Raw genomic sequence first — 230,686 nt, forward strand, 5'->3', positions numbered from 1 at the left:
CGAAAAGTCATCGTTTGGTGGCATGTTAGCGATGTTTGGTGGTACCGAGGCGTTGATCCCACTGAAAGAGCCGTTTATTGAAAAAATGAAACTGTCGTTAGTTGAACTGGCTCAAAGTGAAGAGTTCAATGCTATTTTAGTCAATGAGCTTGAAAAGCCGGATGTCATCGCAGACATGCAAGCTAAAGTGGCCAATATTGTGGAACAGCGTTTAAATGAACTTACGCCAGAATTAGTGAAACAAATCATTCAAGATATGATTAAAACCCATCTGGGTTGGTTAGTTGTGTGGGGTGGCGTGTTCGGTGGTATTATTGGTGCCGTAGCGGCATTGCTGCAGCAATAACGTTAATCTACAATCTTATTATTTTTGTGGCACTGTCAGCCATATAATACTGTCAGCCATATAATACTGTCAGCCAAATAACAGAGTAACAGAGGTGAGTATGAGTCAACATCATAGTATTAATTATTTAGAAATACCCGTGAAAGACCTCATCGCAACCAAAGCCTTTTTTACTCAGGTTTTCGGTTGGCAGTTTCAAGACTATGGTCCTCAATACAGTTGTTTTTTGCAGGTCGGAATTGATGGTGGTTTTTATCAAGCAGACTCTCAATTCACCTTAGCAAATGGCAGCCCGTTAATTGTGCTTTACAGCCAAGATTTGGCCGCCACAGAAGCTAAAATCATTCAGGCTGGTGGACTCATCACCAAAGCCGTATTCAGTTTTCCTGGCGGTAGGCGTTTCCATTTTAGCGACGTCAATGGTAACGAATATGCCGTCTGGTCAGAATAACGACAATCAAATTGCCTCACCTTGTGTGAGGCAATGTTGTTTAGACCAGCGTGATATCTGCTTAGGCTGTCATCGTTCGCTCGATGAGATTTTGGCTTGGCATACTATGGACCAACAACAAAAAAGTGCGTTGCTAGAAACATTACAACAACGCGCTATTGCACGTAAAAAACGCTAGTAGGGCGCTAATCTATAATTGTTGATCACTACATATCGTATTGAGCTACACCGCTGTTGGGTTAGTTCTGGGTTCGGTATCTGTTCTAAATAAGCTAAACCCGCGAGCTTGATAGTTTTGTAAAGCGCTTGGATGATCTAACGAGCAAGTATGCACCCAAACTCGGCGGGTGTTAGGTAGCGACCACGCTTGTTCAATGGCTTGAGTCAGTAAATAGCCACCAAAGCCTTTACCGATAAAGCGCTCTCCTAAACCAAAATACATAATCTCGACAGTTGCATCATCTTGCTGCTGTAATTCAAAGTAACCCGCTGGTGCACCGTCTTTATAGGCCACAAATAAATGCAAGTTATCCGCTTCGCTGTATTCCTGCCATTGACTATCGGACAACGCTAATTTGTCTGTCCACTCCCAGGCTGCACCCACAAATTGATATAAAAAACGATTGAATTGATATTGTTTTATTTTCACTTCAACCACGGTTAAGCCGTTGGCATCGTGCTTAGGTTTTAATTGACTGCGGTCGGTCATCTCAAGATTAAAAATGCTGATGTCTGTCATGGTATCTCAATATAAATAAAGTTTATTTCTTAAAACTAACTTTTAAAATCATTCATAGCAAATTTAAAATAAATGCTCAGAAAAAATATATTTTCACAAAACAAATGTTGTCTATTGTGGTTGATTTTTGGCTAATGTAGATTCTCTGCGAGAGTAACCTATGGCAATGTAATTCAATTATAGAGGTAGTATATGTTCGAATGGATAGCAGATCCGCAAGCATGGGTGGCACTTTTAACCCTGATAGCACTCGAGATTGTACTCGGTATTGATAATATTATTTTTATCTCGATTGTGGTTGGAAAGTTACCTGTTCATCAAAGAGATAAAGCAAGACTCATTGGGATAGGTTTAGCGATGGTAGCTAGATTAGGTCTACTATTAAGTTTATTTTGGATCATGGGGCTCGTAGAGCCTATTTTTACCTTGCTAGATAATGCTATTTCAGGCCGTGATTTGATTTTAATTTTTGGCGGTTTATTTTTATTAGCCAAATCAACTCATGAAATTCATACGAGCTTTGATATTCCGACCGAATCAACTCATGGTGTTGCACAAGTTGGCTTTTACTCAGTGTTAATTCAGATCGCGATTCTCGATATTGTATTTTCATTAGATTCAGTCATTACTGCTGTTGGCTTGGTTGATAATATATCGATAATGGTTATTGCTATCGTTTTATCTGTCATTGTGATGTTGTTTGCCGCCAAACCAATCAGTATATTTGTTGAAGAAAATCCGACGATTAAAATGCTCGCATTGTCATTTTTATTGTTAATTGGATTCACTTTAGTTGCTGAGGGTCTCGATTTCCATGTACCAAAAGGGTACATCTATTTTGCAATGGCATTCTCGTTAACGGTGGAACTTATCAACATAAAAATCAAGAAGAGAAAAGAAACTGGCACTATTCATCTCAATAAAAAAATGTCAGAAAATGACTAATTATATATGAACTTTTTTAAGTCGTAATTTTTTAAAATAAAAAGCACACCATTAATTGGTGTGCTTTTCTGTTAATGCCATCAGTTCTTGAAATGCGTTACATTTTTAGAACAGAACACGTAAATCTAATATGCGCTAGCGTGAACATTTTTAACTGCGCGGCCCGATGGGTCGTTAAGTCCTTGTAAACTTGCATCCCACAATAGTGCTTCAGGGGTTGAACAAGCAACGGTTTTTCCACCTGGCACTGTTTCAGCGGCACTGGCTAATGGGAAAAACTCTTCAAAGAAGCTGCGGTAGAAATAGGCTTCTTTCGACTCTGGCGTGTTGTATGGGAAACGGAATTTTGCGTTAGCAAATTGCACGTCATCTACGTTTTCTGCCGCATGGGCTTTTAAGCCATCAATCCACGAGTAACCTACGCCGTCACTGAACTGCTCTTTTTGGCGCCATACCACTTCTTTTGGTAATTTGTGCTCAAACGCTTGACGTAAAATGTGCTTCTCGATACGACCATCTTTAGACATCTTCGCTTCAGGGTTGATGCGCATTGCTACGTCAATAAACTCTTTATCTAAGAAAGGAACACGTGCTTCAAGTCCCCATGCTGCCATGGCTTTGTTGGCACGCAAGCAATCAAATAAATGCAGCTTATCAAGTTTACGCACTAATTCTTCATGGAACGCTTGGGCGTTAGGCGCTTTATGGAAATACAGATAACCACCAAATAGTTCGTCAGCACCTTCGCCAGACAACACCATTTTAATGCCCATGGCTTTAATTTTACGTGCCATTAAATACATTGGCGTAGCGGCACGAATAGTGGTTACGTCGTAAGTTTCTAAGTGATAAATCACTTCTTTAATCGCATCTAAGCCTTCTTGGAAGGTATACACAATAGGGTGATGAATTGTACCAATAGCATCTGCCACTTTTTGCGCCGCGACCAAATCAGGAGACTCAGCTAACCCTACTGCAAATGAATGCAGTTGTGGCCACCATGCGCCTGTTTCGCCGTCGTTTTCAATACGGTGTTTTGCATATGTTTGAGTAATGGCAGAAATCACTGATGAATCTAGGCCACCAGACAATAATACTCCGTAAGGAACATCAGACATTAACTGGCGTTTTACCGCTGCTTCTAATGCTTCACGTAATTCTTCAATGCTAGCTGGGTTATCTTTAACGGCATCAAAATCACGCCAGTCACGGTGATAATACTGGGTTGGTTTACCGTCGGCAGAATATAAATACTGTCCTGGGTAAAACTCTGCAACCGTTTTACACACGGGCATGAGAGCTTTCATTTCAGAGGCAACGTAGAAGTTACCAGACGAATCTAGACCAGTATAAAGTGGGATAATGCCCATGTGGTCGCGACCGATTAAGTAAGTGCCTTTGGCTTTGTCATACAGTACGAATGCGAAGATACCGTTCAGTTTGTCTAAAAAGTCACAACCGTATTCTTGGTACAATGACAAGATCACTTCGCAATCTGAGTTAGTTTGATACTGGTATTTGTCACCTAGCTGAGCTTTTAACTGCTTGTGGTTATAAATTTCACCGTTTACGGCTAATACTATGTTGCCATCAAGGCTGATAAGCGGTTGCGCTCCGTGGTCAACGTCAACAATCGATAAACGTTCATGCGCTAAAATGGCTTTGTCATCTGCATATATGCCAGACCAATCTGGGCCGCGGTGACGCAGTAGTTTTGACATTTCTAACGCCACTTGGCGAAGTTTGCTTGCATCAGTTTTGATGTCTAAAATTGAAAATATTGAACACATAATACGGCTCCAGCTGCGTTGGCTAATCTTTATCTGGTTCCTACTTTGCCAGCATTTTCGTTAACTGCCAAGCCTGTTTTTTGAGATAACATCATAAATATGGCTATTATAATGATTTTATCTCTTTTAAATATCTTTTTGTTTGAGCAATGTTTTGTGAAATCATTGTTTCGTTGAGGTATCTTCATTTTTATCGCGATTATGGCTATTTTTTTTAAGATTTCATAATCAAATACCACTAAAAGCCATAATTGCACTAATGCTGTGCGCTTGATGTTTATTTGAACAAAAGTGGGGCTTAATGGACATTTTACGACGTTAACATCGCCATAATAGCGCCTGCGTGACATGTTGATGCGCGGTAATGGGGCTTTTATTCACTCGGTGATAGCCAGCCAATCAATGCCTAACTTGTTAAGTGTTTTAATACTCGATAGGGTTATCTTGGTCACTCCTGTTAGTGACTTATATTGGTCACTTAGAAGATCGTGATTAATAAAATCACTTTATAACGAAAACATATTTAAGGAAAAAGTATGGTAGGTGAAACAAATTTAACGGCACTACTCGCATCGATGTCACCGGTATTGTTAGATGACGAATACGTTTTTTGCTCAGTGCCGGGCGGCCAATATGGTGATTATCAAAGCTTATCGCCAATTGCGACCTTTCGCGAATCTGAAGGGTTGACGTTAGTATTAACCAAAACGGCAGCTATAGAGGGCGGCTTGTCTTTTGAATCAGTATTTAAAGGCATTACCTTAACGGTGCACTCTAGTCTTGATGCCGTTGGTTTAACGGCCGCCGTAGCCAATAAGCTCACCGAAAAAGGCATAAGCGCCAATGTTATTGCCGCTTATTATCATGACCATATTTTTGTGCAAACAGAAAAGGCGGCTTTAGCCATCGAAGCGCTAAATGAATTTAGTAAAGTGTAAGTCACGTTTATCTAGAGGCTTAGCTTAGAGGCTAATGACACAAAGCTTGATGAGACAAAGATTAATGACACAGATGCTAATAGCCAGTACTAGCCAAATACCAATAAAAAAAGCCCATCAAATACATGATGGGCCAATCCTTGCTTGGGGGGAAGGAATAGGGTGGTGCGGTACTAATCTGCAGGACGTAATTGATTAAATTCAGAACCGGCAAAGTATCCTGGCCAATCTTGATTATTACCTAACTCAGCAGCGGCTTGGTAGTACACGCCTAAATCTTGTAATGAACCGGATAAATCCCATTCAGGACGATAATGATCGCAAACGTTATGGTAACAGCCCTTCATTTTGACCAACATTGCCGTTTTGTATTGTGCGGTAGCTTCATCAAGTGGTTCGTTACCACCACCGGCAAATACTGCTGGCACGCCTAATTTAGCAAAGCTGAAGTGGTCTGAACGGAAAAAACCGCCCGATGCAGGGTTTAGCTCGCCTTGGCTGGTGCGATTTTGTTTAGCGACAGCGCGGTCTAAATAGTTTTCTAACTCAGACTGGCCTTTACCGACAATCGTGTAATCTTTGGTTTTGCCATAAATATTAGTGCTGTCGAGGTTAAATACTGCCACGGTTTTATCAATTGGATAAATTGGGTTAGCGGCATAATAACGTGAACCTAATAAGCCTTGTTCTTCACCAGTAGTAGCAATAAAGGTTAATGAACGGGCTAAGCCATGCCCTTGTTTAGCTTGCTGGGCAAACTGACGGGCAATTTCTAAAATACCGGCGGTACCAGTGGCATTATCTAACGCGCCATTATAAATTTGGTCGCCGTCTTTAGTGTCATCTGTACCGATATGATCCCAATGGGCAGTAAATAAAATCTGCTCATCAGCTTGTTTGCTGCCAGCTAATGTTGCAACCACATTATAACTGTCGGCATATTCGGCTTTATTGGCAAATTCAATGCTGGCTGTTTGGGCCAAATCGACATTGAGTGAATTGGTTGCGGCGCGATCCATTAATGACGTTAATGACAGGCCCGCTTTATCGAATAAGGCTGTAGCACTGTCTAAGGTTAACCAACCTTCAACTTGGACCCGCTGATCTTGTTCTGCTTTGCTTTGAACTAAATCTTGTTGAGCACCAGTCCAGCTGTTTTCAACTACCGACCAAGGGTAAGAGGCCGGTTCTGTATCATGAATGATAATTGCGCCTAACGCGCCTTGGCGACTGGCTTCTTCAAACTTATAGCTCCAACGACCATAGTAAGTCATCGCCTTACCATTGAACTTGGCACCTTCAGGATGTGCAAAGCCTGGATCGTTGACCAAAATGATGGCAATTTTGCCTTTCATGTTGAGGTCTTGGTAATCATTCCAGCCATATTCAGGTGCATTAATACCGTAACCAACAAACACTAATGGCGCATCTTTAATACTCACTTGATTGCTATCGTGACGACTGCCTAACACGATATCTTGGCGATACTGTAAATCCATCCCAGCTAAAGTAACTTGTTGTTGCTCGCTTGCGGTGTAGCTCACCATTGGAACCGGTTGCAAAAAACTTCCTTTATAAGCGCCTTTAAGCCCCATTTGGGTGAAGGCGGCAGACAAATATTCTAGGGTAAGCTTTTCGCCTTGGGTTGTCGGCGCGCGACCTTCAAATTTATCTGACGATAATGTTTCGATATCAGTTCTAAAGCGTTGTTCATCAAAGGTTACCGCAGTCACTTTAGCCGGAATAATATCGTCGGTTGCAGTGTGTTTAGCATCATCGCCGTTACATGCTGACAGTAAGGCAATGGCGCAAAAAGGAAACAATCGTTTCATGCTATATCCTGTTATTGTTATTCGTTTTTATTTCAGACAAGCATAATGAAGCAAGCCAGTGCTTGAAAACAAGTTCACTGGCTTGGAATTGTGTTACCTAATGTAAATTGTGTCTTGGATGCCCAGCTTATTAACTGGCGGACATTAACTGGTGCAAATTAAACGACGTCGATATCACCAGCGCAGGCAAACACGTGATTTGGTCTGAAAGGTTCTTTGTCTATATCACTCATTTGGCTCACACCAGTTGTCACTAGAATCGTTTCCAGGCCCGCTTGGAAGCCAGCCAGAATATCGGTGCGCATGTTATCGCCGATAATCACGGTGTTTTCAGAATGACCCTGAATATGATTCAACGCAGAGCGAATAATCCACGAGCTAGGCTTACCCACATAAAATGGCATCTTACCTGTAATACGCTCAATGGCTGCACATAATGCGCCACATGCTGGGCTAAATGCCGGGCCGTGGGTGTCTGGGTTGGTTGCAATAAAGCGTGCGCCGCCAGCAACAAAACGAGATGCTTTATGGATCATGTCCCAGTTGTAAGAGCGGGTTTCACCCACAATGACAAAGTCTGGGTTAATATCAGTTATGGTAAAACCTGCGTTGTAAAGCTCGTGAGTCAGTGCACCTTCGCCAATCACATAAGCTTTATTCCCTGTTTGGTGTTTCAGAAAGTCTGCTGTAGCCATGGCTGAGGTATAAAAGCAGGTTTCTGGTACATTAATACCTGCAGCGCCGAGTCGATTTTGTAAGTCTTTACCAGTTTGAACGGGATAATTAGTGAGGATAACCAGCGGATTGCCTTGTTCAAGTACGCGGTGAATAAACTTGTCGCTTCCTGGGATTAGCTTGTTGTCATGCAGTAGCACACCATCAATATCGCAAATAATATTTTTCATTCAGTCATTTCTTCCTTCAAATACAACCTGCTTACATCTAATGCTAATTCAATTCAGAAAACAACGATTAAATATAAAAAATGCCTGTTGGGTGATTGATTTACTCTTTGTGAGTGAGGGGATATTGGTTGCTTATTACTGTTTGGGGAGTAGGGGATATTGATTATAGCGTTTGTTGTTGTCGATATGGTCTGCGGCCACTAACGTCGTGGCGCATCACACACACCAAAACAACAGGAAACCAACGGCTGTCGCCTGTTTATTTTTTATAAATGAATAGGCCCAGCCCGCAACATTTTCTTTAATGACTTAAACACAGATACGAAAAATCGCCATGGGGATTTATCCTGCTTTTTAGTTCATTTGTCTGACTGACGAAGCTTACTTTAATAACAAGCCCTGATACACGCATGTGCCACAGTAGAAACGGTCATGATAGTGCAGTAGCTAAATGCTTTTTTCATGGATGAAGAAAGATAGAGTTAGGCGGAAAAGCGATAAAAGTAGGGACGAGTCACACTCCGAGAGATTAACTACTGCTAACCCCCTAGAACAGTCGTTAATTCATTGAATTCAAGCTATTATTTTTATACTAATTAGGTGAGTTAATTTACAATAATGATGTTTAAACAACATTAATGATGGCTATAATGACAAATGATAAACCGTGGCTAACACAATATCCTGAGGATGTGCCCACAAAAATAGATTCAAGTATGTATAACAATATCAATGATTTGTTTAAAGAGTCTTTTAATGCGCATGCTAAAAAAGCAGCATATATTAATATGGGACATAGCTTATCCTATCAAGATCTCGAAAGTAAAAGTAACGCTTTTGCTGCTTATCTGCAATCTGAACTAAAAATGAAAAAAGGCGAACGAATCGCCTTGATGATGCCTAATTTATTGCAATATCCGATCACTATTTTAGGTGCATTAAAAGCAGGACTCATTATTGTCAATGTTAATCCACTTTATACCCCTCGAGAATTAAAACACCAATTACGAGACTCAGGGGCCAGTGCTATTGTTGCCGTAACAAATTTTGGTAATAACCTTCAGCAAATACTGCATGAGACTAACATTAAGCATGTTATGTTAACCAAAATCGGAGATGAGTTAGCGATGCATAAGCGCACATTGGTTAACTTTCTTATCAAACATGTCAAAAAAATAGTGCCTAAATATCATATTCCCGACGCTATTTCATTGCGTAGAGCATTAACCGAAGGCAAGAAACTTCCCTTTATTGATCCCCAAATAACAGTAGATGATTTAGCATATCTCCAATATACAGGTGGAACGACGGGGCCTGCGAAAGGGGCAATGCTGACTCATAGTAATATTATTTCTAATGTTCTACAGGTTCATGCGCATTTTAGCCCAAGAACCTTATATGATAAGGAATATGCCGTAACCCCACTTCCGCTTTATCATATTTTTGCCAACTCAGTGAGTATGATGTTTATGCTCTTTCTCGGTGCAACAAATTTACTCATTACCAATCCAAGAGATATAGATGGTTTCGTAGCAGATTTAAGTAAATATCCATTCACAATGGTTTTTGGTTTAAATACTCTTTTTAATGGCCTAAACAATCATGCTGGTTTTCAAAAATTAGATTTTAGTCACGCTCGTTTTACTATTGCAGGTGGAATGCCGACGCAGAAACATATTGCTGATCGTTGGCAACAACTTACTGGAATGCCTGTCATAGAAGGTTATGGCTTAACTGAATGTTCCCCAGTAGTCGCTGCAGGTACTCATCAACAACAATCATTTATTTCTTCAATTGGTGTCCCTTTACCCAGCACTGAACTACGTATCGTTAATGATGAAAATGAACCTTTAGGTCCTAACCAAATTGGTGAAATTCAAATTAGAGGCCCCCAAGTGATGAAAGGCTATTGGCAACAAGAAGCCGAAACCAATACTGTAATGCATGCAGGAGGGTGGTTAAGTTCTGGCGATATAGGAAGAATGGATGACGATGGAATTTTTTATATTGAAGACCGTAAAAAAGATATGATTCTAGTGTCGGGATTTAATGTTTTTCCAACTGAAATTGAAGAAGTTGCAACCCTTCATCCTCACATCATCGAAGCTGCGGCCATTGGCATTCCCGATGACGCCACAGGAGAAAAAGTTAAATTATTTATTGTACGCAAAGGTAATGTGACCGTTGGCGAAATAAAAAAACATTGTAGAAAATATCTTACCGGTTATAAAAACCCAAGGATAATCGAATTTAGAGATGAATTACCAAAATCAAATGTTGGCAAGATCTTACGTCGAGAATTGCGAGATTCATAGGCGTTATTAATGATGTCCTAAGGATAACTAACATATATGGATAGATATGAGGCGCAGCCGAACAAATCCGACGAAACCTCATTCACATGCTGACTGAGGTTCCCGTCAACGGCCATTTCAGCAATTTGGTGCGAGAAAGGCCATGTGAGCATCATGCATTCTTGTATAAAGAGTTTTCAACGGCCTCAAGTTCAGAGTTGAATCACACCTTTTGAAAGTAAAATCTTTAAGTTATTTATGCCTCAAAGCTTGTTTAGGTTATGGCCTGCGGCCACTAACGTCGTGGCGCTTCACCCACACCAGAGCAAGAGGAAATCAACGGCTATTCCCTCTTTACTCTTTATAAGAATTAGCCCAGCCGCCCCGCAACATTTTCGCTCTTTACAAAATAACAGCTGCGAAAAGGTCGCCATGGGGATTAATTCAACTTTTAACTTCGTTTGCAGCCTGCTTCGGCCACCTCTTTATAGTAAAGAATGAAAATGCTAACGCTTCCGATGGTACATCCTGTACCGCGAAAGTTAAGCTCACCATCCATGGCCAGCTCACGTATTCTTTTATAAAGAGTCTTCAACGTGCTCAAGTCCAGAGTTGAATCACACCATTTCCAAGTCAAGAAAACTAACTCGTTTTTGCCCCAAAATTTGTTTGGGCTATGGCCTACGGCCACTAACGTCGTGGTGCTTCGCCCACACCAGACCAAGAGGAAACCAACGGCTGTTCCCTCTTGGATCACCCAGCCGCCCCGCAACATTTTCAAACAGCGAAAAGGTCGCCATGGGGTAGATCCAGCTTTTAACTTCATTTGAATCCTGCTTCGCCCTTATTCGAAAATGCTAACGCTTCCGATAGGCCATCCCTGGCCAACGAAAGCTAGCCTGACGTCCTGTCAGGCTCACGCTATTTTCTTCAACGGCCTCAATTTTAATGTTGAATCGGTCCATTTCCAAGTCAAGAAAACTAACTGGTTTTTGACCCAAAGTTACTTAGAACCAAAGCTCTATTTAATAATGCTTACCTTCGTTTTCCATACAAAATTTAATTGATATTGCTCTTTTACCGATGCCATTCTTACTGCCTAGGTTGCATAATCTACTGAACTGGTTTTATATGCAGGTATAATGAGATTTGGCTTAATTTAAATCAAACAACTCATTAAGCCAGCCTAAAGTCGTAACGTAGGTTTAATTAGAAAACTATAATTGATTGATAATGTTGAAAATAAATTTAATCGCATATTTTTTTAACGACATTAACGCGCAAGCTCGTTTTGTTTTAGGATGTTGAGAGTATTTTATCGCTTTACATCAAAGACATAGAGAATGTAGGATGATATAAATCAATAACTTGAACAGCCGGCTTTATCGGGCGAGCCGTTCAATAAGCTGTTATACGTTTAGGGAGGTTTGGTGAACGGAATCTGTGCTTTATGCCATAAATCGGAAAAACTAATAGATAGCCATTTTATGCCTAAAGCTGTTTACCGAACTATTAGTAAGGGGTTCCCTGAATACGGAGAGAACATCGTTTGGATTTCAGGGCATGAAAAATCTGCAGCATACACCTCAAAGCAAGCAAAAAAACACTTACTTTGCGCCAATTGTGAAGCTGCCTTTTCTAAAAATGGTGAAGATAAAGTTCTCCCTTTTATGGCTAAACCTAATGGTTTTAAATTGGCGACAAAGATAAAAAAGTTTAAAAAGCTATCGGGTGTAAAAGATGAGGTTTGGTATTTCCCCTCTAGTGATGACTGCGCTTTAGGTTTTTTGTATTTTGCTGTTAGCATTGCTTGGAGGTTATCATCTACGGATTGGAGCAATTATGGGATGCCTGAGACAAAAAACTCAATACGTGATGAGAGTATGTTGTCTTTCTCTAAATTTTTACTTGGAGAAACAAAACTTCCGAGTAATACATTTTTAGCCGTATACGTAGACAATCAAAAAGTTGATATACCTTCAATGGGATTTCCAACCGTTAAAAATCACACTGGTTATCAGCATATTGTGTTTAATATTCCAGGATTAAAATTTAGTTTGTTAGCTGGTAACGATCCTGGAGCAGGAATTCTTGAAACGTTTTCGCCTAATAAAACGAATGTATATTTCGTAAGTCGAAGTTTAAAAACACACCCAGATTATAATTTTGTTGCTGATTTCCTAAAAACTAAAGCTGTAGCTAAAGGGCGATTAGCAAAAGAGTTCAGTGCAAAAAACGTATAACAAGTTACTCAAACGGGCGTTACACATAGACATTTTAACCTGAAACTCACGAATTAGAATTAATGTTCTAACTCGGAAATGTCCAAAAACGAGCTAGTTACTGCTTGAAAATATCTAAATTCAACTCTGAACTTGAGGCCGTTGAAGAAAATAGCGTGAGCCTGACAGGACGTCAGGCTAGCTTTCGAGGTACAGGATGTACCACCGAAAGCGTTAGCATTTTCGAATAAGGCCGAAGAACACCAAAACGAAGTCAAAAGCTTGATTCAACCACGTCGCGAAATTATCGCTTTTCAGATAATTTTGATGTGGCGGCTGGGAGTTTCAAGAGGGAACAGCCGTTGGTTTCCTCTTGGTCTGGTGTGGGCGACGCGCCACGACGTTAGTGGCCGTAGGCCATAAATACATAAAGGCCATAAGTACAAAACAAAAAAACACCTGGATCCCGGCTCAAAAGCATTACCGGGATGACGTGAGAGTTGGGATGACGTGAGAGTTGGGACGACGAGAAGGCTGTTAGCAATCATCTATTCATACTGTAGTGGTCAAGTAATATTGGCCACGGTTTTAGAGTCATTCCAATATAAACGTTCTGACTCATTTGGAGTTAACCCACCATTATATTGATGGGGTCTAGTTTCACTGTAATATCCAGTGATGTAATTTGTGATCGCTTTGTCTGCTTCTGTAAAATTCCCATAGCCACTTGCGGGTACCCATTCAGATTTCAAACTTCTAAAGAAACGCTCCATTGGTGCGTTATCCCAACAATTCCCGCGACGACTCATGCTTTGCTCAATCTGAAGACGCCATAATAACTGTCTGAATTTCAAGCTTGTGTAATGTGAACCTTGGTCGCTGTGATATATCACATTCTCAGGTTTCCCCCTTAACTCAAATGCCATTTTCAAGGCTTTAGAGGTCAGCTCGCTGTCAGGCGATAATGACAAAGCCCACCCAACAGGTTTGCGGGAAAATAAGTCTAAAACAACGGCTAAATATGCCCAACGATTACCGACCCAAACATACGTCACATCGCCACACCACACTTGATCTGGTTGAGTTACTGCAAACTGTCGATTAAGCGTGTTTGGGATCGCTACATGCTCTTGTGCAGCTTTCCTATAAGAATGCTTAGGCTGCTGACAGCTTAATAATCCAAGCTTTCTCATTAGATTACGGGCTCGATAACGACTGAGATTAATCCCTTTGTTAGTCACTAATTGCGCTATCGTTCTAGCACCGGCAGAGCCATTACTAATACGATGCGCGGCCTTCACTTCACTGCATAAAATAGTAAAGTCAGCATCGATATGTTCTTTTCTTTTTAGCCAATATTTATAGCTACTTCGATGCACTTTGAATGCATTACAAATTGTGAGAATAGAGTGGCTCTGCTTGAGTGCGCTGATCAGCGTAAATTGTTCATCGAGTCTGACATCAAGAGAGCGGTAGCCTTTTTTAGAATAAGATTATGCTCCTCAAGACGGGCTACCTGTTTCTTCAGTTCACGGATTTCAATTTGTTCAGGGGTAATGGGAGAGGCTTTTGGCGTGCCACCCTGGCGTTCTAGTTTTAACTGTCTCACCCATTTATCCATGGTTGATTTACCCACGTTCATCGCCTTTGCTGCTTCGATGATGCTATGGTTTTTATCGAGGACTAATTGGGCTGCTTCAAGTTTGAATTCAGCACTAAATGTTTTTCTGGTTATCGATCTCATGTGTTCACCTAAAGTCATGTACGAGGTAATAATATCACCTCTATTTAGGTGGCCAAAATAACTATGCCACTACATACATGAGCATAAGCTAAACCTAATCAGGTTGTGTAAACATTATTTGGATCAAGCGAAATTAGATATGATTACAATCCCGAAACCTTGGTACATGTATTAACGTTCTCTGGTGTGCAAAATGTGATAGGTGTGTAAATTATTTTGTCATATTTTTGTTCTGTTACAATTTTATACAACGTCAAAATGGCTTGTTTTCCCATTTCATATGGGTCTTGACCAATATTGATATGAACAAGATTATCTTTCAACATCGTTAATTGTTCAGAGGATGTATCCGTAATAACAATGATGATCTTGTTGTTATTAATTTTTGCCTGGTACGGGGCAATCATTTTACGGTAACGTGCTTGGTCATTTTGCGGCCAACCACCAACAGCAATAAAAGAGTCTGCTTTTACAGGCTTACCTTTCATTACAGACTCCATTTGATTAACAGATTGAGCCAGTTGATCAAAATTAAAGAAAGGTTCTCTAACTTCAGTCCATCCTGAATCGTTATTAAGCAATTCTCCAGGAGGTTTATCGTATATTTTTCCCGATAATGCGGAACGGACCCCCATCAGTCTTAAATTCAGATTGGGAGAATCCGGTCGCCCAGATTGCATTATTAGCGTCCCGCCATTGGGCCGATGTTTTTTTAATTCTTCACCTAATGACTTACCCAATTCAAAATTGTCAGTGCCTATATAGGCTAGGCGTATACTATTAGGGTCTTCGTTGATTGAAGCCTCAATATCAGAGTCATAGGTAATTATCGGGATACCGGCTTCTTTAGCTCTGTTAAGGCTATTTTTAACGAGATAATTAGATTGTGTAATGGCTACAGCGATACCATCTATACCTTCATCGATCAGTTGATTTATTACCTGATCTTGCATCCTAACATTACTTATATCTGGTCCACGATATATGCATTCCACGCCTTTTATTTGAGCAGCGGCATCTATACAGCCAGCTTTGCTTTGATCAAAAAAAACACTATGAAATTTAGGTACCACAGCGAGTTTCCATTCTTTTCCATGGACAGAAGATATGAGTGTTAGAGTTAAGAAAAAAAACAATACAAGTGATCTCCCCACATTCTCTCCTGAAATAAATTATTGTGCGACTCTGCTTATACTAGCATACAGCAAAGAAATTCATTTAAAGATACCAGCTGAAACGTATTCCTGAGCATATCATTGTGAGCTAATCGATATTTTTGTGTTTTGAACGCCCCATGGCGACCTTTTCGCATCTGTTGTTTAAGTCAATAGAGAAAATGTTGCGGGGCGGCTGGGCCAATTTTTTTAAAAGAGTTAAGAGGGCGTTGCCGTTAGTTTCCTCTTGGTTTGGTGTGGGCGAAGCGCCATGACGTGAGTGGCCGCAGGCCATATCTAAAAAGACCCTTTATCCGTAAGTGGGAAAACCAAACTGGACATTCGCGCTTTTATAGCCGTCATTATTTATCGATATCGGCTTAATAAAAAAGCAGATGCTATAATCAGTATCTGCTTTTTATTACGTTAACAATTTATCACTTAAGTGGTTATGAGCTTTGAGGTTTGATTACTTTTGCGGGGTAATTAAGTACTTCTCACCGGTAGCCTGTTTAGAATAACCCGCTATCGATTTTAATTGTAATACCTCAGCCAATGACACTTCATGGGTGTAGTGGCTTGCAAATGTGGTGGTGATTTCATCTGCAACACGTTTACGCATTGCCATAACCGTTTTAGTGCCTAATTTACCGAGCGCATTGAATAATAAGAACCCGTTAACAGCCCAAGCAAAACCGAAGTTACGATTTAGGGTAATAGGGCCGCGGTCTAATGCGCCATAAATGTAAACTTGTTTGAAAGTGTCCGAACCATAAACGCTGTGTTCTTTCATATCACGCGATGCAGCCACTTCCATACAGTTAAGAATGTCACTGGTTAATTTACCGCCGCCAATTGGGTCAAATGCAATCGTTGCACCTGTTTCAATTATCGCTGCGGTTAAGTCAGCTAGGAAAGTATCACTGCTTGAGTTAACAATATATTTAGCGCCCATGTCACGTAGTAATGTTTCTTGTTCTGCTTTACGGACGATGTTAATTAAATCGACACCATCGGCAATACAAATACGGTTTAACATTTGGCCGAGGTTAGACGCAGCCGCTGCATGAATGATGGCTTTATGGCCTTCAGCACGCATTGTTTCGACCATTGCTAATGCCGTAAGTGGGTTAACAAAAGAAGATGCACCTTCTTTAGCCGTAGTACCTTTTGTTAATTCTAAGCAGCTTTGCACATTGGCACAGAGATATTGGCGATACGTACCACCGCCAATAACAGCAACGGTTTTACCCATTAATGCTTGCGCTGCAGGCGATGAGCCTGCTGCGACAACGGTTCCTGCACCTTCATTACCAACTGGAATGGCTTTACCGACTCTGGTTTTAACCGCTGGCATAAATTTAGCCGGAACATCTGCAATAATAGCGGGGCTTTGTTCAGTGCCTGCTTGTGTCGCAGTAGTCATATCTGCAGCGCTGAACAGAACGGCTAAATCAGACGGGTTTAATGGCGCAGCTTCAATGCGAATAACCACTTCATCGGCACCTGGTTGTGGCATGTCGATGTTTTTTAACGCAAGCGTTAATTTATTGTCTTCGCTGATCAATGAAGTCAGTTGGATATTGGTATCTGTCATTGGGATTCTCTCCTGCAAAATAATTAATTCATTGAGCCAATCACTTTATGGTATTGGCTATTTCTGTTCGTAATTCAAATCAGACATCAGTATTAGATGCTTTTATCGCTAATATCATTTCGTATAGATAAGTGTTATCCAGCGTTCGCCGCTTGGATTTGAGCTTTCACTTTTTGCATAAATTCGGGCATGTTTGCTAGGCGATCGGATTCCACCTGTTGGGCAATAACCGTTTGGCTCATGGCATCGTTCCACTGTTTCATGCCTGGTATGTCTGCCAGTACATCCCAGTTAAGCTGGCTCGAGCCAAACGCACTAACAATGGTGTTGACGTAATAAACGTAGATGTCAGCCATGGTGAATTTTTCACCGGCAATCCAAGGTGAAAACTGGCACAAGCGATTTAAGGCTGTAACGCCACGGGTTAATACCTGGCGGACTTCAGTTTTAACCGACTCTGGTATTTCAGTGCCTGAAAACACATAAGGTATGAGTCGTCTGCTAGGCAGTTCAAAATACAACTCTGCCATTTTCATTATTTGACGTACAACAGCACGTTCTCCTGCATTGTCAGGATATAGCGGAATGGCAGGGGAGGTTTCTTCGATAAAGTCACAGATGACACTCGACTCTGACAGGTAAAGACCTTCTTGCGTTGTGATTACAGGTACTTTGCCAGCGGGGCTGATTGCCAATAGCTTTTCACTACCACCGTAAATAAGGTTTTCTGTAAATGGCAGTTGTTTATATAGCAGTACATGTTTCACTAGGTTGTAATAGTTGCTCGCGGCAAAACCGTGCAAAGTCATCATAAGTCAGTAGTCCATCATTAGCGTGAAGGTTGTTGTTAATTGCCGAAAAATACAATTAAGGTCCTTGTATTTAACACATTGCAACAGGATCAAGGTTGCAATGCTTAAGTTAACGCCATTATTACTGGTTTTGATTTGGTTATATATAAGGAAAAATGTTAATCACTATTGCTTTAAAGACAACAATAAGACCAGAATAAAACAAGAATAAGACCAGAATATTAACTGTTCATTTAAGGGAGAAGTGAGTTGGATCAACTACGTGCCATGCGGTATTTCAGTAAAGTGGTCGAAACAGGCAGTTTTACCAAAGCGGCGAGTGCGTTTAATGTGCCGCCATCATCTTTGTCGAGACGCGTTGCTGATTTAGAGAAGAGTTTGGGAGCGACGTTATTAAAGCGTTCGACCCGAATTGTTAAACTAACCGAAGTGGGGCAGATTTATTACAACGATGTCCAACAAATATTGAATCAGCTAGCGCAAAGCCATGAAACAGTTCGTAGTTACCAAACAACGCCAATGGGACGTTTGCGGATCAGTTCGATGGTAGGGTTTGGTGACAAGATATTACTGCCGTTGTTAGATGAATTCAGCACGTTATACCCTCAAATTGTTTTAGATGTCAGTTTTAGCGACGAGTTATCAACACTTGGACGTGACGATGTTGATATTGCTATTCGCGGTGGTTATGCGCCCAATGAACGCGTGTTAGCAATAAGACTGATGGACAATGGTTTCATTCCTGTGGCGTCACCAAGTTACATAGAAAAACACGGTATACCAAATAATGCGATGGAATTAACGCAACATAATGGCCTGTATTTTAAAGCACCAACAGGGCCAACTCCTTGGTTATGTAATATGAACGGCCAATGGCATGATGTCTCTGGACCGGCGGTAGCTATTTCAAATAACGGCCCTTGGCTGGCAAAAAAAGCTTGTAACGGAGAGGGCATTTTAATGTCAACTCGTTGGGCGTTAGCGTCTTATCTAGAGTCTGGTAAATTGGTAGAGCTTAAGTTTGAACATGAGTTAGCGATAACTCAACATTCTGATATGGCGGTTTATTTGTTGTATCAAAAACAGCGCTACTTAGTCCCAAAAGTAAAAGCGGCAGTAGACTTTTTAGTGGAAAGAATAAAAGTGAAATGAGGGTTAATGAAGCCAATAAAACCCTACGGAAGAGTTAGTGAAGCAACTAATCTCTCTATTGATTTAAATCACTTTACGGGTATTAAACACTTCCGTAGCCATATTTTTATTTGGAAAATAGGCATTAACGTTAATGTATTTATGTCTATAAGTGGGTTCGGGGATTAACTCATTTATTCACTACATACAATTCTTTAGCGCAAGCTGTCTTAAATGATATGATATACAGTGATATTTCATCGAAACTAAAACTCAACTAGTGTAGACGTGGCAATTTCGGCCTAACTGTCCGCATGATGAATGTGGAAATTCGATTTATTCATTTGATTAATGTTAGGTGTATTTTTATTCTGTCGTCCTATGTTAGGGCGCACTCCCTTATAGTTTTTCAGCATTACCGGAGACAAAACTCATGACAAACATGAATGTGGATGCCACGCAGTTAACGACTAAACCATCCCAAGATGGTTTTAGCATGCCAGCCGAATGGGCGCAGCAGCAGGCTGTGTGGATGATTTGGCCATATCGTCCTGATAACTGGCGCTCTGCAGGGGCTTATGCTCAGGCGACATTTGCTAAAGTGGCCGATGCAATTGGTGCGGTTACCCCTGTTTATATGGGTGTGCCTAAGGCATTTTTGGCACAAGCCAAGACGGTTATGCCTGCTCACGTTACTTTGGTCGAAATAGATAGCAACGATTGCTGGGCTCGCGATACCGGACCTACAGTAGTTGTCAATGCCAAGGGCGAATGCCGTGGTGTTGACTGGGGCTTTAATGCCTGGGGCGGCGATAACGGTGGTTTGTATTCACCATGGGATAAGGACGAGCTAGTAGCGCAAAAGATGCTAACTCAGCATGGTTTTGATCGTTATCAGGCTCCGCTTATTCTTGAAGGTGGTTCTATTCATGTCGACGGTGAAGGCACTTGCATGACCACGGCTGAATGTTTACTTAACAGCAACCGCAACCCCGATTTGACTCGTGAACAGATAGAAGCATTACTGGCTGAATATTTAAATGTTAAGCAGTTTATCTGGTTGCCAGACGGCGTGTACATGGACGAGACTGACGGACACATTGATAATCTATGCTGTTTTGCTCGTCCAGGCGAAGTGGTTTTACACTGGACTGATGATCAAAGCGATCCGCAATATCCTCGTTCAAAAGCCGCTTTGGATATTTTGCAAAATACTGTTGATGCCCAAGGGCGTAAGTTAACAGTTCATCTAATACCACAGCCTGGTCCTTTGTATTGCACAGAAGAAGAAGCGCAAGGTGTAGCAGAAGGAACTGGTGTTCCACGTACGGCGGGTGAGCGTTTAGCGGGTTCTTATGCGAACTTTTTAATTACCAATAATCGTATTGTTTTCCCGTTACTCGATCCAGTAACCGACGATATAGCAGCTCAAAAATTGCAGGAAATATTCCCAGAGTATGAGATTGTCGGTGTGCCAGCCCGTGAGATTTTATTAGGTGGTGGTAATATCCATTGTATTACTCAACAGATCCCTTCTGGAAAATAAGTAACCGCGAAGGAGAACACAATGATCATTTATATCACTGTTTTTTCAACACTTTTGGCTTTTAAGAAGAGGTCGTAACATGTTCGAAGTCACTGAGGTTTCTATTGCCGAGCTGCGTGCAGCCCTTGAATCCGGTCGCACCACAGCGGTTGAGTTAGTGAAGTCTTATTTAGCTCGGGTTGAGGTTTATGACGGCCCCGCGACGCAGACTAAGCTGAATGCACTGGTGGTTCACAACCCCGATGCCATCAAAGAAGCTGAGGCTTCTGATGCTCGCCGAGCTCGTGGTGAAAGACTGAGTCCACTCGATGGTATTCCTTACACTACGAAGGATAGCTACTTAGTTAAAGGGCTCACTGCGGCTTCTGGTAGTCCAGCGTTTAAGGACTTAATTGCTCAATACGACGCATTTGCCGTTGAACGTCTGCGCGAAGCGGGGGCTATTTGCTTGGGCAAAACCAACATGCCGCCTATGGCTAATGGTGGTATGCAGCGCGGTCACTATGGCCGTGCCGAAAGCCCATATAATGCTAATTATCTTACCGCTCCCTTTGCCTCTGGTTCTTCCAATGGCGCGGGTACAGGTACGGCGGCAAGCTATTCTGCTTTCGGCCTAGCCGAAGAAACATGGTCGAGCGGTCGTGGGCCAGCATCGAACAACGGCCTGTGTGCTTATACTCCGTCACGTGGGGTGATTTCTGTGCGTGGTAACTGGCCGTTGACACCGACTATGGATGTTGTGGTGCCTTACACTCGTACGATGGCCGATATGCTCGAAGTACTTGACGTTATCGTGGCAGACGACCCTATTACTCGTGGTGATTTATGGCGTCTACAACCTTGGGTTGAAATCCCAAAAGCATCAACTGTGCGTCCAACATCTTATCTGGATCTTACTGCTCAAGCCGACACGCTTAAAGGCAAGCGTTTTGGCGTACCGCGCATGTACATTAATAAAGATGAATTGGCTGGCACCAGCGAAAACCCGGGCATCGGCGGCCCGACTGGTCAGCGCATCAATACTCGTGCGTCAGTTATCGACTTATGGGAAGCCGCACGCTCAGCGCTGGAATCTGCTGGAGCTGAAGTCATTGAAGTCGATTTTCCGCTGGTTTCTAACTGTGAAGGTGATCGCCCTGGTGCGCCGACCGTGTTCAATCGCGGCATCGTCACGCCTGAGTTTCTCGATGATGAGCTATGGGCACTATCAGGCTGGGCTTTAGATGAGTTCTTGCGTGCTAATAATGATCCTAAACTGAATAAACTGGCAGACGTCAACGGCCATTTGATTTTCCCGCATGATCTTGGCACCTTGCCCAATCGTGAGGGCGACCTCGCCGCTGGCATGGATGAATACGTCAACATGGCCAAAAGAGGCCTTAAGTCGTATAACCAAATCGACAGTATACCGGATGGTCTGCGCGGCTTAGAGAAGACTCGCAAACTGGATCTGGAAGACTGGATGGACGAGCTAAAACTTGATGCAGTGTTATTCCCAACGGTGGCAGACGTGGGGCCGGCAGATGCACAGGTTAATCCAGCTTCTGCCGACATTGCGTGGAGTAATGGTGTTTGGGTTGCCAACGGTAACCTTGCTATTCGCCACTTAGGTGTACCGACTGTGACTGTGCCAATGGGCGTAATGGCCGACATTGGCATGCCGGTTGGTTTGACTTTCGCTGGCCGTGCTTATGATGACAACGACTTGCTTCGGTTTGCGAGTGCATTTGAGGCAACGGGCAGCAAGCGCGTTATCCCTCCACGAACGCCAGTGCTAAGCAATAAGTAACAATTTCTAAGTTCTAGGCACTAAGCACTATGCACTATGCATTAAAAACTGAAAACGGGATTGGCTCCAGTGCGCCAATTCCGTTTTTTTTGCAACGTAAATGCACGTCAGATGTCCTTAAGTTCAGCGTTGAATTTGTCCATTTTCAAGTAAAGAACACTAACTTGTTTTGTACCAAAGTGAGTTAGATCTCGTGCTTTCCTTCTTTTCATTATAAAAGAAAATTGATATCGCTTTACTACAAATACTATTGTGTTTTGTGTAAATGGTGTAATCGAACAAGCTGGTTTTATATAACGTTATAATGAGTTTAGGCCTATTGCTAATCAAATAATCCAGCGGGTCGGTCTAAAGTAGGGCTGTGAAATTTTGTGGCCTAACTTAATATATTGTTATTGTGTACAATAAATTTCACAGGTAGTTTGTTAACACTTTATATTGCAAAACTCGGTTTGTTTTGAGTGTCACTAATAATTTATCATTTACACCAAAGGCGTAGTAAACATAAGTCTCTTGCAATCAATAACTTAAGTGGCTTACTTTATAGGATTCTCTGTTCAATAAGCGTTAGTTGTTCGTTACCGTCAGTAAGTGTTAGTAAGGATTTGACTATTAAAATTGATAATAAGATGCGATTTGTTGCTCGATTATTTTGTGTTGTCTTTACCATAACGGTTATCGACATGTTGATAGAAGGCGGATATAAGTACCAAAATACAGGGAGTGTGTATTATGTATCTGCAAGCTCTAATCCAGGTAAGTTTTACTTTGCAGTTGTGTGGCAATCTTTAATTGTATGTGTTTCATTTTATTTCGGCTTTGTTGTGAAGTTGAAAGAAGCCACAAAGGAAGATAATAACAACAAACCTTAATTTCCGCTTGGGTAAGCGTAGAAATTAATATGGCCACGATTATTGGATTATCATAAACATGGCTAGTGTTTTTAGTTTAATTGATTCGAGTTAATTAAGCTGATAAGTTACTAACGTTATTAACAATTATCGTAATTTGAATGTTGAGTGTTACTGGGCTTCTCAGGACGTTTAGCTGCATTCTCACTAATCCGCTGTTCGCTTACTCAAGGACGTCAAATGAATCGCATGATAGTTTTAATCTTATTAGTATTTTTTTCTTGTAAGGTAACAGCCGATACAAATGTTGATAGTCAAAATGTAACAAGAGCGGTGCTCGACTATATAGAATCGCAACACAACGTCGAGCCGGAGTTGATGAGAAGAGGCGTTGATAAAAAGTTAGCTAAAAGAACTTATTGGCAATCTAAAGATGGCTCAGAAATTATAATGGAAACTGACTTTGACACTATGGTGTGGGTGGCTGAAAACTATAACAAAGAGGGTAATAAATTCCCGTCATCTCCTAAAGTTGATATCAATATTTTGGATATTGATAATAGAGTTGCATCGGTAAAATTAACCGTCGATGAGTGGATTGATTACATGCATCTATATAAAAATGAAAATAATGAGTGGAAAATAATTAACGTTTTGTGGCAATACAATGATCCGGCAAAACATTCGAGTAAACCGTAAATACAAGAGACTATGGCATCTTACTTATCTTAACGACTACAATAGCGCCAATGGTGAGTTTTGGACTTAGGCTCTAATCCCTTACAACCCAATGGTATACAAAGTGATCAAATCATATTGTCAGTCGCTGGTGGATTCACTCCAATATGAATTATGTCTATTATGGATAGTCGCGCTGATCAAACCACAATCAATTAACAGCTAAATTCATGGACTGATTCTAGCCTGTTAAGTTCAATTTTCTAATATCTGCCAATGGAATAGCCAATGTGACTATTGTAAAATAGTATTCCTATTAATAACTTGATATTGTTCTGTTGGGCTTAAAGGTTCCTTTATCGCGAATGTTAAAGGTCCGTTTTTATAGATGATGTGGGTATTAAATGATTGATGCTGTTTGTACTTATGGTGGGCAAAGACACACTTTTTCAATTTTGAAATTTCAGGCGTTACCTGAAACTGAAATTGAAAAAAGTAGGCAGTTTTTACAATGCCCAGAGTGCGAAGGAAAGGCTTACTATCGTAAGAGAAGCTCAGACGGTAAAGCGGCGTGTTTTGGCTCTCGATATCATGTTGCAGGATGCGATGAAGGCCACCCTTCAACTCAACGAGATCGAGAGACTCGGCATAGTGTAGAAGTGAATAAGGTCATTTCTGATGCTGATATTATTAGCATTGATTTCATGTTATCAAACAGCAAAAAGTCAGTTACAGAGGTGCAAACTGTCACCGCTACATCAAGCCTCATCTCAAGCAGCCTCCCAAAAATCGATAATGCCAGTCGCAAACATGCTGGCAGCAATGAACAAGCTAAGGTCAAAGTATTAGGGCTAGAGAAAATCCTCAATAGCTTAATGCGCGGCAGCGACTTAGCTGAATCGAGTACTTTGATTGAGCTTGATACTGGTTATAAATTTAAAGCCAAGAATTTATTTGTTAACTTTGCCGAGGCTGAGCCAAGTGCTAATGCCAAAGAAGCAAAGCCTAAAATGTACTGGGGTACTATTTCACATCTAGATAAAGAGCTTGATTGGTTAAACCCATCTGATTGTACTGATGTTGGCATTCCTATCTCTAAATATAAATCGATAATATTAGAACGTTTCAATGTATCGGAAGGGCGTCAGTTAGAAGGTGCGGGGATTATTTTGTTTGGAAAATGCTTTTGGAACTCAAAGAAGACTCGCAAGATAATTGAACTGTGGAATGCTGACAGAATTTTTATCTCAGTACTAGAAGACTAATCTGCAATAAGCCGTTTAGCCATTAAAGATATATTGGCTTATATCACAATGTGTTGCTTACAAAATTGAAACAGCTTTTTCATCAATGGCATGTTTTGGTTTCCAGTCGAGTTTGATGCCTTTACTACACTTTTGCTATTAGATTGACCTTTAAGTCGATCTTCTCTTATTTTTCGCCGTTCATCAGCACGGTTCGCGACTTCGGCGAACTGTTGTCTTTGTGCCAATGTCATACTTGCCATAAAGCTCCGAAAAGGAACTTTGGGTGTGGCAGCGGCTAGATTGGTTTTTGGTGTGCTACACATAGTCATACTCTAGTTGGCAAATGGTGGTGTACTTAATAAGACCGATAAGAGTGAGATAACATTTCATTTGTGGCGTAATTTAAATTTGGCAGGCGATATCATCGCATGAGCACTCTGAGATTTTTATCATTTTCACAGTGACCAAAAGTATTTTTTGAACAACGGTTTCGCTAACTGCTTAGTGATTATTTCAATAGCTTTTATTGAGAGTGAAAAAGCCCTGAGGCGATAACGGCTCAGGACTTAGATTGTTTGTCATCTTAACTAGTAAGGTGTGTTAAATCTGTTTTTGTTTAGCGCTCAAATTCGGGTTTTGTTAAATACGAGCCATACGTTTGAGCAGTAACAACCACAATACAGGGAGCAATAAGATATAGAAAAACAGCACTTTTGCACCGATATCACCGTAAAACAAGGTGTTGTTTACAAACCTCACAATACCCATAGGATCCCATGGCATGTAATGAATATTGCCGTGCAATAACATGGCACCTAAAATCACTATGGTGATGGCTATCCATTGTCTTGCTGCCTCGTAACTTTTGACTAGAAATGCAGGAATTAACGCGGCTAAGCCGATACCAATAAAGTTCTGCGCAAGGTGAGACAGCAATGGAAATTCACTGCTATTTAATCGCCACAATAAGTTGCCGGCAGCAGACTGGCCGATTGCCACGATGCTCAATGCATAATAACCAATGCTAATGCACAGGCTGAGTATGACTAATTTGATGATATTCATTTATTTCCTTATCGTTTGAACATTCCATAAACGTTTTTTTAGAAACAGTGTACAGATTTTACCGTCAATAATGAGTAATGGCTATTTCTGTAATATTGCATTATATCGACTAAAGGCAGCATCGAGATCGGCAATTAAATCGTCGGCATCTTCAAGTCCAATGTGTAAGCGTATTAATGGTTTACTGCTGTCCCATTGGGTAGCAGTACGGATATTGTTAATACCGAATACCCCTAAGATTAAGCTTTCGAAACCGCCCCATGAAAAACCCATTTTAAAATGGTCCATGTTTTCAACAAAAGCTGTGACTGACGCTAAGTCGCCTTGCTTAAGTACAAATGAGAACAAACCGTTACCGCTGCTAAAATCGCGTTTAAAAAACTCGTGACCTGGGCAAGTATCAAATGCTGGATGACGGACATGATCCACTTCTGCACGAGTCACCAACCAATTCGCCACTTTTAAGGCATTTTTATTATGTTGTGCCATACGTACCCCTAGGGTACGTAAGCCTCTCGCAGCTAAATAGACGTCATCCGGCGAGGTAGTTTGGCCCATTAAGTAACTGTTTTCGCGCAGTTGTTCCCAATGCTGTTCATTGGCAGTGGCGGTACCCATCATGACATCTGAATGGCCGACAATGTACTTGGTGGCGGCTTGAATAGAGATGTCGACCCCCATATCAAATGGACGAGAATTAATCGGTGATGCCCAGGTATTATCCAGCATTACAATGACATCATGTTCGTGAGCGATACGGCTAAGCGTTGGTACATCTTGAACTTCCATGGTGATAGAACCTGGTGATTCTAAAAATAATACCTTGGTGTTAGGACGAATTAACTCACGAATGCCTGCGCCAATCATTGGGTCGTAATAGGTGGTTTCGATACCAAAACCTGCCAGCATTTTATTGCATAAATCGCGCGTTGGTTCATAGGCGGTGTCGACCATTAATAAATGGTCGCCACTTTTTAAAAATGACAACAAAGCGCTACTGATCGCGCCCGCACCAGAAGAGTATAACGCAGTGCCAGCACCACCTTCAAGTTCACATATGGCTTGTTGAAATGAAAAATGGGTTGGGGTGCCGCGACGACCGTAAAACATTTCACCGTTGGTTTTGTTTTTAATCGCAAAACGCATCTCATCCATGGTGTCGAACACCACGGTAGATGCTCTAAATACAGGTGGATTAATAATGCCTTTAGTGAACTTTTTTTCGCGGCCAACGCTAACAATTTGGGTGGCCAGTTTATCGTCTTTGCTCATATTTTTATTTCCATTATGTGTAGAGTCCACGGTTTATGTTTTAGCTAATGTTATTAGCAAAATATCAATGACATGGATAAATGCGCTACGGTGAATGATTTACTGATATTCATCATCCTAGCACCAACAAACCTAAATAAAAGCGCCTAAATGCTGTGGTTGACTATTTTTCATCACTCAAGGGTAACGTCAGGCATATTTCAACCCCTTCAATGCCGTTCTCTATCATGTTGGTTGCTTTAATGCTGCCATGGTGGAAGTCGGTAACTAATCGGGCAATATACAAGCCTAAACCAAGATGAGGCTTGCCATTAATACCTTGAGGCCTGATAGACACCATAGATTCAAAAATTTGGCTGTTCATGTCTTTTGGCAGTAAGGGACCGATGTTACTGACTTTTAATATTGCCTGTTTATGATATTGGGTCAGGCTGACGGTGATGGCGCTGTCGGGCTGATGAAATTCAATGGCATTGTTGATCAGTTTATCCATTAATTGGGCGATGTATTCCGGCACACCGTCGCAAGACATAACTTTGTCTTCAATGTGAACAGCAAACAGTTGGTCTGGATAAGTAATTTGGTAGCCTTGCATGCAACCGCTAATCACTTTCTTTAATGAAAAACGACAGCTTTCAGCTTGTGTCAAACTGGCTTCAAGACGAGTTGCTTCGCTTAAGTTATTTAAAATAAGGTGTAAGCGGCTGACACCTTCTTGGGCGCGGCTAACATATTTTTGTGATTGCTCGTCCAGTTGTTGCAAGCCTAAGTGTTCAAGTGAGCTGCGCACCACGGCAACAGGGGTACGCAGTTCGTGCGATAAACGTGACGACATGTTTTCTAAATAATGAGTGTATTGTCCTAGGCGACTGACAATACTTGAAAAGCTGCGTGACAAGTCACCTATTTCATCTCGGTTTTTGGATGCGACAATTTGCTGTCTTACTCGGCCCTGGCTGTCGATAGCGAGTTCGGCCTGATCACGTAAACGGCGGATGCGGCTTGAAATACTCGAGGCAAAAATAAACAAGGCTAATGTGCCCATGCTCATAATGGTCAAAATAACGTTAAACAGTTTTTCCAGTGCGCGGTTACGCAGGCTGCGAATGCCGTGAGTGGTTTCTTCTGCAATAACGACTCCCATGACTTTATCGTCAATCCATATAGGGCTTGCAGCGGCTAATACTACGGCTTTGTTGTCTGGGGTTAAGCGCCATGTAGAGCCTTGTTTGCCGCTTAAGGCTTTTTCAATATGGCTGCCAGTGAGTTCAGTTGAGTCTTGCAGTGAATCGATAAAGTCTTGTGGCGGACGAGTCAATATTTTGTAGTACAACGGCAGAATATATTGCTGCTTAAAATGCAGCCAAAACGAGTCAGGTTGATTGACCTCGATATCATCTGCCCAGGTGTTGGACGATGAACGAATATCACCAGATTTTGCCAGTACGCGGCCATGATTATCCACTACCCAAATACGTGAGCTATTGTGGCTCATGCCTTTAATGATATTTTCAATTTCAGGCGAGGGCACTAATACCGTACCTAAACTGGCTACTGAATCGGTGGCTGAGGTACCAATAACATTCACTAATTGACGTGTTTTTGTATCGTTTACATTATGAATCGCAAAACCTAATTTACTGCCTACCATTTCAAGTGGCAGTCTAAATTCAATATTGTATCCTTTGGCTGTTTTTAACCACTGGCCTTGAATGCGTGACTCGGGGGTAACGGGCATCGATTGGCTGGGGTCGGCGGGTAATTCAAACGCACTAAGCCAACCACTTTTGGTATTGGCAATAATATAACGCCTGAACTGACCGTCTGGTGATTGAGTCGCCATGACTAAGTGATCGTTTCTATCAATGCGTAAGCTTTTACGGTTACGGAAAATCAGGTTCGGGTCATTGACGTTGAAAAATCCGTATAAATAGCCGCCGTATTTGCCCACCATATGGCTAAAGCTAATATCGATTGGCTCAGTTTCGCTTCGCTGATAAATAACATGTTTGTCTGAATAGCTAAGGGTGCGATGTTGGTATAAGTCCCAGTCACTCAGTTTACCGTCGAGTTGAATGGGCCCAGCTAACGGGTAGGCGTATAAGTCGCGGCCTTTTTCAACTTGGTTTAAAAAGCTGGCTTGGTTGTCAAATAATTTTGGTCGCTCATGTAGCGCCGTAGCAAGCGCTTGAGTGGTACCTTCAAGGGTTTTTTCTTGGCCATAACGCAGGTACTTTTCCATTTCCCACACATATTCATACCCAAGCCATGGTAGGCAGAGTAAAAACAGCGACAAAATGACGACCTTGGCACGCAGCCCTATCGGTAAATTCATCTGTTAGATATTGTCCCAGCGGTAGCCCATGCCATAAACGGTATCGATACAGTCAAACTCAGCGTCGATAACGATAAACTTTTTCCTAATGCGCTTAACGTGCGAGGTGATTGTGCTGTCGTCGACGTAAATTTTAGCTTCTTGCATTAAATCCTGACGGCTGCGCACATGTCCTGGATGTTTGGCCATGGCATGAACCATCCAAAACTCGGTCACGGTCAGTTCAATGGGTTGCGATTTCCAATATACCTGAATGCGATTGCCATCGATTGTGAGGTGGCCGCGCTCAAGTAAGTTGTCTTCTATTGGGCTTGAACCGATTAATTCTGAACGACGAAATAGGGCCGCAATACGGGCCATTAAATGGGGGAAACTGACTTCTTTTGTTAAATAATCATCGGCCCCTAAACGCAGACCACACACGGTGTCAAAGTCACTGTCGCGTGCGGTTAAAAAGATGATTGGTAGGCTGCTCGACATTGCACGCAGTGCCTGGCATAGGGTAAAACCGCCGTCTATTTCATGCTCTAAACCAATATCAATAATGGCTAGGTCTGGTAAGCGAGCATTAAAGGCGAGCATGGCTGCGGGGCGATTTGCATAGGCTTGAACACTATAACCTTGCTGTTGCAGGACATCTTTGTAATTTTCGCGGATAGCGGCTTCGTCTTCAACAATGGCAATTCGTTTCATGGGATGATTTCAATTAATAGGCTGATAAATAGATACAGTGCTGACTATACAGGATTTTATGGTCCAAAAAAGCCGTTGACGGCAATTGCCATATTGTTGCCACATTTGATCGCCACATTGCCATTTTTGCTCCCCAATAAAGCCACCTATGAGGTGTTTAATAGCGACATAGAGTTAATCAGCAACGCATTAACCCATGTATTGATGATAACCATCATTTTTTAACAACCACTTTAAACAACCGCCAAAAGGGATTCTTTATGAAAAAGCAACTTATTGCCGCAACAATTATTTCTACCATGATGATTTCAAACGTCAGTTGGGCAAATGACAATGACCATGGCATGAGCGAAGAGCGCGAACACACAGAAGAGTTAGTGGGTTTGAGTTCTGGGATTTTACTCGGCGCAGTTATCGGCGGCCCAGTGGGTGCCATTATTGGTGCATTTACGGGTACGTTTATTGGTAAGTCGGTTGGCGATGAAGCAGAACTCAGCGTCCAGAAACAACAATTGGTGCAGCAAGAGAAAAAATTAACGCAAACTAACGAGCAATTAATGGCATTGAGTACTAAGCAGCAGTCGTTGGAGCAAGTGTCGGAGAAATATTATCAATTACAGTCTAACTTGGCTGAACAAAAAGTGAATCAACAACAAACACTTAATGAGTTAACCATTGGGATGAATGTGCAGTTTAAAACCGGATTGAGCCATATTGAGCCGTTATTTGAACAACAATTAGATAATGTGGCTTACATGATGAGCTTGTCACCAGAATTAACCATTGATTTAACCGGTTATGCCGACCGCCGTGGTGATAATGATTTCAACCAAGCCTTGTCTGAACAGCGTTTAGCCGAAGTGACACAATACTTAGTTACCCAAGGCATTGCCCGCGAGCGTTTGCATGGACAGGCTTATGGTTCAACGTTGCCAATGCACCAGGAACAAAACTTTGAAAACGACTTTTTTGATCGTCGGGTGACGCTCAAGTTATTAGCCCCAGGTGCTGAACTTGCTGCTAACTAAATTTACACGTCGATTTTCCTTTTTGTTTTGAATATTACCCATCTAGGCGCAAACATTGATGTTGTAGCCTAAATGGGTGAGGAGCTAGTATGCGCCCGTTGTTTTTAATCTCACATTTGTCTATTAAAAATGTTTGTAAATCGCTGTGTTTTGGTTTGTTGTTTGTCATTTATGCCAGTATTACAACGGCATTTGCATCACCGTCTGGATATCAAGAAGACGATATCACTCAAGGCACATTAGAGTACTTTCAACAAAATCAAGTGATACAAGCTTTTGCGCTAGATACACAAGTGAGCATGGATGTGTCGGGATTACTCAATCGGGTCACTGTTAAGCAAGTGTTTATCAATGATTCTGATCAATGGGTGAATGGGCGATACTTATTCCCGTTACCTGAAAATGCAGCGGTCGATAGCATGCAGTTACGCATTGGCGACAAAGTCATAGCAGGACAAATTCAACCTAAAAAACAAGCATTACAGACTTTTGAAAACGCCAAAAAACAAGGTAAACAAGCGAGTTTGTTACAGCAACAACGACGCAATTTGTTTACCTCAGATGTGGCCAATTTAGGGCCACACGAACAACTCGTGGTCGAAATTAGTTATCAACAAAAGGTTGAGTATCGTGATGGGCTGTTTAGTTTACGTTTTCCATTAGCGATAACACCGCGTTATAACCCGCAAGCTGATCGCACTACCGAGCAGCCGCTATTGGCCATGCCATCGAGCGCTAATACGGCGACGTCTGCTAAACACGTCAGGCCTGCACTAGATGTAAAGATGCAGGTGAACATTGATGCTGGTTTTGAACTAACCTCGTTAGACAGTCTCTATCATCCGATTAAGCAATCTAATGTAGGTAATCATTACAGTGTGAACTTTGCCGGCAAACAAATTGCCGACCGTGATTTTGTATTGCAATGGCAGGCTAATGTAGGCGCAGTACCAAAAGCAGCGACGTTTTATCAAACCGGTAAAACTCATTTAGCAGACAATAGCGACGAGCGTTCAGAAACAGCACAAAGACAACCTAATCCGGTTGATAACAATATGTACTCGCTAGTGATGTTAATGCCGCCGAGTGTGGAAGTAAGCGAGCAACACCTTATTGCCAGAGAACTGATTTTAGTTATCGATACGTCTGGTTCTATGTCTGGCCAGTCTATTACTCAAGCTAAGCAAGCATTACAGTTTGCACTAGCGGGACTGCGTGACATCGACAGCTTTAATATTATTGAATTTAATAGTGACGTAACAATGTTATCTGCCACGCCATTGTCTGCTAATAGCCGTAATATTGGCAAAGCAAACCGATTTATCCAGTCATTAGACGCTGACGGCGGCACCGAAATGCGCAGTGCATTACAAACTGCGCTGGTGGACAGCGTACAGCAAGATTCTGATCAAACCGATGCCCACAGTGAAATGCTACGCCAAGTGATTTTTATGACCGACGGTGCCGTTGGCAATGAACATGAGTTGTATCAGCTTATTAACGATCAGTTAGGTGACAGCCGATTATTTACGGTTGGTATTGGCTCTGCGCCGAACTCAGATTTTATGCGCCGAGCAGCAACAATGGGGCGAGGGACATTTACCTATATTGGCAATGAGTCTGAAGTGCAACAAAAAATTGAACAATTACTTAATAAAATAGAGCAACCCGTGCTGACCAATATTGGCTTGTATTATCTTGATGGCAGCGTACCAGATTATTGGCCGACCACCATTAGTGATTTATACCAAAATGAACCCCTTTGGGTAAGCATTAAATCGGCGTCACACCAACAACAGCCTATCATAGTGTCTGGCAGCATTAATGGTCAGTATTGGCAGCAACAACTTGATTTTGAAGAAAACCAAGCAGCTAAAGGCATTGATTTATTATGGGCAAATGCGCAAATAACATCACTTGAGCTTTATAAAGACAATGCCAGCCGCGACCGCGTTAATAAGCAAGTTGAAGCATTAGGCTTGCTGTATCACTTAGTGACCAGCCAGACCAGTTTAGTTGCTGTTGATGTGACTCCGGTTAACCCATTGGTTGATAATCCAATAGATGTGCAGTTACAACCGCATATGCCCCATGGATTAAATGCAGCTCAATCGTCGCAAGTATTACCACAAACCGGTACCGCTAGTCGATTATGGTTATTAATTGGCTTTAGTTTATTAGGCTTAGGATTGTTGCACTATTTATGGTTAAGACAACGCTTACCAGGCCAATTGTTAGTGATTGAATCACATGATTAAACAGGAGCGGAAATATGCAGCAAACAATATCACCGACCAAGCATTGGATTGTGATTGTGCTTCTAAGCGTACTGGGATGTGCATTATTATTACAGGGAGGTTATATGCAAGCTAAAGCCCATTTTGCCCAGTTTTTAATTGAACGTGCTTTTGAAAAAACCTTGGCCGATAGCCAACCGCATAAACCCTGGTCTTGGGCAGACACTCATCCGGTGGCTAAGATGCGTGTGTTGCAACAACACAATGATAGCTTGCAACCTTTAGGCAGTGACTTGTACGTATTAGCAGGGGCATCTGGGCGAAATTTAGCATTTGGGCCTGGGTTGATGTTAGCAGGATCTTCGTTGGGTGAGCAGGGCAATATGATTATTGCTGGCCATCGAGACAGTCATTTTATGCGTTTACAATACGTCAAGGTTGGCGACATGATTGAGCTTTATAGCACTGCAGGGGAGCGAGTGTTATATCAAATTACTACCACCCATGTAGTGCATGAAACCGACTTAGATGTGCTGGCCCCAACAGCTGAAAGTCATTTAACCTTGATAACCTGTTATCCGTTTGACCAATTGAGTGGCAATGCTGAGTATCGTTATATTGTTGAAGCTAAGCCGGTAGTGATCAACCCTTTATACAGTTAAATTACGGAAGGTTTCCGTGTTCGATTGGGGTGGCTGATAAGTTTGAGACCGTCGGGACTTTTTGAGGTTTGAATGCCATAAGATATAGAGGTTATGTGATACAGAGGTTATGTTATTTGAACGTCATGAGAGCTGAACGTTTTATTATTAAAGAATCATTTCAATTAATGATTCAGTGAATGTGTTATCACGCCATTCAGCACTAAATAGCCAATAAAAAAGCAGAGTCCAATAGGGCTCTGCTTTTTTGTATCAATAAGCCATTAGGCTCTCATTGACTTTTCACCTCTGGCTAAACCGACCACGCCTGAACGTGATATTTCAATCACCTTAGTTGTGTCGCTAATAGCATGGATAAACGCATCAATTTTATCACTGGTGCCAACCATTTGAATGGTATATAGATTGGCCGTAACATCAACGATTTGACCGCGGAAGATATCTGCTGTTCGCTTCACTTCTTCGCGTTGTTCGCCTTGGGCTTTTACTTTCACCAACGCAATTTCACGTTCAATGTAGGCTGATTCTGTGATGTTAGCCACTTTCAAAATATCGATAAGCTTGTGCAATTGCTTTTCAATTTGCTCAAGAATATTTTCATTGGCAATCACGGTAATATTTAAGCGTGACAAGGTCACATCTTCAGTTGGCGCAACGGTTAAGCTTTCGATGTTGTAGCCACGTTGAGAAAATAATCCCACTACTCGTGACAATGCGCCTGGTTGGTTTTCAAGTAATACAGAAATTATACGACGCATTAGCTTTTCTCCGTTTTGCTTAGCCACATTTCGTTCATCGCGCCGCCGCGAATGAGCATTGGGTAAACGTGTTCCGTTTCATCTACGCTGATATCAACAAACACTAACTTGTCTTTCATCGCCAACGCTTCAGCGAGCTTAGATTCAAGTTCATCTGGGTGACTAATGTTCATACCAACATGACCATAGGCTTCAGCAATTTTGGCAAAATTAGGCACAGAATCCATATAAGAATGGGAATGACGACCTGAATAAATCATGTCTTGCCACTGTTTTACCATGCCAAGGAAACGGTTGTTTAGGTTGATAATTTTAACCGGAGTATCATATTGCAGTGCCGTTGAAAGCTCCTGAATGTTCATTTGGATAGAACCATCGCCCGTAACGCACACCACGGTAGCTTCAGGGAACGCCATTTTAACGCCCATTGCCGCAGGCAAACCAAAGCCCATGGTGCCTAATCCACCTGAGTTAATCCAACGGCGTGGTTTATCGAACGGGTAATATAACGCGGCAAACATTTGATGCTGGCCGACATCCGACGCCACATAAGCGTCACCATTGGTGAGTTTGTACAATGTTTCAATAACTTGTTGTGGTTTGATTCTATCGGTAGTGCGATCGAACTCTAAGCTCTTACGTGAACGCCAAATTTCAATGTCGCTCCACCATGCAGCCATCGCGGTAGCATCATTAGTGTCTTTTGATTCATCAAGTAGATCTAACATGCCGTCTAAAATATTATCGGCAGAGCCAACAATTGGAATATCGACCCGAACCGTTTTAGAGATAGAAGATGGATCAATATCGATGTGTAAAATGGTTGCGTTAGGACAATACTTTTCAACATTGTTGGTGGTGCGGTCGTCAAAACGGACCCCAATACCAAAGATTAAATCGGTGTTGTGCATTGCCATATTCGCTTCGTATAAACCATGCATTCCTAGCATGCCTAAACTCTGCTTATGGGTGCCAGGAAACGCGCCTAAGCCCATCAAGGTACTCACGACGGGGATGTTTAAACGTTCGGCAAGGGCAAGTATTTGTGCATCACAACCCGAAATAACCGCGCCACCACCGACATATAATACCGGTTTTTTAGCCGCTAACAGGGCTTGCAAGCCTCGACGAATTTGGCCTTTATGACCTGATGTAGTGGGGTTATACGAACGCATTTTAACGCTGTCTGGATAAACATAATCATGCAGTATATCTGGGCTTAAACAGTCTTTAGGCAAATCAATGACCACAGGGCCCGGGCGGCCAGTAGCGGCAATGAAAAAGGCTTTTTTAACTGTTTCTGGAATGTCTTTAGCGTCTGTTATTAAAAAACTGTGCTTAACGATTGGGCGAGAAATACCAATCATGTCGCATTCTTGGAAGGCATCATTACCAATCAAATTACTCGGCACTTGACCAGACAACACAACCAGTGGGATTGAATCCATGTAAGCGGTGGCAATACCTGTAATAGCATTGGTAGCACCAGGGCCTGAAGTGACTAACACGACACCAACTTTGCCAGTTGCACGGGCATAACCATCAGCCATGTGTACAGCAGCTTGTTCATGACGAACTAGGATGTGTTCAATACCAGATATTTTATGCAGAGAATCATAGATGTCTAACACCGAACCGCCGGGATAACCGAAGATATGGCTGACACCTTCATCTATTAGTGAGCGCACGATCATACTCGCGCCAGAAAGCTTTTCCATGAAATGAATCCTTGTTAAGTTACCGTATGGTAAACAGTATCTTGTATACAACGACGGTAATCGTTTTAATCAATAAGTTTGAAGGATAATTCAAACTCGAAAATTGAAATTGCTGTCGCAATATTCAATGGCTGGTTTCATTGTTACTGAATCAGTAACTAGCCTCCATCTTATGTAAATTTATTTTTACTGCAACCCCTTTAGTTAATTATTTATCAAGGTTGAAATCATTTCATGTTTATGGGCTGCTTTTGGTTGTTGTGGCTAGTTTGATGTTTACGTAGGGCTATAGGCGTTTAGGAAAGCTATTTATAATGTTTAAAGCCAACAAATAGGCAATAAAAAGACCACTAAAATAGTGGCCTTTACATAATGTTCTGACGGGAATATGTGGTGTTATTCAGTTCTAGTTAAAGTGCTTTGAAAAAACTGACATACACCGACTAGCAATATTGAACCAAGCATCAGTGCAGAAAAGGGCACGGCGCTACCATCATAAAAATACGCCAACAATGGCCCTGCTACTGCGCCAAAACCAAACCTTAACGTGCCGATAACGGCCGTTGCGGTGCCGGTTTCTTGTTTGAACTTCATTAATACAATGGCGTCGGCATTGACCGACATTACCCCGAGCGAACCCATTAAAGGGATAAGCATTAACACGGTAAAGTGATAGCTTAAATCAAGTAAATTAACCGCGAGCAAGCCCGTTGCGGCAATAATCCCGAAGAATGTTGACACATGCAACATCCGTTTAGATCCGAACCGGGTAACCACTCTAGAGTTAACAATGTTGGCGAGCATCAAGGCCCCCACATTGGTGCTAAATAAAATCGCAAACAGCGATTTATCTAAATTAAACACTTCCATGTAAATAAATGGCGAAGCGGTTAAGTAACAAAAGAAAGCAAACGACGTTAATACTCCGCTGGATAAATTCAGTTTTACACCATTGCGAGCAAAGACTGTGTAGTAACCGCCTAAAAATGTCTTTTGGCTACGACCGCCTAGGTCTTTATCGCTGGGCATTTTTAGCTTAAATAATACTAATGCCAATAATGTGATGGCATAACAACTTTGGCTTAAAAAGATAAGGTGCCAATCGCCGAGCTCCATAATTAAACTGCCCATCGTTGGGGCAAGTAATGGCGCTAACATCATAATAAGGCTGACATAAGACATACCTTTAGCTGTATTGTCGCCATAGATCTCTTTAATGTAACCTGGTACTACAACGGTGGCAGCGGCACCAATGAGAGCTTGTGCAAAACGCAATATCAAAAACTGTTCAATACTGGTACTGAGTGCAATTAATAAGCTGATAATGGTGAAACCTAACAACCCAAAGATAACTAGGGGTCGACGACCAATTTTGTCGGCAAGGGGGCCAAAAATCAGCATACCTAACGCATAACCAGCAAGATAAATACTGAGTGACTGCTGCACTGTGGTGATGTCGGTATCAAAACCTAATGCCAAGATGGACATTGCCGGTAGGTACATATCGATAGCTAAAGGCGTGATGGCAACAATAGCGGCCAGCATAGGGATTAGCATAGCTAAGTGGGGAATACCCGCAGAGACTGGAGATGAGTCGGATTTTGATGGCGATACCACGTGAACCTCGTGTGCTTTAGGTGTTGCAGAAGATGCTAATTTAATCGACGCTAGTTTACCACGTTACGGAGCATTTACTGCGGCTGATTTTTGTAATGAATAATGTGCGCCGTTTGCGTTTATCTTTACGTTTACCCTTATGTTGACAGAATCATTTTATTGAGGCGTTTTAGAGACATATCAATTACGCTTGCAGTAACGATATTGGTTGTTGTGCATGATTTACTTATTCTTGTTTAACCATCTTGTTTAGCCATAAATGAGTGACGAAAACGCCAAGCTTAACTCGCTTGGCGTTTTGTTGAGGATGAAATTTTATTTATCGTTAGTGAATATGTCGTAATTAATTTGAAATAAAACTATGATAACAACCTACTTTATTATTATTGAGGTTGTTGTGTTGCTGAGTCGGTTATATGGATTTATGCCTGGTTTAGAAACCTTTTCTCGTTACGAGAGAAGCTGGCTTAAAGATGACGTTCGTGCAGGTTTATCTGTTGCCGCCGTCGCTTTACCTGTTGCAATAGCGTACGCACAGTTAACGGGCGTCAATGCAGCAGTAGGTTTGTATTCATGCGTGTTACCGATGCTTATTTACGCCTTATTTGGCACCTCAAGACAACTTATCGTTGGCCCTGACGCTGCAACGTGTGCGGTAATTGCCGCTGTTGTGACGCCACTAGCCGCTGGCGACAGCCTAAAACATTGGCAATTAGTGATGACCATGACCGTGATGACAGGGTTTTGGTGCTTGATTGCGAGTCGATTTAAATTAGGCGTGTTAGCCGACTTCTTATCCAAACCTATTCTGATGGGGCTACTCAACGGTGTTGCCATTACCATTATTGTTGGTCAATTCTCGAAAATATTTGGTTTTACCTTTGATGAAAAATACTTACTTGAACGCCTAGGTGGTGCGCCAAGTTACTTATCACAAACTCACATACCGACATTGTTGATGGCCATTCTGACGGTGGTTGTTTATTTTGTGATGAAGCGGTTAAAACCGACATGGCCAGCATCAATGTTTGCAATTGCAGTAGGTGGTGCATTGGTGTGGGCTTTTCATTTAACCGATTATGATGTGGCGGTTATTGGTAGCGTGGCAGGCGGCTTGCCATCATTTCAAGCACCTGTGTTTAACATTGGTATTGCGCGTGAATTAGTGATGCCGGCACTTAACTTAGCCATGGTTAGTTTTGTGAGTATGATGCTGACCGCGCGCAGTTTTGCTGCTAAAAATGGTTACGACATTGATGCCGACAAAGAGTTTAAAGCCTTAGGCTTAGCCAATATTGCATCCGCTTTATCGCAAGGTTTTGCCGTGAGTGGTGCAGATTCTCGTACTGCGGTGAACGATGCTAACGGCGGTAAAACTCAATTAGTGTCGGTAATTGCTGCCGTGTTAATCGCCGTAGTGGCGGTGTTTTTAACCGCGCCGTTAGAATTTATTCCCAGCGCAGCGCTCGGGGTAGTATTAGTAATAGCGTCTGTGCACCTTATCGACTTAAAAGCGATTTGGGGCTTACGTTTACGTGATCGCCAAGCGTTTTATTTAGCTTTAACCACTTTCCTCGCAGTACTTTTTATTGGCGTGATCCCTGGGATCACCCTTGCAGTGTTATTAGGATTGTTTCAGTTTCTTCGTACGGTTATGCGACCGACGGATCAAGTGTTGGGGCTGGATGCAAAAGGCATTATTCGCAGCTTAGATAGCAGCGACAAAGCCTCATCGGTACCTGGTGTGTTTATTTATCGGTTCAACTCTCCGCTGACCTATTTTAATGCTACCTATTTTAAGCGCCGTCTACTTGAACGCTTTGCTCGGCAGAACCAACTTGAAACGGTCGAATGTGTGATTATAGATGCGGTACCTTGCTTTACTCATTTAGATCTAAGCGTAATGGCAATGCTGACCGACATCGATGTGTTACTAAGAAAGCGTGGTGTCAGTTTAGTGTTGGCAGGGCGTAAGCGGCAGTTAATTAGCTGGTTTGAACAAACAGATATGGTGTCGGGCGAAGAAGGTATTACTATTCGCTCAGATTTATATCTCGCATTAAAGATGCAACAAAGTCATGTTGCAGCCTGTGAAGCACAACAGCTTGATGATAGTCATAGCGATGATTCAACCGAGACCGTATTAACACATAGTCAAATTTAACCATTAGGTTTACCTGGTACTGTGTGTTAGCTTAGTTTAAGTTTATGAATTTTAATGATTTTAATAAATGTTGTTCATGGCGGTTTTATTCTATAAAATCGCCGAAAATAACCAAGGTATGGCAATCATACTTTGTAATGACGCCCCCTCGAAAATCAGGCCCTTAATTTCCTTTCTGTGCCCTTGAGTAAAGTAAAAAGCGTAGTCTTTCTGTTGGATGTGGCATATATGGTTTCGCAAGTAAGTGAAGCAATGCTGGATGTGATCGCAGATGCGTTAGTCGATAAAGGGTATATCCTTTTATCTGATATCATTCCTGATTATGTAAGTTTAGCCTTGCTTGAAAAAATGCAAGCTCAGCAAGATATTGATTTTAAAAAAGCTGCCATTGGTCGAGGTATTGAACAACAAATCAATACTGAAATTCGCTCGGATAAAATTAGCTGGTTAGACAATCAAGATCATACCGACCGTGAATATTTATCGATTATGAGCCAATTGAAAGATGGGCTAAATCGTCGTTTGTTTATGGGACTGTTTGACTTTGAAAGTCACTATGCTGTTTATGAGCCTGGTGCTTTTTATAAAAAACATGTTGATGCGCTGCATGGCAGCCAAAATCGTATTTTATCGACCGTATTTTTCTTGAATCCAGATTGGCAAGACAGCGATGGTGGCGAATTGATCATTTATGATGAGTTTGATGCACCTTTAGAAGTCGTTAATCCTAACATTGGTACCTTGGTACTGTTTTTAAGTGAACGCTTTCCGCATGAAGTCAGGCCGACCACAAAAACCCGTAATAGTATTGCCGGCTGGTTTAGGGTGAGTAACGCAAATCACGGTTTTTAATTCTACCGTTGGCAAGGGATCGGTCTTTAGTGATTGGTTGTAGCAACAGTAACAGAACAATGTTTTTACGCTATGGATAAAAACATTGTGGTTGCTGGCTGTAAATCTATATGCAGTTAAGGTAATGTAACCTTTTAATAAAAGGAGCGTTAACTTGAGCTGGATTAATAGACAAGATTGCTTAATGGGCGAACATGTTATCTTAGAACCACTGTCTTTAGATCACGTTCCTGGGTTAACTCTGGCTGCCAGTGATGGCGAGTTGTGGAAATTGTGGTTTACGCAAATCCCTGATGCCGATGGCATGAAAGCATATGTTGAGTACGCTTTAGCTTGTGAAAACCAAGGTGAAGCGGTCGCATTTGCAGTGCGTGATAAAGTCTCTGGCAATATCATTGGTTGTACTCGAATTTGCCACTGGGACCAACCTAATCGTAGACTCGAAATTGGCTACACTTGGTACGCTAAATCTTATCAACGCAGTGCTATTAATACCGAGTCCAAGTTATTATTACTCCGCTATGCATTTAATACTTTGGATGCGATCGCGGTCGAATTCAGGACACATTGGCATAATCATGCCTCACGCAATGCGATTGCACGATTGGGTGCCAAGCAAGATGGCATATTACGTAATCATAAAATTCAAGCTGACGGGACTATTCGTGACACTGTAGTGTTTTCGATTATTGAAACCGAATGGCCTCAAGTTGAGCAGTATTTAACTTCTCGTTTAGCGCATTATCAATCGTTAACTTTATCTCCAAATTTCTAAAAACGAAGGGAAACAACCATGAACAAATCTGCTATGTGGGTTTTTACTGTGTCGGCTATATGCATGAGTGTAACTGCACATGCAGAAGATGCTGCAGAAAAAGCATTCACTGATGAACTAGTTGAATGTGCAGCGTATTATCAAATTAGCTCGGAAGCGATTGCTGCGATGAATGCCCCACAAATGAAAGCGGTGGGTGATCGTTTAAAAACCTCCGCAATTGATGCCGTGGCGATAGCGGGTAAGTACCGTGCCCCTGAACAAGTTGAAAAAGATGTTGTTGCAGCTAAACAAAAGCAAATTGATAAATTAGCTGGATCGAATAACTTAGGCGCATTGATGTCAAAATACAAAGACTCTTGCAAATCGATTGTAACAGACCCACAGAAACGCTTAGATTATTGGATTATGGCGACCATGTAATGGTTTGTTAGATGTGACATAACCACGTAGAGGTGACTCTCGTGGTTATTTTTTTAGCCATTTCCCTTGTGGTGTTTGGATCATATGCCCAGGTTCCGCTGCTTCAATCGCTTTTTGAGCCGCAAGAGTGGCAATTTTATCAAGGCTAATTTTATTTCTCTCAGCGATGATTTGATAATAGTGTTTGCGTTTGGCATTAACCGTGAGTACGAGCTGTTGCGTTTCAGGTGATGGAATAACAACACCTAAATAACCGTTTGTTTGCTCACCTACTAGTCTGGCTGTTTTGGCTTCTTGCAATGTCATTGCCCAAGCAGTGGTACACCATAATAAACTGGTTAAGCATACGGCAGTGGCTAAAGCGAATCTAGATTTCATCTTGATAACCTCTGCTTAAAATAACTCGTCATTCTCAAGTAAATTATTGAGTTCTTTTTCCACTTTAATTCTAATTTCATGCTCAATTTTAACATTTAAGTTAATGACAATTGGCTTGTCAGGTGGCTCTATCTTTACGGTAGGCGTACAAGCTGATAACCATAACGATGCCATTATGGTGCTGATACTGACTAAATATGTCGATGAATATTTCACGTGGACGATCCTTTTATGCTGCTATTGGACTTTTGCTTCAATTTTGCTTTGTAGCTGATTACCGATCTGAGTACTTTTGTATAACTGAATTAAGTTTTCTTGGTGAGAGTAATTAAGGTGAACAGGGCGCTCAATGTCACGGCTGTTACCTTTTACTGCAATATTAATCTGTGCATCGCCGTTGGGTATCATGTCAAAGGTGCTCGACAATTCAGTATAGTTAAGATGCTCAAGTGCGGTAAAGACTAATCCAAGATAAGGCTGAGATAATTCTAGCTGATCCATTGCAGGATTTCCGGCAACTTCAATTAATCCTCCAGGTGCTCGCGCAGCCAGTTTGCCACCAGTAACAGTCACTTTGCCATCAACCAGTACCGCGGGTAATACGCCATCAAATAAGCCATTGGCTTTTACACCCACTTGCGGTTGCTCTTCTAAGAATTTTTCTAGACTCAACCCTTGTAATAATAAGTATCCATAAGATTTATCATGCAGTTTTAACACAAACTCAGGTAATAAAAAGCGTCCATCAAGCATGTCGCCGCTGGCGGTAAGGTTGATGTTGGTCTCGCTTAACCCTGTAACTTGCTGTAACCAATTGGCCGGTGCTTTATTGCCGTCTTTGTTAAGTTCGATATCGGCATTCAAATTCAAGTTTGTTAGCGATAAACCAAGCTTAGCTTGCTGCAAACTGATTGCGGTTTGTGGGCAGACTAATTGACTGTGGGCAAAGTGTTTCTCTGCTGCTGGAGTATTAGGGCCATCGTGAGTTTGCTGCCAGTTAAATTGACATTGGGCAAACACGTCACCACCGTTAAAGGTTTTATCTTCCCATTGACCTGACAAAGATGACAACTGTTGTTGAATTTTCATTTCAAACTGACTGGTGTTGCCTATTTCGCTTAACGCAAAACCTGCGATTAGTTTGCTGTGGCCTTGAATTGTAAAGTTATCTGGCAGGGGTTGGACTTTTTGTAATGTCTTGATTGCTGTTTCAATATCGGTATCAAAAGTCCATTGGCCAGCTAATGATAATGGGCTTTTTTTATCGGCAAATTTAAGTAAGTGATAACTGCTTAAGTTAAGGGTGTCGAGTTGCCATTGTTCGCTACCGACCAGTAATCCTTTGGATAAATTGAGTTGCTGAGTAACCGTAATCTTATCCAGTGCAAGTAGTGGTTGGCGGCGACTTTTTCCTAGTTGCTTGGTGATATCGAGTTTATTGATTCGCCAAGCGATGTCATTGGTTGCAGGGTTTTGTAGCCAACGTTCTAGCGACTTGTCGATGGGCTCATCCTGAAGTAACGCTAAGGTTATGCCTTGATTGATAGCAATATCGGCTTTTTTAACCGAGGCCAGTGTAGTCGATAGCTTACTGTTGTCCACTTGGGTAGCTTGTTGAACGATCATTTGGCCAATTTGCAGCGTAAACGGAGATAGATTGAGTTGAGTATTATTTTGTTTGAATGACATGGTCGAGGTGTCATTGAGTACAAGCCCGAATGATCCCAATTGTGCAGAAGTTTTTTTGGTCTGCTTGATATGTTGTTCATTCTCACTGTTAATACTGCGCAATATACTTGTGTTGTTGACAGCTACGCTGGAGTTTGGCAGTAATGATAGTTCGAGTTGATGTTGTTGCCACTGCGATATTTGACCGATTAGACTCACTTTAGCATCAGACAAAGACAACAGCTCTAACGGGATCTCAGGGAATAAGGCTTTAATATCGATAAGACTTGGAGCCATTGCGGTTACTGGTGTTGGTTCGGATACATTTTCACTGGCCGTTACAGTTATATCGTCAGCGGCGAGTGTGTTGATTGGCTGTTGTTCTGTCTTGGCTGTTGCTTCCTGGGTCGACAATGCCATACCCCAATCGAAGTGGCTGCTAAATTGTTGATGACTATTGAATGTGGTGTGCGCCAGCTTTAATTTGCTTTGGAGCAATAACCCTTCAATGCTGACGCTTAGGTCAGGAATTGACACCTGCAGAGGTAGATCATCATTTTGCAGCGGGATAACGACTTCAATAGGATAAGCCATGTCGACATCGATGCTGGCTAGCTGAGAAGTCGATTTAGGGGTTAATTTGTCAATGATATGAATTATTTGATTGGCGTTCTCACCAGTTAATAATGCAATTAATTTACTTCTGTCGTCTTGTGAGGGCGACAGTTGATAATTTAGCGGTGCAATATCTAATTTTACTGCGAAGGCATCAGTGGTTTTACTGTTGTCTAGTGAAGCCGTTACAGGGTAATAGCCCAAATTCAGCATTGCTTTAACAGGTTGTTGCGGCGAAAAATAAACACTGGGCCACAGTGGTGAGTGCAAAGATAAACCGTCTATTGATTGCTGGCTGCTCATCTCGCCGCTGATTAAGTTAATTTTACTATTGGCCGTCCATTGGCCTTCGATGGTGACTTGTTGTTGACGAATAGGTTGTAGAAGTTGTAATAGCTGCTTATGCAAGCCATAAAGCATATTATTGCTTTGCACTTGTTGTGATTGCTGCTTATTGTTTAATAAGTTTAAATACTGTTCTAACGAATTAAGTCCTTGATAGCTTAGCCCTAAATCAACTAGGGTGTTAAATTGCCAGGCACGCTTGTCTAAGGTGGCATCTAGGCTAAATAGCGGGAAATCATTAAAGCGCCACAAGGTATTTAGTTGACCTTTTTGGGTCAAGGTAAGCTTGTCCATCTTTAAAGTGTGTTGCTGTGGGAGATCTTTATCCAGCACTGGCAGCTTAATGTTAATTTCACCTAACTCAATCGTAGGTAATTTTGCGAGGTTGAGTTGCATCGCCGCTGGTGATTCTTCAGTTTGTTGTGATTGACGAATGAAAAAACTGTCACCTAAATCAACGTACACACTTTGGGTTTTGATACTAACGATATCGTCGGCGTTGATTTGTTGGTTTTTAAGAATTTGCAGGCTGTCGCGTAGCTCAAGATTAAACTCTTGGATGGCAATATGACTGTCTTCAATTTTTAAGACTAATCTGGGGATCCGAATATGATTAAATGAGACATATTCGGCATCAAAATTAAGCACTTCTATGTGGTTGTCGGCCAATAAGTTGTTGAGTATTTTGACCGTAAGAGGTTTGGCATTTTCGATAATGGCCCACACTAACGCTACCGTACAAAACAGAACAAAGAGCAAAATCTTGTTAAGGGTCGATATGCGCAATAGTGACTCGCTTTATGTTTGCTTGTTCATGGATAACGATGTGCCCGTTATAATGTCGCTTTTTTCATTTGAATTTGACTACAAGATTGATTAACACGCTCATGGTCATAACTTTATTCATTATCTGATCTTCAACCGAGATAATATGTGTGTCAGCAGTTGTTGATTAACCGTCATTTTTGATTGAAATTGTTGGCTGTTAAATAATCAAATAGCCCAATAAACAATTGTTTGCTTAATATCGTGTACACAGAGGTTTAATCTTATGTACATTGAAAACTTAATCTTATGCACATCAAAGTGTTAATTAGCTTAGCATGGTATTAGCTGCAGATTGTTAAAATATAATACATTATTAATCTCGGTTTTATGCAGAGAAAACATAATAAAAAAGGCGCTCATTAGCGCCTTTCATTTATCTTAACATTCAAGATAATAAGTTACTGTTATTTATCCAAGCAATGGCTCTACAACCATATGTTGAAGCTCAATCGGTGCAATTGCATGCAGAGCATCCATAGCCGCGCCGACCAAGGTAATTTTACCTACTGATGATTCAACTAATACCGCGCGCTTTATTTCGCTGTATTGACGGTTATTGCGGATTAAATTGGATAGAGCCATTTGCATCGGTTGCATTGATGGATTGAATGCCGCACTTTCAGCATAACGACCACAGAAAGTGGCGCCATCGTTGGTTTCTAATACTACAGCTGCATTATTATTAGTGTAGGGTGCGTAACTGAGGCCCATTTGATCAATGGCTTCGATGATCATTGGGTCATCTGAATCACAATTAAATTCTTGCTCGCGCTTACATAGCAATGGCACGGTCACATCTAAGTCTGACGGTCCAAACGCATAAGGTAAATAATGCGCTAATGTTTGGGTCTCTTGATTTGGCAGGTGAATATTAATCTTACTACCATTGACCAGTTCGTTCATAAATTGACGACAATGACCACAAGGGCTGAAATTTACAATAATATCAACAATTTCAGTTTCACCGCTCAACCATGCATGGCTGATGGCACTTTGTTCTGCATGAACACTGTGAAATAACGCTTCACCGGGTAATTCTAAATTAGCGCCCATGTACAAGTCGCCACTGCTACCTTTTGCAATAGCGCCGACATAAAACTCACTTATCGGTGGGTTAGCGAGTGCTGCGGCAATAGGTAATAAATCCATAAGCACTTGTTGCTCTGTTTTACCGCTTGCCTTAACTAGGCCTGCAAATTGACTTGCATCAATATGACCGCAAAATTGGTCATGTAATAATGGTACCAGCGCATTGGCCAAAGGCTTGTCTAGTTGAGTAATGCTCTCTAAAAAACGATTTTGCATTCCCTTAATCCTTAGATGAAATAAATTGGATAAAAATAAAATTTACTATAACGACTGTAAATATTGATATAGGGCTTTTAATAGCTTTTGTTTGTGTTCATTCTCGCTGGTTTCTTCAACCAGGTTTTCGAGTTTAATCACATAATCGGCATCCGATAAGCGTTGTTGACAGAAATCTCGCCATTTACGGGCTTCACTGTCGCTTAATGTTTCTGGATAATTACGTGCCCGAAAACGAAATAACATTTCATTGATCCGTGGATCATCAAACTGCAATGCTAATGCCGCTAAATTATGTGGTGCGGTATGGCAAATAATGTCTATTTTGGTTTTATCAGCATGGCTGAAAAATCCACCGCTATATAGCATTAAATCAGGATCGGTTATCGCTTTACGATCTGATTCAAGTTCAAATACTTGGTTAAGCTTTTCGCGCAATTCTGGATGGTTTTTTAAGCGTTTATATTGCTCACGTGCGAATGCTTTATCAAACTGTAATTTTTCAGCTACCTCGTCGTCAAGTAATTTTGGCGAACCGATAAAAGGACACTTGTTGAGGTGGATCTGTTTGAGTGGTATCGCGAGCTCGTTTTCAGCTAAATTTTGACGCGATGTATACATGCGGTCGTTGATTTCTTGAGCTGATAGTTCTAATAATGGTGAGATGTCCATGGCCAAATTAATGCATATCACCGCATTTTTATTAGTTGGGTGATACGCAACAGGCGCAATTAATGTAGTACAGCCTTGTAACGCACTAATCTTTGAACTGACATGAACCAAAGGTTGCATCTTTAGGACATCAATATGGTCTGCAACTGCTTGTTTACGTCTTAAATTAAAATAGTATTCGTACAACTTTGGGTGTGTCTGCTTTATCAATTTAGCCATTGCTATAGTGGCATAAACATCTGACATGGCATCATGCGCTTTTTCATGACTTAAGCCATTCGCCTGGGTAAGCAACTCAAGCTTAAAACTCGGTGAGCCATCTTCTTTCTTTGGCCAATTAATTCCGTCTGGGCGAAATGCATAGCAAGCCCGAACCAAGTCAATGATATCCCAACGAGAATTACCGTTTTGCCATTCTCGCCCATAAGGGTCGATAAAATTACGATAGAAACCATAACGACTGACCTCATCATCAAAACGTAATGAGTTATAGCCCACAACGCAGGTGTTGGGTTGGCTAAACAGCGTATTAATACGTTTCATGAACTCAGCTTCTGGTACACCCTTAAGGTTGGCCAGTTGTGGAGTTATCCCCGTAATTAATATGGCTTCAGGAGACGGTAAATAGTCAGGCGCGAGTTTGCAATAAAAGGTTTCAGGTTCGCCGATAATGTTGAGTTCTAGATCGGTTCGAATACCCGCAAACTGAGACGGACGATCTTTGCTTGGGTTTGCCCCGAATGTTTCATAATCGTGCCAGTAAAGTGATGGGGTTTCTTCATGATTTATTTTCATTTTATTCTGCTCATTTTTGCATTTAACTTTATGTAAATCATGGTTAAATCCGCTTTAAACCTTTCATTCTAATTTAGTTGGTTTTCTTGTGCTGCTTTAGCTTCCGCGTACACCTGTGTGTACATATTTGGTTTTGTGTCATAAACTCGTTATATCGAGTAATAAATCTGTACACGGATTTTTTAAATGTCTTTATCTGACACGCAGTTACGTTCTATAAACGGAAAACCATATACTGGTAAGCCTGAGATTGCTGACCGTGACGGTTTAAGTGTCCGCATTAGTAATGCCGGCACTATAACTTGGCAGTACCGCTTCCGTTTTCGTTCTTCTGTTGGACGTTTAACTTTAGGTCGCTATCCTGATGTTAAATTATCTGAAGCTCGAAAATTCGTACCTGAACTGAGAAACGCATTAGCGAATGATACAGATCCAAGAGTGTATTGGAAACAACGCAATACAAGAAGAGGCAAAGTGAATGTCAGATATTGCTGCGAACAGTTTTTACTTAAACAAGGTAGTTCGTTAAAGCCTGGAACGATTGCTACCTATCAATCATGTTTTCGTGTGCATTTGTTTGATGCTTTTGATGATAGGTTAGTTGATGATATTACACTTGGAGAATGGATTGACTTCTTTGATGAGAAATCAAAAGTGAGTCGAGTAACCTCTGGTGCCATACTAAAACAGTTAAAGACAATACTAAATTGGTCAGTAAGAAGACAATTAATCAAATCGGTTGATGTGTTACAGCTTAGAGTATCAGACATTGGCTCAGCCTCCACAGTTGGTTCACGAGTGTTAACCGTACTCGAATGCGGGAGAATTTGGCGTGAGCTAGACAAAACAAGAGCAACAAGAACCATCACCAATTCTATAAAGGCTTGCATGATGACAGGTGCGAGGGTGTCTGAGCTACTTAAATCAAGTCGTGCTGATTTTGATTTAGACAGTATGGTGTGGACTGTTCCGGTTATTAACAGTAAAACTAACCAACCTATCAGGCGGCCAATAAGCCCAGCTTTACTCGAGCTGCTTCAGGAGCAATGGTCTTTACATCGCTCTCAATGGACTTTTCCTGCACCAAATGACTTTAAAAGACCTGTTGGTATAGCGTCGGTTAATAAATTAGTCAGAGAAATCAGACCAAGAGTAGATATTCCAGACTGGAGACTGCATGATTTCAGAAGAACTATTTCAACGAGACTTTCTGAGCTTGGTGTTTTGCCGCATGTAACAGAAAAAATGCTAGGTCATGTCCTTGGTGGTGTGATGGCTGTTTATAACAAGCATGATTGGCTAGATGAGCAAGCAGCAGCATACCAAATGTGGACGGAAAAACTGCTGCTGTCTGCTAAAGGGGATAGAAATGCAATGTTGTTGGATACCTTGCCTTAAGATGCCAATTGCTCTTCATCCCACTTTTTAAGTGCTTGTATGTTGTAAAATCGCCCATTATGGATTGGGTTTGGGAAACCAAGAGTTTTGCGCCACTTCCATAATGTAGCAGTAGAGCCGATCCGATAACGCACCATGACTTCTTTGGTGTTGAGGAACAATGGTTCTTGTTGTATTCCTGTATTGGTGTGACTTTCTTGTTGATTTAAATTACTCATTATTGACCTTCCTTTTTAAGCTTTTCTGCTAGTGTTTTCATGTAATGCTGGCATGAGCCGACCTGATCCCGGGGAAGGGCATACCATTGTTTTAATGCTTCTTTGATAACGTCTGACTTATTCATGCTGCATACCCCTGTAGTCGTAGTTTTGAATCGGCGGTTGTCGCAAATAACTCTGCATCTGCTTGGGTAAAGTTACTGACTTCAATAGCGTTAAACGTTTTGCACATACCCCAGCCGTTGTAGTTGTTGGGTTTATAAATTGCTTCAACTTGCTGCTGTTCGTGCATTAGCGTGAAGAACGGGGTTGATAACGTGACCACACCTTGTTTGGTGCTGAACGTTTTGGTTACCTTATTCATGCTGCACCGCCTAATACCGCTTTTAAGTCTATTTTTGGGTAACCGTTAACTTGGTAACCCGCTGCAGGGTGACCAGGTAATCGAATTTGGTGGTACTTGTAAGAATGAATAATCGTTCTACCAATCCCTTTTGCGAGATTAGTTAGGCCATTGCCCAATGCTTGCCAGTAAAGACAATCAAGTGCACCTAGTATCATGGCCACTTTGATTCGGTCGCCACTATGGATATTAAATGGCAACCCCACTTTTTGGGCGCGATAGTGGCCTAAGATATGGTTAAACGCTGCTTTCGATTTCATTTACGCCACCTTGCTTGGTTTAAGTTTTTGCCAATCCAGTTCTTTGATTTGTTCGACCGTGAATGTCACTTGCTCTAATCGTGCTATTGCCCGTGATAAATTACTTTTTTTAACGTTATTTCGAATAGCTGCAACCGTATCTTGGTGGCCAATGACAAAGTGGTCATTTAACGCGGCCACTATGTCGGACGATTCAATATTGGTGAGTTGCAGTAGCATCTGTAGGCGTTCAGCGCTTTCACCGCCTTGGATTAGGTATTTCATGCTAAGTCCTCTCAACCTATGTAAGTCGCCCATTCCAAAACTTCTTTTTTGGTTTTAGGGTTGATACTTCCTGTTGGTTTTCGGTATCGAATTTCTATATCTCGACACTTTTCTTGTGCTTTTGTTAACTCTGAATACTGCTTAGCTAAGCTTGGGGTCGATAAGCTGTGACTTAGCTTTTGTGCTTTCATTTTGGCAAACAGTTCATCACGGGTTTTAGCTAGCTTTTGTTGGTATTCATCAATAGTTAGTTCTCGTCTATTTGGATAACTACCAGTGAACCTGCTGCACTTTTTATCAGCTGCTTTCTTAACTAATGTTTCACTTACTCCGAATACAAAAAACATAAGCCCTCCTACAAAACCTTTTCGACCGTTGAACTTTGCTGTAACTGCTGCTTAGTACGTTTCCAGCCTTTAATTAAGCGCTTAAGGCAGGCTCTTTCGTGGGGCCAAGTGCGGATCATTTCTTTGCACTTGGTTATTTCACGGTCGCAGTATTCGTTTGCAGCACTCATACATTCGCCCTCAGTTGGAACACTTTGCCGCTTTGATGTAATGGGGTATTGCGCCAGATGGTGATGCGGCCAGTGTGGTGGTTGTAACGCATGGCAAGGTTATCGCCCAGCTCACCGGCTTGACTTTCAAATTGGCTACTAAACAGTTGGCTTGGGTTGCTGTGCATTAATTGGCGTTCAAGTTTTGCTACACGCAATGCAACACGTTCGCAGTCCATAGGGTCTTGTTTGGTGGTGAGCAGGCAGGCAAAACGAATACTGACCAGGTGGAAATGTTCAGTACGTTGTTTGTCTGTTGAAGGGGTATTTGTCAGTATCATTTTGCCGTCCTCAGTTATTGGGTACGACATAAATATAACCAAGGTTAATTAATTGGTCAATAACTTTGGTTAATTATTTTTTTTAGTGGAAAATTTATAAATTATTAGTAAAAAGTGGCTGCGCAAACTACAATCGCTTTCAATATTAAAAGCTTTAAATATTAATTTTTATTATTTCCAGTTCCAACTTTGTCTGTTTATGAGTGAAAAATGAAAGTACAAGAAGCATCAAAAATGTTTAGTAGCAATCACTTAGTGCGTTTAGCATCTGGTGATTTTTCATTTTTGTATCGTATAGCTAATGAATATCTGATGGTAGAGCCATCAACAATTTCAATTGTTGATGTTTTTGAAGAAACATATGCCACTTTAGATAAACACTATAGGTATGAATACTTTTACAAAAACACCATAGCAAACAACAGATTGTTAGGGAGGCATTCTCTGCGGACAGCCGCAATGATTACAGAGTTTAGAGTAGGAAAGAATATCGCTGATTGTGTTATTTTTAATGGCAGCTCAACATGTTATGAGATTAAAACTGAATTTGACTCATTGTCTAGATTGGATGCACAGTTAGAGTCTTATTTGAAACTCTTTGATAATACATATGTAGTCTCGGATTCTAAGTTCTTATCTACATTGAATGCGATGATACCCAAAGATGTTGGAATTATTGAACTTAGCAAGCGTGGATATTTATCAACAGTTAGAGAAGCAAACGATTTAAGTCATGTTCCAATTTCTGTAGATTTAATAATGAACTCTATGAGAGCTGTTGAGTACATGGCATTAACGGATTCGATTTTTGGTTTTATTCCTGATGTTGGAAATATAAAAATTTATTCAGAATGCCGTTTATTACTTGAGACGGTTGACCCGTGTAAATTACGTGAGCATTTTCGCATAGTTATGAAAAGAATGAGGTCTAATAACGAAAAAGTATTGACAGCTTTCCCTCGCTCACTTACTAATGCAGGAGTAAGTTATAAATTACCCATCAAATTACAAAATCAATTGATTAATTTGTTTAATAATACTAGTGAAGGGAGTTCACATGTACTATCCGATTTTAAGAGGGAAACAATTTGAGTTAGCTGCTTTAAGAGAAATGGCTGAAGTCTTACAGAATGATTTGGTTCGTCCCATCATAGAGCCAGTAAGAATTGACCATACATTACTCATTAAAACAGTTAAAGCTTTGAATGACGTCGGTATTATACCCATTGTAATCATTAATCCTACTTTAGGTGATTATACTGATACACCCCAACCTGAATCTATATCCTTACCTGAAGAACTAAATTACCTGCCCTGCATTTTAACAAGTGGTTTATCAACCACTGTTTTACAAGAACTTATTGATAATTTTGATTCTTACTCTGTTTATATTGAAGAGGGGATAAGCCGCGAGCATATAGGGTTATTAGCCGATGCTGAATTAATTATTACTAAGAATTATCAGTCTGCTGTATTTAGTGATTTCTCAAATGTTGTTATTATTAATGACGGATTTAATCGACGGTCAAGAAATGCTGATTACCCAGATTTCTCATACTTTTCAGATACACACATAACATTCCATGAACATGCTAATGTTATAGGTTTTGGTGACTATACGATTACTGGTGATGAGTTTTCTGAGTCTGGTGGGCCTGCATATGTTGTGACTATTCATTTGTCCTATGTTAATCAAAATGAATTTAACTCAATATATATAAGACATTTCAAATCTTATGACGATTCTACCGCCGCTAGACCGGGTGATAAATTTGGTGATGCACTGCGGCGTTTGATTTCATTTGTTGATACTAATCCACTTGATTTTGAATCAACTTTAGGTTTGTCTTGTTTCAGAGCTCTTCATGTGAGTGATCATTATCCTGGTTTAGGCATAGTTAAAAAACATTCAATTCAACATCATATAGAGACTGTAGTTTCTTATATACGGTAACTAAATAGAGTTCTTAAATTCAAAATAGACTTTATGTTTTAAACATAAAGTCTATTTTTTTATTGCCCTGAGGATAAGTTTATACACAATAATAACTTTAGTCTTACTGATGTTTACAGGTTGTATTTATGGAAGTTTTTATCATTTATTAACTATCACTATAATAGGAGTTAAAGATTTACATTAAAACCGAATACCAAAACACTTTGCCAATAATTTTGATTTGTTTGATGGCTTCACCTTCGTAGCGTTCATCTGGCCACTCGTCGATGTTGTAGCTGCGAAGGCGCAAACCGCCACCTGGTAACTTGTATAAAGTTTTTACCCGCAACATACCATCGTGATTTATAGCGTACATTTTACCGTCGATTACATCTGTTTGTGATGTGTCTACTCCAACGGTTGAGCCGCTGGGTAATACCGGTTCCATGCTATTGCCGCTAACACGCACGCAAGCTGCATTGGTTGGGTCAACACTTGATTTACGTAATGTAGATTTTGCAAAGCGTAGTTTTGGGCCGTGATATTCGCTAGCCTCTGCTATACCGTGTCCTGCGGCTAATTCTACTTCCATATAAAATGGTATCTCTACTTCATCGTCATTTAGTGGGGTGTTGCTATCCCATGTTTCCATTGGGCCTGCCCATTCGGCATTGCTCGTTGGAACATGCTTTTCTAATCCATACATTAACTCTTCTGCAGTGCAACCTAATACACCTGCTATAGCAACTAACTTTGATGACTCTTTAGCTTTTCCAGAAATGAGTTTGTGCACCATCACCTGTGAGATGTTGGCGCGTTCTGCTAATTCCTTTTGGGTTAAACCAGAAGCTTTTAGCTTTTCTTGGATGTTTTGGGCAAGTGTTTTCATGGGTTAATTATATTACTTAGGTTATAACCTTGGATACTAACCAAAGTTAATTTTGTTGTTGAATTAAATTAACTTTGGTTATAATATGATTTTGGTTAATTAAAATTCTGGAGTTTTTATGAAGACAGCTGATGTTATTGCTCACTTTGGAGGTCAAGGGCGCTTAGCTAAGGTTCTTGATGTTTCACAGCCTGCAATTTCAAAGTGGGGGGATACCGTCCCATTACTTCGAGCTTATCAAATTCAAGTGATCACAAACGGTAAACTCAAAGTTGGTAACCCGCAGATCAAGCAAGCAGTTTAATTTTAGTCGTAAGCATGGAGAAAAAGCATGAAACAAAGATCACGTTTAGATTTATTGATGAAAGCCATTAATACGTGGCTTGAATTACCCAAAGTCAGCCGTTCGGCGTTGGCCACTGCAGTAGTGCAAGCCGTTGATGACTTAAAGCTGGCGACGGTATTGGCTAAAGAGGGGATTGCGTTTACCTACTCGGATGATATTTACAACGATGCTCGAGTAAATGCGCAAAAGATTTTCCGTTGGCTTGGACAGTACGCTGACCAAAACGCGGTACCTGAGCGTTTGTTTTATGTCGAGCAAGCGATATTGGCAGCTATGCCCGTTGAGCTACGCATTGGGTATTTAAACGATGTTTACGGCATGGTTGGCGTGACAGTTGTTGTTGACCACGTGAGTGATGCTATGTCGTTAAGTGCAGATGACATGGCGGCAACGTTAACCAAAGAAAACTGCGATGCACAAGTTGCTGTTATTCGTTTAGGTATTAACCCAAGTCGTCATCAAGTTGAAACCGCTTACCGTGAACTACGTGAATCTCGCGGGGTGACATCAATGTCTTTGGATGTGCTTGAGCGTAAGTTTCCTTATTTAACCAATAAATCACTTAAGTCGGCTGGTTAGTATGGCTGATAACGTTGATGAAGCTAATCAATTAGCTGAACTGCATTTAACCAGTGAGTTGACCAAGGCGAAAGCGATATTACCGCCATTAACGGGGCGTTGTTTTTATTGCGAGTCACCGACGTTTGAACGCTTTTGTGATGCAGATTGTCGTGATGATTATGAGCGCTTACAGCGCAGTGTACAGATGCGTAAACGAGGTTGATATGACTCAGTTAAGTGATAACAGTTTGATTGAAACGAAAGAGAAATGGGTTATTGAGAAGTATGGCGAAAAGGTTTCTTTTACTCGATTTTTGGGAGAACAGGTGCACGAAAGTTATGCACCAGTCTCACAAGAAGTTGCGAGCATCTATGCGGTGGCTATTGTGCAAGGTTTTCAACCACCACGTTGTTTGAACTATCTCGATAAACTTGCTGGTTAAATTCAACTTGGACTAGCGTTGGCGATCGCTGTTTTAGTCGATTGAAATCGAGCATTGAGAAGTCAAGCAGCATGTTGTCAGGGTAGTGGCTGAGCATTTCTTTGAACTCGCCGACGGTTATTGATGGTTTGTATTGTTCCATGATTCGTCCTTGATGGGTGATGTTATGAATTTTAAAAATAAGAAACCCCGCTTAAGTTTGGCGACCTGAGCACGGGGTTAATACCTACAGAGAGAGGCAATTACATGTTACGCAAGCATTTGTGTTACGTCAATTTAGCGTTTGCTGAGTTGGTTTTGTGGGGATTACGCCCATGAGTATGGAATTAATGGTTAAGGCTATGAAGGCGAAAGTGGGTAATCCGCTGCGCAAGTTGGTGTTATTGAAATTGGCGGATAACGCGAACGACCAGGGTGAGTGTTGGCCTAGTTATAATTACATTGCTGAGCAGTGTGAAATGAGCCGTCGTAGCGTTATGGACCATGTTAAAAAACTCGAAAAGTCGGGCTTTTTACGTCGTGAATATCGCAAGGGTGTTAAGGGTAATTCGTCTAATGTTTTTCATCTGGATTTTGATGAAAATACAGGGTTAGGTGGTGAATCTGCTGCACTACCTAGTGAATCTGTCGCACTACCCCCTAGTGAATCTGCTGCACTACCTAGTGAATCTGCTGCACTACCCCTAGTGAATCTCCTGCACCCAGAACCAGTCACTTTAGAACCAGTCAATGAATCTTTAAAAGATGTAGTCACCACATCGAAAAAATCACCTTTGGATTTTTCAAAGTGGCCTGCCTTGCCAAGTGACCAAGTTTTTAAAGACTGGTTAGCCATTCGCAAACAGAAAAAAGCCAAGTTAACCCAAACAGCGATTAATCGCCTGGCACCGCATTTGGTGAAAGCGGTTGCTGCGGGTTGTTCGGTTGATGACGTTTTTGAGTTATGCGCTTCACGTTGCTGGATTGGTTTTGAGTTCGATTGGTTAGTTAACGCTGGCTTGATTGCGAAACAAGCGATTAAGGCCGATTGGAGTCACTCAGTTTTTGACCCAGAGGATCCATTGATATGAAGTCTATTCAAACATTGGTTAATACCGGTTCAATTGTTGGCGCTATGCAGGGTAATGGCTCAAATCGCCAGCTGTCTGAAATGGATGTGGCGATTGTCGATAGTGTGTTTGCAAAGCTGCGCGTGTTGTTTCCGGTTGGTGCGCCTAAGGATGATGTTGAGTCGTTGCACAAAGCCGAGTGGGTTAAAACGCTTGCCGTTCAAGGTGTGAGCAGTCGTGATCAAGTGCAAATGGGATTAACTCGGGCAAGACGTGAGCAGGGTGATCGCCAGTTTTGGCCAACACCACGCCAGTTTGCGTTGTGGTGTCAGCCAACGGCTTATGACTATGGTTTGCCTGATTTGGATTCGGCATATCGTGAGGCTAAGCGCCATTATCACAATGTAGCAGGCCATAAGTGGAGCCATGATGTTGTTGGCTTGGCAGTGCGCCAATGTGGTACCTGGTTGTTTGCTACCGGCATTGAAAAAGACGTATTAACCATGTTTACCCGCCAATACGAGATTTTATGTCGTAAATACGGCAATGGTGAGTTGGTTGATGTTGAGTTACCTAAAGCGTTACCGACCCGTGCTACCCGCAGGATTGAACCTGCTGAGGGTAAAGCGTTGGTGGCAAAGTTTAGGCGTCAACTTGGTTTAAGGAGTGCTAACGATGAGTAATCAATCTTTGACTCAAAAAGAGCGTTTGCTGAAGATTTTAAGCGGTGACCGTTTTCTCACCTTGTATGAAATCCAACAACAGTGTTTTGACCAGTTTGGGGTGCACGATAGCGAAACCGCGTTAAGTGCCCGTTGGCGCGAGTTGCCCAATTCGGTTAAGCAAAAGCGCCGCCGTGAAAAGTGCACCGCTTGGGAATATAGGTTGGTGGCCTGATGATGGTAAAGGCGGCATCTGGTGTTGAGGTTGGTAAGTTAAATGATGCGGCGTTAAAGCGTTGGTTACGTGCTGGGGTGAGTCGTGATTATCGTGATCCGCAGTTTCCTGAAATTCGTTTACGTGCTGCAGCTGGCCGAACGCGGGCGAGTGTTCATTTGGTATTGAATGAAAACGGTAAGACAGTTTGGCAAAAGGTGGGCACTTGGCCAAGCATGTGTATTAAGACCTTATGTGCTGATTTACCGGTGATGTTGGCTAAGCGTAATGTGGGCGGCATGGTGACCGGCCAGTTTGATTCGGTCGGCAGTTTGCTTGAGTGGTACCAGGAACATATTGCCAATAACACCACTTATAGCAAGAGTTGGCGCAGCAATATTAAGTCGATGATCAAGTGTCATCTGTTGCCGAGGTTGGCTGATGTTCGATTGCATGAAGTGAGTTTTATTGCGGTTGACGGCATTTTGGTTAAACCGATGTTGGTTGAGGGGTTTGCGCCTAAGTACATTCGTGAGGTGGTGAATAAGCTTAAGGCGGTGTTTGCTGCGGCTTCAAAGCTTCGTTTGATTAACGCTAATCCGCTTGCTGGTTATCGGGTGACGTATTCAATCAAAGTGAATGATGCCATGGATACGCGCTTGTTTGAGTCAGATTTGGCCGAGTTGTTTACTCGTTTAGGTGCCGTGGTAATGCCGGTGCAAATGTTGTTTGTGTTGATGATGATGTTTGGTACTCGCATTAACGAAACTCGTTTGGCTCGGTGGGAGCATTTTGCGGGTGATTATTGGGTTATTCCGGCCAGTAATGCCAAGAACAAAGAAGAACATCGTATACCGATGACCGATTCTGCTAAGGCACTTATTCAGCATTATAAATGTTGGCAGCTTAAGCATGTTGGCAAACGCGCTTACTTATTCCCAGGCAATGTTGGTGCTATTTCCATTCGTTGTGCTCATGATTGGCACACTCAAATCCGCTTTAAACATTTCACTAGCCATGATTTACGTCGATTGTTCAGGACCATTGTTGCTGACTTAGGTGTCGATACCATGATTGGTGAACGTTTGTTGAATCATGCCTTGCCTGTGTTGCTGCGTAAGTACGTTAAATCGACCTTGGATAAGGGCATGAGTTTAGCGTTAGAGCAATATCATCAATATTTAATTTATCGTGGGTTTTCTTCTGTTGCGCCCGAGATATTGCCTAGATCGTCAGTGAAAAGTGAGAACGGTCAAACCCTGACTGCCAGTGGGTGGCTGTGATGATCGCTGCATCATTATTAGAAGAATATGCAATTAGAGGTTTTTGGGGGCGAAATGGCATTACGCGGGTTTGATTTTTTGAAAACGGGCAGGAATATTCGCGGGCTAACCCAGACTGAAGTAGCCGAGATTTATGGGGTAAGTGAACGGACTTATCAGCGTTGGGAACGGGGTGATGTGAGAGTGCCATTTGATGATGTTTCGGCAATATGCGCCCAGGTGTTTAAGTTAGGGATTGATGACATAAGGGCGATGATTGATGGTGAAGAATAATGGCGAAGATTAATGTGCAGCAGCTGCAGCATCAACAAGTGACGCTGAACATGAAAGCGTTGCGTCATGGGTTAACACGCTGGGGTAACTATTGGGCCCATCAAGAATATGGTCAAGGGTTCGCAAGCCGAAGCCAGTGCGACAAGTTAGGTGAAGTGATTGTTTACGGTAGTTCGGCAGTGGTCGAGATAACGCCCCCACGTGAGGTTAGGCAGTTCGATGTGATGATTGAACGGTTAACACCACAATGTATACGGGCCATTAGAACGCACTACATCAGCAAAGGGCAGTGGGCCTTGATGGGATTCGATAGCAAGAAGTCTTATTTGTATTGGTTGAGAAGGGCAGAGGTAGGGTTAGTGGAGTGAGTTGTGATTATAAATATTATTGATGGTGACAGTGTGATTTTTGATAAGTGATTAATTTTATGTAGCTTTTGTTTTTACTCGTCATTACTTTTTTAATGGGTCCTTCTGGCTCGGTGCACTGCGGGGGCGGAGAAGCGCAGTGCTTCACTACATATGAAAAATTTAGGGGGTTACGTTGTTGTTTTATAGGCTTGATCTCTGCTATTCAATTTCACCTAAAAAATAAACCTATTAAGCTAATGAATTAATAGTGTTTTACCCTACATTTCATGATGCTCAATTCGACTCAACTTTTGATCATCTTAAACCGCAACTTTTGATCGCCTAAATCTTTGTGTCCATAGCTTTAGTTTGCTGCTACTTTTAATAGACTGGTTACATTGATGTAATACTAGTTCACTAGTTAAGGATGACTATGAGTAACGCCACAGAATTGTATTGTATTGAATCGACCTCTGAGACTTTGATCATCGAAGAGATAATTCAAAATGAGTTGAAAAGGGCCGACAGCTTACCCCAAGAGTTAGCGGTAAAAGTTTTTACCAAGGACAGCTGCATATGTTGGGATTACGATGATTCTATTTTCATATCTTTTGAACAGCAAAAATTACTAGTCAAAATAGTGCATTCGGCATTTGACTCAGTAAAGCGATAACTTACTAAAAATATTAAAAAATACAGATTTACGTCTTGCTAACTCATTGCCACCCACGATTATTGGCTACAAAGAAAAGAATGGCTACTTGATGTAGCCATTTTTATGGGCATTTAACTGAGGTTTTCTACTGCCTAAAGGACTATGTTGAGAAAAATAGGGCTGCTCTAATATATTGATATTATTTGGTTTATTTTTTTACATTTGATGTTGACACTTTTAACGTGCAATTTACGTTTTTTATTTGAGTGTAAGAGCCATTAAATTGCTTTACTTCAAAGACATAGAAAACGTAGGATGATATTAATCAATAACTTAAACGGACGGCTTTATCGGTCGAGCCGTTCAATAAGCTGTTAGCCCTTTAACAAATATTATACCTACGGATGGCTATAATGATAAAAACACTCACTCTCGTCTTCACTTTACTATTTTTAATTACACCAAAACTTTCCTTTTCGGCCGAACTAAACACAGGAGAGCGGGTAAAAATACAATCAAGCGTTTTGAAGGAAGAGCGAGAAATTCAAATTCTGCTGCCCGAAAGTTACTTAAGTCATTCAGCAGCAACTTACCCCGTCATTTACCTTATAGACGGTGATTATACGTTTCATGGTATGTCCGGCATGTTGGATTTTTTAGCAAATAAAGCACAATTAATTCCAGATGTTATTGTTGTGGCTATCGCCGATAAAGGCACTGAGATATATCGTCAGAACATGACACCCAAGGGGTTAACCGCACCCTTTAAAAAAGAAGACGCTGGCAAAGCCGAGCTATTTTTAAGTTTTTTAACAGAAGAGGTTAAACCTTACATAAATAGCAATTACAGAGTGGCGGATAACGCCATTTTGGTGGGGCATTCTATGGGCGGGTTATTTGTGCTTAATGCACTATTTGAGGCACCCAACGCCTTTGACCATTTTGTCTCTATGAGTCCATCAGTTTGGTTAAATGATTATGCCATTATGGCAAAGGCAAAAAGCTATATTGAAAAAGATGACCATAAACCTACTTCATTGTATTTATCATTAGGCGATGAAAATAGGCAGGGAGTCTATGGGGTTTTACAATTACTGGATGAAGCCCAACCTAAAAATACGCACTGGCAGTTTTCACAATACCCCAATGAGAATCATAATTCTGTCGGGCTAATTGCCTTGCGCGACAACTTAAAAGCCATATTTAAGGGATGGTTTATTACGGATAAAGAATTATCGCAGTCAATGTCACCAGAGCAACTACTACAGCATTACAAAGCACTGTCTTTATCACTAAACCTTAATCAATCCATACCAACGCCAAGCATTAAATCTGCCATCCGATATTTTTATCGCCAAGAAAAAACCAGCGAAATCCCTGCGTTTATGGCAAAGATAAAAAAAGAACTGCCCGCATCAGAGCAAGGCTTTATTATTATGCAGTCGAGTTATGTTGGACATTATGATTCGCCTGAGTCCGCTTTAAAAATATTACAACTATCTGAAGAGCGTTTTAATCACTCGGTAGAATATTTAAAAAGTATTGCTTCAACCTACGAGCAGTTGGACAATACGATTTTGGCCATTAACTATTATGAAAAAGCGTTGAAATTGGCCCAGCTATACAATAGTAATCAATGGCAAATAAATATTATAGAGGCCAAGTTGCTAAAAATAAGAGCTAAAAATAAGAGCTAAAAATAAGGGCTAACAAGTCGTTCAAATAATGCTCATTAATATAGGAATGAAATTATGGAAGATTTAGGGTTTGTATTTGGAATAATAGGTATGTCTTTGGGGATTTCAAGTTTTACTTTTGCCATCATAACAATGAAAAAGGTGGATAAACTTGAGAATAAACTCAAAGAGCTTAATGTTTTAAATCATGACTTTAAGTCTAGTTAATAATCTAACTGTTATTGGCTACAAACAGAAATGGCTACTTGATGTAGCCATTTTTATGGGCATTTAACTGAGGTTTTCTACTGCCTAAAGGACTATGTTGAGAAAAATAGGGCTGCTCTAATATATTGATATTATTTGGTTTATTTTTTTACATTTGATGTTGACACTTTTAACGTGCAATTTACGTTTTTTATTTGAGTGTAAGAGCCATTAAATTGCTTTACTTCAAAGACATAGAAAACGTAGGATGATATTAATCAATAACTTAAACGGACGGCTTTATCGGTCGAGCCGTTCAATAAGCTGTTAGGTAATCAAAGATGAGTGCTAAGAAGAATGTAGTGGTTGCCACACTTTGCCTTATTCCTACAGCAACTCTTTTATTTTTTGTAGATTTTAATAATGACTGCCTTAAAGAAAGTGAAGCCAAATTAATATTCGAGAAAGCTGTTCAATTAGAGAAAAATGGTGATCTTAAAGGGGCTCGCATAAAGTACAAGGTCATTGATGCAAATGCATGTACAAATTATAAATTACGTGGTGAAGCATTTAATAAAGCAGTAGCGATTCAAAAGGTACTCATAAAATCATGACTATTGCTCAATCACCTAACAAAAAGTTGGTGTTCGCACCTACGGTGCTGGGACGGTTACACTTAGCTCGTTCCTCGCTACGTTTCAACGCCCCACAACAAAAGCGTTAGTGTGAACAAATGAAGCTTTTGCGAATACTGTTAGTCTTATGCTTAATTCAAGGCTGCAACGAAATGGAAATTAAAATGCTATCAAATGGAAGTGATGTCAAAGTTGCTCTTCGAGAACTTCAATCCCAGAAAAAATTCATTGAAGACTTAGGTCTGTTTTATCCTGGAGCACCTGATGAACTAAGCAGAGTCGCAGCCGAGAAAACAATAAACTCTGTATTACTTAAGCTCATAGAATCCTCATCTGATAATTTGACCGAAAAAGAGTTTTGGTTAACCTTGGAAGTTGCAGCTAAGCAACTAGGTAATATGGACTCGGAAGAAATGGATCGTGGTTTATCTTACATGGAAGAAATCATGGATATCTATAAAATTGAATCTTCAGATGGTAGGTTAAATGAATGGCGCTACGGTTTTGAGCCAAGTTCACACTAAAACGGCGTTATGTGTATGAATAAGTCTGAAGCATTATCGAAAATTAGAGCCGCACTAGCAGGGGATTCTCAAGTCATTACTCCTAAAGGTGAAACTTATGAAGACTTCGTTGAAAGGTTGTCTAAAGAGTTATTGGCAAATGTTATAACGCCTATCGTAGCAACTGTTGTATCTACATGCGTAAAGAACGGTGATATTGAGAAATATCAAAGCTCTAAGGTTTGGGCAATCGCAAAACATGAAAATAGCTGGTTGCTAACATTAGAAAACGAAAATGAGTTTGCTTTGGGGTTTGGTGATACTCCAAATAAAATTATGATGCATGGTTTCTCTTCACCAGATGTACTCGGAGAGTGGTGTACATAATACACATAACACATATGAGCCTTCCACCAGTCAATAGGCGAGCCTAACTTATTTGACTGCTTTTGCAGTCAAATTAAAATCAATCAACAAATTCATCTACTTCGTCTGTCATTTAGCTGTCAAATCATCGTTTACAGCAAACACATATAGAGGCTCTCTTAGTGCGATCTTATCGCTGCCTGACTCTTTTCAATCCGTTGAAATATCAGGGGCACTAGACATTTATCGGTTAACCCTAAGATGGCACTATTCAAGTCAGAGGTGCTTTTTGCACAGTTAGTTTCAGGCTCATTTAGGGTGTAAACGACTTTGTTGATTGTATTCATTAATGCGCGCCAACAAGGTGTCTAATCAAGGCGATGTAGCTTAAATAGCATTTGGCATAGTGATGATGGTGAGAAGTCATTGCTTCATTAGCCACATCATTCACGGTCATGCTCGCTTCTCTTTTTAAGAGTATCTAGTTAGACGTTCAGCTCACCTTATTGCGCGACTTATCCTTTTAAGAATCGTTGTTCATCAAACACCGTTTTGTTCTTCAGCATGAAATAGACGCAGCGGCCAAGCTTATGTGCCAGTGCAGACAACGCTTTTGCTTTACTCATTCGTTTTTGTAATCGATTAAGGTAGTTACGTGCTTTGTCATTACCACGTAGGTAAAGCACCGCTGCTTCGGAGAATGCCCATTTCAAATGAGCATTACCGATTTTATTGCCATTTGTGCCGTAGGTTTTACCGGCTGACTCCGCTTTGCATTTGACCAATCGAGAGTATGACGCAAACTTTTGTACTGATTCAAATCGACTGATATCACCGATTTCATAGAGGATTGTCAGCGATAAAATCTTACCAATGCCAGGTACTGTTTTAAGTAGTTCTAAATAGACGGGGTTATGGTTTTTGGCTTGTTTTTCGATGAACAATTCAACCTGTGCGAGTTCCTTTGCATAACAATCAAGTAGTGCCATGTCTAAATCAATGTTGCGCTGCACGATAGGGTCTTGATATTGCTCGCGAAGTTTTTTTCTTGCAGAGATGTTTTTAAGGTTAAGTTCAGTGGCAGGTAAATTGTATTGGCTGTTGGTGTTAACCACATGACCTTTGAGCATGGCCCCGTGACGGACAATCTTCATTCTTCGGCGCAGTAGATCACGAGCTGCGCGCATTTCACTTGGATAATCATAAGCTATTGGAAAGTTACCACCACGCAGTAGTGTGGCAATTTTAAAGGAATCGACTTTATCATTTTTGGTTTTACCACCGTGAATCGCCTTCATATAAAGCGCATGACCTAAGATAAAATCAACCCCAAGTTCAGCACACCAGTCTGACACCCAATACCAGCAATGCATGCACTCAACCCCGACAATTACATTGCCGATATAAGGTTCTAGAATGAGTAATAAGTCATCTTTACTGGCACCTATCTTTTTATGAGCTACAACTTCCCCTTTAGAATCAATGATACAGACATAAAGTAAACGTGCATGTAAATCGATACCACAGTAGTATGGATGTGAGTTATTATAAAATCTCATTGAGCTTTCTCCTGTTGGTTTAGTCACCTTAAGCATACCGCTGATGCGGCTTGCTAGGGAGGGGGCTCAATGAGTATCAAGCTGCTCAAAACGGACTGCTAACAGTTTGCTCGGTTCCGCTTCGCTTCACATTTTAGCAAACTATTATCAGCCCCTTATGCGGGCGTTGAACTAAGCCGCTGCGCGGAGCCAAATGACGACTCAATTGAGCGTATTAACCTCATTGAATCCGCTAGATTTAAAAAATGTGATGGAACACCATAATGACAAGGGAATTTCAATGAGACACGTACAAATCAAGCTACATAATCAGTTCAAAACTACTCCGCAGCCCATAGCCTGCATCAAAAAAAGCAAATTCCTATGGCATAACGAGTACCCATTAACCTGGCATAGGCCAAGTCCAACAAGCGGTTTGTGCCATGCAAACGGCGCAACGCATAAATACTAAAACGTTATGCGAATAAGGAACATTATGCGTAAATTTAAAATGTTAGTTCTATTACTTTTTTCTTTCACTGCCATGGCAGAAGATGATAGCAAGCAGTTAAAAAAAGAGTGGAATGAGACATGTAGAAATGCGACGAGCTATAAGCATGGAAATTACTGCCTTTTGAAGTTAGAAGAAAAAGCTGTAGTGTTGCTAGATAAAAAATATCAAACACTACTAGAATATCTTAAAAAACCAGACAAAGACCGATTGGTAGATGCACAAAATAAGTGGATAAAATACGTTACAGCGGATTGTCTTTTTTATTCCCCAACCTCAAAGGAGGGGGATTACTCTTATACTTATAACGTGGGCTGTAGGTTAACTCACAAATTACAGCGTTTAGAAAAGCTAGAAGACTATAATTTTGGAAAAGGATGCAATGGTTGCTCGTGGTAATTCGCATAGCAAGACCTTTAAACGGACAAAAAAACAGTTTGCTGTTTTCACTTCGTTCAACATTTTAGTAAACAATTTTTAGCCCCTTATTCCGGCGTTGAGACTATAGAATTTCTCCAAAAAGATGTTTTGAAAAACACACAAAACATTGCCCACGATGATTGGCTACAAACAAAAATGGCTACTTGATGTAGCCATTTTTATGGGCGTTTTCTGTGGCTTTTTGCAGTCTAAAGGACTATGTTGAGAAATATAGGGCTGCTCTAATATATTGATATTATTGATTTATTTTTTTACATTTGATTCGTGTACTTTTAACGCACAATTTACGTTTTTATTTAAGTGTAAAGAGTCATTAAATTGCTTTACTTCAAAGACATAGAAAACGTAGGATGAATTAATCAATAAGCTTTATGTGTTTTGTAGTATCAATTTAAAAAGGAGTCTATTTTGGGCGGCATAAGTATTTGGCAACTTTTAATTCTTTTCATTGTTTTAATTATTGGGATGTTACCTTGGGTTTTCGCTTTGGCATCTAAAAAAGCAAAAGGCATGCATAAGCTTATTTGGTTTCTCATGTCCTTCTTTATTTCTTGGATAGGGTATTTGGTCTATTACTTTGTCGTTATCAAGGACCTCCCAGAGAACAACACATAACAAGAGGCTATTGCGTCAATATTTCATAGTAAACAAGAGAAGAAAATATATGAATTCAGAACATTTTAAAGGTAAATATGAAGTAGAGCTAAAATTTAGATTGCAGTCAAAATCTAAATTTTTACAGAAATTGGGCACGATGTCTCACGAAGTAATGCTTCAAGATAATATCGAATCCGATTGGTACTTTGATACTTCAGAGCAACAATTACAATTTCAAAATAAAAGTGTTTGTATCCGTGAAATGGAACCATCAGGGATCAAGTTATGGATCGTCAAAGGTCCTGAATTTGATCGCTGCGAAGCAACTAATATCACAAATGCGAATTCAGCAAGAAGCATGTTAGAAACCATGGGTTATCAGGTATCTTTGAAAGCAAAGAAAATCCGCAGTATTTACTTTATTGGACAATACCATGTAACTCTAGATTATCTTGAGGGTATTGGTCATTTTTCTGAATTTGCGATTATGACTGATGATGAATCAATGTTAGCTACTTACAAAGTTGAACTTGAAAAGTTAGCCAGTCAGTTTGGTTTAAGCGCATCAGATTTAGAAATAAAGTCTTATCGCAAGTTGTTCACCGAACAAGCAGCCTAACTAATAAAGATAGGCCGCGCGAAGCCGCGTTCTTATTCCAAGTGTTGAACAAGCCCGAACACCCACTCTGATTACCTATAAACAAAAAATGGCTACTTGATGTAGCCATTTTTAGGGCGTTTAACTGTGGTTTTTATCGTAAACGGGCTTGTTTCTCTGCCAATCTTGCTAGTGTCGCTATCTGTTGGTTTGCGGCTTCACTGATTTCTAGCAATTGCTCAAGAGATAAAAAGCGGGGTTCGCGCATGTACTGCACTAATTTATCGCGGCTGGTGACAAACTGGTCATCATGTATCGGTTGCGAGCTGACTATTTTGCCGCCTTCCCATGTAAACATCATGCGCTGACGCTCAAACGGATGTTGAGTGCGGCTAAGTCGCTTTTGGGCTTCGTTGAAGGCATTAATGAAGTTGATCTTGAGTTCGGCAGCTTTGGCACCGGTAAAGCCCATGACTAAAAACATAAAACCGTCTTTGGTCAGGTGGTAGCACTTTAAATCACGCTGACTGGTGCCAACCTGTTGATTTCGCACGTTGACGCAAAAATGCGTTGACGTAAATTCATTGGGGGCATCGACTAGAATACGGTCAATTTTACGCAAAACGTCACAGTGTTTTTTGCCAAAGTAGTCGGCAACGATCAGTGAATTGGTAATGGTTTGTTGGCCGTTAATAAAGACCAGTTGTGCAGGGTAGTTTTTAGACTGTTGTAAGTTCATGGGTGACACTCCTTGATATCGTGAGTAATCATCACCAAACGGTTCGAATCGTTGGGTGATGAGCTGAGCAAGGTTCGAACTACCGCATCAAGGAAGCGGCCAGCCAAATGGCTGCCTCACCCAGCCCACCATAGTAGTGGTGCGCCGAGTCACGCAATAAAAAACCAGCTCTAAAGGCTGGCGACAACTGCGCCTTGATTATAGCGGGGTTCGAATCCCGGCATTGGATTTTGCCAATGCCTAAACAGTATCGCCCCACTCAGGTGCATTTGTCAATTTTACTGATGAGTTATCAGTTAAGTGAGTTATCGATAACCCTCCAGCCATTTTATAAAGCTAACATGGAGTAATCGAGAACCCTTGATCACACGGCTATTGGCAGTTGAAAGCAAAGCGTATACGCTTTAAAGACTTAGCAACAAATGGGGCAATATTAAGCGGTTATGTAGACTTCCGCTTTCACCTAGACTAAAGAGTTATTGATTGGAGATGTTTAAACTGATAAGTTACTAAAAATATTAATAATTAAAGTGATATAGACGCTGGTTTTTGGTTAGCATTCTGTGAATGTTTATCGGATTCACGCTAATACGCTGTCATAAGCCATAGGAAGGTATGGAGTTTGTAATTAAGCCTCATGATGGAATTGGCCTCATCAAACTTGGAATGTCTAGAGAACAAGTTAAAGAACTATTCTCTGGTTTTTTTACTTTGTCCGATGGATCTAGCGATTTCTATTTTGATAGTTGCCTTCAAATTGAATTTGAAAATGACTTAGTAGACTTTATCGGTGTATCTCAAAACATTAATTACCAACTTATGTTTGGTGGTATTGACGCATTTGATGTTGAAGGCATTACTTTATTTAATGCAATTTCCGCTAATGAATCGGAGAGTCACTCGTTTAATGAGTCGGAGTATATTTTCCCTGATCAAATAGTTACTCTCTGGGATATGGACGAACAATACGATTACCTTGGCAACCACAAACGTAAAGTTTGGGCACAGGTTGGTATTGGTTCTAAGTCTTACCTTGAAGTGGCAAATGGCTTATAACAAGCGCATCAATTCAGACTTCACAATTTAGTCCGAATTTTTGCAAAGAGAAACGACGCAAAAATGCGTCCAAAATTGTTCCGCTGTTTATGCTGGCGTTGAACTAAGCCGCTGCGCGGAGCCAAATACTGACTCAATCGAGTGTATTAACCTCATTGAATCAGCTAGATTTAAAAAATGTGATGGAACACCACTATGAAAAGGGAATTGAAATTGAACACATACAAATCAAGCCTCATAATCAATTCAACATTGATCTACAGCCGAGAGCTGGCATCAAAAAAAGCAAATTCTTGTAGCATAAAGCGTACCCATTAACCTGGACTCGGCATCGGCCAAGACCAACAAGCGATTTGTGCCATGCAAACAGCGCAACGCACAAATACTAAAACGTTAGGTGTTTCATTAATTAGGATTATTATAAATATGAATTTGACAGATGTTGATAAAGAGCTAATAAAGGCTTTCCAGAAATCATTTCTAACTTTTATTGGAGGAGGACTTTTAGGCTTTCTCGCTTTAGCTTTAATGAAGTATTTAACGGTTAATCACACTGATATTCAATTGCTCATATTAATATTTTTAGAAATCACAGTATTAATAATATTTTTTCGGTATCGAAAACTTTCAGATCCACAAAAGGCTACGAAAAATAATTGGAACGAATATATCAGTAGAGAGCTTCTAAAGGCGTTCTTTAATTCTTTCTTAATGTTTTATACTTTTTACAGTATATTTTTTGCATTTAATGGCGTTTCAACGATTCAAGTGGCTTGGAGTATTGTAAGTAATTCATATTCTGATTACGATCTTTTGCTTAACCTCATCTTTGTACCTTTATCATATATTTCAAATAACACAATTCTTAGCTTTATAACGTCTAATTCAGAAAAAATAGATGCAAAGCTTAAAGCAGAAGCAGAAGCTAAAGTTAAAGCAGAAGCTAAAGCTAAAGTAGAAGCTAAAGTAGAAGCTAAAAAATTGTTATTAGAGAAAAAACAAAAAATCACTAATAATGTAACTGTTGAAAACAGCTAACAAGTTGCTTAAACGGAAAAATAACAGTTGCCCATCGCTTCGCGATTATAATTAACCATTTTTATTCGCTTAGCCTAATGCTGACTCAATCGAGTGTATTAACCTCATTGAATCAGTTAGATTTAAAAAATGTGATGGAACACCACAATGACAAGGGAGTTGCAATTGAACACATACAAATCAAGCCTCATAATCAATTCAACATGAAAACGAAACATGGCCACCCACGATTATTTTTACATTTGACGTTGACACTTTTAACGCGCAATTTAAGTTTTTATTTGAGTGTAAGAGTCATTAAATTGCTTTGCTTCAAAGACATATAAAATGTAGGATGATCTTAATCAATAACTTAAATGGTCGGCTTTATCGAACTAGCCGTTCAATAAGCCGTTATAGCCTAGTGTGCTCTTGGAGAAGATTCGTTATGGACGTATGGATTGAACGGTTCGATAGAGTCCTCACGATAATCAGACCTAAAGCTTATAATGTTATTGCCAGAATAATAATTGGTTTGGGTATAGCTTTGGTAGCAGAGTCTCAACTAAATATTTTACAAGCTGTTATTGTTGCTAGCTATGAGAGTATGTTTGGCTATTCCGAAGTTTTAAGAAAGTTTATAGAGGGTAGTTCAAACCCTTGGATTGGTTTGTTTTTAATAGTCATAGGACTAATTTATCATTATTTTATGACTGTCGGGAAGCAACAAATTGATCTCCGATTATCTCAAATCCCACAGAAACCAATTCTGGATTTAAAACTACTGAATGCTGACTTAGTGCCATATGAAAACCATTCATTAAATCTAAGGGGAGGAATTGTAATCTTACCAAAAGATGAAATCCCTGAGTACAAAATAACCTATAATATTCCGCAAATGAGTGCGTTAAATACTTTTAGAAATATAAGTTTAAATCCAAAGTTTTATAAAGAGAGAAGCGATTTTTTAAAAGTTTGGGGAGGAGCAGAGCTAATAAGTTTAAAACTTTCAAACTTAACTTCAGTTTTAGCCACTGGGGTAAAAATAGAGATTACATTACCACGAATGAAAGGTGTTAGTGCTGATAATACAAAGGATGATTTTCCTAAATACCCAGCAGAAAAAAGCACCAGCCAATTTTCGATGCCCACTTATCATAACAAACCAGTACACTATGATATTAAACGATCTCATAATGATAAAGAGTATAATTTCACATGGGAAGTGAATGATATTCAAGCCAACACCACTTCAATTTCAGATACTTATATATTCTTGCGAGTTGAACAAAATGTTGATATGGAAATTAAAATATTTTGTGACCAATATGTTTTTCCTGTCACTGAAATATACCGAGTCACTAAGAGTAAACTTTCACACTCAATTTCAATATCTGAAATAACAGGTAACAAAGAAAGTTTTGATGAACTTGTAGATAAATTCATAATGGATGGTTACATACAAAGAGTTGCTATAAAAAGGTTTCAAGAATATGAGCATGAAAACCAAGAGGTTATCCCCCGCAGTTAAGGCTATAACAAGGAACGAAACATAGCCACCCACGATTTTGTTTACATTTGACGTTGGCACTTTTATCGCGCAATTTAAGTTTTTATTTGAGTGTGAGAGCCATTAAGTTGTTTTACTTCAAAGATATAGAAAATGTAAGATGGTATTGGTCAATAACTTAAACGGTCGGCTTTAACGGGCGAACCATTCAATAAGCTGTTAGGCATTAGGAGGTTATATGTTCAATTATAATCCGAGAGGGGAAAACCTAAGAGCCCTAGAGCAAAATATATTGAAATTTAGAGCTCTAGAAATGGTAATGATTTTATTCTATGTAGAAGAAATAAAGTCTTTAGCGTTAAGGACAATCAAAGTTACTGATGAATTTAGAAAGCTTCATAGCAATATTGATGAGCGACTTCCAGATGGAACCAAAAAAATATATACAAAGCTTTGGAAATTGTTGGTAGCTGAGAATATTTTGTCTGTAGAAGATAGTAAAGACATTGAAAAAATCATTGATTATAGAAATGATATTGCCCACTCCATTCAAGAACTTGTTTTTGATTTAAACGTAGATACATATTCAAAAAGTTTAGTTAAATTTTCAGGCTCAAAGTATGAGTATGGGGTACTGGAACGTCTCAAAAAATACAAAGAATCAATGTATGAAGAATTTTCGAGTAAATATATTTTTGAACTAAATATGAAAAGTGTGTTGTTCTCGCAAGCTGAACGTACATATTTGCTTGAGCTTAATAGGTTGGATAAAAAGATAATTCGTCTGCTAGAATTAAGGAAAATTGAAAATAAAGAAATCGGAGACGAAATGAGTTTACTAAATAATGAAATGTTAAATGATCTTAGACCTTATCACCCAAATAATTTCAAGAATAATAAACAGCTAACATCACGAGGGGTATTTTGTATGAACACTCTTTTTAAATTAAATGTCAGCAATATCCTTGTCAGTTATTTAATGCGTGTGTCATTAGGATCTGTCAATAAAAGAAAATCTAAGTGGCTAGAAAATAATTCCTAACAAGCACTTTTGTCCGCTTAAGTGGGCGTGAACCTCAATTCACTATAGTTCGCATAATGTGATTCAGCGTGTTAAAGCTTGTGCACCATTTCTATTTGCAGCAACTCACTTAACCGATAACTTTTAATTCAAACCTAGAAGTTATCGGTTTTACATATCACACAAAGCCAATTCTACCAACGCCATATGTGGCGTAAAACACGCCATATATGGCGTATTTTTACCCCTAAAAACAGGTACAGTTTATATAAGCTTGATACCACTGCGTAACTGGCTTTGTTTCCTCTCTAGTTCCTTTTTGCGTTCTCTCACGTTATATCATCGCCGTTGGGCTCCTGCATTGGAGCCCTTTTTTTTGCTCATATTGACCAGGTGCAGCATGAATATTAACACTAGGCTTTTGGCGCTGGGTTTCACTGGTGCCATTCTTACGGGCGGCGTGTTAGTTGCCACAGGTGAAGGTGAAGTATTACGCACCTATATTGACCCTGCCGGTATTGAAACTGCCTGTTTTGGCCAAACTGGGCATAACATAAAGCTTGGCATGGTGTTCACTCACCAGCAGTGCTTAGACATGCTGGCAACCAGCCTTAAAAGCTTTGACCGTGAATTGGTAAAGCTCACGCCGCCGTTAAGCGAGGGTGAACACATTGCTTACCTGAGTTTTATTTACAACGTTGGGGCCGATGCTTTTGGGGCTTCTACGCTGCGTAAAAAGTTGTGGGCTGGTGACCGTGTTGGTGCATGTAATGAGTTGCCGAGGTGGGTTTACGCCAAGAAGAAAAAGTTACCTGGTTTAATTAAACGCCGCTCAAATGAGCGGCGTTATTGTTTGAGGGATTTGTAATGTTTAACGACTTTAAAACCACAGTGCTGTTATGTGCAGTGCTGGTTATGGCGACTGTGATTGCTGTTGGGGCGTTAGGCATTACCTCACTCAAAGCGAAAAACAGCACATTAAGCCATGACTTGTTGCAATCGCAAGTTAGCGTGGATGCGTTACTGAGCAGCAACGCTAACAAAGACGAGCGGATTAAATCGCTTGAACGTGATTACCGCATTATCACCGAGCTAAACACGTCGCACCGCAAGCAAGTCGCCGATCTCCAATCGACGTTAGATCACAAACTAGAACGTGCTAATCAGCTAAGGACATCAAACCATGAGCCAACTAAAACATGGGCTAATACTGATTTGCCTAGTGATGCTGTGCAGCTGCTCAAGCAAACCGATTGTCAAAGTGGTGACACAGACCAAAACGGTTTATGTGTTACCGCCCCCTGATTGGCTTGAGCTTTGTGATAACCGACGTTTTATTGGGTTCTCAAATCTGGATTTACTGAATCATTCCCTTACTCAAACCAATGCGCTAGCAATGTGTAATGCAAACATGCTGCGCCTACAACAATGGCGGCAACAATATGAGCATAACGACTGACCTTAGTGCAAAACTCACCTCGTTATTGTCTTACATCGCCTCGTTTTTTACCGCAGCTGGCAGCTATGTGAACGATATGGATATTGGTGTTGTAGTCGGCGTGTTGTGTGCTGTGTTTACCGCGTTTATTAACTGGTTTTATAAAGACCGCCAGCGCCAGCGTGCGACATTAAAAAGTGAGCGTGAAGCCAGAATACAAGCGCTGCAAGAGCAGGTGTTGCTTAAACAATTGCAGCATATTGAACAAGAACGATGTAGCCATGTGTTAGACGATATTCACAAGGACTAGCTAATGGCACGTATTCAAACACCCGACGCCGAGCCAGTGCTACTGAACAAAACCGACCTGTGCAAAAGTTTGGGTATTAGTACCCAAGCATTTGATAAATGGGATGTGCCAATACACAGCAAAAAAGGCCGTGAGTGCTTGTACACCATGAGCGACGTGGTGGGTAATCGCGTGGCTAATGAGCGCAAAAAGCATGTAAGCAATCCAACGCCCGAAGATAACGAAAAACCCAATATCGACTTTGAGCGTTACCGCTTAATCAAAGCGCAAGCCTACGGCCAAGAGCTTAAAAACGAAAAAGACGGCAAAGAAGTGGTCGAGGTGAGGTTTTGCTCGTTTGTGCTTAGCCGAATAGCCGCGCAAATATCACCGGTGCTGGACCAAATACACATTCGTGTAAAACGTAAATTCCCCGACATGCCCGAACGCACCATAGACGCTATTCGCGCTGAAGTGATTAAAAGCCAAAACACCGCCGCTGAACTGGCAAACGGCATTGAGGATTTATTAGATGAATATATCAGAAGCACAGATTAAGAATTTGAAAGCTGCTGTGGCTGCTGGCCTTAAATCGTTTTATCGTCCACCTATGTTGACCTGTAGTGAATACGCAGACACGCATTTTTATATGTCGTCTGAATCGTCTTACACCGAAGGTAAATGGGAAAGCTTACCGTTTCAAATCGGCATATTGAATGCCATGGGTAACGACCAAATCACCACGCTGAACATTATGAAGTCAGCGCGTGTGGGTTACACCAAAATGCTGATGGCCAATGCGGGTTACAAGATAGAACACAAAAAACGTAACGTGCTGATATACCAGCCGCGTGACGGTGCCGCCAAAACGTTCATGAAAAAGCACGTTGAAACGGCCATACGCGACATGCCGATTTGGAAAGCCTTAGCGCCGTGGATTGGTCGCAAACATAAAGACAGTACCTTAGAAGATAAAATTTTTACCAACGGTAAAACCTTAATGGTGCGTGGTGGTACCGCCGCGGCTAACTACCGTGAAATATCCACTGATGATGTTATTTACGATGAGTTAGCGGGTTTTGATGAGTCAATCGAACACGAAGGTAATGCCACATCGTTAGGTGATACCCGTGTTGAACTGTCGTTGTTTCCTAAATCGATACGGGGTTCAACGCCTAAAGTATTAGGTACCTGCCAAATTGAAAAAGCCTGTAGCGAAAGCCAGTACCAATTTAGATTTAACTTACCATGCCCACATTGTGATGAATTGCAGCATTTAAAGTGGGGCGGCAAAACTGAACCCTTTGGTATTAAGTGGCAAGGTAGCGACCCAAAAACCGCCTATTACGTGTGCGAGCACTGCGGGTGCTGCATTGAAAACAATCAACTGCACGACATGGAAGAACACCCAAGCGCTTTATGGATATGCGACAAAACGGGCGTGTACACCACAGACTTTATTTCGTTTTTTGATAAAGACGGCGACGACTTTTTAACCCCCGAAAATATCTCGATTTATATCTGGTCGGCCTATAACACCCTTAACAGTTGGGCCAAGTTAGTCACTGAGTTTTACAAAGCTAAAGGCGATAAAGAAAAGTTACAAACCTTTGTTAACACCAAATTGGGCCAGCCGTGGGACAACGACAACGGCGAACGCATTGAGTGGGAAGACTTAGGCCGCAGGCGTGAAATGTACCCCAACGGCAAAATGCCCGATTGGGTTGTGTATGTCACGGCGGGTGTTGATACCCAAGACGACCGATACGAAGGCCGTGTTTGGGGGTGGGGGGCAGGTAAAGAGTGCGCCTTAATCGATAGGTTTATTTTGTATGGCGACCCAGCCAGCCAAGTGTTGCTGGATAAAGTCGCGCTGCGCTTAAACCAAAGTTACCCCCGTAACGACGGCATTGTGTTGAGCATTGGCACAACGTGTTGGGATTCGGGCGGCCATTACTCCGATACCGTTTACTCAATGAGTAAAAAGCTGGGTTTGTTCCGCGTGGTACCCATTAAAGGCGCCAATATGTACGGCAAGCCGATTGCCAATTTCCCGCGTAAGCGAAGCAACAAAGGTGTGTATTTAACCGAGGTGGGTACCGACAACGCCAAAGAGTTGATTATGGCCATGATGCGCACTCAACCCAGTGTTGATACGCGTACACCTGGTGCAATTCATTTGCCACTTAACGACAGCATTTGTGATGACACCGAACTGCAACAGTTAACGTCTGAACGCAAATTGCCGACACGCCGCGACGGTCGCATTGTTTATCGCTGGGAAGCTGGCGGCAGACGTAACGAAGCGCTGGACTGTTTTGTGTATGCCTTGGCTGCGCTGTATATCGCCATTGATCGCTTTGGCATTAATCTCGACTCGCTCAGTAAAGTGATAACAACCGACACTCAAAACGAAGCATCAACCGAAACATCCCCACAACCCAAAAAACCGAAAAAGAGCCAAGCCAATAACTGGCTAAATGGTGGTTCGGCAAAATCAGGAGGCTGGCTGTAATGTCAAAGCAAGAAGCGGCAGACATGGTCGCACTGTATATCGAAGCCGAAAAAGATGTACTGGCGGGTAAGTCCGTCAGCATCAACGGCAAAATGATGAGTACAGAAGACCTGGAACAAATTCGTAAAGGCCGCATGGAATGGCAGCGCACCTTAAGCATGTACACCCGCCCACGGGGTACCACACTCGCCCGATTTAACTAGGAATCAATATGAGCATTATTAACGATGCACTATCGTATTTATCCCCTGGCTGGGCGCTAAAACGACAGGCAGCCGCAATGAGTTATCGCAACCTAAAAGGTTACGAAGCAGCCAGCCCAAGCCGAACACATAAAGCCAATAAAGAGGGGCGCGGGGCAAACCAAGCGGTATTTGCAGCAGGTAAAAGCTTGCGCGAACAGGCGCGATGGTTAGATGAAAACCACGACCTCAGTATTGGCATTTTAGACCGCATGGAAGAACGGGTAATTGGTGCGCAAGGTATTGTGGTTGAGCCACAGCCCCGCAGCATAAGCGGTGAAATACTCGACGAACTGGCCAATGATATTCAGCGTCGTTTTGCTGCATGGTCATTAAAGCCTGACGTAACAGGGCGCTACACTCGGCCAGAGCTTGAACGCTTAGTGTTACGTACCGCATTGCGCGACGGTGAAGTATTCGGCCATCAAGTGCGTGGCAAGGTGGCTAAGTTTGGTCATCCCAACCCGCAAGGCACGCAATACAGTATTGAAGCGTTAGAGCCTGATTACATTCCGTTTGAACTTAACGATGTATCAACCCGCGTTCGACAAGGGTTAGAGGTTAATGGTTGGGGGCAGGTGGTTAATTACCATGTGTTGTTTGATCACCCTTCTGACCAAATTGGCTTTCGCTATAAAACCAAAATGGTACCTGCAAGTAACATGCTGCACCTTGGCATGTTTAAGCGTTTGCACCAGCTGCGCGGTATCAGTATTTTTCACGGCATTTTAACGCGCCTTGGCGACATTAAAGACTATGAAGAATCTGAACGGGTAGCCGCTCGTATTGCTGCAGCGTTAGCGTTTTACATCAAACGCGGTGACGCGAGTATGTTTGGCCTAGATGGTGATGCTAAAGCTGACCGTGAAATTAACATTGCACCAGGCATGACCTTTGATGATCTCGCTGTTGGTGAAGACGTCGGCATGATTGAGTCCAATCGCCCCAACGTGCATTTAGTCGATTTTCGTAATGGCCAGTTAAAAGCCTGTGCCGCGGGGACCCGCGGTAGTTACTCGAGCATTGCGCGTGACTATCAAGGCAGTTACTCAAGCCAGCGCCAAGAGCTGGTTGAGCAAGACGAGTCGAACCGCATTATGCAGCAATGGTTTTGTGCCGGTTGGGCGCGGCCTGCGTTTCGTAACTGGTTGGAAATGGAGTTAATGAACAAGCAGGACCCTATCACCCTGCCGCCAGACCTAGACACCCGCACCTTGTTTGATGCTGTGTATTACGGCCCCACCATGCCATGGATTGACCCCCGCAAAGAATCCCAAGGTTGGGAAATGATGATAGCCGGTAATGCCGCAACCGAGGCTGACTGGGCGCGAGCTCGTGGCCGTAACCCAAGCGAAGTTAAACGACAACGTCAACGTGAGCTGAAGTTTAACCGCGAAAACGACATGGTCACGGGTAACGACCCAGAGCCACAAAACGGAGAAACCCCAAGTGAAAAAGACAAAACTAAGTCTAGCCGTGGCCGCCATGATGCTAATGCCAAGCGCATCAGCGAGCTTGACCGAGAGTAAAGGAAAACGCGGTATCTACAGCATGAAAGGTGCTGCCAATGGCGTGGTCGAATTGATTTTATATGGCGATGTTGGCTGGGATTTTACCGCCAAACAAATCGCCACTGACCTACGTGCAATGGGCAAAGTATCGCAAATTAACGCTTACATTCAATCGGGTGGCGGCGATGTGATGGACGGCATGGCCATTTATAACATTCTCGCGCGTTGGCCTTGCCAAAAGTCGATTTGTATTGAGTCGGTTGCAGCTTCTATGGCCAGTGTTATTTGCATGGCATTCGATACCGTGATTATGCCGTCCAATGCCTTTTTGATGATCCATAGCAATTGGGGCGGTGCCGTTGGTACTGCTGATGATTTACGTGAATACGCGGACTTGCTCGATAAGTGGCGCTCAAGTATGGGCAAGGCTTATCAAGATAAAGCCGGCGGCAAGTTAAGTGATGAACAGCTAGGACAATTTTTTAAAGAAGACACTTGGTTGTCTGCGCAAGAAGCGGTTGATCTTGGGCTAGCAGATGAAGTGATAGAACCGATGCAAATGGCTGCATCAATTAATTTTAAACGACTGAAGGACTTTAATAATATGCCTAAAGCATTACAAACCCTGCTAGCACAACAGGGCAATATCGGTGCTACCACCCCCAATTCGCCTGCGCCAGCAGCCATTAATACACCAGCCCCAGTAGCTTCGGTACCAGCACCAGTTGCACCGTCGCAAGCTGATATTCAAGCTGCTGCCATTACCTTTAATGCAGAACGTATTACCGGTATTAATGCCGCGTTTGCTACGTTCCCGCAATTAGCTGAACTTAAAAACAGTTGTATTGCTGATGCCAACATCAACGCAGACAAAGCCAAAGACATGATTTTGGCTAAGCTTGGCGAAGGTGTCACGCCATGCGCCGTACAGCCTAAAAGTGTCATTATTCATGCCAGCAACGGTAACATTGTTGGTGACTCAATTCGTGCGCAATTAATGGCTCGAGCAGGCCATGAAGCGGCACAAAAAGACAATGGCTATGGTAGCTATAACTTACGTGAACTTGCTCGTGCATCATTAGCCGACCGCGGTATTGGTTGTGCCGGTATGAACGTGATGCAAATGGTGGGGTTAGCGTTTACTCATACCTCATCTGATTTCGGTAACATCATGTTAGATGTGGCCAATAAGTCAGTATTAAAAGGTTGGGCTGAAGCGGCTGAAACCTTTGAACGTATCGCTAAAAAAGGTCAGTTAAGTGACTTTAAAGTCGCGCATCGTGTTGGCATGGGTGAGTTTAAAAGCTTACCAGAAGTGAAGGACGGAGCAGAGTACAAGTACATCACTGTTGGTGACCACGCTGAAAAAATTGCCCTAGCAACTTACGGCGGCATTTTCACGTTAACACGCCAAACGGTTATCAACGATGACATGGACATGTTAATGGGCGTACCGATGAAAATGGGTAAAGCCGCTAAGCGCACTATTGGTGATTTGTTCTGGGCCGTGTTAACCAAAAACGCCAAAATGAACGACGGCAAAGCTTTGTTCCATGCCGATCACGGCAACTTAACATCGGGCGCACCAAGCGTTGAAGCGTTCAGCATTGCGGCTGAGTTAATGGAATCGCAAATGATTGGCGAATCTCCATTAAACATCATGCCAGCATTTGCATTGGTACCACCTAACCTTAAGCGTGCAGTGCTGCAAATCATTCAATCAACGTCGGTTAAAGGCACCGATGCAAACTCAGGTATTGCTAACCCAATCCGCGACTTTGTTGAAGTATTGTCAGAGCCTCGCTTAAAAGCGAAAAGCGATAAAGAGTGGTATTTGTCAGCCGCTCAAGGTGAAGACACCATTGAAGTGGCTTACCTTGATGGTATCGACACGCCATACATTGAGCAGCAACAAGGTTTCACCGTTGATGGTGTAGCAACCAAAGTGCGTATTGATGCCGGTGTATCACCACTTGATCACCGTGGCTTGGTTAAATCAACGGGTGTGTAAGGCAGTGGTAAACCTAAAGCCTTTTACAACAACAGGGCCGCGAACTCGATTGAGTCAGCGGCCTTTTTAATGGCAAATTTTTAACGTAATTGGGAAAAAACTTATGAAAAATTGTGTAGCAGATGGCACTACCATCGACTTTATCGCCACGGCAGCAGTTGCTAGTGGTGACCCAGTATTAGTAGGTAAAGTGGTTGCCGTGTCGCTTGGCAATGTTGCTATTGGTGAGCCAGGTGTGGGTGCAACTGAAGGCGTGTATGAATTGCCAAAAGTGACTGCAGATGACATTACCCAAGGTGGGCAGGTGTATATCAAGGCTGATGGCATGATCACTAGTGTTGCATCTGGCAATACCTTAGCCGGTAAAGCATGGGCCGATGCGGCTAACCCGAGTGATAGCGTTTGGGTAAAAGTTAATGCCTAGCGTTAACGAACGCATAGCCGCCAAGCTGGCACGTGCGTTTATTAAGCTGGCACAGCCGTGCCAGTTTATTCCTAATTCAGGATCGCCAGCATTCAGCCGAAGTGTTCACCTGCCGCCAACCGAAATAGATCGCAGTAATGAATACATTCAAGAACCGATAGCACTCGCTGAGTTTTTGCAGCAAGAAGGCGCGGTAATGGCTGATGATGTGTTTGAGTTAAATGGCAAGCAACATAGGTTAACTCAACTGCATACGCGGGATGAAATTACCGTCACGTTTATTTACTTAGAAATATAAGTGGTTATTTATGGCATTAAGAGTCACAGGGTTTGAGGCTGTAGATCGCGAGCTTAAACGCATGCGTGATGCTCAATCACCCGCGATTGCTAAAGCCATAGATGAGGCTGCCAAGTTTGGTAATCAACTTGCTGTAGATGGTGTATTCAGCAAATACGGCTTTAAGTCTAAGTCGTATGTTGAGCAATATTTCAGTGTCAGCATTAATCCTAAAACCCTAACTGCATCAATTAGTGCAAGGATGCGCCCCAGCACCTTAACCCGTTTTGCCAGCCCACGTTATAAAGTGGGTAAGCGGGCGGCAAGGGTGGCTGCAGGCTTTAGCGTTAACGTTATTCGCAATAAACCCGTGTGGTTTAGTGGTGCGTTTACTGTCATTGGCCGCAACGGTAATCAACTAATGTTCAGTCGCAAAAAGGGTAATAACTCTTGGCGTGAACTTAACGGACAAAAAGCGTTATACGGCCCTTCAGTGGCGGGCAGCTTTGGCTTTATGCGTGACGATTTAGAGCCACCCATTATTGCCCATTTGCGTAAAAAATATGGCCAATACGCTAAGTAGTCTTTTACCAGGCATCGAGGTACCCATGATCCAAACTATTTTAGACCGGCTCAAATTGGTTGACGGCGCGGCTGTGCGCGAAGGGTTTTATGCCCAAGGGCTGGCAAAAGAACAACAGTTTATCTTTTTGCAGCCTTACACCGATTTGTTCGGTGCTAAAAACGGGCTAGATAAATACCGTGATGAAATTGCCTTACAAGTGGTAGCCGGTATCAATTTAAGTAAATCAACCGAACCCACCGCCGAACTAATCAACTTAGTTCGAGACATTCGCAGCGCCTTTTTTAAAGACGAGCGTAACACTGAAAAACCCTCGTGGTTGCCTAGTGCTATCAGCTTTAAAGAAGCTGAACCCTGTAAATACATTATGCCCGAAGCCCATGAAAAACATGGTCTGGCGGTCATTACCTTAACCCTTGTTCATTTAGTTACATTTGGAGATAAATTATGAGCGAAACCGTAACCGAAAGTTACATCGGCTCAGGCATTGTGTATGTCAATGGCCGCGATGTTGGTAACGCCAGTGGCGTAAAAATCGACATCGAGCAAGAAACCAAAGAGCAGCCTAACTATCGTGGCGGTGGCGGTAATGCCGCTGAAATCACTAAAGTGAAATCGGTAAAGCTATCGATGACATTAAACGATTTTAGTAACGCCAACTTAGCATTGGGCTTGCGCGGTAAAGTTGAAGTATTAACCGCCGGTGCTGTCACCGACGAAGTGATTACTGCCATATTAGATGGTTTAGCCGACACCGCGAAAATGATTGATACCACTATCCCGCCAGTTGTCACTAATGCGGCAGGTTCAACTACTTACGACGTTGATGTTGATTATGTTGTTAGTGCCGGTGGTATTCGTGCATTAAGCACTGGTGCTATTACTGCAGCAGAATCGTTAAAAGTCAGTTACACCAGTAAAGCGGGTAACGCTTTGCAAGCACTGGTTGAGTCAGGCGCTGAGGTCAAAGTGATTGTTGATGGTGTCAACGATGCCACAGGAAAACCTTACACGCTTAAGTTCTACCGCTGGAAGCCTAGCCCAACATCAGGTCTAGATTTAATCGGTGACGACTTTGGTTCGTTTGACATTGAAGGTGGCGTACTTGCCGACAGCAGTATTGTCGCTACTGGTAAGTCTAAATTCTTTGTGCGTAGCGCAGCGTAAAACGTTTTACCTCAACAACCCACAACAGCAATGTTGTGGGTTTTTTATTTTGTTTTTTAACGCTAATTTGGTGATGTATGAGTTTTAAAGACCAAGTCATTAACCTGATCATTCAGGGCAAAGATTTATTTTCCAGTGAAGCCAAGAAGTCTGAAAAAGCGGTTGCTGAATTAGCATCACAAAGCGAAATCCTTAATGCCCGTTTAAAAGAGTTAGAAGATTTACAAGCGGCCGCCAATTCAATTGATGGTTTAACCGCATCAATCAGTAAAGGCGAACGTGCATATAAAGATAACTCGGTTGCACTCGACAAGTTAGTCACCGAACAAAAGGCAGCAGTTAAAGAATTAAAACAACTTGAGGCTGCTCAAAAGGCGGCTGAAGGTTCAACCAATCAACTTGAGCAAGAATACAATCAAGCTCAAGCCGCATTAGTTAAATATGAAACCGAGCTACAACAAGCCCGGGTTGAAGTAGCAAAGCTCAGTACCGAGCAACAACAAGGTGCCACGGCCAGCAAAGAACAAGCGACCGCATTAACTAAAGCCAGTACCGATTTACAAAAATTAACCAATGAACAAACCAGCGCAAAAAATGCTGCCACCGAACTGGCAACTGCGTTAGATAACCAGCGCCGAGATCTGCTTGAGGTTAGCACCGCCACCGAAGCTGCTAGTCGAAATAAAGCTGATTACACATTAAAGGTTAAAACTGCTCGCACCGAGGTAAACCAGCTAGCGAGCAGTATTAACAAAAACAAAACTGAATTAGACAAAAACACTGCCAGTTTAAAAAATGCCGGCATCAGTACGGATAAGCTGGCAGATGCCAGTAAAGAATTAAAGCAGCAACAAGTCGCCGCTGAGACAGCGTTAAGCGGTGTTAATAACAAGCTTGAACGCCACAATAAGTTATTAACAGAATCGAAAAAACAAGCCGGTGATTTTGGTGGCAGCATTAAAAGTGCAACTGTCTCATTGGTTGCCATGGCCGGAGCCTACATTGGTGTCGATAAGTTATGGGAAAGCCTAAAGTCGATCCTCACCGCAGGGGATGAAGCAAAAGCCTTTGGTGTGCAAATGAGCGCCATGATGGGCAGTATTGCCAGTGGTGAACAAGCGACAAAATGGATTAAAGACTTTGCCAATAATACCGGCACAAGGTTAGATACTGCCAAACAAGCCTTTGCCTCATTGAAAACATTTGGCATTGATCCAATGAATGGATCATTGCAGTCGATGGTTGATTACAATGCACGTTTAGGTGGCAGCCAAGAAAAATTAGAAGGGATTATTTTAGCGGTTGGCCAAGCATGGGCTAAGCAGAAACTGCAAGGTGAGGAAATCTTACAGCTGGTTGAGCGCGGCGTGCCCGTGTGGGACTTGCTTGAAAAAGTCACCGGTAAAAACGTGACGCAGTTGCAAAAAATGAGCGCAGCAGGCGAGTTGGGCCGCGACGTCATGAAGCAACTGTTTGACGAAATGGGCAAGCAAGCCAACGGCCAAGCATCAAAAAGCTTAGACCTGTTGGGTGGTCAGATTAATTTAATCTCAAACAAGTGGACCGAGTTTAAGCAAATTATTGCCGATTCTGGTGCGTACCAGGTGGCGGTTGATTTACTTAAAGACATTAACGCAAGGTTTGATGAATTAAATAAAGGCGGGAAGATAAAGGAAGCCGCACAGGATATCAGTGATTTTTTCACCACCATACTTAAAGATGGTGGCGATAGCATTAAGACTACACTCGAAAATATTACCGCATTCACAACAGGTTTAAATGTTGTTTCTGGTAGTTTGCGCGCGTTGTTCAATGGTTTGTCGCTCATGGTATCCGCTTTTGGTGCTGCAGTTGCTGGTGCGTTTGCCATGTTCCCACTAGGTATGGCAAAAGCGCTGAGTGTTTTTGGTGATAATGCTCTATCAAATAAATTCCAAGAAGCCGCTGATGGATTGTTATCTATATCTAAGGCGTATGTTGAGCAAGTTAAACAAGATGCTAAAGATGTTGCGACCGCGCTTAAACAAGCCGGTGTAGATATTCAAAGTGATTCTGATGACACGACAAAAACACAGGTTGAGAATGCTGAAAAAGTTAAAGCAGCCATGCAATCACAAGCTGAGGCACGCTATAGCGCTTATCAAAAGGATGTTGCAACCAGTGAGAAGTTATCAGGCTTAGCTCAAAAAGAAGTTGATGATTGGAAGGCTCGACAAAAGGCTGCAGAAGACCATTACACCAAACTGAAAAGTAGCGGTACCGCTACGTTAGAGGAAATTGAAGCCGCCGAAACAAGGTATGGTAGTGCCACCTTAAAAGTAACTGATTTGTTGGTTGCTCAATCTTCTGCCCAGCGTGATTTAACCGATTCGCAATTAAAGCTAAATGCGGCGACTGTGGTTTTTCTATCTGCTCAAAGCGAACTTGCCGACAGAGAACTAAGCAAGGTTCGCGATGCTTACATCGAGGGCACTACATCAGTTGAGGACTATGAAAAAGCCCAAGCTAAAGCGAAAACTGCGGCAGAGGCATTAGCCAAAGCGCAAGGTGAATTGGTTAACTCAACAGACGCGCAGACAAGGGCTGTTAATGATTATGAAGCGGCGATGGAGCAAGCCAATGTCACTACATTAAAGTCGCTGCAAGATTTAGCGGCCAAAGCAAAAAAAGCCTACGACCAGACTAGTGAAGCCATTAAAAATGGCGTCGGCTCAACTTATGACGCTGAGCAAGCCTTTTTAAAATATGCGGACGCATCGATAAAAGCCGCGGCGGCTGGTGATAAGCAGGTCGAGGCCAGTATTCGTCAACAAGCTGCTAATCTTGGCTTGAGCGATAATATTGAGGATTTAATAAAGCAGTATTATCGGCTAAAAGACTCGCAAAAGGATTTGGTTGATGATGTTAATAATACTGAAGATCAAGTAAACAATGCGAACCAAGGCATTGGCACTACCATGGAAAACACCATGGGGGTGGTGGTTAAAAGTGCGCAGCAAGCCGGTTCTGCATTAGCCAGTGTTGCCAAGTTCTTCACCGATTATTTAAAAAGTGTTACAGCCGAAGTCGCTGAACTCAGCACGGGGGCTGTGGCTTACTTTAAGTCGATACTGTATGGCCAAACGCTATTAACTGACTCAAGCAGTGAACTAGAGAAAACCATTAAGATTTACAAAAATCTAAGTGGTGAGATTAGTGATCTGCTTGATGTGCAAGCCAAATCAATCGATTTTACTGGCATTAGTAATTTTGCCCGTAAAGCCGAGATAGCCGGTAAGCAAGCGCAGGCGGCCTATTATGGCCAACGCATTGAACTGTTAAAAATGGTTGATGCCCTTGATGCTGCCGAAAGTGGCAACATTGGCTTAATCAATAGTGCCGAACGTGCGGCTAACTCAATGAACTTGATGAACGATCAAGACTTGGGAGTGCTGCGCACGGCCATTGATTCGGCTAAATCGAGCATGGACTCTCTACGTGATAGTGCTCAATCAACCCTCGATACGTTGCAAGACGAACTAGACGGTTACCTTGGCCGCCAGGATGAAATCGAAAAGCGCCGTTATCAGCAAGAGCTAGCCGATATTAAAACCCAGTTAGCTCAAGCTGAATCAACGGGCGACAAGACACTCATCACCCAACTGAGAGAAGCCGAAAAAACGCTAAACAAGGTTTACGCTTATCGCACCGCCGAAATCAAAGCCCAGCAAGACGCTAGCGAAAAGCAAGCCATTAGCGACGCAGCTACCACCAAACAGCAATCTACCGCCAGTGCTGTGCAAACCAATGTGACTACCCAAACCCAGCCAACCATTACAACGGCCGCCGCGAATAGTAGCGACACCGTAGTGCTGCAGCTGCAAGTGGGTAACCGCACGTTTGATGCACAAACCAAGCGCAGTATTGTGAATGAACTTGTGGCCGAAATTAAGCGTTTGCAGTCGGTGGGTGGTTAGCCGCTCGTTTGCCGTAACACTACATAAAGAGGCGCTATGTTTAACACCACTATCGACACCATTGTGTTGACCGAACCATTGCACTGGCTGAACCGCAATAACACCCAACGGGTTGCTGCCAATATGAAGCGGGCACTTAACGGTGCCCCGCATATTCAGCAAACTATTATCCCTGCAGGTATTGCGCTAGAGCTTGGCAGTAAAAACGGTTGGATGCCCCGCAGTGAGTTTGAACAACTGCAAGCCCACGCGGCCACCACATTAACCGAGTTTACGATTAACCACGACGGCAATGACATTAACGTGATGTGGGATAGCACTAAAAACAGCGTGATCACTGGTGACGATGTTGATGACCAATTGGGTGGGTATCCGTTGCTGACAAACGTGGTATTACGATTTTTAACGCTGTAACTCTTCCTCGCTTATTGATAAACACAGGTGGCCCATGAGCATTACCCGTAATGATTTAAAGATATTTAAACCCGAACAGCTGGGTACCAGCGACGATGCTGGCGGCCAACGAACTCGTAATGCGGTGCAATCTGGTAAGTTAAATGAATTATTTACTGCGATTTCTGACATTGACCACGCGCAATCGTCACTCGATATTGTTAAATGCTACCCCGCTTTAGACACCATAGACACTGGCACCTTGCTCGATGCGCATGTGTTTATTAGTCAGCCACCGAGTGATCCGCTCGTGTCGATGTTGTTAGTTGAAGCCGATGCGTTAGACGATGAAGACCGTATGGTCGAAATGAAAGAGATTCTAGAATCGTCGGTTACCGCGGGGTCATTAATCCGTTCGGGCGCACCAGGCTTCTTACCCAATCAAAACAGCTTTAGCCGCGAGTATTTACAGTCTACGTATATGTTTGACGGCAAAGAGTATCGTAAAACCACCAGTTTACGCGTTGGCCAAGTGATTGCCATTACCGTTGAGTATGCAGGTATTGAAGATGCCGACTGGCCGCGTAAAACCCATTACTGCATGGTGACCGATACCAATGCACCTGGTAACAGTGAAGGCAATATTGTATTTGATCCACCCATCGATTTTGCTACCCCTGACTATAACGTCACCGTGAACGCCACAAGTAATTGCACCAAGCTGCGACTCACCAACGAAGCCAGCCCGTTAACGTTTCATGGTGTGAGTAAGTTAACTGCTGCCAGTAGCAACAAGAATCTAGCCGTGCAAGCAGTACAGCAAAACCTATTGCCAGTGGTATTAAGCGAACAAGTTAAAACAGGCCAAGCCATTAGCGACGGTGACATAGTCCGTAAAACCGTATCGCAAAATGCGACAACTGCACAAAGCTATCAGTTTGCCTTGGTTGATGTATTACAGGGCGCCAATATCGCCGTTGATTACACCCCTATCACCAGTTACACATCGGGTGGCATTCAATACGGCAGTGATGACGCCATTGTGGTGGTCAGCAGTGACACGGTGAGTGTGACGTTATCGCGTAAACCTGATCTCAATACCCCTGTGTCGTTGCAGTACATCTCGGGTGTGTCGTATCAAAACTATGACAATGCTGATGTGTTCCCTGCAGATCGTGAATTGGTACCCAACACGTTAACGGGTAAAGTGACTCGCCAAAGTACGCCATATCAATTTACCGAGCGTGATGGCGCGTTATACATCACAGTTTTTTCGAGTGTTGGGTCGCTTGTTGTTCAAGAAGAAATACGTGCAGCCATTGTGGACTATCAAACAGGCATCATCACGCTTGAGAATGGTATCTCTAATCTTGTGTATGTTGGCTTAGTCATTGCGCCAGAATCAGCCAATGTGGCTACGTTCGTACTCAATGCCAGTGATGCATTGTTAGATACCTTTTACATGCAAGTGTTTACCGTGGGTGATGTGTTAATCAGTGCCAGCTGTGACAGTAACGGCACGGTAACGGGTACAGGCATTAGCGGCAGTATTGTCAATAACCTGGTGCAGTTGTCGTTTACTCAAGACGTTAAGTTAAGCACCTTACGGTATGACATTACCGAGCAAGTGCGCAATCTACCGCCTGCTGACATTTATGGCCTAAACCCGCTGCGGATCCCCAATGCAGGTATTGTCGATATTTATCGCGCTTGGGGCACCATTGCTGTGTCGCACACTGACTATCAAAACATCGTTAGCCCAAGTAGTGGCACAATAGTTACGATTCGCACTGGCAGCAACTTTGTTGATATTAGCGACGCAACAGGTGCCAGTTTGTGGACCGCAACCAGTGATCACTTTAGCGTGGACAGTACAGCCGGCACCGTTACCTTAAACAGTGACTTTAGCGGTTTTACTGCGCCGTTTATCTTAAGCGACACCATTAGCGAGTTAGCGTTAGTGACTGCAGTGAACACCAATAAAGTCACGGTTTCAGCTGCGTTGTCGCGTGAATATCCTATTGGTTCAAGTGTGGCCAGTGTGCAAATACTCGGTGACTTACAAGCGCGAGTCGGCAAAGTGCGCGACATGACCAGCTGGGCTAACAATTGGGACTTAGACGGTGAAGCTGCCCAAGGCACGTTAAACACGGTGGATTACCCAATTGAGGTCACTAATGCGGCGGCAGTGAATGAAGATTGGGTGTTGGTGTTTACCTCGACCACAGCGTTTCGTTGCGTCGGTAAACGTATTGGCCAAATTGCCACGGGTGACACGGTAAACGACTTTGCCCCAATTAACTCGCTAACCAATCAACCTTACTTTGTGATCCGCTCGGGTGCGTTCGGTGCCGGTTGGAATCCTGGTGAAGCCATTCGCTTTGCCACGGTTGCCAGCGCTAAACCGGTAATGCCAATTAGAACCGTGCAAGCGGGCCACAGTCAAATCAATACCGACCGCGCCGTATTAGCGTTTCGCGGTAACGAAGCTTAATTAAGAGGTCAATATTATGGGATTACCAGTAACAGTTTATCGTTGGGATGATGCGGGTGCGCCGCAGTTTGGGGCATCACCAAAACCCTCAGATGTACTTTCTATATTGAAAGCTTGTTTAGTAAATGGTTATGGTGCTAAACAACCTTTAGGTTGGTCAGTCGCTTTTGAGGATGCAGTAACTTATGCAATTATGTTTAGAAATTCGCCAACAGACGGTACTGGTGGGTACTTAAAAGTTTCAGCTGAGCTTGGTTTAAATACTTACGGTACTGAAATATCCCTAAAAGCGTCTAGTGGCGCATCTTCATTATCATCACAAATAAACGCCTCATTTATACAAACTTTTAAGTGTTCTATTTATGATACACATTGGGTTTTAATAGGCACGTCAAGAGGGTTTTATTTTCAAATACTAGATGGTACTACTTTAAAAAGCGTACCAACTAACGCTAATTCAAATAATACCTTATGGTTTGCTGGTGATATTAATAGTTACTACGCTAATGATGCAGGGGCTTTCACAACCATATGTAACCTTAGAGTAGGTGACGATGTATCATCACATTATAGTGAGTCTATGAGTGAACTCCAACTAGGCAGCGCCTTATGCGCTTTGTATGATGCGGATGGTGGTACTAATAAACAAAATTACGAATGTGTTAATGCATTACTTACTGACACTTATTCAAACATATCTGGGTACGCAAGTGATGAGTCTTTAATTAATTTGTTTACTGTACCGCAAATTGGAACACTTAGTGCGTATAAAGATAGGTTCGGCGTACCTGTTACTAAAAGTAACATTGCCCCTTGGATACGTGGCGAATTACCAGGATTAGTCCTGTCATCAATATCTACTAACGTCAGCACAAATTGGCCTGTTTTATTAGACATTGGTGGTAATCAGCATATGGGGATGCCATCAAGGGTGGCTCACCAAGTGTATATAAATTTGGTTACTTGGTATGAATAAATTAAAGCGAAGTGTTGTTATTGCAGGTAATTTCTTATATGTCTCTAAGTTAGAGGTAAGCACTGATGTAGACGCTGAACGGTTGTTAATTATAGACCGTTCTACGTTTGAAGTTATCATGGCTCACACAACCAAGGGTGTTGCTATAACTACTATGATATTACCTGTTAAATATAGCTCATCAAATAACCTTTGTGCGATAATCTTTGATGATGGTGGTGAATATAACGCCGCGATTGTTGATGGTATAACAGCTGAACTTTTTGACGCAAATACATGACCCTTTTAATATTTAGCGAACCTTGGCCAAATGCCACCTCACCAATCACCATTCGATTTGAGGCTGAGGTGGTACCAGAGCCGCCCATTCGCGCCCCATCTTTGGGTATTCATTTAGGCGTAAGCTGGCAACCGCCATTAATCGCGGCCAATGATTATCAATTGGTAAACTCAAGCAAACAACTCGGCAATCAAGTTCAGTTAGGCGTTTTATCAAATACTGCAACTGACTACTGTGTAAAAACCCAATGGCAAAACAAACCACTCACTCAACTGCAAACAGCAATACATTATGCTGGCAATGCGTTAACTGAGTTGACTGTAAACTGGCAATGGTTTGTTGCTCCTAGCGTTGAGCAAGGTTTCACATTGGCTTGGCTGGTACCAAATCAACACAGCACGGTTATGTCTGTCGATTGGCAAGTAGCACCAAGGCTGAATACGTTCCAAGCCAATATCAATTGGTGTGATGGTGCAGCATTAGTTAACGATATCACCACGGCTTACCGCTATGGCAATGTCAGACTAATACAACCAAGCGTTGCTTGGGGGCCACATACCGCCAGTTGGATTTGTTCAACCCGATATCGACCACCTACGGGCAAAGTGACGATTCGATTTCGCGAACCTTGGGCCAATTCAACTAACCCATTGCAGCTGCGTTTTACCGCTTCAGCAAACTATTGCTACTTTGACGACGGTGGTGGTTTAGTTGACGCCAACCCAAGCTTACCCAGCCTTGATTTTGAAACCCCTATTGAACCTCAACTGCGCAGGTATTATTTAATGCAGCCAACCATTACGTGTGTGCGTGTGTCTGACGACGTACCAATTGTGATCAGCAATATTAGTATCAGCCGCAGCCGTGGCCAGTGGGCCAGCTCAGTGAATATTGATTTTTCAAGTCGCATCGATGCCAGCCGTGCTGAAAACCAACTGCTTAAAGTCGGCATTAACGGCTATGAGTTCTTTACTTTGGTTGAGCAAAACAGTGTAAGCAAAGTGTTTGGCAATGAAACATACCGTGGCACGGGCCGCAGCCGCAGCGCCGAACTTGCTACGCCATACGTATTGCCGATCAGTTATACCAACGCAACATCACGCAGTTTTGCAGGTTTACTCACTGACATGCTGCAATTCACTGGTTGGACAATTGCGCTTAATGGCATCGTTGATTTTAACGTACCTGCAGGCGCATTTAGCGTTGGCAATAAATCGCCCATCGATGCAGTGCAAGAAGCCGTGGCCCAATTAGGTTGCATGTTGTTATCGAACGACGAAACCAAAGCATTAACCGTGGTCCCACGTTGGCCAACCGTGCCGTGGTTAATGGATGGTGTAATACCAGACTTAACCGTGCACGATGCGGTGATCACCAGTTACAGTGAGTCAAAAGAAATCGATACCGAGTGCAATGTGGTTTGGCTTCGGGGTGAGCAGCAGGGCATTAGCGCAAAAGTAAAACGTGCAGGCACTGCAGGCAATATCGCCGCCGATGACATCAGCGCCCAACTGATTGTTGATAACCAAGCCGCCCGAACAGCCGGCACTAACGCACTGGCCGACACGGGCAACAAGCTTAATATCAATATGAGTTTGCCTATTATGGCCGACTTACCACCTGCAACACCTGGTATGTTAATTGGTATTCGTGAAGGTGTCGATGTGTTCAAAGGTACGTGCGATTCGGTGACAATCAGTGCATCAGTTAGCGACACTGGCGACATCGATGTAGAGCAAACCATCACCGTCGTTCGTCACGTTGCATAAGTTGTTGTACCAAAACCAGCATAAGGAATCGTAATGTTAAAGCAGTTACAACAAAGCCTAAGCGCCCCGCGTACCATCATGACGATTAACGCGGTCAACACCGACGGCACCGTCACCGCCAGCACTGCCAGCAACCATACTCAACGAGTCATCGGTTCTGGCAGCATTGGTGATCACATCTACGTTCAAGACGGCAGGGTGCTAGGGACAGCACCTGACTTGGTGTTTGTAGAGATAGAGGTTTAGGGGTAATTATTTTTATTCTAGTTATTTGCTATGTAACTCGTACTAGCTGACTGTTACCCATTTCAAACGGAGTTCTTCCACAACACATTTTGCCTTGATGATATAGGTATTGTCTTAAATTGATTGTCTTGCAACATAACCCCGCTCTCTGGATAAACACATACTTGTACTATCAATTTACCATCTATGGATTTAGTCAAAAAATGCTATTCAAATTGATGTGTGTACACCTCTGTGTACAGAATATGGATTGGCTTTATCTTTAAGCTTTTTAAATTAATGGCTTAGGTTGTTTAGTCATATAATCGTGCCAGAATAACGTGGGTTGAATTGCGTTAGCCATAGTAAATATAAGATCCTTTTCGCGATTAGAACAATGTTAACATTTATCAGCATAAAAAAATGATAATGAGGTAGCCTTCAATATGATTTTTCTAATATAACCTTGTTTACTGATGACTAATGTGGATTTGCTGGTTACAATTTACTGAAGTAACAAAGGAATATTGTATGCATCATCATGTATTTACTCAACCAAGTGTTAGTGAAATAACTCAACCGACGGCGTTGACACTTCGTTTACCAGACAGTGTGAGTGATTTATTAGTACTATCAACGATGAGTAATCCTTTAGTTGAATTTGTGGTTAGTCAAGTTGAGCATAAGCAAACAACACTCATTTTACGTGTCCAACCGTTTTTGACTTTTGCTTTTGAGCATACACCAACAAATATTAAAACGCCGACTCAACCACGATTCGTGGGGCAGGGGATTAAATTATATCCTTCAATGGGAGTTGCTCCACGTGTGTGTATTGAGCAACTCAGAAATGGAGTGACGATTAATATTCACGCTGATGGAGATGTTCATTTTAGCGTATCTGCCGAAGCCCGTTTTGAACTAGTGACGTTAGAAAATGACTTGCGGATATTGAGTGAACCTCAAGCCCTAGTAATGGCTAAAGCGATATTAGGACGTAAGTTTGATTATGATGAGCCTTCTACCATGCTTGCGGTTCACATAAGTGAGTTAGAGCAAGTTCGACGAGAATTACGTGATTATCTTCGGGGCGAGTCGGGCAAAATCCATCCAGGTGTCTCAACTGAGCTACTAAAACTCGATCATTTATTGCAAAATAAGCATCAATGGTTATTACGGACATATCATCAGTCATTAGAGCGTTCAAATTTAGGCCGCTCGTCTAATGAACAATTTTTTAATAATGAACAATTACAACGTAAATTGGATTGTTTTGAACTTTTAGCCCCTAAAGACGTGTCGGAAATGGTCAATAAGCTGTGTGATGACGATCTTTAATTTTTCAGTAACTCTAGAGCCCACCCATGTCTTATATTTGCCCTATTTGTAGCGCACCATTAGTACAACAACAAAATTCTTGGCAATGTGAACAGCGCCATCAATTTGATTGTGCTAAAGAAGGTTACGTTAATTTACTGCCTGTACAAAAAAAGAAAACTAAAGATCCCGGTGATAACAAAGAAATGATGATCGCTAGACGAGAGTTTCTTAATCAAGGCTTTTATCAACCGTTAAGCGACAAAGTAAATCAGTTAGCGCTAGAATTTGCTGGAGATGCTACTAAGGTGCTCGATATAGGTTGTGGCGAAGGGTATTACAGTCATCGATTATTCGAAACGTTGCAATCTGTGGTTAACCCCCAGAGTGAGTTTTATGGTTTAGATATTTCTAAGTCTGCCATTCGCTATGCGGCTAAACGCTATTCTGGGTTACATTTTTGTGTGGCAAGTGCATTTGAAATGCCTTTTGCTGATGACAGTTTTGATTTAGCGATACGTATTTATGCGCCGTCTAAAATTGAAGAGTTACAGCGGGTGATAAAACCAACCGGAATACTCATTACCGTTTCTCCTGGGCCGATGCATCACTATGCGTTAAAAAAGAAAATTTATAGTGAACCCAAATTGCATCCACAAGAGCCTATGGTGTTAGATGGCTTTACTTACTTAGGACACCAAGCGTTAGCCTATTCATTAACATTAACTCGTGCGGAAGATATTGATCATTTCCTTAATATGACACCTTACGCATGGAAATTGAGTGATTCACAGAAGTCTCAGATAATAGAGCAAGGGCTCGAGTGTGAGATAGATTTTAAAATCGAAATTCATAAACGCGAACAATAAACGATCAGATAATTGATATAAATAACTATTTGATGCTCAAAGATAAACCGTTTTGTCATGACACTAATTAAATACCATTGTTTGGTTGATGTTTGTTGACTTATCCCGAAAATGGTTTATAGTTTACTCAGCTTGAAGGTTGGGCTTATATTTATCAATACGAACAGTTTCGTCCTGTAAACATAAGTAATACCGGCATTTTCCAGCTTTACTGCCGTTAAGGCTTTAACTATTTTTTTTTACAGGATTTATATTATGTCTCAAGTTACTGGTGTTGTTAAGTGGTTTAACTCTGATAAAGGTTTCGGATTTATTGAGCAAGAGTCTGGTCCAGACGTATTCGTTCATTTCCGTGCTATCAACTCAGACGGTTTCAAAACTCTTGACGAAGGTCAGAAAGTTTCTTTCACTGTGACTCAAGGTCAGAAAGGTCCTCAAGCTGAGAACGTTTCAATCGTTTAGTATTTAGCTTCGGCTAAGTGTTAAAAGATTTAAAACTGTAGCAATTAATTGCTGCAGTTTTTTTTGTGTTTTTTTTATTTTATCTGCAGTTATCATCACGCTAATTGTCTATCTCATCCCCGTTACTTTCACTCGTGTTTCCACTTTCCACTTTCCAGTTTTGTAAAACGTCCTTGAGCGCTTCATTTATACCTAGTTACTCACCATTAGAGGTTTCTCGTGAAGTTTGTCATTTGTGAGTAAAATAGCTTAAGCAAATTGTACATAGTTTATCACCTGAAAGGATGACAACCAATGCAAGGTATTTACACTAAGCTGGTGTTACCGTTTATGTTTGCAGTTTTTAGTGTTTTATTTTTCTAGTTTTTTTGTGCAGGACTATTTGTGGTTCATTACCGTCATAAGTACATTGTTGCTTGAAAGAGTTCTCTATAATACAGCTTCAATGTTATTGGATGATATTGCCACCCAGTTTTACTGGGTTATACCATTGTTTATTAGCAAGGGGTGTTAACCACAAATTAAAAAACAACGGCATTGTGCGTCTAATTAAAATACCAAGTCGTGAGTCATTTTCATTTCGATATCAGTATTGATTAACATCAGTGACAGAACGATTGATATTTGTGAGTTAAGAAAACAAGGTTTCTTCCAAGGTTCGGCCTTTAAGTATTGCTTTATATTGCCACTGGTTAGCAGTAAACAGTTCAAATAACTGAATTTCAATGGCGAAGCTGGATTGCTTCTGGTACTCGATAACATATTGCTCATCACCGATACGCCTTACTTCAATAATATCGTTAAGACCTAATAACTGCTGATGAAGGCTGTCCATGTCGCATTGTTTCATTGTCAGCGTAATAAAGTCAGTCGCTTGGTTGGCTTTAATTGATACCGACTGCTGCAATTTTCCATGTTCTAGATAAACAACTTGGTCGCATAACTTTTCAAGTTCATCAAGATTATGCGAGCTGATCACAAAAGTTGTATGGTCGGATAACTCTTTGACAATTTGACGAATCTTTTTCGCATTGGCAGGATCTAGTCCCGCTGTCGGTTCGTCGAGTAATACAATTTTAGGAGAACCCATTAGAGCTTGGGCAATAGAGACTCGTTTACTCATGCCGTGACTTAAACTTTTAGGTTTAGCCTCTGCTGAGTCACTTAAGTCGACAAGGGTGAGCACTCTTAATGCTTCTTGCTTTGCTGCCGCTGCTGTCATGCCTTGTAATTGGGCAAAAAACTGAAGTTGCGACACAATACTAAAATTAGGATCCAATGCTGCATCTTGAGGCAATGCCGACAATAGCCCTTGTAACGCTTTGCTACCGGGTTTATGGCCTAAAATGCTAACACTGCCACTGGTTGGTTGGATATAACCGCAGAGTAAACTGAATAGCGTTGTTTTACCGGCACCATTGGGGCCAACTAATGCTATAGGAGCGCCTTGTGTAAGCGTTAACGATACAGTGTCGAGCGCAAGTTTATTACCGTATTGTTTAGAAAGGTTGTCACATTGAATGATACTCATAGCGCACTCCTACTCATTAAGACTTTACCAGCAAATAAAATAACCGCAGTTTGCAGTAATGGAATGGGAGCGTATACAAATGAGCCTAATCCTTGAGTATTGATCAAATTGCCTATTTGCGAACCAGGCAGCATCCAGTTCAACCAGCTTAATTGTGGGAAATTCATATTAATTAATGCAATAAATATTGATACTACAGCCCACAAGATAACCGCAAAAATACTGGCTTGTCTTGCTGAGTTTGCATGTAATGACAGCACAGCCATAGCAGCAGTGTAGGGTAATAATACGATTACTAGGTTAACCATTACGATTAAGCTAGTTGTTATTGATGGCAATAACAAAGATATATCACGAGATAATGCTAATGCGATGGTTGCCAATAACGTTAAGATGATCAACATCAATTGGATAAACATTTGCCCTAAGAAACGACCCAAAAATAAACTTGAACGACTGACTCTTAAGGTTAGAAATCGCAAACTACCACGTTGTTTATCTGAACTAAATTGATCTGCGGCGATAAAAATACTGAACATGGGAAAAAGGTACAGTGCAGCTAACCAGAACACTGCAAACTCTTCAACTGGCCATTCGAACAGATGGCGCAAACTTCCTGGTCCAAAGAGGGCTTCAGTAAAGTCTTTAAAGTTAGGCTGCATAATAAATTCAGATGCACTCTTGATAGGGTACAACAATAAAATAGCCCAAATTAACATAAAGGCGATTAATGAAATCATGCCGCTTTTGTTAGTAAAACGTTTGGTTAACTCATATTTTGCTAATAACCAAATATGAGTCAGTGTCGATGGAGAGGCGGTACGGTCCATATACTTTTCCTTGCTTAGCTGTTTCGGAAAGCGTTAATTAGTTTAATAGCGACTCTAATTGCGCTAGCTTTTGTTCTAGCAACTTAACTCTTTGTTCTAATTCTACAATCTTAGAGTCTTGCTGTAACGTTTGTTGAGTGTGATTCGACACGACAATGGCATCACTACTGTTCACATCATAGTCATCAACGTTGCCACTAAAGCACTCAAGGAAGCGGCAATCACGTTTATTCGCTTCTCGAGCAAGTTGTACAACTAAAGGCTTTTCACGTTGGCTTAATGCCAATAATGCTGTTTCAACCTGTGATACATCAGCGAATTCGTGGAGTCGATTAGTGCGAGTTTTGAGTTCGCCTGGTGTTTGTGGGCCGCGCAATAACAACACACAAATTATTGCTACTTCAGCACTGCTTAACTGCAATTCACTGAATTCAGTATTACAAAAGCGATGCTTATATTTTACGACTCGACTACCGAAACCAGATTGCTCGCTCAGTAAGCGTTTTTTGGTAAGATCGTCTAATACTGTTTTTACTTGAGACTCGCTCAGTGATAGCACTGGTTCGCGGCTGCTTTTTTGATTACATGCTAAGGCGAGTGAATTTAATGACAGAGGATATTGATCAGGAGTGGTGAGTTCTTTTTCGAGTAAGCATCCGATAACTCTAGCTTCTAGTGAGGTTAATTCCATACACAGTATCCTTTTAATAAAAAGCATGATTCTATTACTTTTATAACAGAGGCATGCTTTTTCTCAAAGGATTGGACTAGTTTACCGAGGCTAATCGATTATTGTTCACACAGTTAGGCGAATACCTTCACTTTCGATAGTGATCTCACCTGCTTTAAATAAACCACCAATTGATTTCTTAAAGGCTTTTTTACTCATGCCGAGTTTGTCATAAATGACATCAGCATCAGTTTTGTCATGTAGTGGTAAAAAACCATTAGCGCTTCGCAATTTATTAATGATCAAACGGGCATTTTTATCTAGCTCGTCTTTATCACCTTTTTGCAGCACAAGATCAATTTTGCCATCACTGCGCATTGTTTTGATATAACCAGTTACTTTTTGACCAAATCGCAATTTTTGGAAAACTTCGTTAGCGTAAATTACGCCCCAATGCAGGTTGTTAATAATGGCTTTGTAACCTAGCTCAGTAGTGCCACCAATGATTAAATTAACCTGTTCACCTTCGGTGTAATGCGCTTCTGTTTTATCGACAAACTTATCCAGTTTTGACGATGCCATAATACGTTCGTCGGCATGGTTAGCATGGACATAAACTAAGTATGAGTGGCCTTCTTCGGCCGGTTTATGTTGCTCACCAAACGGGAGTAATAAATCTTTGTCTAAGCCCCAATCTAAAAATGCGCCGAATGGGCCCGTGGCGATTACTTTTAAATAAGCATATTCACCCACTTGAGCTAACGACTTTTGGGTAGTTGCAATCACAATGTCTTCAGAGTCTAGGTAAAGAAACACATCTACCATATCACCGACATTACAACCGGTAGGGACAAATTTATTAGGAAGCAAGACTTGTCCAAGCTCTTGAGCATTTAGATAAACCCCAAAATTAACTTGTTTAACAACTTCTAATGAATAACGTTTACCGATTTGTATCATGAATGACTCTACTTTAATTAAAAATGAAAAGATGATCTTAGGAAAAACACGTAATTATACACGTAAATTAAGCTCACGTTGTGCCAATTAATCGCTATCGAAAATCATTTAGGCTTATCACCTTGTTTGTTGAGGTTTCTGGCAACGATTGTAGATGATTTTTTATAGTAATTAATCGGTAATTAACTTGCATTACACACCATTGCAGGTTTTAATTGCGCCGTTTTTATAAAGGCTGAAAATGTGGTTGGTTATCAATTAAAAAGTGAACTAACTGCAGGCTTAATCAGTAAAATACTTGTTACAGCTGCCAATTGATGTCCAGCAGCTAAAATTTGCATGCTTTATGAATTTCTGCGTAAGATGCTTACTATAAGTAGATGCGAAACATGATAACAATGACGATATGATATTGGGCCAACGTATAGTGCCTTTATTTTGTTTGTCACAGGTTTTACAGCCATAATCATAGTGCTGGATAAACCATTTTATTTCTTGGATAGCCTTATTGTGCTATCTGAATTTTTAACAAGCAGAAGCCACTTTTGGTTAACTGCTAACTTTGATACAAATACGGAAAATAATTATGTCTGATTGGTCTATCGAAGATGCTCGCTCGGGTTATAACGTGACTCACTGGAGCCAAGGTTTTTATGGTATTCGTGAAGATGGCGAAGTGACTGTGTCACCTAACCCACAAAATCCTGATCATAAAGTTGGCTTAAATGAATTAGCCAAAAGTATGGTCGAAGCAGGCGTCTCGTTACCGGTATTAGTCCGTTTCCCGCAAATCTTACACCATAGAGTGGAAAGTTTATGCGAAGCATTTAATGATGCTATTAAGAAGTACGATTATCAAAATGATTACTTGTTAGTTTACCCAATTAAAGTAAACCAACAGAAAACGGTAGTTGAAGAAATTTTAGCTAGCCAAAAATCTAAAGAAGTCCCTCAGTTAGGACTTGAAGCAGGTAGTAAGCCAGAGTTAATGGCTGTACTTGCGATGGCACAAAAAGCCAGTTCAGTCATTGTATGTAATGGTTACAAAGATAAAGAATACATTCGTTTAGCACTTATCGGCGAAAAGCTTGGCCATAAGGTGTATATCGTTCTGGAAAAAATGTCAGAACTTAAAATGGTACTAATTGAAGCTGAAAAGCTTGGTATTACACCTCGCTTGGGTTTACGTGTGCGTTTGGCGTTCCAGGGCAAAGGTAAATGGCAAGCCAGCGGTGGTGAAAAGTCTAAATTTGGTTTGTCTGCTGCACAAGTGTTGAAAGTTATAGCTGAATTGAAAAGTGCTAATATGCTTGATTCTCTGCAGTTATTACATTTCCATTTAGGTTCGCAAATTGCCAACATTCGCGACATTCGCCAAGGCGTAAGTGAAGCCGGTCGTTTTTACTGTGAATTGCGCCAACTCGGTGCCAGCATTGACTGTTTCGATGTGGGCGGCGGATTAGCGGTTGACTACGACGGTACTCGTAGCCAAAGCAATAACTCAATGAACTATGGTTTAAATGAGTATGCCAACAATATCGTCAACGTATTAACCGATTTATGTAATGAGTACGAGCAACCAATGCCGCGTATTATTTCTGAATCTGGTCGCCATTTAACGGCGCATCACGCGGTGTTAATTACTGATGTTATTGGTACTGAAGCGTATCAACCAGAAAATATTCAGGAACCAAGTGAAGATGCGCCGCAATTGCTCCACAATATGTGGCAATCTTGGTTAGAAATCAGCGGTCGATATGATCAACGTGCGATTATTGAAATTTATCATGATAGTCAGAGTGATATTTCTGAAGCACATTCATTATTTGCTGTGGGTCAATTAAGTTTGGCTGACCGAGCTTGGGCTGAACAAGCTAATTTACGTGTTTGCCATGAAGTGAAGGGATTATTAAGTAACAATAACCGTTATCACCGCCCAGTGATTGATGAATTAAATGAAAAGTTAGCCGATAAGTTTTTTGTTAACTTCTCTTTATTCCAGTCATTACCTGATGCATGGGGTATTGATCAAGTGTTCCCTGTGTTGCCGTTATCGGGTTTAGATAAAGCACCAGAGCGCCGTGCGGTTATGTTAGATATTACCTGTGACTCAGATGGTATTGTTGATCAATATGTTGACGGTCAAGGCATTGAAACCACGTTGCCAGTCCCAGCATGGAGCGCCGACAGCCCATATTTGATTGGTTTCTTTATGGTGGGTGCATACCAAGAAATCTTGGGTGATATGCATAACTTGTTTGGTGATACCAACTCTGCGGTTGTGCGTATTGATGAGCGTGGTTTAAGCCAGATTGAATCTGTTTTAGAAGGCGACACAGTTGCTGACGTTTTACGTTATGTGAACTTAGATGCTGTTGACTTTATGCGCACCTATGAAGAGCTTGTGAATCAGCATATTGTTGAAGAAGAGCGTGCCAGCATTCTAGAAGAGTTACAGTTAGGGCTTAAAGGTTACACTTACTTAGAAGATTTTTAATCTTATCGACTAAGTGATGTTAACTTGTTATTAAAAAAGCCTAGTGACCTCAGGTTGCTAGGCTTTTAAGTTGCTAAGATACGTGCAACGACTCAGGCAGTTACCATTAATAGGTATTTCATCGTTGAAAAGTGCTCATTTGAACCACTAAACTGCGTTTTTCCTTGAATTAAGCTAGCCTGAGCATTTACATTACATCTTAATACAAACATCTCTAATTAGAATGGATGCTGAGTAGTAACACATGTTTTTTGAAGGTTCAGAAAAAAAATTAGAGATAATTGTGAATGCATCAGCGCCTAAATTACGATCTTTAGATCGAACATTTTGGCTGAAGCTTGTTGCTGCCTCAAATGCAGACATTTTATCGTCAATAAGTAATGAATATTGTGATGCTTATTTACTGAGTGAATCGAGTTTATTTGTCTGGGATGATCGTATTGTAATGCTCACATGCGGAGCTAGCACGTTGGCAGAGTCAGCTTGTTACTGCATTGAACATTTAGGCGAACAAGCGATTGCTTACGTATGTTATCAACGTAAAAATGAATATTACGCTCATTTACAAGCCAGCTCTTTTAGCGATGATGTGCTCAGATTAAGGCATTTTATTGCAGGGCAGGCCTATCGAATGGGGCATTTAGACAGTCATCATCATTATATTTTTACCACCGATAAGCATTATCAAGCCAGTCGACTTGATACCACCAATGAATTACTGATGTACCATATTAGTGGGACAGTGGCCGATTATTTACGAGGCGATCAGCAATCAACTATTCAAATTAGTCAGATGCTGCAACTGGAACAATTATTTAATGGTTTTAGTGTTGATCAGCATTTATTCAGTCCGTTAGGTTATTCAATCAACGGTATTCGCGGTACTGAATATTTTACAATACACATTACGCCACAAGAAAATAGCTCTTATGTGAGTGTTGAAACTAACATTGATATCAGCTCAACTCAGGTTGATATTTTTGCTGAGTTGGTGAGATTATTACAGCCTAATAGCTTCGACATTATTGGTTTTAATAGTCATATTGCCAACAAGCCTTTCCCACATTATTTGTGTTTAAGCCATTGCGCGATGACAATTGAGCAAGGTTTCAACATACACTTCAGCCACTATCAGCAAAATGGCTTAGAAGTGCTAAGCCCGACACTCTTGTAATTACCTGCAGTTGCCTGCTTTTGGATCGTTTATGACTACTTTTGCAAAAAACTGATTATCCGCTTTATTCAAACGCATTAAGCTATTTACGCTAATCGCTCGGTTTTAAATCAACCGAGTCTGACGCAGACGTTGTGGTGATCGGTTTACCTTTTCATAGGGAACAACCGGCGGCTCTGGTGAAAAACCGTTGGCCTTGAGATTTTAGCCTGAGTAAAAGTATTGTTGAAGCCGCTACCGTCAATGGTTGTTTAGACCCCAATTTGCACCTTAAAGAGCTATGCTTATTTGTGGCGGATTATCTAGCAATAAAGTGATGATGATATTCGTGGTCTACTCGGTATAAACGTTGTCTGCATGGATGTTGTTGAAGTGGCACCGTCTTACAATTCTATATATATTACCGCTCTTGCTGAAGTCGCACTGTGCCTTGAAATGCTACACATCTGGACTGAAGGTAAAGGCTTAATTAAAAAGTAATTTCAACTTTGTAATTAAACACATTAGCCAACGAGTTGACGTTGGCTTTTTTGTGTCGGCTCAGCGTAGAATAGATACAGAAAGGTTTAATGAGGAGCCAATATGAGTGATTTAAGTGATATTCGCCGTGAATATACCCAAGGTGGATTAAGACGAGCGAATTTGCCTGTTAACCCAATGGATCTATTCGAACAATGGATGCAACAGGCAAAAGATGCCCAACTTTCTGACCCGACGGCCATGTGCGTCGCGACGGTGGACGAAGATGGCCAACCTTTTCAGCGTATTGTGTTACTAAAAAAGTTTGATGATAACGGTTTTGTATTTTTTACTAATTTAGAAAGCCGCAAAGCAAAACAGATTGCCACTAACAGTAAAATCAGTTTACTGTTTCCCTGGCATCCACTAGAACGTCAAGTGGCTGTATTAGGGGAAGCGGAGCCATTATCGATGTTGGATGTGGCTAAATATTTTATGTCTAGACCAAAAGACAGCCAAATCGCTGCCTGGGTATCTAAACAATCAAGCAAGATTAGCGCAAGGCAGGCTCTAGAAGGTAAATTTGCTGAAATGAAAGCTAAATTTGCCCAAGGTGAGGTTCCATTACCTAAGTTTTGGGGTGGATATTTAGTGCGACCAGCCAGCATTGAGTTTTGGCAGGGCGGTGAACATCGGTTACACGACCGATTTATTTACACTAAAACCGATGCGGATTGGAATATTGATCGGTTGGCACCTTAATGAGTGTTAATGAAGTGGAGCATTTTGCGGTGATAACCAATAAAATCTGGGTTGATGCTGATGCTTGCCCTAACCCAGTTAAAGAGATGTTATTTAGGGCATCTGAGCGTAAATCAGTTCGATTAGTGTTAGTGGCCAATCAAATGATTAACGTACCTAATTCACCATTAGTTAGCATGATAAGGGTGAGTTCGGGTTTTGATGAAGCAGATAACTACATTGTGGAACAAGTAGTGAAAGGGGACTTAGTGATTACTGCTGATATTCCTCTGGCATCTGATGCGGTTGATAAAGGCGCATTAGTATTAAACCCTCGTGGTACGGTGTATACCGCTGAAAATATAAAGCAGATTCTGACGATGCGTGACTTTATGGAAGAAATGCGCAGCAGTGGAATCCATACTGGCGGTCCGAATAGTTTTTCGCAAACGGATAAACATGCATTTGCACAAGCGTTGGACAAATGGCTGGCGAGATTGATCCCCAGCAAGATATAACCAAAGATTACTCTATACTTAATCTGACTTTCTATACAAAGGACTTTATGATGAAAAAATGGTTACCATTATTAGCCGCGAGCTTGCTGAGTACATCAGTGATGGCAGGCGATTGGCAAGTCAATCAAGATCATTCTCGAGTGAGCTTCATTTCGATTAAGAAGGCCGATGTTGCCGAAGTGCATCATTTTAAACAAGTTGCAGGTGCTTTAACGGATGCAGGTGCCTTTTCTCTATCGATTGATTTAAGCAGTGTTGATACCGGAATAGAAATTCGTGATCAACGGATGCAGACGGTATTATTTGAAGTTGCACAATTTCCAAAGTTAACTTTGGATGCGGTAGTTAATCCGAAATTGCTAGCTGGATTAAAAGTCGGTGACACGTTAACGACTCAAGTTGAGGCGACCATAAAATTACATGGTCAGAAACAACAGAAAAGTTTTGAAGTGTTAGTGGCTAAATTGTCTGACAAGAAAATGGTGATTTCAAGTTTAGCGCCAGTAATTGTTCAAGCAAATGAATTTGATTTAGTGTCCGGTGTCGAAAAACTTAAAGAAATGGCGGGATTGCCGAGCATCAGCTTAGCAGTGCCAGTGTCATTTGTGCTAACCTTAGCGCAATAGTTATACGTGGTTGTTAATGGCTTTCAATCATCAGGTTGAGAGCCATTTGTTGTTAAGAAGTTTTTAATAAGGGTGGTATAAAATGGTTACTGACAAAGACGGATACATGCATTTAATTCAGTATTTAACTGAACATTTAGGGCTGTTTGAGTCGTCCCAGAATAATGCCGCTGCAACGGAAACCGTCATGGAACTGTTTGAAGAGCAGTTATCTGCTCAAATCATCATGGTATGTGGTCAAAACCCGCAATTATCATTCGCACAGCGTAATATGGTGATCCGCGAAATTGACGCAATTGTATATGATTTAGAAGAGATTTTAGCCTCTGTCTCCAATCAACAAGCCACCCCTGAACAGAGTATCTTTATTACTGAATTTTCTGGACTGATTAAAAATTTATTCGATCAAGAAGTTGATCATTTATTGCAATAAACGTTTTACAACTGGCCGCTAATAAAGCGATTTGTAGATTTTTTGGGATTGATCATGTTTAAAAGAATTGTGATTTCGACTCTGCTGTGTTTGCTTTCTATATCTGTTTTTGCGAGTAATAAAACCGTTTTAAGTCAAGTTGAAACCATGACCGTCGCTAAGTCAGGACTACAATATAATGCCCGCATTGATACAGGTGCCGTAAATACTTCACTGCATGCTGTCGATTTAGAAATCATTGGAGGTGCATCTAAAAAAATGAAAAGCAATGTTGGCAAAATTGTCGAATTCACCACTGAAAATGAACGCGGTGAGAAAAAACGCATTCAAGCCGAAATTGTTAGTACTTCAAGGGTGAAGAATTCTCAAGGTATTGAAACCCGTTATATGGTGAAGCTTGATGTCGGTTTTCCCAGTGAGTTGCATGATATTCATGTTAATTTACGCGACCGAAGCCACATGAATTACAAACTACTCATCGGACGTAATTTTTTAAAGCACAATTACATTGTGGACGTATCAGACAAAAAGACCATAGGTCCTTTAGCCGAGTTAAGCATTAAACAAACTGGCTTAATGTACAACACGCGTATCGACACAGGTGCCGTAGAAAACTCATTACACGCTGTGAACATTCGAGTCGAAAATGAGGACAAAGTGAACATTGAAAATAACATCGGTAAGATGATTACGTTTACTACAGCGAATGAAAAAGGCGAAAAAGCCGATGTACGCACCAAAATTAGGGGTACATCGTTAATTCGTAATGCACAAGGTACAGAAAGACGTTATATGGTGAGGTTAAGTGTTGGTGAGCCTCGTCACGAATTTATAGTCGATGTGAACCTTAAAGATCGTACCGAAATGGGTTATAAATTATTAATTGGCCGAAATTGGTTACAGGGTCACTATATGGTTGATGTGTCTAAAAAACATTAATTGCTTATTATGGATTAATAACGTTGGTCAATAACGTTGGTCAATAACATCAGCTAAAAATACCGCTCATTATGAGCGGTATTTTTTTGGCTGTTTTTCACGCCTAGGCAACCAAACAATATCGTTGACAGAGGAGGAGAAGCGGTAGTTAGGATCGCGTGTGGACTGAAATTACTTTTGTATTCACTGCAACATCTTTGCAACCTTACTGTCATCCGTAATCGATATAGTAGGCGCTGATTGAGCTATGTAACCTCATAGCAGGATGGTAAATACCTATCAAACAGGCAGTTATTACCCCGCTATCGCAGTTGTATCAATGACAACTCGCACACTATTGATTCGTCAATACGGTTTGTTAGCAAAACAATGGCAAGCTTGATGTTGATGATTTGAACATAAACGGATCTTTATCTGTTTATTACAACGATTAATCCGAGCTGAGGTTATAGCAATCAATAACATATCAATTGAATAATTAAATTAACTCATTGGATTTATGGATAATGAATAGGGGTTCACTATGTTAGTTCGAAAGTCGTTGCTCGCGATGTCGATATCATCATTAATGGTATTCAATGTTGCTGCCCAAGATGTGCTTATTTCAGAGTACATAGAAGGAAGCAGTAATAACAAAGCTATAGAATTGTACAATCCAAGTTCGACAGCGATAGATTTGAGTGATTATGTGTTGTCATTTTATTTTAATGGCAATACTGCAGCGACAACCAATATTACATTGGATGGTAATATTGCAGCCAACTCAACGTTTGTTATTGCCGATAATGATGCATCAGCAGAAATCCTTGCGCTTGCCCAACAGATTAGTACTGCGAGCTTTTTTAATGGTGATGATGCCATTGTACTCAGTCACAATAACCTAGTTATCGATTCCCTAGGACAAGTGGGTGTCGATCCTGGATCAGAATGGGGAACGGGTGATTTATCGACACAAAACAACACTCTTCGTCGTGACGCCAGTCAATTAGTTGCAGATATTATTACTGACGATGAAGTCACATTAGCTGGCTGGCAAGGTTTTGCTCAAGATGACATCAGTGATTTAGGTGTTTTCGCAGGTAATGATTCTGGCCCAACAGATCCGGTAGACCCAGTAGACCCAACTGAGCCAATAGAATTTGTCTGTTCACAAAGTGCCGTCGCAATCCATGACATTCAAGGTATAGATGCAGCAAGCCCATTAGTGGGTTCAGACGTGGTGGTTGAAGCTATTGTGACAAGTAATCAACAAGCTGGGCTAAAGGGTATCTTTATCCAAATGGCCGACAGCGAAGTCGATACTGACATTAACACCTCAGAAGGTATTTTTGTTTACAGCGGTAATCAACCATTGGATGTGAATGCCGGAGATCGAGTTCGTTTACAAGCTTCTGTTGCCGAATACCAAGGTACAACTCAGTTGTCTAATGTGACTCAATTTGCTCTATGTGGCACTAACCTACCATTGCCTGTGGTTGCTACTGTCACATTGCCGTTAGCCGACAATCAACAACTTGAGCGTGTTGAAGGCATGCGGGTATTATTCGATCAATCTCTAGTGGTCAATGAAGTGTATAACTTGGGCCGTTATGGTGAAGTATCATTAGGCAGTAGTCGCCATTTTATCGGTACTCAAGTTGCTTTACCTGGTGCCGCAGCGCTGGCAGTGACTGAAGCGAATGCCAGAGATAGTATTTTGTTGGATGATGGCTTAACCAGCCAAAATCCTGAACAGATACCTTATCCAGCTCCTGGGTTATCAGCCTCAAATACCTTGCGGGTAGGCGATTCTGTTACCGGGCTCGAGGGTATTATGCATTATGGCTTTAGCCAATATCGTGTGATGCCAACTCAAGTGGTCAATGTAGTGCAAAGTAACCCGCGACAATCTACTCCAGAGTTAGCGCTTGGCGCAGATCTTCGTGTCGCCAGTTTCAATGTGCTTAATTATTTCAACGGTGATGGCAACGGCAATGGATTTCCGACTGATCGCGGCGCCGACACATTATCTGAATTTGAGCGTCAACGCGTGAAAATTATCAGTGCAATGCATGCCATTAACGCTGATGTATTTGGTTTAATGGAAATTGAAAATGACGGCTATGGTAGTGATTCAGCCATTAACGACTTAGTCAGCGGATTAAACCAAGCTATGGGAGCGGAGGTATACGCTTATGTTGTGCCTTCAGTGACACAAATAGGTACCGATGCAATTGCAGTGGGAATGATCTATCGTGCTGATAAAATAACTCCAACAGGTGATGCTCAAATATTATCATCAGCTAATTCACCTGTTGATGGAAATGGCACCGCGTTATTCGATGACGGCAAAAACCGTCCAATGTTAACTCAATCATTTATGTTGAATGATCGGAATGACAGCATTGTTGTTGCCGTAAACCATTTAAAATCAAAAGGAAGCAGTTGCGACAGTATCAATGACCCCGATTTATTTGATGGCCAAGGAAACTGTAATTTAACTCGTACTCGAGCAACAGATGCCATTGGGCAATGGTTAATGGCTCAGTATCCAGAGCAAAAAATCTTGGTAATAGGTGATTTAAATGCTTATGCCAAAGAAAATCCGCTCACTCAACTTGCCAACCATGGCTATAGCGAGCTTAATGCGCATTTTGGTAATGTTAATTCATACTCCTACATGTTCTCGGGTGAGTCAGGTCAATTAGACCATGCATTAGCAAACCAAGCGTTATTGGATAATGTATTAGCGATAACGGAATGGCATATTAATGCTGACGAGCCAAGGATCCTTGATTATAACGAAGAGTATAAATCAGCAGCTCAGATACTAGACTTGTATCACGCTGATGGTTTCCGTTCTTCAGACCATGATCCAGTGATTGTTTCGCTGCAATTTGAGATCCAAAATGAGCTCCCAATCGCCAGTTTTGACCATCAACTTAATGGTAGTCAGCTACAGGTTCAGTCTACCTCTATTGATAATGATGGTGACATTACGTTATTAGAATGGGATTTTGGTGATGGTACTATCGTTAATGGTACTGTTGCTAATGGAGAAACGGCTTCGCATCAGTATCAGCAATCAGGCAATTATCAAGTCCAGCTTACTGTTACTGACAATAAAGGCGACGTTGTGACAACCGTTAAAACCATAAATGTGCTTATTGAACCGACCAATATCGCGCCTACTGCGCAAATACACCTGGTCAACTTATGGTTTATGAAATTATTTATTTCAACTAGCTATGACCAAGACGGTTTTATTAAACGTCAAAACTGGCTATTTAACAATGGTCGTAAAGCACATGGGCCAATCGCGTTTAGTTTCAGTCGTCGCGATAAAGCTGTGTCACTGACGGTTGTCGATAATGACGGTGAAAAAGACACAGCAACACTCAATTTTAGATAGGTCAATATTGTCGATTTGTGAATAAATATTCGCTAAAATAATAAGGAAGGCGCAACATGCGCCTTTTTTATTGTGCTTTCTCCATACAAAACGTCCTTTGTGATAACTTTTCGACACCTCCAAATTGTTACATACAAGCCCAATAGATATTCATTCATTCTCATCATCAGTAGACCAACGATTTTGCTTAGCTAGACTGTCGGCTTATTACTTGTCGTCGCAGATACATGCTAAGTGGGTTAATTGCAGGTAAATACAACTATTTGCCATTAAATATACCAATAATGACTAGTAAATTTAGACTCGCTAACGTAAAATTTCACTCTTTTATTTTAACCCCAGTTTTGGCGATTTATTTGTCATAATAAGCGTCAAACTACCGCGTCGTCACTCACTACCGAGTTATCGCTTTTGTATACTCGCATAGCCGACAAGACGCCCAATCGCATTTAAATGCAAAAATGCAGTGGATGATAACATGCAGCAGTTAACCGAGATCGTAGAACAAGCCTTAGAAGTCATTGAGAAGGCCAGTGATCTAAAGACATTGGATGATATCCGTGTCGATTACCTTGGTAAAAAAGGTAAAATCACTGACATGATGAAAATGATGGGATCATTAAGTGCAGAAGAAAAACCTGCCTTTGGTGCCGCAGTCAATCAAGCAAAACAAGCCGTTCAACAACAGTTGACTGAGCGTATTGACGGATTAAAAGCATCTGAATTAGAAGCCAAATTAATTGCTGAAAATATTGATGTGACTTTACCCGGTCGTACCTTAGATATCGGTGGTTTGCATCCGGTTACGCGTACTATCGAACGTATTGAAACCTTCTTTGGTGAGTTAGGCTTTGTTGTTAAGCAAGGTCCTGAAATCGAAGATGATTTCCATAATTTCGATGCGTTAAATATTTCTGAGCATCATCCTGCTCGTGCCGATCATGACACTTTTTACTTTAATCCTAAAGTGATGTTGCGCACTCAAACATCGGGCGTACAAATTCGCACGATGGAACATGAAAAGCCGCCACTTCGGATCATTTCTCCAGGCCGTGTTTATCGTAATGATTACGACCAAACTCACACGCCAATGTTCCACCAAGTTGAAGGGTTAATGGTTGCTGAAAACGTTAACTTTGCAGAGCTTAAGGGCATTTTGCATGATTTTTTACGTAACTTCTTTGAAGAAGACTTAGAAGTCCGTTTCCGCCCATCTTACTTTCCATTTACAGAACCTTCTGCTGAAGTAGACGTTATGGGTAAAAATGGCAAATGGTTAGAAGTATTAGGCTGCGGCATGGTACATCCAAATGTACTGCGCAGTGTTGGTATTGACCCTGAGAAATACTCTGGTTTTGCTTTTGGTATGGGTGTTGAGCGTTTAACCATGTTGCGCTACGGCGTAAATGATTTACGTGCCTTCTTCGAAAACGATTTACGTTTTCTTAAGCAATTCAAATAACGGAGCAAAAATTAGATGAAATTCAGTGAATCTTGGCTTCGTGAGTGGGTTAACCCATCAGTAAGTCGTGACGCATTATCACACCAAATCACCATGGCCGGTCTTGAAGTTGATGGTATCGATGCCGTAGCTGCTGATTTTAGCGGTGTTATTATTGGTGAAGTGGTTGAATGTGGCCAACACCCAGATGCAGACAAATTACGCGTCACCAAAATCAATGTTGGCGGCGATGAGCTTATCGACATTGTTTGTGGTGCACCAAACTGTCGTTTAGGCTTAAAAGTGGCTGTAGCAATGGTTGGCGCTGTGTTACCTGGCGATTTTAAAATTAAAAAAGCCAAGTTGCGCGGTCAACCGTCAATGGGCATGTTGTGCTCGTATGGCGAGTTAGGTATCGACATCGAAAGCGATGGCATTATTGAGCTACCGACTGATGCACCAATCGGTGTCAATGTACGTGAATTCTTGCAATTAGATGACGCCATTATTGATGTTGATTTAACGGCTAACCGCGCTGATTGTTTAGGCATGGCAGGGCTTGCACGTGAAGTGGGTGTATTAAATCGCCAAGCAGTGACAGAACCTTCTTGGGACGCGGTAACTGCCACGATTGACGCGCCATTTAGCATTAATGTTGTTGCACCAGATTTGTGCCCACGTTACTTAGGCCGTGTGGTTAAAAACATCAATGTTAAGGCTTCTACACCATTATGGATGCAAGAAAAATTGCGTCGCAGTGGTATTCGCTCAATTGATCCAATCGTTGATATCACCAACTATGTATTGATCGAATTTGGTCAGCCAATGCATGCGTTTGATTTAAATACCTTAAGCGGCGGTATTACCGTACGTTTAGCTGATGGTGTTGAAAAGCTAACCTTACTTGACGGCAACGAAATTACCGTTCCTAGCGATACCTTAGTGATTGCAGACGACAAACAAGCGGTAGCGCTTGCGGGTGTGTTTGGCGGCGAAAGTACTGGTGTGAATGAAAACACTCAAGACATTCTTTTAGAGTGCGCCTTCTTTGCACCGTTAGCCATTATGGGTAAATCTCGTCGTTTAGGCTTACACACAGACGCGTCACACCGTTTTGAGCGTGGTGTAGACCCTGAGCTGCAACATAAGGTCATGGACCGCGCTACTCGCCTTGTATTGGATATCTGTGGTGGTGAAGCAGGGCAAGTGATTGAAGCGGTGTCTGCTGAGCATTTACCAACAGCGGCTAAAATAACTCTGCGTCGTAGCAAGTTAGATAAAACCTTAGGTCACTTTATTCCTGACTCTGACGTGGTTGAAATTCTAGAACGTTTAGGTTTTAGCGTGCAAACCAGCGGTGATGTATGGAATGTGACAACCGCGACTTATCGTTTTGATATGGCGATTGAAGAAGATTTAATCGAAGAAGTTGCCCGTATTTACGGTTACAACAACATTCCTAATACCGCACCAAAAGCGGCGTTAAGCATGCCAGATCACAAAGAAGCGGATATTTCGTTAAAACGTGTGCGCAGTATCTTTGTGGCTCGAGGTTTCCAAGAAGCGGTTACCTACAGCTTTGTCGACCCGAAGATGCAGAACATTGTTCATCCTGGCGAAGAAGCGATGGTGTTGCCTAACCCGATTTCTGTCGAAATGTCAGCAATGCGCTTATCAATGTTTACTGGTTTATTGACCGCAGTAGGCTATAACCAGAGCCGCCAGCAAAATAGAGTACGTTTATTTGAGACAGGTTTACGCTTTGTTCCTGATGCACAAGCAGATTCTGGTGTTCGTCAACAAGCTATGCTGGGCGCGGTTATTTCTGGTGCTCAAAACGAAGAACATTGGTCAATGGAATCGAAAACAGTCGACTTCTTTGATTTAAAAGGTGATTTAGAAGCAATAATCGGCTTGACAGTTGCCTCTACAGAATTTAGCTTTAGAGGGGCAACACATCCTGCGCTGCATCCAGGTCAATGTGCTGAAATATTACGAAATAATCGAGTCATTGGTTACATCGGTGCTATCCATCCTAGTTTGGAAAAGCCGTTTGGACTCAATGGAAAAACAATTGTTTTTGAGTTAGAACTGGATGCATTATTGCACGCCCGTTTGCCGCTAGCCCAAGCTGTGTCTAAGTTTCCTGCCAATCGCCGCGACATCGCGGTAGTAGTAGATGAAACAGTTTCTGCAACTGATGTTATGAATTTGATAAGAAAAGTTGGCGAAAATCAGTTGGTTGGCTTAAACTTGTTCGATGTATACCAAGGTAAAGGTGTTGAGCCAGGCAAAAAGAGCCTAGCCATCGCACTTACGTTACAAGACACTACTCGTACACTTGAAGATAAAGATATTACTGAGACTATGGAATCAGTGGTATCGGCTCTAAAGACCGAGTTCAACGCATCGTTGAGGGATTAAAGTATGGCACTTACCAAAGCCGAAATGGCAGAACATCTTTTTGAAACATTAGGCATTAACAAACGTGTGGCTAAAGAGATGGTCGAGTCTTTCTTTGAAGAAATTCGTGAAGCACTCGAAAGTGGTGAGCAGGTCAAGTTATCTGGCTTTGGCAACTTTGACCTTAGGGACAAGAATCAAAGACCGGGAAGGAACCCGAAAACTGGTGAAGATATTCCGATTTCTGCACGCCGTGTTGTTACCTTCCGTCCTGGACAGAAGTTAAAATCACGTGTCGAAGCGGCAAACTCGGGTAAAAAATAGTTCACTAGTTAATACGCCAATCCGAACGGATCTGTATTACGAAGAGCCACTCTTAATTGAGTGGCTCTTTTGTTTTTGAATTTGGTGAATGTAACCTACCGTTTGCAGCATCAGCTTGATATTGGCATGGTAACCAGTGTATTCAATACATCTTGCCCAGGCTGTTCTAAAGTAGGTGTGAGTAAGCTGTGCAACAAAGACGTTTGCTATTGTCTGGTATAATTTCTGTTTCACACTCATTAATCACTAGTATAATGCCTTCGTTATAATATGATTTTTTACCGTGGGTCACGGTCAGTTTATTTGGAGTTTCTTTTGGCACGACAAGCAAAATATTTTGATACTCGCTTTAATAAATCATTATTGCATCCTCGTTACTGGGGAACATGGCTAGCTATCGCTGTGTTGTTTCTATTTGGCGTACTTCCCGCAAGCGTAAGAGATCCCATTGCGAGACTATTGGCTCGAGTCGTGATGAAAGTGGCCAAAAAACCATTGCGAATAGCAAAGGTGAACATTACCCATTGTTTTCCAGAAAAATCAGCTGAACAAGTCGATGAATTAATCAAAAAAAATGTTGAGACATTTGTCATTACTTTGTTATCGCAAGCAGAGCTGCTTATTCGTTCTAACGCGCACCTTAAACGACGTATTCAACTTAACGGTTTTGAGCATGTTAAAGCAGCTCGAGATGCTAAGCAGCCGATTATTTTCATCATGCCGCATGTATGGCCGATGGAGTATGCAGGTCTTCGTATTAACATGGAAATACCTTTAGTGACTATGGCTAAGGCTCATCGCAATGGGTTATTTAATTGGTTTAGCAATCGGATGCGCAGCAGTCAAAATGGTCGCGTGTATATGCGTGAAGCAGGCATCAGAGCATTGTTAGCAGAGTTAAAAAATGATAACAGTTTTTTCTATTTACCAGATGAAGACTTAGGCCCTGAACAGAGTGTGTTTGCACCTTTTATGGGTACTGTTAAAGCGACTTTACCCGTAGTAGGGCGCTTAGCTCAAGCAGGTAACGCGCAAGTTATGCCTGTTAAAATTGGATACGATCAACAAGCTAAACAATTTATTATGACGGTGATGCCAGCGGTTAATCCTGATGAAATGATTGGCAAAGAAAACGAAGCTATCGCATTAAACAAAGTCGTTGAGCAGGTCATTAACGCTTATCCAGAACAATATATGTGGTTTTTAAAATTACTCAAAACTCGCCCTCCAGGTGAACAAGAATTTTACTAAAATATAATTATCACCATAATATGAACACAAAAATAATAAGAGGTTTATATGGATTTTAATGAATTATTAACGTCTTTATCGTTTGTGGTATTCACCTACGATAAACATCAAATAACTTTATTGCAGCTGCTGCAAGTGCCTCTCTACATATTTTTAGCGTGGTTTATTATTACTCGTGTTGGGCGATTGATTGTTAAAGCACTAAAGCGACGTAAAGTGGGCGCTGATGCCATTCACTTGTTCACTCGCATGTACTTTATTATCAGTATTGCGGTGTTGGTTTTCACCAGTATGGAAATTTTAAATATTCCATTAACCGCTTTTGCATTTGTGTCTGGTGCTATTGCTATTGGTGTTGGTTTTGGTGCCCAGAACATCATCAATAACTTTATCAGTGGTTGGATTTTAATGTGGGAACGCCCAATTAGAATCGGTGACTTTTTAGAAGTTGGTGAAGCCCGTGGAGTTGTAGAGTGTATTAATACTCGCTCAACCTTGATACGCCGTAATGATGGAGTGCACATGTTGGTTCCAAATAGCCAACTGCTTGAAAATACAGTGACCAATTGGACTTTGATTGATAAAAATGCACGAACATTTGTTCGTGTTGGTGTCGCTTACGGTTCGGATGTGATTAAAGTTCGCGAGCTGATTTATCAAGTTATTGCTGAACGGGATGATATTTTGCCGCAACCTAAACCCTCAGTCTTATTTGAGGACTTTGGCGACAACGCATTGATTTTTGACTTGATATTTTGGGTCAGCGCCGTGTCAGAAACAGATATCCGCCGCCGTCGTAGCGAAATTCGCTTTAGAATGTACGAGCTATTCAATGAGAATAATGTGTCTATAGCATACCCTCAGCGCGACTTGCATGTAGATGGACATTTGACGATAACTCAAAGTCATAAAAATCAGCTCTGAGTTTACCTCCAATAAAAAAGACGCAAATGCGTCTTTTTTATTGTGCGATTAACGCTTAAAAGCTACTTGGCTTTATTATGGCGATCCAATAAGTTTCTATTAATATCAGCCATTGATAAGCCTTGGTCTTCAAGTAACACAATTAAATGATACATCAAATCAGAGGCTTCATTCACAAGTTCCTCTTTATCATGAGTCGCAGCAGCAAGGGCGGTTTCTAAACCTTCTTCACCCACTTTTTGCGCCATACGTTTGGTACCACTTTCAAATAGTGATGCGGTATAACTTGAATCTGCACTTTGGCCTTTACGCGAAATAATCAAATTGGTCAGATTATCAATAAAAGGGTGAGCGTTGCCATCTTTCCAGCAGCTTTCTGTCCCCGTGTGACATGTAGGACCGTTAGGGATGACTTGTACTAAAAAGCTGTCGTTGTCGCAGTCTTTGTCGATAGCGATGAGATCAAGTGTGTTACCTGAGGTTTCACCTTTAGTCCATAAACGCTGTTTAGAGCGACTAAAAAAGGTCACTTGTTTAGTGGCTAAGGTTTTCTCTAATGCCGCTTTATCCATGTAACCTAGCATAAGTACTTTGCCAGTTAGGTGGTGCTGTACAACGGCTGGGATTAACCCTTGTTGCTTGTCCCAATCTACGCTTGTGCTATCAAATGTAATGCTTGTCATGTGTAATCTCTTATTTGATGAGGCTATTTACTGTTTGGTTTGGTCGTTAAGCGTAAGCCTATAAACGAATCGCAATGTTATTGGCATGCAAGTATTGCTTTAACTCACCAATATCAATAATGCCTTTGTGAAATACGCTAGCTGCTAATGCGGCGTCAACCTTAGCCAGTTCAAACACGGCTTTAAAGTGTTCCATAGTGCCAGCACCGCCTGAAGCGATTAACGGTACATCGCAAATCGCGCGCACAATGCTTAGCTGTTTGATGTCATAACCGCCGCGCACGCCGTCTTGGTTCATGACGTTTAATACAATTTCGCCACAACCACGTTTTTGCACTTCTTCAACCCAATCTTGGGTATACCATTGAGTGTCTTTGGTTGCCGCTTCGTCACCGGTAAACTGTTTTACTTTATAGCTATCACTAACAGCATCGTAAAATGAGTCAATGCCGATAACAATACATTGGCGGCCGAACTCATCTTGTAGGCGTGATATTAAACTCGGATCGCTTAATGCGGGCGAGTTGATTGATATTTTATCCGCGCCAAAGGCTAACTTTTCACGGGCTTGCTCGATGGTTTTTATACCACCAGCGACACAAAATGGAATATCAATTTGTTCAGCAACGCGGCTTACCCAAGATTTATCGATAACACGGTCGTGGGCGCTGGCGGTGATGTCATAAAATACTAATTCATCAGCGCCTTCTTCTGCATAACGGGCGGCGAGGGGAACGATATCTCCAACTATTTCGTGATTACGAAACTGCACTCCTTTAACTACTTTACCTTCACGTACGTCAAGACACGGAACTATGCGTTTGGCCAGCATTGTATTGCCTCCTCAACGGTAAATTGATTAATCAACAGTGCTTTACCGATAATGATACCCGATGCTTTGCTGTCGCGTACCGCAGCGACGTTATCGAGCGTGGCAATGCCGCCAGAGGCTTGCCACAGAATATTTGGATAAGTCGCGGCTAACTCAGTGTAAAGTTCAGTATTAGCGCCAGTTAAGGTGCCGTCACGGCTGATATCGGTCACTAAAGCATGCTTAAGGCCGACAGTTTCAAATTCAGCAACTAATGACTCTAGCGATTTACCACCACCAGATTGCCAGCCCGATACCGCAACAATCTTGTCGCCGTTATCATTGATGTTAACGTCCAGCGCTAAACAAATAGCATCGCTACCGTATTTTACAAACCAACTTTTTACCAGCTCAGGTTCTTTAACCGCAAGCGAACCAATAACTACGCGTTTGACACCAATGGCCAACAATTCTGCGACTTGATCTTCGCTGCGAATACCACCGCCCACTTGAATATCAACATCAAGCCCTGCAGCAAGTTCAGCAATCAATTTAGTTTGGCGTTTATTAGGATCTTTAGCTCCCGTTAAGTCGACGATATGCAGCAGCTTTGCCCCTTGGGCTTGATAAGATTGCAACTGTGCCAGTGGACTTAAGTCAAAGGTGGTTTGTTTGTCGTAGTCACCTTGGTATAAACGCACCACTTGGCCGTCAATTAAATCAATGGCAGGAATAATCATTGTGGTGCCCCCATGTTTAACCCCATCTGTAAAAAGTTCTGTAAAATTTTCGCGCCCACTTTGGCACTTTTTTCCGGGTGGAATTGCACCCCAAAAAAATTACCTTTACCAATGGCTGCACTGAATGACTCGCCATATGTGCTGCTGGCTAAGGTGTACTCACTGATTGGTGCACGATAGCTGTGAACAAAATACACGTAGCTGCCATTTTCTATACCAACAAATAAAGGATGGTCGCTTACCTCAATTTGATTCCAGCCCATGTGCGGCAACGGTAAGCCTTTGCTGTCTAAGTCGCCAATATCAGTGGGCACTAATCCTAAACAGGTGATATTTTGTTCGCTGCGACCGCCATGTTCATTAGACAAAGATGCCAGCATTTGCATGCCTAAACAGACGCCCATAACAGGTTGTGTTAAGCTTTTAATTAGCTCGATAAGGTTCTTTTGTTTTAAGGCGTCCATGGCCGCACCTGCGGTGCCAACACCAGGCAGTACTACTCTTGCGGCGCTGCGGATGACATCAAAGTCAGCGCTGACAATAACATTGGCGTTAAGGCGCTCAAAAGCAAACCGTACAGAGCTTAAATTGGCACAACCGGTATCAATAATCACAGTAAGATCATTGCCAGTATTTGAAGCATTCGATACTTGTGTCATAGAAGCTCCTTACAGCACACCTTTACTTGATGGCAGTATGTCACCTTCCACTTTCACTGCTTGGCGAAGTGTGCGGCCTAGCACTTTAAATAGCGCTTCCACTTTGTGGTGATCATTGTCGCCTTTTGAGCCAATGTGTAAAGTGCAACGCAGACCATCAGCGAATGAACGGAAGAAGTGAGGTACCATTTCGATAGCCATTTCACCCACCATTTCACGGTCAAAATCAGCACTGAATTTTATAAACGGACGACCAGAAATGTCCATTAAGCATTCGCCACTGGCTTCATCCATCGGTAAGCTGAAACCAAAACGAGCAATACCGCGCTTGTCGCCTAAGGCTTGACGAATTGCGTCGCCAATCGCGAGAGCAGTGTCTTCTACGCTGTGGTGGTCATCAATTTCTAGGTCGCCGTCAACATGGACGTCCATTTTAAAGTTACCGTGGGTTTGAATTTGATCTAGCATGTGGTCAAAAAAGCCAATACCAGTTTCAATCTTACCTTTGCTTTGGTTGTCTAAGTCGATGGTGACTTTGATGTCAGTTTCTTTGGTGGTACGCACGACCGTAGCAACGCGACCTTTACTCAGTAACGCGCTGGCAATAGTGTCCCAGTCGAGTGTTTGACGATTATATTTAAAGCTTTTAATGCCCATGGCATTGGCAAGTTCAACGTCGGTTTCACGATCGCCAATGACTGCCGATTCGGTAAAATCCACTTTGCCTTGGGTTAAGTAGTCTTTTACTAAGCCCAGTTTGGGCTTACGGCAGCTGCAGTTTTCATCATTAAAGTGTGGACAGATAACCACATCGTCAAATATCACACCTTGGCTTGCAAAAATTTGCATCATCATGTCGTGCGGGGCATCAAAGTCTTCTTTTGGAAACGAAGGTGTGCCCAAACCGTCTTGATTGCTGACCATCACTAAGCGGAAACCTGCATTCTGTAATTTAAGTAACGCTGGGATCACTTTTGGCTCAAATACTAATTTGGCCAAACTATCGAGTTGCTTATCGATGGCTGGTTCTTCAACTAATGTACCGTCGCGGTCGATAAAAAGGATTTTCTGTTTCATGCTAACTACCTTAAATGGTGATATCTAATTCTTATTTATGATGTATAGGGTATTGGCCGATATGTAACGTGCCTTAACGAAATAACTGAATAATCACATCGGTTTCTTTGGCTGAGGTAAAACTAAAACGAATTGCATCAGCAAGGCGTGGATCTTTGTACGCACGGGCAACCACACCGGAATCACTGAGTCTTTTTGCTGCTGCATTTACATCGTCAAATTTAGCTAATACGTAATTACCGTTGGCAGGTAATACGTTAGCGCCATAAGCGGTTAATGCAGTACTTAAACGTTTACCTTGTTCAATTAAACTGGCCACTTGAGTTCGCATGGTGTCGATACCAGCAGGACTTAACGCTTTTACTGCAAGGTCTGACACTGGTAATGGCACCGGATAAGGAGCAATAACTCGCATGACTAAATCAATCATGTCATCATTTGCGAGCATAAAACCACAACGTGCGCCCGCTAACGCAAATGCTTTTGATAATGTACGTAACACGACAAGGTTAGGGTATGTACCAAGTAAATCAGCCACGCTGTAGTCTGAGCAAAATTCAATGTAGGCTTCGTCTACCACCACAATTGCATTTGGCGCCGCTTGAATAGCCTGTTCAATTTTATCTTTAGCTATCACTGTACCTGTTGGGTTATTTGGATTACAAATAAATACAATTTTGGCACTACCGATTTGAGTTGACCATGCATCAGGTAATTGATAGTCATCGGTTAAACTTAACGCGGTAACCGCCACATTAAACGTGGCTGCACTAATTGAATACATACCATAGGTCGGACCAAAACAAGCAATACTGTCTACACCAGGAATACAAAATGTTCGAATGAGCAATTCAATTGCTTCGTCAGCACCACGGCTAGCAATCACGTTACTGGCTTTTACGCCAGCATAATCGCTGTAAGCATTGATTAATGCTGGCGGCTGGCACTCAGGGTAACGATTAACTTTATCAAGCTCACTATTATTGAATGGTGATTCATTGGCATTAATCCAAATATCTCCACGACCACCAATTCGTCGTGCACTCTGGTAGGGGGTCAACGTCAATAATTCGGGTCTGGCCAACGTTTTTGGATCAAAAGGCGCAGCTAAGGTTTGGCTCATGGTGGTGTTCTCTACTTTCTACTCTATAAGGTGCTAACTAGCGCTTAGCGATAGCGCTGACAATACGAATGACTCACTACTCAAAACTGGCTAAGCGAATGGCGATAGCATTTTTATGCGCACCTAATAATTCATTTTCTGCCAACACCATGACGGTGTTACCTAAGGTTTTAAGCCCTTGTTGGTTAAGCTCTTGCACCGTAAAACGGCGACTAAAGTCGGCTAATGACAAACTTGAAACCGAGCGGCTATAACCATAAGTCGGCAATACATGGTTAGTACCGCTAGCATAATCGCCTACAGACTCAGGGGTATAAGCCCCTAAGAACACTGAACCCGCACCGCGAATTTGCTTTAATACGTCTCGAGGTGCCGCAGTTTGAATAATCAAATGTTCTGGGCCATACAAGTTTGACACTTTTGCTGCTTGAGCCATATCGCTAACAATAATACTTCGGCTACATTCTAGCGCTTGTGCGGCGATGTCTTTACGGTTCAACTGCGCTAATTGTTCTATTAAGGCTTGGTTGACTTGCTCTGCCAGTGTTAATGAGTCGGTAACTAACATTACTTGCGAGTCAACGCCGTGTTCTGCTTGGGATAATAAATCGGCAGCAACAAAACCAGGATTTGCATCTTTGTCGGCAATAACGAGTACTTCAGACGGACCTGCAGGCATGTCTATTGACACACTAATACGGCTGTCCTGTGACACTAATCGTTTTGCTTCAGTCACATAACGATTACCCGGACCGAATATTTTGTCTACGTTTGGCACCGATTCTGTCCCAAATGCTAATGCTGCAATAGCTTGGGCACCACCGACCTGAAAGATGTCTGTAATACCGCATACATTAGCAGCATAAATAATCGCATCATTAATCGGCGGTGGACTGACTAATACACGCTTTTCGCAACCGGCTATTCTTGCTGGTAACGCCAACATCATCACAGTGGATATTAATGGCGCAGTACCACCGGGAATATATAAGCCGACTCGCTCGATGGGTTCGCTGCGCAATTCACAACGAATTCCCGCTTGAGTTTCTATATCAACACCCTGAAACACTTGCGCCTTATGAAAGGTTTCAATGTTATTCACCGCTTGCGCAACAGCTTGTTTGACGTCGTCACCTACTCGTGCACATGCTGCAGCAATCTCGTCAGTTGATAACGCTAGTTGAGTCAGTTCAACACCGTCAAATTGCTTGTTATAAGCCAGTAACGCGCTATCACCTTGAGCGTTCACTTGCTCAATAATGTTACGAACACGTTGTTCTACACTTGTATCACCAATTAATGGCGAGCGCGCTAACGTTTGTCGTTGTTGTTCGGTAGATAAAGAAGCCCAATCGAGAATTTGCATGTGTGTTACCCCATCATTTTTTCAATTGGCATCACTAGAATTGAGCTGGCACCTAATGCTGTTAACTCTTCCATTGTGTCCCAGAACAAATCTTCTGTACTTACAACGTGTATAGCTACGCGATTGGTGTCGTCATTGAGTGGTAATACTGTTGGGTTTTCAGCGCCTGGGAGCAGGGCAACAATTTGGTCTAAAGTTTCAACTGGGGCGTGCAATAAGATGTACTTACTTTCACGGGCACGGATAACACCATTAATTCGCGATAAGATTTTGTTGATGAGCGCTTGTTTTTCAGTAGATTGAGTTTTATTTGATTGAATGATGCACGCCATTGAGCGGTAAATGACTTCGGTTTCATATAAGCCGTTTGCTTCAAGGGTTGCACCAGTAGAGACTAAATCACAAATGCCATCTGATAATCCAGCGCGTGGTGCTACTTCAACTGAGCCTTTCAACATACAGTCGCTGTAGTTAATGCCTTTTTCTTGCATAAAGCGGCGCAGCAAGTTTGGGTAAGAGGTCGCGATGCGAAGGCCTTCAAGTGAGTTGGCATCTTTGTATTCAAACTCATTGGGTACAGCAAGTGATAAACGACATGAACCAAAATCTAATTCACGTAATTTGGTGCATTCAGCTGGTTTTCCAGCTAGCTGGCGTTCAATTTGTTCTTCTTCTAGAACGTTCTCACCGATAATACCTAGGTCAACAACACCATCCATGACTAAGCCTGGAATATCATCATCACGAACGCGTAACAAATCGATTGGCATGTTGTCTGCGTGTGCAATCAAGCGTTGCTCATTAACGTTAAATTTCACACCACAGCTTTTAAGTAACTGTTGAGACTCTTTAGATAAACGGCCCGATTTCTGAATGGCGATGCGTAAACGCTTTGACTGGCTCATATGGTACTTCCTTAATATATAAAATATAAATTGTTGAAAATTAAAAATATAAATTTAAAAAAACAAAAAACCCCTGAAATTCCTTCCAGGGGTTTATGTGAATAAGTGTTCACCACCAGAAGGATAACGTCCTTCGGCAGTTAGCATCCGAAGGCTACCGCATATGGTGATGATGGTGGATTGTAGTCACTTGGATGTTCATTTCAATACTCTTTATTTGATATTAACTTGATATTAGTTAATCAGTTTAAATGAGGATTTATGCACTCATTGAAGTCGTATTTATCGACTTGCTGTTAACTTAACCCCATTTATGCTTGTTTGCAAGAGTGAACAAAGCATTATTGTTATTTAATTACCATATTTTTTGCATAAGATATGCTTTCTAGTCGATTGGTGATCATTAGAGCCGGTTAAGCAAAGCGTTAACAGCACAACGGCTTAATATGTTAGCTATCAATGTCCCTGGGGATTAACCTCTGTTTGCTGTTTGCTGTTTGCTGTTTGTTGTTTGTCGATAAATGACTTTGAGAACTCAATAAATACATAGGGTAGACTGTTAGCGTAATGACACCTCCCATTTGGCACTCTACATCACTTAGGTTAATGATACCGTTTAATGGCTTGACTCTTATGCAACAAGAGCCGTGTGCTAGTCGATTATTCAAGGGATAACCGATGTTTTAGTGTGATGAAACTTGTTCCTTCAGTCTTTATGAATCGCAATGTTTAAATCATATCGTTATAAGCCATTGAGTTTATTGGACGCTACTTATAAGCTGGCGTGTATTACTCTTTATTAATTTAGCTAACGTCTCGAGGTATGCATTGTATGAAGACCATTGATTTAGTGGCGCTTAGAGATGTTATGGATTTGATGCTAGATGCTGTTTGCGTGGTTGATAAAGCGGGAACTTTTGTTTTTGTTAGTGCTGCATTTGAAGATATTTTTGGATATTCGCCAGACGAAGTGATAGGCAAACCCATGATTGACCATGTTTATTCAGAAGATGGCATAAAAACACTTAAAGTTGTTGAGTCATTGATGGAGGGTAAAAAACAACCTCGTTTTGAGAATCGTTGGGTCCGTAAAGATGGCAAAATTATCGACATTCTTTGGTCGGCACGATGGTCTGAAGACCACCAATTTAGAATTGCGATTGCTCACGATATTACTGAACGAAAATTAATGGAGCAGCAACTGCATTACATTGCAGGACATGATCCATTAACTGAATTACCTAATAGAGCATTGTTGTTTGGGCGCTTACAAACGTCACTTGGATTAGCACGTCGTGAAGGAAGCCATCTTTCGTTGTTATTTATTGATATTGATGGGTTTAAACATGTTAATGACAGTTATGGTCATCTTGTAGGTGATAAGCTACTTAAGAATATAGCTCAACGTTTACGTGATTGTGTCCGTAAGTCCGATACGGTTGGACGTTTTGGCGGCGATGAGTTTGTGGTGGTGTTAAATGGCATAGATTCATTTGATAATGTGCTGGTTATTACTGAAAACATTCGTGCTCAGCTCGAAAAAACTTATCAATTTGATGATCTTAATTTGCAACTTTCACCGAGTATCGGTGTTGCTCGCTACCCAGATAATGGTGATGATGAGCAGCAATTACTTCAGTATGCAGATCAAGCAATGTATAGAGCAAAAAATGCCGGCGGTAACCGAGTTGATGTTGGTGTAGACAATGCTACCTAGTGTTATTGCCTAACCTTATTTTGATTGGGCTTTAAACTTGAACAAGACGTTTTTGAAAGTAGCTGGTCTTCATAAATTACAATCAGAGCAATGGTTTTCGATGTGCTATCCACAACAACATTTTGCTTAATAGTGTTTAATAAGGCGCTGAATTCATTTAGTTGCACAGATAAGGAATGATATTTTAAGTATGCGTAAAACTGATAAAAAAATAGATAATCAATTAAGAGAGGGATTAACTGCCGTATGTGAACATGCATTGGATAATTATCCTGGTTTTGCATGGATTACACACGTAGTTGATTACACGCTATTCCCTAAAAGCTTACAGATTATTTGTATATTTGACAATGAGTCACTGCTAACGCAATTTAACCAAAGTGGCGATAAAGCGGTACTGTTAACGTTAATTCAACGTACTCTTGCTCAATACCAGATTAACCTCAGAGACATTAATCAACATGTTAGTTTTGATACTGAAACCGCTTGTGAGCAGCAACATAATGGTAATTGGGCATTGCGAGTTAATTATATCGCTAAAAGTAGGCAATCTAAGTTGAATTAGCATTGTGGTTTCAGTGGGCACAAGCCGTTAATTTTGATTAGGTGCTGGGAGAAATTAACTCATTTTGGTAAAACTTTGTTGGTGATTATAAAAATGCAGTACATGGGCAAGTTCGTAATCAGCTTTGTTTAATTCACCATATGCAAAGTGCGGAGCTAACTCAGCTTGATATTGTTGAAAATCAGTTAAAGATTGTATCAGCCTAGCAAGCGCTAGATTAACATCAAGATTACGATCTAACTTCGGCGCCGCAGGAATTGGTTCGGCTAAGTTATGTGACATCGCGCCTTTGGTGGCAAATGCCGTAAATGCCAGTGCACCAACGGTTTGTTTAAAGAGTGCTGATTTATGTTCAGGAAACCCGCTCATTGAAAATTCAACACTTTGCGCGCAATGTGCAAACACTTCAGCACTGTTCCATTCTCCGTGACTTAAATGCGCAAGTTGTTCGGTAGATAACATTGTTAACTGATTCAATTTGGCTAATAGTGCAGTAATGGTGAGTTGCTCAGGATCATTGCCTTGGCTTAACCATATTGCACTGGCACTAGTTATTCCAACAGCGGCACCCATTAAACTTACTTTTAAAAACTGTCTGCGTTGCATTATGTGGCCTCTTTGATCGGCATTAACTTAATATTTAATGCCGTCATCATAATCAACATAACGACTCTATGCATCTGTGTTGAAAGCAGATTTCTATACAAGATGTTAGCTGTTATGGGAATCAATAGAACAAGTTAGGTAGCCAAATAATCAAATGGCTACTCAAGGATAAATTATATTCGATGATGTTAGCTGCAATTGTATTTGACTGCTTATTTCGGCTTTTTGACTGGCAGTTAATAGGGTTGAGTTATCAATCGCCGTTAGCGCTGCTCGTTTGTCAAAACCACTCCACACATTGACGGTACCAGCAACAGACTCTAATCGAATGGTAGTGTCATTAATACGTTCGGCTACATTAAACGCTTGTTGAGGATCCGTTTGGCTCAATTGTGCCGATCGTTGACGAAATGCAATGTCTTTGTTGTCATCAGACAGTGAATTAATAACCTGCAAAAAATCGACTTCCGAATGTTCTGCGAGGGCATAACTGGCGTTGATAATGATATCTCGCTGAACATTTGCTTCATAATTATCTATTCGCGCTAACATCATATTGGGTTCAACACTGGCGATTTCAGCTACGGCACTGTTGAAATAATCTTGGTTTAAATCGTAGGCTTGTTTTTGATTGTTTAAAAATACTAAAGCAGCCTCAGGATCGGTTTCTGCCATTTTTCGTGAGACAATATATATCCCGCTGGCACGTTGCTCAACGGCAATCGTATCTAACCAGTCAACAGCATCTTGAGTATTTTTTTCAACCAACTGATATACCATCGACGTTATAAGATAATTAGTCGACTCATTTAATGGCAGTGATGAAATAAGATTTGCGGCTTCATTAGGTGACTGTTCAATATAGTAATACATGGTATTTAAGTACATTTTTAACGTTGATTGAGTTTCTGTTTGCTGCTTTAACCATTCAAATGCGGCAATTGCATCGGTATTGGCCCATGAGTCTACAATCGACATGATGATCGATGACTTCATCGGTTCTACTGCCAATAACTCGACATCGCTTAATGCTTGTTGCGGATTTACAGACGCTAAACCACGCAAATAACCGTCGAGTAATGACTCATACTGTTCAGTCGACTTTTGCTGTTCTAGCCATGAAATGACATTTGAAAATTGCATTTTGCCAGCTATTTCTAAAATTAATCCATATAAGTCTTCATGTTGAGTTTCTTCGGCAACGAGTAATGCTTCTAAAGGGTCTTGTTCGGCCAGTTGCATGATACGAAAAATCGACATGTAAGGCGTTTCATCATTGCTTAACGATGCCTTAAATGCTTCCCGGTCGTGAGTATTGTGGGGTAAATTATTCTCTGAGGTAATATTAGATTGTCCTGTAGAGACAGATTTTGAAGTATTAGTTGGTTGTGTTTTAGAAAGTAAACCGCGATGTTCAGTAGTGTTTGGGGTGTCATTAGGCCATATCAGCGGAAAACTGATAAACCCGATACACCAACTAATTGCCACTACGATTAACCATTTCATTATTGCTTTTCCTTAAGCTTGTTGCCGATGAACAAATCTCTCTTTAGGCTACGTTATTATGATGCTGTTTACATTGCAATGAATCATACAGTAATTAATGTCATGAAAAGATAGTTAACTCATTAACTTTTATATGAATTTGTTATCGACATTTAAATTTTGAGTTTGAACGAGTCATGATTGGTAAAAAGGACAAAAAAGAGACGTTCTACTTAAACAAGAATTAACCACATTTTATTTCGGATACTCTGTGTTTATTCCTATCATCAACAAAATCGAGATCTGGATCTTATATTGCGACTTAAAATAAGGCTATCTTTACAGTAGCGTTTTTATTGAGTAATGACTTATGTTTCAGATATTTTCTGATTTTGCATCTTGGCTTATTTTTAGTGTATTGGGGTTGTCTGCTGAGACAAAACTCGGTGATGCGCTGCATTTTTTTGTTGAAGACGTGACTAAAATTTTTGCTTTACTACTGGTGATGATTTATTTCATTGCCTTAATCCGGGCTTCGTTAAATGTTGAACGGGTCAGAGATTATCTAGCTGGAAAGCACCGAGGATTAGGCTATTTAATGGGATCTGGTTTTGGTGTCATAACGCCGTTTTGTTCTTGTTCGAGCATTCCTGTATTTTTAGGCTTTACCTCTGCCGGGATCCCATTGGGGATCACTATGAGCTTTTTGATTACCTCGCCTTTAATCAACGAGGTCGCAATATTACTATTGATGAGCTTATTGGGACTCAAATTTACTTTATTGTATATTGCCGTTGGAATGAGTGTGGGGATGTTAGGCGGTTTGTTTCTCGACAGTATTAAGGCTGAACGTTGGCTACAATCGTTTGCGGCCGAAGCCTTAAAGCGTGGCCAGCAGAAGGGGGTTGGCAATACGGCTGATGAGAGTGCCAATGTGCAAACTATGTCGTTACAACAAAGACATCAATTTGCCAAAACTGAAATGCTAGATATATTCGGCCGTGTCTGGAAATGGGTCATTATTGGTGTGGGGTTAGGCGCCGCATTACATGGTTTTGTGCCAGATGGTTGGATTGAAGCACATTTGGGCGACGGACAATGGTGGTCTGTACCCGCTGCGGTACTGCTGGGTATTCCACTTTATTCCAATGCGACAGGCGTTATTCCTATTATGGAAAGCCTGATTGTTAATGGGTTACCGATTGGTACTACGTTGGCATTTTGTATGAGTACCGTAGCAGCCAGTTTTCCTGAGTTTATTTTGTTAAAACAAGTGATGCAATGGCGCTTGCTGGCGATATTATTCAGCATGCTATTAGTTTCATTCACTTTAGTGGGGTGGATATTTAATGCATTTGCTCCGTTGCTATCATCTACGAGTTAGTCATAAGGAACAATAAATGAAAATCATTAAAGTATTAGGTTCTGGTTGTAAAAAGTGTCTTGAAACTGCAGAGCTTGCCCAAGCTATTGCCGACGAAAAAGGTGTTGCTATCAAAATCGAAAAAGTAACCGATATGGCGCAAATTATGGCTTATGACGTAATGAGTACGCCAGCGGTAGTCGTTGATGAGAAAGTGGTCCATAAAGGCAGTAAACCCACCAAAGATCAAATGGCAATGTGGATATAGAAGATATGTTTTACGGGTGATTTTTATGTCCGATATATTGTCATTTGACTTGTTTGGCCTAGCCGAGGCTGAAAAAGTCATGAGCATGAGTGTGAAACACAAGGCGGCCAATCAAAAAGTGGCGTTTGAACTCACCCCTGAATACCACATTTAAAACCTGCTATCTGAATAACTAAAAGATAAACGATTGATTATATTTTATCCGAGTCAAAAATGCTGAGTCACGCTGGTGGCCAGCATTTTTTGTTTCCGGCCTAATAAGCCAAATCATCGATATTGTTAATACAACTGCCTTTACAATTTTTGGTGATAAACAGTTGGAACATGAAGCCGTTATAAGCATAATAGCCCAAACCACATTACATCAACGTTAGCACGATAATTTGAGGATGCTTTGAGCTCTACACTTACCCAATCTGTAATCCATGAATTTAGCGATCGCGGCGCGTTAGCCAAACATGTGCATCATTACCACCACCGACAAAGTCAGACCGATATGGCCGTCGCGGTAAGTGACGCTATTGCTAAAAAGCATAATCTGATTTTAGAAGCTGGTACTGGTGTGGGTAAAACCTATGCGTATTTAATTCCGGCCTTACTCAGCGGTAAACAAGTGGTTGTGAGTACTGGCAGTAAAAACCTGCAAGAGCAGCTATTTCTTAAAGATCTCCCTGCATTACTCGCCATGTTAGATGTACATGTACCTATTGCATTATTAAAAGGGCGTAACAATTATTTATGTCAGTTACGCCTAGAAAAACAAATGCAAAATGCCAGTCAATTTAGCGAATATTATATTGATGACTTGCTAAAAATTAATCAATGGGCACATTTGAGCAAAGATGGCGATATCGGCAATTTAACCTCGGTGGCAGAGCATTCAGAAGTTATTCCTAGCGTAGTGAGCACTAAAGAAACCTGTACGGGTAAAAAATGCGATCATTATGATGTGTGTTTTACCCGTAAAGCACGTATTAGAGCAATGGAGGCCAAAGTGGTGGTGGTTAATCACCATTTATTTTTTGCTGACCGATTGCTAAAAGACACCGGATTTGCCGAGTTATTGCCAGATCCCGATGTGGTTATTTTTGATGAAGCCCATTTGGTACCCGATATTTGTATCAATTATTTTGGCAGTCATATATCCAGTCGCGAAATCGATCTGTTACTCAATGGCATCATCAAAATACATAAACAGGTTATTCGTGACAGTATTCAAATAGAGCAATTATCGCAACGTGGGCTGGTGGCATTAAGTGATTGGCACAATGCGATGTATGACAATCAAGTGTCAGATTGGCGTAAAGTGCTTGCCAATAAGCAATTAGCAACCGTGTCATGGGCATTACAACAATCATTAGCAGATCTTGCGAATGTGCTTCGCCATCATCTTGGCCGCGAAGACCTGCTCGATTTAGCGTTTGAACAATTACACGAGCTTGCTGAAAAGCTACAAGACTATTTTGAATGCAAAGACATGCAAGCGGCTTATAGTGTCGAGTTAGGCCCACGTTTTATCATGCTTCGGCTTAGCCCCATTAATGTGGCCAAACAATGCCAGCAGCTGTTTGATGCCAAAACCCGTTGGATTTTTACCTCGGCGACCTTGCAAGTAAACCGAAGTTTAGGCCATTTTGCGACCGAGCTTGGCTTATCATCCGCGAAGCAAATTATTTTAGACAGTCCGTTTGATTACCCTAATCAAGCGGTATTTTGTGTGCCGCGCCATTTAGGTAAAGTAGGGCAGTCGCAACATACAGTTAAACAATTAGTTGATGTGTGTGTTCAAGCTATCAACGCCGCTCAAGGCCGTACGTTCATATTGTTTACTAGTCATCAAATGCTCGAACAAGTGGCATCCGCTTTACAAGGTAAAGTCGCTTATCCATTATTGGTACAAGGCCAAGCCAGCAAACAAAGTTTATTAAATAAATTTAGACAATTAGGTAATGCAGTGTTGCTCGGCACCAGCAGTTTTTGGGAAGGAGTCGATGTTCGCGGTAAGTTACTCAGCTGCGTGATTATCGATAAATTGCCGTTTGTATCGCCAGATGATGCTTTATACAAAGCACGGGCCGCTAATGCTGAACGCCAGGGACTTGATCCCTTTAGCCATATTTCTCTGCCACAAGCGGTGATAAGTTTAAAGCAAGGAGTCGGGCGGCTAATACGTGATGAAAAAGATCGCGGTGTGCTTATTTTGTGCGATAACCGTATCGTAAATCGTGCTTATGGACAGGCGTTTATTAATTCGTTGCCACCAATGCAGCGCACACGTGACTTAGACCTAGCATTACAATTTTTAAAACAAATCCCTTAAGCTTTTTAAAACCGTGCGCATCAGTTATCATATTGAGTCTATTTGATGTTTTTTTACTGGGTAACCCATCATAATGCCAAAGCCGTTAACCATTCTCGCTCTTGATACTTGCACCGAAACTTGCTCTGCTGCGTTAACCATTAATGGCAACGTGTTTTCGCTTATTGCTGATGCACCACGTGAGCATAGCCAACGAATACTACCCATGGTTGATGAAGTGCTCGCTCAAGCCAAAGTGACATTGGCCGATGTGGATATGATTGCTTATGGCCGCGGTCCTGGCAGTTTTACTGGTATCCGTATTTGTACCAGTATGACTCAAGGCTTAGCTTTAGGACTCGATTTACCGGTTATTGGCATTTCGACCTTAGCGGCAATGGCCCAATTAGCCATAACAGAACAAGGTGCCACGCAAATTTTGTGCTGTATTGATGCGCGTATGAAGGAAGTTTATTGGGGCCAATACATTGCCAAAGACGGCAATGCAACGTTAGTAGGCGAAGAGCACGTTAGTGCGCCTGAAGCGATTGAGTTGATCCTCGACACACAACAAAATATTAGTGTTTGTGGCACTGGCTTTGAAGCTTACCCACAGTTATTAACGATAGCGCCACACATGACACCATGCATTGAAGCGACTTATCCAGATGCGAAAGCTATGTTAGTTTTGGCACAACAAGGTCATCAACAAGGTTTGCATACTACTGTTGATGAACTTTCGCCGGTATACCTTCGTGATACCGTTACCTGGAAAAAACTTCCGGGCCGAGAATAGCCATTGACGGTTATTTGACATAGAGTATAAGGTACGAATAAAGGTAAATGGTGTCGTTAATGACGATAAATGCAGCATTATCAATGGCAAATAATCAATCAGGCCCTATTAGTCTGAGCCAAGCTGTTGCCGGTAATCGGCCGATAACTCCGGCCCGTGAACCTATTATTGTCAATCCTTCTGCTGAAGAACGTGACGTTCAAGGCATTGAAACTCGCAACATTGCCATTGTTGATGATTCTACTTTGTCAGCCAAACAGCAAGCCCGTGTAGAATACGATCGTGATACTCACAGTCAACGTGGTGCTATTGCGCAGTATTTATCAACCCAGCATTCTGCTAAAAGAGACGAAATTCAACAAATGGTTGGTATTGATTTATATGCCTAATGTGCAGTTGTCTGCAACACCCAGTCGCAGCCGTTTTATGATTGAATTACTGTTGGCTTTTTTACTGACGCGATTCCCCTATATATCTATTCCTTTTAAATGGTTTGAAAGCTATTTTCACGAATTATCTCATGGCATCGCGACATTATTAACCGGCGGGTCTGTTAGTCATATTCAGCTATTTCCAAATGGTGCAGGTTTTTGTTTTAGCCAAGGCGGCAGCAGCATACTAATTGCTTATGCTGGCTATTTTGGCGCCGCATTGTGGGGCTATTCAATATTTCTGATGGCAACTCAAAAACAGACTATTAGATTTACCCTGACTTTACTCGCGTTGACGGTAGCAGCATCATTACTTTTTTGGGCTCGAGATGTATTAACTATTGTTATTCTTAGCGTATTGATAATACTTTTTTTGTTACCACTTAAATTAAAAAATAGTAGTCTGTTAAACACCTTACTGCGTATATTAGGCCTAATGATTATTTTAAATGCCATGGCAAGTCCGATGGTGTTATTAGGGTTAAGCGGCCAAGGCGATGCGGTTATGTTAGCTGAAATGACTTGGCTACCAGCATGGATATGGGTAATTACATGGCTCGCCTTTAGCGGGTTTATGCTGTTGCTCTGTTGGCGTAAAGTAGATCGAAAAAAGGGAGTATCAAAATGAAACGTAACATGATGTTAGGAGCCTTAATTGGCTTATCAAGTTTAGGTATGTCAACTGCAATATACGCAGCCGATAGTATGGCCGATAAAAAAGTGACGGCACCGCAGGTTAATTCCGCCCTTGCTAAAGCAGTGGCCAGCGAGTTTCGTACTGCAGATAATAAACTACGTGACCAATATCGTCATCCTGCTGAAACATTAGCGTTTTTTGATGTTAAGCCTGAACAAACTGTAATTGAACTATGGCCAGGTGGTGGTTGGTATGCTGAAATTTTAGCGCCATACCTAGCTGAAAAAGGCCAATATGTAGCTGCTAATTTTGAAATTAATCCTGCAACAGACACGAATCAAAGTGCTTATTACAAATCAGCGGGTTTGAAGTTTGAAAAATGGGTTAGCGATAACAAAGCCAGTGTCGGCAATGTACAGTTTGTAACGCTTGATCCACCGGCTAAGTTTTCATTGGGTAAAGATAATTCTGCAGACCACGTATTAACATTCCGTAACTTGCACAATTGGGCAATGAAAGGAGAGTTGGAAGGTGTGTTTAAAGCCGCTCATGACGTGTTAAAAGTTGGAGGCTCATTAGGTATTGTTGAACACAGAGCTAATATCGGTATGGCTGCAGAAAGTGGCTATATGGATCAAAATCAAATGGTTGAGTTGGCCAATAAATACGGTTTTGAATTAACCGGCAGCTCTGAAGTGAATGCCAATCCTAAAGACACTAAAGATTATCAAAAAGGTGTGTGGACATTACCACCGCGTTTAGCGTTGGGCGATCAAGATAAACAGAAGTATCTTGATATTGGTGAAAGTGATCGTATGACAATCAAATTTACCAAAATAGCCGCTAAATAATTTTTGTAAAGTGAGCCAACAATGTTGAACATTGATGTAGAAGAAATTCAATTGCCGTTGGCTCATATTACTCTTGCAGCTAAACGTTATGGTCAAGCCGACAAGCCAGTGATTTTGGCTTTGCATGGTTGGCTTGATAATGTCGACAGTTTTATCCCCTTAGCGCAGGCCTTTGCCCAGCAAGGGTTATTCGATAAATTTCAACTGATGTGCATCGATTGGCCTGGGCATGGATTATCAGATCATCGCCCAGGGCGTTATCCGTTGCATTGGGTTGATTATATTTACGACCTACAAGCCGTGATCCATACCCTTTCACAAGAAACAGGTCCCATTATCTTATTGGGCCATTCACTCGGCGGCATTGTGGCGTCAGCTTATAATGCTTGTGTTGCTGACAATATCCATAAGCTCATATTAATAGAAGCCCTTGCACCATTATCAGAATCAGCTACACAAGCTAAAGATCGCTTACGTAAAGGCTTACAGCAACAACAACGCTTTAATCGTCAACTGGCTAGAGCAACTCCAACGTATTCTTCAATGGATATTGCCATTCAGGCTCGCCATCAACTCACTGGATTAGCATTACCATGGTGCGAAATAATCACCAAACGTAATATGGCAGTCACAGATGGCCATTATTCATGGCGTAGTGATCCTCGGTTAAAATTAGATTCACTTAACCGATATACCTTTGAACAGGTTGATGCTTTGATGACAATAAGTGACACGCCTTCTTTACTTATTGTTGGCCATGATGGTTTTAAACAATTGACAGCATCAACCGAGCAAGCCAATAACTGGTTTTCCAATATTGATATCGTTCATTTAGCCGGAGACCATCATCTTCACATGGGAAATGCCGAGCAAGTTGCTAAATCGATTGGAGCATTTATTCTAAATAGCCGTTAACCATAGGTAAAAACGCTGTTATTTTTAGTTTATTTATGTGATTATGATCGAAAATTAAAACACTTGTATGACTTAGTTCACGACAAGCAACATAATAAAGCCTGCGAAAACAATTTTAATGATACGCAGACAATAAAATATTTTACCACTGACGGGGAATGCACGTCTTAGCACAGTGGGCATTATTAGGAGACACCTGTGGACCAGCCTTGGATTAATAATTTACCTGAACATGTTCCGGCCGAAATCGACCCATCTCAATTCAGTTCTTTAGTACACATGTTCGAAGATGCAGTAGCAAAATATGCTGACCAACCTGCATTTATTAACATGGGTGCGACGATGACGTACCGTAAACTCGAAGAGCGAAGCCGAGCATTTGCTGCATATTTACAAAACGAACTGCACTTAAATAAAGGCGACCGTGTTGCCATTATGATGCCTAATTTGCTGCAATATCCTATTGCTCTGTTTGGTATTTTACGTGCGGGAATGGTAGTGGTTAACGTTAACCCACTGTATACGCCACGGGAATTAAAACATCAATTAGTAGATTCGGGTGCAAGAGCCATCATTGTGGTGTCTAACTTTGCTAATACCCTAGAAGAAATTGTTGATCAAACTCCAATAGAATCAGTCATTATTACTAATCTTGGTGATCAACTCAGTGCACCTAAACGCACTTTAGTTAATTTTGTTGTTAAATACATTAAAAGATTAGTGCCAAAATATCATTTACCTCATGCATTATCATTTCGCGATGCACTCTCTAAAGGCCGACGCCTACAGTACATTAAAGCCGATATTAGTGGCGAGGATTTGGCTTTTTTACAGTATACCGGTGGAACGACAGGGGTATCTAAAGGTGCCATGTTAAGCCATAAAAACGTAGTAAGTAACGTTTTACAAGCTAGTGGTGCTTATTCGCCAGCGCTTGATGATGGTGCTGAGTTTGTGGTGACAGCATTGCCTCTGTACCATATTTTTGCCCTAACAGTGAATTGTTTATTGTTTATACATAAAGGTAGCAAAAATTTACTGATCACTAACCCTCGCGATATCCCAGCATTTGTGGGTGAATTGAGAAAGTACCCGTTTACGGTATTAACGGGTGTTAATACCTTATTCAATGCTTTAGTGAATAACGAAGAATTTACTCAACTTGATTTTTCTGGTTTAAAGTTGTCTATTGGCGGCGGGATGGCGGTGCAGCGCGCCGTAGCTGATAAATGGCAAAACCTAACTAAGACACGCCTACTCGAAGGTTATGGTTTAACTGAAGCCTCACCATTGGTCACATGCTGCCCATATAACCTCAGTGGTTACAATGGTTCAATTGGCTTTCCTGCGCCTTCAACGTTCATTCAAATACGTGATGATGATGGCAAAGTTCTAGCCCAGGGCGAAACTGGTGAATTATTTGCTAAAGGCCCACAAGTGATGCAAGGTTATTGGCAGCGTCCGGAAGAAACGGCGAGTGTCATTGACAAAAACGGTTGGTTAGCTACAGGTGATATTGGTTATATGGATGAAAAAGGTTTCTTTTTCATTGTCGATCGTAAGAAAGATATGATTTTAGTGTCAGGTTTTAATGTATTCCCGAATGAAGTGGAAGAGGTTGTTGCATTACATCCTAAAGTTATCGAAGTCGCTGCGGTTGGCGTTCCTAACGATGCCAGTGGCGAATTAGTGAAGATTTTTGTGGTAGCAAAAGACAAATCATTAACCGAAGAAGAGCTGATTAAGCACTGTCGTCATCATTTAACGGGATATAAAGTTCCTAAGCTGGTAGAATTTAGAGACGAATTACCGAAAACCAATGTGGGTAAAATTTTACGCCGACAACTTCGAGATGAAGTTAAGAAAGCGTAAAATCAAAGCCGGCAACTGAGCCGGCTTTTTTATGTTTGGTTGTTATCAGCTTATCGTATTGCTCACACCTTTTTTTAGCGGAGCCTATTTTGTTAACGTTTGAATATATCAGTGATGATGCCAGCCTGTTGTCATTAGTTGAACAATACCAACAAAGCACCTTACTGGTGCTAGATACTGAGTTTGTCCGCACTCGAACCTATTATGCTAAATTAGGCCTTATTCAAGCCTATGATGGCAAAACTTTAGCCTTAATTGATCCGGTTGCGATTACCGATTTAAGCCCATTTTGGCAGTTATTAACTGACCAAAATATTGTCAAATTAGTGCATTCATGCAGTGAAGATCTCGAAGTATTTGCTCATTACGGTGAATGCCAGCCAAGCCCACTATTTGATAGCCAAATAGCTGCAAGCTTTGCTGGTTTAGGCCACGGTTTAGGTTATGCCAAGCTGGTTGACGCATGCTTGCAAGTCGAAATAGATAAAGGTGAGTCACGCACGGATTGGATGAATCGTCCGCTTTCTGATGCACAATTACAGTATGCGGCTAATGATGTGTTTTACTTGTATCAATTATACCCACAGCTGCAACAGAAGCTTGCTGCAGATAATCGTGTTGAATGGTTGTTTGAAGAAGGTCAGCGTATGACCGAAGGGCGCATGTCATTGCCAGCAGGCGACAGCGTCTACCTTAAAGTTAAAAATGCGTTTCAACTATCGAGTCAGCAGCTAGCCTATTTAAAAGTATTGGCTAAATGGCGTTTAGCCAAAGCGGTAAGCCGTAATCTTGCGCTAGGTTTTGTTGTAAAAGACCATGCATTAATTGCATTAGCCAAAAAACAACCAACCACATTAGCGGAATTGAATAGTTTAAATGACTTAACAGATCAAGAGAAACGTATTCACGGCAAAGATTTATTAACGGTTATGGCGACGGCAGATTTAATTAATCTCCCTGAAGAAGTTGATGTTGTGGCGCTTAAGTCTGGTTATAAATCAGCTTTTAAAGAAGTAAAAACAGTCTTAACTGAATTATGTGAGCGTGAAAACGTCGCATTAGAATTTGTTGGTTCTAAACGCCATATTCATGAATTTCTATTATGGTTATACCATAACAAGCAAACACCAACACCGATACTCTTGGTTGGTTGGCGTGGGCAGTTGGTAGGTGATTTACTAGAGCCAGTTCGCTTTAGTTAATTTAGCTCTAGTTATTCAGTAATACCACCAAACTAAAAAAGGATACTCGCATTATGCGAGTATCCTTTTTTGTTTTAAGTAGAGTAGGGCAACCTTGGCTGATTACTTTGAATCAGGTAAGGTAACGTTTAGCTCTAACACTGATAAATTATCATCGTTTTGATCAAGTTGCACAGAGACCTGATCATCTGATATTTGCACATATTTACGGATCACTTCAATGATTTCTTGCTTCATCTTTGGGAAATAATCAGGTGCACCACGCTCTCCACGCTGGTGAGCCACAATAATTTGTAATCGTTCTTTTGCCAATGATGCGGTATTGGGCTTTTTACTGCTTCTAAAATAATCAAGTATCGACATAATTAGCTCCCAAATATCCTTTTAAGGAATCCCTTTTTTTCTTCTGTAATAAATCGAACAGGCACATCATCGCCTAATAAGCGCGCGACTGTATCGCCGTATGCTAAACCTGCGTCACTTTCTTGGTCGATAATGACCGGTACACCAGAGTTTGATGCTTTCAGTACCGATTGAGACTCAGGGATTACACCGAGTAATTCAATAGCCAAGATTTCTTTAACATCCTCAACACTGAGCATTTCACCCGTTTTGACTCGTGCTGGAGAGTAACGAGTTAACAATAAATATTCTTTAATGGGTTCCAAAGACAATTCAGCACGACGTGAACGGCTCTGTAACATGCCTAAAATACGATCAGAGTCACGTACTGAGCTCACTTCAGGGTTCGTAGTCACGATTGCAATGTCGGCAAAGTAAAGTGCCATCATGGCACCTTGTTCAATACCCGCAGGTGAGTCACAAACAATATAATCAAAATCTTTGGCTAAATTTTCAAGTACTCGACCAACACCTTCTTTAGTGAGCGCATCTTTATCGCGTGTTTGAGACGCGGGTAAGATAAACAGTTTGTCGCAGCGTTTATCTTTAATTAATGCTTGGTTCAAATTAGCTTCACCATTAATAACATTAACAAAATCATATACGACTCTGCGTTCACAACCCATAATCAAGTCAAGATTACGTAAGCCAATATCAAAATCGATAACGACAGTTTTCTTTCCTTTTAAGGCCAATCCTGTGGCAATTGCTGCACTGGATGTTGTTTTACCCACACCGCCTTTACCTGATGTGACAACAATAATTTGCGCCATTTATATGTATATCCTTGTATTTGCCGATTATTGGGGCAATGATTCAACAGTAAGAGATGCGCCTTCAAGGCGAACACAGCCTCTTTGACTTAGATCGTATTGTTGCAAATGTTCTGTCAACCAATACTGTCCAGCAATCGATACTAATTCTGCTTCTAACGAGTTAGCGATAATCACACTTTGATTATCTCCCGCAGCACCCGCCATGGCTTTCCCACGAAGAGCACCATATATATGGATGCTACCATCAGCAATGACTTCAGCGCCATTACCAACCGCACCAAAAATGATTAAATCAGCATTTTGTGCGTATATTTGTTGTCCAGAACGCACATTTTGTTTAACAATTTTAGTTGCTCGTTCAGGTAACTCTGCTTTGCGGGCTTGTTTCCCTGACTTTACCACTGCAATTGCCATGCTCTTTGCTTGTTCAATTTGCTCAGCGCTTGCATCGGTAATGCCTACAATAATAAGATTTCGGTCAATTAATAATTGTTTTAGCGCATTAAAATCAATGTGGGTATGCTGAATGGCAGATAAATTTAATACCAAGGGTGCGCCCAAAAAGAACTGAGGAGCTTGAGCCAATTTGTTGTCTAATTCAGCCGCAATGATATCGAGATCGTTATGATTGATATGCAGCACTGATAATGTAAAAGACGTGGCCTTTAATTCGAGATTTTGTTTAGCCATCCCGGCGTGATTCTCCAATACTCAGCGATAAACTGATTTACAATTATTTTCTTGTGCCACCATGTTATAGTGTGCTCAGTTGACTATCAAGTTTGAACCTTTGGAAATTTACACTAAAATGATATGTGCAGTATATAAAAGCGGTCGAAGAGCAGATACTTACCTTTTTGTCAAAAAACGTGATGTTTTTGATGACGTTCCTGAACCGTTAATGGAAATGTTTGGCTCAAAGACATTAGTGATGATTGTACCTTTATCTAAACGAGACCATTTAGGTATCGCTGATATTGACAAAGTGAAGGTAGCATTAGTTGAACAAGGCTATTACTTACAAATACCACCACCACAAATTAATTTACTCGAACAACACAAACAAGAATTAGCTTTTAAGAAATAAGCTCATTCTTAAAGGAGTAATCAAGACGAATATGATTCAAAAAATCATTTCATGCGCATTTTTTTACTTCTTTTGTTCTAATATTGCCATGGCGGAAGACAGCCGTGGCGAATTTACTGACTACTTGTTGGAACTACAGCAAAAGGCAATTGCCACTGGCGTTAATCAACTCACAGCAGAACGCTATATTGCTAATATTAAAATCTTCAAAAAAGCCAGCCTTAATACCCATTCAGACGAATCACAAACATTAGAAGACTTTATTCCCCAAGTTGTACCTGAAATTACCGTGAGTACTGCCAGAGCAATGTTTCAGCAGCACGAATCACAAATACAAAATTTAAGCCGAGCTTATCAGGTTCAACCACGTTTCCTGATGGCGCTATGGGGGATGAACTCTCGTTTTGGTGAACGTACAGGACGTTTTTCTGGGTTATCTGTTTTAGCCTCACTGGCTTATAAAGGCGATAAAGAAGCTTTTTACATTAATGAATTTATTGCAGCGCTTAAATTAATTGAACAAAAAAGTATTACCGAAGATTTATTGCGGAGTTCTTCATCTGGGGCTATGGGGCAGATGCAAATGATGCCTAGCCAGATACTCCAATACGGTATAGATGCCGATAAAGACGGCATCATTAATGTCTGGGACAGTATGGATGATGCCTTTGCATCTACGGCTAATATGTTACATCGACAAGGTTGGCAATATGATTCTACATGGGGAAGACAGGTAAAAACGACCTTGATGTTAGATCCCAACTTACTTGGTTTACAAACACATCACACATTTTCACATTGGCAAGCCTATGGTGTCAGGCGTTTTGATGGTACAGATTTACCCCAACGTAATGACATGGAAGTATCATTAATTGCGCCGGATGGACCCAAAGGTCGCTTTTATTTAACCTATAATAATTTTCGTTTATTACATCAATTTAATAATTCTTTGTACGATACGTTGGCAATAACCTACCTTTCTGAGAAAATTAAACAGTAAATTGTACTGTTTTAGGTGTAAAATGCGTGAAAATTTAGATAATAAGCCACTTTAGACATAAAATGATGACTCAGTTTTGGATAACCACACCTTTAGAAAAAATGACACCCGAACAATGGGAGTCTCTTTGTGACGGCTGCGGTAAGTGCTGTCTAAATAAAATCATCGATGATGAAACTGATGAACTTTATTATACAAATGCCGCCTGCCACCTATTGGACAACGATACTTGCGGTTGCCGTAGATACCCTAATCGTTTTACTTATGTGCCTGAATGTACTTCCATTACACCAGAGAATATTGCTGAATTAACTTGGTTACCAGATAGCTGTGCCTATCGTCGTTTGCATGTTGGCAAAGGCTTACCTAGCTGGCATCCGTTGCTGACGGGGAATAAAGAGGCCATGCATGCAGCGGGCATTTCGGTACAAGGTAAAACGGTAAACGAAATGAAAGTGAAGTATTTGGAAGACTGTATTGTATTGTGGCCGATGCTGGACGTTGAATAATCAATTCTTTAAATATAAAAAAGACCTCATTGAGGTCTTTTTTATATTTGATTTCGAACATTTTGCTGATTTATTTTGCAGATTTAAGTGCCGGTAACAACATTAACAACCAAATAACACCATAAATAGCAAAACCAAGCATCATCCATTGTGCCATGCTGACAGACAGCCATGACCATGGTGAGTCACTGCACATACCCGTTGGCGAGAAGACTGAAGGTAACCAGGTGTCTAATGGCATAAAACTGGGGAATTCGGGGTAAAAAGAACAAGTCGCAAACGGTGAAGGATTAACTTGCATCTGGTTTAGCTCATAAGCTAATTTAAAGCCCCAAACCGCCGATACAGCCCATCCAGCCATACCCACTAATCGTAGCAACCACACTTTAGGTTGTAGTATGCCTATCAGCGCTGCCAGAATAATACCGAGTACAGCAACACGAATATAAATGCACATTACACACGGTGCTAGATCCATTCCATATTGAAAGAAGAGGGCTGCCAACTCTAATCCAATAGCGGATAATAATAATAAACCCCAAGAAAAACGATTATGGCAAAACTGCTGTAGTTGTGACAATTTCAGTTCCTAATAAATGTGCTGGTAAAAAAAACACCCTCAAATGAGGGTGTTCAGATGGATTGTCACGACTTTAAGATAAATTATCTACTAAGTCCAATATGCTGATTTAATTAATGACCCATTACCGCACCGCTGATGTCTTTGGCAGAGTGGTGGATTATTAATTGAGTTTCATAAAGAACATCAGTCATGTCGACTAAGAAACCAGACTCAATGGCCATTACACCCACAATCGATAATACAATCGTATAAGGCAACGCCATCCATACCATACGGCCGTATGACAAGCGAATAAGCGGTGCTATGGCTGAGGTTAACAAGAATAAGAACGCTGCTTGTCCATTCGGTGTAGCCACAGAAGGTAGGTTAGTACCGGTGTTAATTGCCACAGCAAGTAAGTCAAATTGATCTCGAGTGATTTGGCCACTCATCAATGCAGCTTTCACTTCATTAATGTAAACCGTGCCCACAAACACGTTGTCACTGACCATAGATAATAAGCCGTTAGCGATGTAAAAAATCACTAACTGCATATTGCCTTCATAACCTAATGCCCATTGGATCACTGGAGCAAACAGTTCCTGGTCAATGATCACACCAACGATGGCAAAAAATACCGCTAAAAGCGCAGTGAAAGGCAAGGCTTCTTCAAACGCTTTACCCAAAGAATGTTCGTCGGTTATGCCATTAAATGCTGTTGCTAAAATAATGACCGATAAACCAATGAGGCCCACAGAAGCTAGGTGAAGTGCTAAACCTGCAATTAACCAAACTCCAATAAGAGCCTGGACAACCAGTTTCATTTTATCTTGGTTGGTTCTGTGTGAGTCTTCATGATTAGCGTAATCGGTTAAAATCTTATGTACTGCACCAGGTAATTGCGCGCCATAACCAAATACTTTGAATTTTTCGACAAGAAAACAAGTGAATATTCCTGCAACCAATACCGGCATAGTCACCGGTGACATCCGTAAGAAAAACTCACCAAACTGCCAGTGGGCTTGTGCCGCAATGATCAAGTTCTGTGGTTCGCCCACCATAGTACAGACACCACCAAGAGCGGTACCAATACCTGAATGCATTAATAAATTACGTAAGAATGCACGAAATGCTTCTAATTCTTCATTGTTTAACTGTTCAGTTGTTTCAGATGTATGGTCATGGCCATCGTTAAAGCTCTTACCTGAAGCGACCTTGTGGTAAATGGAGTAAAAACCAACGGCAACAGCAATGATAACCGCGATGACTGTTAACGCATCTAAGAACGCAGATAAGAATGCCGACGCAGTACAGAACATCAACGAAACAATGATTTTTGAACGCACTTTAGTAATCATCTTGGTAAATACAAACAGTAATAACTGTTTCATAAAGTAAATACCGGCGACCATGAAGACTAAAAGTAACAATACTTCCAGGTTGGCTTCAATTTCATGTAGAACTTGTGAGGGGGATGTCATGCCAATAAATACGGCTTGAATTGCGAGCAAACCGCCGGGCTGAAGTGGATAACATTTAAGTGCCATGGCAAGGGTGAAAATAAATTCAACTACCAGTACCCATCCAGCGACAAATGGACTGACATAAAAAAACAGCAGGGGATTAATGACTAAAAATGCCATAATTGCGTATTTGTACCATTTAGGTGAATTGCCTAAAAAGTTGACAAATAGCGCCTGACTTTTGGTTGCCTGCATAGCAGCCTCTCCGATATTGTTATTGTGACTGTATTGGTACCATTTTTGGATAGCTTACAATACATCATTATTTTCAAACAGATTTGGGAGAATAGAGGCAACTCATATTCGAAAACTTGATGAGTATCAACTTTTCGTTAATTGAGTTTTAAATTCAACTCGATTGAATGAGTGATTTTGGCCAATTTCTCTCTGTAGAATATAGATATCTTGTTATAGCAAACAATGTGTTAGTTAAATAATTTACTCACTAACTACGCATGGCTCTTATTTTTCATCGCTAGTGTAGCGTAAAAAAAATTGAATTGTAACGCTGTTATTTTTGTTAGTAAAAACACGTGGCGTTAACAATTTAATTACATCAGTATATACTAAACTGCTAGGGTTTTATCAGATAAAGTGATGATATGTCGATGATTATAGTAGTGTAATGTGATTAATATTCAATTATTGTTACTTGCTCTGCTTCAGTTGTTTGAAATTCAATCGTAATGAGTGTCGTGTTTAAACAATGGTTTTTATTTTCTACCGCTCTGGTATGATCAGTCCCAATAGTTTCGCCATTGTTTAGCAATAGGATATTAAGGCTGATGATCATCAATGCCAAAGGGCCAGCGAGTTTTGCCGAGAAATATATTGTTCGTTCCATTTGGGAAAACAAATTCCCACCGGGATCAATTTTACCTGCTGAACGTGAGCTGTCTGAACTTATCGGCGTTACACGTACAACGTTAAGAGAAGTATTACAACGTCTTGCTCGAGATGGTTGGTTGAAAATTCAACATGGTAAACCTACCCAAGTGAATAATTTTTGGGAAACGTCTGGGCTAAATATTTTAGAAACCATTGCAGACTTGAATCCTGATGGTTTTCCATTATTAGTCGACCAGTTAATGGCCGCTCGTGGTAATGTCAGTAATATTTATTTTCGGGCATCTATCCGTCACAATCCTGAAAAAGTAGTTGAAGTTTTAGCGGGTATTCATAGTTTAGAAAATGATGCTGAAGCGTATGCGACATTTGATTACCAGTTGCACCATACATTAGCTTTTGCGTCAGGCAATCCATTGTATGTGTTGATTTTAAATGGTTTTAAAGGCCTTTATAATCGTGTTGGTCGATATTATTTTTCTAGCCAAGAAGCTCGTGAATTAACCATGCGTTTTTATCTTAAATTAGAGAAACTGGCTCAGGATAAAAATTACTCAGACGTACCAGCGTTAATGCGTACAAATGGTATTGAAAGTGGCAAAATGTGGCAAAAATTGCGTGATGATTTACCCGCTGAAATGGGTCATGATAAATCATAGTGAGATAGTAACTTAAGCCATTAAATCTCTCATTACACGTTAAAAAAACCAATCAAATTGATTGGTTTTTTTACAACAAAATTGCTCATACTCACAGCATCGAATGTAAACTAGATAGACTTTGTGGTGTCGTTTCTGGACACATTGACAAGGTACTAACAATGCCTAAGTGATCAAATTGCTCCAAAGTGACATTAAATCCCCATAACCGATGTAAATGCTTTAATACCTCTTGATGGTTGTCTGCCAGCGGAATGTTGTCAAATGGTATGTAGCGTAAGATAATTGACCTATCACCGTTCACTTGAACTTGTTGTACTTGTATATTGGGCTCGATATTCGACAGATTATATTGTTGTGATAGGGTGTTGCGAATATCCTGGTAACCTTGATCATCATGAATGGCCGATATTGATAGTTGACCGCGTTTTTCATCATCTAAAATACCAAATAGTTTAAAGTCACGTATCACTTTAGGTGATAAATATTGGCTAATAAAACTCTCATCTTTAAAGTGTTTCATAGCAAAGTGAACCGTAGTGAGCCAATCGCTGCCTGCAATGTCTGGAAACCATTTTCGATCTTCTTCAGTGGGGGTTTCGCAGATACGTCTGATATCGATAAACATCGCAAAACCTAAAGCATAGGGGTTTATGCCACTATAATGTGGACTATTATAGGCAGGCTGCGCGACCACCGCGGTGTGATTCTGCAAAAATTCCAACATGAAACGGTCGGTGACTTTGCCAGTATCATATAATCGATTGAGGATGGTGTAATGCCAAAAAGTTGCCCAGCCTTCGTTCATTACTTGGGTTTGCTTTTGTGGGTAAAAATACTGCGCCATCTTACGTACTATACGGACTAATTCACGTTGCCAAGGTGCTAATAATGGTGCGTTTTTTTCAATAAAATATAAAATATTTTCTTGAGGTTCACTAGGAAAAACGACTGTCGTTTCAGGGTTGTCTTTTGGTGGCGATGTCGGCAGAGTTCGCCATAAGTCATTCACTTGGCTTTGTAAATAATCTTCACGCTCTTGTTGTCTTGCTTGTTCTTCTTTTAGTGACACTTCAGCTGGACGTTTGTAGCGGTCTACACCGTAATTCATTAATGCATGGCAAGAGTCTAAGGTCAGTTCAACTTGTTCTACACCATAACGTAACTCACATTCACGGATATAATTCTTAGCAAAAACTAAATAATCTATAATCGAACTCGCATCGGTCCAGGTGTTAAATAAATAGTTATTTTTAAAAAAACTATTGTGGCCATAACAAGCGTGGGCCATGACCAATGCTTGCATCGTAATGGTATTTTCTTCCATTAAGTAGGCAATACATGGGTCGGAATTGATCACAATTTCATACGCCAACCCCATTTGGCCGCGCTTGTAGCCTTGTTCTGTTTGAATAAATCGTTTGCCAAATGACCAGTGAGTGTAACCAATGGGCATTCCTATTCCTGCATAGGCATCCATCATTTGTTCCGCGGTAATAATTTCAATTTGATTCGGGTAAGTATCAAGTTTAAAGAAAGCTGCGGCCTGTTCAATTTCATGTTGATATTGTTGCAGTAAATCAAATGTCCACTCGGGACCATCATCTAACGGCTTACGGTTAAGTTGAACCATGATAGCCTCCTATATAGCTTGTTTTTTAAAGAGTTCACGGAAAACGGGATAGATATCTTCAACTTGGTGAATTTGCTGTACCGCAATGTTGTCAAACTGCTGTTGTAACTGTTCATATTGATGCCACAAGGTTTGATGCGCCCGATGGCTGATTTCGATGTAACTGAAATAGCGTACTTTGGGGAGAATATGTTTTGCTAATATCTCATGGCAAATAGGAGAGTCGTCGGACCAATTATCGCCATCAGAAGCTTGCGCGGCATAAATATTCCACTCATTGTCAGGGTAACGAGCTTGTTGTATTTCGTGCATTAGTTTTAATGCGCTTGATACTATGGTTCCGCCAGTTTCTTGTGAGTAAAAAAATTCGTGTTCATCGACTTCTTTTGCTTGTGTATGGTGGCGAATGTACACAACCTCGAGGTTTTGATAACTGCGGGTCAGAAATAGATACAATAGAATATAAAAACGTTTAGCCATGTCTTTGGTGGCTTGATCCATTGATCCTGACACATCCATTAAGCAGAACATCACCGCTTGACTAGAAGGGACTTCACGTTTTGCATAGTTGTTATAGCGTAAATCAAAGGTATCGATAAAAGGCACTTTAGCGATTTGTTGCTTAAGCACAATTATCTGCTCTTTGATGGCTATAATGCGCTCGGCCTTAGCGCCAGGAGTATTTTCTAATACTGTAAGTTCAGCTTCCAATGTCTGTAATGCTTTTTTTTTGCCGCCGCTCATGGCAATGCGTCTAGCAAGTGATGAGCGCAGTGATCTGACAATATTGATATTGGCGGGCACGCCATCATTGGTGAAACCTGCACGATAAGTTTGATACTCAACCAATTTATTAAGGCGGTTTTTCTGTAAGTTTGGCAGTTCGAGATCTTCAAACAACAATGCTAAATATTCATCTTTTGAGATAGTAAATACAAAATCGTCATCACCTTCGCCACTATTTGATGCATCGCCTTGACCAGCGCCTCCATGTCCGCCATTAGGTCGTTGGATTTGGTCGCCACGATTAAATTGATCATTACCTGGGTGAACTCTGTCCCTTATGCCACCTTGTCCTTGTCTAAATACAGGCTCACTGAGATCCCGTTTGGGAATAGTAATCTGTTCACCTTTATCAATATCAGTGACACTTCGACGTGTTACGGCATCACCGACAGCTTTTTTAATTTGTTTTTTATAACGTTCAATAAAACGCTGCCGATTAACTGTGCTTTTTCCTTTTGCATTGAGTCGTCTATCAATAAAATTTGCCATACGCTGCTCCCAAGTCTTATTTTTGGAAGCGCCTTTGCCAGTGGCGCTACCAACATTGGGTTTCTACGAAGATTTACGCACTCGTAAATACCATTCTGACAATAGTCTGACTTGTTTTTTTGTGTAGCCTTTTTCCATCATGCGATTAACAAAGTCGTCATGCTTACGCTGATCGTCATTCGATGTTTTGCCATTAAACGAAATCACAGGCAGTAAATCTTCAGTGTTGGAAAACATTTTTTTCTCAATCACTGTGCGTAATTTCTCATAGCTAGTCCACAGAGGATTATTACCTTCATTATTGGCTCGAGCACGTAAGACAAAGTTAACAATTTCATTGCGGAAATCTTTTGGATTACTTATCCCCGCTGGTTTTTCAATTTTCTCCAATTCGGCATTTAAGGCACCACGATCAAAAAGTTGTCCTGTTTCTGGGTCGCGATATTCTTGATCTTGGATCCAAAAATCTGCATAGGTAACATATCGGTCGAAAATATTTTGTCCGTATTCAGAATACGACTCAAGGTAAGCTGTTTGGATCTCTTTACCGATAAACTCAACATACTTAGGGATTAAATAACCTTTAAGAAACTCTAAATATTTCTCACTTATATCGTTAGGAAATTGTTCTTGTTCAATTTGCTTTTCGAGTACATAAAATAAGTGGACTGGGTTTGCGGCTATTTCTGCACTGTCAAAATTAAATACACGTGACAAAATCTTGAATGCAAAGCGGGTCGATAGCCCTTGCATGCCTTCATCTACGCCAGCATAGTCACGATATTCTTGGTAGGATTTTGCTTTTGGATCGGTGTCTTTTAAGCTTTCACCGTTATAGACGCGCATTTTTGAATAAATAGAGGAGTTTTCGGGCACTTTTAACCGTGATAACACGCTAAATTGTGCCAGGGTTTCTAAGGTGCCAGGTGCACAAGATGCCGTCGATAGTTCAGAATTGGCTAATAGTTTTTGGTAAATTTCCATTTCTTCAGATACCCGTAAACAGTAGGGCACTTTGACGATATAGACGCGATCTAAAAATGCTTCGTTGTTTTTATTATTCCTAAACGCGGACCATTCAGACTCATTCGAATGGGCCAAAATAATACCGTTGTACGGCAAGGCTGACAGGCCTTCAGTACCGTTGTAATTGCCTTCCTGAGTCGCAGTTAATAATGGGTGAAGTACCTTAATGGGTGCTTTAAACATTTCAACAAACTCCATTAATCCTTGGTTTGCACGACATAACGCACCTGAGTAAGCATAAGCATCGGCATCATCTTGAGAAAAATGCTCTAACTGACGAATATCAACTTTACCCACCAAAGCAGAAATATCTTGGTTATTTTCATCTCCAGGTTCTGTTTTAGCAATACCGATTTGATCGAGCACCGATGGGTACACTTTAACAACTCTGAATTTTGATATATCACCACCATATTGGTGTAAACGTTTTACAGACCATGGTGACATAATCGTTTTGATATAACGACTTGGGATGTTGTATTCGTTTTTGAGTAGTTCACTGTCTTCTTCAGGATCAAACAGACAAAATGGGTGGTCGTTGACAGGGCTGCGAATGCCATCGGCAGTTAATATGTAAATCGGTACTTGCTGCATTAATGCTTTGAGTTTTTCGGCCAACGATGATTTACCGCCACCGACAGGACCTAAGAGATATAATATTTGCTTTGACTCTTCAAGGCCTTGAGCTGAATGTGTTAAGTAGGCCACGATTTGTTCAATCGCATCTTCCATGCCATAAAAATCTTTAAATGCGGGATACTGTGCAATAACACGATTAGAAAAAATTCGACTTAAAATTGGATTTTTTGCAGTGTCAATAATCTGCGGTTCACCAATGGCCATGAGTAACCGTTCAGCCGCAGACACATAAGCACTTCTGTCTTGTTTACAGATGTCGAGGAATTGCTCTAAGGTATATTCTTCGTCGCGTTTTTTCTCATAACGTTGTTGATAGTGTTCAAAAATGCCCATAGTAACCCCCTCAAAACGTACCGTTGTATGACTTAAAAAGCCTGAGTGATTAATGCGATGGTCAAGAATGTAATGTTATATCTGTTAGCGCAATATTAGGCTTTAAGACTAAAGTGTAGGACAGGAAAAATAACTTGGCTAAGTTTTAGTGAAAAATAAATCAAATAAAAACAACAACAAACAGTAGCATTTGCAATAGTTGCAAAAATAGTGCGATGATCGACTGCGTACTTTAGGCGGATAAAATGATAAAAAAAGGAGCCAAAAGGCTCCTTATGTTTTTGCCATTAATCGAAATTAAGCAGCAAAGTTCTTGTTAACAAATTCCCAGTTAACAAGCTGCCAGAAGTGAGCTAAATACTCTGGACGTGCGTTACGGTAATCAACGTAGTAAGCATGTTCCCATACGTCTACAGTTAATAGAATCGTAACAGACTCATCTGTTAACGGTGTAGCAGCATTGCTAGTGTTAACAATAGCTAATGAACCATCAGCTTTTTTCACTAACCATGTCCAAGCGCTACCAAAGTTATTTACTGCAGAATCAGTAAATTTAGCTTTGAATTCTTCAAAAGAACCAAATGAAGCATTGATAGCAGCAGCGATATCGCCAGTTGCTTCGCCGCCAGCATTAGGTGCTAAGCAGTTCCAGTAAAAAGTATGGTTCCAAACTTGAGCCGCGTTGTTGAACATACCGCCAGTTGAAGTTTTAACAACTTCTTCTAGTGTTTTGCCAGCAAACTCAGTTCCTTCAACTAAACCGTTTAGTTTTACCACATATGTGTTGTGATGCTTACCATAATGGAACTCAATGGTTTCTTGAGAAATGTGTGGTTCAAGTGCGTTCTTTGCATAAGGTAATGCTGGTAGTTCGAAAGCCATTAGTATCTCTCCATGGATTCAGGTTATCGTTTTTGTTTACCAATCAGGTAACATTGCTCTACTGCTATTGTACTGATTATTTTTGTGATGTGAATCATTGTTTAAGGAATTATGTGGATTGCAGTAATCGATTTTATGGATTTTAAATAAACCCTACAAACTGTGGCATTTTGTTCTTTGTCTAGGTGTCGTACAATAGGCACAATGTGTTCAGTCGTCGTACTTAGGAAATCAAATGGAAACTGTAGAAAAGATTAAACAGCAAATTAGCGAAAACCCAATTATTGTGTACATGAAAGGTTCACCTAAATTACCAAGCTGTGGATTTTCATCTCAAGTTGCTCAAGTGATGATCAACTGTGGTGAACAATTTGCATTCGTGGATATTTTACAGCATCCAGATATTCGTGCTGAATTACCAAAATTCGCTAACTGGCCAACATTCCCACAATTATGGGTTGAAGGCGAGTTGATTGGTGGTTGTGACATTATCACTGAAATGTTCCAAAAAGGTGAACTTCAACCTATCATTAAAGCGACTGCTGACAAATTCCGTACAGAAGACGCTGCAGAGTAATTGCAGAAGATTAAGTGCTTTACGCACTGAATAAAAAGCCCCACAGCTAAAGGCTGTTGGGGCTTTTTTATATCGTTTTAAAACGAGCACTTACAAAGCAGTGTTGCTGCATGCGGTTACAGAAAGTTACTTTTCAGCTTGTGGTTTTTTCACCGCAGGTAAAATCAAGTTCATCAAAATAGCGACAATACCGCACAAACTAATCCCCGTTAAGCTAAACGAGCCAATACCAAACGCCATTCCGCCAATACCGAATACCAACGTTACCCCAACAATACTAAGATTACGTGGTTCAGATAAATCGACTTGATGACGAATTAAGGTATTTAATCCAACTGCTGCAATCGAACCAAACAGTAAGCACATAATACCGCCCATTACCGGTACTGGTATGGTTTGCATCATAGCGCCAAGTTTACCTACAAAGGCGAGGGTTATCGCAGTAATGGCTGTCCAGGTCATAATACGTGGATCAAAACTTTTGGTTAGTGTAACAGCTCCTGTTACTTCACTATAAGTGGTGTTAGGCGGTCCACCCAACGCCGATGCTGCTATCGTAGCAATACCATCGCCAGTAAGTGTGCGATGTAAACCTGGCTTTTTAAAATAGTCTTTACCCGTCACGTTAGAGATGGCTAAAATATCGCCGATATGTTCAACCGCTGGCGCAATGGCAACTGGGATCATAAATAGGATTGCATGCCAGTTAAATTCAGGGGCAACAAAGTTTGGCATAGCTAACCAAGCGGCTTGGGTAACAGGAGTGAAATCGACAACCCCAAAGGCTAAGCTAACACCATAGCCAACTAAAATACCCGCTAGGATGGGCATTAATCGGACCAATCCTTTAGCAAAAATCGCGACGATTATGGTGGTTGTTAAAGCCGAAAGTGAAATCATTAGCGCGACATTTTGCTCTACGATGATAAGACTTCCATCACCACTTTTACCTAATGCCATATTGACAGCTACAGGTGCTAAGCCTAAGCCAATGATCATAATGACTGGGCCGACAACAACCGGTGGCAATAAAGTATGTATAAATCCAGTGCCACGAAGTTTCACTGTTAATCCAAGTAGCATATAAACCACGCCAGCAGCCATTAAACCGCCCATGGTGGCTGGAATACCCCATGTTTGTACGCCATATAAAATGGGAGCGATAAAAGCAAAGGAAGAAGCGAGAAACACAGGGATTTGACGTTTAGTGACTAATTGAAACAGTAGGGTACCGAAACCGGCTGTAAATAAGGCGACACTTGTGTCTAAACCCGTTAATAACGGCATTAGCACGAGTGCACCAAAAGCGACAAATAGCATTTGTGCGCCTTGAAGCGGAATTAACACGCGTTTCATATTGTTCTCCATCATTATTTAGAAAGTTAGCGTGTGATTAAACGGCGCGAATTGTCACATAAAAGCGATCATATGCATAACAACTTTGAGGACGCTGTAGCGATTATTGTTATTTGATATGGCTACAATACTGGGTCAATTTGGCAGTAGTAAAAAAGAGTTTTCGTTATCCATTACTCGATAGAATTTTATTATGATATAATTTGTTCACTTATATTTGCTGCGTTTATGTTATCAGATGCTGAAAAAACTAATTAATCTCATTGCGTTACCACTAATTGCGTTAACTTCGATTACGCTTGTACATGCTGCGGAAGTGAACAAGCTTGATGAAGCCGATATTACGGTAGCATCACGCGCAAACGATGTGAAAAACAACGCCCTTAAAGAGGCATTAGCTGCCGTTTTCTTAAAAAACTCTGGTCTACCAAGTGTGGTATTAAACCCATTGGTTAAAGCCCAAATTAATAACCCAGAAGTCATTTTGACTCAATATGGTTACTATGAGAAAAATGGCGAACTGATGCTCAAAGCCAGCTTTGACCATCAACGGGTTATTTCAACGTTACGTGAAGCAGGTTTACCTGTTTGGGGCAGTCAACGCCCATTAACCTTGTTATGGATGTCGGTTGATGAAAATAATGAACCGTCTATTTTAGCAGATGCATCTTCGGCCGATATTCGATCTGAGTTGGCTCAAGAGTCTAGTAACAAAGGCATTCCATTATTGTTGCCAATAATGGATTTGGATGATGTGATGCAAGTCAGTATCACTGATGTACGTGGAATGTTTACCGATGTGCTAGCTAATGCATCCACTCGTTATCAAGCTGATTATTTCGCTATTGCCAATTTGGATACTCAAGGCGTTAACGTTCATTACACCATCAAATTATTTGATAAAAATAGAACTAATGGTGTGTTACAACCGTTAATTTCGCAACAAGGTGATGCGACTGATAATCAACAAGCCACGAAGCGAATGATGAACATTCTAGCCGATTATTATATTAGCCAGTATGCCATAGCCTCTACAGGCAGAGATGTTGCTACCCAAGTTAGCTTTACTGGGTTAAATAACATGACTCAACTGGTACATGTTGAAACATATCTTCGCCAGCTCAGTGCGGTAAAATCCCTTAAACTGAGTCAGTTTAAGGGTGATGCAGCAACATATACGATAGAATTATTTAGTAGTGTAGATGACCTGCAAAGATTGCTTAATATTGATAGCCGGTTATCACAATTAGATACAGTGGGTAGTGTGGAGTCATTTTATGAATCTAAGGCCGACAATCCAGCGCCTAAGTTACTTTATCAATGGTTGGGCCAATAAGTATTATCACCAGATGCGCTGTACACTTTAGTCGTACAGCGTGAATTTTATACCAAGGTTATCTTTCTATGCTGGCTTCTCGCTGATACTCGCATAATTGACGGATTTAGGTATAATAGCGTTAGTTAGTTTATGATTTTGAGACCTATCTGAGTGACACAAAACTCACCAAGACAATTATCTTTACCCGTTTATCTACCTGACGATGAAACCTTTCAGAGTTATTATCCTGCTTCGGGTAATGATGAGTTGATCCAGAAACTTCAAGCTAGCGCTGAAGGCAATCTAGCGTCTTCTTTATATGTATATGGCCCAGAAAAGTCAGGCCGAACCCATTTAATGCATGCAGCTTGTGCACTTGCCAATGACCTAGAACGCCGTACTCTCTATATCCCACTAGGCATTCATGCCAGTATTTCACCGGCATTATTTGAAGGTCTAGAGTCTCTGGAGTTAATTTGTATTGATGATATTGAAGCCATAGCGGGTCATCCTGTATGGGAAGAAGCTATTTTTCATTTATATAATCGTATAGCTGAGCAACAAGATTGTCGTTTAATTGTTAACGGAAAGGCATCACCTTCTGAAACCGGTTTTTTATTGCCTGATTTGGTTTCTCGTATGCAATGGGGATTAATCTATCAATTACAACCAATGGCAGACGATGAAAAGCTTGTGGCCTTGCAGCGCCGAGCGGCAATGCGTGGTTTACAGTTGTCTGATGAAGTAGGGCGCTTTTTACTGACGCGAATGGCGCGTGATTTACGCACCTTGTTTGATGTACTCGATAAACTCGATAAAGCTTCTATGGTACATCAGCGTAAACTGACTATTCCGTTTATAAAAGAGATGTTGAGGCTTTAATACCTTAGGTTTTAATTCCTTAGGTAAAAAATTATCGTCATTAGTCTAACTAATCAAGTAATAAAAAACGCCAAATGAATTCATTTGGCGTTTTTTATTACGTGAGTCAATGGCTTAGTGTTTCACGTGATCACTGCCACTAAATTGCAATGGTCTAGTGTCAACAGCATTTTGTTCAGCGACTTTCTGTGGTGATTTTGATGGATCAGTTGCTAGCACCAAGTTTTGTGCCCAGGTTTGGCCTTTAACTAACGCTACTGGTGCAGGTAAACCGTCCATCACTTGGCTAACATCAACTTTAGGCAGTATTTGGCTCAAGACGTAGCTAGCGCGATCGTATAACTCAGGTTGACCGACTCGGCCACGTTGACCCCACTCAACCACAATGGTGGAACCAGTGGCATCTTCAGGTTTATCAGTTATTGCCATATCACGTAATACATCGTAACGATGGCTCATCATCACTTCTTCAAATAGCATCGCTGCATCTTCTCGTGTTGAAGAATAGGCATAATCATCGTTGGCGAGATCGTTTGCAAAAAATTGCGCTACATCGTTTGGTGTATACGCTTTTTGGGTATTATTTGCATTTTCACCAGAGTATTGAACGTTAGCAAGAGCATACATTTCAGTACTGGTTAATGGATAGCGGATGTTAAGTTGGTCTGATGTCATCTCTTTACTATCATACCGACGATTAAAATCATTTTCTAAGGTTGGACCTTGCAGATTTTCATGCATGCTTTGTGGAAAATAATCATTTGCATGAGCCAGTTCATGGTACAAGAGCCTGGCTAGGTTAGAAGACATATTCTCCATGGTACGATTTGTACGGTTGCCTATTTCTATATATTCACCAGCATAATTGTTGTTTTTAACATAACGATATGGCGAGAGGTAATTTAGCTCTTCACCAAAGTTGCTGCGATAATCAGGGGTTTCATTAATCGTATCTCGCTGAACCGAAGTTAACCACACATATTCAGGATCAAGATATATTGCTCCAATAAAACCAGCATAAAAGGCTGGTCTGATATCGTAACTGATAACTACAGCCGTCACTGATTGCAACAATTCTACAAAATCATTATGAGTTTGTGCACGTAAATAGGCTTCAAAGTTTGCCCCCATCCAGTCGTGTGAAACGAGTACTCTGTCCATAATAGTATCAATCGGATCTGGTTTAGTATCTTGGCTAATGAAGGGTAACTCATTAATAATGTTGCATGCATCAACGAGTTGGTTCGAGTAAACACAAGAGGTTAGCTGCTTTGCATATGGTGAGTCATGCTTGTAAGCGTGCATTCGTGCAACAGGGGAATTGAAGAAAGCGTCTGATGGAGTCATTTTTTCTTTGGTTACGAGTAAATTAACGTCATCTCTAATGGTTTGGCCGTCAAATGTGGCAGTGGCTTTCAGGCTGAATAGCTGATCGGTATCGACGTTTGGGGCAACAAAAAGCGGCCTATTAATGTCACTTAAATCCACGTTGGTAAAGGCTTTATTATTAGTACTAGGATACATACACCAACTAATATTTTCAGGTACTTGGCCGTTTATATTCTGTATACGCAAACTAGCATCAGTTAAACTCACCATTTGATGATCGCTATTAATGCGTAAAATATTGTCATTAGAATCGGCAGTAATTGTTATCGTTTCTTCAATGTTGATATTATCGCCAGAGACCTTCACCTTAAAAGCGTAATCTTGGTTACTTGTGGGTGTGAATGCTAAAACCTGACTATTAACTGCAGCAAGTTCAAGAATGGGTCCTGAAACCTGCTGCCACAAAAATGTTTTGCCAATAGTGTCTTGTTCATTAAGGTTGGCAATAATGCTACCAGGCTTGTCTTTGGCATAATCGTGTTCAAGGACAAAAGTCAGTTGAGAGTCTGTGTCGGCAATGGAATAAGTGATATTTTCACTACAAATTTCGAAAGCGGATGAGGTAGGCACACCTTGATCGTTATTGTCTGAATCTCCTCCGCAGGCGCTAACTAACATAGCACTGGCTAAAAGGCTGTAGGTTCCTAAATTTCGTGATAACTTCATTAAACGACTCCATGTTTATATTGTTATTATTTTAAATACACTTACATAACATCTTGTTAACGAACGAATGTAGCACGCTGTTTTGGTTAAATGCAAGCAACAAAAAAGCGCCCGAAGGCGCTCAAATAAACAACAAAAATGAAAGTTGTTTATTGTTGTTCAGACTTTTTCTTCAACCCTAATCCTAGCTCTCGGCCGCGCTTACGAGCATAGAATGGAAAACTCACCAACAACACACAAATCAATACTGATTCAATCAGTGCAAATACCAGCGCATCAGTAGTGACATAAGCAAGGGTTAAGCCATGTAATAAGTATACACACAGAATAAAACTGGCCCATGCATATGTATATGGGTTACCGGTTAAGATGCCTTTAAGTGGAAACAGTAAAGGTACAATCCATATTAAGCTGAACCCTAAAGAGTAGGTGCCATTCATGCCTTGTTGAATAAACCAGCCGCTGAGCAGCAGGAGTAATGCAAGGTAACCAATTCGACTTAGTTGAAACAAGGTTTGTGAAGTCATTATTTTACTCGTTAAAGAATAGACAAAACATTTTCTGGCGGACGACCAATGGCTGCTTTGTTGTTGGCTAGCACGATAGGGCGTTCAATTAATTTAGGTGTTGCTACCATTGCAGCGATGAGCTGATCTTCCGATAACGATGCGTCAGCCAAATTTTGAGCTTTATATTCGTCTTCTTTAGTGCGCATAAGCTGGCGAGCTGTTAAACCAAGTTGTTGTAAAATAGTCTGAATTTCATCCGCTGTAGGTGGCGTCTTTAAGTATTCAACGACAGTGACATCTGCTGCATTAGCTTGCAACAGAGCGAGTGTTTCACGACTTTTTGAACAGCGAGGGTTATGGTATATCGTTGTTTTTGTGGTTGTCATTGTCATAGTCCGTCATTAAAAAATGGCAAACAATAAGTAGATTTATTGTTTGCCATTATTCTATCAAAAAATAGCTTATAAGGTTAGATTATCGCGGCTATTTTAATTCTTCCATTGCCCTATCTGCTTGTCTGAATTGTCTTATTCTTGCCTCAATTCGCGCCAGTTGCAGGTTTTGTCCATCAGAATAGCGATATGCATAATTGAGTTGGTCAATAGCACCTTTATAGTTAGCCGATAAGGCCATGAGTTCAGCATTGCTATAATACTCAAGCGCCTTATTGTCTAGCTTACGATATGCATCAGCCATAATTTGATACGGCAGCATATTTTGCTTATCGAAAAATATCAGTTCTTCTAAAAGTGGAATCGCTTTTTTCGGTTGATCTGCCTGAACATAAATATTGGCCAAGTTTGTGTTGACCACTTGCGAAGTCGGTTTCAATTTCCGCTGAGCTTCTAATAATGCTATTGCGCCTGCAAAATCTTTTTTCTGATCTAACAAATCTGTTTTGGTGTCGATGTAGAACAGATTATTGTCATCTTGTTTTAGTAGATCATCGATGATCACTTCAGCTTGAGCAAATTTTTCCAAACGGAAAAGTGCTAACGCTTTGCCATAGAGTGCCGCTTGTTTAAAAGAATACTCATTCTTTTTGAGTTGTTGTTCAAACAAAGATAACGCGGCATCATCACTAAAACTTGAAAAGCGAACTTGGATACGGGCTTTAGCTAGCTGAAAGTTAAGGCTGTTAGGGACATTACGTTTAGGGTACTGAGCTGCGCGGTTACGAGCCTCAGTAATACGTGATTCTGGCAATGGATGCGTCAGCAACATTTGTGGTGGTGTTGTGGTAAAACGATAGCGAATTGCTAATTGACCAAAAAATGTAGCAGCAGCATTAGGATCAAATCCAGCATCGACAAGAATTTGCATTCCAATACGATCAGCTTCTTTTTCATGTAAGCGGGTATAGTTTATTTTAGATTGCGTTGCTAATGCTTGAGTTGTCGCCAAGGCAGCCATACCGGCTTGAGGTGCAGCAATTGTTAATAAAATAGCCCCTAACATTCCCACAATCGTTGCAGTCGAGCTTTTTTGTTGTGCTTCAAGAGATCGTGCTAGATGGCGTTGAGTCACGTGGGTAATTTCGTGGGCTAATACTGATGCAAGCTCACTTTCGTTGTCGGCATTTAAAAATAAACCCGTATGTACGCCAACATGACCACCAAAGAACGCAAATGCGTTGATTTCATCATTGCGGAGTAAAAAGAAATAAAATGGTGTCTTTACCCCCGTGGCATTAGCAACTAGCTTGTTACCCAGTTCAGATAAATATTGGGTTAACACTGGATCACTGAGTACCGGTGCCGATGAACGAATAACGCGCATATAAGCGTCACCGTAGACAGTTTCTTTTTCTAAACTAAAAGTATTGACCGCTGCGGTACCTAGATCTGGAAGATCATTATTGGCAAAACTGTGGCCAATACTGGCAGCAAAAAGCACACTAATAGCGCTAGCAGCCAGTGATTTTGAAAAGGTCGATAATGATAATTTACTCAAGCGGAACCTTTAATGATGATTGAATCGAAAATATAAGCTTAACCAACAAGTTTGCTTAAGTTACATTGCTTGTGGTTTATTGTACAAGCTAGGATAATAGCCCTAGATTGTTTAAAGCAAGTTGATAATGATTTTAATTGATTTAACACCCTATGTTTGTCCTTATCCTTTAGTAAAAATTAAACTTTTACTAAAGCAAATGGATCTGGATGAAAAATTACATGTACTCTTATCTGACCCTGGTTCACGCCGAGATGTTCCCTTGTTGATAAAAAAAATGGGTTTTGGTATTGAAATCATTGCTGATCAACCGCAATGCTTGTCATTTATCATCACCAAAACAAATTAATATTGTTTATATAAAAGGTTTTTCAATGCTGGAAATTTTAACTGATTGGTACAAAACCCGTTTTAGTGACCCACAAGCCATAACGTTAATGTTTATCATTATTGGGATTGGTCTTGCATTGTACTTTGGTTCCGGATTACTTGCGCCATTACTGGTTGCTTTGGTGTTAGCTTTTTTATTAGAGTGGCCAGTAGCACAGATGTCGCGACTGGGTATAAGCCGAACCGCTGCTGCAACAATTGTGTTGGTGGTTTTTTTAGGGTTGATGATTATTTTGACGTTTGGTTTAGTGCCCAGTATTTGGCGCCAAGGAGTGTCATTGGTCACCGATTTACCTTCTATGATCGATAAGGGCATGATAATCGTGCGCGAATTTAGTGCTGATTACCCGCAGTTTGTGAGTGCATCGCAACTTGATTCGATGATGGAAGAAATCAACAAGATGCTTGATACACAGCACCTGATTGATTTAGGTAAACAAATTCTGGGTTATTCTGCGTCATTATTAGTGTTAATGGTGTACGCGATTTTAGTACCATTATTGGTATTTTTCTTTTTAAAAGACAAAGAGTTTTTATTAAACGGTAGCAAACGATTTTTCCCGTCTAACCGTGGTCTTGCACGAAAAGTTTGGTTTGAAATGGACCAACAAATTTTTAATTATATTCGCGGTAAAGTGATTGAGATTGTTATTATTGGCGTAGCCAGTTATATCTTTTTTGCTATCATGGGGTTGCGTTATTCAGCGCTACTGGGCGTATTAACAGGTTTGTCGGTATTGATCCCATATGTTGGCGCAACATTGGTTACATTGCCGATTGCGTTAGTGGCATTTTTTCAGTGGGGTTTTAGTGCTGAATTTGGTTATTTAATGTTAGGTTATGGGATTATTCAGGCGTTAGATGGCAATGTGTTAGTACCGCTACTCTTTTCTGATGCTGTTGATTTACATCCCGTTGTGATTATTGCTGCGGTGTTAGTATTTGGTGGCTTATGGGGCGTTTGGGGAGTCTTTTTTGCCATACCACTAGCTTCGTTAGTCAAAGCCGTCATCAATGCTTGGCCGAATAACCAAGAGCAACAACGAGTCAAGTTTGACAGTGAATAACACTTGCCTGTGGTATTGAACTACAACTGTACAGAAACAAAGCCTGTTGGATACACATTAAGCTAACCCCATTATGGTGTTAGCTTTTTTATTATCAGGCTTATGTTGTGACATTTAGAGATTGTACGAATGGTAATCGCGATAGAAAGAATGACCGTTAGACAAATAACAACGATTAAGCATAAGAATATAGAGCAACATGGACGTTATGTTAATAACAAACCGCTATAAATAATAGCTAGGTTCATTTTATTAATAGGTCAATTGAGCATTATAACGTTTTGTCTTTGCTGTCTTTGTCTTTCTCATCTGAAGGTGCTGCTGTCAGTTTATCTTCCGATTCTGGTGAACTAGTTTCTTTGCCTTTGGTGTGCGTTTGATCTTTATGTTCACCAAATTGAGGCATTTTAAATTTGGCAGAATATTTCAATACCGCGATATTACTTGCAATAACGCCTATAACTAAAATAATAATTAGCCAAACTTCATAACCTTCAAGACTCATTGAAAACTCCTTTTAAGCTGAAATTTTCTAGCCGTGTTTTTAAGACAACAGGGCTAGAACCATACGTGTTTGGTTATTAGTCGACGGCTAAACGTAGCTCACATTTGCGAATATCTTCTGGAGTATCGACTTCTGGAGAATCAAAAGCACTGATAGCAATTTTAATTTTGTGGCCGTATTCGAGTGCGCGTAGCTGTTCTAATTTTTCGAGATCTTCAAGTCTGCCTAAAGGCAACTTAGCAAAGGCATTCACAAAACGCTTAGTGTAAGCATAAACACCTAAATGTTTGTAAACCGGATAGTCATTGGTATCGCGACCAAAGGGAATACGAGAGCGAGAGAAATATAATGCATTATGGTCATTATCAAACACCATTTTAACGTGCATTGGGTCGTCTAATTCTCTTTTATCGACGATCTCAAATCCTAATGTTGCCATTTCGAATTCACCAGGGTGACGTTCAAATAGACTAATGATTTGTTCGATTGAGATAGGATCAATCAGCGGTTGATCGCCTTGTAAATTAATCACTAAATCGTCATCATTAAGACCCAGTAATGCAATGGCATCGTTAATACGGTCGGTACCAGATGCTGCATCAGGGCTGGTCATTACCACTTTACCACCAAAGGATTCAACGGCATCTTTAATGCGGTCGTCATCTGTAGCAACATAGATGCTATCGAGACCTTTTGCTAATGATGCACGTTCATAAACGTGTTGGATCATGGGTTTACCATTAATCGGGGCTAGCGGCTTGCCCGGGAAACGGCTTGAACCATAACGTGCCGGGATTAATAGAGTAACTTTCATTAATATGACCTACTTGTGGTTGTGACAATGGTATAGACAATAAATAAAAGGGCTCATAAGAGCCCTTTATGACTTAATTTGTCGTTTATTATATACGACGGAATAACTTAGTCAGCATTTCATCGGTAACTTTCTCTTCCCAGCCTTTACCGTACACGTTGTCCCAAAGTGGACCCATGCTCTTAGTAACGGCAACCATCTTAGCGATAGTTTCATCTGGCAAATCTTTACAGATGTTTTTAGGCAGAGTGATGTTATGAATTTTCATCATTTTGCGGAATTCAGTCACACCTTCTGGGTAAAACTCTTCCAGCACATCAAAGGCTAAACAGTTACCAATACCGTGGTGATAACCCAGCACATAACCTAAACCGTAAGATACCGCATGACATGCACCAACTTGGCTATAAGCAATGCTCATACCGCCCATGTAAGACGCCATCATTAACTTGTCGTCTTTTTCTGCGTGGTCGTCTAAGAACACTTCACGACATAAATCCATAGATTTTTCGGCAAATGCTTTAGCAAACTCGTTTAAGTAAGTGCCTTGTAATGATTCTACACAATGGATAAAGCAATCCATACCAGTGTAGAACCATTGATCAGTCGGAACCCCTGCAATTAATTCAGAGTCCATGATGATTTGATCAAATACGGTGTAATCTGAGTTCAAACCTAGCTTACGAACTGGTCCGCACAATACCGCAGTACGTGATGCTTCTGCACCCGTGCCAGATACTGTTGGAATACCAATGTGGTGTATCGCAGGGTTTTTAATCAAATCCCAACCTTGGTATTCAGAAGAACTACCAGGGTTAGTGAGCATGAGTGATACAGCTTTGGCTAAGTCCATTGTTGAACCGCCGCCTAAACCGACTACGCTCACTGGTAACTTAGTGTTAAATGCTTTAACTTGCGCCGTTAACGCATCAACTTGTTCAGTTGTTGGTTCATCATCTACATTTACGTAAATCAGTAGGTCGTGCGCTTGCGTTGGCACGCGGTCAGCTAGCGGTTTACCTTGATGTACATCATCGACAAGGAAAACGACAAAATCGTTAGCATCTTGACGTTCTTGACCTAATACAACATCAAGTTGCACAAATGAACCACGGCCAAAGATCATTTTAGGTACACATTTAAAATTTTTAAAACTCATTACAACAGTCTCCATTGAGATAAGTACTGTAAAAAGTGCTCTCAGCCATCACTGACCGAGAGGCATCAATGCTAGGCAAAAGCGCGTTTGATATTTTCAATACGTTCAGCTATTTGCTCATCAGTCCAAGACAACTTGATTAACATCGAAATCGTTCGACTCATGATAGCGTCAGATTTGGGTGTCAGCACTTTAGTGTAGTCAGGGCGATCAGCGATTAGCATAATAGGTAATGCGGCAGGCGCTTTAAGTTCTTGGATGTGTTTCCAATTTTTAAGGTAATGCCAGTTGTTAACATACCAGTAAAAACAACCATCAACTTTGTTGGCAGCCAGCTTTTTATTAATTTCTTGAGTGCGTTCTTCTGTTGGCATCATAAATGTTAAGAAGCCTGCAGAATCGCCATCTGGATCAGGAATTTCACGGAAGGTGATTTCAGCAATAGATGCCATTGCATCTTTAATGGTTTTCTTATTTTTACGTTGAATAGCAATGATTTTATCAAGCTTACGTAATTGTGCTAAACCCATTGCTGCATTCATTTCTGAAATACGGAAATTCAACCCCATAATTGGGTGTGATTCTGCACCACGATCATTACCAACATGGTCATGGCCGTGATCTGAAAACATGTGTGAGTGGTTATAAATTTCGCTGTTGTTAGTGACAATCGCGCCGCCTTCACCACAGGTGATGGTTTTAACTGAGTCAAATGAGTAACAACCTACATCACCAATAGTGCCCAATGCTTGGCCTTTATAACTGCCACCGATGGCTTGACATGCATCTTCTAAAATCACCAAGTTATGCTTTTTACACACAGCTTTGATTTCGTCCATCTTGGCCATAGAACCACACATATGAACAAGGTTAATGGCCTTGGTACGTGGCGTGATTACAGCTTCAATACCTTCTGGAGATAGGCACAACGTTTCGTCAATTTCAGCAAAAATAGGGACAGCACCGGCCATAAACACGGCTTCAACAGAGGCTACAAAGGTAAATGGAGGCACAATGACTTCATCGCCAGCACCAATGCCCGCTGCTGCCATTGCAGTTTGTAATGCAGCAGTACCGCTTGATACTAAATGAGCGTGTTTCACGTTCATTTTTTCGCAAAGTAGTTGCTCCATGTCGCGGGTTTTCCAGCGATCATTACGCATATGGTCAAAGTTATAACGGAAGGTAAAACCGTTCTCCATTACGTCAGCAACTTCCTGCTTTTCTTCAGGACCAAATAATTCAAAACCAGGCATGGAAATCATCTCCTAAAAATTCTGCGCATAGTAGCGCTAAATAAACTGGATGATTATAACGTTCTTCAGTGGTGGTTCGCGACTTTTATTGCATATTTTTAATAACAATAAACAAAGGCCTGCTAAATAACAGGCCTATTAAAAGTGTAAATGGAGATAGAAGGCAAGGTTATGCTAAATTGCGGCCATGAAGACGGTCAATTGTCACGTCTAAATCTGTGAGTAATCCGTTATTAATTCCGTAAATCCAACCATGTATTGCTACATCTTGACCACGATCCCATGCTTCTTGAACTATGTTGGTCGACACAACATTTGACACTTGTTCCATTACATTAAGCTCACATAGGCGATCAAAACGTGCTTGTTCACTCATCGATTCAAGAGCCTCCTCGTGAATACGATAAATGTCGCGTAAATGTCCGAGCCAATTGTCAATCAAGCCCAATCGCTCTTTATTCATTGCTGCACGAACACCACCACAACCATAATGCCCAACGACCATGATGTGCTTTACTTTTAGCACATCAACAGCATATTGCAGCACTGATAAACAATTTAAATCTGTGTGAATGACCATATTAGCGATGTTACGGTGAACAAACACTTCACCGGGTAATAAGTCGATAATTTGATTAGAAGGCACTCGGCTATCTGAGCAACCAATCCATAAATATTCTGGGTTTTGTTGTTTTGCCAGTTGCGCAAAAAAGGTAGGATCTTCTTTGTTGATCCGTTCAGCCCAACGGCGATTATTATCAAATAATGGTTTAAGAAGTTTCATGAGCACTCGAATTATGTCGTTTTTTACCGGTAAGGTATTACAGGTAATAGGTCATTTTGTAATGAGTATATCAGCAATGTCGACGGATCTGGTCTATCCATTGAGGTGATTAATTAAAATTAACTTTACTCAAAAAATCAACAAGATGCTGATTAAAAATGACTGGTTTTTCGATGTTAGCTAAATGACCTGCTTGTTCAATGTGCAATAATTGACTGCCATCAATACAGTCATGCATTAAATAACTTTCCAGTGCAGTACGCAAATAACCACTTAATCCTATCGCCACCAAAGTCGGTAATGTTAATAACTCAACCGATTCGAGTGTGTCACGTTTGAATATGGCCATATTGGCAAACTTCAGTAACGCACTAAGTTGTGCGCTAGAGTAAGACGTTAATTCAGCGCTAAATTGTGCAACAATATTAGCTAGATTAGGGTCTAGACTGATCAATTGCTCAATATCTTTACTAAAAAATAATGTGCTAATGGTTTGGGCAAGGTCTGCTGTTATTGCTTGTTCGTTGGCAACTTGAGCCATTAACCCTTGGTATTTAACGCAATTAACTTGCGGTTCAAACCCCACAAAACTGTTTAACATCACCAAGCCATTAATACGAGCCGGTGCATGTAAAATAAGTTCAGCTGCAATTGCGCCGCCACTACCATGACCTACGATGGCGGCAGAGTTGATTTCAAGGTTATCCATTAACGTTAATACGTGTTGAGCCACATCTTGTAAATTTTCAACAGATTCAGGGATAGTGGTTGTTTTACCATGACCCCAAAAGTCGATGGCGATGCATCGATACTGTGATGACAGTTGGTCAATTTGCGATCGCCACATCGTGCTATTGGTGAGTAAGCCATGACAAAAGATAACAACAGGTCCATGCCCTTCATCCAAGTAATACAGTGGTTGATTATCAATTTTTATGTGATGCAGTAAAGTGGACATAACAGACTCATTTAAAGAGGAAATGCGCGCAGACACTAAGCCGGAGAGGGCGCAACAAAGAAAACATAATGATTAACTAACTCTGTTAGTCGTTCAATTAAGGGTGATTTTAACGATATTTCTGCCGCAGACAACACTTTTGCAAATTCATCAGCGCTAAATTGCTCCAACAACTCATTAGCGACAGGAAAATAGCTCATGTGCCATGGCTCAGGACTAACACCACTTAAATCCGGCTGGTAGGGAAAATAAAATCCAAAATCAGCAGCATGCGAGATAAGCCATTTATGTAGATGAGCACAAGGGCCATCGGCTGTATATTCTGCAGTGATTAACTGCAGTGCTTGTTTGCTAATGTTATTTGCATCATATATATCGAAATCGGTGCCCCAATGATGCCGAGATGCGCCAGGGAGTGCAGACCATATCAAAATGGTATCAATCAGTTGTTGTGGCGTGAGTGACGTAAACTCAACTGGATTTGAGTCTTGGTCGAGTAATGGTCGCTGACCTGTGGCTTTGGCGTTCCAAATACTCAATTGACGATCAAATGGTCTATATGCAGAACATATTTGTACATCAAACCCCGCAACAGATGCCGCACATTGCAACTGCAGAAATGCAGTTGCAGTGCGTTGTTCAAGCAAAAACTGTCCAATTGAAACTAAATGTCGATCGTCTAAGCCGTATAATTTAGCTTGCTCGCTAGGGATATTAATCGAAGAAAACTGTGAGCTTATTTGCACAATAACTTTTCCAAAATGCGTTCATAGCAATTGGCTAATATCTCTAAGTCGGCCACGTTAACGCATTCATTCACTTTATGAATTGTCGCGTTGACAGGGCCTAACTCCAACACTTGTGCGCCAGTTGGTGCGATAAAGCGACCATCTGAGGTACCACCTGAAGTTTGTGGGTCGGTTTCATAACCTGTGACTTCGCGAATCGCTTCCCGTGTGGCATCAAGCAGTGGGCCGTCACCCGTTAAGAACGGTAAACCATTAAAAATCCAGTTGATATCATAATCTAAGCCATGAGCATCAAGAATACTCACCACCCGCAGGATCAATTCTTCTGCGGTCACTTCGGTAGAGTAACGGAAGTTAAACATCACGGTTAATTCACCGGGGATAACATTCGATGCACCAGTACCGCCATTAATGTTAGCAATTTGGAAACTGGTCGGTGGGAAAAACTCATTACCATTATCCCAATGCATTTGTGCGAGTTCAGTTAGTGCTGGAACCGCTTTATGAATAGGGTTGTCGGCTAAATGTGGATAGGCAACATGGCCTTGAATTCCGTTAACAGTTAAGTTGCCAGTTAAACTTCCACGACGACCATTTTTGACGACATCACCTAATTTATGAGTTGAAGAAGGTTCGCCAACTAGCGCCCATGTCATTTTTTCATTACGAGCTTCGAGCGTATCAATAACCCGCGTGGTGCCGTTTATAAATGGACCTTCTTCGTCACTGGTAATTAAATAAGCAATAGAGCCATTGTGGTCTGGATGTTTAGCAACAAATCGTTCGGTCGCGATAATCATCGCGGCTAATGATCCTTTCATGTCTGCTGCGCCGCGACCATGTAAATAGTTATCAATAATGGTCGGTTCAAACGGAGGAGTATGCCAACGGTTAAGATCGCCAGTTGGGACTACATCGGTATGACCTGCAAAGCAGAAAACCGGATCACAGTTACCGCGTCTTGCCCACATATTGGTGGTGTCTTCAAAAACCATCGGTTCAATATTAAAGCCAACAGCGGCAAGGCGATTGGCCATTAAGGTTTGGCAACCCTCATCCAATGGTGTTACCGATGGACGTGATATCAGATCTTTTGCTAATTCAACTACATCATTATTCATTATGCGAACCACGCTTGGTATTGAGCTAGGTTAAAACCAACCAGTAATTTATCGTTGTTGACCAGAACCGGGCGCTTAATCAATGTTGGATGTTGCACCATTAATGCTATGGCTTTGTCTTGAGTGATATCCGTTTTTTCAGCATCAGTCAAACCACGAAAACTGGTGCTGCGTTTGTTAAATAAGGTTTCCCAACCGACAACATCAGCCCACTGCGTAACCATGGTTTCATTTAGACCATCTTCACGGAAGTCGTGAAACGTGTAATCAATTTTTTCGGCTTCAAGCCATTTGCGCGCTTTACGAACTGTATCGCAATTTTTTATGCCGTATAAAGTCAAAAGAATACTCCATTAATGTCGATAGGGTTGCCATGTAAGGCTTGGCTTTTTAGATAAGCCTGAAAAAGTGCCTTATGTAAAAGGGATATCATTGATTGCATTTAACAACATTGTGGCATTGTGAAGCGGCTTGAACAAGCCGAAGACGGTGTTTTGAAAAGATTTCATAATATGCAACCTACGCTCACTTAAGCTGAAGGTTGCATATTATTGTGGCGCGATAGTTTACGACAACCATTGAATAGGGTTGTTCAATAGATAGAGTCAACTTGATGTTACATTTGCACCGTAAAAATAATATCTTTACCAGCAACAACGCTGCCTTGAGCCTTATCTAATTGTTTAACGTCTTCCATATTGGCCAGCACTACCGGAGTCAGTAAACTGTCGACTTTGCCGCGTAAATAGGCAAGATCGAAAGACAAAATCGGTTCACCGGCTTTAACTTGCTGACCTTCTTCGGCCAAACGTTTAAAGCCATTACCTCGCAGTTCAACGGTTCCAACCCCAAAGTGCACAAACAGTTCAAGCCCTTGTGGAGACTCAATGCTAAATGCATGGTTGGTTTCAAAAATTTTACCTATGGTGCCATCTATCGGAGCGACAATAAATTCGCCCTTTGGGTCGATAGCAATGCCATCGCCAACAATTTTTTCAGCAAATACCACGTCGGGTACTTTTTCAATTGCAACAATATCACCAGATACAGGTGCATAAATGGCAATACCACCTGTTAATGGTGGTTGGCCAGAAATAAGTCGTCTAATACGGCTTAAAAATCCCATAAGAACAAGCCTCTTTTATTAATATTTTTATGCGGTTAATTGTAAACGGCTCTGCGAACTTTACCAACTTTATTCGTGCTATTGATTGTAATCAAGTGCAAAAGCGTTAATGGCTGAGCGTATATCAGTAATTCGAGTTAACAAAGCAATGTGTTGTGCATGGCGGACATATTCTGCGTAATGCCCCTTAATCAATGCCACTTTTACATCTAATAAATTAGCTGGGTTGATACTCAATTCATCAAGCCCTAGTCCGACTAATAAAGGTAAGACGCGTGGATCGCTACCAAGTTCACCACATAAAGAGACTTTAACGTTTGCCTTTTTACAGTGGTTTATGGTGATGGAAATTAACTGGATAACAGCAGGTGACAAAGGCGGATATTGTTTGGCTAAATGCGGATTTGTTCGATCGGCCGCTAAAGTATACTGAGTTAAATCATTGGTGCCGATACTGACAAAATCAAGCAGTGGCAGCATGCTGGGTAGATTCATTACTGCTGCTGGGGTTTCAACCACAATACCGTAGCTCAAAGTACCAAAACCTTTTTCTTGTTCAATTAACTCCGCTTTGGCACGTTCAATTAATAAAAACGCGGCGTCAAGTTCTTCAACCTGGCTAACCATCGGAAACATTAATCGAACTTGGCCATGGTTTGCCGCCCGAAGTATCGCTTTTACTTGGGGGATAAAGGTCTCTGGGTGCGCCAAACTATAGCGAATACCACGAATACCAAGGGCAGGGTTATCTTCGTTATTTTGCGGCAAACAAGGGATCTCTTTATCTGCGCCAATATCAAACGTTCGAATAGTCAACACGTCCCCTTGTAAACTATGCAGAGCATCGCTATAGAGTTTATATTGTTGCTGCTCATCGGGTAACGCTTTAGCATTCATCAATAAAAATTCGGTACGAAACAAGCCAATACCTTGTGCTCCGACTTCGGCTGTATGAGATATTTCACTCAGATTTCCCACATTGGCCAGCAAAGTGATCTTATGACCATCAAGGGTTTGACTGGGCTTATCTTTATAAATCATCAATGCTTGACGACGCAGCAATTCTTGTTGTTGTTTTTGCTTTAACTGGTCGAAAAGTTCAGGTGATGGGGCGATATGTAACTCACCTGACATACCATCTAAAATGAGCTGCGAGCCATCTGTGATGAGGTTTTCAGATTGTGAGAATTGATAATTAAGTAACGCTGGAATACCCGCTGCCCGAGCTAAAATCGCAGTATGGCTTGTTAGGCCTCCAGATTCGAGAATGAGTCCGGTAATGTGGGTTAGTGGCAATATGGCAAATTCAGCAGGAGTTAAATCATCAGCGAGCAAAATGGTGTCTTCTGCGAGTGTTGATAAGTCCCATTGCAAATGGCCATGCAAAGCACTGGTCAGGCGTTTAGCCAAACAAATAATATCACCGCTACGATTGGCTAAATAAGGGTCGTCTAATGACGACATTTCTGCTGCATGTTGATTAAAAATCCGATCAACCGCGACGGCTGCGCAAACTCTAAATTGATTAATATGTTGATGTAGTTGCTGCTGTAGCTCCTCATCTTCTAGCAACATAATATCGCTATCAATGAGTTGGAAATTATCGCAATCTGGGCACAGGTGATGTTGGCAGTGTTGTAAATGAGCAATTAAGTGATTAATTGCCTGGGTTAGCTGTTGCTGTTGCTGGTCAATTTGCTCAATAGAAAGCAGTTTAAAATCGAGAGGTGGCAGTTGAGTGGTAATAGTCAGGGCTTTACCAAAAGCGATGCCTGCAGATACAACGATTCCATTGATTGACATAACGTTGTCCTATTAGCTAAGTGTAATCAGCATTGAGGCTATTTTGTCGACAGCCGCTTGACCGTGTTCACCTGACGCCAATACCGTCACCGACATGCCTTGGTAAAGGCCCAATGTTTGCAATTTAAATAAACTTTTAGCACTGGCCTGTTTTCCATTACATTCGACCATGATGTCGCAGTCGAACTCTTTTGCCTCTTTTACCAGTAATGCCGCTGGACGCGTGTGAATGCCGTGAGGAGCAACAATGGTGACCGTTTTTTGATACATAAAAAACATACTCTGTAATGAATGACAACTAAATACTCATTGGATTAAGTATCAATATTTCAATACGCTAGTGGGAAATGTTTACTAGCATTTTTTGCTAAAATACCTTGTTGAGCTCAAGTATTTAATCTGATGGACACAATATACCTTAAAGTCATAAGGGCTAAAAGTGATGTTCGACTCGAAATTGCCCGTGATGTATTAATCAAGGCTTTAAGTCAATATTGGTTGCGGTAATAATATGAAAGTTTAGAAGGTAAATCTAAAGGCTTTTTAGGTTGACAGTTGTAAAGCCAAGTCTAAAAAGCCTTAGTTAATCAATTGTTTTAATAGCTATATTTTAAATTGCCCTAGAGTTTTGCTCATATCAACACTAATGCCTTGCAACGATTGCGCTGCCTGATTGTGAGTTTCGTTCGCTGTTAACGACTGTTCGGTGAGTTCAGAAATGGTATTGACGTTGACATTGATGTCTTCGGTAACCAATGCTTGTTCTTCAGTGGCACTAGCAAGTTGTGCTGTCATGCCGCTAATATTATCGATGAGCGCTAAAATTTCGACAATCGCATCGCTTGATTGTACGGCTTTTGACTGTAACTGAGTAGATTGTCGTTGTGTATGAGTAATGCTGTCGATAACCGATTGAATACCCGTTTGGATCTGACTAATAATTTTATTGATTTCATTAGTCGATGACTGAGTTCTATTCGCAAGAGCTCGTACTTCATCTGCCACGACAGCAAAACCTCGACCATGTTCACCGGCTCGTGCAGCTTCAATGGCGGCATTGAGCGCAAGCAGGTTAGTTTGATCTGCAATGCTGCCAATAACATCAAGAATACTGCCAATCTCAGCTGATGAATGACTCAGTGTTAATGACACGGTTTCAGCTTGATGTAATTCGTGGACTAAACTTTGTGTTTGTTCAACGGTTTGTTGCATCAATTTTTGATTCTGCTCCGCTTGATGTTTTACATTAGCGGCCCCGTCAGCTGCATCTTGTGTATTTCGTGCCATTTCTTGGCTAGTCGACAACATCTGGTTGATAGCAGCGGCGACACTTTGAGTTTCACTATGCACTTGATTCGCACTTTGATTCGATGACTTTACGGTGTCTAATAAATGTATGGCTTCATTATTTAAGGTATGCCCGAGCGGTTGCAAATTAGCCACCATATTGGCAATTTTAATCACAAACTGATTGAATGCATCTGCTAATTTGGCTACTTCATCATTACCTTCGGTAGACAAGCGTTGGGTCAAGTCACCTTCACCTTTGGCTATCTGTTCCATCGCATCGATAGTGACGTTGAGAGGTTGGGTAATGGAATGATTCAGCAATAAAAAGAACCCAAAAATAGGCACTGAAATAATCATCATGATAATAAAATAGTCAATAATGATACCCGTCATGCTTTCATTAACATCGTTGACGTTAGCTTGAGTGATTAAGGTCCAATCAAGGGCTGAATAATATTGCGCTACTGCTAATACTGTTTGTGGCCGATTTTGTTGATCAACAATAGCTAGTTCAGCCTGTGCGAGGTTATTTTTTTTGGCGCTGGCGAACAACTGTTGGTATGAATTCGATCCGTTGAATGTTGCTAAATTGGAGAGGGGCTTGCCGACTGAGTTTTGATTTAATGGATTAACAATAATGCGGTCTTGGTTATCAACAATGATAAAAGCTTGATGATCATTAACTTCAATTTTACTGGCAAATTGGCTTAATATTTCAACCGTAGCATCTGGTTTGGCCAATTTAAACGCATCTAGAGTGCTACTTAATTGGCTGACTTGCCCACTTATCTGCTTATATTTTTCTTCGATTAAATGATCGTATTGTTCTTTAATTGAAAAAGAACCGAAAACCACAGTGCCTACAGCGGCTAAAGCTAACATAATGAATAAGCGCTTTAAAATGGTTAAACGCCTTAATAATCCAATCATTATCTGTCCTAATTCAAAGTATCCATACAAAGTGAAGCAATTATAATGAAAATTTCAAAAAACATAAGCTTGAAAGATTGTTTTTGTGAGCAGACAGCTGATTTTTACATTTGTGAATAAAATGTATTAATTTAGTAAAAAATTATTGATTATCAACGGATTAGTGTACCATTAAATCCGATTGATTAATTATCATGCTAATCGATTGTTTTAATTTTGATTTTTTTTTGTTTTACCCGCAAGATTAGCTTAATTAATGGATAAGGTATCAACGTTATGAATTCATCTTCTACAGTCAAAAATGACGACATTTTACTTAAGCTTTGTCATTCTGTTTCTCATGTTCTTTCTAGCACTAGTGCGAGCCATGTTAGTCATGCTGGGATGGTTCAAAGTATTTCTCGTACCCGTTTAAAACCGGATTTGGCATGTTTCTCCATATTCGACGGCGGCTTTTCTGGCTTGGTTGTGATTAACTTTTCTGCCGCAGCAGCGATTGAGATTTACCGTCGCTATATGCTCAACATGGGTATGCCTGAAACAGAACTCGCGTTTTCACATACTTCTGATGATGTCAGTAATGTTATGGGCGAATTAATGAACCAAATTTTGGGTGATTTTATTGGTAAAATATCAAAAGAATTACAAACATCAATTAGCCAAAGCCAACCTAAAATGTTGGTTATCAATAAAGAATTAACGATTTCGGTAGACACTAACCTCGATAATGCCGTAGCCAGACGAGTATCATTTAAGACTGAAAACAATCATATCTTTTATCTCGAATTCGCCATGGATAAAACCGAGTTTATTCGTTCTGCTGATTTTGAAATGGACGAAGAGTTTGATTTAGATTCGTTAATTGAAACTCATGGTAAAGCAGCGCAAGTTAACACTGCAAAATCAAAAGATGTATTAAATGATCCCAATATTAAAGGCATTGTTGTCGATGACGCAGATGACTTGCTTAGTGAGCTTGGATTATAAGTTCGCTTTATAACACCAGGTTGGTTTATCAACTTGGTGGTTTTTTATAGTGGCGATGACAATAAAAATAAAAGGTTAACCATAAAAATGGCATCTAAAGCGACTTCTATTGATATAGCTTACCGTGCAGGCGTGTCGCAATCGACTGTGTCTCGTGCGTTAAGAAACAGTCCGTTGGTAAATTTAGAAACGCGACAGCGTATCCAAGCCATTGCAAAAGAACTCAATTATAAAGTCGATAAAAATGCCAGTAACTTGCGCATGCAAAACAGCCATACGTTAGCATTGCTAATTTGTGAAGATCCAACTAATGATGAGTCGATGATCAACCCATTTTTCCTCTCTATGTTGGGTTCGATCACTCGAGCAACCGCCCGTCAAGGTTATGATTTATTGGTGTCATTTCAGCAGCTTTCAACTGATTGGCATGCAGATTATGAAGACAGTAATAAAGCCGATGGTATTATTTTATTAGGCTATGGCGATTATATGGATTATGCCCATAAGCTTGATAAGCTTATCGAAAAAAATACTCATTTTGTTATCTGGGGAGCTGAGCATAACAATAAAGCGGTGTTGTCTATTGGTTGCGATAATCATCAAGGTGGTTTTGTGGCCACGGAACATTTGCTTGGGTTAGGGCATAAACACATTGCTTTTTTAGGTGACTCATCAAGTCGCAGCCCTGAATTTCGCGACAGATATTTAGGTCATGTTGATGCTTTACAATCTACCGGTATCGAGGCCGACACACAGTTACAGCATGACGCTATTAATACCGAAGCCTCTGGCTATCATGCCGCCAACGTATTATTAGATAGCGGCGTGACATTTGATGCTATTTTTACTGCGAGTGATCTAATTGCGATAGGGGCGATTCGTGCATTGAAAAAGCGCGGTGTTTTAGTTCCGGAGCAAGTTGCTGTAGTGGGATACGATGATATTCCGGTGGCCAGTTTTGCCAATCCGGCGTTAACAACCATAAAGCAAGATACTCAGTTCGCAGGTGAAATACTTGTCGAAAGTGTGTTGAAGTTAATCCGTGGTCAAGAAGTTAGCCAGCGATTAATCAAGACCCATTTAGTGGTACGTAGTTCATGTGGTGCAAATGTAGAAGATAATTAACTCACAGGCATCAAGCCATGAAGTGCATCTGACATTTTATGTAGACCCTTTTTTATTTTGTTTGCAGAGTCTTGGCGAGCTAAAACACTGAGTTAATATTATTTATTTCCAGTGACCGTCCTATGCAGATACTATTAAACGCTATCATACTTGTGCGTCGATCTTGCTAGTTAAATTTTTAAAGGATAATTTTTTTATGGCAGGTGCCAGTTTATTAACTCTATTAGATGATATTGCGACTATTTTGGATGATGTAGCGGCCATGAGTAAAGTGGCTGCACGTAAAACAGCGGGCGTTCTGGGTGATGATTTAGCCTTAAATGCGCAACAAGTGTCGGGTGTTGCGTCTGAGCGTGAACTACCGGTGGTATTTGCGGTAGCGATGGGATCATTTAAAAATAAAGTGATTTTAGTGCCGATGGCCATGTTGATCAGCGCGTTTATTCCATGGGCTATAACGCCTTTATTGATGTTTGGTGGTTTGTTTTTGTGTTACGAGGGTTTTGAAAAAGTCTATCATTCACTAACACATAAACGCGCTCCTGTGATCGATGACGATGCGGTAGTCGCCAAAGCAAAAGCGGATATCGAAGACTTAGCTGCATTCGAAAAAGAAAAAATAAAAGGCGCTATTCGTACCGACTTTGTCTTATCAGCTGAAATTATCGCAATTAGTTTAGGCGTGGCAGCACACATGGATCTAATGGGGCAATTTTTAACCTTATGCGTTATTGCCATTGTGATTACGGTCGGGGTGTACGGCTTAGTGGCAGGGATTGTTAAAATCGATGATCTTGGTTTGTATCTTGCTCAGCGTAAACCGAGTGGAATAGGGCATAAATTAGGCCTAGGATTAGTATCTGCTGCTCCTTATCTAATGAAAATCCTGACATTTGTCGGCACTATTGCCATGTTTATGGTCGGTGGCGGTATTTTAACTCATGGAATTCATGTGGTGTCTGAATGGATTTTGCATGCTGAAACGCTGGTTAGCCAAGTGAGTGTTGTTGGTGACGTTTTAGGACTATTAACCCCAAGCGTGTTGAATGCACTATTTGGTGTTGTTGCTGGTGGTTTAGCGGTATTATTGATGAATGGTGTGACCAAGTTACTGCCTGCAAAAGATTAGTTAGTGCCTGCAAAAAACTAGTTAATGCCTGCAAAAGATTAGCAAATCCAAGCAATTGTTGTGGTAAGCAATGATTGGTAAAAACATACAAAAAAAGCATAGTCTATGACTATGCTTTTTTTCGTGGCATTGACGATAATGACGATGTTAATCAGTCTCTTAGGACTAAACCGCTAAATTATCCGGACTGTCTGGATTTGGTACTGTTTTTGGATTTGGCCCATATTCGTTGTCATCTTTACTGTTAAAGCACATTACAACCAGTAAAATTAATACGCCAAGCAGTGGAATAAATATCAACAATAACCACCAACCGGAATGGTCTGTGTCGTGTAAACGACGGACACTCACTGCGATACTTGGGATCATGATGGCGAGTGAATAAATTGAGCTTAATACCCCAGCACCGTAAACGTCGCTGTACAAACCGACACCCATGTCTAATAGCGTCAGTACGATACTGATCACCGCACTGATTAATCCAAACATCCAGTATTCTTTACGACGTGCACGGCCGCTAAAATCAAAATACTGTTTCAATACTTTTACATACCAATCCATTTGTTGTTCCTTAACGTTAACTTTTTTTAATCTGGTGTATTAGTAACAAGATAGTGTTGAATTAACAAGGTTTTGTTTCAGAATATACACAAAAAATAAAGCCGTTGTGAGTCACAACGGCTTATTGAACAAGCTAATAACAGTGCCATCAATATACTGCGATTAATACAGTGCTATTTAGCGAGTGTTTGTTGTACAACAGGGTAAAAGTCCCATACTTTTTCATCGGTCATCGAACGCACCAATTTAACGTATTCAGCATGGGTCCACGCTAGCGGTGTTGCTGTATTGGTACCTTGGCCCATTTTGTAATTATAGCGAGTCGCGTTGCCTACGCCGTCCCAAGCTTGCTCTGGCAACATTAACCCTTGGTTAGCAAAGGTTTCCATGCCTTGAACATAGGTATTGATTAAAACTTTCTTAGTGTCTGGGGTTAACGTGTCGTTCGCTTTTGCTAAGGCTAATTCATAATGACCGCGTTCACCGGTAAAGAAGGGCCATACTCGGCCTCGTTGATTTTCGGTGTCGCCTTTTTCAGCGTAGCTAAGACCTGTGACTGTGTCTTCACCGTATCCATCATTACCATAACGGCGGTATCCTGGTACTTTACTGCCATCTTTGGCGGTAAATTGGTATTTAACTCGTAAGTTATCTTCAAGATTTTGGTTGTCTATTAGCATGACGCTGTTTTTAATAACAGGGTCTTTAGCGTTAACCACACCATAACGGACTAATTCTAAAAATCCACCGTCGAGGATCAAGCGCTGATCTAAACCAGGTTTACCATTGTTATCAATGAGCTTATCGGTGTTATTAGGGTTACCATTTGGGCTAATGCGCACATAATAAGGTGCAACTTTACCTTTGGAATCAGTTTGACCTAATAAGCCTGTGGTGGTGGCCATCGTTGTTTCGAGCTGACGTTGTAGCTTACGTGCTAAATCAGCATACTCAGGTGCTTGTTCATCTTTCGCTAGCGCTCCAATATCACTGGCAGCCACTAAACCGGCAATTACGGCTGCAGTTGTGGATGGAGAGAATCCTGCTTGCTCTTCCCAGCGTTCTTGTTGAGTACTTGGAGGCGTAATTTTAGTGTCATTCCAATCCAGTTTTACGTTACCGCCTTTAACTAAAAAGTTAGCGGCTGGTTTAAGCATGTCGTTGTACCATTGGGTTATTTCTGTATTGTTAAGTACACCTGCTTGCCACAGTTTCCAGCCGAGCATGATTGGCATGGCAGTTTGATCGAGCTGCACGCCAACCCATTCAATTTCACCATCGACATGGGTTTTTTGTAAAAACCATCCAGGAGTACCTGCAAAACCAGGTGTTTGTTGTTGAACTTGAACCTGCTTTAAATATTCAAAAGCCACTTTGGGTGTTTGAGTATCGCCCATGGCTAAAAATGCCATTGCACATTGGTAAAAATCACGTGGCCATACCGCTTTATAGCCTGTGCTGCCTACTTTAGCTGAAACCGTGTCACCCCAAGGATTTGAAAGTGATGCGATTAACGCACCAGCATGGGTTTTATCTTCTTGAGCTTTTAACACTAAGGCGCTGGCATAGAGTAATTTACCGTTATCTGTAGTGTTGCTGCTCATGTCATTTAATGGCTTCAGCGAGGCTAAGTAATCTTTCCAGCCAAGATGTTTATCGTCGCCTAAATACGCTTGTTTAACGGCGTCATAACCCGCATCTAATGTCGCTTGAGTGGTGGCTAAGCTGCTTGCTTTGTCTTTACCAAAACCAATAACCAAATTAAAGCTTAGGCTGTCATTAACATTGGCAAGGGTGGGGTATTGTGCTGTTAGCGCGACGTTACCGCCTTGATTAGTGTCGCTAGTGGTTTGGTAATGATAATCAAGTTTACCGTTATCTTGTAAATCGACAATACCATCAGATGTGCCGACGAACCCAGCGCTAGCGGCGACAAAATCGACATCTGTTTTAACAGTCATTACCGTTGAATTAGTGTCACTTGTGTAAGCCACTAGCGATTGGCCTTCAACACTAGCAATGTCATTGGCACCACTGTTATCAATGTGCGGATTGACATAAAGGTGTGGCGTAATGCCAGCCTCAAAAGCAGTAAAGGTGACTTTCATCATCAAGCTATTTCTATCGGGATCTGTAAAAATATGTTTTTCTATTTGGTATTTACCTTCAACATCTTTATTAATGACTTTATAAGCCAGCGATAATGGTCGTCCCATATCATCGGTATCTAAATACTCAATAGTGCTGATAGTATTGCTTTTTTCAGTATCGACAAAGCCTTTGCCAGAGATAATAAATTGCAGTTCTTTAAGCTGGGCATTGTGAATAAGGCCAAACATGGTTTCGGTTAATACGCCTTGAGCAATCGAAAACCATACTTTACTGACCGGGTTTGCAGCTGTGTCTTGATAATTGCCGTTAACATAGGGCTCGTAAGATGTGCCTATGCCAGTTTTTCCTGAGAACGCCCAAGTTGGTTCTGTGCCTGGCGTACCGGGTGCGACGTTAACAACTTGAGCTTGTGTGTTTACTTGAGTATCTGCAGGTGAGCACGCACTTAAGGCTAGAGCCATCATGCTGGTCGTAACAGCTTTCGCTATGATACTGCGATGCGTGAGTAAATGTGGTTTTAACATGGAATTCCCCAAAATAATAATCTCAATCTAGTTACCAGTGACAAAGACTGGTAATCCTTATTGTGTTTGCTTGTCTTGATCTACAAATAGCACCGCAATGCCCGACAGCATCATAAATATCCCGCCTAGCACTAAAGCGTAAATTGGTTGTCCATCAAAAAATACCTTAAGCAATAAGCCAAGAATACTGGCCGCTAACAGCTGTGGAATTACGATGAAGAAGTTAAAAATCCCCATGTAAACGCCCATTTTTTTCGGGGGTAATACACCAGACAACATGGCGTAAGGTACCGATAGAATAGATGCCCAGGCAAAACCGACGCCAATCATTGGTATCCACAACAGGTTAGGGTTTTCAATAAACATAAAGCTGATGAGACCCGCACCGCCAATAAACATGTTGATGGTATGGGTGAGTTTAATGCCGACGGCCTTAGCTAGAAACGGAATAATAATCGCAGCAATTGCAGCAAAGCCGTTATACGACGCGAACAACATACCGACCCAATCTGCACCGTCATTATAGGCTTGGGATACCACATCAGTGGTGCCGTAATGATACGAAGTAACGGCCGCTGTGGTGTAAATCCACATTGCAAATAGGGCAAACCAAGCAAAAAACTGCACCAGTGCTAGCTGACGCATGGCTTTGGGCATATGAAACAAATCATCGACAACATTAAACGTCATGCCTAATCCGTCGCGCGTTACTGACGATTCAGTGTTGCTGTTTGACAGTTTGGCTAACTTACGCGAACAGTAAAGTTGCAGCGGTCCGAAGGTAAAAATACCCAAACTTAAAATATAAAGTTGCTTATCTAGATCTAGGCTAACAATTGCGAGGGTGAAAATGGCGCCAATCGCCATCCATATAATCGCACCATTTTGATATTGTTTGGCTGTACGCGTATTGACGTTAGTGTCTTGTGCGTCAGTGGTGTCTTGTTGATGAAATTCAGCTAATTGCTCTGGAGAGTATTCTTTGGTTGAAATAATGGTCCAACCCACAGCCAACATTAGTACCGCGCCACCAAAGTAAAATGCATAGCGTACAGAGTCGGCAATTTCGCCCGCTGGGGCGGTATTTTCCACATCAAATACATTGGTTAAAATATATGGCAAGGCAGATGCCACCACCGCGCCAATACCAATGAAAAAGCTCTGCATTGCATAGCCTTGGGTCCGTTGGTTTTTGGGTAGATTATCGCCGACAAAAGCACGAAACGGTTCCATGGCGATATTGATTGAGGCATCCATAATCCACAACATACCCGCAGCAATCCATAACGTAGGCGAGTGCGGCATGATAAAGAGTGACAATGTGGTTAATACTGCACCAATTAAAAAATAGGGGCGACGACGGCCAAGGCTATTCCAAGTATTGTCACTTAAGTAACCAATAATAGGTTGTACGATGAGGCCCGTGAGCGGTGCGGCAATCCATAAAATGGGAATATCATCAATGGATGCTCCTAGAGTTTGAAAGATACGGCTGACATTGGCATTTTGCAGTGCGAAACCAAATTGGATCCCCAAAAAGCCAAAACACATATTGAAGATTTGCCAAAAATTAAGCTGCGGTTGTTGGGTGATATTTTTATGATTATTGCCAGACATGTGACATCCTTATTGGTAAGTCGTTGTGCTTACTTCTTGTAATTTTACTTCTTATGGCGAATTCGTTGATAACCATTGAGATGGCTACGTTACATATTAATAGTTAAAAAAATGGCGAATACGCATCTCCCTAAGACGGGTATTCGCCAAGACCTACGCTTTATCCATTAGCGACTTTCGTCAAATAATCAATGGATAAAGTAAATGAAGGTACTCTAAAGCTGATGGTCTCCATGGTCGAAGACACACCAGAAACGACCTAACCATTCCATCCTGCAATTAGAAACGAAACAGCATGTTTTATAGTATCCTCGAGCTTGTTCTTGGTACAACTGACTACATACGTATTCATGCTTTGTTAGTAACCTAATGCGAACACTTATGTAACATTCCAGTGTTACAAGGCTTTAAAACGAATCGCGGTACCCCCACTGGCTGCTAAGTTCAGTGTCATCGCGTCATTTGCAGTAACGATTTTGGTTTCAATCACGTAATCATATGGATTAGTTAACCAATCAGCTTTATCACCGTCACGATAAATTTCGGCTTGGTAGCGTTTCCCCTGCGTGAGGAAGTCTAATTTTAACGTCAATTTTCGTGAGTCTTCATCTGTTAATGCGCCTAGATACCAGTCTTCAGCACCGCGCTGTTTTCTTGCAAAGGCAACATAGTCACCAATTTCACCCGCAAGGGCGATACTGTCGCTCCAATCTGTCGGTACATCTTGAATAAACTGAAAAGCATCGAGACGTTGCACATAGTTACGCGGTAAGTCTGCAGCCATTTGAATAGGGCTGTACAACACGACATACAAGGCTAATTGCTTTGTGAGTGTGGTTTTTACGCGGTTAACCGCATCTAGACCTTCAGGCGCTAAATTAAAGATCCCAGGGGTGAAGTCCATCGGCCCAGCCAGCATCCGGGTATAAGGTAGAATTGCTGTATGTTCTGGAGTATTAGGTGGGCTTCCCCATGCATTAAACTCTTGGCCTCGAGCGCCTTCGCGTGCTATCCAATTTGGGTAAGTACGACGTAAACCGGTATCTTTAATCGGCTCGTGAGTATTAATGCTAATACCACGTTTTGCGGCTTCGGTAACGCTATGTAGATATTCGTTAACCATAAATTGGCCGTCGTGCCATTCATGGCGCACTATACCATTTTCATCAACGCGCTTAATGTCACCACCGTCTGCTACGTAACCGGTTTTAACTTGAGTCACGCCATGTTTTTGATATAAATCATAAGCATCACTCATTTGATTTCGGTAATTAGTGACTGAACCAGAGGTTTCATGATGGCCAATTAAACGGACATTTTTACTGTGTCCATATTGAGTTATCTCATCAATGTCAAAATCAGGATAAGCTTTAGTAAAGCTAAACACGTCGCCGTTATCGAACCAACTACCATCCCAGCCTTCATTCCAACCTTCAACCAATACCCCATCAAACCCATATTGGGCGGCAAAGTCCATATAACGCTTAGTTTCGCTAGTGGTTGCGCCATGCTTAGGGCCGCTTCCCCAGGTGTTTTCATTGAGGTGCATTCCCCACCAAATCCCAACGTATTTACCCGGTTGCACCCAAGATACATCACCTAATTTATTAGGCTCATTAAGATTAAGGATCAGGTCTGAGTTAAGTAAACCTGGGGCATCTTTAGCAATTTGAATCGTACGCCAAGGTGTTGAAAAGCCAGGTTGAGTCTTCACTCGAATACCGTCCGACCAAGGCGTTAAATCAGCACGTAAAATACCGTCACGTCCTTGATTAAGCACCATTGCGGCATAATCGGTGAGGGCAGCTTCATGGATGCTTAAATGCACGCCATCAGCCGTTCTAAACGTCATAGGTGTGTGGGCTCGGTCGATTTTATCAAGTGAGGTTGTACGGTATAAATATTCGTATCGGTTCCAGCCGCGACCGGGGATCCACCATGCGGTTGTGTGTTGTGGGTCTGGGATGGCAAATTCAGTTAATTCATCGGTAATATCAAGTTTCGGTGTGTTAGCCAGCCCGGTTTGTTTTGGCACCAGGTAACGAAAGCCAATACCGTCATTAAATGCTTTAAATTCGATATCAAAGTCAATTTTGCCGTTACTTAGGGTGGCGACCACGCGGTTGTAATGATCGCGGATTTTTTCACGTTCTCCCCAAGGTTGCTGCCATGTTTGGTCTACGTTGCTGTTAGTCACATGTTTAATGTTGAAATCAGTACCTAATTCACCTAACTGTTGAAATACCAACCCTAATTTACTTGGATTAATAACAATATTGTCATTAAATTTTACTTGGTATTCAGGACGGCCATTATCATCAGTCAAACTGATATTGATGTGTTTGTCAGGCGAGGCGACATTAATGGTTTTAGCTTGAGCGAGACTGGGAATGGTGGCTAGCGCGACAGCACAAGCTACTGCGATAACATTAAGTGCAAAGTGTGACTGTGTGGATAGCAGATTTGCACCGTTAAATAAAACGCGCGCCATAGTATGTCCTTGTTGATTATTATTTTATCTTTAGAACAAGTAATATAAGACGTTTTTCGTTTATACAGCAAAGGTTTGCATACGTATTCAGTGTGCCAAGTAAGTGATTGAAGTGAATTTACGCAACAATATTGTTACCTCATGAACAATGATTGGCTCAGTGTTGATTAATCGGCTCACACATTGATTCATCAACACTTTATCCTGTATTCAATCGTACTGATTTACAATCTCATGTCTAATTCATTGTGGATCAACACCACGCATTGCGATGCAAACAGCATTTTAGGGCCTAAGTTAATGTGTTGAGTACCAAGACGTTTAAGGCTATTAAAGCTCTTTTTCGGCATAGGAATATGATCGGTCAGTAAAAAACACGGGTTAGCAGCAAACTCGATATCACGTACTGGAGTACCTTTTTTCTCTAACATATACAGTTGATAATCTTCAGCTAATTCCTGTATCAATTTTTCGAAACTCACGGTGCGTACCGTAATTCCTGCTTCAACTTCACGTAATTGTTCTTTCGCCATGCCTTTAGATACCGTTAAGGCTTTAGCTATTTTATTGGTTAAGTTTTGCTCGTGAAAGCCACCGATATGACCTAATTCGTTTGAACGAAAGCAAATTGTGCGAGAAAAGTCTTGGGTACTTTCTAGCACTAAATACACCACAACATCGTCACGATGAGATTGGGCGACAAAAATGGTATTCATTAAGGTGTGAGCTAAAATTTCAGTGTGAGCTTCATGACCAATAGCGGCTAGAAATTGTTGACTATCAACTGGAGCAGCTCTGGCTCGAACGACAAAAGCGCGCATAGTAAATCCTAATGAGGAAAGATTGGAGTGTAAATGTGATAACTGAAATAGAAAATCTATCAGCTATTGCGCATTGTAATCAGGCTATTATCTCAGTTTTAGTGGTGGCTGTAACGCGATTAATTTTTAGCGTTAAGCGTGCAATATTGTAATGTTTTAAAGTGAGTTATCATTAGTTAAAATTAAGGTGAAGGAGATAGTGGTTAAATGTTGTGGTTCCAAAATTAAAGCTAACGGTAGGATAACTGTAAATACTAGGTAATGTGTTTCCTGAATATCGCTTTTTATCAAAGGAGAGACGCAAAAGTGAAACTCTTTACATCATTACAAAATTAAAAAAGCCACTGTTATTTCATCAGTGGCTTTTTGTTATTCTGAGTGAAGACTTTAGCGGTTAAGGCTTATTTGATCGGTGACAGTAGCGCTGGGTTAGTGACTAGGTTTCTCACACCATGAGCGTGATCTTCCTTGAAGACGTTACCCTCACACCACTTGCCTACAGTGTTAATATTCACTTTAGCCACTTTAGGACGGACACTCCAAGAGACTTGGAATGGTGAGCCTATTTCATTATAACCAGGGCCTGTTGTTGAGCCATTATACTGAATTGCATCACCGGTATTATTTGGAATATTAACCGCTTGATGAAAACCTTGTTTTATTTCTGATGCAGTCAGTGCTGTAAAATCTAACGCTTTATTGTCATTGACCAACACAAACACTTGAGTTTCAACTCGTAGTTGCGGGTTGTTTATCGCATCATTTAAACAAGCACCTAATGTTGGACCAGGTACGACTTGTGCGCTTGAATGTACATAATGCACTTCAATGGTATCTCCAGCCGTTAAAGCACCATGTTCACTTGGGCAAATAGCATTTTTAGTTGGCGTTAATTCCGCTTTATTTAGTTTACCTGAATACTTAAAACCTGATTGGAAACCTTTACCATCGCCATTACCTGCATAAGTGGTGAACTCTCCACCTGAGTGTTCAGCATTTTTATGAAAATGAATATTACATAAATTCATTTTAGTGAAAGAAGGGGCTTGAGAAAATTGTATTGGATTGGTACCGACAAGTGAGTTTACATCTCGAGGTGACTGAGGTCCAAAACCCTCACCTTTAGTGCTAGTGGCAAGATTTGCTCTTTGTTCTGCTACCACGCTATCAGCGACGGTTGCATGATGTTCTGAGAGATTGTCTTTAGCTATGGCGTTGGTTGACAGCGATAAAGTTGCGATTGTTAGTAATAGTTTTTTGTTCATTTTTATGACCTATAACCTTGTAGTTGGTATATTTGAAACATAATCTTAGTATGTTAACAGTTTGTTATCCAGTATTGCTCCGTGTCGATAAGCCATAAAAGCAGCAAATATTATCAAGATTGAATGGGCGTTAGCCTGTAGTCAATATTTTGTAATTATTTGCTTGCGTGTTTAGCTGATCATCCCAAGAATTGAACGCGACAGCCTTCAATTACCCCAATTTGAGTGCTAAAGGGTATTAACTAAAAATAACGTATTTCCCTTGTATGACAATAGGTTATAGTTTTTATTGGTAGCGGGGTGGTTATATATCTAAAGATGTAATAGCGTTATCTTCATGTTTATAAGTTGGTTTCTTCCAAATCCAAACAGCCAGTACCAACAAAAGTATGATCATGCCAGAAAGTGAAAAAAGGATAACTGTTTCAAATCCAAATTTTTTCCATAATTGGCCAACAATAATAGCTCCGAGCGAGCTAGTTAATGCAATACCACCATAGAAGATGCCATAAACGAAAGCTTTGCTAATAGCATATTGAGATATGTAGGCTCTGATTGCGTTAAGTGACATAACCGTAAACATTCCCAATAAAATAAAACACAGCCATAAATATTCTTGCCATAAGGCTAGGAGAGATAGGGTGCCGAATACAAAGGCAATTAACAGCATTTTGTGGTTGCCAATTTTGTCCGTTATTACACCACTATAATAACTGAATAAGGTTTGGGTTAGCGTCAGGATAATGATAAATAGAGGAATAATGGAAACAGAATAACCCGCTTGTTTAACTTTAATGATCAGAAACTGATCACTCAAGATAAAAAATAGTGAAATAAAGTAAATGATAATCAAAGGCAATAAGCGCATGTCTTGTTGGTTGATTACCGCTTTGCGTTTTTCATTTTTGGCTTGAATTGAAGTAGGAATATCTTTAACCAAAAATAACGCGATGGCGCTAGCAATTAGACCAGGGATCAACGTGGCGGCGAATATTAGCCGAATGCTGTCTTTATCCAGTGTAAACCACGTGAGGATGAGGAAAATACAGATAGCGCCGCCAAGCTCACCAGCTATATCCATTGTTTTGTGAAAGCCAAAGGTTTTGCCAGAGTCATTCGTTTCACTGTAGGCGCTGATTAATGCATCTTTGGGGGCGCTGCGGACAGCTTTACCCACACGTTCCACGCCACGGATTATTGCTACTCCTAGGTAACCCTGCGTCAATGCCAACATTGGCTTGGTAAGTGTGGAGATTAAATAACCGCTGACGACCAAAGGCTTGACTAGCGTAAAACGGTCACTTAGGTAACCAAACAATATTCTGAAAAAATAAGAGATAAAGCTTGCCGCTGCGATAATAATGCCCAGTTTGTCGACGCCTTCGTTGAGGATATAAACAACATATAAAGGCACTAGAGTTGTGACCATAGACGAAGCGAAATCAGTAAAAAAACTGACCCAGCCGAGATAAATGATGTTGTTGTTCATATGGCGCATAGTGTTAAATTATCAACCTCGTGATGTGTCCGATAAGTCTTTATACCTAGCTTGATCTTCAAGTCATCAAAGAAACAATAAATCACTTGCGATCAAGATTCCTTGAATCGATAAACTAATCGTTAATTACTTTAGATTTTTATCAATTTTAATTCGCGCTGTAGGCCGTGTTTTTGATTCAATTATAGCGCTATGTATAGGCTTGAAATACAGATAAACAAAAAATGAAAAACTCTAATCGATGAGTACGAAAAATAAACGAAATTGAATAGTGAAATGATGTCATTGATCAATAATCAGCATAAAAAAAGGTTTTAAGATGAAGTTAATGAGCAGTATGTTTTAACATCATTCTGGATGTGAACTATCCATAAATAGAAGGAAAATTCCATGTTGCAATTTATACCTGTATTCGATGGCAATACCATTGCTGTGCGAGCTTCTGGAAAACTAACTCTCGAGGATTTCCAGCAATTCTTTCCCCAACTTGAAACGCAAATTAAACGATTAGGTAAAATCTCATTACTTTTTGAGTTTGATAATTTTTCCGGCTGGGATTTAGATGCCGCAATAGATGATATTAAGTTTGGTATGAAACACCTTAGTGATTTTGAGCGCATTGCAATGGTTGGCGATAAGTCTTGGGAACATTGGATGGCGTTAATCGCGAAGCCTTTTTTGATCTCTAGTGAAGTGCGTTATTTTAACCGAGAAAATCTGCAACAAGCATGGGACTGGTTACGTGAAAAGCAAGAGTTTGAAAAAGCGGTAGAACAATTGCAACCCTATCAAAACATTGTGGTTGCGGTGGATTTCTCCCTGTATTCAAAGCATGCATGCAAACGCGCAATAGAATTAGCTAACTACTATCAAGCTTCATTAACATTACTCAATGTTGTTCCAGAAGTACTCGCTTATACACTCTATGGCGATCCAGTGGGCTACAACGTTGTTGATCTAGACATCATCAAAGATCAAAACAAAAAAAATATTGATGCAGCTCAGTTTCAGATGAAAGCTTTTGTGAATGATTTGGATACAAATTTTCCCATTGAGACCAAAGTGATTTGCGGTGAGATAAATTATGGCGTTGTGTCTTTTTTGGAAGCACAACATATTGATTTAGCCATTTTTGGGGCAAAAAAGAAAAAAGGCATAAACAAGTTATTGGGCTCAGTGCCGCATTACGTTCAAAATCATAGTCGTTGTGAAATATTAATTGTTCCGGTTCAAGGTCCTGTGTTCTAACTTATTATGGCTAAGGTATATTTATATGTCCGATATACAAAATATAGAAATTGAACGCTACCATGACCAGATCACCGAAGATGTTCGTCAACTCGTAGAGCGATATCGCGAAATTATGGCCTGGGATGTCCCTGATAATGACACTGTGGAAGCTGATAGGCTTATATTTCAAGCCATTCATGCTGCCGTTGTTGAAATTGAAACAAGCTCAATAAAAGTGTGACGTCATGAACGTAGCCGTGAATATAGCAGCAGATGTTGCTAAAGTTATTGTGATCTGACAACTGGTTTTATTGAGATTTAACCAGAAAATCTTTTTTACGCTATGATTTTTTGGTTTTTATTAGCGCCTCTTATGCCGGTAAATTGAGTGTTATCGGCATCAATTTCAATATAGGCGCCAACAATAATATTTTTCAAATCTTGTGTGTGAGATCGGTATTTATAACTAAAAAATACGTTATAAAATACAAATAAATTACACCTTTAATTGGAGATACAATGTCAGAATCAGTTCACGGCCATAAAGTGATGGAAATGATGCTAACCCATGGCTCTGCGTTAACAAAGCATGATCTTAAAACGATGATGCATACTGAGTTTGGCGCAGAGACTCGTTATCATACTTGTTCAGCAACCGAGATGGATGCTGAGATGTTGATTGAGTTTTTAGAAGGCAAAGGCAAGTTCATCCCAAGCGAAGGTGGCATTACAACCGCTAAAGATAAAATCTGTAATCACTAGGTTGGTTGAATTTAGCTGGTTAAATTTTTTTAAATAAAAGCACTTGAATCGAGGCGAGTGAATTCTTGCCTAGTAATCTAAGCAACACTCGCTTAATAAATAATCGCTCAACAAAGAGTAAAGTGCTTTCATACGAACGATTCCGACAGCGTTTGTTGGCTATATCTACTTGATTATCGGCTTTTATGTAGGTTAACATCACCGTAAAGCTTCTGTTTTGTCACTCACTGTTTACGCTATGAACCAACAATGTGTTGCAAAACAGCCTTAAAAGATTAGCAACCCTTAATCATTTACATCAATAAATTGTAGCTTAGACCTCGCTTTATCTAGCGAGGTCTAATGCATTAATCTCGATTGACAGTCATGCTTTTATCATATTTAAAGCATTTACAGCAACGGGTTATTATCTATAGAGCCGTGATAATATCTCTTAAGTTGTTCTTGAATATATTATTTATTTACTCCAAGAATCACAGACTGTAAAGGGGATAGTTCAATGTTAACACTAGCACTGCCATCTTTATTCAATATGAGTTGCTGATTGAGTTGAGCGTTTTTCAGTAAATCTGTCAGTTTTGCATTTTCCAAAAGATGCCAAGCTTGTATTAGTGAGCTTGGTAGCTCAAGGGTAAATTGTTTGCCCTGGACTTGACTAAAGTTACTGACAATAATCAATTGCTGAGTATCGCTAAAACGACTAAAAGCAAAGACGCTGTCGTCATAACCCACAACCTTATTTTGGCGCTGTAGTCTATCTAGTTCCCTATATTCACCGCTTAGTGCCGTTGCTGTGTGGCTTAAGTTAAGCAGTGTTTGATAATAAGCGCGTAATGTCTTTTCCTTAGATGTTGACTGTCCGCCATCAAACTTGCCGTTGTTCATCCAGCGTTGATGAGCAGGCACGCCAACATAATCAAAAATACTGGTGCGAGTCGGTTGTCCAAAGCCTGCATTTTCAGCGCCTGATTCACCTACTTCTTGACCAAAATACAGTAAGGTGGGAGAGCGACTTAACGTTGCAGACACCACCATCGCTGGCAGTGCATTAAATGGATTTCGAGCAAAGTCGGCTGTGTTGATGCGTTGTTCGTCGTGGTTTTCTAAAAAATGCAGCATATGCTGATCGATGTCGCTGACTTTGGCTTGAACTGTGGCAATGGCTGCTGTACTGGCCTTACCTTGAATTATGGCTTTTAAGGTGTCATATAAATCGACTTTGTCGTATAAGTAATCCATTTTACCTAAATGAATATAATCGCGATATAAATCGGGGTTATACACCTCAGCCAGAATAAACGCATTTGGGTTGGTGTGCTTAATGTGGCTGTTGAGGTAACTCCAAAATTCAACTGGTACCATTTCAGCCATGTCGTAGCGAAAACCATCTACGCCTTTGGCTAGCCAATATTGGGCGATGTGCTCAAACTTACGCCATGAATCTGGAATGTCATCGGCCGCTTGTGCTTGCCAAAAGGCTAAATGCTCGGCTGCGGTTTTATTTGCATAATCATTAGGCAGTGCAGGGAAGTCATGGCTGCCATCGGGTTTGACTCCGTAATTTATTTTAACGGTTTCGTACCAATCGTTAGCATCGGGCTTGGCTAAACGTGAGCCGTTGCCGGTCCATTTTGCCGGTGACTCGGCAAACTTTGCGTCGATGAGGGGATGTGTTTCGCCGCCTAATGGCAGATAACCATCCGATGCTTGTGGGACTTGAAAGTCTTCACCGACCACATAATAGAAATTGTTGTGTCTACTATAGGTGTTAGTTTTATCGTCGTTAGCACCAAAGTCTGGCTCGCCTTTTGGCGCTGAAATAGAATGATAATTGCGCGCGACATGATTAGGCACTATGTCGATAATTACCTGCATGCCATTGGCATGAGTACGACCGATTAAGGCTTCGAATTCTGCCAAGCGATTAGCCGGATTATCAGCTAAATCTGGATTAACGTTGTAGTAGTCTTTTACCGCATATGGTGAGCCCGCGCGGCCTTTTACCACATCAGGATCATCATTACTAATACCATCATCCGTATAGTCATTGACCAACGCATGATGCGGTACGCCGGTATACCAAACGTGAGTGGTGCCTAAGGATTTAATATCTCGTAATGCCACATCGGTAAAATCACTGAATTTTCCTACGCCATTTTCGGCAATAGTTCCCCAAGCTTTATTGGTGGTATTGGTGTTGCCATACAGGCGAGTGAATACTTGATATACCACCGGTTTGGCTGTTGTAGCAGTTTGGTTTATTTGAGTAACTGATACGTTTTCGTTATCGTTTTTTACCGCAGTATCAGTTTGTTCAACGGTATTGGGTTGGCAAGCGCTTAATCCTAATCCCAGCATACTGGCTAGTACCAATGCCTTAGAGGTTGGGGAAGGTCGGTGAAGTTGGCTTGCTAACGGTTTAATGATGGTGCCCATGAGTCTCTCTTTTATTATTTTTATGGGAGTGGTTCTATTGAAGAACATAGAACCACTCCTTAATTTCAAATAACGGATCAAAATATCAGTGATAAAAATCAACGGTTCAGTTTAAGAATCGTGACACCTTTATTGGATAACGTAAGCGGTTTAGATAATGAATACGTTTGTTTGTTGATAATATCAACGCCAGCAGTGTTGTGATTAATAGCAGGTTTAAAACGTTGTAAATCAAGCTCAATGGCGTGGCTGTTTTTATTGTAAATGATCAGTAACGTTTCATCGCCTTGATGACGACTTTGAACATAAACACCGTCTTTTGGCACAAAGTGCTGTAATTTACCCTGTTGAATCGCTAATGAATTTTTACGGTAATTTAATAATGTACGTACGAAGGTAAGTGCTTCGGTTTGTTGTGCATTCAAACCTTTACCTGTAAATACATTGACACTGTCTTGCGGCCAGCCACCTGGGAAGTCTGCGCGTACAGCTCCGTCGTTACGGTCTTCTGTAGGACTTTGCATGACTATTTCTGAGCCGTAAAATATTTGTGGAATACGATTGCTGGTCAGTACATAAGCCATGGCCATTTTGTACAGTTCAATGTCGTTTTTCATTAAACTGTAAATACGGTTAGTGTCGTGATTACCTTCAAATAACACTAACTGGCTTGGATTGGCATACACCACATCGTTAGCCAACATTTGGTAAAGATCGATAAATCCAGCTCCCCAATCTTCCTCTTTGGTTAAGCTTGCTATAAGAGTGTCATACAACGGAAAATCCATCATGCTAGGTGCAAAAGATTGATAACCATCTGCATTTTTCTTTCCAGCTTGCCAGTAGCTTACCGTCACTGGGTTACTACTCCATTCTTCACCAACAATATTAAAATGCGGGTATTCATCCATAATGGCCTTTGACCATGCTGTTAGAAAATCTTTGTCAGCATAAGAGTAGGTGTCTTCGCGAATACCGCTCAGCCCCGCGTATTCAACCCACCAAATACTATTTTGAATTAAGTATGTTGCCATGTGCGGATCGCGTTGATTGAGATCTGGCATAGTGACGTCAAACCATCCATCGCTAAAATCTACCGTGTCTGCATTCACAGAGTAAGGATCTTGTACGGTAGTGCGTCTATGGCTTGAGTAACTGACATCTGTCGGATCATTGACCCAACGTGATTGACCATTAATCCAAGTGTTACTCGGCATACTGCTCATCCATTTATGACCGGATCCCATGTGATTAACAACCACATCTTGGATGATGCCAATGCCAAAGGTTTGCGCTTCTTCTACCAAGGCTTGGTATTCTTGATTGCTACCAAAGCGAGGATCAATGTTATAAAAGTCTGTAGTGGAATAGCCGTGATAAGAATATTTTTGTTGGTTATTTTCAAGCAATGGATTAATCCACAACTGAGTCACGCCTAAATCATGCAAGTAGGGCAGTGCTTTGCGGATCCCCATAATATCACCACCATGGCGACCACCGTCAAAACTACGGTCAGCTTTTTCAAGCATGTCTGGATGGTTATCGTTGTCGGGATTACCGTTAACAAAACGATCTGGAGTGATTAAGTAAATCACATCTTTATTACTAAACCCTTGGCGATCGCGTGAGCCTTTTTGACGTGTTTGCAGCACATAATCAAATTGTTCAACTAATTGTTCGCCTTTATATAAACCCAAAGTAAGTCGTTGTGGTTTAGCTTGGCTTAAGTCCAAATTAATAAATAAATGGTTGTTACTGTCAGTTTTATCAACGCTGTTGAGTGTGACACCTTGAGCCTTGATTAATTTCACTTGGGTGTCACGAATGTTATCGCCAGCAATCAACAGTTGTAACTTAGGTTGTTGCATACCCGCCCACCATGACATGGGTTCGACGTTAAGTGCGGCATTCACCGACATGGCGCTGACACTGAGCGCACAGCCCAATAATAAACGTGATGCGAGCTTGCTGATGCGGTGTTGGCCTAGTGGCGTTGGGTGTGAGCAATGTGATGACATGATTACTGGTCCTGTTCTATTTAATTTGTTTTTATTCTTTTGACTGATAGTTAATCAATCGCTTAACATTTTTTTATATAGGCTTCATGGGTCGGCATTTGGTTAACCGTGGTGGCAATGACCTTACGGATATTGCTTAAATAGTCTGTTAAATCGACTTGGCTGACAGCTTGGGTAAGTGGATGATAATCTGAAGGAATAATGCCTTGTCCTAACATTACCTGGATCCAAGCTGCTTCGGTAAAGAGTTCATCTTGATGCCTGAAAACCGTTGCAGTGGATTTAAATAAATCGATTTTTCGTTGCAAGCTTTCGGGGATGTCCATATCGCGACATTGCTGCCATAAACCGTGTTCACCGTCGGCAGATTGTTTTGCATTAAGATGATAATGCAAAATAATAAAGTCGCGGATTTGTTCAAACTCGGTTTGTGATTGGCGATTAAATTCATCAATTTGGTGCGATTGAATGCCGTTTCGGGGAAATAATTTGGTTAAACGAATTATCGCCGATTGGACTAAATGTAAGCTGGTGGACTCTAACGGTTCTAAAAATCCGCTCGATAACCCAATAGCAACACAGTTTTTATGCCATTGCTTGACTCGCCTGCCAGTGGTGAAGTTAATTTTACGAGGCTCGGCTAACGGTTTTCCGTCTAGGTTGGCTAATAAATGCTGTTTAGCTTGTTCGTCGCTCATATGTTGGCTGCTATACACAATGCCATTACCAGTGCGATGTTGCAGTGGAATACGCCATTGCCAACCAGCATCATGAGCGGTTGCTTTAGTGTAAGGAATGACAGGAGAGGTGCTTTCACAAGGCACGGCATATGCGCTGTCACAGGGTAGCCAATGCTGCCAGTTTTCGTATTCTACCCCTAATGCTTTTTCAATCAATAAAGCAGAAAAACCCGAACAATCAATAAATAAGTCACCATTAATGCAGTCACCATTTAGTAACGTGACACTGTCTATCGAGCCATCATTGGAGAGTTTAGTACTGGTTATAGTGCCTTCAACCCGAACAACACCACGTTGTATGCTGTATTGACGTAGTAAGTTGGCATACAAACTGGCATCAAAATGGTAGGCATGGGTGATACCACTCATCTGCGCTTGAGCAATCGTTTGAATAGGTTGGAATTTATTGTGTTTAGCGGCCTGATAATTCAGCGAGTATTGCCAAAAACCTTTGGCACTAAATGTACTATGATCTTGTTGGCCACAATTAGCTTGAGCGCTGAGCCAATAATGATGAAAAGAGGTAAAACCTAAGTCACGGCCAATATTACCAAAAGCGTGCATGTAGGCATCGCCATTCTTATGCCAGTTTTCAAACTCGATGCCCAATTTGTAGGTTGCTTGGGTCGCTTTAATAAAGTCTTTCTCGCTGATGCCTAACACGCTGTTAAATATCTGCAGGGGCGGAATGGTGGCTTCACCAACACCTATAGTGCCGATGGTGTCAGATTCAATGAGAGTGATATTAAGTTGTTTTTTAAACAATTTTGCTAACATGGCTGCGGTCATCCAGCCCGATGTTCCGCCGCCTACAATGACAATGTTTTTTATTCTCGTTTGATCCATTGTTATCGCCTTTTTAACTATTTTTGATTTATTTTTACTGAATCCGATATTGTAAAAAAGCCCCTGTAATAGGTTACAGAGGCTTTTTTGTCGGTTTAGTACATCCTACAAGCCCATTAGAACTTGTAGTTTGCGCCTAACATAAAGTTACGACCGTAGTTTTGATAATCACGTACTAAACGTTGATCATCACCTGTGTACGATGTAAATGGCTCGTTAGTTAAGTTGTTTATTTGGAACTGCACCGATAAACCGTATAGGGCATCGATACCGCTTTCAGTAAAGTCATAACCAATTTGTGCATCAACAACAGTTTCAGCTTTTATGTTAACGTTTTCACGCTGTAGACTGATTTTAGTTACTTCACCTAAGAAGTCACTACGATAGCGTGAGCTGATACGTGCTTCAAAACCAGAGTTTTCATAGTAAACAGTGGCATTGAAGGTTTTTTCAGAAAGGCCTGGCAGAGTCGATGGATCACTGTCTGACGTTTCTTTCACTTCGCTGTCGTTGTATGAACCACTTAAGATGGTACCAAAACCACTTAGAGAATCAGCAAACAAACCAAAGTCGATTGATAATGATGCTTCAATACCTTGTACATAACCGCCATTACCGTTTTGAGGTTGGCTGACATTCCCAATTGGGTTGTCACCTGGGTTTTGTGGCAAAATAGTGCTGAAATCAAAGTTAGTTTGTTGATCATAAACGTAGTTTTCTAAGTCTTTATAGAAAACAGCTACGGAGAAATAACCTTGGTCACTAAAGTAGTTTTCATAGCTTATGTCGTATTGACGCGCTAACCATGGACGTAGCTCAGGATTACCTGCACCACCTGACCAGTTAACACCGTCATTTGGGTTTTGGTTGTAGCTAAAGTTAACGTTAGCGTTCATTTTATCCATACGAGCACGAGTTAACGTACGCGCAGCAGCAAAACGCAACATTTGACCATCGGCAACTTCAAAACCTAAGTTCATGCTAGGTAACCATTCAAGGTATGAATCACCAGCAGTACGAGGCGTTAATGTCACTACACCGTTTTCAACTGTCGCCACAGTACCGTCTGAGCTTTGGTCTGTGTGTACAGCTTGAATGCCGACGTTACCGGTTAATGGAAAACCAAATAATTCTGACTCTAGGTTGGTTTTAACATAAAAAGTAGAGACTTCTTCTGATACTGCCCAAGAGTTTGTCGCACGTGATAAATCTACATCAGCAACGTCTGTTTCGGTATAACCACCATCGTTATAAAACGCTAGCGAGTCATAACTCAGTACATCACCCATGCCAAAGAAATCGAGCGAGGTTGGCGATAATAAGTATTGCTCTGGTACGGTTTCTAAGTAGTCATCAGAACCGTCATAACCGGCCAACGTTAGATAGTAACCTTTATCAAGCTTGCTTTTATCGCGATTTGTGCGGTTAACACCAAACTCAACGCTGCGCACGGCACCGTCATCAAACACATATTCTGCGCTTAAACGGAATGATTTAAGCTCATCATCAATTTCTGGCTTGTTGATAAAACCGTCTTGAGTATTGGCACCAAGTGGGCTACCCCAACCAAGTGGGTCGCCTAATTTGATGACATTAGGATCGGCATAATTAAGGTCATGGGTAAAGTTATAACCGCCATTACCATTGTAGTTAAAACCTAGGTCATCAACTGCGCCAACACCGGTGCCACGGCCTGTACCGGTATAACTTTCCATACCAATATCGGTACGTTCAGCTTTTGATAAAGCGATATCAGCTTCAACGCTCCAATTGTCATTGATGGTGAACTTGTTGTTCCAGCCAATTGACAGTGATTCAGCATCACGTTTGTTGACATCGTTACGGATAACGACTTCGGCGCCATTAATGGTTCCTTGGGTCACTAAACCAGCTTCGGTTGTTGTCGAGGTGACACCACCGTTAGTGCCCCAAGCAGCAGGAATTTCGATACCACGTAAACGCTGGTCATCAGTGAACTTTGTATAGTAAATATCAACAACTGAAGTGAATTTTTCGTTAGGTGCGTATTCAAATACAGCTAATATACCATCACGTTCTAATTCACTTGAACGCACAAATGGTTTTGCGCCACCTAAAACACTGTCTCCAGCATCATTTTCTGGATAACCCCATGCCTGCCAGCGTTCTTCTTGGTTTGGTGACATCATGCGGGCATAACCTAACGCAATACCGATAGTGTCGTCTGCAAACTGGTCGATGTATGAAATACTGCCACGATAACCAGTGTCACTTGAGCCACTGTTAAGTGAACCTAAGTCGTTCATTTCGCCACGAAGCGACATCGCAATAGTTTGCTCGCCATGGGTTAATGGGCTAATAGTTTGCATATCTACCGTGCCGCCAATGGCTTGTGCCATTACAGAAGCATCTGGTGTTTTGTACACAACAACACGATTTAATAATTCAGAAGGGTATTGGTCAAACTCAACACCACGGTTGTCGTTAACCGAAGCTTGTTCGCGACCGTTTAATGTCGCGGTAGTGAAATCTGGGCCTAAACCACGGATAGAGATAACGTTTGCACGTCCATCTAAACGTTGTGCTGATACACCAGGTAAGCGGGCGAGTGACTCTGCAATACTAACATCTGGTAATTTACCAATGTCTTCGGCAGAAATAGCTTCAACAATGGATGATGAAGACATTTTTAGTGATTGTGACTCTTGTAAACTGCGACGAATACCAGTGACTTGAATCACTTCGATATTTTCTTCGGCAGTTTCCGTAGTATTAACGTCATCCGCAGCGTAAGCACTCATGCTTGCACCTGCAGCAACTAACGCTAGCGTAAGTAGGCTCGGTTTAAATAGCAACATTCATCTTTCCCCTTTAAGTGGATACTTAACAACTTGAAGTCCAGGTCGAGTGTTAGTGTCCTTTTGAATTTTGGTTACAGTCTTTATTGTGTTTTTTCTTCAGCATGCTTAATTAACTTTATAAGTGACTGCATAAGTGCCGAAGTTATGACCAAATTGTTGCACAACAGTGACGATACTACTCCCAGTACAGTTTTGCCGACAATATTATGCATACGTATTCAACGTTATTAGTGGCGAATTAGTGGCTGGATTTTACAATTGTGAAACATCTTGGTGGTGCCATTTATACTAGTTAATCTGTTGTATTTATGTACCTTTTATTGATTTTAATATGTGCGATAGATCAATTAATTCTTTGCATACGTATGCAGGTGTATTGAACCTGATTTCCTTATTCACGTATCCTCGGGGTAATGAAAAACAACAGCGAGCTGTTACCCAGCCGCAACATCAAGGTAACTCATAGGTGTTTTGGGGTTAGCTTAATTCTAAGGGGAAGCAATGGATCAGGTAACCTGGTGGCGCGGTGGAGTGATATATCAAATCTATCCACGCAGTTTAATGGATTCTAATGGTGACGGTGTCGGCGACTTGCAGGGCATCATTGCTAAACTTGATTATATTGCCAGTTTAAATGTTGATGCAATTTGGATTTCGCCTTTTTTCAAATCACCAATGAAAGACTTTGGTTACGACATTAGTGATTATCTTGAAATCGACCCACTGTTTGGCACCATGGCCGACTTTGACCAACTTATTGAGAAAGCCCATCAACTAAATATAAAAGTGGTGATTGACCAAGTACTCAGTCATACCTCAGATCAACATCATTGGTTCGAGCAAAGTCGTCAAAGTCGTGATAATGATAAAGCCGATTGGTATGTATGGGCCGATCCAAAAGATGATGGCAGTGCGCCTAACAATTGGCTCGCTATTTTTGGTGGTTGTGCTTGGGAATGGGAACCACGCCGTCAGCAATACTACTTACATAATTTTCTTAAAAGTCAGCCTGATGTTAATTTCCATTGTCCGCAGGTTCGTCAAGCTGTGCTCGATAATGTTGAATTTTGGCTTAAAAAAGGCGTTGATGGTTTCCGTCTAGATGCGATTACATTCTGTTATCACGATGAACAATTACGTGATAACCCTGCTAAACCAAAAGATAAGCGTCAAGGCCGTGGCTTCAGTGAAGATAACCCTTATGCTTACCAATACCATTACTACAATAATACTCGCCCACAAACAGTTGGTTTTATTGAAGAGTTACGTGCATTAATTAATCGTTACCCTGGCGCGGTTACTTTAGGTGAAGTGTCATCTGAAGATTCACTTGCCACGATGGCTGAATACACCCAGGGTGATGACCGTTTACACATGGCCTACAGTTTTGAGTTGTTAACGGATGACTTTAGCGCGGCTTATATTCGCCAAACCGTTGAAGAACTGGAAGCCAGCATTGGTGATGGTTGGCCATGTTGGGCTATCGGCAATCATGATGTGAAGCGTGTTGCATCTCGTTGGGGTAAAGACAGTGTTAACCCAACAATGGTGAAAATGCTCAATGCGATGTTGTTTTCATTACGTGGCAGTGTGTGTAGTTATCAGGGTGAAGAATTAGGCTTAACTGAAGCTCCGATTGAATTTAGTCAATTACAAGATCCATTCGGAATAGCGTTTTGGCCAATGTTTAAAGGCCGTGATGGATGTCGCACGCCAATGCCTTGGGTAAAAGAAGCGCCTAATGCAGGTTTTAGTGACGCAACACCTTGGCTACCAATAGATCCGTTACACAATAATAGTGCCGTAGATGTACAAGAAGCAGATCAAGATTCAATACTGAACAGTTATCGTCATTTTTTACTGTGGCGCAAACAGCAAAATATCCTGATTGAAGGTGATATTCAGTTTATTGATAGCCATGCTGATGTATTAGCGTTCATCCGCAGCAAAGATCAACAACGAATATTAGTCCTGTTTAACTTATCTGCAGCGCAACAAACCTTTGACCTAAAAGAGTTACCTTTATCTTCGATCTTAGAGGGCCATGGTTTACTCAGTGGCGCGCAAGATAAACAGCATCCAGCGACCATTGTGTTACCAAGTTTTGCCAGTTTTTATGGTTTGCTTGGAAAGTAGTGTGACTAAGCCGAAATACTCATGTATTTCGGCTTTTTTGTTTCGATAGTTTTCAATATACAAACAATATAAAAGCTAATGCATCTAACAGTCATATCTTATATGGCCGTCATTATAGATAGACAAAAAAGCAATATAACAATAATTAACAAGAAGAGACCACTCTATGGCTTCATCAATGCAAAGTACTCAACAAACAACAGTGACAGGTGACAGCGGTAGTTATCGCTTTGCTCTAGTGTCATTGACTTCACTGTTTTTCATGTGGGGATTTATTACCTGTTTAAATGATATTCTCATCCCACATTTAAAAGCGGTGTTCTCACTCAATTACACCGAAGCAATGTTGATCCAGTTTTGTTTCTTTGGGGCGTACTTTTTAGTCTCATTACCAGCAGGTAAGTTAGTCAAAAAATTAGGTTATCAAAAAGGTATCGTCACTGGGCTCGTCATTGCTTGTATCGGGTGTTTGTTATTTTACCCTGCTGCAGCGTTTGCAACTTATGGATTATTCCTAGGTGCACTGTTTGTATTGGCGTCTGGGATCACCATTCTACAAGTGGCGGCAAACCCTTATGTCAATGCGTTAGGCTCAGTTGAAACCGCATCAAGTCGTTTAAACCTAACCCAAGCATTTAACGCATTAGGGACGACTGTAGCTCCTTTCTTTGGTGCTGTATTAATATTGTCTGTTGCATCTGGTGCGGTAGAAGGCTTAAGCCAAGCGCAATCAGAAGCTGAAGTGGTAAAGCTTCCATACCTTATTCTGGCTGCAATGTTAGGCTTGCTCGCGTTAATTTTTTCCAAACTCAATTTACCTACCATTGCTGAACACAGTGATGATTCTGCTACTGGCGTGATAACGCATAATGGTAAAACCAGTGCCTTACAAAGCATGCATTTAGTGTTGGGTGCTGTCGGTATTTTTGTCTATGTTGGCGCTGAAGTGTCTATTGGTAGCTTTTTAGTTAACTTTTTAGGCGAAGAACAAGTTGCCGGTTTACAAGAAGCAGAAGCCGCTAAATATATCACCTACTATTGGGGCGGGGCGATGATAGGCCGTTTTGTCGGTTCTGTGATTATGCAAAAAATCCCAGCAGGTACCATGTTAGCGTTTAACGCTTTTGTTGCCGCAGCACTGGTGTTAGTGGCAATGAACAGTACTGGCGCTGTGGCCATGTGGTCAATTTTGGCAGTTGGATTGTTTAATTCGATTATGTTCCCAACTATCTTTAGCTTAGCATTGCGAGATTTAGGTCCACACACCTCACAAGGTAGCGGCATATTATGTTTAGCCATTGTTGGCGGCGCAATTGTACCGTTATTACAGGGTGTGATGGCCGATAACATGGGCCTGCAAGTGGCGTTTATTTTACCAGTTGTGTGTTATGCGTTTATTTTATTCTATGGCGCTAAAGGCTCAAGAATGTAATCTGGTTTTGATTACAGATACATTGCACTAAATCATCAGCGGCTTTCGGGCCGCTTTTTTTATGTTTTACATTAGTGAACATAACATCACGCAGTTGTGAAAGGGGGAAGGGGTCGCTTCAATGTATTAAGGTCGGGTGATGTTACAAAAGGTCATTCACAGAAAATCTATAAACATAGAATGATTGACTCTTTTATGCTGCCAAAGTGAAGGGTAAAGGCTGATATGGCCTTGCTATCAACAGCTTTAGTCCCTATGATCAGCACGTTTTTAAATTGATCGTTATATTAGATAGAGAGCCCCCATGTTGACTTATCCGTTGTCAGGCAGTTCATCAGAGTTAGTCTTAAATGTGCTAACCATGGTGTTAACCCGAGGAAAACCATTAGATAGAGCTTATTCAGAGCATTTTTCTGGTTTAACGCTTAACCCATCAGAGCAAGCGCGGATCACGCAAGTCACCGGCGATATTTTACGTCGTTTAAACTTATATTGTTTTCTTGTTGATATTAAACCAGAAGAATTTGATCGTTTAGGGTCAAAATTACTTAACGGCTGGCATGTATTTCATGGCTTAGATTTACCTAAAATGCAGTATTCATTGCAACTAGAGCAAGCAGCATTTGAGGCTAATCTAGAACAAGCCAAAACAGACCCTGTATTATGGGATGGTTGTCCTGAGTGGCTAAATGAGCTTGGTCAAGTACAATTGGGTGACAAGTGGCCTGCTGAACGTGCGGCACTGGCAGAGCAACCAAAACGCTATTTACGCGTTAATGAACTGAAATGTAATCGCGACGCCCTTATTGAAAGACTTAAAAAAGAAGGCGTAACGGCAATAGAAGTAAGCGATGTGGCTTCTGCTATTGAGGTCACTTCAGACTCAGCATTATTTCGTACCGATGCATTTAAAGACGGTTGGTTTGAACAGCAAGACGCTGGTTCACAATTAGTTGCTAATGCTGTTGATGCAAAACCAGGTATGCGTGTTGTTGATGCTTGTGCAGGTGCGGGCGGTAAAACCTTGCATATTGCGGCACAAATGCAAGGTAAGGGCCGTTTGCTCGCGATGGATATTGAGCAATGGAAACTGGATAATCTTAAAACTCGCGCTAAACGTGCAGGTGCCCATAACGTTGAAACGCGGATTATTGCCAGTTCAAAAACCATTAAACGCTTAAAATTAACCGCTGACCGTGTGCTATTAGATGTACCTTGTTCTGGACTTGGTGTGCTAAAACGCAATCCAGATTCAAAGTGGCGTGATACTCCTGAGCGTTTGCCTGTGTTGGTTGAATTGCAGAAGCATATTTTGCAAAGTTACAGCCGTATGGTCAAAGTCGGTGGGATATTAATTTATGCGACTTGTTCAATCATGCCTGAAGAAAATCGCGATCAAATTGATGCATTTCTGGCAGACAATCCACAGTTCACGCTAATCGAAGATGAAAACATCTTGGTTTCAGAGCGCGGATTTGATGGTTTCTATCTTGCCAAGATGGAACGAATAGCTGAATAACACGGTCTTTATAAGTTGATAGAACACTTCTTACGGCTAAATACTAAGTTGGCATTTTTAAGTCGATTGGTGTTGGTGTCTCATCAATTGGTAGTAGCTCACTGTATAAGTAATTGAATCTTGCTATCATCACTTAAATTAATATTTTTTTATTTTCATAAATTAGTCTATGACAGCAAGATAAAATAACAATGCTCGGGGATGTATGACGTTAGGAACAAATAGTAATATAAAAGTGACGGCTGAATTACCCTCAATTAGTTCTCAGCAATCGAGTATTGAACGTTATAGCACCATTTTAGATATGGTGCTGCAGGGATTACCTCTCGGCGAAATACTTAACGCAATTGTATTACTTATAGAAGCCCAAAAAATGGGCACATTTGCTTCCGTATTATTGCTTAGCGATGATGGTAAAAGACTATTATTAGGTGCAGCACCAAATTTCTCTGAAGTTTACACGCACGCCATTAATGGTATTGAAATTGGCCCGAATGCAGGTTCTTGTGGTGCTGCAGCATTCACGCGTGAACGTGTTATTGTTGCAGATATTGAAAACCATCCAAATTGGCAGCCATTCAAATCAATACCACTGAATGCAGGTTTGCGAGCTTGTTGGTCTGAGCCAATAAAAGATAGCAAAAATAACGTGCTCGGCACGTTCGCTATGTACTACGACAAAGTTAAATCACCAATTGAACAAGATCTGTATCTCATTCAAGAGGCGGCTCGTTTAGCGAGTTTAGCGATTGAGCGAAGCCGTGGAATGCATATTCAACGGTTAAGTAATAATATTTTCAATAATTTGCCTATGGCATTAGTGATTACCAATAAAGACAACTCTGTATTGTCGGCAAATCCAAAATTTGAAATGTTAACCACTTCGTATAATAAAGATCTTAAATTATTTGATGTCCAACGTTTTTTAAGTCAATCAGCACCAGAAAAAGTGGCAGATTTGTTTAATACAATCTCTCATGGTCATGCTTGGAAAGGTGAAATGAGAGGTTTAAGATCTGACAATGACATTATTTATATAGACCTGACAGTGACGGTTATTCGAGACTCTTTTACACAACAAAATTGTTATGCTTGGCTTATTACGGATATAAGTGCGCGTAAACATGCTGCTAAAACCATTGATTTTCAAGCTAATCATGACCATTTAACGGGATTAGTAAATCGAAAGTATTTATTTGAACAGTTACAAATAATGATCGAGGCTACACACGAACAAGAGCATATAAGCCAAAGCTTTAGTCTGTTGTTGATGAATTTAGATCATTTTAAGCAAATTAATGACAGTTTGGGGCACGACTGTGGTGATGCCGTTTTACAAAAATTAGCAAAACGCTTATTACAGAATATTCCTGACAATGCACTTTTATCACGTATTGGTGCAGACGAATTCGTGCTGTTACTTCCTGGACGCATTGAAGCGGATACTTTAATGGAGCTTGCCAGAAAACTCAGTGATATTTTAAGTAATAACATGACAGTAGCAGACCAAAACCTGATGTTGTCTATGAGTATTGGTTTATCTCGCTTTCCAGATGATGCCAACAATGTTGAGCAAATCTTAAATTGTGCTAGTCAAGCTATGTACAATGCTAAAGCAAAAGGGCGCAATTGTTTTGAGTTTTTTAACGATAAAATTCAACAAGCTGCAGAACGAACTGCTCAAGTGCATTTACACTTAAAAAACGCCATTAGTAATAATGAGTTTGAGTTATTTTACCAACCCATTGTGAATCCCTTTACTGGTCAAATTATCAAAGCTGAGGTGTTGCTTCGATGGCTACATGATGGCCAATTTATTTCTCCTGAGGAATTTATTCCCATTGCAGAAGAATCGGGATTAATTGTACAAATCGGAGAGTGGGTTAGAACCCAAGCTGTGGTCTGTGCTATTGAATTACAACAGCGTCAACTCCCATTACCATTATCGATAAATGTATCTACTATTGAGTTTTGGTCAAACGAACTGCAGCAACGTTTTTTGAATTATTTTGATTCAATACAGCAACAGTTCGATTTAACGGTATTCCCTTACGAATTGCTCACGTTGGAAATCACTGAGTCACTAATGATGAAACAACAGAGTAATATTAATCTCTTACTAGAAGAGCTTAGGCGTCGAGGTTTAAACATTTCGGTAGATGATTTTGGTACTGGTTACTCGTCATTATCTTATTTAGTTAATTTCCCAGTGGATCAAATCAAAATTGATAAGTCGTTTATTAAAAAAATAGCACAAGGTGAACGTCACAAAGCGATAATTGAAGCTATTGTTAGTATGAGTCGCGCGCTAGATTTATCGGTCATTGCAGAAGGGGTTGAAACCCAAGCTGAACTTGATTTTATTAAGGAGCAACAGATCGATGCGGTACAAGGGTATTATTTTTACAAACCTATGCCAAAAAATGATTTTTTAACATTATTGGCTGAACAACAGAATAAACTGTCTGATTTCACATAAGTTTTTCCTGTCAAAAAAGGTAAAGTTCATCGGACATAATACTGTGAATTCTCTTTATCTGCTTTACTAATCACAATGAAATAGAACATCGATTCTAATAACATTCCCATAGTCCCTATATTTTTAATCTACCTAGCCATTTATGTTTTGTATGCGTCAAATTTAAAAAGCTTAATTGGTTGCTGACACATACTCTAATAGTTGGGTCGTTTTGATTATAAAAAATATCCGTACATGAGTTCGATAAAGTAATGGGTGTATTTGAACATGGCTATAACGGTGTAAAGAGACAAAAGTCAGTTTGATTGAACGAACAAGAGATTCAGTATCGCGACATTAAATTACAATGATGATATTGATAAACCGATAAAAACCATCAATCTCTTTGAACGCTGGGTTCAACCAGCACCTAAACTTTAGTACATTTATCCATCTCAAAACAAATGCTCACAAATATCATCTACATCACTTTAAGTTGCCTTTAATTTAATGACAAGTCCGTAGGCTGGCCGAAACCTATTCATCCTAATCCCCCCCCCTTTCTTTACCCGCTAGAAGCATCTTTGATGTTAACTTTATTGAATTAATTTTCAGTTTTACATTGATAAAATTATGATAAATGCATAATGTTTATTAGCAAGTTGTGTTGTAAATTGGATGATAGAATAACGGAGTCATATGGATATAGGGCCGCATATCAATAAATTAGTTGAAGATACCAACCAGTATGATTTTCGAGAATCGAGTATTGAGCGATACAGTACAATACTCGATATGGTATTGCAGGGGCTGCCATTAGGCGAAATGCTTCATGCTTTAGTTTTATTGATTGAAGCACAAAAGATTGGCACTCGTGCATCAGTGCTTTTGTTGAGTGATGACGGTAAAAGGTTACTATCGTGCGCAGCTCCTAACCTTCCTGAAGAGTATAACAATGCCATTAGCGGTACAGAGATAGGCATTGATGTGGGCTCTTGTGGCGCAGCAGCATTTACACGTGAAAGAGTCATTGTTGAAGATATTGAGCATCATCCAAATTGGAAAAATTTTAAAGAGATACCTTTAAAAGCCGGATTAAAAGCGTGTTGGTCTGAACCAATAAAAGACAGTAATCAAAATGTACTCGGTACTTTTGCCATGTACTATGACACGATTAAATCGCCGTCGGAGCAAGATTTACACCTAATACAAGAAGCGGCACGTTTGGCCAGTTTAGCCATTGAACGAAGCCGTGGAATGCATATTCAACGGTTAAGTAGCAAAATATTTAACAGCTTGCCCATTGCGTTAGTTATTACCAGTGAAGACAACTCGGTATTATCAGCCAATCCAATTTTTAAATCCTTAACGTCTACCTATTACGCCAATCTTAAATTATTTGATGTTAATCGCTTTTTGAGTCACTCCCAACAAGATGTAGTAGCAGATTTATTTGAGCATTTAAAGCGCGGACACCCTTGGCAAGGGGAGTTAAAAGGTCTTAAAACCGACAATGATATTATTGATATCTCGCTTAATGTGACCGTTATTAGGGATAGTTTTACGCAACAGAATTGTTTTGCATGGTTAATTACCGATATTTCCGCACGTAAAAACGCTGAAAAAATGATTAACTTTCAATCCAACTATGATCAACTTACCGGATTGTCGAACCGTAAATACTTGTTTGAAAGTCTACAAGCAATGATAGATTCAGAAGACAGCGTTAACGGTTGTAAGCAAGACTTTAGCTTGATGTTGATGGATATCGACCATTTTAAACAAATTAACGACACCCTCGGGCATGATAATGGTGACCTTGTATTGAAATTTGTCGCGCAGCGTTTACTGAGTGCCATTCCTGATAATGTTCTTATTGCACGTATTGCAGCTGATGAATTTGCATTAGTGTTACCGGGTAAAATGTGTTCCGAGTCATTAATTAGTCTTTTTGATGATCTAACGAATGAGTTGAAAAAGCTTTTTATTGTTGGCGGTCAAGATGTCATGTTATCCATGAGTACTGGCCTAGCTCGTTATCCACACGATGCTGATAATGTGGAACAAATATTAAATTGCGCCACTCAAGCTATGTACAACGCAAAATCTCGAGGTCGTAATTGTCTGCAGTTTTTTAATCAGCAAATCCAAAAAGATGCTGAAAGACATGCTGAATTGTACTTACACCTTAAATCTGCATTGAGCCATAATGAATTTGAACTGTATTATCAACCCATTGTGAATCCGTTTAGTGGCCAAATCATTAAAGCAGAAGTGTTATTGCGCTGGATACATGATGGTCAATTTATTTCGCCAGATGAGTTTATTCCTATTGCAGAAGAGTCGGGTTTAATAGTTCAAATAGGTGAGTGGGTGAGAACGCAAGCGTTAACCAGTATCATCGCATTGCAAAAAAGCGGTTACGCCATTCCTTTTGCCATTAATGTATCGACGATTGAATTTTGGACGAGCGATCTACAACAACGCTTTTTAAACTATTTTGATAACATTTCAGAAGCGCTAGGCGGCGAGATCCCGTATCAGTTGATCACTTTAGAGATCACCGAATCATTAATGATGAAACAACAATCATCGATTAGCCAATTATTAACAGAACTTCGGCATCGTGGAATGCAAATTTCAGTAGATGATTTTGGTACTGGTTATTCATCTTTATCGTATTTGGCAAACTTCCCAGTGGATCAAGTTAAAATTGATAAATCCTTTATCCAGAAAATTTCATTGGGGGCGCGACATGAAGCGTTGATTGAAGCTATTGTCAGTATGAGTCGGGCATTAGATCTGTCAATTGTCGCTGAAGGTGTTGAAACTGAAGTTGAATTAAATTTCATCAAAAAACAGAATATAGAAGCGGTGCAAGGGTATTATTTTTATAAACCTATGCCGAAAAATGACTTCTTTGATTTATTGGCGAAACAATCTCGTATATTTTAATATTAGTTTTGGATATTAGTTTTTGATAATAGTGTTTGATATTCGCGCTTAATAAACATAAAAAATGCCGCATATATTAATGCGGCATTTTGATTGAATAAAATAAATTAATTACTTATTCATTTAAGCAAGTAGGCTTTTTGGTTCAGTGAACTCAAGGTTCAACGCTTCAGCCACTTCTTTACAGACCACTTTACCGTGCATTACGTTTAAGCCATTTAATAAATGTTTGTCATTTAATAATGCTTGTTTGTAACCTTGGTTAGCTAACTTGATAATGTAAGGTAGTGTTGCATTGTTTAATGCAAACGTAGAAGTACGCGCTACTGCACCTGGCATGTTAGCCACACAGTAATGCACTACGTCATCAACAATGTAAGTAGGGTCTTGGTGAGTGGTAGCGTGCGATGTTTCAACACAACCACCTTGGTCAATTGCAACGTCAACAATTGCACTACCAGGTTTCATGCGCTTAACCATGTCACGAGTGATTAACTTTGGTGCTGCAGCACCAGGAACTAATACACCGCCAATAACAAGGTCAGCTTCTAATACGTGGCGCTCAATAGCATCAGCTGTTGAGTAAATAGCTTTAACCGCTGAACCAAATTGAACATTTAGACGACGTAATGCATCGATACTGCGATCCAAAACAACAACATCAGCCCCCATACCAACAGCCATTTGTGCTGCGTTTGTACCAACCATACCGCCACCAATGATGACCACTTTAGCTGGCTCAACACCTGGAACACCTCCAAGCAACATACCACGGCCGCCTAATGATTTTTCAAGTGCGCGAGCACCTGCTTGGATTGACATGCGGCCAGCAACTTCTGACATTGGGGCAAGTAATGGTAATCCGCCGCGATCATCAGTGACTGTTTCGTAAGCAATACAAACAGCGCCACTGGTGATTAATTCTTCAGTTTGTGGCAAATCTGGTGCAAGGTGCAAGTAAGTGAATAAAATCTGGTCGTGACGTAACATTGCACGTTCAACTGCTTGTGGCTCTTTAACTTTTACAATCATGTCTGATTTAGCAAACACTTCAGCTGCTGTAGCTAAAATCGAGGCGCCCGCATCAATATAGTCTTGATCGGTAAAACCAATACCCACACCCGCATCTGATTGAACATAAACAACGTGACCTTTTATGGTTAATTCACGTACGCTTGAAGGGACCATGCCTACACGGTATTCGTGGTTTTTGATTTCTGTTGGAACACCAATAATCATTATTTGAGCCTCGATTGACATAAAAAACCCCACTTCAAGTGGGTATAGTTGTTATTAATTGTGACCTGAACGTGCTTATTTCAGGTGACTCTAGTATAGTGCTGCTTTAGCAGATTATGTTGCTGAATTTCGATAATTAATAGGCAGAAGTATTGTTTTAAGGACAAAACAAGGTTGAATATATGGTAAATAGTAAAAGCTTTTCAGTGAAAGATTTGGACCGTATTGATCGTAATATCTTAAATGAACTTCAACAGGACGGTCGCATTTCAAATGTTGAACTATCTAAACGAGTTGGCTTAAGTCCTACACCATGTTTGGAAAGAGTTAAAAGGCTTGAAAAACAAGGTTTTATTAGTGGTTACACCGCGTTGGTTAATCCGCATTTTCTCGGTGCTTCTTTATTAGTCTTTGTTGAGATCACTCTAAATCGCGACACGCCAGACATTTTTGACCGCTTTAACCGTGCAGTTCAATTGCTTGATGATATCCAAGAATGCCATTTAGTCTCTGGTGATTTTGACTACCTATTAAAGACCAGAGTGTCAGATATGTCTGCATATCGACGATTATTAGGTGAAACCTTGCTGAAACTACCCTCTATTTCAGACACTCGTACTTATGTAGTAATGGAAGAGGTTAAACAAACCAACAAGGTTGCGTTATATAACCTAGGCTAACCCCGCGAGATTTATCTCTTATCCAGTTTTTGCAGCCAGAATGATGAATTATAGATGACTGTCGTTGCCTATGTTCATCTTTTTCGTTAATCAAACATTTTTTGTATATAAAATCATCATCTTGATTAGCTTCATCCATGCTTTTATGTTTCTTGATTAATTCGACATAACAATCGATTGAGCTTGGTTAATTCAAGGTGCATAATCACTGCAAATACAGTGATATTCTGTTATCTTAACCCTTATTTTTCACTTTTTATGGATGCTTTCGTTTGACTCAGGAAAATAGTCTTAAAACACTCAGTGGCCTACAACGGCTGCTTGAAGGTGGCCTTATATTATGTTGCATGGTTGCAACGTATATTCTATTGGCATTGTCCAGTTTCAATCCAAGTGATCCTGGCTGGAGTCAGTCGCATTTCCAAGGTGAAATTCATAACTGGACTGGTGCTGTAGGTGCTTGGACAGCCGATGTGCTGTTTTATTTCTTTGGTTTTATCGCTTTTTTAATTCCCATGATGATAGCCACAACAGGCTGGTTTATTTTTAATCGCGCGCATCGAGTGTTCGAAATCGATTATTTTTCTGTTGGTCTAAGAATTATCGGCTTTATTCTGATGTTGCTGGCGTTAGCTGCACTGGTCAGTATGAATGCCGACAATATGTTTGTGTTTTCAGCTGGTGGCGTTGCTGGTGACGTTATTGGTCAGGCCATGTTGCCTTATTTTAATAAGCTCGGCACCACATTACTATTAATGTGTTTTATTGGTGCAGGCTTCACCTTAGCGACAGGTGTGAGTTGGTTAACCATTATTGAGTTAACGGGTTTAGGTTCTATCTGGTTAGCCAAAAAAATATGGACATTACCTCGAGTATTTAAACGTGAACGTGAGACCGAAGATACCAAAGGTTTTATGTCATTAGTGGATAAGTTTACCCAGCGCCGTAATGAAATTGATCTTCAAAATGAGCCCTCGCTGGATAAGCAGAGCAAAACGGCAGTCGAAATACCAATTCATACCAAGCCAACCATAGAGACGCCACCTATTGTTGAGAAAAAACGCAGTTTCTTTAGTCGCAAGGCTAAACCTGTTGAAGATATTATCGTCTCAGACATTGATGACGATGAACTTGATATAGATGATCGCCAAGAGCCGTCGATGCAACTCGATAATGACGACACATCTTTTGCACCTTGGGTTGCGACAAAAGATGATGTCGATTTTGATATTGATGACGACAATGATGGCGTTAATGATAGCCCTGCAATTAATAATCTCGATATCGCAGATGAGCCTTTTGAAGAAGCATTTAATAAGCCTCATTCAACAGGGGCATTAGTTGCACAGCAAAAGCCGAAAAAAGATGTCCGAATTGTTGATGGTGTTGTGGTAATTGATGGCCAAAACCCTCAACAAGCTCGTCAAAAAATGGATCCGCTACCGAGTATTACATTGCTTGATGTTCCTGATCGTAAGAAAAATCCCATCAGTGAAGCTGAATTGCAGCAAGTCGCTCGATTGGTTGAAACAAAGCTGGCTGACTTTAATATTATCGCCAATGTAGTAGGGGTATATCCTGGACCTGTGATTACTCGTTTTGAGCTTGAATTAGCTCCAGGGGTTAAAGCGTCTAAAATCACCAATTTATCGAAAGATTTAGCCCGTTCATTATTATCTGAAAACGTGCGTGTAGTTGAAGTCATTCCTGGTAAAGCTTATGTAGGCTTAGAATTACCGAATAAGTTCCGTGAAACGGTGTTTATGCGCGATGTACTCGATTCTGCTGCGTTTAAAGACAGCAAGTCGACATTGTCTATGGTGTTAGGACAAGATATTGCCGGTGAGCCAGTGGTCGTTGATTTAGGCAAAATGCCGCATTTATTAGTTGCCGGTACAACGGGATCAGGTAAATCGGTCGGTGTGAACGCCATGATCACCAGTTTGTTGTATAAATCGGGCCCAGATGATGTCCGCTTTATTATGATTGACCCTAAGATGCTCGAATTGTCGGTGTATGAAGGTATTCCACATTTATTGTGTGAAGTGGTTACCGACATGAAAGAAGCGGCTAATGCACTGCGCTGGTGTGTGGGTGAAATGGAGCGTCGATATAAATTAATGTCGGCATTAGGTGTACGTAACCTTAAAGGCTATAACTTTAAAATTAAAGAAGCCGCCGCCAAAGGGGAGTACATTCCAGATCCATTATGGAAGTCGTCAGAAAGCATGTTAGACGATGCGCCACCATTAGAAAAACTGCCCTCTATTGTTGTGGTCGTCGATGAATTTGCTGACATGATCATGATTGTCGGTAAGAAAGTTGAAGAACTTATTGCTCGTATCGCGCAAAAAGCACGTGCGGCAGGTATCCACTTAATATTAGCGACACAGCGTCCATCGGTTGATGTGATCACAGGCTTGATTAAAGCTAACATTCCAACCCGTATTGCGTTCCAAGTGTCGTCACGAATTGACTCACGTACCATTCTTGATCAGCAAGGCGCAGAAACCTTGTTAGGCATGGGTGATATGTTGTATTTACCTCCTGGAACTGGTTTGCCAAATCGTGTTCATGGTGCGTTTATTGATGATCATGAAGTGCATAAAGTCGTAGCCGATTGGTGTGCTCGTGGTAAGCCACAATATATTGAAGAAATTCTTAATGGTGCTACCGATGGTGAACAAGTACTGTTACCCGGTGAAACCTCCGATAGTGAAGAAGAGTTGGATGCGTTATATGATGACGCGGTAGCATTTGTTACCGAAACTCGCCGCGGCTCAATTTCTAGCGTACAACGTAAATTTAAAATTGGTTACAATCGCGCCGCCCGCATTATTGAAATGATGGAAAGCCAAGGTATTGTGACAGCCCAAGGCCACAACGGTAATCGTGAAGTGTTGGCTCCGCCACCACCGAGAACATAATAGGAATGATGATGAATAAACGTATTACAGTATTAAGCCTATTACTAGCCACAAGTTTAAGCAGCGCTGCCGCAATGGCCGATGACGCAACCGAATTACGCGCTAAGCTATCTAATATTGATAGCTTACATGCGACATTTTCCCAGCAAGTGACTGACATTAACAGTAAGCCTATTCAAACTGGAAGCGGGGTATTTGCACTTGCGTATCCGAATCAATTTTACTGGCATTTAACTCAGCCAGACGAATCATTAATTGTGGCTGATGGCGCTAATTTATGGATTTATAATCCTTTTGCGGAAGAAGTGACTGTGATGGATGTTGCTCAAGCCGTTGATGCATCACCTATGGCTTTGTTAGTGCATCGAGACGAAGCCACATGGGCTAAGTATTCGGTCACTAAGCGTGCCGTAAGCGGAAAATCAACCTGTTTTGATATTCAACCTAAAAAACTTAACAGCAATGTTGTAGCCGTGAGTGTGTGTTTTGAAGCTAGCCAGTTAGTTAAATTTAACTTAACTGACGAGCAAGGCAACCTAAGTCAATTTGCCTTAACTCAACAACGTAAAGTGAAAGACAACGAAGCAAACATATTTAAGTTTGCCGTGCCTGATAACGTTGATATAGACGATCAACGTTTAAAGCAAGCTAACTAAGACGTTTTATGGCTAATTTAGGTTTTGATTTTGCCCCAGACTTTCGCCCCTTGGCTGCTCGTATGCGTCCAAGGGACATTAGCGAATACATTGGTCAGGCACATTTATTAGGTGAAGGTAAACCTCTGCGTAAGGCACTAGAGGCAAACCGAGCACATTCGATGTTGCTGTGGGGCCCACCCGGTACGGGAAAAACCACATTAGCAGAGTTAATTGCCCATTATGCCAACGCCCATGTTGAACGTATTTCTGCGGTAACATCTGGCGTAAAGGACATTCGTGCCGCTATAGAACAAGCTAAAGCCATTGCCCAAAGTCGCGGACAACGTACCTTGTTATTTGTCGACGAAGTTCATCGTTTTAATAAAAGCCAGCAAGATGCCTTTTTACCTTTTATTGAAGACGGCACAGTTATTTTTATCGGTGCCACCACCGAAAACCCCTCATTCGAAATCAATAACGCATTATTGTCGCGTGCACGTGTTTACCTTATTAATCGCCTGAGCTCTGACGAAATTAACTTAATTGTCACTCAAGCTTTAGTCGATGTTGAACGTGGTTTGGGTAAACGCCAATTAATATTACCTGCCGATGTAGCCAAGCAATTGGCCGACATAAGTGATGGTGACGCACGTAAAGCGCTTAATTTGCTTGAGTTAATGAGCGATTTAGTGGCAGATGCTGGCGCGTTTACCACCGAGATGCTGACGCAAGTTGCCGGACACCAAGCTGCGGGTTACGATAAAAATGGCGATCAATTTTACGATTTAATTTCAGCAGTACATAAGTCTGTACGGGGCTCAGCGCCCGATGCCGCTTTGTATTGGTATTGCCGTATTTTAGAAGGTGGCGGCGATGCCTTATATGTTGCCCGCCGTTTATTAGCAATTGCCTCAGAAGACATTGGTAATGCCGACCCAGTAGCGATGACTGTAGCGCTTAATGCCTGGGATTGTTATCACCGCATTGGGCCTGCTGAAGGTGAGCGAGCGATAGCACAAGCAGTATTGTATTTAGCCAGTGCTCCTAAAAGTAATGCCGTTTATAGTGCATTTGGTGCTGCTCGCGAGTTAGCAAAACAAACGGGACACGAGCCTGTGCCCAACCATCTGCGTAATGCGCCAACCAAACTGATGAAAGACATTGGCTTTGGCAAAGAATATCGTTATGCACATAATGAACCTGGTGCTTATGCTGCGGGCGAAAATTACTTTCCAGAATCACTGCAACACAGTCAATTTTATCAACCCACGAACAGAGGTTTTGAAAAGCGCATTCAAGATAAATTGGCCCAATTAAACCAACTTGATCAACAAAGCGAGGACAAACGCTATGACTAATGTGTTGTTGGTGGCATTAGGTGGGTCAATTGGTGCAGTTTTACGCTATCTTCTTTCAATTTTTATGATCCAGGTATTTGGAAGCAGTTTTCCTTTTGGTACACTGTTAGTCAATTTATTGGGATCGTTTTTAATGGGCGCCGTTTATGCGCTAGGGCAATTGAGTCATATTAGCCCTGAAATTAAAGCGCTTATTGGCATTGGTCTATTAGGTGCATTAACTACGTTTTCGACTTTTTCGAATGAAACCTTACTGCTATTGCAAGAAGGTTTATGGCATAAAGCTATTTTAAATGTGTTGTTGAATGTCACCTTATGCCTCTTTATGGTGTATTTAGGTCAACAGCTTATATTTTCACGTGTTTAACTAAAAAGAACTCACAACATGCTAGATCCAAAATTTTTGCGTAATGAACTGGAAATTACTGCCGAGCGTTTAGCCACTCGTGGCTTTATTCTTGATGTCGATAATTTGACCAAACTTGAAGAAAAGCGTAAATCGCTACAAGTTGCTACAGAAGACTTGCAAGCATCGCGTAACGCGATCTCTAAGTCGATTGGTCAAGCTAAAGCACGCGGCGAAGATACCAGTTCCATTATGGCGCAAGTGGGTGATTTAGGTGCACAGCTAGATTCAAAGAAAGCAGAGCTTGCTGAGTTGTTGCAACAGATCAATAGCATCGCCATGAGCGTGCCAAATTTGCCAGACGAATCGGCTCCCGTAGGTGCTGATGAAAACGACAATGTTGAAGTACGTCGTTGGGGCACCCCAAAAGTATTCGACTTTGAAGTGAAAGATCATATTGACTTAGGTGAAGCATTAGAAGGACTAGATTTTAAAAACGCGGTTAAAATTTCCGGCTCACGTTTTATTATCATGCGTGGTCAAATTGCTCGCTTAAATCGTGCGTTAGGTCAGTTTATGTTAGACTTACATACCACTGAACATGGCTATACAGAAACATACGTACCGTTATTGGTTAACGAAGAAAGCTTATTAGGCACAGGTCAATTACCTAAGTTTGGTGAAGATTTATTCCACACTAAACCGGCCACCGAAGAAGGCCAAGGTTTATCACTTATTCCAACTGCAGAAGTGCCATTAACTAACTATGTGCGCGATATGATTGTGGATGAAACTGAACTTCCGATGAAAATGACGGCGTTAACGCCATGTTTCCGCAGTGAAGCGGGCTCTTATGGTCGTGATACTCGTGGTGTGATCCGTCTACATCAATTCGACAAAGTAGAATTAGTGCAAATTGCTCATCCAGATCATTCAATGCAAGCATTGGAAGACATTACCTCGCACGCTGAAAAAGTATTACAGTTACTTAACTTACCGTACCGCACTATGGTGCTATGTACTGGTGATATGGGCTTTGGATCAAGTAAAACCTTTGATATAGAAGTGTGGTTACCTGCGCAAAATACTTACCGAGAAATTTCATCTTGTTCAAACATGAAAGATTTCCAGGCGCGTAGAATGCAAGCTAGATACCGTAGCAAAGCAGATAACAAACCTGCTTTATTGCACACCTTAAATGGTTCAGGTTTAGCGGTTGGCCGTACGTTAGTAGCCGTAATTGAAAACTATCAAAATCAAGATGGCACCATCACAGTACCTGAAGCTTTACGTCCATACATGGGCGGTTTAAGCCTGATTGGTTAATGTTATGGGCTAATATGATTGGCCAATTGATATAGTCCTAGCCGCGGTCCATTTTGAGTGTGGCTAGGGTGTTAATTGTCAGTCGTGTACAAGATAGAGCTTTAGACCTTCGTCGTTCTAAAAAACCTGTATGTTGTAGCGCGTTGAGTAATCCCGTAATCCGTAAATCGTGTTAATGGCGTTACCGTGTCGCAGCACATATTTTATTTTTACGTTGTATTGGAAATTGTGTCACTCAGTTTGAGTTGGTCACATATTTATAAGGGTTGGTACAACCAGTAATGGGTTCAAGTCGGCGTGATAATCGTAGGCTTATCTATTTATCAGTTATCTTCTTTTTTATTTTGTTGGTAATTGTTCAACTAGCTCAAGCAGCATTTATAGTGATAGAAAATATATTTCCAAAATAACCTCAGTTAAGGTTAGCCATTTAAAAAGCCCGCTTAAGTTATCTTGAGCGGGCTTTTTTGTAAGCATTAATCAGCTATAAACATTTTGCAGGTTTGGGTAACCCTGCAATTTTAGTTGCTTGTTTTGCAGGGCCAACCGGAAACAAGGTATATAAGTATTTAGAGTTACCTTTATCCGCACCTAAACGTTGACCAATAGCTTTGACCAGCACACGTATAGCAGGACTGGTTTTGTACTCCAGATAAAAATTACGCACAAAACGGATAACTTCCCAGTGTTGCTCGGTCAACTCGATGTTCTCAGTGGCGGCAATCGCAATCGCCATAGGTTCTTGCCAATCATTAACATTTTTTAAATAGCCTTGATGATCGGTTTCAATTTGTTGGCCATTAAATTCAAAAAAGTTTACCAAGTGATCACCTTATCGTGTAACAAAGATTGTTCAACAAATTGTGAATAATCAATAATATCAAAAGAGCCCGCAGCTTCACTGGCTAAAATAATCATCAAGCGATCAAATAAACCCCTAGCAACAACATCATCTTGTAGCACAAACAGCTTTACGTCTGCTAAAGCTTGTTGCCACTGGGTTTGTAATAAACAATTCACTGCATCACTAGACAATAAAATACTGTCTGTAGGGTAAATATACCGTAGGCACGTACTTAAGGCATTGTCAGCCATTACTGATGTTTGGATATGATGTAATATCAAAATACTAACACCTCATCAGCGGCTTGCAGGGTTTGAGTAATAACCTCTGGAGTCGCCACCGTCGCTGTAATACTAAGGTCATTAGGCTGTAATCCTAAAGTGTGCATTGACTCTGCACACACCAACACGGTATCAATATCGTAAAGAGAAAGCGCTTTAAATGCCGCTACATAATCTTTAGATCCTGCTTGCTCAGGTGTTTGGCCTGCCAGTAAATGTAATACCGCTTCATTGGTAAATATAATACTCACTTGTTGTTCAAAGCTGGCACTGAGCATGGCAAAATCCAGCCCTTCGCGGGTACTGGTGGTACCTAATGGTGCATGCCTAAACATAATTGCCAGTGATTTCATTGTCTTTTCCACTAATACGTTAAAAGCTAATCAACCTGTCAGCTTGTTCAATACCGACCACTAATTCACCCAAACCGCCCATGGTAAAGGCGTCACTGCTATTCCATTGTAGTTTACCATTCTCTGTAGCATCTTGTGGTGATAACACACCACGACGCAGCGCAGCAGACACACAATTGGTTAGCGATATTGAATGTTCTGATGACAATGATTGCCAATTGGAATGCATATCAATTTCGTCAGATGCAGGACAGGTGAGAGCATTACTATTGGTTACGCCATCTTGATAGAAAAAGACGTTGATAATTTGATGGCCATTAGCTAATGCGCTTTGGCAAAATGATAACGCGCGAAAACTGGCTGTAGAGCCATAAACGCTGCCGTTTACTTGAATGATGAATTTGCTCATTATAAAAAAAATGACCCTAATGTAGGGTCATTTTAACGTAATTTGCTGATGAACTCTATCGACGATTAGTCGTCGCTGCCAATACCCATTAAATGTAGTAGGCTTATGAACAAGTTCAAAAAATCTAAGTACAATGAAATAGTCGCACGAACGTAGTTTGTTTCGCCGCCATTCACGATACGACTAGTGTCATATAGAATGAAACCAGTCATTAGCAACGCAATACCTGCATTCATTGCCATAAATAATATTGAGCTACCAACGAATATGTTAATGACCATAGCACCGATCATTACTAATAAACCCGCAAATAAGAAGCCGCCCATAAATGAGAAGTCTTTCTTAGTGGTTAACGCATACGCTGAAAGCGACACGAAAATGATAGAGGTTAACCCTAATGCCTGCATAATTAAGCCAGGGCCATTTGCCATACCAGCATAATGGTTAAGAATGTAACCGAGCGACGCGCCTTGCATACCGGTAAAGGCAAACACCCAAAATATAGCAGCAGCACTGTCGGCTTTTTTAAGGGTTACAAATAATAACACTAAGCTACCCAGTGATAAGCCTAAAGACATCATTGGGCCAATGTTGATTGCCATGGCTAAACCTGCAGTTACTGCAGAAAATGCCAATGTCATTGCCAGCAACATATAAGTGTTTTTTAGCATTTTGTTGACATCAGTAGTCGATAGACTAGGTGATATAACTGATTGTTGATTCATTATCGTCTCCAGGTGTTAACTCAATGATTTGCTCAAAGAGAAAAATATCTTTCACAAAAAAATATTTCACTCTGAAGCTAAATCCTTTTGTATAGCGTAAGCAATGTACATTAAACAAAAATTAATTCATAACAAACATCATCTTAATAGTCGCTAATTTAACATAAACGTTTGTATAAGTAATGTTATTAACAAAAACTTATTTTGCAAAAGTGGCTTAGCTAAGCCACTCTTTTTTTAGTTTCTCGGTGTCGCCGAGGTGATCTAACACCCACTGCATAGCAGGCGTCATATTGGCATTATTCCAGGCTAAACAGCAGGCTGTGTCTTGCTTTGGGGTGGCGAGTTGTTTTTCTATTAGCGCGCCGGCTTTAATAAAAATATCAGCCAAATGATAGGGCATGTAGCCCACACCTAAGCCTTCTCTAAAACAATTTATTGCTCTGATCCAATCAGGTACCACAATTCTACGTTGGTTATTTAACAACCAATTCGGCCTGTGGGCAATATTATGAGCCGTGTCTTGCAAGCAAATTGACGGATACTGTAATAACTCGTCATCGGTTAACGCATGTTCTGTTTTGGCTAACGGATGATTTTTACCGACTAAAAAAGACCACTGAATCATTCCCATATCGCGCGACTTAAAAGTGCCACCAACAGGAATGCTTGAGGTTGCTCCTATAGCGATATCGCTTTTACCCGTCGACAATGCTTCCCACACGCCATTATAAACTTCTAAGCGAATAATCAATTCAATATCGGTAAAGTGGCGATAAAAATCAGCAATTAAGCCACTGATTTTGTCTGCGCGAACCATGTTGTCAATCGCAATAGATAAAGAAGGGCGCCAGCCATTAGCCACTTTCTGGGTATCACGTTTAATATTATTAAGCTTGGTCATTATCTCGCGTGACTGCGCCACAAAATGTTCACCGGCTGGCGTCAAACTAACACTGCGATGGTGACGCTCAAACAATATTACCCCTAAGTCATCTTCAATCTGTTTAATGGCATAACTCACCGCAGAGGGGACTTTATTCAATTTATTGGCTGCGGCGGTAAAACTGCCCACACGGGCAACAATATCTATCATCTCGAATGCTTGTTCTGAAAGCATCTCGCTATCCTTGGCATTGGCAAAATTACTTGCAGTAAAGGTAAACATTAAGCCTAATCAAATCAAGCAAAGTCGCCGCTATCAGCTGTTTAATCACATTTTAAATGACAAAAATGGTCAGCTTAAGTTGATTAGCACAATTCGACTGCCGTTGAGCCCGTTTAAGAACACAGCAAGCCACATATTCTGTTCATCATCAGTATAGAGGCTTAGCTGTCAGTGAATAATCAATCGCGATACTGCAATTACAGTTAACTTGAACATTTAATCACCACTTAACAAATTATTTGCAATTTACCCTTTACACAAAACAGCCATTGTCATATTATTCGCCCGCTCGGAGGGATGGCAGAGTGGTCGAATGCACCGGTCTTGAAAACCGGCAACGGTTTATCCCGTTCTAGGGTTCAAATCCCTATCCCTCCGCCACATTCAAACAAAAAGGCCTTATCGAAAGATAAGGCCTTTTTGTTTGGGCGAAAGATAGGACTTTGAACCCACGGGTTCCTATTTATTACAAGCAAGCTATCCCTCCGCAAGATTTAACAAAAGAACTTATCGAAAGATAAGGCCTTTTTGTTTGGGCAAAAGGTAGAGCGTTAAGCCCTAGGTTTCTCTTTATCACAAGCAAGCTATCCTTCCATCCCGCCAAAAGTATGTCAAAGTTTAGGTTTTGAAGCGCATACATTTTAGCTACTGATTTAATAAAGCGGAGAATATAAAGTCTAAGCCTACCAAGTTGTAAGCTGACTCCAGACTTATATACAATTGAAGCACTTTCGATATACACATGTAGTTTAACATTCACTCAAATTTGAACAGTAGAAAAAGTGAGTTTCCAGCGTTGTGTGAATATTGTCCGCTATTCGCTACATTTTTGAGATGCATCAAGGTTTCATTAGTACATTTGACTTAGATTTATTAGGTAAGTGTTATTTTTATTTGCTGTTATGTATCAGAATCGTTCAGCTTTTCTTAGCCAAAGCTGGTTAGCAAAAAATGTTAAATAGCATTACTAATACTATGATAGTAATGGATTATTATAGCAACCTGACGTTTTATAGGTGGATCAATATGAGTACAGTTAAAAGTGATACAAGTCATCATTGTGACAATCTCGAAGGATCCATTAAAGAGGCGGTTGAGGCAGATAAGGATATTCGGGAAACCGTTCGTTGCATTACTCTTAAAGCATTGAGTGAAGGCAAACTGGATCTCAATGAGATCACTCAGATTGCAGGCCGCGTGGTTAAAGGCACGGGTTTAGGTGCTCATGGTCGCAATAGCCAAGACAAGTTAGTGAAGGCTGTTGCGGGTCTTGATGATGCTTTGTGTTCTGCGGCAGAAGCATCCAAATTAGCCGTTGAAGAAGCAAGTTCTCATGCTAACACCTTTAGTAAACAGGATTTACAGCGCACCCTTAATGACCTTAGTGAGCTTGAAGTTATGTTTTTAGATACGTTGAAAGACGTAGCCAAAGAGGCTAATGAGGCTGTATCCGGTACCTTAAATGATTTGGCTCGTCATGGTCGAGTAAGCGGCACCGCAGTCGGCCAGAAAGTAACTGAAATTTCAACATTGTTAAACCAACAATTCAGTGAACGGTTAAGCGATACTGTGACTGCTGGAGTAGATTCTGCAGCAAAAATAACAAGTAACCTCGCTTATGCGGCAGCAGGTTTTCTTGATGCATTTGTACAAAAAATGGATGAGAAATCAGCATCTAATTCTTCCCAAAATAAAAGTAAATAGACAGGTGAAGCATGCTTTGGGAGACGTTAGGTACAGCTCGAGATATCGGCCGACTGAATGAACTTGCTTCGGTCTTAATCCGTTATGGCTTTGGCGATGTACTGCGAAGACTTGGACTCGCGAATGTATTCAATGTCGCTGGTAAGGCTCTGCATTGGAAGCATGCTGCCGAAATCACTCAGTTAGAATCTCCGGTCAGATTTTGTCATGCATTAGCTGAAATGGGGCCAACCTTTATCAAACTAGGACAGATCCTTGCTACGCGTTCAGATCTATTTCCACCAGAGTGGACTGTAGAGTTTGCAAAATTACAAAATCATGCACCGCCGGTATCATTTGAATTGATCTGTAAACAATTACACGAAGACTTAGGATGTAGTCCGCAACAGGCTTTTGCCGAATTTAATCCAACTCCTTTTGCTGCCGCATCGATTGCCCAAGTTCATCGAGCTCGTCTACATGATGGCGCTGAAGTGATTATTAAGGTTCGCCGGCCAGGCATAATGCCCGTTATCGAAGCCGATTTACGTTTACTTGCCCGTATTGCCGAGGTGATGGAGTCAGAGTCACCGACATTGCGCCGTTTTAGACCTCGTGAGGTAGTACGCCAATTTACCCATTCTCTAAGGCGGGAATTGGATTTACTGGCTGAATGTCGCAATGCTGAAAGGGTGGCTAAAAATTTCAAAAGTAATCCTAACATCATTATTCCTAAAGTGTATTGGTCGTGGTGCAGTGAACGCGTCAATGTTCAAGAGTTTATTGATGGTATTGCTGGGCGAAATGTAGAAGCCGTGGAAGATGCAGGATTAGATAGAAAACTGTTAGCCAAGTATGGCGGTCAAGCTGCGTTGAAAATGATTTTGATTGATGGTTTTTATCATGCAGATCCCCATCAAGGTAATATTTTTTATATGCCTGAAAATCGAATCGCATTCATTGATTTTGGTATGGTTGGACGACTGTCTTTTGAACGTCGACATCAAGTGGTAACGCTTTTACATAGCATGGTTGATTTGGATGCACCTCGCGTTATTGATGTATTATTGACTTGGGCTGGCGATCCTCCGCTCAATTGTGAAAATCTTACTTTTGAAGTTGAAGAGTTTGTTGATAAGTATCATGGCGTTTCGTTAAAAAATTTCCATTTGAGCATGATGTTGACTGAACTGATATCACTGCTTAGAGAATATGGTCTTAGCTTACCCCCTGATATTATTATATTGATCAAAGCATTGATTGCGCTTGAAGGTGTGGCCCTGCAGTTAGATCCTGACTTTAATATGGTGTCTGAAGCGAAACCATTATTACACCAGCTAATGTTACAACGATATGCACCAGACGCATTGGCCAAAAGAGGTTGGCAAGCCATTGTCGATACCGGTGAATTGTTAAGTGGATTACCGCAAGACTTACAACAACTTTTACGCTCAGCGCGCAGCGGTAGATTTCAGTTACATGTTGATGTAACGAGATTAAAAGCCTTTGGCAATCAACTTGACCGGGCAGCGAGTCGAGTGGCAATTGGTAATGTGGTAGCGGCTATGATTATTGGATCTTCTATCGTGATGACTGTTGATGGTGGGCCAACATTATTTGGTTTGCCGTTATTCGGCATACTTGGATTTCTGAGTGCTGCCGTCGGTGGAATTTGGTTATTATTCTCAATTTGGTCAAGCGGGCGCTGGAAGTAGAAATTTTGCCTATAACAATAATACACATGAGGGTGCATAAATGTTGATGCAGCACTTACAGTGCGTGAAGCATTAACAATATACTTCGATAGTAATCACTCATATTACCTTGGTTGTTTTGCTCGACATTAAAAACAGTTCTATTTATTAGTTTAAAACATAATCATTCCTTCCCACACAACCTGAATAATCAGACCGTTTAGCGTTAAAAGTGACAAGAAGTTACAAATACACAATGCAGCTTAACGGTTAACGCCTAACGTTTGACGTTTAACGTTAAAAAATCTGACGTTTACAATCTAAGGTTTAAATCTAAGGTTTAAAATCCATCAACTACACTTTTACATCGATTGATGTAGCAACTAATACTTTATTTAACTCAAATGTGAAGAGGTTTTGTCTGAATGACTCCCAGGGATTTCTTTGCGGTCAACCGTGAAGTTATTCATGTGTTCGATTAATAACAAACAACGGTTCATTAGCACTTCTTTTGCTATTAGAGCAGCATTTTTGGTCGAATCGTTGCATCTGTAAACTACACTAAAATGCTCGAATTGATCACTTGATGCTTAATGTCGTGGTTTGTTCACAAATAAATGCAATATCAAGTTCTTGCTGTGGCTCTATTGCGTCATAAATACGGTTTAAGCCTTAGATTGAGATGACCGTTTAGCCATAGACCAAAGTCGATAGCCTACAATGACATAGACAATGCTAACCTGAATAAAAAAGGATTGGAGTATTCATGCTAAATAGAACAATTTTTATTAATGGTTTAGTGGTATTTGCTATCACTGTGCTACTGAGTTATTTCACTCTATCTCCTTGGCTGTATGCATTGTTGATCGCACTCGCATCTGTGGCCACGTTACTGCTTACCCACAAAAAAGAAACTAGCCCAGAAATCCTTGAGTCATCTCAACAAGATGAGCATGTTGCTAGTGGTATTAGCAAAGCTGCCACTCGGATTGCCATTGGTGGGGCTGAAGTGTCATTTTTTATCGAAAAACTAGCACATGCAATGGGTTTACAAGTTAAGCATGTTCAAGAAATATCAGAACGAGCAGGTAATTTAGAGCAAGGTGCTCAACAACTTTTAGGCCAATCCGCCCAAGTACGTTTACTGGTTGAAGAAGCAAACACCCAAGCTTCCAGCTACGCCAAAGAAATAAAACAAGTCGATGAACAGCAACGCATCCTGTCTACTGAGATTGAATCAACGGCAGTGTTATTAATCGAACTTAAAAATAAAGCTAATGCTATAAGCAGTATCACCGACACTATTAATCAACTATCTGATCAAACCAATATGTTGGCCCTCAATGCCGCAATTGAAGCCGCCAGAGCCGGTGAGCAAGGCAGAGGATTTGCCGTGGTAGCCGATGAAGTTCGTAATCTGGCACATAAAACGGCTGAAGCAACGCAAGGTATCGAATCATTGTTGTCAGAAATTGGCGAGAATAGCATTCAATCAGTACAAGCAATGCAACGAGTGAGTGAGATGGGGGGGAAGCTCTCTCAACGCATGAATGAGATCTATATCCTCACACAAGCGAGCCAAGAAAGTATGGCCGGTGCAGCAAGCGAAATGCTGCAAATGGATCAAACGGTAGGGTTAACCGTTGATAATACCAATGGTATTGGTGCAAATATTGAAGGAATAGGGGCCTCTATACTCAAAGTTGATACCGACTTAATAGAAGCTTCAGATCGCGTTCTTGAACTCAGTGGCTTTGCCGAACAGATTTTTCGTCATCTGCAGAGTTTCGATTTATCGGATAAACACGCAATTATTGCTAATGTCGCGCTTAATGCAGCGGCTGATGTCGGAACCATTTTTGAATACGCTTTGGAAAAAGGTTCACTTACACAAGCACAGTTATTTGACTCAAATTACCAACCAATCCCTAAAACCGACCCGCAAAAATTCACCACCGGTTTTGACCGTTTTACAGACTCAAATTTACCTAACATTCAAGAGGTCATTTTAAAAAATAACGCAGATATTATTTATGCAGGAGCTGTGGATGTAAGAGGCTATTTCCCTACCCATAATCTCAAATTTTCTAAGCCTTTAACCGGAAATCGGGAACAAGACCTTGCTGGTAATCGCACCAAGCGTATTTTTGATGACCCAACAGGCAAGCGATGCGGCAGCAACACCGAAACTTTTTTACTGCAAACTTATAAGCGTGATACCGGTGAAGTGATGCATGATCTGTCTGCACCTATTTACGTTAATGGAAAGCATTGGGGTGGGTTTAGAATTGGTTACAAGGCAGAAGAGTAATAAATAATTAGCGCTATCCGGCGCATGATTATTATTTTATGTGCATGCAACCAATAAAAATCTACACATTGGAATTATGTTGTTAATTCATTGACTAAAGACCTAATGCACAGCAGCCAAAATTATATTTAGTTGCTGTGCGCCAATAACATTGAACATTCCCCGCTTAAAAATAAAAATTCAAATAAGGTCAAATTAATACCTTGGAGAAACAGCCCTGAACCATACCGTTTTTTCATTACCCATAAGAACATTATTATTAACTCATTAAGAGTTAATGGTAGCTTGGCTACATATTGAGGATGCCTAAATTTAGGCCTAAATTGTAGTGAAAGTGGTAGCAAGATTGGCTCAGACATTTCCACTAGGCGAAGCTGTATAAACTCACAATGTCCACGATGTGCTGAGAGTGATTGATGAATGAGCTGTAATTGCTTATGCAAACATAAACAAACACTACACCTAAACGGCATTAATGTTTTACTGCAAGTAGCTATTTTCTGAGGAAGAGCAAAGATATTGCGGATATTTGATGAACGGTGCATGTTCGGTTAAGTGAAAATGCAGCTTGTGTTATTTAAATATATGATTATTTATATGTTTTATATTTTAAAATTAACCTGATAATGAAATAAGACTGAAATCACCTTCCGATTTTGTTAAAATCCTTATCTAAGATGCAATCGAGTATCAAATCAATAGGGCAAGGCGGCTCTAACCGAGGGTTTATGAAGATAAATAAGGACAAATACAGTATAGATAATACCGATTATACTGTTGGACAGGATAACATCCAAAAATGGGGCTTTGATATTCATAACGCCGTTTTTGGGATAAGCGCAGGGTTAATCGCTGCTTTTTTAATTGCAATCTTAATTATCGATCCGGCAACATCAAAAGAGTTTTTAGATGGCTTAAAATGGCAAATTATCGGCACATTTGACAGTCTCTTTATGTGGTCTGCTAATATTTTTGTGATTTTTTGCTTAGCATTAATCGTTTCTCCTTTTGGTAAAATTCGCTTAGGCGGAGATGATGCAAAAGCTGATTATTCAAGACTTTCATGGATAGCAATGCTTTTTGCTGCAGGCATGG

215 protein-coding genes and 1 tRNA gene (2 of these 216 running past the window's edge) are annotated in these 230,686 nt (G+C 41.1%); 123 read left to right on the plus strand and 93 right to left on the minus strand.

The window, feature by feature from the left end:
- The 3 genes from SFRI_RS08225 to SFRI_RS08235 all read left to right on the plus strand — a co-directional run.
- Positions 1 to 346 carry the 3' portion of a DUF445 domain-containing protein gene (locus SFRI_RS08225; RefSeq protein WP_011637066.1) on the plus strand. It extends 356 nt beyond the left edge of the window, so the window shows 346 of its 702 coding nt (coding positions 357–702); its start codon lies beyond the left edge, outside the window; the stop codon is at positions 344 to 346.
- A gap of 100 nt (positions 347 to 446) precedes the next feature.
- Entirely contained in the window at positions 447 to 797 is a 351-nt protein-coding gene (locus tag SFRI_RS08230) for a VOC family protein (protein WP_011637067.1), read from the plus strand.
- Positions 778 to 975, plus strand: a complete 198-nt coding sequence (locus tag SFRI_RS08235; protein ID WP_011637068.1) for a DUF1289 domain-containing protein — start codon at positions 778 to 780, stop codon at positions 973 to 975. The genes SFRI_RS08230 and SFRI_RS08235 overlap by 20 nt, the downstream gene beginning before the upstream one ends.
- A gap of 45 nt (positions 976 to 1,020) precedes the next feature.
- On the opposite strand, the gene SFRI_RS08240 is transcribed toward SFRI_RS08235, so the two are convergent.
- Positions 1,021 to 1,536 (minus strand): GNAT family N-acetyltransferase, encoded by a 516-nt coding sequence (locus tag SFRI_RS08240; protein WP_011637069.1) that lies wholly within the window; start codon positions 1,534 to 1,536, stop codon positions 1,021 to 1,023.
- Between the two features lie 192 nt (positions 1,537 to 1,728).
- Here SFRI_RS08240 and SFRI_RS08245 point away from each other — a divergent pair, with 192 nt between their 5' ends.
- A complete protein-coding gene (locus SFRI_RS08245; RefSeq protein WP_011637070.1) occupies positions 1,729 to 2,481 on the plus strand; it encodes a TerC family protein in 753 nt (250 codons plus the stop codon).
- Between the two features lie 125 nt (positions 2,482 to 2,606).
- Here SFRI_RS08245 and asnB read toward each other — a convergent pair whose 3' ends face one another.
- A complete protein-coding gene (asnB, locus tag SFRI_RS08250; protein ID WP_011637071.1) occupies positions 2,607 to 4,271 on the minus strand; it encodes an asparagine synthase B in 1,665 nt (554 codons plus the stop codon).
- A 536-nt stretch (positions 4,272 to 4,807) separates the two neighbouring features.
- On the opposite strand from asnB, the gene SFRI_RS08260 reads away from it, so the two are divergent.
- Positions 4,808 to 5,209, plus strand: coding sequence for an ACT domain-containing protein (locus tag SFRI_RS08260; protein WP_011637072.1), 402 nt, complete (start codon positions 4,808 to 4,810; stop codon positions 5,207 to 5,209).
- 173 nt (positions 5,210 to 5,382) lie between these two features.
- Here SFRI_RS08260 and SFRI_RS08265 read toward each other — a convergent pair whose 3' ends face one another.
- Positions 5,383 to 7,041, minus strand: coding sequence for a M28 family metallopeptidase (locus tag SFRI_RS08265; RefSeq protein ID WP_011637073.1), 1,659 nt, complete (start codon positions 7,039 to 7,041; stop codon positions 5,383 to 5,385).
- Between the two features lie 158 nt (positions 7,042 to 7,199).
- Positions 7,200 to 7,946 (minus strand): HAD-IIA family hydrolase, encoded by a 747-nt coding sequence (locus SFRI_RS08270; RefSeq protein WP_011637074.1) that lies wholly within the window; start codon positions 7,944 to 7,946, stop codon positions 7,200 to 7,202.
- Between the two features lie 638 nt (positions 7,947 to 8,584).
- Between SFRI_RS08270 and SFRI_RS08275 the strand changes: the two genes are divergently transcribed.
- The gene (locus SFRI_RS08275) at positions 8,585 to 10,261 is read left to right on the plus strand and encodes an AMP-binding protein (RefSeq protein ID WP_011637075.1); all 1,677 of its coding nucleotides are present in this window, start codon (positions 8,585 to 8,587) and stop codon (positions 10,259 to 10,261) included.
- Between the two features lie 430 nt (positions 10,262 to 10,691).
- Here SFRI_RS08275 and SFRI_RS08280 read toward each other — a convergent pair whose 3' ends face one another.
- Positions 10,692 to 11,066 (minus strand): hypothetical protein, encoded by a 375-nt coding sequence (locus SFRI_RS08280; protein WP_011637076.1) that lies wholly within the window; start codon positions 11,064 to 11,066, stop codon positions 10,692 to 10,694.
- A 604-nt stretch (positions 11,067 to 11,670) separates the two neighbouring features.
- Between SFRI_RS08280 and SFRI_RS08285 the strand changes: the two genes are divergently transcribed.
- Positions 11,671 to 12,483: a hypothetical protein gene (locus tag SFRI_RS08285; protein ID WP_011637077.1), complete on the plus strand. Its 813-nt coding sequence runs from the start codon at positions 11,671 to 11,673 to the stop codon at positions 12,481 to 12,483.
- 545 nt (positions 12,484 to 13,028) lie between these two features.
- Here SFRI_RS08285 and SFRI_RS08290 read toward each other — a convergent pair.
- The 4 genes from SFRI_RS08290 to SFRI_RS08310 all read right to left on the minus strand — a co-directional run bounded on the left by SFRI_RS08290 (position 13,029) and on the right by SFRI_RS08310 (position 17,769).
- Positions 13,029 to 14,206, minus strand: a protein-coding gene (locus tag SFRI_RS08290) for an IS3-like element ISShfr6 family transposase (protein WP_086019740.1) whose coding sequence is annotated in 2 segments (ribosomal slippage) — positions 13,029 to 13,948 and positions 13,948 to 14,206 — 1,179 coding nt in all. Because the reading frame shifts where the segments join, the coding sequence is not laid out codon by codon here.
- Between the two features lie 143 nt (positions 14,207 to 14,349).
- Positions 14,350 to 15,360: a substrate-binding domain-containing protein gene (locus SFRI_RS08300; RefSeq protein ID WP_011637078.1), complete on the minus strand. Its 1,011-nt coding sequence runs from the start codon at positions 15,358 to 15,360 to the stop codon at positions 14,350 to 14,352.
- Between the two features lie 469 nt (positions 15,361 to 15,829).
- Positions 15,830 to 16,957, minus strand: coding sequence for a zinc-binding dehydrogenase (locus SFRI_RS08305; RefSeq protein WP_011637079.1), 1,128 nt, complete (start codon positions 16,955 to 16,957; stop codon positions 15,830 to 15,832).
- A 134-nt stretch (positions 16,958 to 17,091) separates the two neighbouring features.
- On the minus strand, positions 17,092 to 17,769 hold the full coding sequence (locus SFRI_RS08310) for a glutathione S-transferase family protein (protein ID WP_011637080.1): 678 nt from the start codon (positions 17,767 to 17,769) through the stop codon (positions 17,092 to 17,094).
- Between the two features lie 249 nt (positions 17,770 to 18,018).
- Here SFRI_RS08310 and SFRI_RS08315 point away from each other — a divergent pair, with 249 nt between their 5' ends.
- The 5 genes from SFRI_RS08315 to SFRI_RS08340 all read left to right on the plus strand — a co-directional run bounded on the left by SFRI_RS08315 (position 18,019) and on the right by SFRI_RS08340 (position 25,029).
- The gene (locus SFRI_RS08315) at positions 18,019 to 18,921 is read left to right on the plus strand and encodes a LysR family transcriptional regulator (protein ID WP_041412885.1); all 903 of its coding nucleotides are present in this window, start codon (positions 18,019 to 18,021) and stop codon (positions 18,919 to 18,921) included.
- A gap of 412 nt (positions 18,922 to 19,333) precedes the next feature.
- The gene (gene aguA, locus SFRI_RS08320) at positions 19,334 to 20,446 is read left to right on the plus strand and encodes an agmatine deiminase (protein ID WP_011637082.1); all 1,113 of its coding nucleotides are present in this window, start codon (positions 19,334 to 19,336) and stop codon (positions 20,444 to 20,446) included.
- A 79-nt stretch (positions 20,447 to 20,525) separates the two neighbouring features.
- Complete coding sequence (locus tag SFRI_RS08325; RefSeq protein ID WP_011637083.1) at positions 20,526 to 22,235, plus strand: amidase; 1,710 nt, start codon at positions 20,526 to 20,528, stop codon at positions 22,233 to 22,235.
- A 1,091-nt stretch (positions 22,236 to 23,326) separates the two neighbouring features.
- A complete protein-coding gene (locus SFRI_RS08335) occupies positions 23,327 to 23,785 on the plus strand; it encodes a nuclear transport factor 2 family protein (protein WP_011637084.1) in 459 nt (152 codons plus the stop codon).
- A 383-nt stretch (positions 23,786 to 24,168) separates the two neighbouring features.
- The gene (locus SFRI_RS08340; RefSeq protein WP_011637085.1) at positions 24,169 to 25,029 is read left to right on the plus strand and encodes a hypothetical protein; all 861 of its coding nucleotides are present in this window, start codon (positions 24,169 to 24,171) and stop codon (positions 25,027 to 25,029) included.
- 621 nt (positions 25,030 to 25,650) lie between these two features.
- Here the strand turns inward: SFRI_RS08340 and SFRI_RS08350 are convergent.
- The 4 genes from SFRI_RS08350 to pdsR form a co-directional block, all read right to left on the minus strand.
- Positions 25,651 to 26,076, minus strand: a complete 426-nt coding sequence (locus SFRI_RS08350; RefSeq protein WP_011637087.1) for a hypothetical protein — start codon at positions 26,074 to 26,076, stop codon at positions 25,651 to 25,653.
- A gap of 81 nt (positions 26,077 to 26,157) precedes the next feature.
- The gene (locus SFRI_RS08355) at positions 26,158 to 27,348 is read right to left on the minus strand and encodes a cystathionine beta-lyase (protein ID WP_011637088.1); all 1,191 of its coding nucleotides are present in this window, start codon (positions 27,346 to 27,348) and stop codon (positions 26,158 to 26,160) included.
- 163 nt (positions 27,349 to 27,511) lie between these two features.
- Positions 27,512 to 29,683 carry a proteobacterial dedicated sortase system histidine kinase gene (gene pdsS, locus SFRI_RS08360; RefSeq protein ID WP_011637089.1) on the minus strand — a complete coding sequence of 724 codons (2,172 nt, stop codon included), beginning with the start codon at positions 29,681 to 29,683 and terminating at the stop codon, positions 27,512 to 27,514.
- Positions 29,684 to 29,686: 3 nt separating this feature from the next.
- Positions 29,687 to 30,376: a proteobacterial dedicated sortase system response regulator gene (gene pdsR, locus SFRI_RS08365; protein ID WP_011637090.1), complete on the minus strand. Its 690-nt coding sequence runs from the start codon at positions 30,374 to 30,376 to the stop codon at positions 29,687 to 29,689.
- A 260-nt stretch (positions 30,377 to 30,636) separates the two neighbouring features.
- Between pdsR and pdsO the strand changes: the two genes are divergently transcribed.
- From pdsO to SFRI_RS08385, 3 genes are all read left to right on the plus strand, one after another.
- Complete coding sequence (gene pdsO, locus SFRI_RS08375; protein ID WP_011637091.1) at positions 30,637 to 31,404, plus strand: sortase-associated OmpA-like protein PdsO; 768 nt, start codon at positions 30,637 to 30,639, stop codon at positions 31,402 to 31,404.
- 89 nt (positions 31,405 to 31,493) lie between these two features.
- Positions 31,494 to 33,662: a marine proteobacterial sortase target protein gene (locus SFRI_RS08380; RefSeq protein WP_011637092.1), complete on the plus strand. Its 2,169-nt coding sequence runs from the start codon at positions 31,494 to 31,496 to the stop codon at positions 33,660 to 33,662.
- Between the two features lie 14 nt (positions 33,663 to 33,676).
- Positions 33,677 to 34,303, plus strand: coding sequence for a class GN sortase (locus tag SFRI_RS08385; protein ID WP_011637093.1), 627 nt, complete (start codon positions 33,677 to 33,679; stop codon positions 34,301 to 34,303).
- Between the two features lie 263 nt (positions 34,304 to 34,566).
- On the opposite strand, the gene ilvN is transcribed toward SFRI_RS08385, so the two are convergent.
- The 3 genes from ilvN to SFRI_RS08400 all read right to left on the minus strand — a co-directional run bounded on the left by ilvN (position 34,567) and on the right by SFRI_RS08400 (position 38,336).
- Positions 34,567 to 35,061 carry an acetolactate synthase small subunit gene (gene ilvN, locus SFRI_RS08390; RefSeq protein WP_011637094.1) on the minus strand — a complete coding sequence of 165 codons (495 nt, stop codon included), beginning with the start codon at positions 35,059 to 35,061 and terminating at the stop codon, positions 34,567 to 34,569.
- Positions 35,061 to 36,779, minus strand: coding sequence for an acetolactate synthase 3 large subunit (locus tag SFRI_RS08395; protein WP_011637095.1), 1,719 nt, complete (start codon positions 36,777 to 36,779; stop codon positions 35,061 to 35,063). The genes ilvN and SFRI_RS08395 overlap by 1 nt, the downstream gene beginning before the upstream one ends.
- Positions 36,780 to 37,175: 396 nt before the next feature.
- Entirely contained in the window at positions 37,176 to 38,336 is a 1,161-nt protein-coding gene (locus tag SFRI_RS08400) for a multidrug effflux MFS transporter (protein WP_049763580.1), read from the minus strand.
- Between the two features lie 421 nt (positions 38,337 to 38,757).
- Between SFRI_RS08400 and SFRI_RS08405 the strand changes: the two genes are divergently transcribed.
- The 4 genes from SFRI_RS08405 to SFRI_RS08420 all read left to right on the plus strand — a co-directional run bounded on the left by SFRI_RS08405 (position 38,758) and on the right by SFRI_RS08420 (position 42,610).
- Positions 38,758 to 40,560 (plus strand): SulP family inorganic anion transporter, encoded by a 1,803-nt coding sequence (locus tag SFRI_RS08405; protein ID WP_011637097.1) that lies wholly within the window; start codon positions 38,758 to 38,760, stop codon positions 40,558 to 40,560.
- A 228-nt stretch (positions 40,561 to 40,788) separates the two neighbouring features.
- A complete protein-coding gene (locus tag SFRI_RS08410; RefSeq protein ID WP_041412891.1) occupies positions 40,789 to 41,412 on the plus strand; it encodes a 2OG-Fe(II) oxygenase in 624 nt (207 codons plus the stop codon).
- Between the two features lie 184 nt (positions 41,413 to 41,596).
- A complete protein-coding gene (locus SFRI_RS08415; RefSeq protein WP_011637099.1) occupies positions 41,597 to 42,187 on the plus strand; it encodes a GNAT family N-acetyltransferase in 591 nt (196 codons plus the stop codon).
- An 18-nt stretch (positions 42,188 to 42,205) separates the two neighbouring features.
- Positions 42,206 to 42,610 (plus strand): hypothetical protein, encoded by a 405-nt coding sequence (locus tag SFRI_RS08420; RefSeq protein WP_011637100.1) that lies wholly within the window; start codon positions 42,206 to 42,208, stop codon positions 42,608 to 42,610.
- Between the two features lie 45 nt (positions 42,611 to 42,655).
- Here the strand turns inward: SFRI_RS08420 and SFRI_RS08425 are convergent, their stop codons facing one another.
- The 5 genes from SFRI_RS08425 to sbcB all read right to left on the minus strand — a co-directional run bounded on the left by SFRI_RS08425 (position 42,656) and on the right by sbcB (position 49,216).
- Positions 42,656 to 42,988 carry a YdbL family probable chaperone protein gene (locus SFRI_RS08425; RefSeq protein ID WP_011637101.1) on the minus strand — a complete coding sequence of 111 codons (333 nt, stop codon included), beginning with the start codon at positions 42,986 to 42,988 and terminating at the stop codon, positions 42,656 to 42,658.
- A 15-nt stretch (positions 42,989 to 43,003) separates the two neighbouring features.
- Positions 43,004 to 43,162 (minus strand): YnbE family lipoprotein, encoded by a 159-nt coding sequence (locus tag SFRI_RS08430; protein WP_081430160.1) that lies wholly within the window; start codon positions 43,160 to 43,162, stop codon positions 43,004 to 43,006.
- Between the two features lie 63 nt (positions 43,163 to 43,225).
- Entirely contained in the window at positions 43,226 to 46,402 is a 3,177-nt protein-coding gene (locus SFRI_RS08435) for an intermembrane phospholipid transport YdbH family protein (RefSeq protein ID WP_011637103.1), read from the minus strand.
- Positions 46,403 to 46,852: 450 nt separating this feature from the next.
- On the minus strand, positions 46,853 to 47,749 hold the full coding sequence (gene cdd, locus SFRI_RS08440) for a cytidine deaminase (protein WP_011637104.1): 897 nt from the start codon (positions 47,747 to 47,749) through the stop codon (positions 46,853 to 46,855).
- A gap of 45 nt (positions 47,750 to 47,794) precedes the next feature.
- Positions 47,795 to 49,216, minus strand: coding sequence for an exodeoxyribonuclease I (gene sbcB, locus SFRI_RS08445; protein WP_011637105.1), 1,422 nt, complete (start codon positions 49,214 to 49,216; stop codon positions 47,795 to 47,797).
- A 186-nt stretch (positions 49,217 to 49,402) separates the two neighbouring features.
- Here sbcB and SFRI_RS08450 point away from each other — a divergent pair, with 186 nt between their 5' ends.
- Entirely contained in the window at positions 49,403 to 50,614 is a 1,212-nt protein-coding gene (locus tag SFRI_RS08450; RefSeq protein WP_011637106.1) for a tyrosine-type recombinase/integrase, read from the plus strand.
- Here SFRI_RS08450 and SFRI_RS08455 read toward each other — a convergent pair.
- Genes SFRI_RS08455 through SFRI_RS08480 form a run of 8 tightly spaced genes read right to left on the minus strand, consistent with a single transcriptional unit; the run spans position 50,611 to position 52,596 of the window.
- The gene (locus SFRI_RS08455) at positions 50,611 to 50,832 is read right to left on the minus strand and encodes a hypothetical protein (RefSeq protein WP_041412895.1); all 222 of its coding nucleotides are present in this window, start codon (positions 50,830 to 50,832) and stop codon (positions 50,611 to 50,613) included. The two genes, SFRI_RS08450 and SFRI_RS08455, sit on opposite strands and share 4 nt — an antisense overlap.
- Positions 50,832 to 50,957, minus strand: a complete 126-nt coding sequence (locus SFRI_RS21845) for a hypothetical protein (RefSeq protein WP_011637107.1) — start codon at positions 50,955 to 50,957, stop codon at positions 50,832 to 50,834. The genes SFRI_RS08455 and SFRI_RS21845 overlap by 1 nt, the downstream gene beginning before the upstream one ends.
- Positions 50,954 to 51,196: a hypothetical protein gene (locus SFRI_RS08460; protein WP_011637108.1), complete on the minus strand. Its 243-nt coding sequence runs from the start codon at positions 51,194 to 51,196 to the stop codon at positions 50,954 to 50,956. The genes SFRI_RS21845 and SFRI_RS08460 overlap by 4 nt, the downstream gene beginning before the upstream one ends.
- Positions 51,193 to 51,495, minus strand: a complete 303-nt coding sequence (locus SFRI_RS08465) for a hypothetical protein (RefSeq protein WP_011637109.1) — start codon at positions 51,493 to 51,495, stop codon at positions 51,193 to 51,195. Before SFRI_RS08465 ends, SFRI_RS08460 begins: the two co-directional genes overlap by 4 nt.
- A complete protein-coding gene (locus SFRI_RS08470) occupies positions 51,496 to 51,759 on the minus strand; it encodes a PapB/FocB family fimbrial expression transcriptional regulator (protein WP_041412896.1) in 264 nt (87 codons plus the stop codon).
- Between the two features lie 11 nt (positions 51,760 to 51,770).
- Positions 51,771 to 52,106, minus strand: coding sequence for a hypothetical protein (locus tag SFRI_RS08475; protein WP_011637111.1), 336 nt, complete (start codon positions 52,104 to 52,106; stop codon positions 51,771 to 51,773).
- An 8-nt stretch (positions 52,107 to 52,114) separates the two neighbouring features.
- Positions 52,115 to 52,276, minus strand: a complete 162-nt coding sequence (locus SFRI_RS21655) for a hypothetical protein (RefSeq protein ID WP_167526090.1) — start codon at positions 52,274 to 52,276, stop codon at positions 52,115 to 52,117.
- Positions 52,273 to 52,596, minus strand: coding sequence for a hypothetical protein (locus SFRI_RS08480; protein WP_011637112.1), 324 nt, complete (start codon positions 52,594 to 52,596; stop codon positions 52,273 to 52,275). The genes SFRI_RS21655 and SFRI_RS08480 overlap by 4 nt, the downstream gene beginning before the upstream one ends.
- Before the next feature lie 210 nt (positions 52,597 to 52,806).
- Between SFRI_RS08480 and SFRI_RS08485 the strand changes: the two genes are divergently transcribed.
- Entirely contained in the window at positions 52,807 to 53,688 is an 882-nt protein-coding gene (locus tag SFRI_RS08485; RefSeq protein WP_011637113.1) for a sce7726 family protein, read from the plus strand.
- Entirely contained in the window at positions 53,654 to 54,550 is an 897-nt protein-coding gene (locus tag SFRI_RS08490; protein WP_011637114.1) for a sce7725 family protein, read from the plus strand. The genes SFRI_RS08485 and SFRI_RS08490 overlap by 35 nt, the downstream gene beginning before the upstream one ends.
- 178 nt (positions 54,551 to 54,728) lie before the next feature.
- Here the strand turns inward: SFRI_RS08490 and SFRI_RS08495 are convergent, their stop codons facing one another.
- Entirely contained in the window at positions 54,729 to 55,421 is a 693-nt protein-coding gene (locus tag SFRI_RS08495) for an XRE family transcriptional regulator (RefSeq protein WP_011637115.1), read from the minus strand.
- Positions 55,422 to 55,539: 118 nt separating this feature from the next.
- Between SFRI_RS08495 and SFRI_RS08500 the strand changes: the two genes are divergently transcribed.
- Genes SFRI_RS08500 through SFRI_RS08510 form a run of 3 tightly spaced genes read left to right on the plus strand, consistent with a single transcriptional unit; the run spans position 55,540 to position 56,551 of the window.
- The gene (locus SFRI_RS08500; protein WP_011637116.1) at positions 55,540 to 55,725 is read left to right on the plus strand and encodes a Cro/CI family transcriptional regulator; all 186 of its coding nucleotides are present in this window, start codon (positions 55,540 to 55,542) and stop codon (positions 55,723 to 55,725) included.
- A 27-nt stretch (positions 55,726 to 55,752) separates the two neighbouring features.
- A complete protein-coding gene (locus SFRI_RS08505; RefSeq protein WP_011637117.1) occupies positions 55,753 to 56,346 on the plus strand; it encodes a toxin YdaT family protein in 594 nt (197 codons plus the stop codon).
- A gap of 1 nt (position 56,347) precedes the next feature.
- Positions 56,348 to 56,551 carry a hypothetical protein gene (locus tag SFRI_RS08510; protein ID WP_011637118.1) on the plus strand — a complete coding sequence of 68 codons (204 nt, stop codon included), beginning with the start codon at positions 56,348 to 56,350 and terminating at the stop codon, positions 56,549 to 56,551.
- Between the two features lie 158 nt (positions 56,552 to 56,709).
- On the opposite strand, the gene SFRI_RS21250 is transcribed toward SFRI_RS08510, so the two are convergent.
- Entirely contained in the window at positions 56,710 to 56,913 is a 204-nt protein-coding gene (locus SFRI_RS21250; RefSeq protein WP_081430130.1) for a hypothetical protein, read from the minus strand.
- Positions 56,914 to 57,085: 172 nt separating this feature from the next.
- On the opposite strand from SFRI_RS21250, the gene SFRI_RS08520 reads away from it, so the two are divergent.
- The 11 genes from SFRI_RS08520 to SFRI_RS08570 all read left to right on the plus strand — a co-directional run bounded on the left by SFRI_RS08520 (position 57,086) and on the right by SFRI_RS08570 (position 64,665).
- The gene (locus tag SFRI_RS08520) at positions 57,086 to 57,841 is read left to right on the plus strand and encodes a helix-turn-helix domain-containing protein (protein WP_011637120.1); all 756 of its coding nucleotides are present in this window, start codon (positions 57,086 to 57,088) and stop codon (positions 57,839 to 57,841) included.
- Positions 57,838 to 58,503, plus strand: a complete 666-nt coding sequence (locus SFRI_RS08525; RefSeq protein ID WP_011637121.1) for a replication protein P — start codon at positions 57,838 to 57,840, stop codon at positions 58,501 to 58,503. The genes SFRI_RS08520 and SFRI_RS08525 overlap by 4 nt, the downstream gene beginning before the upstream one ends.
- Positions 58,496 to 58,717 carry a hypothetical protein gene (locus SFRI_RS08530; protein WP_041412898.1) on the plus strand — a complete coding sequence of 74 codons (222 nt, stop codon included), beginning with the start codon at positions 58,496 to 58,498 and terminating at the stop codon, positions 58,715 to 58,717. Before SFRI_RS08525 ends, SFRI_RS08530 begins: the two co-directional genes overlap by 8 nt.
- The gene (locus SFRI_RS08535; RefSeq protein WP_011637122.1) at positions 58,717 to 59,979 is read left to right on the plus strand and encodes a tyrosine-type recombinase/integrase; all 1,263 of its coding nucleotides are present in this window, start codon (positions 58,717 to 58,719) and stop codon (positions 59,977 to 59,979) included. Before SFRI_RS08530 ends, SFRI_RS08535 begins: the two co-directional genes overlap by 1 nt.
- Positions 59,980 to 60,006: 27 nt before the next feature.
- Positions 60,007 to 60,252 (plus strand): helix-turn-helix domain-containing protein, encoded by a 246-nt coding sequence (locus tag SFRI_RS08540; protein WP_244262862.1) that lies wholly within the window; start codon positions 60,007 to 60,009, stop codon positions 60,250 to 60,252.
- Positions 60,252 to 60,620 carry a hypothetical protein gene (locus SFRI_RS08545; protein ID WP_011637124.1) on the plus strand — a complete coding sequence of 123 codons (369 nt, stop codon included), beginning with the start codon at positions 60,252 to 60,254 and terminating at the stop codon, positions 60,618 to 60,620. Before SFRI_RS08540 ends, SFRI_RS08545 begins: the two co-directional genes overlap by 1 nt.
- A gap of 1,050 nt (positions 60,621 to 61,670) precedes the next feature.
- A complete protein-coding gene (locus tag SFRI_RS08555) occupies positions 61,671 to 62,954 on the plus strand; it encodes an alpha/beta hydrolase (protein WP_041412901.1) in 1,284 nt (427 codons plus the stop codon).
- Between the two features lie 54 nt (positions 62,955 to 63,008).
- Positions 63,009 to 63,161, plus strand: a complete 153-nt coding sequence (locus tag SFRI_RS21660; RefSeq protein WP_167526091.1) for a hypothetical protein — start codon at positions 63,009 to 63,011, stop codon at positions 63,159 to 63,161.
- A gap of 320 nt (positions 63,162 to 63,481) precedes the next feature.
- On the plus strand, positions 63,482 to 63,754 hold the full coding sequence (locus SFRI_RS08560) for a hypothetical protein (protein ID WP_011637126.1): 273 nt from the start codon (positions 63,482 to 63,484) through the stop codon (positions 63,752 to 63,754).
- Positions 63,755 to 63,927: 173 nt separating this feature from the next.
- On the plus strand, positions 63,928 to 64,299 hold the full coding sequence (locus SFRI_RS08565; RefSeq protein ID WP_244262863.1) for a DUF4844 domain-containing protein: 372 nt from the start codon (positions 63,928 to 63,930) through the stop codon (positions 64,297 to 64,299).
- Positions 64,300 to 64,314: 15 nt separating this feature from the next.
- Positions 64,315 to 64,665: a hypothetical protein gene (locus tag SFRI_RS08570; RefSeq protein WP_208062846.1), complete on the plus strand. Its 351-nt coding sequence runs from the start codon at positions 64,315 to 64,317 to the stop codon at positions 64,663 to 64,665.
- Between the two features lie 494 nt (positions 64,666 to 65,159).
- Here SFRI_RS08570 and SFRI_RS08575 read toward each other — a convergent pair whose 3' ends face one another.
- Complete coding sequence (locus tag SFRI_RS08575; protein WP_011637129.1) at positions 65,160 to 66,203, minus strand: IS110-like element ISShfr7 family transposase; 1,044 nt, start codon at positions 66,201 to 66,203, stop codon at positions 65,160 to 65,162.
- A 475-nt stretch (positions 66,204 to 66,678) separates the two neighbouring features.
- Here SFRI_RS08575 and SFRI_RS08580 point away from each other — a divergent pair, with 475 nt between their 5' ends.
- Both SFRI_RS08580 and cyaB read left to right on the plus strand, forming a co-directional pair.
- Positions 66,679 to 67,092, plus strand: coding sequence for a lysozyme inhibitor LprI family protein (locus SFRI_RS08580; protein WP_011637130.1), 414 nt, complete (start codon positions 66,679 to 66,681; stop codon positions 67,090 to 67,092).
- Positions 67,093 to 67,798: 706 nt separating this feature from the next.
- Complete coding sequence (gene cyaB, locus SFRI_RS08590; RefSeq protein ID WP_011637132.1) at positions 67,799 to 68,350, plus strand: class IV adenylate cyclase; 552 nt, start codon at positions 67,799 to 67,801, stop codon at positions 68,348 to 68,350.
- A gap of 133 nt (positions 68,351 to 68,483) precedes the next feature.
- Here cyaB and SFRI_RS08595 read toward each other — a convergent pair whose 3' ends face one another.
- Positions 68,484 to 69,068 (minus strand): Rha family transcriptional regulator, encoded by a 585-nt coding sequence (locus tag SFRI_RS08595; protein ID WP_011637133.1) that lies wholly within the window; start codon positions 69,066 to 69,068, stop codon positions 68,484 to 68,486.
- Between the two features lie 615 nt (positions 69,069 to 69,683).
- Between SFRI_RS08595 and SFRI_RS08600 the strand changes: the two genes are divergently transcribed.
- The 24 genes from SFRI_RS08600 to SFRI_RS08710 all read left to right on the plus strand — a co-directional run bounded on the left by SFRI_RS08600 (position 69,684) and on the right by SFRI_RS08710 (position 93,997).
- Positions 69,684 to 70,124 carry a hypothetical protein gene (locus SFRI_RS08600; RefSeq protein ID WP_011637134.1) on the plus strand — a complete coding sequence of 147 codons (441 nt, stop codon included), beginning with the start codon at positions 69,684 to 69,686 and terminating at the stop codon, positions 70,122 to 70,124.
- Between the two features lie 360 nt (positions 70,125 to 70,484).
- A complete protein-coding gene (locus SFRI_RS08605) occupies positions 70,485 to 71,162 on the plus strand; it encodes a hypothetical protein (protein WP_150099381.1) in 678 nt (225 codons plus the stop codon).
- Between the two features lie 427 nt (positions 71,163 to 71,589).
- Positions 71,590 to 72,672 (plus strand): hypothetical protein, encoded by a 1,083-nt coding sequence (locus SFRI_RS08610; RefSeq protein WP_011637136.1) that lies wholly within the window; start codon positions 71,590 to 71,592, stop codon positions 72,670 to 72,672.
- Between the two features lie 217 nt (positions 72,673 to 72,889).
- Positions 72,890 to 73,693, plus strand: a complete 804-nt coding sequence (locus tag SFRI_RS08615; protein WP_011637137.1) for a hypothetical protein — start codon at positions 72,890 to 72,892, stop codon at positions 73,691 to 73,693.
- 379 nt (positions 73,694 to 74,072) lie between these two features.
- Entirely contained in the window at positions 74,073 to 74,540 is a 468-nt protein-coding gene (locus tag SFRI_RS08620) for a lysozyme (protein ID WP_011637138.1), read from the plus strand.
- A complete protein-coding gene (locus SFRI_RS08625) occupies positions 74,540 to 74,977 on the plus strand; it encodes a hypothetical protein (RefSeq protein ID WP_011637139.1) in 438 nt (145 codons plus the stop codon). The genes SFRI_RS08620 and SFRI_RS08625 overlap by 1 nt, the downstream gene beginning before the upstream one ends.
- Positions 74,898 to 75,131: an Rz1-like lysis system protein LysC gene (gene lysC, locus SFRI_RS21895; RefSeq protein ID WP_425271585.1), complete on the plus strand. Its 234-nt coding sequence runs from the start codon at positions 74,898 to 74,900 to the stop codon at positions 75,129 to 75,131. Before SFRI_RS08625 ends, lysC begins: the two co-directional genes overlap by 80 nt.
- Positions 75,115 to 75,420 carry an HP1 family phage holin gene (locus SFRI_RS08630; RefSeq protein ID WP_167526092.1) on the plus strand — a complete coding sequence of 102 codons (306 nt, stop codon included), beginning with the start codon at positions 75,115 to 75,117 and terminating at the stop codon, positions 75,418 to 75,420. The genes lysC and SFRI_RS08630 overlap by 17 nt, the downstream gene beginning before the upstream one ends.
- A 3-nt stretch (positions 75,421 to 75,423) precedes the next feature.
- A complete protein-coding gene (locus SFRI_RS08635; RefSeq protein WP_011637141.1) occupies positions 75,424 to 75,957 on the plus strand; it encodes a terminase small subunit in 534 nt (177 codons plus the stop codon).
- Positions 75,932 to 77,914, plus strand: a complete 1,983-nt coding sequence (locus SFRI_RS08640) for a phage terminase large subunit family protein (protein WP_011637142.1) — start codon at positions 75,932 to 75,934, stop codon at positions 77,912 to 77,914. Before SFRI_RS08635 ends, SFRI_RS08640 begins: the two co-directional genes overlap by 26 nt.
- Positions 77,914 to 78,117, plus strand: coding sequence for a hypothetical protein (locus SFRI_RS08645; RefSeq protein ID WP_011637143.1), 204 nt, complete (start codon positions 77,914 to 77,916; stop codon positions 78,115 to 78,117). Before SFRI_RS08640 ends, SFRI_RS08645 begins: the two co-directional genes overlap by 1 nt.
- An 8-nt stretch (positions 78,118 to 78,125) precedes the next feature.
- Positions 78,126 to 79,685, plus strand: a complete 1,560-nt coding sequence (locus SFRI_RS08650; protein WP_011637144.1) for a phage portal protein — start codon at positions 78,126 to 78,128, stop codon at positions 79,683 to 79,685.
- Positions 79,606 to 81,678 (plus strand): ClpP-like prohead protease/major capsid protein fusion protein, encoded by a 2,073-nt coding sequence (locus SFRI_RS08655; RefSeq protein ID WP_244262864.1) that lies wholly within the window; start codon positions 79,606 to 79,608, stop codon positions 81,676 to 81,678. Before SFRI_RS08650 ends, SFRI_RS08655 begins: the two co-directional genes overlap by 80 nt.
- A 103-nt stretch (positions 81,679 to 81,781) precedes the next feature.
- Entirely contained in the window at positions 81,782 to 82,102 is a 321-nt protein-coding gene (locus tag SFRI_RS08660; RefSeq protein WP_011637146.1) for a DUF2190 family protein, read from the plus strand.
- Positions 82,095 to 82,400 carry a hypothetical protein gene (locus SFRI_RS08665; RefSeq protein WP_011637147.1) on the plus strand — a complete coding sequence of 102 codons (306 nt, stop codon included), beginning with the start codon at positions 82,095 to 82,097 and terminating at the stop codon, positions 82,398 to 82,400. Before SFRI_RS08660 ends, SFRI_RS08665 begins: the two co-directional genes overlap by 8 nt.
- Before the next feature lie 10 nt (positions 82,401 to 82,410).
- Positions 82,411 to 82,962: a hypothetical protein gene (locus SFRI_RS08670; RefSeq protein ID WP_011637148.1), complete on the plus strand. Its 552-nt coding sequence runs from the start codon at positions 82,411 to 82,413 to the stop codon at positions 82,960 to 82,962.
- Between the two features lie 25 nt (positions 82,963 to 82,987).
- Complete coding sequence (locus tag SFRI_RS08675) at positions 82,988 to 83,413, plus strand: hypothetical protein (RefSeq protein WP_011637149.1); 426 nt, start codon at positions 82,988 to 82,990, stop codon at positions 83,411 to 83,413.
- On the plus strand, positions 83,410 to 84,129 hold the full coding sequence (locus SFRI_RS08680) for a phage tail tube protein (RefSeq protein ID WP_011637150.1): 720 nt from the start codon (positions 83,410 to 83,412) through the stop codon (positions 84,127 to 84,129). The genes SFRI_RS08675 and SFRI_RS08680 overlap by 4 nt, the downstream gene beginning before the upstream one ends.
- A gap of 77 nt (positions 84,130 to 84,206) precedes the next feature.
- On the plus strand, positions 84,207 to 88,085 hold the full coding sequence (locus SFRI_RS08685) for a tape measure protein (RefSeq protein ID WP_011637151.1): 3,879 nt from the start codon (positions 84,207 to 84,209) through the stop codon (positions 88,083 to 88,085).
- 36 nt (positions 88,086 to 88,121) lie between these two features.
- On the plus strand, positions 88,122 to 88,499 hold the full coding sequence (locus tag SFRI_RS08690; protein WP_011637152.1) for a hypothetical protein: 378 nt from the start codon (positions 88,122 to 88,124) through the stop codon (positions 88,497 to 88,499).
- A 34-nt stretch (positions 88,500 to 88,533) separates the two neighbouring features.
- Entirely contained in the window at positions 88,534 to 90,972 is a 2,439-nt protein-coding gene (locus SFRI_RS08695) for a hypothetical protein (protein WP_011637153.1), read from the plus strand.
- 16 nt (positions 90,973 to 90,988) lie between these two features.
- Positions 90,989 to 91,948, plus strand: coding sequence for a hypothetical protein (locus SFRI_RS08700; protein WP_011637154.1), 960 nt, complete (start codon positions 90,989 to 90,991; stop codon positions 91,946 to 91,948).
- The gene (locus SFRI_RS08705; RefSeq protein ID WP_011637155.1) at positions 91,941 to 92,228 is read left to right on the plus strand and encodes a hypothetical protein; all 288 of its coding nucleotides are present in this window, start codon (positions 91,941 to 91,943) and stop codon (positions 92,226 to 92,228) included. Before SFRI_RS08700 ends, SFRI_RS08705 begins: the two co-directional genes overlap by 8 nt.
- Positions 92,225 to 93,997: a hypothetical protein gene (locus tag SFRI_RS08710; RefSeq protein ID WP_011637156.1), complete on the plus strand. Its 1,773-nt coding sequence runs from the start codon at positions 92,225 to 92,227 to the stop codon at positions 93,995 to 93,997. The genes SFRI_RS08705 and SFRI_RS08710 overlap by 4 nt, the downstream gene beginning before the upstream one ends.
- A 57-nt stretch (positions 93,998 to 94,054) precedes the next feature.
- On the opposite strand, the gene SFRI_RS21850 is transcribed toward SFRI_RS08710, so the two are convergent.
- The gene (locus SFRI_RS21850; protein WP_279625704.1) at positions 94,055 to 94,186 is read right to left on the minus strand and encodes a hypothetical protein; all 132 of its coding nucleotides are present in this window, start codon (positions 94,184 to 94,186) and stop codon (positions 94,055 to 94,057) included.
- 567 nt (positions 94,187 to 94,753) lie between these two features.
- Here SFRI_RS21850 and SFRI_RS08720 point away from each other — a divergent pair.
- The 3 genes from SFRI_RS08720 (at position 94,754) to SFRI_RS08730 (ending at position 96,870) form a co-directional block, all read left to right on the plus strand.
- A complete protein-coding gene (locus tag SFRI_RS08720; protein WP_011637158.1) occupies positions 94,754 to 95,560 on the plus strand; it encodes a hypothetical protein in 807 nt (268 codons plus the stop codon).
- A gap of 26 nt (positions 95,561 to 95,586) precedes the next feature.
- Positions 95,587 to 96,408: a 23S rRNA (guanine(745)-N(1))-methyltransferase gene (gene rlmA, locus SFRI_RS08725; RefSeq protein WP_011637159.1), complete on the plus strand. Its 822-nt coding sequence runs from the start codon at positions 95,587 to 95,589 to the stop codon at positions 96,406 to 96,408.
- 255 nt (positions 96,409 to 96,663) lie between these two features.
- On the plus strand, positions 96,664 to 96,870 hold the full coding sequence (locus SFRI_RS08730; RefSeq protein ID WP_011637160.1) for a cold-shock protein: 207 nt from the start codon (positions 96,664 to 96,666) through the stop codon (positions 96,868 to 96,870).
- Positions 96,871 to 97,501: 631 nt separating this feature from the next.
- On the opposite strand, the gene SFRI_RS08735 is transcribed toward SFRI_RS08730, so the two are convergent.
- The 4 genes from SFRI_RS08735 to SFRI_RS08750 form a co-directional block, all read right to left on the minus strand.
- The gene (locus SFRI_RS08735) at positions 97,502 to 98,401 is read right to left on the minus strand and encodes an ABC transporter ATP-binding protein (protein WP_011637161.1); all 900 of its coding nucleotides are present in this window, start codon (positions 98,399 to 98,401) and stop codon (positions 97,502 to 97,504) included.
- Positions 98,398 to 99,231 (minus strand): ABC transporter permease, encoded by an 834-nt coding sequence (locus SFRI_RS08740; RefSeq protein WP_011637162.1) that lies wholly within the window; start codon positions 99,229 to 99,231, stop codon positions 98,398 to 98,400. Before SFRI_RS08740 ends, SFRI_RS08735 begins: the two co-directional genes overlap by 4 nt.
- A gap of 37 nt (positions 99,232 to 99,268) precedes the next feature.
- Positions 99,269 to 99,922, minus strand: a complete 654-nt coding sequence (locus SFRI_RS08745; protein ID WP_011637163.1) for a YceH family protein — start codon at positions 99,920 to 99,922, stop codon at positions 99,269 to 99,271.
- 105 nt (positions 99,923 to 100,027) lie between these two features.
- A complete protein-coding gene (locus SFRI_RS08750; RefSeq protein WP_011637164.1) occupies positions 100,028 to 100,861 on the minus strand; it encodes a CvfB family protein in 834 nt (277 codons plus the stop codon).
- A 586-nt stretch (positions 100,862 to 101,447) separates the two neighbouring features.
- On the opposite strand from SFRI_RS08750, the gene speA reads away from it, so the two are divergent.
- The 14 genes from speA (at position 101,448) to SFRI_RS08815 (ending at position 117,982) form a co-directional block, all read left to right on the plus strand.
- Entirely contained in the window at positions 101,448 to 103,358 is a 1,911-nt protein-coding gene (speA, locus tag SFRI_RS08755) for a biosynthetic arginine decarboxylase (RefSeq protein ID WP_011637165.1), read from the plus strand.
- A gap of 244 nt (positions 103,359 to 103,602) precedes the next feature.
- The gene (locus tag SFRI_RS08760; RefSeq protein ID WP_011637166.1) at positions 103,603 to 104,532 is read left to right on the plus strand and encodes an adenosylmethionine decarboxylase; all 930 of its coding nucleotides are present in this window, start codon (positions 103,603 to 103,605) and stop codon (positions 104,530 to 104,532) included.
- A gap of 357 nt (positions 104,533 to 104,889) precedes the next feature.
- Entirely contained in the window at positions 104,890 to 105,012 is a 123-nt protein-coding gene (locus tag SFRI_RS21875; protein ID WP_011637167.1) for a hypothetical protein, read from the plus strand.
- A gap of 102 nt (positions 105,013 to 105,114) precedes the next feature.
- Positions 105,115 to 105,753: a pyridoxamine 5'-phosphate oxidase gene (gene pdxH / locus SFRI_RS08765; RefSeq protein WP_011637168.1), complete on the plus strand. Its 639-nt coding sequence runs from the start codon at positions 105,115 to 105,117 to the stop codon at positions 105,751 to 105,753.
- Positions 105,753 to 106,250, plus strand: a complete 498-nt coding sequence (locus SFRI_RS08770; protein WP_011637169.1) for a YaiI/YqxD family protein — start codon at positions 105,753 to 105,755, stop codon at positions 106,248 to 106,250. The genes pdxH and SFRI_RS08770 overlap by 1 nt, the downstream gene beginning before the upstream one ends.
- A 50-nt stretch (positions 106,251 to 106,300) precedes the next feature.
- Positions 106,301 to 106,876, plus strand: a complete 576-nt coding sequence (locus tag SFRI_RS08775) for a YceI family protein (RefSeq protein ID WP_041412905.1) — start codon at positions 106,301 to 106,303, stop codon at positions 106,874 to 106,876.
- 82 nt (positions 106,877 to 106,958) lie between these two features.
- Positions 106,959 to 107,309: a DUF3802 family protein gene (locus SFRI_RS08780; RefSeq protein ID WP_011637171.1), complete on the plus strand. Its 351-nt coding sequence runs from the start codon at positions 106,959 to 106,961 to the stop codon at positions 107,307 to 107,309.
- 54 nt (positions 107,310 to 107,363) lie between these two features.
- Positions 107,364 to 108,248, plus strand: a complete 885-nt coding sequence (locus tag SFRI_RS08785) for a putative ATP-dependent zinc protease (RefSeq protein ID WP_011637172.1) — start codon at positions 107,364 to 107,366, stop codon at positions 108,246 to 108,248.
- A gap of 523 nt (positions 108,249 to 108,771) precedes the next feature.
- Positions 108,772 to 111,639, plus strand: coding sequence for an ExeM/NucH family extracellular endonuclease (locus tag SFRI_RS08790; RefSeq protein WP_011637173.1), 2,868 nt, complete (start codon positions 108,772 to 108,774; stop codon positions 111,637 to 111,639).
- Positions 111,640 to 112,117: 478 nt separating this feature from the next.
- A complete protein-coding gene (pheS, locus tag SFRI_RS08795) occupies positions 112,118 to 113,101 on the plus strand; it encodes a phenylalanine--tRNA ligase subunit alpha (RefSeq protein WP_011637174.1) in 984 nt (327 codons plus the stop codon).
- Positions 113,102 to 113,116: 15 nt separating this feature from the next.
- Positions 113,117 to 115,504: a phenylalanine--tRNA ligase subunit beta gene (gene pheT / locus SFRI_RS08800; RefSeq protein WP_011637175.1), complete on the plus strand. Its 2,388-nt coding sequence runs from the start codon at positions 113,117 to 113,119 to the stop codon at positions 115,502 to 115,504.
- Between the two features lie 3 nt (positions 115,505 to 115,507).
- On the plus strand, positions 115,508 to 115,807 hold the full coding sequence (gene ihfA / locus SFRI_RS08805; protein ID WP_011637176.1) for an integration host factor subunit alpha: 300 nt from the start codon (positions 115,508 to 115,510) through the stop codon (positions 115,805 to 115,807).
- A gap of 315 nt (positions 115,808 to 116,122) precedes the next feature.
- Positions 116,123 to 117,058, plus strand: coding sequence for a lauroyl-Kdo(2)-lipid IV(A) myristoyltransferase (gene lpxM / locus SFRI_RS08810; protein WP_041412907.1), 936 nt, complete (start codon positions 116,123 to 116,125; stop codon positions 117,056 to 117,058).
- 48 nt (positions 117,059 to 117,106) lie between these two features.
- The gene (locus SFRI_RS08815) at positions 117,107 to 117,982 is read left to right on the plus strand and encodes a mechanosensitive ion channel family protein (protein ID WP_011637178.1); all 876 of its coding nucleotides are present in this window, start codon (positions 117,107 to 117,109) and stop codon (positions 117,980 to 117,982) included.
- A gap of 62 nt (positions 117,983 to 118,044) precedes the next feature.
- Here SFRI_RS08815 and hisIE read toward each other — a convergent pair whose 3' ends face one another.
- The 8 genes from hisIE to hisG all read right to left on the minus strand — a co-directional run bounded on the left by hisIE (position 118,045) and on the right by hisG (position 125,346).
- Entirely contained in the window at positions 118,045 to 118,665 is a 621-nt protein-coding gene (gene hisIE / locus SFRI_RS08820; protein ID WP_011637179.1) for a bifunctional phosphoribosyl-AMP cyclohydrolase/phosphoribosyl-ATP diphosphatase HisIE, read from the minus strand.
- Positions 118,666 to 118,723: 58 nt separating this feature from the next.
- Positions 118,724 to 119,497: an imidazole glycerol phosphate synthase subunit HisF gene (hisF, locus tag SFRI_RS08825; protein ID WP_011637180.1), complete on the minus strand. Its 774-nt coding sequence runs from the start codon at positions 119,495 to 119,497 to the stop codon at positions 118,724 to 118,726.
- Complete coding sequence (gene hisA, locus SFRI_RS08830) at positions 119,479 to 120,216, minus strand: 1-(5-phosphoribosyl)-5-[(5-phosphoribosylamino)methylideneamino]imidazole-4-carboxamide isomerase (RefSeq protein ID WP_011637181.1); 738 nt, start codon at positions 120,214 to 120,216, stop codon at positions 119,479 to 119,481. Before hisA ends, hisF begins: the two co-directional genes overlap by 19 nt.
- Positions 120,213 to 120,875 carry an imidazole glycerol phosphate synthase subunit HisH gene (gene hisH, locus SFRI_RS08835; RefSeq protein ID WP_011637182.1) on the minus strand — a complete coding sequence of 221 codons (663 nt, stop codon included), beginning with the start codon at positions 120,873 to 120,875 and terminating at the stop codon, positions 120,213 to 120,215. The genes hisA and hisH overlap by 4 nt, the downstream gene beginning before the upstream one ends.
- A 9-nt stretch (positions 120,876 to 120,884) precedes the next feature.
- Positions 120,885 to 121,952 (minus strand): bifunctional histidinol-phosphatase/imidazoleglycerol-phosphate dehydratase HisB, encoded by a 1,068-nt coding sequence (gene hisB, locus SFRI_RS08840; RefSeq protein ID WP_011637183.1) that lies wholly within the window; start codon positions 121,950 to 121,952, stop codon positions 120,885 to 120,887.
- Positions 121,953 to 122,025: 73 nt separating this feature from the next.
- Positions 122,026 to 123,075 (minus strand): histidinol-phosphate transaminase, encoded by a 1,050-nt coding sequence (gene hisC / locus SFRI_RS08845; RefSeq protein WP_011637184.1) that lies wholly within the window; start codon positions 123,073 to 123,075, stop codon positions 122,026 to 122,028.
- A 76-nt stretch (positions 123,076 to 123,151) separates the two neighbouring features.
- On the minus strand, positions 123,152 to 124,441 hold the full coding sequence (gene hisD / locus SFRI_RS08850) for a histidinol dehydrogenase (RefSeq protein ID WP_011637185.1): 1,290 nt from the start codon (positions 124,439 to 124,441) through the stop codon (positions 123,152 to 123,154).
- A gap of 5 nt (positions 124,442 to 124,446) precedes the next feature.
- Positions 124,447 to 125,346: an ATP phosphoribosyltransferase gene (gene hisG, locus SFRI_RS08855; RefSeq protein WP_011637186.1), complete on the minus strand. Its 900-nt coding sequence runs from the start codon at positions 125,344 to 125,346 to the stop codon at positions 124,447 to 124,449.
- 832 nt (positions 125,347 to 126,178) lie between these two features.
- Between hisG and SFRI_RS08860 the strand changes: the two genes are divergently transcribed.
- Together SFRI_RS08860 and SFRI_RS08865 are read left to right on the plus strand one after the other, a co-directional pair.
- A complete protein-coding gene (locus SFRI_RS08860) occupies positions 126,179 to 127,063 on the plus strand; it encodes a diguanylate cyclase domain-containing protein (protein ID WP_011637187.1) in 885 nt (294 codons plus the stop codon).
- A gap of 190 nt (positions 127,064 to 127,253) precedes the next feature.
- Positions 127,254 to 127,628 carry a hypothetical protein gene (locus tag SFRI_RS08865; RefSeq protein WP_011637188.1) on the plus strand — a complete coding sequence of 125 codons (375 nt, stop codon included), beginning with the start codon at positions 127,254 to 127,256 and terminating at the stop codon, positions 127,626 to 127,628.
- A 54-nt stretch (positions 127,629 to 127,682) separates the two neighbouring features.
- Here SFRI_RS08865 and SFRI_RS08870 read toward each other — a convergent pair whose 3' ends face one another.
- Together SFRI_RS08870 and SFRI_RS08875 are read right to left on the minus strand one after the other, a co-directional pair.
- On the minus strand, positions 127,683 to 128,234 hold the full coding sequence (locus SFRI_RS08870) for a DUF1569 domain-containing protein (RefSeq protein ID WP_011637189.1): 552 nt from the start codon (positions 128,232 to 128,234) through the stop codon (positions 127,683 to 127,685).
- 162 nt (positions 128,235 to 128,396) lie between these two features.
- Positions 128,397 to 129,740, minus strand: a complete 1,344-nt coding sequence (locus SFRI_RS08875) for a hypothetical protein (RefSeq protein WP_011637190.1) — start codon at positions 129,738 to 129,740, stop codon at positions 128,397 to 128,399.
- Between the two features lie 349 nt (positions 129,741 to 130,089).
- On the opposite strand from SFRI_RS08875, the gene SFRI_RS08880 reads away from it, so the two are divergent.
- From SFRI_RS08880 to rnd, 11 genes are all read left to right on the plus strand, one after another.
- Positions 130,090 to 131,103, plus strand: a complete 1,014-nt coding sequence (locus SFRI_RS08880; protein WP_011637191.1) for a permease — start codon at positions 130,090 to 130,092, stop codon at positions 131,101 to 131,103.
- Positions 131,104 to 131,119: 16 nt separating this feature from the next.
- Positions 131,120 to 131,350, plus strand: coding sequence for a thioredoxin family protein (locus tag SFRI_RS08885; protein WP_011637192.1), 231 nt, complete (start codon positions 131,120 to 131,122; stop codon positions 131,348 to 131,350).
- Positions 131,351 to 131,375: 25 nt separating this feature from the next.
- Positions 131,376 to 131,504: a hypothetical protein gene (locus SFRI_RS21855; RefSeq protein ID WP_279625705.1), complete on the plus strand. Its 129-nt coding sequence runs from the start codon at positions 131,376 to 131,378 to the stop codon at positions 131,502 to 131,504.
- 240 nt (positions 131,505 to 131,744) lie between these two features.
- Positions 131,745 to 133,670 (plus strand): DNA repair helicase YoaA, encoded by a 1,926-nt coding sequence (gene yoaA, locus SFRI_RS08890; protein ID WP_011637193.1) that lies wholly within the window; start codon positions 131,745 to 131,747, stop codon positions 133,668 to 133,670.
- Between the two features lie 73 nt (positions 133,671 to 133,743).
- Positions 133,744 to 134,445 carry a tRNA (adenosine(37)-N6)-threonylcarbamoyltransferase complex dimerization subunit type 1 TsaB gene (gene tsaB / locus SFRI_RS08895; RefSeq protein WP_011637194.1) on the plus strand — a complete coding sequence of 234 codons (702 nt, stop codon included), beginning with the start codon at positions 133,744 to 133,746 and terminating at the stop codon, positions 134,443 to 134,445.
- 59 nt (positions 134,446 to 134,504) lie between these two features.
- Complete coding sequence (locus SFRI_RS08900; RefSeq protein ID WP_011637195.1) at positions 134,505 to 134,834, plus strand: hypothetical protein; 330 nt, start codon at positions 134,505 to 134,507, stop codon at positions 134,832 to 134,834.
- Positions 134,827 to 135,504: a M50 family metallopeptidase gene (locus tag SFRI_RS08905; RefSeq protein ID WP_011637196.1), complete on the plus strand. Its 678-nt coding sequence runs from the start codon at positions 134,827 to 134,829 to the stop codon at positions 135,502 to 135,504. The genes SFRI_RS08900 and SFRI_RS08905 overlap by 8 nt, the downstream gene beginning before the upstream one ends.
- A gap of 77 nt (positions 135,505 to 135,581) precedes the next feature.
- Positions 135,582 to 136,364 carry a class I SAM-dependent methyltransferase gene (locus SFRI_RS08910; RefSeq protein ID WP_041413535.1) on the plus strand — a complete coding sequence of 261 codons (783 nt, stop codon included), beginning with the start codon at positions 135,582 to 135,584 and terminating at the stop codon, positions 136,362 to 136,364.
- A 21-nt stretch (positions 136,365 to 136,385) separates the two neighbouring features.
- Entirely contained in the window at positions 136,386 to 137,279 is an 894-nt protein-coding gene (locus SFRI_RS08915; protein WP_011637198.1) for an alpha/beta hydrolase, read from the plus strand.
- A 198-nt stretch (positions 137,280 to 137,477) separates the two neighbouring features.
- Positions 137,478 to 139,151 carry a long-chain-fatty-acid--CoA ligase FadD gene (fadD, locus tag SFRI_RS08920; RefSeq protein WP_011637199.1) on the plus strand — a complete coding sequence of 558 codons (1,674 nt, stop codon included), beginning with the start codon at positions 137,478 to 137,480 and terminating at the stop codon, positions 139,149 to 139,151.
- 89 nt (positions 139,152 to 139,240) lie between these two features.
- Entirely contained in the window at positions 139,241 to 140,353 is a 1,113-nt protein-coding gene (rnd, locus tag SFRI_RS08925) for a ribonuclease D (protein WP_011637200.1), read from the plus strand.
- Positions 140,354 to 140,455: 102 nt separating this feature from the next.
- On the opposite strand, the gene minE is transcribed toward rnd, so the two are convergent.
- Genes minE through minC form a run of 3 tightly spaced genes read right to left on the minus strand, consistent with a single transcriptional unit; the run spans position 140,456 to position 142,221 of the window.
- On the minus strand, positions 140,456 to 140,716 hold the full coding sequence (gene minE / locus SFRI_RS08930) for a cell division topological specificity factor MinE (protein ID WP_011637201.1): 261 nt from the start codon (positions 140,714 to 140,716) through the stop codon (positions 140,456 to 140,458).
- 2 nt (positions 140,717 to 140,718) lie between these two features.
- Positions 140,719 to 141,528, minus strand: a complete 810-nt coding sequence (gene minD, locus SFRI_RS08935) for a septum site-determining protein MinD (RefSeq protein ID WP_011637202.1) — start codon at positions 141,526 to 141,528, stop codon at positions 140,719 to 140,721.
- A gap of 27 nt (positions 141,529 to 141,555) precedes the next feature.
- Positions 141,556 to 142,221 (minus strand): septum site-determining protein MinC, encoded by a 666-nt coding sequence (gene minC, locus SFRI_RS08940; RefSeq protein ID WP_011637203.1) that lies wholly within the window; start codon positions 142,219 to 142,221, stop codon positions 141,556 to 141,558.
- Between the two features lie 118 nt (positions 142,222 to 142,339).
- On the opposite strand from minC, the gene SFRI_RS08945 reads away from it, so the two are divergent.
- From SFRI_RS08945 to SFRI_RS08955, 3 genes are all read left to right on the plus strand, one after another.
- Positions 142,340 to 142,618, plus strand: a complete 279-nt coding sequence (locus SFRI_RS08945; RefSeq protein WP_011637204.1) for a YcgL domain-containing protein — start codon at positions 142,340 to 142,342, stop codon at positions 142,616 to 142,618.
- Positions 142,619 to 142,649: 31 nt separating this feature from the next.
- Positions 142,650 to 143,618 carry a lytic murein transglycosylase gene (locus SFRI_RS08950; RefSeq protein WP_011637205.1) on the plus strand — a complete coding sequence of 323 codons (969 nt, stop codon included), beginning with the start codon at positions 142,650 to 142,652 and terminating at the stop codon, positions 143,616 to 143,618.
- A 62-nt stretch (positions 143,619 to 143,680) separates the two neighbouring features.
- On the plus strand, positions 143,681 to 144,127 hold the full coding sequence (locus SFRI_RS08955) for a YcgN family cysteine cluster protein (protein WP_011637206.1): 447 nt from the start codon (positions 143,681 to 143,683) through the stop codon (positions 144,125 to 144,127).
- 70 nt (positions 144,128 to 144,197) lie between these two features.
- On the opposite strand, the gene dsbB is transcribed toward SFRI_RS08955, so the two are convergent.
- Positions 144,198 to 144,707 carry a disulfide bond formation protein DsbB gene (gene dsbB / locus SFRI_RS08960; RefSeq protein WP_011637207.1) on the minus strand — a complete coding sequence of 170 codons (510 nt, stop codon included), beginning with the start codon at positions 144,705 to 144,707 and terminating at the stop codon, positions 144,198 to 144,200.
- Between the two features lie 113 nt (positions 144,708 to 144,820).
- Positions 144,821 to 146,407 carry a sodium/proton antiporter NhaB gene (gene nhaB / locus SFRI_RS08965; protein ID WP_011637208.1) on the minus strand — a complete coding sequence of 529 codons (1,587 nt, stop codon included), beginning with the start codon at positions 146,405 to 146,407 and terminating at the stop codon, positions 144,821 to 144,823.
- Positions 146,408 to 146,997: 590 nt separating this feature from the next.
- On the opposite strand from nhaB, the gene fadR reads away from it, so the two are divergent.
- Complete coding sequence (fadR, locus tag SFRI_RS08970; protein ID WP_011637209.1) at positions 146,998 to 147,717, plus strand: fatty acid metabolism transcriptional regulator FadR; 720 nt, start codon at positions 146,998 to 147,000, stop codon at positions 147,715 to 147,717.
- A 91-nt stretch (positions 147,718 to 147,808) separates the two neighbouring features.
- On the opposite strand, the gene SFRI_RS08975 is transcribed toward fadR, so the two are convergent.
- The 4 genes from SFRI_RS08975 to sodB all read right to left on the minus strand — a co-directional run bounded on the left by SFRI_RS08975 (position 147,809) and on the right by sodB (position 153,505).
- Positions 147,809 to 149,350, minus strand: a complete 1,542-nt coding sequence (locus SFRI_RS08975) for a SpoVR family protein (RefSeq protein WP_011637210.1) — start codon at positions 149,348 to 149,350, stop codon at positions 147,809 to 147,811.
- 9 nt (positions 149,351 to 149,359) lie between these two features.
- On the minus strand, positions 149,360 to 150,625 hold the full coding sequence (locus SFRI_RS08980; protein WP_011637211.1) for a YeaH/YhbH family protein: 1,266 nt from the start codon (positions 150,623 to 150,625) through the stop codon (positions 149,360 to 149,362).
- 63 nt (positions 150,626 to 150,688) lie between these two features.
- Entirely contained in the window at positions 150,689 to 152,623 is a 1,935-nt protein-coding gene (locus tag SFRI_RS08985; protein WP_011637212.1) for a PrkA family serine protein kinase, read from the minus strand.
- Between the two features lie 297 nt (positions 152,624 to 152,920).
- Positions 152,921 to 153,505 (minus strand): superoxide dismutase [Fe], encoded by a 585-nt coding sequence (sodB, locus tag SFRI_RS08990; RefSeq protein ID WP_011637213.1) that lies wholly within the window; start codon positions 153,503 to 153,505, stop codon positions 152,921 to 152,923.
- Positions 153,506 to 153,740: 235 nt separating this feature from the next.
- On the opposite strand from sodB, the gene grxD reads away from it, so the two are divergent.
- Complete coding sequence (gene grxD, locus SFRI_RS08995; protein WP_011637214.1) at positions 153,741 to 154,082, plus strand: Grx4 family monothiol glutaredoxin; 342 nt, start codon at positions 153,741 to 153,743, stop codon at positions 154,080 to 154,082.
- Positions 154,083 to 154,208: 126 nt separating this feature from the next.
- Here grxD and SFRI_RS09000 read toward each other — a convergent pair whose 3' ends face one another.
- A complete protein-coding gene (locus tag SFRI_RS09000) occupies positions 154,209 to 155,438 on the minus strand; it encodes a uracil-xanthine permease family protein (protein WP_011637215.1) in 1,230 nt (409 codons plus the stop codon).
- A gap of 238 nt (positions 155,439 to 155,676) precedes the next feature.
- Here SFRI_RS09000 and SFRI_RS09005 point away from each other — a divergent pair, with 238 nt between their 5' ends.
- Complete coding sequence (locus SFRI_RS09005; RefSeq protein ID WP_011637216.1) at positions 155,677 to 156,774, plus strand: DUF2066 domain-containing protein; 1,098 nt, start codon at positions 155,677 to 155,679, stop codon at positions 156,772 to 156,774.
- 153 nt (positions 156,775 to 156,927) lie between these two features.
- Positions 156,928 to 157,638: a DnaA inactivator Hda gene (gene hda, locus SFRI_RS09010; protein WP_011637217.1), complete on the plus strand. Its 711-nt coding sequence runs from the start codon at positions 156,928 to 156,930 to the stop codon at positions 157,636 to 157,638.
- Between the two features lie 114 nt (positions 157,639 to 157,752).
- Here hda and SFRI_RS09015 read toward each other — a convergent pair whose 3' ends face one another.
- The 4 genes from SFRI_RS09015 to bepA all read right to left on the minus strand — a co-directional run bounded on the left by SFRI_RS09015 (position 157,753) and on the right by bepA (position 162,119).
- Positions 157,753 to 159,693 carry a hypothetical protein gene (locus tag SFRI_RS09015; RefSeq protein ID WP_011637218.1) on the minus strand — a complete coding sequence of 647 codons (1,941 nt, stop codon included), beginning with the start codon at positions 159,691 to 159,693 and terminating at the stop codon, positions 157,753 to 157,755.
- Between the two features lie 149 nt (positions 159,694 to 159,842).
- Positions 159,843 to 160,220, minus strand: coding sequence for a DUF2069 domain-containing protein (locus SFRI_RS09020; protein ID WP_011637219.1), 378 nt, complete (start codon positions 160,218 to 160,220; stop codon positions 159,843 to 159,845).
- Between the two features lie 11 nt (positions 160,221 to 160,231).
- Positions 160,232 to 160,588 (minus strand): arsenate reductase (glutaredoxin), encoded by a 357-nt coding sequence (gene arsC / locus SFRI_RS09025; protein WP_041412910.1) that lies wholly within the window; start codon positions 160,586 to 160,588, stop codon positions 160,232 to 160,234.
- A gap of 97 nt (positions 160,589 to 160,685) precedes the next feature.
- Entirely contained in the window at positions 160,686 to 162,119 is a 1,434-nt protein-coding gene (gene bepA / locus SFRI_RS09030; RefSeq protein WP_235585896.1) for a beta-barrel assembly-enhancing protease, read from the minus strand.
- Between the two features lie 163 nt (positions 162,120 to 162,282).
- Between bepA and SFRI_RS09035 the strand changes: the two genes are divergently transcribed.
- Positions 162,283 to 162,504 carry a sulfurtransferase TusA family protein gene (locus SFRI_RS09035; protein ID WP_011637222.1) on the plus strand — a complete coding sequence of 74 codons (222 nt, stop codon included), beginning with the start codon at positions 162,283 to 162,285 and terminating at the stop codon, positions 162,502 to 162,504.
- A gap of 25 nt (positions 162,505 to 162,529) precedes the next feature.
- A complete protein-coding gene (locus SFRI_RS09040) occupies positions 162,530 to 163,612 on the plus strand; it encodes an AI-2E family transporter (RefSeq protein ID WP_011637223.1) in 1,083 nt (360 codons plus the stop codon).
- A 271-nt stretch (positions 163,613 to 163,883) separates the two neighbouring features.
- Here SFRI_RS09040 and SFRI_RS09045 read toward each other — a convergent pair whose 3' ends face one another.
- From SFRI_RS09045 to SFRI_RS09105, 13 genes are all read right to left on the minus strand, one after another.
- Positions 163,884 to 164,117 carry a DUF2897 family protein gene (locus SFRI_RS09045; RefSeq protein WP_011637224.1) on the minus strand — a complete coding sequence of 78 codons (234 nt, stop codon included), beginning with the start codon at positions 164,115 to 164,117 and terminating at the stop codon, positions 163,884 to 163,886.
- Between the two features lie 76 nt (positions 164,118 to 164,193).
- The gene (gene kdsB / locus SFRI_RS09050; protein WP_011637225.1) at positions 164,194 to 164,931 is read right to left on the minus strand and encodes an 8-amino-3,8-dideoxy-manno-octulosonate cytidylyltransferase KdsB; all 738 of its coding nucleotides are present in this window, start codon (positions 164,929 to 164,931) and stop codon (positions 164,194 to 164,196) included.
- A gap of 88 nt (positions 164,932 to 165,019) precedes the next feature.
- Positions 165,020 to 166,090 carry a 3-deoxy-alpha-D-manno-octulosonate 8-oxidase KdnB gene (gene kdnB, locus SFRI_RS09055; protein WP_011637226.1) on the minus strand — a complete coding sequence of 357 codons (1,071 nt, stop codon included), beginning with the start codon at positions 166,088 to 166,090 and terminating at the stop codon, positions 165,020 to 165,022.
- Positions 166,091 to 166,161: 71 nt separating this feature from the next.
- Entirely contained in the window at positions 166,162 to 167,346 is a 1,185-nt protein-coding gene (gene kdnA / locus SFRI_RS09060; RefSeq protein ID WP_011637227.1) for an 8-amino-3,8-dideoxy-alpha-D-manno-octulosonate transaminase KdnA, read from the minus strand.
- A 169-nt stretch (positions 167,347 to 167,515) separates the two neighbouring features.
- A complete protein-coding gene (gene can, locus SFRI_RS09065; RefSeq protein WP_011637228.1) occupies positions 167,516 to 168,130 on the minus strand; it encodes a carbonate dehydratase in 615 nt (204 codons plus the stop codon).
- 109 nt (positions 168,131 to 168,239) lie between these two features.
- On the minus strand, positions 168,240 to 169,088 hold the full coding sequence (locus SFRI_RS09070) for an alpha/beta fold hydrolase (protein WP_011637229.1): 849 nt from the start codon (positions 169,086 to 169,088) through the stop codon (positions 168,240 to 168,242).
- A gap of 35 nt (positions 169,089 to 169,123) precedes the next feature.
- A complete protein-coding gene (locus SFRI_RS09075) occupies positions 169,124 to 169,834 on the minus strand; it encodes a M15 family metallopeptidase (protein ID WP_011637230.1) in 711 nt (236 codons plus the stop codon).
- Entirely contained in the window at positions 169,825 to 170,958 is a 1,134-nt protein-coding gene (dapE, locus tag SFRI_RS09080) for a succinyl-diaminopimelate desuccinylase (protein WP_011637231.1), read from the minus strand. Before dapE ends, SFRI_RS09075 begins: the two co-directional genes overlap by 10 nt.
- A complete protein-coding gene (locus SFRI_RS09085; RefSeq protein WP_011637232.1) occupies positions 170,958 to 171,299 on the minus strand; it encodes an ArsC family reductase in 342 nt (113 codons plus the stop codon). The genes dapE and SFRI_RS09085 overlap by 1 nt, the downstream gene beginning before the upstream one ends.
- A gap of 275 nt (positions 171,300 to 171,574) precedes the next feature.
- Positions 171,575 to 172,084 (minus strand): PTS glucose transporter subunit IIA, encoded by a 510-nt coding sequence (gene crr / locus SFRI_RS09090; protein WP_011637233.1) that lies wholly within the window; start codon positions 172,082 to 172,084, stop codon positions 171,575 to 171,577.
- A gap of 78 nt (positions 172,085 to 172,162) precedes the next feature.
- Positions 172,163 to 173,887 carry a phosphoenolpyruvate--protein phosphotransferase gene (gene ptsP, locus SFRI_RS09095; RefSeq protein WP_011637234.1) on the minus strand — a complete coding sequence of 575 codons (1,725 nt, stop codon included), beginning with the start codon at positions 173,885 to 173,887 and terminating at the stop codon, positions 172,163 to 172,165.
- Between the two features lie 12 nt (positions 173,888 to 173,899).
- Positions 173,900 to 174,157, minus strand: coding sequence for an HPr family phosphocarrier protein (locus SFRI_RS09100; protein WP_041413537.1), 258 nt, complete (start codon positions 174,155 to 174,157; stop codon positions 173,900 to 173,902).
- A 333-nt stretch (positions 174,158 to 174,490) separates the two neighbouring features.
- Positions 174,491 to 176,107, minus strand: a complete 1,617-nt coding sequence (locus SFRI_RS09105) for a methyl-accepting chemotaxis protein (protein ID WP_011637236.1) — start codon at positions 176,105 to 176,107, stop codon at positions 174,491 to 174,493.
- 276 nt (positions 176,108 to 176,383) lie between these two features.
- Here SFRI_RS09105 and SFRI_RS09110 point away from each other — a divergent pair, with 276 nt between their 5' ends.
- The 3 genes from SFRI_RS09110 (at position 176,384) to SFRI_RS09120 (ending at position 179,348) form a co-directional block, all read left to right on the plus strand.
- Entirely contained in the window at positions 176,384 to 177,094 is a 711-nt protein-coding gene (locus SFRI_RS09110) for a DUF3334 family protein (RefSeq protein ID WP_011637237.1), read from the plus strand.
- A gap of 87 nt (positions 177,095 to 177,181) precedes the next feature.
- Positions 177,182 to 178,219, plus strand: coding sequence for a LacI family DNA-binding transcriptional regulator (locus SFRI_RS09115; RefSeq protein ID WP_011637238.1), 1,038 nt, complete (start codon positions 177,182 to 177,184; stop codon positions 178,217 to 178,219).
- 196 nt (positions 178,220 to 178,415) lie between these two features.
- On the plus strand, positions 178,416 to 179,348 hold the full coding sequence (locus SFRI_RS09120) for a DUF808 domain-containing protein (protein ID WP_011637239.1): 933 nt from the start codon (positions 178,416 to 178,418) through the stop codon (positions 179,346 to 179,348).
- Positions 179,349 to 179,513: 165 nt separating this feature from the next.
- On the opposite strand, the gene SFRI_RS09125 is transcribed toward SFRI_RS09120, so the two are convergent.
- The 7 genes from SFRI_RS09125 to SFRI_RS09155 form a co-directional block, all read right to left on the minus strand.
- Complete coding sequence (locus SFRI_RS09125; protein WP_011637240.1) at positions 179,514 to 179,909, minus strand: DUF805 domain-containing protein; 396 nt, start codon at positions 179,907 to 179,909, stop codon at positions 179,514 to 179,516.
- A gap of 173 nt (positions 179,910 to 180,082) precedes the next feature.
- On the minus strand, positions 180,083 to 182,545 hold the full coding sequence (locus SFRI_RS09130) for a glycoside hydrolase family 15 protein (protein WP_011637241.1): 2,463 nt from the start codon (positions 182,543 to 182,545) through the stop codon (positions 180,083 to 180,085).
- 57 nt (positions 182,546 to 182,602) lie between these two features.
- Entirely contained in the window at positions 182,603 to 184,162 is a 1,560-nt protein-coding gene (locus tag SFRI_RS09135; RefSeq protein WP_011637242.1) for an MFS transporter, read from the minus strand.
- A gap of 397 nt (positions 184,163 to 184,559) precedes the next feature.
- On the minus strand, positions 184,560 to 186,653 hold the full coding sequence (locus tag SFRI_RS09140) for a glycoside hydrolase family 97 protein (RefSeq protein WP_011637243.1): 2,094 nt from the start codon (positions 186,651 to 186,653) through the stop codon (positions 184,560 to 184,562).
- Between the two features lie 224 nt (positions 186,654 to 186,877).
- The gene (trmY, locus tag SFRI_RS09145) at positions 186,878 to 187,474 is read right to left on the minus strand and encodes a tRNA (pseudouridine(54)-N(1))-methyltransferase TrmY (protein WP_011637244.1); all 597 of its coding nucleotides are present in this window, start codon (positions 187,472 to 187,474) and stop codon (positions 186,878 to 186,880) included.
- A gap of 401 nt (positions 187,475 to 187,875) precedes the next feature.
- Positions 187,876 to 188,739 (minus strand): delta-class carbonic anhydrase, encoded by an 864-nt coding sequence (locus tag SFRI_RS09150; RefSeq protein WP_011637245.1) that lies wholly within the window; start codon positions 188,737 to 188,739, stop codon positions 187,876 to 187,878.
- Positions 188,740 to 189,043: 304 nt separating this feature from the next.
- Positions 189,044 to 190,237 (minus strand): MFS transporter, encoded by a 1,194-nt coding sequence (locus tag SFRI_RS09155; protein WP_011637246.1) that lies wholly within the window; start codon positions 190,235 to 190,237, stop codon positions 189,044 to 189,046.
- Positions 190,238 to 190,627: 390 nt separating this feature from the next.
- Here SFRI_RS09155 and SFRI_RS21665 point away from each other — a divergent pair, with 390 nt between their 5' ends.
- From SFRI_RS21665 to SFRI_RS09170, 3 genes are all read left to right on the plus strand, one after another.
- Positions 190,628 to 191,485 carry an STAS/SEC14 domain-containing protein gene (locus SFRI_RS21665; protein WP_011637247.1) on the plus strand — a complete coding sequence of 286 codons (858 nt, stop codon included), beginning with the start codon at positions 190,628 to 190,630 and terminating at the stop codon, positions 191,483 to 191,485.
- A gap of 25 nt (positions 191,486 to 191,510) precedes the next feature.
- A complete protein-coding gene (locus tag SFRI_RS09165) occupies positions 191,511 to 191,708 on the plus strand; it encodes a hypothetical protein (protein WP_011637248.1) in 198 nt (65 codons plus the stop codon).
- 278 nt (positions 191,709 to 191,986) lie between these two features.
- Complete coding sequence (locus SFRI_RS09170; protein ID WP_011637249.1) at positions 191,987 to 192,229, plus strand: YecH family metal-binding protein; 243 nt, start codon at positions 191,987 to 191,989, stop codon at positions 192,227 to 192,229.
- A gap of 453 nt (positions 192,230 to 192,682) precedes the next feature.
- On the opposite strand, the gene SFRI_RS09175 is transcribed toward SFRI_RS09170, so the two are convergent.
- The 4 genes from SFRI_RS09175 to SFRI_RS09190 all read right to left on the minus strand — a co-directional run bounded on the left by SFRI_RS09175 (position 192,683) and on the right by SFRI_RS09190 (position 201,106).
- Positions 192,683 to 194,665: an alpha-amylase family protein gene (locus SFRI_RS09175; RefSeq protein WP_208855593.1), complete on the minus strand. Its 1,983-nt coding sequence runs from the start codon at positions 194,663 to 194,665 to the stop codon at positions 192,683 to 192,685.
- Between the two features lie 98 nt (positions 194,666 to 194,763).
- Positions 194,764 to 196,683 (minus strand): glycoside hydrolase family 13 protein, encoded by a 1,920-nt coding sequence (locus SFRI_RS09180; RefSeq protein WP_011637251.1) that lies wholly within the window; start codon positions 196,681 to 196,683, stop codon positions 194,764 to 194,766.
- A gap of 62 nt (positions 196,684 to 196,745) precedes the next feature.
- Positions 196,746 to 198,269 carry a tryptophan halogenase family protein gene (locus tag SFRI_RS09185; RefSeq protein ID WP_011637252.1) on the minus strand — a complete coding sequence of 508 codons (1,524 nt, stop codon included), beginning with the start codon at positions 198,267 to 198,269 and terminating at the stop codon, positions 196,746 to 196,748.
- A gap of 116 nt (positions 198,270 to 198,385) precedes the next feature.
- Positions 198,386 to 201,106, minus strand: coding sequence for a TonB-dependent receptor (locus SFRI_RS09190; protein ID WP_011637253.1), 2,721 nt, complete (start codon positions 201,104 to 201,106; stop codon positions 198,386 to 198,388).
- Between the two features lie 504 nt (positions 201,107 to 201,610).
- Here SFRI_RS09190 and SFRI_RS09195 point away from each other — a divergent pair.
- From SFRI_RS09195 to SFRI_RS09215, 5 genes are all read left to right on the plus strand, one after another.
- Positions 201,611 to 203,245 carry an alpha-glucosidase family protein gene (locus tag SFRI_RS09195; RefSeq protein ID WP_011637254.1) on the plus strand — a complete coding sequence of 545 codons (1,635 nt, stop codon included), beginning with the start codon at positions 201,611 to 201,613 and terminating at the stop codon, positions 203,243 to 203,245.
- A 166-nt stretch (positions 203,246 to 203,411) separates the two neighbouring features.
- Positions 203,412 to 204,677, plus strand: coding sequence for a sugar MFS transporter (locus SFRI_RS09200; protein ID WP_011637255.1), 1,266 nt, complete (start codon positions 203,412 to 203,414; stop codon positions 204,675 to 204,677).
- Positions 204,678 to 204,981: 304 nt separating this feature from the next.
- Positions 204,982 to 206,196: an RsmB/NOP family class I SAM-dependent RNA methyltransferase gene (locus tag SFRI_RS09205; protein ID WP_011637256.1), complete on the plus strand. Its 1,215-nt coding sequence runs from the start codon at positions 204,982 to 204,984 to the stop codon at positions 206,194 to 206,196.
- 205 nt (positions 206,197 to 206,401) lie between these two features.
- Entirely contained in the window at positions 206,402 to 208,675 is a 2,274-nt protein-coding gene (locus SFRI_RS09210; protein WP_011637257.1) for a bifunctional diguanylate cyclase/phosphodiesterase, read from the plus strand.
- Between the two features lie 678 nt (positions 208,676 to 209,353).
- A complete protein-coding gene (locus SFRI_RS09215; protein WP_011637258.1) occupies positions 209,354 to 211,609 on the plus strand; it encodes a bifunctional diguanylate cyclase/phosphodiesterase in 2,256 nt (751 codons plus the stop codon).
- A 123-nt stretch (positions 211,610 to 211,732) separates the two neighbouring features.
- On the opposite strand, the gene ald is transcribed toward SFRI_RS09215, so the two are convergent.
- Complete coding sequence (gene ald / locus SFRI_RS09220; protein WP_041412915.1) at positions 211,733 to 212,848, minus strand: alanine dehydrogenase; 1,116 nt, start codon at positions 212,846 to 212,848, stop codon at positions 211,733 to 211,735.
- A gap of 182 nt (positions 212,849 to 213,030) precedes the next feature.
- Between ald and lrp the strand changes: the two genes are divergently transcribed.
- The 6 genes from lrp to serS all read left to right on the plus strand — a co-directional run bounded on the left by lrp (position 213,031) and on the right by serS (position 220,123).
- Positions 213,031 to 213,528: a leucine-responsive transcriptional regulator Lrp gene (gene lrp / locus SFRI_RS09225; RefSeq protein ID WP_011637260.1), complete on the plus strand. Its 498-nt coding sequence runs from the start codon at positions 213,031 to 213,033 to the stop codon at positions 213,526 to 213,528.
- Between the two features lie 272 nt (positions 213,529 to 213,800).
- Positions 213,801 to 216,455 (plus strand): DNA translocase FtsK, encoded by a 2,655-nt coding sequence (locus SFRI_RS09230; protein WP_011637261.1) that lies wholly within the window; start codon positions 213,801 to 213,803, stop codon positions 216,453 to 216,455.
- An 11-nt stretch (positions 216,456 to 216,466) separates the two neighbouring features.
- Complete coding sequence (gene lolA, locus SFRI_RS09235; RefSeq protein ID WP_011637262.1) at positions 216,467 to 217,111, plus strand: outer membrane lipoprotein periplasmic chaperone LolA; 645 nt, start codon at positions 216,467 to 216,469, stop codon at positions 217,109 to 217,111.
- A gap of 8 nt (positions 217,112 to 217,119) precedes the next feature.
- Entirely contained in the window at positions 217,120 to 218,451 is a 1,332-nt protein-coding gene (locus tag SFRI_RS09240) for a replication-associated recombination protein A (protein ID WP_011637263.1), read from the plus strand.
- Complete coding sequence (gene crcB, locus SFRI_RS09245) at positions 218,444 to 218,818, plus strand: fluoride efflux transporter CrcB (RefSeq protein WP_011637264.1); 375 nt, start codon at positions 218,444 to 218,446, stop codon at positions 218,816 to 218,818. Before SFRI_RS09240 ends, crcB begins: the two co-directional genes overlap by 8 nt.
- Before the next feature lie 18 nt (positions 218,819 to 218,836).
- On the plus strand, positions 218,837 to 220,123 hold the full coding sequence (serS, locus tag SFRI_RS09250) for a serine--tRNA ligase (protein WP_011637265.1): 1,287 nt from the start codon (positions 218,837 to 218,839) through the stop codon (positions 220,121 to 220,123).
- Between the two features lie 484 nt (positions 220,124 to 220,607).
- On the opposite strand, the gene SFRI_RS09255 is transcribed toward serS, so the two are convergent.
- The 6 genes from SFRI_RS09255 to punR all read right to left on the minus strand — a co-directional run bounded on the left by SFRI_RS09255 (position 220,608) and on the right by punR (position 223,855).
- A complete protein-coding gene (locus tag SFRI_RS09255) occupies positions 220,608 to 220,946 on the minus strand; it encodes a TusE/DsrC/DsvC family sulfur relay protein (protein WP_011637266.1) in 339 nt (112 codons plus the stop codon).
- Positions 220,940 to 221,248, minus strand: a complete 309-nt coding sequence (gene tusB / locus SFRI_RS09260) for a sulfurtransferase complex subunit TusB (protein ID WP_011637267.1) — start codon at positions 221,246 to 221,248, stop codon at positions 220,940 to 220,942. Before tusB ends, SFRI_RS09255 begins: the two co-directional genes overlap by 7 nt.
- Positions 221,245 to 221,601 (minus strand): sulfurtransferase complex subunit TusC, encoded by a 357-nt coding sequence (tusC, locus tag SFRI_RS09265; protein WP_011637268.1) that lies wholly within the window; start codon positions 221,599 to 221,601, stop codon positions 221,245 to 221,247. Before tusC ends, tusB begins: the two co-directional genes overlap by 4 nt.
- A gap of 19 nt (positions 221,602 to 221,620) precedes the next feature.
- Positions 221,621 to 222,010, minus strand: coding sequence for a sulfurtransferase complex subunit TusD (tusD, locus tag SFRI_RS09270; protein WP_011637269.1), 390 nt, complete (start codon positions 222,008 to 222,010; stop codon positions 221,621 to 221,623).
- Positions 222,011 to 222,075: 65 nt separating this feature from the next.
- Positions 222,076 to 222,735: a Bax inhibitor-1/YccA family protein gene (locus SFRI_RS09275; protein ID WP_011637270.1), complete on the minus strand. Its 660-nt coding sequence runs from the start codon at positions 222,733 to 222,735 to the stop codon at positions 222,076 to 222,078.
- 217 nt (positions 222,736 to 222,952) lie between these two features.
- Positions 222,953 to 223,855 carry a DNA-binding transcriptional activator PunR gene (gene punR / locus SFRI_RS09280; protein WP_011637271.1) on the minus strand — a complete coding sequence of 301 codons (903 nt, stop codon included), beginning with the start codon at positions 223,853 to 223,855 and terminating at the stop codon, positions 222,953 to 222,955.
- A gap of 339 nt (positions 223,856 to 224,194) precedes the next feature.
- Here punR and SFRI_RS09285 point away from each other — a divergent pair.
- From SFRI_RS09285 to SFRI_RS09305, 5 genes are all read left to right on the plus strand, one after another.
- Positions 224,195 to 224,284 (plus strand) — tRNA-Ser (locus SFRI_RS09285).
- A 645-nt stretch (positions 224,285 to 224,929) separates the two neighbouring features.
- Complete coding sequence (locus tag SFRI_RS09290) at positions 224,930 to 225,607, plus strand: DUF6781 family protein (protein ID WP_011637272.1); 678 nt, start codon at positions 224,930 to 224,932, stop codon at positions 225,605 to 225,607.
- 11 nt (positions 225,608 to 225,618) lie between these two features.
- Entirely contained in the window at positions 225,619 to 227,301 is a 1,683-nt protein-coding gene (locus SFRI_RS09295; RefSeq protein ID WP_011637273.1) for an ABC1 kinase family protein, read from the plus strand.
- A gap of 745 nt (positions 227,302 to 228,046) precedes the next feature.
- Positions 228,047 to 229,591 (plus strand): methyl-accepting chemotaxis protein, encoded by a 1,545-nt coding sequence (locus SFRI_RS09300; RefSeq protein WP_011637274.1) that lies wholly within the window; start codon positions 228,047 to 228,049, stop codon positions 229,589 to 229,591.
- 728 nt (positions 229,592 to 230,319) lie between these two features.
- Positions 230,320 to 230,686, plus strand: partial view of a BCCT family transporter gene (locus SFRI_RS09305; protein ID WP_011637275.1) — the beginning only. 1,214 nt of this gene lie beyond the right edge of the window; the window shows 367 of its 1,581 coding nt (coding positions 1–367); it begins with the start codon at positions 230,320 to 230,322; the stop codon falls past the right edge of the window.

The organism is Shewanella frigidimarina NCIMB 400 (assembly GCF_000014705.1).
Lineage (GTDB): Bacteria > Pseudomonadota > Gammaproteobacteria > Enterobacterales > Shewanellaceae > Shewanella > Shewanella frigidimarina.

Bases quoted from the DNA above. Each gene is read 5' to 3' on its own strand.
- SFRI_RS08230 (WP_011637067.1), top strand. From the start codon at position 447: ATGAGTCAACATCATAGTATTAATTATTTAGAAATACCCGTGAAAGAC.
- SFRI_RS08235 (WP_011637068.1), top strand. From the start codon at position 778: ATGCCGTCTGGTCAGAATAACGACAATCAAATTGCCTCACCTTGTGTG.
- SFRI_RS08240 (WP_011637069.1), bottom strand. From the start codon at position 1,536: ATGACAGACATCAGCATTTTTAATCTTGAGATGACCGACCGCAGTCAA.
- SFRI_RS08245 (WP_011637070.1), top strand. From the start codon at position 1,729: ATGTTCGAATGGATAGCAGATCCGCAAGCATGGGTGGCACTTTTAACC.
- asnB (WP_011637071.1), bottom strand. From the start codon at position 4,271: ATGTGTTCAATATTTTCAATTTTAGACATCAAAACTGATGCAAGCAAA.
- SFRI_RS08260 (WP_011637072.1), top strand. From the start codon at position 4,808: ATGGTAGGTGAAACAAATTTAACGGCACTACTCGCATCGATGTCACCG.
- SFRI_RS08265 (WP_011637073.1), bottom strand. From the start codon at position 7,041: ATGAAACGATTGTTTCCTTTTTGCGCCATTGCCTTACTGTCAGCATGT.
- SFRI_RS08270 (WP_011637074.1), bottom strand. From the start codon at position 7,946: ATGAAAAATATTATTTGCGATATTGATGGTGTGCTACTGCATGACAAC.
- SFRI_RS08275 (WP_011637075.1), top strand. From the start codon at position 8,585: ATGATGGCTATAATGACAAATGATAAACCGTGGCTAACACAATATCCT.
- SFRI_RS08280 (WP_011637076.1), bottom strand. From the start codon at position 11,066: ATGAAGTTAAAAGCTGGATCTACCCCATGGCGACCTTTTCGCTGTTTG.
- SFRI_RS08305 (WP_011637079.1), bottom strand. From the start codon at position 16,957: ATGACAGATACCAATATCCAACTGACTTCATTGATCAGCGAAGACAAT.
- SFRI_RS08310 (WP_011637080.1), bottom strand. From the start codon at position 17,769: ATGATGACTTTGCACGGTTTTGCCGCGAGCAACTATTACAACCTAGTG.
- aguA (WP_011637082.1), top strand. From the start codon at position 19,334: ATGACAAACATGAATGTGGATGCCACGCAGTTAACGACTAAACCATCC.
- SFRI_RS08325 (WP_011637083.1), top strand. From the start codon at position 20,526: ATGTTCGAAGTCACTGAGGTTTCTATTGCCGAGCTGCGTGCAGCCCTT.
- SFRI_RS08335 (WP_011637084.1), top strand. From the start codon at position 23,327: ATGAATCGCATGATAGTTTTAATCTTATTAGTATTTTTTTCTTGTAAG.
- SFRI_RS08340 (WP_011637085.1), top strand. From the start codon at position 24,169: ATGATTGATGCTGTTTGTACTTATGGTGGGCAAAGACACACTTTTTCA.
- SFRI_RS08350 (WP_011637087.1), bottom strand. From the start codon at position 26,076: ATGAATATCATCAAATTAGTCATACTCAGCCTGTGCATTAGCATTGGT.
- SFRI_RS08355 (WP_011637088.1), bottom strand. From the start codon at position 27,348: ATGAGCAAAGACGATAAACTGGCCACCCAAATTGTTAGCGTTGGCCGC.
- pdsS (WP_011637089.1), bottom strand. From the start codon at position 29,683: ATGAATTTACCGATAGGGCTGCGTGCCAAGGTCGTCATTTTGTCGCTG.
- pdsR (WP_011637090.1), bottom strand. From the start codon at position 30,376: ATGAAACGAATTGCCATTGTTGAAGACGAAGCCGCTATCCGCGAAAAT.
- pdsO (WP_011637091.1), top strand. From the start codon at position 30,637: ATGAAAAAGCAACTTATTGCCGCAACAATTATTTCTACCATGATGATT.
- SFRI_RS08380 (WP_011637092.1), top strand. From the start codon at position 31,494: ATGCGCCCGTTGTTTTTAATCTCACATTTGTCTATTAAAAATGTTTGT.
- SFRI_RS08385 (WP_011637093.1), top strand. From the start codon at position 33,677: ATGCAGCAAACAATATCACCGACCAAGCATTGGATTGTGATTGTGCTT.
- ilvN (WP_011637094.1), bottom strand. From the start codon at position 35,061: ATGCGTCGTATAATTTCTGTATTACTTGAAAACCAACCAGGCGCATTG.
- SFRI_RS08395 (WP_011637095.1), bottom strand. From the start codon at position 36,779: ATGGAAAAGCTTTCTGGCGCGAGTATGATCGTGCGCTCACTAATAGAT.
- SFRI_RS08400 (WP_049763580.1), bottom strand. From the start codon at position 38,336: ATGCTAATCCCTATGCTGGCCGCTATTGTTGCCATCACGCCTTTAGCT.
- SFRI_RS08405 (WP_011637097.1), top strand. From the start codon at position 38,758: ATGATAACAACCTACTTTATTATTATTGAGGTTGTTGTGTTGCTGAGT.
- SFRI_RS08410 (WP_041412891.1), top strand. From the start codon at position 40,789: ATGGTTTCGCAAGTAAGTGAAGCAATGCTGGATGTGATCGCAGATGCG.
- SFRI_RS08415 (WP_011637099.1), top strand. From the start codon at position 41,597: ATGGGCGAACATGTTATCTTAGAACCACTGTCTTTAGATCACGTTCCT.
- SFRI_RS08420 (WP_011637100.1), top strand. From the start codon at position 42,206: ATGAACAAATCTGCTATGTGGGTTTTTACTGTGTCGGCTATATGCATG.
- SFRI_RS08425 (WP_011637101.1), bottom strand. From the start codon at position 42,988: ATGAAATCTAGATTCGCTTTAGCCACTGCCGTATGCTTAACCAGTTTA.
- SFRI_RS08430 (WP_081430160.1), bottom strand. From the start codon at position 43,162: ATGGCATCGTTATGGTTATCAGCTTGTACGCCTACCGTAAAGATAGAG.
- cdd (WP_011637104.1), bottom strand. From the start codon at position 47,749: ATGCAAAATCGTTTTTTAGAGAGCATTACTCAACTAGACAAGCCTTTG.
- sbcB (WP_011637105.1), bottom strand. From the start codon at position 49,216: ATGAAAATAAATCATGAAGAAACCCCATCACTTTACTGGCACGATTAT.
- SFRI_RS08450 (WP_011637106.1), top strand. From the start codon at position 49,403: ATGTCTTTATCTGACACGCAGTTACGTTCTATAAACGGAAAACCATAT.
- SFRI_RS08455 (WP_041412895.1), bottom strand. From the start codon at position 50,832: ATGAGTAATTTAAATCAACAAGAAAGTCACACCAATACAGGAATACAA.
- SFRI_RS21845 (WP_011637107.1), bottom strand. From the start codon at position 50,957: ATGAATAAGTCAGACGTTATCAAAGAAGCATTAAAACAATGGTATGCC.
- SFRI_RS08460 (WP_011637108.1), bottom strand. From the start codon at position 51,196: ATGAATAAGGTAACCAAAACGTTCAGCACCAAACAAGGTGTGGTCACG.
- SFRI_RS08465 (WP_011637109.1), bottom strand. From the start codon at position 51,495: ATGAAATCGAAAGCAGCGTTTAACCATATCTTAGGCCACTATCGCGCC.
- SFRI_RS08470 (WP_041412896.1), bottom strand. From the start codon at position 51,759: ATGAAATACCTAATCCAAGGCGGTGAAAGCGCTGAACGCCTACAGATG.
- SFRI_RS08475 (WP_011637111.1), bottom strand. From the start codon at position 52,106: ATGTTTTTTGTATTCGGAGTAAGTGAAACATTAGTTAAGAAAGCAGCT.
- SFRI_RS21655 (WP_167526090.1), bottom strand. From the start codon at position 52,276: ATGAGTGCTGCAAACGAATACTGCGACCGTGAAATAACCAAGTGCAAA.
- SFRI_RS08480 (WP_011637112.1), bottom strand. From the start codon at position 52,596: ATGATACTGACAAATACCCCTTCAACAGACAAACAACGTACTGAACAT.
- SFRI_RS08485 (WP_011637113.1), top strand. From the start codon at position 52,807: ATGAAAGTACAAGAAGCATCAAAAATGTTTAGTAGCAATCACTTAGTG.
- SFRI_RS08490 (WP_011637114.1), top strand. From the start codon at position 53,654: ATGTACTATCCGATTTTAAGAGGGAAACAATTTGAGTTAGCTGCTTTA.
- SFRI_RS08495 (WP_011637115.1), bottom strand. From the start codon at position 55,421: ATGAAAACACTTGCCCAAAACATCCAAGAAAAGCTAAAAGCTTCTGGT.
- SFRI_RS08500 (WP_011637116.1), top strand. From the start codon at position 55,540: ATGAAGACAGCTGATGTTATTGCTCACTTTGGAGGTCAAGGGCGCTTA.
- SFRI_RS08505 (WP_011637117.1), top strand. From the start codon at position 55,753: ATGAAACAAAGATCACGTTTAGATTTATTGATGAAAGCCATTAATACG.
- SFRI_RS08510 (WP_011637118.1), top strand. From the start codon at position 56,348: ATGGCTGATAACGTTGATGAAGCTAATCAATTAGCTGAACTGCATTTA.
- SFRI_RS21250 (WP_081430130.1), bottom strand. From the start codon at position 56,913: ATGGAACAATACAAACCATCAATAACCGTCGGCGAGTTCAAAGAAATG.
- SFRI_RS08520 (WP_011637120.1), top strand. From the start codon at position 57,086: ATGAGTATGGAATTAATGGTTAAGGCTATGAAGGCGAAAGTGGGTAAT.
- SFRI_RS08525 (WP_011637121.1), top strand. From the start codon at position 57,838: ATGAAGTCTATTCAAACATTGGTTAATACCGGTTCAATTGTTGGCGCT.
- SFRI_RS08530 (WP_041412898.1), top strand. From the start codon at position 58,496: ATGAGTAATCAATCTTTGACTCAAAAAGAGCGTTTGCTGAAGATTTTA.
- SFRI_RS08535 (WP_011637122.1), top strand. From the start codon at position 58,717: ATGATGGTAAAGGCGGCATCTGGTGTTGAGGTTGGTAAGTTAAATGAT.
- SFRI_RS08540 (WP_244262862.1), top strand. From the start codon at position 60,007: ATGCAATTAGAGGTTTTTGGGGGCGAAATGGCATTACGCGGGTTTGAT.
- SFRI_RS08545 (WP_011637124.1), top strand. From the start codon at position 60,252: ATGGCGAAGATTAATGTGCAGCAGCTGCAGCATCAACAAGTGACGCTG.
- SFRI_RS08555 (WP_041412901.1), top strand. From the start codon at position 61,671: ATGATAAAAACACTCACTCTCGTCTTCACTTTACTATTTTTAATTACA.
- SFRI_RS21660 (WP_167526091.1), top strand. From the start codon at position 63,009: ATGGAAGATTTAGGGTTTGTATTTGGAATAATAGGTATGTCTTTGGGG.
- SFRI_RS08560 (WP_011637126.1), top strand. From the start codon at position 63,482: ATGAGTGCTAAGAAGAATGTAGTGGTTGCCACACTTTGCCTTATTCCT.
- SFRI_RS08565 (WP_244262863.1), top strand. From the start codon at position 63,928: ATGGAAATTAAAATGCTATCAAATGGAAGTGATGTCAAAGTTGCTCTT.
- SFRI_RS08570 (WP_208062846.1), top strand. From the start codon at position 64,315: ATGAATAAGTCTGAAGCATTATCGAAAATTAGAGCCGCACTAGCAGGG.
- SFRI_RS08575 (WP_011637129.1), bottom strand. From the start codon at position 66,203: ATGAGATTTTATAATAACTCACATCCATACTACTGTGGTATCGATTTA.
- SFRI_RS08580 (WP_011637130.1), top strand. From the start codon at position 66,679: ATGCGTAAATTTAAAATGTTAGTTCTATTACTTTTTTCTTTCACTGCC.
- cyaB (WP_011637132.1), top strand. From the start codon at position 67,799: ATGAATTCAGAACATTTTAAAGGTAAATATGAAGTAGAGCTAAAATTT.
- SFRI_RS08595 (WP_011637133.1), bottom strand. From the start codon at position 69,068: ATGAACTTACAACAGTCTAAAAACTACCCTGCACAACTGGTCTTTATT.
- SFRI_RS08600 (WP_011637134.1), top strand. From the start codon at position 69,684: ATGGAGTTTGTAATTAAGCCTCATGATGGAATTGGCCTCATCAAACTT.
- SFRI_RS08605 (WP_150099381.1), top strand. From the start codon at position 70,485: ATGCAAACAGCGCAACGCACAAATACTAAAACGTTAGGTGTTTCATTA.
- SFRI_RS08610 (WP_011637136.1), top strand. From the start codon at position 71,590: ATGGACGTATGGATTGAACGGTTCGATAGAGTCCTCACGATAATCAGA.
- SFRI_RS08615 (WP_011637137.1), top strand. From the start codon at position 72,890: ATGTTCAATTATAATCCGAGAGGGGAAAACCTAAGAGCCCTAGAGCAA.
- SFRI_RS08620 (WP_011637138.1), top strand. From the start codon at position 74,073: ATGAATATTAACACTAGGCTTTTGGCGCTGGGTTTCACTGGTGCCATT.
- SFRI_RS08625 (WP_011637139.1), top strand. From the start codon at position 74,540: ATGTTTAACGACTTTAAAACCACAGTGCTGTTATGTGCAGTGCTGGTT.
- lysC (WP_425271585.1), top strand. From the start codon at position 74,898: ATGCTGTGCAGCTGCTCAAGCAAACCGATTGTCAAAGTGGTGACACAG.
- SFRI_RS08630 (WP_167526092.1), top strand. From the start codon at position 75,115: ATGAGCATAACGACTGACCTTAGTGCAAAACTCACCTCGTTATTGTCT.
- SFRI_RS08635 (WP_011637141.1), top strand. From the start codon at position 75,424: ATGGCACGTATTCAAACACCCGACGCCGAGCCAGTGCTACTGAACAAA.
- SFRI_RS08640 (WP_011637142.1), top strand. From the start codon at position 75,932: ATGAATATATCAGAAGCACAGATTAAGAATTTGAAAGCTGCTGTGGCT.
- SFRI_RS08645 (WP_011637143.1), top strand. From the start codon at position 77,914: ATGTCAAAGCAAGAAGCGGCAGACATGGTCGCACTGTATATCGAAGCC.
- SFRI_RS08650 (WP_011637144.1), top strand. From the start codon at position 78,126: ATGAGCATTATTAACGATGCACTATCGTATTTATCCCCTGGCTGGGCG.
- SFRI_RS08660 (WP_011637146.1), top strand. From the start codon at position 81,782: ATGAAAAATTGTGTAGCAGATGGCACTACCATCGACTTTATCGCCACG.
- SFRI_RS08665 (WP_011637147.1), top strand. From the start codon at position 82,095: ATGCCTAGCGTTAACGAACGCATAGCCGCCAAGCTGGCACGTGCGTTT.
- SFRI_RS08670 (WP_011637148.1), top strand. From the start codon at position 82,411: ATGGCATTAAGAGTCACAGGGTTTGAGGCTGTAGATCGCGAGCTTAAA.
- SFRI_RS08675 (WP_011637149.1), top strand. From the start codon at position 82,988: ATGATCCAAACTATTTTAGACCGGCTCAAATTGGTTGACGGCGCGGCT.
- SFRI_RS08680 (WP_011637150.1), top strand. From the start codon at position 83,410: ATGAGCGAAACCGTAACCGAAAGTTACATCGGCTCAGGCATTGTGTAT.
- SFRI_RS08685 (WP_011637151.1), top strand. From the start codon at position 84,207: ATGAGTTTTAAAGACCAAGTCATTAACCTGATCATTCAGGGCAAAGAT.
- SFRI_RS08690 (WP_011637152.1), top strand. From the start codon at position 88,122: ATGTTTAACACCACTATCGACACCATTGTGTTGACCGAACCATTGCAC.
- SFRI_RS08695 (WP_011637153.1), top strand. From the start codon at position 88,534: ATGAGCATTACCCGTAATGATTTAAAGATATTTAAACCCGAACAGCTG.
- SFRI_RS08700 (WP_011637154.1), top strand. From the start codon at position 90,989: ATGGGATTACCAGTAACAGTTTATCGTTGGGATGATGCGGGTGCGCCG.
- SFRI_RS08705 (WP_011637155.1), top strand. From the start codon at position 91,941: ATGAATAAATTAAAGCGAAGTGTTGTTATTGCAGGTAATTTCTTATAT.
- SFRI_RS08710 (WP_011637156.1), top strand. From the start codon at position 92,225: ATGACCCTTTTAATATTTAGCGAACCTTGGCCAAATGCCACCTCACCA.
- SFRI_RS08720 (WP_011637158.1), top strand. From the start codon at position 94,754: ATGCATCATCATGTATTTACTCAACCAAGTGTTAGTGAAATAACTCAA.
- rlmA (WP_011637159.1), top strand. From the start codon at position 95,587: ATGTCTTATATTTGCCCTATTTGTAGCGCACCATTAGTACAACAACAA.
- SFRI_RS08730 (WP_011637160.1), top strand. From the start codon at position 96,664: ATGTCTCAAGTTACTGGTGTTGTTAAGTGGTTTAACTCTGATAAAGGT.
- SFRI_RS08735 (WP_011637161.1), bottom strand. From the start codon at position 98,401: ATGAGTATCATTCAATGTGACAACCTTTCTAAACAATACGGTAATAAA.
- SFRI_RS08740 (WP_011637162.1), bottom strand. From the start codon at position 99,231: ATGGACCGTACCGCCTCTCCATCGACACTGACTCATATTTGGTTATTA.
- SFRI_RS08745 (WP_011637163.1), bottom strand. From the start codon at position 99,922: ATGGAATTAACCTCACTAGAAGCTAGAGTTATCGGATGCTTACTCGAA.
- SFRI_RS08750 (WP_011637164.1), bottom strand. From the start codon at position 100,861: ATGATACAAATCGGTAAACGTTATTCATTAGAAGTTGTTAAACAAGTT.
- speA (WP_011637165.1), top strand. From the start codon at position 101,448: ATGTCTGATTGGTCTATCGAAGATGCTCGCTCGGGTTATAACGTGACT.
- SFRI_RS08760 (WP_011637166.1), top strand. From the start codon at position 103,603: ATGTTTTTTGAAGGTTCAGAAAAAAAATTAGAGATAATTGTGAATGCA.
- SFRI_RS21875 (WP_011637167.1), top strand. From the start codon at position 104,890: ATGGATGTTGTTGAAGTGGCACCGTCTTACAATTCTATATATATTACC.
- pdxH (WP_011637168.1), top strand. From the start codon at position 105,115: ATGAGTGATTTAAGTGATATTCGCCGTGAATATACCCAAGGTGGATTA.
- SFRI_RS08770 (WP_011637169.1), top strand. From the start codon at position 105,753: ATGAGTGTTAATGAAGTGGAGCATTTTGCGGTGATAACCAATAAAATC.
- SFRI_RS08775 (WP_041412905.1), top strand. From the start codon at position 106,301: ATGAAAAAATGGTTACCATTATTAGCCGCGAGCTTGCTGAGTACATCA.
- SFRI_RS08780 (WP_011637171.1), top strand. From the start codon at position 106,959: ATGGTTACTGACAAAGACGGATACATGCATTTAATTCAGTATTTAACT.
- SFRI_RS08785 (WP_011637172.1), top strand. From the start codon at position 107,364: ATGTTTAAAAGAATTGTGATTTCGACTCTGCTGTGTTTGCTTTCTATA.
- SFRI_RS08790 (WP_011637173.1), top strand. From the start codon at position 108,772: ATGTTAGTTCGAAAGTCGTTGCTCGCGATGTCGATATCATCATTAATG.
- pheS (WP_011637174.1), top strand. From the start codon at position 112,118: ATGCAGCAGTTAACCGAGATCGTAGAACAAGCCTTAGAAGTCATTGAG.
- pheT (WP_011637175.1), top strand. From the start codon at position 113,117: ATGAAATTCAGTGAATCTTGGCTTCGTGAGTGGGTTAACCCATCAGTA.
- ihfA (WP_011637176.1), top strand. From the start codon at position 115,508: ATGGCACTTACCAAAGCCGAAATGGCAGAACATCTTTTTGAAACATTA.
- SFRI_RS08815 (WP_011637178.1), top strand. From the start codon at position 117,107: ATGGATTTTAATGAATTATTAACGTCTTTATCGTTTGTGGTATTCACC.
- hisIE (WP_011637179.1), bottom strand. From the start codon at position 118,665: ATGACAAGCATTACATTTGATAGCACAAGCGTAGATTGGGACAAGCAA.
- hisF (WP_011637180.1), bottom strand. From the start codon at position 119,497: ATGCTGGCCAAACGCATAGTTCCGTGTCTTGACGTACGTGAAGGTAAA.
- hisA (WP_011637181.1), bottom strand. From the start codon at position 120,216: ATGATTATTCCTGCCATTGATTTAATTGACGGCCAAGTGGTGCGTTTA.
- hisH (WP_011637182.1), bottom strand. From the start codon at position 120,875: ATGACACAAGTATCGAATGCTTCAAATACTGGCAATGATCTTACTGTG.
- hisB (WP_011637183.1), bottom strand. From the start codon at position 121,952: ATGAAACAGAAAATCCTTTTTATCGACCGCGACGGTACATTAGTTGAA.
- hisC (WP_011637184.1), bottom strand. From the start codon at position 123,075: ATGAGCCAAACCTTAGCTGCGCCTTTTGATCCAAAAACGTTGGCCAGA.
- hisD (WP_011637185.1), bottom strand. From the start codon at position 124,441: ATGCAAATTCTCGATTGGGCTTCTTTATCTACCGAACAACAACGACAA.
- hisG (WP_011637186.1), bottom strand. From the start codon at position 125,346: ATGAGCCAGTCAAAGCGTTTACGCATCGCCATTCAGAAATCGGGCCGT.
- SFRI_RS08860 (WP_011637187.1), top strand. From the start codon at position 126,179: ATGAAGACCATTGATTTAGTGGCGCTTAGAGATGTTATGGATTTGATG.
- SFRI_RS08865 (WP_011637188.1), top strand. From the start codon at position 127,254: ATGCGTAAAACTGATAAAAAAATAGATAATCAATTAAGAGAGGGATTA.
- SFRI_RS08870 (WP_011637189.1), bottom strand. From the start codon at position 128,234: ATGCAACGCAGACAGTTTTTAAAAGTAAGTTTAATGGGTGCCGCTGTT.
- SFRI_RS08875 (WP_011637190.1), bottom strand. From the start codon at position 129,740: ATGAAATGGTTAATCGTAGTGGCAATTAGTTGGTGTATCGGGTTTATC.
- SFRI_RS08880 (WP_011637191.1), top strand. From the start codon at position 130,090: ATGTTTCAGATATTTTCTGATTTTGCATCTTGGCTTATTTTTAGTGTA.
- SFRI_RS08885 (WP_011637192.1), top strand. From the start codon at position 131,120: ATGAAAATCATTAAAGTATTAGGTTCTGGTTGTAAAAAGTGTCTTGAA.
- SFRI_RS21855 (WP_279625705.1), top strand. From the start codon at position 131,376: ATGTCCGATATATTGTCATTTGACTTGTTTGGCCTAGCCGAGGCTGAA.
- tsaB (WP_011637194.1), top strand. From the start codon at position 133,744: ATGCCAAAGCCGTTAACCATTCTCGCTCTTGATACTTGCACCGAAACT.
- SFRI_RS08900 (WP_011637195.1), top strand. From the start codon at position 134,505: ATGACGATAAATGCAGCATTATCAATGGCAAATAATCAATCAGGCCCT.
- SFRI_RS08905 (WP_011637196.1), top strand. From the start codon at position 134,827: ATGCCTAATGTGCAGTTGTCTGCAACACCCAGTCGCAGCCGTTTTATG.
- SFRI_RS08910 (WP_041413535.1), top strand. From the start codon at position 135,582: ATGGCCGATAAAAAAGTGACGGCACCGCAGGTTAATTCCGCCCTTGCT.
- SFRI_RS08915 (WP_011637198.1), top strand. From the start codon at position 136,386: ATGTTGAACATTGATGTAGAAGAAATTCAATTGCCGTTGGCTCATATT.
- minE (WP_011637201.1), bottom strand. From the start codon at position 140,716: ATGTCGATACTTGATTATTTTAGAAGCAGTAAAAAGCCCAATACCGCA.
- minD (WP_011637202.1), bottom strand. From the start codon at position 141,528: ATGGCGCAAATTATTGTTGTCACATCAGGTAAAGGCGGTGTGGGTAAA.
- minC (WP_011637203.1), bottom strand. From the start codon at position 142,221: ATGGCTAAACAAAATCTCGAATTAAAGGCCACGTCTTTTACATTATCA.
- SFRI_RS08945 (WP_011637204.1), top strand. From the start codon at position 142,340: ATGATATGTGCAGTATATAAAAGCGGTCGAAGAGCAGATACTTACCTT.
- SFRI_RS08950 (WP_011637205.1), top strand. From the start codon at position 142,650: ATGATTCAAAAAATCATTTCATGCGCATTTTTTTACTTCTTTTGTTCT.
- SFRI_RS08955 (WP_011637206.1), top strand. From the start codon at position 143,681: ATGATGACTCAGTTTTGGATAACCACACCTTTAGAAAAAATGACACCC.
- nhaB (WP_011637208.1), bottom strand. From the start codon at position 146,407: ATGCAGGCAACCAAAAGTCAGGCGCTATTTGTCAACTTTTTAGGCAAT.
- fadR (WP_011637209.1), top strand. From the start codon at position 146,998: ATGATCATCAATGCCAAAGGGCCAGCGAGTTTTGCCGAGAAATATATT.
- SFRI_RS08975 (WP_011637210.1), bottom strand. From the start codon at position 149,350: ATGGTTCAACTTAACCGTAAGCCGTTAGATGATGGTCCCGAGTGGACA.
- SFRI_RS08980 (WP_011637211.1), bottom strand. From the start codon at position 150,625: ATGGCAAATTTTATTGATAGACGACTCAATGCAAAAGGAAAAAGCACA.
- SFRI_RS08985 (WP_011637212.1), bottom strand. From the start codon at position 152,623: ATGGGCATTTTTGAACACTATCAACAACGTTATGAGAAAAAACGCGAC.
- sodB (WP_011637213.1), bottom strand. From the start codon at position 153,505: ATGGCTTTCGAACTACCAGCATTACCTTATGCAAAGAACGCACTTGAA.
- grxD (WP_011637214.1), top strand. From the start codon at position 153,741: ATGGAAACTGTAGAAAAGATTAAACAGCAAATTAGCGAAAACCCAATT.
- SFRI_RS09000 (WP_011637215.1), bottom strand. From the start codon at position 155,438: ATGAAACGCGTGTTAATTCCGCTTCAAGGCGCACAAATGCTATTTGTC.
- SFRI_RS09005 (WP_011637216.1), top strand. From the start codon at position 155,677: ATGCTGAAAAAACTAATTAATCTCATTGCGTTACCACTAATTGCGTTA.
- SFRI_RS09015 (WP_011637218.1), bottom strand. From the start codon at position 159,693: ATGAAGTTATCACGAAATTTAGGAACCTACAGCCTTTTAGCCAGTGCT.
- SFRI_RS09020 (WP_011637219.1), bottom strand. From the start codon at position 160,220: ATGACTTCACAAACCTTGTTTCAACTAAGTCGAATTGGTTACCTTGCA.
- arsC (WP_041412910.1), bottom strand. From the start codon at position 160,588: ATGACAACCACAAAAACAACGATATACCATAACCCTCGCTGTTCAAAA.
- SFRI_RS09035 (WP_011637222.1), top strand. From the start codon at position 162,283: ATGATTTTAATTGATTTAACACCCTATGTTTGTCCTTATCCTTTAGTA.
- SFRI_RS09040 (WP_011637223.1), top strand. From the start codon at position 162,530: ATGCTGGAAATTTTAACTGATTGGTACAAAACCCGTTTTAGTGACCCA.
- SFRI_RS09045 (WP_011637224.1), bottom strand. From the start codon at position 164,117: ATGAGTCTTGAAGGTTATGAAGTTTGGCTAATTATTATTTTAGTTATA.
- kdsB (WP_011637225.1), bottom strand. From the start codon at position 164,931: ATGAAAGTTACTCTATTAATCCCGGCACGTTATGGTTCAAGCCGTTTC.
- kdnB (WP_011637226.1), bottom strand. From the start codon at position 166,090: ATGAGTTTTAAAAATTTTAAATGTGTACCTAAAATGATCTTTGGCCGT.
- kdnA (WP_011637227.1), bottom strand. From the start codon at position 167,346: ATGCCTGGTTTTGAATTATTTGGTCCTGAAGAAAAGCAGGAAGTTGCT.
- can (WP_011637228.1), bottom strand. From the start codon at position 168,130: ATGAAACTTCTTAAACCATTATTTGATAATAATCGCCGTTGGGCTGAA.
- SFRI_RS09070 (WP_011637229.1), bottom strand. From the start codon at position 169,088: ATGTCCACTTTACTGCATCACATAAAAATTGATAATCAACCACTGTAT.
- dapE (WP_011637231.1), bottom strand. From the start codon at position 170,958: ATGAATAATGATGTAGTTGAATTAGCAAAAGATCTGATATCACGTCCA.
- crr (WP_011637233.1), bottom strand. From the start codon at position 172,084: ATGGGATTTTTAAGCCGTATTAGACGACTTATTTCTGGCCAACCACCA.
- ptsP (WP_011637234.1), bottom strand. From the start codon at position 173,887: ATGTCAATCAATGGAATCGTTGTATCTGCAGGCATCGCTTTTGGTAAA.
- SFRI_RS09100 (WP_041413537.1), bottom strand. From the start codon at position 174,157: ATGTATCAAAAAACGGTCACCATTGTTGCTCCTCACGGCATTCACACG.
- SFRI_RS09105 (WP_011637236.1), bottom strand. From the start codon at position 176,107: ATGATTGGATTATTAAGGCGTTTAACCATTTTAAAGCGCTTATTCATT.
- SFRI_RS09110 (WP_011637237.1), top strand. From the start codon at position 176,384: ATGAATTCATCTTCTACAGTCAAAAATGACGACATTTTACTTAAGCTT.
- SFRI_RS09115 (WP_011637238.1), top strand. From the start codon at position 177,182: ATGGCATCTAAAGCGACTTCTATTGATATAGCTTACCGTGCAGGCGTG.
- SFRI_RS09120 (WP_011637239.1), top strand. From the start codon at position 178,416: ATGGCAGGTGCCAGTTTATTAACTCTATTAGATGATATTGCGACTATT.
- SFRI_RS09125 (WP_011637240.1), bottom strand. From the start codon at position 179,909: ATGGATTGGTATGTAAAAGTATTGAAACAGTATTTTGATTTTAGCGGC.
- SFRI_RS09130 (WP_011637241.1), bottom strand. From the start codon at position 182,545: ATGTTAAAACCACATTTACTCACGCATCGCAGTATCATAGCGAAAGCT.
- SFRI_RS09135 (WP_011637242.1), bottom strand. From the start codon at position 184,162: ATGTCTGGCAATAATCATAAAAATATCACCCAACAACCGCAGCTTAAT.
- SFRI_RS09140 (WP_011637243.1), bottom strand. From the start codon at position 186,653: ATGGCGCGCGTTTTATTTAACGGTGCAAATCTGCTATCCACACAGTCA.
- trmY (WP_011637244.1), bottom strand. From the start codon at position 187,474: ATGCGCGCTTTTGTCGTTCGAGCCAGAGCTGCTCCAGTTGATAGTCAA.
- SFRI_RS09150 (WP_011637245.1), bottom strand. From the start codon at position 188,739: ATGAACAAAAAACTATTACTAACAATCGCAACTTTATCGCTGTCAACC.
- SFRI_RS09155 (WP_011637246.1), bottom strand. From the start codon at position 190,237: ATGCGCCATATGAACAACAACATCATTTATCTCGGCTGGGTCAGTTTT.
- SFRI_RS21665 (WP_011637247.1), top strand. From the start codon at position 190,628: ATGTTGCAATTTATACCTGTATTCGATGGCAATACCATTGCTGTGCGA.
- SFRI_RS09165 (WP_011637248.1), top strand. From the start codon at position 191,511: ATGTCCGATATACAAAATATAGAAATTGAACGCTACCATGACCAGATC.
- SFRI_RS09170 (WP_011637249.1), top strand. From the start codon at position 191,987: ATGTCAGAATCAGTTCACGGCCATAAAGTGATGGAAATGATGCTAACC.
- SFRI_RS09175 (WP_208855593.1), bottom strand. From the start codon at position 194,665: ATGGGCACCATCATTAAACCGTTAGCAAGCCAACTTCACCGACCTTCC.
- SFRI_RS09180 (WP_011637251.1), bottom strand. From the start codon at position 196,683: ATGTCATCACATTGCTCACACCCAACGCCACTAGGCCAACACCGCATC.
- SFRI_RS09185 (WP_011637252.1), bottom strand. From the start codon at position 198,269: ATGGATCAAACGAGAATAAAAAACATTGTCATTGTAGGCGGCGGAACA.
- SFRI_RS09190 (WP_011637253.1), bottom strand. From the start codon at position 201,106: ATGTTGCTATTTAAACCGAGCCTACTTACGCTAGCGTTAGTTGCTGCA.
- SFRI_RS09195 (WP_011637254.1), top strand. From the start codon at position 201,611: ATGGATCAGGTAACCTGGTGGCGCGGTGGAGTGATATATCAAATCTAT.
- SFRI_RS09200 (WP_011637255.1), top strand. From the start codon at position 203,412: ATGGCTTCATCAATGCAAAGTACTCAACAAACAACAGTGACAGGTGAC.
- SFRI_RS09205 (WP_011637256.1), top strand. From the start codon at position 204,982: ATGTTGACTTATCCGTTGTCAGGCAGTTCATCAGAGTTAGTCTTAAAT.
- SFRI_RS09210 (WP_011637257.1), top strand. From the start codon at position 206,402: ATGACGTTAGGAACAAATAGTAATATAAAAGTGACGGCTGAATTACCC.
- SFRI_RS09215 (WP_011637258.1), top strand. From the start codon at position 209,354: ATGGATATAGGGCCGCATATCAATAAATTAGTTGAAGATACCAACCAG.
- ald (WP_041412915.1), bottom strand. From the start codon at position 212,848: ATGATTATTGGTGTTCCAACAGAAATCAAAAACCACGAATACCGTGTA.
- lrp (WP_011637260.1), top strand. From the start codon at position 213,031: ATGGTAAATAGTAAAAGCTTTTCAGTGAAAGATTTGGACCGTATTGAT.
- lolA (WP_011637262.1), top strand. From the start codon at position 216,467: ATGAATAAACGTATTACAGTATTAAGCCTATTACTAGCCACAAGTTTA.
- SFRI_RS09240 (WP_011637263.1), top strand. From the start codon at position 217,120: ATGGCTAATTTAGGTTTTGATTTTGCCCCAGACTTTCGCCCCTTGGCT.
- crcB (WP_011637264.1), top strand. From the start codon at position 218,444: ATGACTAATGTGTTGTTGGTGGCATTAGGTGGGTCAATTGGTGCAGTT.
- serS (WP_011637265.1), top strand. From the start codon at position 218,837: ATGCTAGATCCAAAATTTTTGCGTAATGAACTGGAAATTACTGCCGAG.
- tusC (WP_011637268.1), bottom strand. From the start codon at position 221,601: ATGAAATCACTGGCAATTATGTTTAGGCATGCACCATTAGGTACCACC.
- tusD (WP_011637269.1), bottom strand. From the start codon at position 222,010: ATGAGCAAATTCATCATTCAAGTAAACGGCAGCGTTTATGGCTCTACA.
- SFRI_RS09275 (WP_011637270.1), bottom strand. From the start codon at position 222,735: ATGAATCAACAATCAGTTATATCACCTAGTCTATCGACTACTGATGTC.
- punR (WP_011637271.1), bottom strand. From the start codon at position 223,855: ATGCTTTCAGAACAAGCATTCGAGATGATAGATATTGTTGCCCGTGTG.
- SFRI_RS09290 (WP_011637272.1), top strand. From the start codon at position 224,930: ATGAGTACAGTTAAAAGTGATACAAGTCATCATTGTGACAATCTCGAA.
- SFRI_RS09295 (WP_011637273.1), top strand. From the start codon at position 225,619: ATGCTTTGGGAGACGTTAGGTACAGCTCGAGATATCGGCCGACTGAAT.
- SFRI_RS09300 (WP_011637274.1), top strand. From the start codon at position 228,047: ATGCTAAATAGAACAATTTTTATTAATGGTTTAGTGGTATTTGCTATC.